Below are 230686 nucleotides of genomic sequence, written 5' to 3'. Positions count from 1 at the left end.
GTACATCTCAACCGACTTCGATTGCCAGCACCGATTTTGGGCAAACTCCAGCCTCTGAGTTACCTAAATATTATGCCTCTATTGATACCGGTGTTCGCTTCTTTGATGACCAGTCATTAGAACTAGGTACTGTGATCCAAATCACAGGAAAATCACGTAAATCTTCACCTGAAGGTGTTGATTTTGATACGGGCAAAGTCCCTATGGTGCAACAAGATAATATTCCAACGGTTATTGATCTTTATAGTAATTACAAAATTAATAAGAATATTTCTTTGAAATTTGCAGTGCATAACTTAATGAATAAAAACTATTCTAATGCGCTTGATAGAAGTAATTCAGCGCCAATGATGCAAGAGCCTGGAAGTAATACTCAAACTGCTCGAGGACGAAGCTACCTTTTTGCAGGAGAAGTGCGTTTTTAATATAACGTAATGATTATCTTAATATATAGATAATAAAAAACGGCACCAATATTATTTTGATGCCGTTTTTCTTTTATATTTATATAAAGCTTAAATTACTTGGTTTAACTTAATCGTTATTTTTAGCAGTTATTTTACGTTTTGCTCTAATTTTTTGTGTTTTCACTACTTCACTGGTGATCCAACCATCTTCAACACGCGTTTTTAATGGGTCGCCCACTTTCACTTGTTTGGTGTTTTTCAGCACTTCTCCAGATTCTGTTTCACTAATACTGTAACCGCGAGAAAGTGTTGCGAGAGGACTCACACTTTCTAAGCGAGAACAACTAATAGCGAACTGTTCACGTTGACGGGATAGTTGCTGTGCAATACTTTCTCGCATACGGTAAATCAACAGTTGTTGTTGACGAAGTAATGCTTGAATTTGGGAACTAGGCTCTTGGTAATTAAGGCGTTTTTGTAGTTGTATTTGTTGATGTTGTTTGGCTTGTAATAGTCGCTGAAAACTAGAAACTAAACGCTGTTGTGTTGAAGACAATACATTTTGCTGACGGGCAAGACGTAAATGAGGATGCTGTTGCTGTAAGCGATGATGAAGTTGTGTTATTGCGCGTAATTTTTTCGCTAAGTAATAATCCATTGCCATTTCAAGGCGTTGTTGTTGTGATTGCAATTGGCGCAATAGCTCAAGCTTGTTACGGCTGATGAGTTCTGCTGCTGCAGAAGGTGTTGGCGCCCTAAGGTCAGCAATAAAATCAGCGATAGTCACATCAGTTTCATGACCAACAGCACTTACAATAGGAATTTTACTGGCAAAAATAGCGCGAGCGACGCGTTCATCATTAAATGCCCAGAGATCTTCTAATGAACCACCGCCACGGCCAACAATTAAGACGTCGCACTCTTTACGACGGTTAGCAAGTTCAATAGCACGAACAATTTGCATAGGTGCTTCAGCACCTTGGACTGCCGTTGGATAGATAAGCACAGGTAAAGATGGATCACGACGGCGAAGAATATTTAAAATGTCGTGTAGTGCAGCGCCTGTTGATGAAGTGATAACACCAATTTGTTTTGCAGGTGATGGTAGGGGGTTTTTATGGATAGCATCAAATAAACCTTCTGCACTGAGTTTTTGTTTTAATAGCTCAAACTGCTGTTGTAAAAGCCCGTCACCAGCAGGTTGCATACTCTCAACAATCAGTTGGTAATCACCACGAGGTTCATACAATGTGATTGTTGCTCGCACTAAGACTTGCTGACCATGTTGAGGTCGGAAAGTGACTTTGCTATTTTGACCACGAAACATCGCAGCTCTAATTTGGGCGTTAGTATCTTTTAGCGTAAAATACCAGTGACCAGAAGAGGGTTGAGTAAAATTAGAAATTTCAGCGCTGATCCAAATGCGACCCATTTCCATTTCTAATAATTGGCGAACGGTCTTATTTAGACGGCTAACAGTAAAAATATTATTGTTTATTGATAGTGTCATGTGAGCCAGATCAAATTTTAAAACAAAGACTTAATTTATTGATACTACCTAAGTTCGCGGCAGGATCAATAAAAATTTTGAAAAAAAGCTAGAAGCAACCGATTACGGTGTGTATAATTCCGCGGCAATATTTTCTATTTCCTAAAAGCCGCCTTGGTGAGATATTGCTATGTTACGAATTAAAAAAGAAGCACTTACATTTGATGATGTTTTGTTAGTTCCTGCACACTCCACTGTTCTTCCTAATACTGCCGACTTGTCTACTCAACTGACTGAAACAATCCGCCTAAATGTTCCTATGCTTTCTGCTGCAATGGATACTGTGACTGAAGCGCCTTTAGCTATCGCATTAGCTCAAGAAGGTGGAATTGGTTTTATCCACAAAAATATGTCTATTGAACGCCAAGCTGAAGAAGTGCGTCGCGTGAAAAAACATGAAAGTGGTGTTGTCACTGATCCTATCACCGTAACACCAGAAACTTCTCTGCGTGAAGTTCAAGCAATGACAGAACGCAATGGCTTTGCGGGTTATCCTGTTGTGACTAATGATAACGAATTAGTTGGTATTATTACTGGCCGTGATGTTCGTTTTGTAACTGATTTAGACCAACCTGTTACTGCGGTAATGACGCCAAAAGAACGCTTAGTGACAGTACAAGAAGGTGAAGCACGCGATATCGTTATGCAAAAAATGCATGAGAAACGTGTAGAAAAAGCGTTAGTGGTTGATAGCCACTTCCACCTGAAAGGTATGATCACTGTAAAAGATTTCAAAAAAGCAGAACGTAAACCTAATGCTTGTAAAGACGAGCATGGCCGTTTACGTGTTGGTGCAGCTGTTGGTGCGGGTGCCGGTAATGAAGAGCGCGTGGCTGCATTAGTTGCTGCTGGCGTTGATGTTTTACTTATTGACTCTTCTCACGGTCATTCTGAAGGTGTACTACAACGTATTCGCGATACTCGTGCTTTATATCCTAACTTACCTATTATTGGTGGCAATGTTGCAACTGCAGAAGGTGCTTTAGCATTAGCGGATGCTGGTGTAAGTGCGGTTAAAGTTGGTATCGGCCCAGGCTCAATTTGTACAACACGTATCGTAACAGGCGTTGGTGTACCGCAAATTACTGCTATTGCAGATGCGGTAGAAGCACTAAAAGATCGCAACATTCCTGTTATTGCTGATGGTGGCATTCGTTTCTCTGGTGATATCGCGAAAGCATTAGCTGCGGGCGCGGCTTGCGTTATGGTTGGTTCAATGTTTGCAGGTACTGAAGAATCTCCAGGTGAAATTGAACTGTTCCAAGGACGATCTTATAAATCATACCGTGGTATGGGTTCATTAGGTGCAATGTCTAAAGGTTCATCAGACCGTTACTTCCAAACTGATAATGCCGCAGACAAATTAGTACCAGAAGGTATTGAAGGCCGTGTTGCTTATAAAGGCTTATTGAAAACTATCGTTCATCAGCAAATGGGTGGCTTACGTTCATGCATGGGCTTAACAGGTTGCGCAACCATTAAAGAATTAAATACTAAAGCTGAATTCGTTCGCATCAGTGGTGCGGGTATTCAGGAAAGCCATGTTCATGATGTTACTATCACAAAAGAATCACCTAATTATCGCTTAGGTATGTAATTTATTCCGAGAAAGGCTTGTTGTAATAATACTGAGCAAGCCTTTCAACTTTATGACTTTATCTGTTTTGGAATTCACCACAAATGACAGCAAATATCCATAATCATCGCATTCTTATCCTTGATTTCGGTTCACAGTATACGCAGCTTATTGCTCGTCGTATTCGTGAAATCGGTGTTTATTGTGAACTCTGGGCATGGGATGTAACCGAAGAGCAAATTCGTGAATTTAATCCTAATGGTATTATTTTGTCTGGTGGTCCTGAAAGTACGACAGAAGATAACAGCCCTCGTGCACCAGAATACGTATTTAATGCCGGTGTTCCTGTATTAGGTATTTGTTATGGTATGCAAACGATGTCGATGCAATTAGGTGGCGATGTCGAAGTTTCTGGTGAGCGTGAATTTGGTTATTCACAAGTTGAAATTCGTGAGACTTGCGCGTTATTCCGCGATATTCAAGATTCAGTAAGTGAAGATGGCAAACCATTATTAGATGTATGGATGAGTCACGGCGACAAAGTCACTGCTATTCCTTCAGATTTTATCACAATAGCAAGCACTGAAACCTGCCCGTTTGCTATTATGGCCAATGAAGAAAAACGCTTTTATGGTGTTCAATTCCACCCAGAAGTGACCCATACACACCAAGGTTTAGCGATTTTAAAACGTTTTGTGCTAGATATCTGTGGCTGTGATGCTTTGTGGACTTCGGCTGCAATTATTGAAGACACCGTTGCTCGTTTAAAAGAGCAAATTGGTGATGATCACGTTATTTTAGCGTTATCAGGTGGTGTTGATTCCTCTGTTACCGCATTACTATTAAATCGTGCAATTGGTAAACGTTTAACCTGCGTATTTGTTGATAATGGGTTACTGCGTCTGAATGAAGCAGAACAAGTGATGGAAATGTTTAAAGGCAAATTTGACCTTAATATTATCCATGTTGAAGCAGAAGATCGCTTCTTGACTGCATTGAAAGGCGAAAGTGATCCAGAGAAAAAACGTAAAATCATTGGCCATTCTTTTATTGAGATTTTCGATGAAGAGGCACTCAAACAGCCACAAGTTAAATGGTTAGCACAAGGTACTATTTACCCAGATGTTATTGAATCAGCAGCATCAGCAACAGGTAAAGCCCATGTGATTAAATCACACCATAATGTGGGTGGTTTACCGGATGACATGAAACTGGGTTTAGTTGAACCATTAAAAGAGCTGTTTAAAGATGAAGTGCGTAAAATTGGCCTAGAGTTAGGTTTACCTTACGATATGCTTTATCGTCATCCATTCCCAGGTCCGGGTTTAGGGGTTCGTGTTTTAGGTGAGATCAAAAAAGAGTACTGTGATTTATTGCGTCGTGCTGATGCTATCTTTATTGAAGAACTACATAAAGCTGACTTATATAACAAAGTAAGCCAAGCATTTACCGTTTTCTTACCTGTGCGTTCAGTTGGTGTAATGGGTGATGGTCGTAAATATGACTGGGTTGTTTCATTACGTGCAGTTGAAACCGTGGACTTTATGACTGCGCATTGGGCACATTTGCCGTATGACTTCCTAGGTCGTGTATCTAATCGCATTATCAATGAAGTGGGTGGAATTTCCCGTGTTGTCTATGATATCAGTGGTAAGCCACCAGCAACGATTGAGTGGGAATAAAATAACGTTTATCAGCAATAGTTGATAAAGGTTAAAAAACCAAGAGCCATCAGTATGTTACTGGTGGCTTTTTTGTTTATCAAATAGTATCAAAATCGATATCAGTTATTTTTGTTGCATAATGGGCATCGTAGTACCTTGCATTTTTCTATAACCTAACACTAATCCTAGTGATAATAATGAAACTAATAAGGATGCGATGGGCAATAATGGTAATGCTTCTTGTGGGAAAACATAAGCTAATAGCGGGAATGCATAGACAGCCGGAATTCTCATATTAAAAAGACGAAGTAATAACCACATTAAAGGCATAGTAAGCAAAATAACGGCAATCCAATTGACGACATAGAAATATAGAAGTACTCCAATTGTTGCTGATAGTGTCAATACTATTGTTTGTTTTAGTAATATACGTAAAGAATACATTTTCATATATAGCGATTCATATATAACAACAGCAATGGGCGGTAAAACGGCTAAATGTGCATAATTAAATATAGATGCTACTCCAATACTAATTAATACAATAACTGCATATATTCCCATTAATTTAGGTTGAAGAGTGACATTGCGATCAGGTGTTATTTTAAATTTAGCAAATATAACAAGAAACATTAAAATAAATGTTGTGACTAATATAGAGATAATAAAAGATATTTCGGTAGCGTTAGTTACAATAGGTAAAAACCCGTGGCTAATGCAGGTGCTAGACTATAACGAAATAATAAGAAAAAAAGTAACATACTTGCAAGGATGAGAATTAATTTTGTCGTAAAAGGGGTTGATAGTAAGTTAATACCAAAACCTAATAAAGCCGTAATTGTTTGCCAAATAAAGATTTTTTCAGGATGACGCATCCAGTTTTGTTCACGATACACCCATAAAGCAACGGCCATTGCTACAATCTCGGGTAAAATAATTTCACGATCGTCAAAAAATGACGCTATTGCAATCATTGCTATTATAAATATAAATGCAAGTGTATAAGATAATACAGATTGACGTTGAGTCAATGTGACGTGTTGCATAGTAAATCCCTTAAAATTTGACGTATTACACTTTTGCTTTATTAAACGAAAAACAAAATAATAATATGTATTGTCAGGCTTAACCTTAGGGTAATGTCAAACAATAAATGATTATAATATTGACAATAACCATAACAATGTATGATGTTTTTTATTTGAGTTGTTATGCTTTATTTTATTATTAATAAGTATGGAGAAGTGATATGTTTTTTAGCTAAAAGTATATTTATAAAAAAATTATTTGAATTTTAAATCTTGTAATAATATATTTTTCAGTAAAAGTGTTAATTTTAATGACAGTTTTAATCTATTAATAAAAAAATCATAAAGATAAGCTTAATATCTTTGAACCGAAAAGAACATCAAAAGTAATAAAGCCATCATCCACGTTATCGTAAGGCAAATCACAATAATCAGGTGATGAGATCCTATAACCATTATAAGTTGTTAAAAATAATTTATAATCATGAGGGAGTGATATTGAATAATTTGATTCTAATATGGAAATTTCTAGATTACTTAATCCTGATGAATAAAGAATAGGCATAATATATTACTTAATGGTAAAAGTTTAGTCGTATTGTTTTTACATATGTTATGAAAATTAAGCAAGTATTTATTCGTATATCATGCTAAATACATAATTAAATTTCATACAGATTGTCTAATCTAACATAAGTATGTTAATAATAGAATTCAAATAAAAATACAAATAGGAGATAAGGACATCATGCATAATGAGATTTTAAAAAAACTTCCACAGATAGAGCAAGAGTATCAGGTAAAACTACTCTATGTTGCTGAAAGTGGTAGTCGAGCTTGGGGATTTGCCTCAACAGATAGTGATTATGATGTGAGAGGTATTTTTATACAGCCTCGCAATGCTTATCTTTCTATTGATAAACCTAAAGAAACCTTCGAATGGATAGAAAATAGCTGGTTTGATGTAGGCGCTTGGGATATTACCAAAGCTCTACATTTATTACGTAAATCGAATTGTATATTATTAGAGTGGCTCCAATCGCCAATAATTTATCAACAATATCCTAATGTTCAAAAAGAGTTATTTGAGTTTGCAAAACTCTATTATCAACCAAAAGTGATTGTTCATCATTACAGAGGAATTGCTAAAGTTGTGAGTGGATATTCTCCTGAAAATAACGCTAAAAATGAGATTAGTGCAAAACCAATAAAATTAAAAAAATGGTTCTATATGCTACGCTCTCTTTTATCCGCTTATTGGACAGTGAAAACGAGCAACATTCCGCCTATGGAATTGGATAAGCTGATAAAAATTTTAACTATCGAAGAACAAAAAGCTATCAAAGAATTAGTGGAGTTTAAATCAGACAAAGATGAGTATTTTACTTGGATACCAACGGAAACGATGCAACATCTAATCCTTTTTTTATGGCAAGAAACAGATGTGCAATTAGCAAAGCGAGAAATACCAGACAATGATGTTTTAAATAATTGGTTTAGGAAAAAATTAGATGAAACTGACAATTGAAGACATAAAGCCTTACCTTTTATTTGAAAGCATTGCAGGAAGCCGTTCGCATAATCTTGCGACAGAAACATCGGATACAGATATTAAAGGCGTGTTTTACCTCCCTAAAGATCTTTTCTATGGATTGGAGTACACACCACAAGTTAGCAATAAAACCAATGATATAGTCTATTATGAACTTGGTCGATTTATTGAATTGTTATGTGCTTCTAATCCAAATATTTTAGAACTATTGAATTCACCAGAACAAGTCGTTATTTATCGACACCCATTAATGTCATTAATAAAGCCAGAGTGGTTTTTATCTAAAACCTGCATTCAAACATTTGTTCATTACGCTGAAGGACAAATTAAGAAATCTCAAGGATTAAATAAAAAGATCGTCAATCCAGTCGAAAAGCAATTAAAGACTATTCTAGATTTTTGTTATGTAATTGAAGGTGGAAAAACAATACAAGTTAATTCTTGGTTAGATCGCCGTCACTGGAAACAAGAGCAACTGGGGTTAGCTAAATTAGCTCATGCTCAAGATTTATATGCAATGTATTATGATAATACTTCTCTTTTTCAGGGGATCATTAAAAAAGAGAATAGCAATGATGTATTGTTAAGCAGTATTCCAAAAGAAGCTAAAGTACAGGGTTATCTGAGTTTTAATAAGGAAGGGTATAGCGCATATCGTAAGCAATACCACGATTACTGGCAGTGGGTTGAGCAACGTAATGATGCACGTTACCAGCAAAATATTGATCACGGGCGAAGTTACGATAGTAAAAATATGATGCATACATTTAGATTGTTGTATGTTGCATTAGGTATTGCACAAGAAAATAAAGTAAAAGTTTGGTGTGATAATAGAGATGAATTATTAGCAATTAAATCCGGTCAATTTAGTTATGATGAATTATTACGGCGTAGCGAAATTCTGATAAGAGATATTCAAAATGCATTTAAATTAAGTTGTTTACCTGAAGAAATTAATTATCAATCAGCAAAATCAGCACTGGTAAATATCAGAAAAGAACTTTATAAACTATAGATGAATAAATTAATCAAGAGCTTAATATCCCTTACATAATGTAAGGGATATGCTATTTATTAATAATTTAGTTATAAATTAGTCTAATAACTATTTATAAAATAGCGTTAACGTATAAAAATTTAATTAGTCGCAAGATACTCTGGGTAAGCATCTGTCAGCTTCATATATATACGTTTATTCTCTGCTTTTTTTCTAAAATCTTGCTTTAAACAGACTAGAGCCATATTTTTTAGCTCAGTAGGTAAGTTCTCCGCATCAGTAGAGGCAATAATGGAAAAACGCACTTTCTTTTTAGACCGACTTAAATTATAAGGTAAACCTAAAATACGTCTTGCGACTCTGTTTGTTTTCACAACTCACTCCTTTTCATGTGTAATTTAGAGAAAGCGTATTGAGTATAGCAGATAACAACGAGAATAAGATGTTGGTAAATTCATTAAATTAGAATTTAAGACTGTTTATCTCCTGTTTTTAAAAAATAGAGAATGAAAATATAAAATAATTATTTTTCATGATTTTTTATAAACAAGATAATATTCAAGATTGTTTCTATAAAAGATTGAATGCATATAATTACTTATATATAAATATTTAAAGATGCTCATTGATAATAAGAAAATATATTTAATATTAACGTAACTACACTTGTCTAAGAATTGAGATGCTAATGTGTTTTTATTTACAAATTATTATCACCCCCGTAAAAATAATTTAAAAAATCGCTATGAAAGCTAATCTTATTTTAATTCAACGATTGGTATATCCAATTAAGATAACCTTTAAAACCATTTTCAATCGGTATTATAATAACCTCAGGAGTGTCATAAGGATGTATTTCGGCAAGCGCATCAATTAAAACCTGTTGTTTGCTTTTTTCGGATTTAATCATCATGAGCACTTCACTATCTTCAATAACTTCGTTATTCCAACGATAAATCGATTTTACATGGGGTATCAGATTTACACAGGCAGCCAGTTTTGCATTGATGAGATAGTGAGCGATTTCATTAGCAATCATTTCATTTGGTGCGGTTGAGTATGCGATTATCATTACTTTTCCTTTTGATATTAATCTATTTATTAACATTGATGATAAGGTTTGGGTGATTTTTATTTTACCAAAATAAAACTTTTTAAAACTTAAAGCTAATATTTTTATTTTTCTCGAAATAAAACGGTATTTTCAAAAAAAACTTTCTCGTTATGAACCGTTTACGGCATTATTAAGGGCTTTTTACGTATTATGAGGTTCTTGTAGTAAAGAAAAATATCAGGGTGCCGATATTATTAGTAGATTAATAGAATGTATCTATTTGTGTTATAAGGCTTAATTTAAGCAAAGATATTTTTATCTTCAATAATATCTCTAATATAAAATAAATTAATTAGTCAAAAGATTTATAAAAATTTGTGGGGTTTAAAATGGATAATAATTCGCTAAAGAACGCGAGTTTATTTGATAATGATCCCGTTCTCTATGCTGCGTGGCTTTACTATCAGGACGGACTCAGTCAAAGTGAAGTTGCAAATATTATGGGTGTTTCCCGAGTCACAGTCGTGAAATATTTGCATTTAGCTAGAGAAAAAGGATTCGTAAATATTAGCTTAGATTCATCAGTATTTTCTACGATTGATTATGCAATTAGAATAAAAGCAAAATTCGATCTGAATAATGTGCTTATTTTACCTGATGAAGAAAAAAATAAATCGCAACATACATTAAATATGAACAGAGAAAGACTAGCGAAAGCAGGGGCGATGTATCTTTCTCAAATAATGGGTGATGATGATATTTTAGGTGTCGCTTGGGGACGAACAATTTATAAGTTAGGTAATTATCTTCCACCCAAATCACTAAAGAATGTCACCGTACTACAAATGATAGGGGCTGTCGCGCCACAACCTGATTTTAAAACGGCAGAAGCGGCTGCGTTAATTGCAAATAAATTATCAGGATGCAGTATTAATTTACATGTACCTGCTGTCGTTTCGAGTGCTCGTTTAGCAATGGAGCTTCAAGCGGAGCCTATTATTAGACGTAATTTTTCAGCGCTAAATCAATGTAATAAGGCACTTTTTGTTGTGGGTAATACATTGGATGATAATCCTCTTGTGACAACTGGTGTGTTAACCAGTGGTGAAATGGCGCAATACCGTGATTTGGGTGCTGTAGGGGTAATTTGCGGGCGCTTTTATGATGCGCAAGGCAATCCTTTGGTTTCTGATATTGACCTTAGGATAATGGGAATAAGCTTAGCTCAGTTAAGACAAATACCGCAGCGACTCTTTATCGCCGGAGGTGTGGAAAATATTCAAGCAACAATAGGGGTGATAAAAGGAGGTTACGCTACTGATATTGTCATTGATGAAGTGACCGCCTTGGCACTATTAGAGTTGGAAAGCTAATAATTAAATCCTCGTGAAGACGGGGATTTGTTGGCGAGTTACTATTTTATAATCTACTTATTTCTGATAAAAATGAATATATTAAAGTGTTTATTTTGATCAGCTTCTTTTGTAAAACTCACAGATAAATAAAAGGGTAAAAATGATAAGTTGTTAACATTTTTCTCTTTTTTTATATGAGCCTCTTGCCTTAAACTCTTATATCATTCATTATATAAAAAATTATATAACGATGGTTAGGGTTACCTCTTTTATGAAACGCCAATTACTCGCTAGTTTAGGGCTAGCACTAGGATTAATTTGTCATAATACACTGGCAGCTGAACTTCATCTTTATGCTGGTGCTGGTTTAAAACAACCAGTAGAACAAGTTGTTACTGTATTTGAAAAAGAAACTGGAAATAAAGTCACTATTGAATATGGCGGTTCAGGTCAAATATTAACACGTTTTAATTTAACTAAGCAGGGAGATTTGTTTTTTCCTGGCTCACAAGATTACGTGGAAAAGTTAGATAAAGAAGGGCAGGTTGTTAACCAATATTCTATTGTTCGTCATATTCCCGTAATTGCTGTACGCAAAGATAAAGTGGGCGATATTAAAACGCTAGAAGATCTTGCGAATAGTTCATTAAAGCTAGGTATGGGTGATGCTAAAGCTATAGCATTAGGAAAAAGTGGTGAACAACTTATTGATGCATCAGGTCAAGGTGATAAATTACGCGACAAAGTAATTGTACGCACAGCAACGATTAAACAATTATTAATGTATTTACTTAATGGCGAAGTGGATGCCGCCATTATTGGATACGCAGATGCAATGAAAAACCAAGATAAATTGGTTTTACTTCCAGTGCCTGAAGGTAACCCTGAAGAAGTAGCAACTTTGGCGGTTTTAAAAACATCAGCAAATCCCAAAGAAGCTCAATTACTTGCTGATTATTTTACACGCGCAGAGGGAATAAAAGCTTTTACTGATTATGGTTTTCTTCCTGTAATTTCGAAACCATAGATTTTTTCTCACATAAATTGTGTTTTTTCGCCACCAACTCACTGGTGGCTTTTTTCATTATTACAGCAAAATAAGTTTTATTTTTAAAAAAGGAAATAACGTGTTTCGTTGGGCATTAATTCCACTTTTTTTATTGTTATTTCTGATCTTAGGATCACTAATCGCATTAATATGCCAACTTTCATATGTTGAATTTAGACAAGTCATTACTGATCCTGAATTTCATTTTGCTATTGGTATGTCACTTAGTACGGCATTAACATCTTTATGTTTAGCAATTATCTTAGGTGTACCTGCTGCATGGGCAATGGCAAGAATTCCTTTTAAAGGACATCGTTTTATTGATGCGTTATTAGATTTGCCTTTGGTTACTCCTCCATTAGTTATCGGTATCGGATTATTATTATTGTTAGGAAATCAGGGGCCTTTAACGGGGGTTTTTCCTGAATTATCTCGTTCTCTTTTTTCACCTTTAGGTATTATTATTGCTCAAACTTATGTCGCTAGTGCGATTATTATGAGAAATAGCCTTTCTGCCTTTAAGTCTGTTGATCCCGCTTATATTCAAACGGCGCAAAATTTAGGATTAACGCCAACAAAAACATTTTTCTTGATTGAAATACCATTATGTTGGCCAGCTTTAATGAGTGGAAGCATCATTGCATTTTCTAGAGCCTTAGGTGAATTTGGCGCTACATTAATGTTAGCTGGCGCAACAAGATTAAAAACAGAGACGTTACCCATGGCTATTTATCTAAATATCGCCAGTGGAGACTTCACTTTGGCAATAGGTTGTGCACTCGTTCTTATCGCTATCGCGATTACGTTATTATTTGCGTTGCACCGTTTACAGCGAGAAAGGAAGACATCATGTTAGAAATTCGTTCATTAACATCGGGTATATTAAAAGACGTCTCGTTAAAGGTAGAGAAAGGAACTTGCTTAGGAATAAGTGGTACATCTGGAAGTGGTAAAACAACACTTTTAAATGCAATAGCGGGATACACTTCGTACTCTGGAGATATCTATCTTGCAAATAAAAATATTAATACACAGCCAGTGTGGTTGCGTTCTTGTCGATATTTAAATCAACGGCTTTATTTATTTCCATTTATGACTGTAACCCAAAATTTATGGCTAGCACAATATGGTGCAAAACAGAAGCGAAGCAAGGAGAGAGAAAGGTCGATATTAGAGCAGATGGGAATTGAACGTCTTGCTACACGTTATCCTCATCAAATTTCAGGAGGGGAACAACAACGCGTGGCATTGGCAAGAGCTCTTATTAGCCAACCCAAACTTTTACTACTGGATGAACCTTTTTCGAGTTTGGATTGGGAAACGCGTTATCAGCTTTGGGATTTAATTGATTCCTTAAAATCTAAGGAAATAACGATGATCATGGTTACTCATGAACCTCGTGAAATCAGAGCGCTAGCAGATAAAACGGTTTTATTGTCTAAAGGACAAGTTATTACTGAAAATTCAATACGTTGAAATGATTGCCTTGATTCTTGATTACCAAGCCATTACTGACCAATGGATAATACGGCCCATAATTTTTACAGAATCAGTTTCTGCTGATTCGTCAGGGAATTCGTCTTTATTATAGCTACGTATGATTAATTTGCCGCCTGGTTGACGATAAAGCAGTTTTATTCTGAATAAGGCATCTTGTTCGATAGCATAAATACCACCATCAACAATGCGTGTGTTGCCTGTATCAACAGTGACCGTTGATCCATTTGGGATAACGGGTGACATGCTATCCCCATAAACAGAAAAACAAATGACATTTTGAGAGGAAGCGCCATAACGGCGTAATGTACTTTTTGAAAATCTCAATTTATATCCGTTATGATCTTCGTTAGTACAACAACCATCACCAGCTGCAAGTTCAATACTTTTAAAGTAGGGGATTTCTACTTCATCAGCATCTAAAGGGGTATTGCTATCCCATTCACTAACAGGTTGCCATTCATTTTCAGGTGGAATTTCAGAAGTAATATCAGGTTGCTCTTCACCTTCTAATAGCCAAGCTAAATCACAATTTAATGCTTTTGCTAATTCAGGTAAAAAACGAGGGCGTTTAGTTTTACCACTTTCTAGTTGTTCGATAGATTGTTGTGTTGTATTTGCTAAAGTAGCAAGTTCTGATTGTGTTAAACCTAACGCAATGCGCTTGTCTTTGGTACGTTTCGCAATAGACATTAGTGACTCCTAATACGTGTCCTTACATATTCAAGTACAAAGAGTATATCGTAAAAAGAAAACAAATTAAATTGTATTTTATCTTGATAATAAAATTAAGAGTAGGTTAACTACTTAATTTGGAAAACATCATCTGCACTGTTTGGTGGTGTGAGATAAGGATTTTCATCAGTAACATCAGGATCTCTTAAGACTTCTCCACAGAAAATAATAAGGTCAGGTCTTTTTTGTTTTAAGTAGTTAAGCCGAGTGGTGCATTCATCTTTAGTATAAATAGTTTCTGTAACAGGAACGGCATCGCAAGAATCATTTCCACAAGGGCTTACCAATAACACGTAACCGACCAGCATGAGCTGTGAAGTAAACATAAAATATCCTTTTAACTATTCATGTTTGGTCATCAAAATCAGACAGCTAGATTACCTATTTGTTGATAAAAAAGCAGTTTCTATTTGTCTTAAATAGGATTAATGATGCAAAAAGGTGTAATTGATCACAATTTTTCTAGTGTTTGTTTGTATTTATGAGTGATGTGTTATAGGCAATTAGCCCAAACAATAGGGACTAATACGAGGAAATATAGAGTGAAAACAAATAGAATTGTTTTTTAACATAACCTAATGTTGTAATATTGTTATTATTGCATTGATTGATGCACTTCATAAAATATTAATATAAATGATGCTGGTTAAGTGGATAAATTAGGGAGAATTACATTTAGTTCTAATTAAAGTAATTACCATAGTAAATAGAGAATAATTTTCTTTTTAAGAACTCTCCAAAATAATGATGCTTAGTATTCTAATCTCTATTCTTAATAGTGTCATTAAAAAGAAAATAAAATTAGATAGGTGGATAGAATGATGTCAATTCAATTTATTGATTTATAATAAAGATAAGTTGTTTTATGCTATAACTAGCCAGTTATTTGTGAGTATTTAAAATACTCTTTTTATGAATAGTCAAAAAGGTATTTTAAATTACCTTTTTTAAATAAATAATGACATAAAAATATGCCGAAATTTATTTTTATCACGTATAATTTAGCAGAGAAAAAGTGAAAATATTGTTCATTATTGAGTTAATTATTAAGTAATATATTAACTATCTTATATCTTAATATTAGATATATTTTGTATAAGTTTCATTGGTTGAAAAATGGCATGCTAAGGTAAGGATAAATTATGTTAAAAAAAGTCATGGGATCCCTATTTTTAATATTTGTAATAATAACACTATCAGCGTGTAGTGATAAAACAGATGATCCGGGGCAGGCGGCCGTTGCATTCGTTGAAGCGGTTGCTGCAGGGAATGGTGATAAAGTTATTTCATTAATTCACTTAAGCGAAATGCAAGGAGATCCAAGAGCTGAACAATTTAATAATAAATTTAAAATGATTGTAGAGGAAACCGGTAAGCAAGTTAAAAAGCAAGGTGGCCTGAGCAAAGTTGAAATTATCAGCGTTGAATATAGTGAAGATAAAAATAGTGCAATTGTGACATTAAAAACTACATTAAAAGATGGTGTGGAAAAAACTCAAGCACAAGAGATGATTAATGTTGATGGTAAATGGAAAGTTAATTTCAAGTGATGATCCGTGCCTTTACTATTTTAGCTTTATTTTTAGCGAGTTCATTTTATGCGCTCGCTTTGCCTCTTGATTTAAAAAATGGTGATTTAGTTTTTCGAGAAGGTGATGAAGCGATTAGTGAAATAATTAAGCAAGTCGATAGAAGTGGATTTAGTCACGTAGGAATGGTATGGATTTCGGATAATGGTATTAAAGTGATCCATTCAACACCAAGTGAGAATATGGATATAAAAGATGGAGTTACCATTGATAATATAGACTTCTTTATTAGTCGAGCAAAAGCCAACACTGTGCAATTTTATCAAGTAAAAGGAAGCGAAGAAGCTAGAAGCAATGCCGTAAAGATTGCATTAAATCGCGTGGGGGAGAACTTTAGTATTTATCCTAAGCAAGGCGTTTATTGTACAGAATTAGTTGCTGATGCATGGCTAAAGGCGGGGGTATCTATTTCAACTGGAACTCAAATATTAAATATGCCGTTTATTTCAGATATTCCACTTATTTTTCCTGAAAATTTAATTAATTCTGAAAATGTAATTCTTTATCCTCAATAAACGTTATGATTAGCCTCTTTTCAAGTCTTTACTAATACAGAAAGACAAATAAATTTGAAGATTAAATATCTAGCTCTTTTTTAAACTTACAGGTAATATCCCTCTAGATTTATTTCCTCTCACTTTTGATTATTTAGGTTGTAGTTATGTAATACACATTAAGGCACTGAAGTCATGGTGCAGAAACAGAAAATTCACTTACCGAATAACTATTTAAATTTGGTAGAACCTCTGTTACTTAATGAGTACAAAATAATGAATAATCAATCACAAAAATATGATAGAACCTATCACTATCCTTTTTCACCAGGCACAACAAACGACGATCGTATAAATGCGCAATGGTGGCAGGATATTTGCCAAATAAAACATCTTATCCATACAGAAAAGTTGGATGGAGAAAATAATTGCCTAAATAAAATGGGGGTTTTTGCGCGGTCTCATGCCACACCAACGCAATCGGCATGGACATCTCAATTGCGTCAACGTTGGCAAATGATGAAAAACGATTTAGGTGAGTTAGATATTTTTGGCGAAAATCTATATGCCATTCATTCTATTGAATATGCACACTTAGAAGAATATTTCTATGTGTTTGCAGTTCGTTATAAAGATAAATGGCTAAGTTGGGAAGAAGTGCAGTTTTATGCTTCTTTATTTGATCTTCCTACTGTGCCAGAGATTAAACTGCCTGAATGTCAGGATAAAACAGAGTTTGAAAATATGATTGTTTCACAAGCCAAACAGGCAAGTTTTTTTCAATCTCAAGATGTTTTAACGCAAAAACCAAGCCCAATGGAAGGCATTGTGACTCGAGATATACAGTCATTTTCTTTAAATGATTTCTCTCATCGTGTTTTTAAATATGTCAGAAAAGATCATGTAAAAACGGATGTTCATTGGAAAAAAAATTGGCGACGTGCTCCGTTAATCTGGGAAAAAACACAGGGATTTCAATGATGCTTCATAAGAAATTACACACTGAGATGTCATGGGAGCACCTTTGTGAATTGTATGATGAAATTAGTGATATGGCGGGTGTTATGCAGGACCCCATTCATCATGCAGAAGGTGATGTGGCGATACATACACAAAGAGTAATCAATTCAGTTAAATCATTACCTGAATATGAAACTCTGACAGAAAGAGATCAACAAATTTTATGGATCTCGGCACTTCTTCATGATGTAGAAAAACGCTCTACAACACGAGAAGAAGAAGGGCGTATTATTTCTCCAGGTCATGCGCGTAAAGGTGAATTAACGACTCGTCGTTTTCTTTTTGAGAAAGTGCCATTAAGTTTTGCTGATAGAGAGCAAATTGCAGCTTTAGTTCGTTTTCATGGATTACCTTTGTGGGTAATGGATAAGCCCGATCCTAAAAAAGCATTACTTGCGGCATCGTTAAGAGTGGATTGTTATTTGCTAGCCTTACTGGCTAAGGCGGATGTTTTAGGACGAGATTGTGATGATAAAGAAGGGCTTTTTGACAAAATTACGTTATTTACACTTTATTGTGAAGAGTTAAATTGTTGGCGCAAACCTGCTCCGTTCTCTTCAAATAAAGCCTGTTTTCATTATTTTCATACAGAGAATAGTGCTGATTGTAATTATGAGCCTTATCCTGAAAAAGGAAGTGACGTCACTGTACTTTGTGGTTTACCCGGGATGGGAAAAGATACCTACATTCGACAATATTGTGCAGATATTCCTATCGTAAGTTTAGATGAGCTACGTCGCCAACATAATATTAAACCCGATAATCGAGATGCTAATGGGTGGATAGCACAACAAGCAAAAGAGCAAGCTCGAGTTTATTTACGAGAGCATAAAACTTTTGTTTGGAATGCTACTAATATTACAAGAAAAATGCGGGATCAGCTGATCTCTTTGTTTTATCGTTATAATGCAAAAATAACGCTGGTTTACATTGAAGTGCCTTATACTCAATGGCAAAAGCAAAATAATGCAAGGAATGAAGTTGTACCTATTAAAGTAATGGATCGTATGTTAAGTAAATTGGAAGTTCCAACACCAGAAGAAGCACATAAAGTAATTTATTGGGTCGAAGGGAAATCACAAACATTGCTTTAATTTAATTGGTTAATTTTGGCGTTTAGCATTATTCAAATAGTTACCTGAGATGTAAGTTATAACCATAAAGTAAGGGCTACTTTGTTTCTACAAAATAGCCCTTTTTCTTGTTTATGAGGGATTTATTGGCAGGCAAAACAACGTATTAAATTTATTTTTTAATATGATGTACAATATCGAAATAGGTGTTGCGATCTTCTGCATTTGGATAAATACGATAAGTATATTCATCATTTTTAATCGTGATATTTTCTACATCACGGGTAAATAACGTCTTACCTTCAGTGTCTTTAGCAACTAAGGTACGTATCTTGCCATCATCTGACATAGACCAATCGCCTTGCATTTTCTGTTTACCTTCCGGTGTAAACATAATAAATGTACCATTAGGATAATATTCAGCAAGGCCAAAATAATTACTCACTTGGGCATTACCTGCGTCTGTTTTATTGCCTTTTTCATCAATTGCATCAGTCGTTACCCAGACTTTTTCTATCATGAGTTTCTCATAGTTATTCAGTTCTTTTTGAGCTTGAATAACACCTTGAGCTTGCATATTTGTGGATGATGTTGAATTCTCAGCGGCAAAAAGAGAAAAGCTAGCGCTTAATAATGAGATTGCGATAAGTGATTTTATTTTCATTTATATATCCTTATTTTACGTTGTACTTTTTGTCAGGAGTTTATGTTGTGTCTGACTGTATGTATAAATTTAGGCATAAAATAGATGAAGTGCGAGGAAAGAAGTATGACAAAATGTTTCTGATAAAAAGATTAACTGACAAAAATAATTAGCAATAAATATCGTGATTATTTGTTTTTTTAATCTTATTCTCTGCTTTTATTCTTATTCTAGTGATAATTACTTCAAACTGAGTGTGTAAAAAACAAATAGTCTTCATTGATAGCTAATGAAAAAAATAAAATTTCTTTTTTGATTTACAAAACAAAATTAAAGTTTGACTAAATGATGTATTAAATAGACAAAGCATAATGGATTTTTTTGATAAAAATTGCTAGAAAAAAGATAAATTCAAAAAATGAGTTTTATTTCCCCTAAAAAAGAACTTCGTTATCTGACTTAATGTTATCAAGATCACAAAAATGAAAGATGAATATTGAGCGTGTTTTGGGCATTGCTTTTGTATTTCTTAACTAAATGACGCTAATTTATAGAGAGAGTTCGGTTTTTCAGCCTATGTAATGATTAAGTTTTCTTTATTATAAGAACGTCGTGAAAATAATGATGATAAAAATAATTAATGCATTGCTCGATTCAATTAAATTGTATTTAATTTAAGCATTATTACTGTTTTTTTGTATAAAGATAAAATTAATTTTTCGTAACTACCTATCTTAAAAAGTAATTTTTATTTTTCTATTTTAATTTATATTACTATCCATAGCCAATAAGAAAAATATAGTATTAAATTTACTTATGATAAATAAATTAAAAATGAATTATTTTTCGCATTTGTTTTTTATTAAAAAGAAACAAGGTGTTAATTTATTTATTAAATAATCTTACGTTTATCGTTATTTATTTCTGTTTCTTTTTGCTTTTTATTTTTGTATTTCTGCTTTTTTTTGCTTTTAATAAATAACATATGATTGTAATCACAATCCCATAACAACTAATAAACTAAAGTTGTTGCCATAGAGGTAACATTAAATGAAAGCAGAGCGTCATAAAAAAATAATTAATCTGATAAAAGGTAATGGTGCAGTAAAAGTTTCTGTTTTGGCTAAAGAACTTGATGTTACCAAAGAAACAATACGATCAGATTTAAATACGTTAGCTGAAAAAGGAATTATAAAAAGATGCCATGGTGGCGCTTTTATAGAATTTGAGACATTAGATAAAGTCGCTAAGAAAGAAATTATACAATTTCTAGAATGTAATGATCAAATTGACAAAAACGATTTAGCAAATAAAACAGCAATAAATAAGGTGTGCGTACTGGGTTCGTTTAATGTTGATATGATTAGCTATTTGCCTAGATTGCCAGAAGCCGGGGAATCCTTATTATCAAATAAATTTATCTTCTCACCAGGAGGTAAAGGCTGTAACCAAGCATTGGCAGCGAGTTATGCCGATGCACAAGTACATTTTATTACGAAGATTGGTACTGATCAATTTAGTGATTATGCAGTTAATTTTATATCGTCATCAAGAATAAAAACATCAACGATATATCAAACTGAAAATTACCAAACAGGAACAGCGTCTATTTTTGTTTCGGAAGAGAGTGGAGAGAATATTATTTCTATTTATTCTGGTGCTAACATGGATATCTCTGCAGATGAAGTAAAAATACAGAAAGATAAAATTATTGATGCAGATATTATTTTATTACAGTTAGAAACAAACATTGAAGCATTAAAAGAAATTATTGCTATTGGAAATGAAAATAATATTCCTATTATTCTTAATCCAGCGCCTTATAACAAAATAGTTAATGAATTACTTCCTATGATAGATGTATTAACACCTAATGAAACGGAAGCAAGTTTATTATCTGGAATAGAAGTTCTTGACTTAGGAACTGCAAAAAATGCGGCAGTTTCTATTTATCAACAAGGCGTAAATAAGGTGGTTATTACGCTAGGTAGTAAAGGTTCGTTAGCTTATGACGGATATAAGTATATTTACTCTCCGGCATATCCGGCAGTGGTAAAGAATACCGCAGGGGCAGGTGACGCTTTTAATGGCGCGCTCGCGGCCTCATTGGCAAAAGGAAAGCAGTTTTCTTATGCGTTACGCTATGCATCAGCTTTTTCATCATTAGCTGTTGAGACGAGTAATGCTTCAGAAATGCCTGAAGATATTAATGTCATGCATCGCATCAATCAAACAACATATTCACAGATTGTCACCCAATCCCCTGAATAAATAATCTTTTTTGAAAGAGGAATAAAAATGAAAATCTTATTTATTGGTGAGTCATGGCACATTCATATGATCCACTCTAAAGGCTACGACAGCTTTACTTCCAGCAAATATGAAGAAGGCTCTACGTTCTTATTAAGTTGCTTAAGAGAGAAAGGTGTTGAAGTCGATTATATGCCTGCTCACACCGTTCAGGTTGCTTTTCCACAAACAGCAGAAGCATTGGCTAAATACGATGTCATCGTCATAAGTGATATTGGTGCAAATACGTTCCTTCTGCAAAACGATACTTTCTACAATATGAAAGTTATTCCTAATGCATTGGGATTAATTAAAGAGTTTGTAGCGAATGGCGGTGGCTTATTAATGATTGGTGGTTACCTGTCATTTATGGGTATTGAAGCTAAAGCAAACTACAAAAATACATTACTTGCAGAAGTTCTGCCTGTTGAAATGCTAGATGGTGACGATCGTGTTGAAGCACCTGAAGGCGTATTTGCAAATGCAGTAAATGCAGCACATGCATCAGTAAAAGGCTTTGGTGAATGGCCGATGTTCCTTGGCTATAACAAAGTATCAGCTAAAGAAAATACAGAAACCGTATTAAATATTGGTGAAGATCCATTGCTGGTATTTGGTCAATTCGAAAAAGGAAAAACAGGTTGCTTTATGAGTGACTGTTCTCCTCACTGGGGAAGTAAAGAGTTTTTAGCATGGCCTCATTATGCGGATATGTGGGTCAATATTCTTAAGCAAATTGCACGTTAATTTGAATTCAGAATAACTGTCATAAAAAGTAAAAAAGCGCAGGGTTGCGGCTCTGTGCTAATAAAAAAACCGATTACTTGAAAAATAAAAAAAGAAATCACTCATAGCCAATAATCCAAAAGGAACATCTTATGAGTACAAAAAATTTATCAACACCCTTGCTGATGTTAGCAACCGTGTTAGCAGGTATGCTATCACCAATGCAATCTGCGGTGAATGGGCAGCTAGGACACGTTTTAAAAGATGGTAACGCCAGTGCGGTTATCTCTTTTGCTAGTGGTTTAGTGGTAATGTTTTTTATCATAATGTCGAAAAAATAGTACCATCAGCAATTCGCATCAATTCCAAGTTTAATTAAAACACGCAAAATCCCATTATGGAACTGGTTTGCGGGTCTTTGTGGGGCGATGGTTGTTTTCTCTGAAGGCGCTTCTGCAAGTGCATTGGGGATTGCTACTTTCCAAACAGCATTAATTTCAGCACTGTTATTATCTGGCTTGTTATGTGACCGTTTTGGTGTGGGTGTGGATGAGAAAAAATATTTCACGCCATATCGTGTATTAGGTGCAGTGTTAGCCGTTGTTGCAACTTTATTTGTTGTTTCTCCGCAATGGCATTCAACTTCATTCATTTATTTAGCAATCTTACCTTTCCTTGCAGGTCTATTAGCCGGTTGGCAGCCAGCAGGTAACTCTAAAGTCGCAGAAGCAACAGGTTCTATGATGGTGTCTATCACTTGGAACTTTATTGTTGGCTTTACTGTTTTAACGATTGCTTTAATTGTTCGTATGGCATTAGGTCATATCACACTTGAATTACCAGGAACATGGTGGATGTATTTAGGCGGTCCTTTAGGACTGATGTCTATCGCGTTAATGGCTATTTTAGTTCGCGGTTTAGGCTTGTTGATGTTAGGTGTCGCATCTACAGCGGGTCAGTTATTAGGTTCTGTCTTAATTGATCTGTTATTACCATCATTAGGTAATACCGTTTATTTAGTGACAATCATCGGTACATTATTTGCGTTAGTGGGCGCGATTGTAACCACAATCCCAGAATTCAGAGCCGCTAAGCCAGCGAAAGCATAGGAGTAACATGATGAAAGGTTATATTCAAACTGTAACAGGCCCAGTTAAAAAAGAAGATATGGGACTGACATTACCTCATGAACACCTGTTTAATGATCTCTCTGGTGTTGTTGATGAACCTTTTTATGAATTCTCACATGTATTAGTTGATAAAAAAGTCAGTGCCGATATTCAATGGGGGCTTAAATACGATCCTTATTGTTGTTGCGATAATATGGATAAAAAACCAATTGATGATGTTATTTTTGAATTAAATAACTTTAAAGAATTAGGTGGCAGAACGATCGTTGATGCAACGGGATCTTCATCTATTGGGCGTGATATTAGAAAGCTAAGACAAGTTGCAGAAATAACAGGGATCAATGTTGTTGCTTCTTCAGGGCTTTATATTGAAAAGTTTGAAGGTCAACGTCTTGCTGATGATATCGAGGCAATGGCAAAGATTATTGATGACGAGTTAAATGTAGGCATTGATGGTACAGATATTCGAGCAGGAATGATTGGTGAGATTGGGGTTTCTCCTTTCTTTACTGACGGTGAGAAAAATAGCTTACGTGCAGCGGCAATTGCTCAAAATAATAATCCTTATGCTTCTATGAATATTCATATGCCAGGCTGGCAACGTCGTGGTGATGAAGTTTTAGATATTCTGTTATCTGAAATGGGCTGTAACCCTGCAAAAATTTCATTAGCACATTCTGATCCATCGGGTAAAGATATTGATTATCAATGCAAAATGCTTGATCGCGGTGTTTGGCTTGAGTTTGATATGATTGGCCTTGATATCTCTTTCCCTAAAGAAGGGGCTGCGCCAAGTGTTATGGATACTGTTGAAGCTGTCGCAACCTTAATTGAAAGAGGTTATGGTAGCCAAATTGTATTAAGCCATGATGTGTTTTTAAAACAGATGTGGGCAAAAAATGGGGGGAATGGCTGGGGATTTGTTCCGAATGTCTTCCTTTCATTATTAGCTCAACGTGGCATTGATAACTCTATTATCAAAAAGTTATGTGTTGATAATCCAGCAAATTTATTGGCTTAAATCTGAGTTCGAATAAATAACAATAAACATACCCCTTGAAGTATTTAGCGGCACCTTAATCGAGTGCCGCATTTTTATGTCTCAAGGAGCAGGAGATAAACTGAAAAATTAACGTAAATGGTAATTTTCAATATAACGTAGTGAATGTGTTGAACCATTAATCACTAAAGAATGTGTTTGTAGATATTGGGATTGTTGGTTAACACCAGATAAAAGATCACCTGCCGTAATGGCGGTTGCTGCAAACATCACATCTTGATTACGAACTAATGTATCTAGTGATAATTTGATATTTACATCGGTTCCCATTTTATGACAGCGAGCAATTTCACTGACAGCAAACTCTCTATTTTCTGCAGTATTTCCTTTTGCGATGTCACGCGTAATCAGACGAGCTTGCATATCACCACCAAGTGCTTTAGCTATCGCAGCACTAATAACACCTTCAGGAGCTCCGCCAATACCGTACATAACATCAATACTATTATTTGGCATTGTGGCGTATAAAGAAGCAAGAACATCACCATCAGGTAGTGTAATCACATTGATCCCTTTGGAACGAAGGTCGTTAATAATATCGTGGTGGCGAGGTTTGTCTAAAATAGCTAACGTAAGTTGCTCAAGTGATTTATTTAATGTTTGTGCAATAGCATCAAGGTTATATTCTAGGCAGTGGTTCAGATCAATGACGCCAGCAGCTTGTTTACCGACAATTAATTTTTCCATATACATATCGGGAGCTTGTAGAAAACTGCCTTCAAAACCTGCAGCTAAAATAGCTAGAGAATTGTTTTCACCCGTTGCTACCATGCGAGTGCCATCAATAGGGTCAACAGCAATTTCTATTTTTTCACCTTTTCCATTACCGACTTGCTCACCGATATAAAGCATCGGTGCTTCATCTATTTCGCCTTCACCAATAACGATTTCACCATTGATATTTAAGCTATTTAAACGTGCTCTCATGGCACTTACGGCGGCATCATCTGCTGCGTTTTTATTTTGTTTTCCGATCCAAGGCATGGCTGCAATGGCCGCTGCTTCTGTTACAGAAGCAATTGCGTTAGTTAATTCGTCATTTAATTTCATATTATGAGTGTGTTTTTTAGTACAAATGGAAGATTAAGGGAGTTGATAGATCATACCTTTTTTTTGAAATTGTGTGCTAGGTTTAAATCAAGAGTTCTTGAATTTGATTATTTAGGAATAAACTAAGATAAATCTGTGAAAATTAAAGTATAACTAAGGTTAAGAGACTAAATTACATGGTGTATTATGCAAAAGGATTAGGTTGATGGATGATTTTCTGACGCTCATTGTTACGATATTTGTCGTGGTATCTTTGTATTGGCAATATCATACCTATACAAACACTCATTCATTGTTGTATCGAATTAAGCAACTTGAAGAAAAGCTTACCGAACAACAAGCTAAATTACTTAAGTTTTTAAATAAAAATAGCTCTGCAAATGAGAGTGCAGAGCTTGATGATAATAAAAATGAAATAGGCGATTTATCGTGTGAAATAAAAAGGGAGCCAAAATCAACTTCATCAAGTTATCAGCCTAAAACAAGTACATTCATTAACAAAACAGAAGAAATACAAAATGAGGTTGAAAATAAAGAGCCAGCTGTTTATCAACAAGCACAAGTATCAAGAGAAACGACATTTGATAAAGTTTCTCCTAAAGAACAACCTCCGATCGCAGATGCTTCTATTAGCAAAGCACTTAATGTGGAAGATCCACACACCAATAAGTCAACCTGCTCTAAGCCGGAACCAAAACCTTACCAACCTAAAATTTCAACGAGTCGTTTTGCCCATCGTTATCAAAACGAGCCAAAAAACACACCAAATGAAATTTCGCCCACCCCACTACCAGAGAATAGTGTGAATGTAGCGAGAGCTAATCAATCTGGAGCTCAAACTGATAATTTAGGTACAACAATAGCTCAAGCCAGACCCGCATCACAATATAGACCCGCTTTAAATCCTCACCCAAAACGTCAACAAAAATCGATTTTGGGACTTATTTGGAATTGGGTAGTAACAGGAAATCCGTTAGCTAAAATAGGGATGTTATTACTCTTTTTTGGTCTATCTTATTTACTTAAATACAGTATTGAAAATGAGCTTGTCTCAGCATCAACACGTTTAATGATAGCTGGAACAGGATGCTTGGTCTTATTAGGTCTCGGCTGGTGGCTTAGAAAGAAAAATCTGATGTATGCACTGATTTTGCAAGGAGGCGGAATTGGTGGGCTGTATATCACAATTTTTGCAGCGACCAAAATTTATGATTTTATTCCTATTGGCATCGCGTTAGCGATTATGGTGTTTATTTGTATAGTCAGTGTTATTTTAGCTGTTCTTCATCGAGCAATTAGTTTAGCGGTATTAGCTTCATTAGGTGGTTATTTAGCACCTGTTTTATTGTCTACAGGTAGTGGTAATTATATTGCATTGTTTAGCTATTATCTTATTCTTTCCATTGGCATTCTTATTATTAGCCATTGGCAAGTTTGGCGTTTATTAAATCTTATTGGTTTTGTTTTTACTTTTGGTATCGGTTTTATATGGGCAATACCGAATTACGCTCATGCCGATTATTTACCTTGTCAGATATTTTTAATTGCAAATTGGTTGATTTTTGGTGTTGCAACGGAACTTTCAACATTAAAAAATAAGCTGAGACTCAATATTTCTTTTGATGCCACATTATTATTCGGTACACCATTGATTGGTTTTATCTTCCAACACCGATTAGCATCAGAATGGGAATACGGTGTTGCTATTGCTTCATCTCTTTATGGATTAGCCTATTTTGCGTTAAGTTGGTTTGTCCTTAAACGCTATCGCGAAGAGGGTAAATTACTGGCTATTGCTTTCTTTATGCTATCAGCCACATTTGCTACTTTAGCCGTACCATTTGCTTTCTCTGCTGAATGGACATCTATGGCATGGGCAATTGAAGGCGTTATGATCCTTGCGTTTTCTGTTTTACAGCAACAAAAGAAACCAGCTATTGCCGGGACTATTTTAGTTGCTATTTCCTTTGTTCTACTATTTAACATGCGTGTTATTTCGTTAAGTGATTGGCTAATGTTTATAACACAAATGATTGTTGTATTTGCAGTGGCGATACTGTGGTATCGAGCTAAATTTATTAATATCGATAACCGTACTATTGGATATGTAACTCTATTTATTGCTGCGGTGAGTTGGGGATATTGCGTATTTACTTTACAAGAGTATGGCGAATATTGGTTTTCTCCGAGTGTGAAAGCTATTACTTTTGCTTTTATTCTTATTAGTTGCTGGGGAATGTATTTTGTAGGTAAAAAAACACAATTCTCTGAATTAGCGAGTTGCTCTGTTTTATTGTGGCCAATGTCAGCACTGATTATGTTAGTGTACATTTTCCAAGCTGGATCATTAATTGACAATTGGTTAAGTACCATTGTATGGATAGCAATATTTGCGAGTGGCTTCTATTTACTTAAGGTTAATACATTATTGCCTACACAAAGGTTAAATAAAGCATTAATTCATGTTATGCATCTTGTTTTTATTGGTTTGTTCTTATTCACTGAAATAATTTGGCTAATTGATACTACTTATCTTTATGTAAGCCTGCATTTTGCCAGTGTTATTTTTTCCATAAGCTTATATATAGCAATAAGTACTATACTTGTTATGAAAGTTAATTGGATTAAAGCGTATCTAAATACTTATTTAGTAATAACAGTACCTGTTTTAGCTTTACTAGCTCTTTCTTTAATTTTTGCCAATATGAATAATGGTACTGAAAGTGGTGTTAAATTTATACCACTCTTTAATTTGATGGATCTCATGGGAATTGTGGGGATATGGGTTGGCTATAAATTTATTTCAGTAATGAAACAGTCTCCTAAATATCAACAGTTATTACAAAATAATTTCCCATTATACAATTATATTATTCCCGCGGTGATTTTCTGGTGGGCTAATGGAATTTTATTAAGAGGATTAGCCTTTACTACTGATATTGACTGGTCAATGTATGAGATCATTAACTCTAAAGTGATCCAAACAGTATTAGCTATTATCTGGGCAATTACTGCAGTAGTGACGATGATGATGGCAACACGCAAAAAATCACGTTCAAGTTGGTTTATTGGTGGTGGGTTATTAGCAGTTGTCATCGCTAAACTCTTCTTCATTGATACATCGTTAAGTAGTGGATTACTTAGAGCATTGGCCTTCATTGGTGTTGCTATACTGATTTTGTTTATCGGTTATTTCTCACCATTACCGCCTAAAAAGCAAAATCAGAAGACAAAAGCGTAGGAATATTTGCGTTTAAAAATACTTATTTTGGGAACTAAATCATGCATATAATCTTAAAAAATTTATGCATGATTTAAAAAGAAGAGGAAAGTATCAATGCATCAAGGCCTATGTCTGTGTGGTGGTGTTAAATTGTCAACCACACGAAATATCTCTGAGCTCAGTGTTTGCCATTGCAGTATGTGTTTACGTTTGAATGGTGGCCCAGGATTTTCTATTGATTGTCAGTCAGATTTGAATATCGAAGGTGAAGAAAATATCATACGTTATGATTCATCATTATGGGGTGAGAGGGCATTTTGCAAGCACTGCGGTTCTCATCTTTTTATCATCTGAAAGAAGCCAAAATTTATTATGTATCAGCAGGATTGTTTTCTGAAACAAAAGAAAGCAAGCTTACTCTACAAATTTATATAGATAATAAACCTCACTATTATAATTTTATAGAAAAAATGTCGATGCTTACAGAAAAAGATATTATGGATATGCTTAATAAATAATTTTGGTGCTATTTATTGATTTTTTGTATTTAAATTTTTGATTGTAATAAAGGCTCGTTTATACGGATCTTTATTTATATCTGAACAGTTAATGATATTAATTTAATGAAAATAAGATAAGGTTTGTAAAAAACTAGAATGTTAATGAGCAATGCAATATGATAATTGGGTTTTAAATAAATACAGATTTTTTAATACCTTAACTAAAAAGGAAAAATTATTGATAAACACAATAATAATAAGTCAGGCTGAGTTATTTAGCTTGGGGATAAAAACACTTCTTAGTCAAATCAAAAAAATCAATATTAGAAAAATCATGACTGATGAGACAGAAGCATTCCGCTATTGCCGTCAGTTTTCTGTTAATCTTATTATTATCTATTCATCTCCTTCAGTTTCATTAATTAATTCAATAAAAAGGATTAAACGTTCATTCTTATCAATTAAAATTATTGTTATTTCACCTAGTACTGATTCCATTTTATCTATACCACTTCTTCAATTAGGAATTGAAGGCTTTGTGGTCATAAATGCCTCGAGTGAAAATATTCTTCAAGCCATTCGACAAGTATGCATTGGGCAGCGTTATTTAAGCCAAGAGTTTGCTATGGATATTGCACTGGCTAAATTACAAAAAAATTTGAATCCATTACATCATTTATCTGAAAGAGAGCTACAAGTCATGTCTATGATAATTAGAGGAAAAAAAATCACACAAATTGCAGATGAGTTAAATCTCAATACAAAAACAGTAAATAGTTACCGTTATCGAATGTTTAGTAAACTTAAAATCTCAGGTGATGTAGAATTAACTCATATAGCAATACGTTATGGGTTAATTGAGATAGAGAGTCATTTACAAAGTGGAAGACAAATTTGACGCCAAAGCATTCTTAAGTCGAGTCACTGATAAACCAGGTGTTTATCGAATGTATGATGCAACAGATACTGTAATTTATGTCGGTAAAGCCAAAGATCTGAAAAAGAGGCTTTCGAGTTATTTTCGTGCGCAAGTAAATAGCCGTAAAACCGAGGCATTGGTTAAGTGTATTGCAAATATTGATGTGACTATTACACATACAGAAACAGAAGCATTATTGTTAGAGCATAGTTACATTCAGCGCTATCAACCTCGTTATAATGTGTTATTACGAGATGATAAATCTTACCCTTATATTTATTTAAGTGGGGATAAACACCCAAGACTAGCTAGCTACCGTGGTGCAAAGCATGCAAAAGGGGAATATTTTGGGCCTTTTCCTAACTCTTTTGCAGTAAGAGAAACCTTAGCATTGATGCAAAAACTATTTCCTATTCGTCAATGTGAAGACAGTGTGTATCGCAATCGTTCAAGGCCTTGTTTACAGTATCAAATTGGCCGCTGTCTTGCACCTTGTGTGAAGGGTTATGTTTCAGACGAAGAATATGCTCAACAAGTTAATTATGTACGGCTTTTCCTTTCTGGTGATGATACACAAGTGATTGAAGGCCTTGTGACTCGTATGGAAGAAGCAAGCCAAGATTTACGCTTTGAAGAAGCTGCACGTATTCGTGATCAAATTCAAGCCGTAAGACAAGTAACGGAAAAACAATTTGTTGCCAATATAGGTGATGATCTTGATGTGATTAGTGTTGCTTTTAATGGCGCAATTGCTTGTGTGTATGTTCTCTTTTTCCGACAAGGTAAAGTATTGGGAAGCCGAAGTTATTTTCCTAAAATTCCAGCAAATACTTCACTTGATGAGGTAGTTCAAACTTTTATTGGTCAATTTTATTTGCAAGGAAGTGCTATTAGAACCTTGCCGACTGAAATTCTGCTCGATTTTAATTTGGAAGATAAAGCGATCCTTTCTGAATCTATCTCATCTATTGCAGGGCGAAAAATTCAAATTCAAACGAAACCTCGTGGTGATAGAGCGCGTTATTTGAAATTAGCTAGAACGAATGCAGCAACAGCATTAGCTTCAAAACAAGTCGAACAATCGACAATTTCACAACGCTATGCCTCATTGATGTCTCTTCTTGATATGAAAGAGATAAAACGAATGGAATGTTTTGATATTAGTCACACTATGGGAGAACAAACTGTGGCTTCATGTGTAGTATTTGACATGAATGGCCCATTAAAATCGGAATATAGGCGTTATAATATTAATGGTATTACTCCTGGTGATGATTATGCGGCGATGAATCAAGTACTCACTCGACGTTATGGTAAATCATTAGAAGAAAATAAAGTTCCTGATATTATTTTTATTGATGGTGGTAAAGGGCAATTAGCACAAGCAATAGAGGTATTTGATTCTCTGGATGTTGATTGGGATAAGTCACACCCTAAATTAATTGGTGTTGCAAAAGGGAGTGATCGTAAAGCAGGGCTTGAAACCTTGTTTTTTGTCCCTGAAGGTGAAGGTATGGCATTACCTTCTGATTCACCCGCGTTGCATTTGATCCAACATATACGTGATGAATCGCATCGTCATGCAATAACTGGGCATCGTCAACGTAGAGCGAAAGTGAAAAATACTAGCTCATTAGAGTCTATTGAAGGTGTAGGGCCTAAACGTCGTCAAATGCTATTGAAATATATGGGAGGGCTACAAGCTTTACGAGATGCAAGTGTAGAAGAAATTGCGAAAGTCCCCACAATTTCGACAGCATTAGCAGAAAAAATATTTAATGCGTTGAAACACTAAGTGTATTGATGCACCATATTAATAACTCTCACTTTTCTAGGTCGTGTAGAACGCTATGCAACTAAATATCCCAACTTGGCTAACTCTATTTCGTGTCGCTTTAATCCCATTCTTTGTTTTGGTGTTCTATTTACCATTCAAAGATGCGCCATTAGTATGTGCTATTATTTTTATGGTAGCCGCTGCAACTGATTGGTTTGATGGGTTTTTAGCACGTAGATTGAAACAAACTACTCGCTTTGGGGCTTTTCTTGACCCAGTAGCAGATAAAGTAATGGTTGCAACTGCACTTGTTTTAATTACAGAGTATTATCATGAATGGTGGATAACTTTACCAGCAGCAACCATGATCGCTCGTGAGATAATTATCTCTTCATTAAGAGAGTGGATGGCAGAATTAGGGAAACGCAACAGTGTTGCTGTTTCTTGGATTGGAAAAGTGAAGACAACCGCACAAATGGGATCATTAGTTGTGCTATTATGGCGCCCTACGGTTGAAGCAGAATGGTTTGGATTTGCATTATTGTATGTCGCAACCGTGTTGACTTTCTGGTCAATGTTTCAATATTTGAGCGCTGCATGGTCAGATTTGCGTGAAGCTTGATCGAAATGACTGAAAATTCACCGAACAGTCAAAAAGATGCAAATATAGTGTTGACTAGATTCAGGAAATCAGTAGAATGCAACGCATCGAAAGGCACAACGGTTTACAGAAATAAATAAGTAAATCAGCAAGTTCGGTAAAGCGGGAATAGCTCAGTTGGTAGAGCACAACCTTGCCAAGGTTGGGGTCGCGAGTTCGAGTCTCGTTTCCCGCTCCAATCTCTCATGAGATTGAGCAGTTGAGGCGCGTTGGCAGAGTGGTCATGCAGCGGATTGCAAATCCGTGTACCTCGGTTCGATTCCGGGACGCGCCTCCATTAATGCCCAGGTGGTGAAATCGGTAGACACAAGGGATTTAAAATCCCTCGGCTGTAAGGCTGTGCGGGTTCAAGTCCCGCCCTGGGCACCATCTCTTTTAGATAAAGAGTTTGGTGCAAAAGAAAAGTCCATTAATGAATGGCATTGTGTAGTAGTTAAGTCGTCCATACCAGTATTTATCTTAGTAATAAGAATTTACGGGCGCACCACAGAATTTAGCCCAGGTGGTGAAATCGGTAGACACAAGGGATTTAAAATCCCTCGGCTGTAAGGCTGTGCGGGTTCAAGTCCCGCCCTGGGCACCATATAAAATGCGGACCTTAATTTAGGTCCGTTTTTTCTTCCACTGCACATTTAGTGAAAGAAAACATATTAAGTTAGTTGTTTTAGATGTAAATGTTTTAAATTTATTTGTTACCTTGTTTTATTAGCAATATTATTCGTAACGAGTAAATACAATTTAGCCCAGGTGGTGAAATCGGTAGACACAAGGGATTTAAAATCCCTCGGCTGTAAGGCTGTGCGGGTTCAAGTCCCGCCCTGGGCACCATATAAAAAACGGACCTCGATGAGGTCCGTTTTTTGCTTATTTAAATCGTATTAAAAACAGTTTTCTAAGATAGTAAGTACATCTTTAGTTGTTAACTTTTTATAACCTTTGCCAATAATTGTTGTGGATTGAGCAATTATAGGTAGCATCTCTTTTGTTGCACCTAGTGCTTCTAATGAAGTTACAATACCGCACTCTTTTGTGAAGCGTTCAAGTGCATCAATACCTTCAAGTGCAATTTGATCTTGAGTTTTACCTTCAGCAGAAATCCCCCACACTTGGGTGGCAAAGCGTACAAATTTTTCAATGCCGAATTTATAGATAAAACGATAATAAGGTAGAGAAATTGCAGCAAGCCCCATTCCATGGGCGCAATCGGTATAAGCCCCCAATTGATGTTCAATCATATGAACTTGCCAATCTTGTGTTTTTGAAAGCCCTGTCAAAGTGTTTAATGCCAGAGTTGCATTCCACATTAGGTTACTTCTTGCTTCATAATCAGTTGGATTTTTAAGTGCGATACGCAAATTATCAATAGAAGATTTTAATAAACCTTCAATTAAATAATCGGTTGTATTTGCGCCTTGATCTGAAAAATATTGTTCCATCAGATGGGACATCGTGTCGTATACACCACTCACCATTTGGTATTGAGAAACCGTAAAGGTATATTCTGGATCTAAAATTGAAAACTTAGGAAATACATTGGCAGGAAAAACACGGCCAATTTTATATTTTGTTTCTTCATGCGTAATGACTGAACCGCCATTCATTTCAGAGCCTGTTCCTACCATAGTAAGAATTGATGCAACAGGAACAGTTTTATTTTCAATTTCTTGATATTCAACCCAATACTTTTGGAAAGGATCTTCATTTTCACAATAGGCAGAAACAGAGATACCTTTAGCACAATCAATAACGGAACCTCCACCCACAGCTAAAATTAAGCTGACATTATGTTCACGTACTAATTGAGCACCTTCCATCATTTTCGCATAGGTTGGATTGGGCATAACACCAGATAACTCAACTACTTTTTTTCCTGCATGTTTAAGTATTGCCATGACTTCGTCATAAAGGCCATTAGATTTGATAGCATTACGGCCATACATCAGCATGATGGTTTCGCCATAATGTGATAACTCATCATTTAATTTAGCAAGAGAGTTCTTACCAAAATGAATGGTTGTCGGATTGTAGTAAGTGAAATCGAGTTGCATTTTGATATCCTATTGCAATATTAAGTTGATAGCTATCCCATTGAAGTATAGTCTTTTTTTAACTTCAAGAGATATAGTCTCTTTTCTGTTGATATAAATGCTATCGTTTTCGCATTTAGATATGAATGTCCGATCTTCTTAGTCTCTTGCCTAATTTTCCAAAAAACTAAAAAAGTGATAATAAATAATATAAATAGGCAATAAAGATAAAACGATTGAGCTTATGAAAAGTGATTATATTCAAACATTATTAGATTCTTTGAGCATTTTAATATCAGTTGCAGGTGGAGCTCCAAATAATCGACTATATTCACGACTGAATTGAGACGGGCTTTCATAGCCGACACGAAATGTTGTTGTTATTGCACCTAAGTTTTCAGTTAACATTAATCGTCGAGCTTCGTTGAGGCGAAGTTTTTTTTGAAATTGAAGTGGTGTCATTGATGTCATTGTCCGAAAATGAGTATAAAAAGCAGATTTACTCATTCCTGTGTATGACGCTAATTCATTAATATTTAGTGGTTTTATAAAGTTATTTTTTAACCAATCAACGGCTTTTGATATTTGATGGCTATGACTACCTGCTGTAACGATTTGATTTAATCGCTCACCTTGCTCTGTGATCAGTAAACGATAAAAAATCTCACGTTTTATACCTGGAGCAAGAATTTTAATACTATCAGGGGTATTCAGAAGATCGAGCAAGCGAATAAATGCATTTAATAGAGGTTCTGATAATTCACCAATCGCAATTCCTTTTTGAGCGCTTGAATTTAAATTAAATATTAATTCACTATCAACAATCAGTTGAGATATTTCCTGTAGATCTAACTCCATTACAAGCCCTAAAAAAGGTTTATCCTCACTGGCTTTCATAATATTTGCCATTACAGGAAGCTCGATGGAAGAAATTAAAAAATGGTTGGCATCATAAATAAAACTTTCTTCCCCTAAAATCACTCTTTTTTCACCTTGAGCAATTAAGCATATACCTGATTTATGTGTATGACTGGTAATAGAGGTAGGGGAAGTCCAGTGCGTTAATGCTAATCCTGGAATTTGGGTATCAAAATAATGCGTATTGTGAGTCCACTTTGCAATTTGCATGGCAAGTTTTTGGGTTAATAACGCCATGTTTTCTCTGTTATTCATGTAGACTCCATACAGGGTAAAGCCAAGAATATTACTCTAATAATAAAATTATAATGTATGAGATGAATATTAGACAATTATTTGATTTAGCTTGAATAGGAAATTTGGCAGGAAATGTTAAAAATAAAATGGACTATGACCCGAAAGATCATAGCCCATATAAATCTATTATTTATTAGTTTTATTTTTTTCTAACCATTTTTGCATTTGTTCAATTTCAGGGCCTTGAGCATCAATAATGGCTTGAGCTAGCTTGCGCATCTCAGGATCTGTACCATATTTTAATTCAATTTTAGCCATATCAATGGCACCTAAATGGTGTGCAATCATGCCATCAGCAAAAGCAACGTCTGCATTATCAGTGTTCATTCCTTTTGCCATATCAGCATGCATTTTATTCATAGATTCATTGAGCTCTTTTTGCATTGGAGAGCTATTATGCGATGCATCCATATTCATATGTGTATTGTTTGCCATTGCACCAAAAGAAATAGCACTCATTAAAATAATAGTGGCAGGTAAAATCTTTTTCATAACAGTTTCCTTTACTTTATCGTGAAATTGTTATCACTTTAAAGATTCCCCTTAGGGGAAGGTCAATGTTGTTATCCAAAGTTTAATATTCTTTACTTTTAATGACGCAATTACAGAGTAATTTGTTTAACTCTTTCTATTTCAATAAATTTCATCTTACAGTTAAAAATTTATTTATTGTGTCCTTTAAGATTTTCTTTATAAAAAAAAGATAAAAGTAATGATAACTATTCCCATCAAATGTTTTTTATTATAAAGTTGCATTATTAATGCAACTTTATGGGTGGCAATATGGAAACTCAAACAACAACACAATCTATATCTCAAGAGCAGCCAAAAGCAGGTCATACTTTTTTAGCTAGTTTAGGAAAAACACGCTTAAGACCGGGGGGCGTAGAGGCTTCTGATTGGTTAATTAATAACGGGCATTTTACATCCTCAAGCTATGTTTTAGAAATTGCATGTAATATGGCGACAACGTCAATTGAAATAGCGCAAAAATATGGTTGTCATATTATTGCTATAGACATGGATGAAAAAGCATTAGCTAATGCACAACGTAATGTTGAAAATGCGAAGTTATCACATCTGATTCAGCTAACGAAAGCCAATGCCTTATCTCTGCCTTTTCCCGACAATAGCTTTGATGTTGTTTTAAATGAAGCGATGTTGACAATGTATGCGGATAAAGCTAAAGCTAAATTAGTAAAAGAATATTATCGTGTTTTAAAACCCGGTGGTTTGTTATTAACACATGATATTATGAAAAAAAATAATGACGTAGATAAAGATAATTTAATTGGGGTAGTGAAATCGAACGTGGCTCCTATGTTTAAACAAGAGTGGCATGACTTGTTTATTAATATTGGGTTTTCAGAAGTAAAAATAAAATCAGGTAATATGAGTTTAATGTCACCTACAGGTTTGATCCGTGATGAAGGTTTACTTAGAACAGCAAAAATAATTAAAAATGGATTAAAAAACAAACAGAATAGAGAAAGGTTTTTATCCATGTTTCGTTTTTTTAGAGAAAATCGGCATCATTTAAATTATATTGCGTGTTGTTCTAAAAAATGATTTTTATCAAGATAAATTTATATATTGATTATAAGCACCTACAATTAGGTGCTTATTTTTTATAAAAATAAGAGTAATTAGAACTGTATATCTCGGTAATAAAATGTAAAAAATAAAAAGAATCGTAATCCAGATTGAACCTGATTTATTTAAACTATATATATTAAAAACAGAGATAACTAATATGTGGAGTTAAAGATGAAACAGATACTTATTATTGCAGGAGGACTTTTATCACTGACAATCATGTTGGCTATTTTTATTGCTATTTTAATGGTGTCTGTATTTAAAGAAACAACGGCTGAAATTTGGAATGAAGGTCGTGAAGTCATTGAAAATTCATCATCAAAAATGAGCGAAACTATTTCTACTGTAGAAGCAAAACGCGATACGCTTATGGCTGTCTATAAATCAAAAGAGAATAATGGTAGTTGTCAGCAATTAGCTCAAAAGTTAAATGAGGTTGATAGCGCGCTTTCTAATGGGCGTTTAATTTTGCCTCGAACGGCTGTTGAACAAATTGCTACTATTAAAAATGCTTTTGATGAATCAACTTCACCCACAAGAAATATAGCTTGCGAGCAAGCAATTCAAGTTATTGATAATTTAAGCCAGTAATTGATATATCCTTCCTGTTTTTATTCGTTTTTTATCTCAATATAAGAATATTTTGAATAAATAAATTAATATTTCTTATCATAATTCAATGAATAGCCTGCTTATTTTTACTCGAATTTGTTTATTTTTATTATTTTAATCAGATTGCGAATGAGATATTTATATCTACAATTTTACATCCTGAGAATATGTTAACGTTAAAAAGAAGTTGTACTAGGGATTTAAAGTCATAAGATGAATATGCTAAAATTGATAGCTGATTCGCTTTAGCTATCAAATTTAGTTATAACTTGGTTTGTTTTTTGTTTTTAAAAAACGCATTTTTTGTATTTATGCCATTTTTTATTACCAATAAATTTAAGCTCTTTAGAGTAAGTGGGCAAAGCGAGTTATATGAAGGCTTATATTATAAAGCAATAATATATACATCAATATTATTTAAGAAAGCATCGATTAATTATGAATATCGCAACACCAAACATAAATGAAGTAAGCCGCCAAACAGCCTGGATCAGGGTAATAATATTGTCGTTTGCAGCTTTTGTTTTTAATACAACAGAATTTGTTCCGGTTGCTCTGTTAAGTGATATTTCTGAAAGCTTTGGAATGATCCCAGCTCAAACAGGTTTAATGATCACCATATATGCTTGGGTGGTTGCTTTAATGTCATTACCATTAATGATAATGACAAGTAAAGTTGAACGCCGTAAGTTACTTATTATCTTATTCATTCTTTTTATTTTAAGTCATATTTTGTCTGGTATTGCATGGGATTTTAAATCGTTGATTGCAGGGCGTATAGGCGTTGCTTTTTCTCATGCAGTTTTTTGGTCTATTACTGCCTCATTGGCAATTAGAGTAGCGCCCCCTGGTAAACGAGCACAAGCATTAGGTTTATTAGCAACAGGAACAGCATTAGCTACGGTTCTTGGTTTACCTATTGGGCGTGTTGTTGGACAATGGTTAGGATGGCGTGCAACATTTATGGGAATTGGTGTTTTAGCTTTAATTACCATGTTTGCGTTAATGCGTTATTTGCCTTTATTACCCAGTGAACATTCAGGATCATTAAAAAGTGTACCTGTATTATTAAAACGTGGGCCATTAATGGGGATTTTCTTGTTAACAGTTATTGCTGTTACCGCACATTTTACGGCTTATAGTTATATCGAGCCTTTTGTTATTGATATTGCAAAATTAGATCAAAACTTTGCTACGTTAGTTTTACTTATTTTTGGTGGTGCTGGCATTATTGGTAGTGTGCTATTTAGTCGTTACAGCGCCAAAATGCCAACATCTTTTTTATTCTTTGCACTCATTTTACTTACTGCTTGCCTGAGCTTATTAATGATAAGCAGCCAAAATTTAACGACATTTATTGTGTTGATTATATTTTGGGGGATTGGCTTTATGTGTATCGGCCTAGGTATGCAAGTTAAAGTGATTGATTTAGCTCCAGATGCAACAGATATTGCGATGTCTATTTACTCCGGTATTTTTAATATTGGCATTGGTGCTGGGGCTTTGATTGGTAATCAAGTTATCTTACATGCGGGTATGCCAAACATGGGGTATGCAGGCATGATATTGAGCATTATTGCTGTTATTTTGTGTGGCTTTATTTTTAGCCGTTATCGCGTTTCTATGGGGGGGAAACCTCGTAAAAAGAATCAGCTTCACAAACACTAAATAAGTATTTTTATTTTAAAAGGCGTCTATTCAATATGAAAGATGCCTTTTTTATTTGTTGTAGATGAATATCCTCAATATGGCTTGTGATAGAATTCACAAAATTGACTTTGTATAAGATTAAGGCGAAAAAATGAATGGATTAACTTACCTAATGTTGGCGATTATATCGGAAGTAATTGCGACAACAATGTTAAAAGCTTCTGAAGGCTTTAGTCGATTATATCCATCAATTGTTGTTGTCATTGGCTATTGTTTTTCTTTTTGGGCACTTTCTCAAGTGGTAAGGGTTATGCCATTGGGTATTGCTTATGCAATATGGAGTGGTTTAGGGATAGTGTTAGTTTCTGTTGCGGCAGTTTTTATTTATCAACAAAAACTTGATTTACCAGCCATTATTGGTATGGGATTGATTATTGCTGGTGTTTTAGTCATAAACTTACTTTCAAAAAGTGCTTCACACTAATAGTGAATAACAGCAGACATTAGGGTGTCTTTGATGCAAAAAAAATTTAAAACAACATGTTATCTGTTTATGTTAGCTGGCTTGGGTTTTATTACAGGATGCAGTAGTTCAACTCAGACACAATATTCATCAACACAAGCAGTGAATAAAAGCAGAACGATACCGGCAACAAGTCTTAGTGTTCCTTTAGATGAATCGGCTAAGGCAACATGTGTTTTTTCAGGAGGGATACCTTCTTTAAACTATGAATTACATGGTGGGCAGACACCAGTGTGTCAATTTGCTAATGGTAAACGCTGTAGTGAACAGGCATTGATTGAAGGTGCGTGTATTCCAGGTTAAAACTGAATTAAAGCATATTATTTAGTTAATGTTTAAGCCTTATTTTACGAAGATAAATAGCCCTTAGCGACACACTAAGGGCTGTTTTTTTATTCTTTTGATTTAAAAGAATTGGTGATTTGGCTCATTAAGACCAATAGACCCACAACAAAGTAAGCAGAGAAAATAATTAGCATCCACTGTGGCATTTCTAATGTTAAGAATTGCCATTGGCTGACAGAGCAGTCACCCGTTGCTTGGAATACAGCAGGGAACCAATTTTGTAATGCAAACCAAGAAGGTAATGTGACAAAGAAATCACATGTTGCAAAAGGTGATGGATTAAGAATAAGTTGCGTATGCTCCCAAGCCAGCTCAATGCCTCGATAAGCTGAATAAAGCCATAAAAAACTACCTGCCATACGCATGAGTGCCATTTTGGGTGCGCTTGCACCAATGAATGCGGCAACTAATATTCCTAATACTGCGATGCGTTGATAAACGCACATCACACAAGGCATTAATTCCATTCCGTACTGAAAATACAATGCAGCACCTTCAAGACCTATTGCCGTTAATGCAAGCAATAGCCATGAAAAACGGCGTTGTGACCAGTGACGAAGAGCAGTCAGCATAATAATGTCCATTTAAATATTAAAATAAGTGTCTATTTTGCCCAAAATTCAAGCGCAAAAAAAGTTAAAACTTGTTATTTCACAAATATTTACATTCAACCTTATTTTAATGAAAAAAATAGGACTTTTATCAAGTAAAAGTCCTATTTATGTGGTGTAACTGTAGAACTATTGTTATGGAATAGCAACTAAGCCTATTTCATAAAACCAATGTGTTGTAGGAACTAGCCAGAATTCAACTGCCAGTAAACCAAATAATGTCATTACAATAGTATATGGCAGAGCCATTATTACCATTCGTCCATACGATAAACGAATAAGCGGAGATAACGCAGAGGTTAATAAAAATAGGAATGCTGCTTGGCCATTAGGTGTGGCAACAGAAGGTAAGTTTGTACCTGTATTAATAGCAACACCAATGTGTTCATATTGTGATTGACTAATTAATCCATCTTGTAACGCTGTTAAGGCTTCGCTGATATATACAGTACCCACAAAAACGTTATCTGAAATAGCAGACAATAGACCATTAAACAGATAGAAGAGAGAGAGCTGTGAGGACTCTGAAGCTTGGAGTACAAACTGAATAATTGGACCGAATAATTGTTGGTCAATAATAACAGCAACAATAGAGAAGAAAACGGTCAATAGCGCAGTGAAAGGTAAGGCTTCTTCAAATGCTTTACCGAGCGCATGCTCTTCTGTAATACCACAAAATGCAGTTGCAAGAATGATAACAGATAAACCAATAATACCGACTTCTGCTAAATGAAGAGCTAAAGCAACAATTAACCAGATCCCAATTAATGCTTGAACCATCAATTGTGCTTTTTCTTGAGAAGTGCGTTTTTCACTGTTTTTCTTATCGTACTCAGTTAAAACTTTACGAACTAAATCAGGTAATTCAGCGCCATAACCAAAAATTTTAAAGCGCTCTACCAAATAGCACACAGCAAGGCCTGCAAAGAAAACAGGGATTGTTACAGGTGACATTCGAATAAAGAAGGTCACAAAATCCCATTCTAAATGTTTTGCAATGATCAGGTTTTGCGGTTCACCTACCATGGTCATTACGCCACCTAATGCAGTACCTACACCAGCATGCATCATTAAGCTACGTAAGAAAGCACGGAATTGTTCTAATGTTTGTTTTTTCTCTGCGGTATCAATAAATCCATCATTATTTAGCTCTGTTCCTGCTTGGTTAGAGGCGAAATTATGATAAATAGAGTAGAAACCGAGAGAAACACTGATCACAACAGCGATAACGGTTAAAGCATCTAAAAAGGCAGATAAAAAGGCACTTGCAAAGCAAAAAGCGATAGATAACATTCGTTTAGAACGAATGGATAAAAGCAATTTGGTAAAAGCAAAAAGCAGTAATTGCTTCATAAAATAGATACCCGCAACCATGAAGACTAAAAGTAAAATAACTTCAAGGTTGTTGGCAATTTCATGACCAATCTGTTTTGGGCTAGTCATTCCAATAATGACAGCCTCAATGGCAAGTAGTCCTCCGGGTTGTAATGGGTAACACTTTAACGCCATAGCCAGTGTAAAAATAAATTCTACAACTAATAGCCAACCGGCGACAAAAGGGTCAACAAAGAAAAAAATCAGTGGGTTGATAATTAAAAAAGTAAGAATAGCAAGCTTATACCAATCGGGAGAATTCCCCATAAAGTTCTTCAGTAGTGCTTGTCTTATACTCATATCCATTAGGTTTCTCATCCTCCAAACAGAGATTTTAAGCGCAATCACGCGCGATCTAACCATAGTACGCGTTAATTGCTGTGAAATTAAGCGCGTTAGTAATAATAAATTGATAAAACTACATCAGGTTTTATGATGCCACTCACTATTTAATGATGGTTGAGCTATATCAAAATTACGCATTCTGATATTATCTTTTTCATTATTAGCAGAAAAATCGCTTCGGAAGAAATAAAAATATGGTTATTAAGGCTCAAAGCCCCGCAGGTTTCGCGGAAGAGTATATTGTTGAAAGTATCTGGAATAATCGATTTCCCCCTGGATCTATCCTACCAGCGGAACGTGAACTGTCTGAATTAATTGGTGTAACAAGAACCACATTAAGAGAAGTATTACAGCGCCTTGCTCGTGATGGATGGTTAACGATCCAACATGGAAAGCCAACAAAGGTAAACAATTTCTGGGAAACATCTGGCCTTAATATTCTTGAAACTGTAGCTCGTCTTGATCATGATCGCGTACCGCAATTAATTGATAATTTATTGGCGGTAAGAACCAATATTTCAGCTATTTTTATCCGCACTGCATTTAGAAGCAATCCTGAAAAATGTATTGAGGTTTTAAATCATCAGTTAACGACAGAAAATAGTGCTGATGAATTCAGTGAATTAGATTACAACATTTTTCGTGGCTTAGCTTTCGCATCAGGTAATCCAATTTATGGTCTTATCCTCAATGGTTTGAAAGGTCTATATACGCGTGTTGGTCGTTACTATTTTTCAAACATTCAAGCCAAAGAACTTGCTTTAGCATTCTATAAAAAATTAGCTGCATTGTGTGAACAGAAAGATGTTGAGCATGTAATGGAATGCGTTCGTCAATATGGTAAAGACAGTGGAATTATCTGGCAAAGCTTACAATCACCACTTCCTAGTGATTTGGAAGAAGTTAAACGCTAATTTTTTGTGATTTTTGTCATAATAGAAAAGGCCAGTATCCTCATTGATTTGTGATGCTGGTTTTTTTATGTTTTAAAAAAATAAAGTGTCATATTTTAGGCAATGCTTTAAATAGGCTAATTTTAGTAAAAAGAGTTACTAAAGTTAGTTAATTAAAAAATTATAATCTAATATTTTGTATATATTTAGTTTTTAATAAAATCTGCATTCGGGTTTTCTACGGATAAAATTCTCTTTTAAATAAATTAATTTATTAATAAATATTCTTATAATTTATTGATAAACGCATATCTTGTTGATTTTAATTGTTAATTAAGCGATTTCTCGTTGAAAAAACTTATTCAACAATAGCCAAGTGTGACTTAACTCTAAAATTTGCTTTTTTATTCGCCTAGATGATTATTCTATATTGGCTTTTTGTGTATGGAATATTATTCTTATGTTATATCAATGTAAATTATTGGAGTCTTGCCATGAAAGTGATCATCTTAGGTGGCGGCGTTATTGGTGTAACGAGTGCGTGGTATCTTGTGCAGCAAGGGCATGAAGTCATTGTTGTTGACAGACAAAGTAGTGCAGCAGAAGAAACCAGTGCGGGCAATGCTGGTCAGATATCGCCAGGATATGCAACCCCTTGGGGTGCCCCGGGCATTCCATTAAAAGCAGTAAAATGGATGTTCCAGAAACATGCACCCTTAGCCATTAAACCGGACGGTTCACTTTTCCAATTACGCTGGATGTGGCAAATGTTACGTAATTGTGACGCGTCACATTACACTATGAATAAAAGTCGCATGGTGCGCATTGCTGAATATAGTCGTGATTGTATCCGTCAATTGCGTCAAGATACAGGAATTGAATATGAAGGGCGCCAAGGGGGAACTCTTCAACTTTTTCGTGATCAAAAACAATTTGATAATGCAGCCAATGATATTGCTATCTTAAAGCAAGAGGGTGTTGCTTATGAATTATTGACGGCAGAGCAACTTAAATTCGCAGAGCCTGCATTAGAGCATGTTAGTCATAAACTCACCGGTGGTTTGCGTTTACCAAATGATGAAACAGGTGACTGCCAAATTTTTACGAAAAAGCTCGCTAAAATGGCAGAAGACGCTGGTGTTACATTCTTATTTAATAAAGAAATCAAACATTTATTGTTTGATGGTGATAAAGTAGCGGGCGTTCAATGCCATGATGGATTACTTACCGCGGATCATTACGTTGTTGCTATGGGTTCTTATTCGACGGAATTTTTGAAAAATAAAGTCGCCATTCCTGTTTATCCGCTTAAAGGTTATTCACTCACGATGCCGATTATTGATGCTTCAAGAGCACCTACATCAACTATTCTCGATGAAACCTATAAAATTGCGGTAACACGTTTTGATGAGCGAATTCGTGTTGGTGGAATGGCAGAGGTCGTTGGTTTTAATTTGGATGTTTTAAAATCACGCTGTGAAACATTAAAAATGGTTGTACAAGATCTCTATCAAGGTGGCGGTGATATAGAAAAAGCCACATTCTGGACAGGACTAAGACCCATGACACCAGATGGTACGCCTATTGTCGGGCCAACGGCTTATCGTAATTTATCTTTAAATACGGGGCATGGCACATTAGGTTGGACGATGGCATGTGGCTCAGGGCAATTATTGGCTGATTTAATTTCAGGGAATAAACCTGCGATTGCTGCTGATGATTTATCTGTGTTTCGTTATATCGATGGCTTTAATACTAAATTGCTCTTACCAGGGCAAAAACTTGATGCTGCTTATTAATTGAGGAAAAAACATGTCCAGACCCACAAAAGTAACCATTAACCTCGATGCTTTAAGCCATAATTTGTCTGTTATCAAAGAGAGAGTGAAGGGCAGCAAAGTGTGGTCTGTTGTGAAAGCAGATGCTTATGGGCATGGATTATCCTGTGTTTGGCCAGCATTGAGTCATACAGATGGCTTTGCATTAATTGAATTAGACAAAGCCATTATGCTAAGAGAGCAAGGATGGGTTGGACCCATTCTTTTACTTGAAGGTTTTTTTAAACCTGAAGATGTCTATTTATTAGAACGTTATTCTCTGACAACAACAGTGCATTCCGATTGGCAATTTGATGCCATAGAAAAAGCACAATTAGATCGCCCCATTAATATCTATCTTAAACTTAATAGTGGAATGAATAGATTAGGTTATCGTTCTGATGTTTATCAACAAGCTATCGCCCGGGCTAAAAGTATCAATAACATCGGTTCTATTATTCAAATGTCGCATTTTGCTAATGCAGATACAGGGCTGAATATGGATGCGCAAAAAGCGGTAATTAATCAAGCAATGGTCAAAGAATTACCTCGATGTTTAGCAAATTCGGCAGCAACATTGTTTTACCCTGAAACATATCAAGATTGGGTGCGACCAGGCATTATTTTATATGGTGTTTCGCCTTCGGGGATTTGGCAAGATATTGCTGATTTCGATTTACAACCCGTAATGACATTTAATAGTGAGATATTAGCCATTCAACAAGTGAAAAAAGGTGAGCAGATAGGTTATGGCAGTCGATATATTGCTGAGCGTGATATGCGAATAGGGGTTGTTGCTTGTGGTTATGCAGATGGTTACCCAAGACATGCACCAGATGGTACACCAGTTGTTGTTAATGGGCATAAAACACAATTGGTAGGGCGTATTTCGATGGATATGTTAACCGTTGATGTTACGGATTTCCCTGATGTCACTTATGGTAACCCCGTTGAATTATGGGGTGAGCAGCTCCCAGTTGACGATGTTGCAACAGCCTGTGGCACTATTGGTTATGAATTACTGTGTGCAATAGCTCCTAGAGTTACAGTTGAAGTGATGATAAATCTACCTAATTCCACTTTTTCTGATCTAAATGAAAGTTGTTGATAATCACTAAACTAGAATAAGCTTAAATTTATTTTGATTTGGTGATCCTATGAGTAACGGCATTGCATTGCGTGTGAAAGGTAAGGTTCAAGGCGTTGGTTTTCGTCCATTTGTTTGGCAATTAGCCCATCGTTTTGGTTTATTAGGGCAAGTGAGTAACGACAGCTTAGGTGTATTAGTGTACTTAACACCCTCACCTAAAAATACATTGTTTATCGAAGCATTAAAAGCCGAATGCCCCCCATTAGCGCGCATTGAACGTATAGAAGAATCACCCTATCAATGGGAACAGTTACCGACCGACTTTATTATTGTAAAAAGTGGTGGTGGCGAAATGGATACACAAGTGGTACCTGATGCCACGACTTGCCAAGCATGTATTAATGAACTGTTTGATCCCCAAAACCGTCGTTTTCATTACCCTTTTATTAACTGCACACACTGTGGACCTCGTTTTACTATCATAAAAAAAATGCCTTATGATAGGCCATTTACCTCGATGTCTGAATTTCCATTCTGTCCTGAATGTAAACATGAATATGAAGATCCTGCAGACAGACGATTCCATGCTCAGCCTAATGCATGCCCTGTGTGTGGGCCTTATATTTGGCTTGCAGATAAGCAGGGTGAAGAGTTAGCAATTAAAGAGTTTGCATTAACTCAAGCCTGTGAAGCGTTACATGCTGGAAAAATTGTTGCTGTTAAAGGTGTTGGTGGTTTTCATTTAGTATGTGATGCACGTAATAATGAGAGCGTTGCATTATTACGAAAACGCAAATACCGACCTGCGAAGCCATTAGCTGTGATGATCACTGGAATTGATCAAATTAAAGAAGATAAGCAAGATCCTGATTTTCTTCCAACGGCTATCCAAACTTTGCAAAGCACTGCGGCTCCAATTGTATTAGTCCCTAAAACTGCTGTGTCTAAACTTTCGGAGCTTATTGCACCGGGATTAACTGAAATTGGTGTTATGTTGCCAGCCAATCCATTGCAACATTTATTAGCGCGTGGCACGAATATTCCACTGGTTATGACATCAGGAAATGCATCTGGTCACACTCCTGCGTTAAGTAACGAAGATGCTTTAATGCAACTGCGTGATATTGCTGATCTATTCTTGATGCATAATAGAGAGATTATACAGCGAGCTGACGATTCATTAGTACGTATTGAAGATAAGCAGAGTGTTATGATCCGCCGTTCTCGTGGCTATGTTCCTGATGCTATTTCATTACCTGACGATTTTGAGCCACAACCCTCAGTGCTTGCAATGGGGGGCGATCTCAAAAATGTATTTTGTTTATTACGTCAACATCAAGCCATTATGGGGCCTCATTTAGGGGATCTTGATGATTTAAGTGTGCGTCAACAACTGATGAAATCATTAGATCTTTTTCAGCAAATTTATCGCTTTACGCCTAAAGCAATTGCGATCGATGCACACCCGAATTACATTAGCCATCAACTGGGTAAACAATTCGCCCAAGCGCAAAATATCCCTGTCATTGAAGTTTTTCACCATCATGCACATATTGTTTCTTGCCTTGCCGAACATGGTCATACCCATCAGCAAGGTGCTGTAGTAGGTATTGCACTTGATGGTTTAGGCTTTGGGCAAGATGGCTCTTTATGGGGTGGAGAATGTCTACGGGTGGATTATCAAAAATCTGAACGAATAGGTGGGCTTCCTGCAGTTGCCATGCCTGGGGGAAATCTGGCATCTATTCAACCCTGGCGAAACTGGTTCGCACATTTAGCTACTTTTTCTAAGAATTGGCAAGGTAGTGTTATCACCCAATTGATACCTAGTAATGATTTGAAAATATTAAGTAAGGCAGTAGAACGTGGTTTCAATTCACCTAAAGCCTCTTCTTGTGGGCGCTTATTTGATGCGGTTTCAGCATCATTAGGATTAGCCCCTAAAGAAATAAGTTGGGAAGGTGAAGCTGCATGTTACTTACAAACAGCAGCATTAGCGTGTCAAAAAGAAAAACAAACGGAAATTATTAAGCAATATGGGCATTTAATGCCTATAAAAAATAATTTGCTTGATCTATCTGTTTTTTGGTCGCAATGGGAAGGTGTAAAGCTTAATGCCAGTGAAAAGGCGTGGCTATTTCATTATTTATTAGCTGAAAGTTTAGGCAATATTGCATTGCAATATGCTGATGAACATCAGATTGATACCGTTGTACTTACGGGCGGTGTGTTAAATAACACATTACTCAAACATCTGTTTCAGAAAAAATTAAACAATAAAAAAGTACTAACCCCTATGATATTGCCCGTTGGAGACGGTGGTATTGCATTAGGGCAAGCACTGATTGCTACACATTTAATGCAAAACAAAAATAATTATAGGTAAAATAATATCAGTTTTAGTTAATTGTGACTGAAATTGGTTTTTGGTTGCTACTTTATTAATGACAATATGGAAAATCATCGTGAGTAATAAGAAGATTATCATTTCTTTAGCCGTTATTGCAGGACTTAGCACACCAGCAGCATTTGCTGGAGAATGGTCAATTGGTGGCTCGGTCTTAGCACAAGTCACTCCCTATAAAGGGGCTAAATCAAAAGATTATTTATTACCAGTGCCACAAGTTAACTACCAATCAGAAAATTTCTATTTTGCGACATTAGCCGCAGGGTATTACTTGTGGAACACCCCTAAAGATCAACTTTCTGTTGATTTACACTATTATCCTCAAGCTTATAAGCCAAGTGATAGTGATGATGAGCAAATGAAAAAATTGAATCGTCGTCGTGATACTATGATGGGGGGTTTTACTTATAAACACCATGAATCATGGGGTAGCTTAAGAGCGATTGTTTCTGGTGATATGCTGGGTAAAAGTAACGGTATTATCGCTGATGCCGCCTATTTATACCCTTTCGAGTTAGGTAATTGGTCTTTCCAACCGGGTGCGGGTGTTGTTTGGGAAAACAAAAAGCAAAATCGTTATGCGTATGGTATTACTCATGCAGAATCACAGCGTAGTGGTTTAGCTGAATACACGCCAAATGATAGCTGGAGACCTTATTTCGAGATTTCAGCTAACTACAAATTTGCTGAAAAATGGAACTTCTTTGCTATGGGGCGTGTTGACCATTTACCAAGCGAAGTCAAAGACAGCCCAATGGTGAATAAGTCTGTAACTGCGATTGTGTGGACTGGTGTGACTTATACATTCTAATTAATGACTGTATAACGCTATAGATATTTAAATAGGTCATTTATGACAAAAAAGCTTCGATTTAAACCTCGAAGCTTTTTTATTTGTGTAATACGTGAGTAATATTTATTTTTCAGCAATATTTTTACGAACACGCACTACTAGAGATAAACGACCAGGATGCACATTATCTGGTTTTAACGGTTGATGGATACGTGCAGTTTCTACACAAGCCATTTTACGATAGCCACCTGCACTCATATCTTTCATTGAACTTGCAAGCTCTGCGCCGGGGTTCCAACATACCACATCACTATGGTGATAATGATGAACTTCAATTGTGCGATCCCAACCATCATCATGAATAAGATTAAAATCGTCAGGCTCTGTATAAAGCCTGTCAGTGCGTCCATTAAAACGTAATGCGGTTTCATCAGTATAGACTTCTTTGTCTGCCACAGTGTCAATGTAGTGGCTTCCTAAGCCGGTGACAGAGACATTATCAATATCACTCACATTAAAATAAGAGTGAAGGGCGGCTGTCGCGTCATAATCACCATAAGATTCTAATTCTACTTCACAAGTTGTCCCTAACTTAAAACGGGCAATTAGAGTAAACGGATGAGGCCAATATTTTTGTGTTTGTTGGTTCTCTTTTAGTGTCATTGTAATAAGCACGCCGTCATCTTGTTCTGTGTGGGCGCTAAATTCCCAAGGTAGAATACGTGCAAATCCGTGACTTGGTGTACCTGCTGAAGCGAACCAAGGCCAGCAAATAGGGATGCCACCACGAATGGCAACACCGGGAGTGAAGAGTGATGCCTCACTGAGCCAAAAGACAGGGTGTTCTTGTGCGGGTTGCCAAGCAATTAAATGTGCACCTTGAAGGCTAATAGCTGCTCGAACTTTAGGATGTGAAATAACAAGGATAGGAAGTTCACCTAATTGCCGACGACTTAAATAAGGTGATATTTGTTCAATAATCGGCAATGAAAAAATTTTCTCGTTCATTATCTTTGGGCCTTCTGTCACTGACTATTTCAATACAATAAACTGACTGGCTGGAAAATAAAAGAGCCACCTAAAAGGTGGCTCTAAGCAAAATCTTGATTTTATAAGCTCTAATTATTTAGAGATATGAGAAATCAGATCCAGAACTTTGTTTGAATAACCAACTTCGTTATCGTACCAAGCAACTAATTTAACAAAGTTGTCGTTCAGAGCGATACCTGCTTTAGCATCAAATACTGAAGTCAGAACTTCGCCATTGAAGTCAGTTGAAACAACTGCATCTTCAGTGTAACCCAGAACGCCTTTCAGTTCGCCTTCAGCTGCTGCTTTGATAGCATCACAGATTTGCGCGTAAGAAGCTGGTTTTTCCAGACGTGCAGTCAGGTCAACAACAGAAACGTTAGGAGTAGGAACACGGAAAGACATACCAGTCAGTTTGCCGTTCAGTTCAGGAATAACTTTACCTACAGCTTTAGCAGCACCAGTTGATGATGGGATGATGTTTTGAGAAGCACCACGACCACCACGCCAGTCTTTTGCAGAAGGACCATCAACAGTACGTTGAGTTGCAGTTGTTGCGTGAACAGTAGTCATCAGACCTTCAACGATACCGAAGTTATCGTTGATAACTTTAGCTAAAGGCGCTAAACAGTTAGTAGTACAAGATGCATTAGAAACGATATCTTGGCCTGCGTATGATTTATGGTTTACGCCCATTACGAACATAGGAGTGTTGTCTTTTGAAGGACCAGTCAGAACAACTTTTTTCGCGCCAGCTTGAATATGTTTACGAGCAGTTTCGTCAGTTAAGAACAGGCCAGTTGCTTCTGCAACAACGTCAGCACCGACTTCGTTCCATTTCAGATTTGCTGGATCTCTTTCTGAAGTTACGCGGATGGTTTTACCATTAACAACGAGGTGGCCATCTTTTACTTCAACAGTACCGTTGAAACGGCCATGAGTTGAATCGTATTTCAGCATGTATGCCATGTAGTCTGCGTCTAACAGATCGTTAATACCTACGATTTCGATATCTGAACGTTCTTGAGCAGCACGGAAAACGATGCGGCCGATACGACCAAAACCATTAATACCTACTTTGATAGTCATATGTATTCCACCAGCTTTAATTTAGTGAATTAAAAAGTTGCTTCTAAAGTTACCAAAACCGCGCCAATCGTCAAGCGGAATCGTGTCAATAATTGCAAAAAATCAATTAAAAAAACACTTTTCGCTTAAAGATTGGTCGTTTTAGCTAAATGTTACGCTGTGTATTATCGGGATCAACGCCGATAAATGAAGTTACCTTTGCTCCGTTATGTGAAATTCATCACATTTCAAAAACTAAAGATTACTCTTGATGATTTTAGACTATATTTTCCAGATTTGTTGTTAAATCTTTGTTATTATTCACTGTTGTTTTAAAAAGCATTTTTCTGAGCACGAGGTCGATATGGCAGATAATGAAAAGAAAGTGAATATTTCAAGTAATAACAATCACCTTGATTTATCAACACTCAATGAAATGCAACGTTATGTGACGCAACAACACGGCACAGAACCTCCGTTTAGTGGTAAGTTATTACATAATCGTCAAACTGGGATTTATCACTGTTTATGTTGTTCTGCTCCCTTATTTTATTCAGATACAAAATTTGATGCAGGATGTGGCTGGCCTAGTTTTTACCAACCTGTTAATAGTGATGCGATCCGCTATATTGATGATTTTTCTCATAATATGAAAAGAACGGAAATACGTTGCCAGCAGTGTGATGCACATTTAGGTCATGTTTTTAATGATGGTCCAGCCCCTACAGGGGAGCGTTATTGTGTTAATTCAGCTTCACTGTCATTTACAAACAATGAGACAGGCGAAGAGCAGAAAGGTTGATAGCTATTAAATTAACAAAATAATAACAAGTGAAAAAACGATTCAGCCATTTTGAGTGATTATTTAACTTATGGAGCAATCAATGGAAGTTAATGAACTTATTTCGATGGTAACCCCTGAAATTTATCAGCGTATTTCAACCGCAGTTGAATTAGGCAAATGGCCTGACGGCGTTGCATTGACTGATGAACAAAAAGAACATTGCATGCAGATTGTTTTATTATGGCAAGCAAAAAATAACCACACACCTGAGCATATGACAGTAGGCACTAATGGGCAAATTACCATGAAGAGCAAACAAGAATTAAAAGCTCAGTTTCAATCTGAACGTTTGGCAACACTAACACCAATGGATGATAACTAAAACTCGTGTTAAATGGATAGAATAGAGATAAAAAAGGGCTTATTTATTAACCAAATCGGTTAAAAATAGCCCTTTTTTCATTTTATGAAGATGAAGAAAATAACGAACCTATTGATTGTTACGATTAAGCCAATGTGCTGAATCAATTAATACCGCACCTTGTGCCTGCATCTCTTCTAGTGCTTTTTCGCTATCATCATCTTGAATATTTACACCGCGACAACCGTCTGTAATAACCGATACTTGATAACCTAGCTGTAAAGCATCCAGTACTGTAAATTTAACGCAGTAATCAGTAGCAATACCAAGAATATAAAGATGTTTTATATTAAGCGTTTGCAAAAGGGTATGTAAGCCTGTTTGATATTCATGGTCGTTATCAAAAAAGGCACTATAGCTGTCAATAAGGCGGTTTTGGCCTTTGTAAATAATATGGTTAATCAATGTGTGATTGAGTTCTGGGTGGAATGCCGCGCCGTGAGAGTTTTGCACGCAATGAACTGGCCACCAAACTTGCGGTAACCCGTTTAGTTTACCAATTTCACCCACAACGGTACCTGAGTTTTCAGCAAAGCTAAGATGATCGGCTGGATGCCAATCTAAACTTGCAATAATTGGGCTTTTAGTTTGTTTGAAACCATTAATGAGCTGATTAGCTGTTTGAATAACTATCTCACTTTCGTTAACAGCTAAAGCGCCCCCTGTACAAAAATCGTTTTGTATATCAACCAGTAATAGCGCAGAGTTTTTCACTAAATTTGCCCTTTTATTAAGCTTAGTCGTTATCGTTTAATGTCATTTCACCGCGAAGGTTTTGTTGCATTAAGCGACAAATTTCAGTGTAATCATATTGTTGGCTAAGGAGATAATGCAGTTTAGTTAATGTCGCCTCAAATGTCATATCGTAACCACTAATAACGCCGACTTCAGCTAAGGCTTGGCCTGTTGCATAACCTTCCATATTCACTCGACCAGAAATACATTGTGTAAGATTAATAACGACAATGCCACGCTCTGTTGCTTCGCGTAGTGTAGAAAGTAAAGCTGGGTGTGATGGTGCATTACCCACGCCATAAGAACGTAATATTAATGCTTTCACTGGTTGCATCAGAATATTTTTAACGATCTCATCTGAAAGGCCAGGGTAAATTGTGACAACCCCGATGGGTTGAGGTGTAATATTATGTGCAATAAATTCCCCTTTTCCTTTTGGAAATGAATTAATTTTAAATTGCTTAATATTAATCCCTGCTTCTAAAAGAGGGGCGCTATTCGGCGATGCAAACGCATTAAAACCATCTGCATGTGCTTTTACTGTACGGTTACCGCGATACAGTGTGTTATTAAAGAAAAGCGCGACTTCATTAATTGGGTGATGTGCAGCTAAATAGAGCGCATTTAATAGATTCGTTTGTCCGTCAGAGCGCAACGCTTCTAAAGGAATTTGAGAGCCAGTGACGATAATGGGTTTACTGAGGTTCTCAAACATAAAAGAGAGTGCTGAGGCCGTAAATGCCATGGTATCAGTACCATGAAGAATAACGAATCCGTCATAATTATGATAATTTTCGTTAATATCGTCAGCGATAGATTGCCAGTCTTCAGGTGTGATATTTGAAGAATCAATTAAAGGAAGATGCTCTTTGATTGTAAAATCAGGCATCTCTTCACGATGGAATTCTGGCATTTTAGCTAATTGGCGTTGTAAATGTCCTGATACAGGAATATAGCCATGTTCAGAATGTTGCATACCAATAGTACCGCCAGTATAAACAACGTAGATTGATTTCTTTTGCATCAGACAAGCACTCTTATTAAGCTGTGAGAAATACCTGATTATAGGGAGTTTGTAGAATAAAAAAAGGAAAGGGTGCTAAAAAAAAGAAAATAGAGGTTATCTAATATCTGCTTTAAATCATTGTGTTAAAAATAGCTTGAATACAAACGAACAAAAAGTATTCATCAGAATATCATTCTATCAAAAGTCGGAAAAAATAGAAGAATACACCTACTCTAACTGAGCAGGTGTATAGATTGAAAAGATTATTGAATATCACCACATGATAAACAATACGCATAGCGATTTAGCGGATCGTTCATATTGCGATAAAACTCTGTTTGTGTTTTAACTTCTTTTAAAACAGGTGCCGGCAAATAAGCTTGTAATGGATCAGGAATAAGCGCTTTTGTATTAGAGGATAAACTCATTATGATCTGTTCTGACAGACTTAATTCTGGTTTCATCCAATCAATAACCGGTTGGTCGATTTTTGCCATTTTAGCAACTGTATCAATAGCATCATCAAAATCACCAAATTCATCGACTAAACCGACATTTTTTGCATCTATTCCTACCCATACCCGACCTTGAGCAATCCGATCAATTTGAGCCGGTGTCTTCTTGCGTGATTCAGCCACTAAATTAAGAAATGTTTTATAACCACTTTCAATATTTAGCTGTAAAAGCTCTGCAAACTCTTCCGGTAGTTTATTAGTGACAGATAATCCGGCTAAGGATGAAGTTGTTACACCGTCGGTATAAACACCAATAGACTCTAAGCTATTTTCAAACGTATTAATAACGCCAAAAATACCAATAGAACCTGTTAATGTTGAAGGGCTGGCAATAATCTTATTTGCAGGGGTTGAGATCCAATATCCACCTGATGCCGCCATGCCACCCATTGATACAACCACATGTTTTTTCTGTTGTTTAAAAGCAGCTACTTCACTGCGTATTTGCTCTGAAGCTGAAACACTACCACCAGGGCTATTTACGCGTAATACAAGCGCTTTAATGTTTGGATCTAAACGAGCTTGGCGAATTTGATTTGCAATAGTTGCCCCCCCCGCAGAGCCGGGGATACTTTCACCATCAATAATGGCACCTTGAACAACCACTACGGCAATATTTCCTTCATCACTTGCAGGCAATGATGAGGTTAGCGTATCAGCATAATCATAAATGCTGATATTGTTAAATTGCTTGTTCTCTTTATCCCACTGGAAGGTTTCTGTCATATCTGCTTCAAATTGGGCATATGAGCTGACAGAATCTACCAATTTACGATTTAGTGCATAAGTGGCGTTATCACCATCTGCATTACGTAGCTGTGCAATCATCTCTTTTGCACCTGGGAAAACATCGTCTTTGGTAATGCTACGGTTTTCTGCAACTTGGGTTAAATAAGTAGACCACAGTGCGTGAACTAAACGTAATGAAGCTTCACGAGACTCTGCTGACATATCATTGCGCATTAATGGCTCAACCGCAGATTTATAGGTGCCTACGCGGAAAATATGGGTACTGACTTTTAAGTTTTCTAGCAGCGTTTTGTAATAGAGGTTTTGAAAACCAAAACCATAAACACCCACGGCACCTTGAGGCGTGAGATATACTTTATCGGCATAAGAGGCGAGGTAATATTGAGGCTGGCTGTAATAACCACTTACTGCAAAAATAGGTTTACCCGTCTTTTTAAACTCATTAAGTGCTTTACCAATATAATTTAGTGATGGTTGATCAGCACCTGCAAATTCATCAAGTTTTAATACCATTCCTTTAATTTTCGGATCTTGAGAAGCTAGGCGTAACGTATCAACAACTTCAAATAAGGAATTTTCTTGAAGTTGACTACTTGATACACCTAAAAGCTCACGTCCAACTTCACCTAAAGGATTTTGTGTTGCGGTTTGGTCAACAATCACACCTTTAAGATCAACAAGAAGGGCGCCTTCATAATCAACCGGCTTTTGTGCCTCTTTGGTGATTAAGAAAATACCAAAGACCATAAAAAGAAGGAAAAAGAAAATAACGTTTAAGATTAATTTCCTGATAAAGTTAATGGCTTGCCAACTAAACTTTAATATTGCGCCGATTAACTCCATAATTTTATTCATATTATCTCCACATCATGTAAAGCTAAATTTTAATCCTAAACAGTCATGCTAGAATTATTGGTAAGCAGGCTACATCCACATAATCTCATACTATTAAAACAAAATATGTTGTTAGCAATAGAGGGAATAGCAATAACAATGAAGGAATATTCTAATATAGCTCTTATTGAATGTCTGTCATTGATTTTTAGGAAACGATTAATGATAACCTTTTGGTTAAGGTGTTATTAAGTAAACATTTATCTTACGTGAAAATAACTAAAAAAGGTCACATAAAAAGGTATCAATGTAATATAGGAAATAGTCGAATTAAAAAGAAAAGTAGGATCAAAATAAGCTTAAATTAACGTAGGTAAGTTAAGATTAATCATTTTATGAACAATAAATTACGATTAAATAACCACACAATTGATTTTTGGAAAAATTCCCGCCTAAATCTGTGGATGGTGGTAATATAACAGTTTGTTATACTGCGAATTGATAAGAACTGTCCATCCCCATAAGAATGGGATCTTGCTAAAATAAAATGCTGACAGGAGAATAAAAATGGATGCATTAACGCTGCTTTTGAACCGCCGTTCAGCTTCTCGACTGACTACTCCAGCCCCCGATAGTGAAGCCCTCAATACTATTTTACAAGCGGGCATGCGCGCGCCTGATCACGGCGCACTTAAGCCTTGGCACTTTATTGTGATGCAAAACGAAGGTATTGAGCGTTTTAGCCAATTGCTACATAAAGCGGCTGTTGTGAGTAATTTAGGGCCAGAAGTTGAAGAAAAAGCAAAAAATGCACCTTTTCGTGCCCCTTTGATCATCACAGTTATTGCAAAAGTGAAAGATCATCCGAAAGTGCCTGAATGGGAACAAGTGGTTGCTGCTGGTTGTAGTGTACAAGCAATGCAAATGGCCGCTGTTGCACAAGGATTTGGGGGAATTTGGCGTTCAGGCTCTTGGACTCATGATGCAGTCGTAAGAGAAGGACTTGGCTGTGGTGAACATGAGCAAATTATTGGCTTTCTGTATTTAGGTACACCAGCCTTAAAAGCGCCAAATACGGTTTCTCCTGCTGACTTAACTGATTTTGTGACTTATTTTTAAAAAGGATGGCATGTTATGTCTGAAGCAATTCGTTTAACACAATACAGTCATGGTGCAGGCTGTGGTTGTAAAATCTCGCCAAAAGTTTTAGAAACTATTTTGCACAGTGAGCAAGCTAAATTTCATGATCCTCATTTACTCGTGGGTAATGAAACCAAAGATGATGCCGCTGTTTATGATTTAGGGAATGGTACAGGTATTATTAGCACCACTGATTTCTTTATGCCTATTGTTGATAACCCTTATGATTTCGGGCGCATTGCTGCAACGAATGCTATCAGTGATATTTTTGCTATGGGCGGAAAACCTATCATGGCAATTGCTATTTTAGGTTGGCCAATTGATAAATTAGCACCTGAAATTGCACGTGAAGTGATTGAAGGTGGGCGAGCCGCTTGTCAAGAGGCTGGAATTTCACTGGCTGGTGGACATTCTATTGATGCACCAGAGCCTATTTTCGGGCTTGCTGTAACGGGTGTCGTACCTGTGAGCAAAGTAAAGAAAAACAGTGAAGCAAAAGCAGGATCTCAGTTATTTTTAACCAAACCTTTAGGTATTGGTGTGTTAACAACGGCTGAGAAAAAAGGTTTGTTAAAACCAGAACACCAAGGTTTAGCAACAGAAATTATGTGTCGTATGAACAAAGCCGGTGCTGATTTTTCTAATATCGAAGGTGTTACTGCAATGACCGATGTTACAGGATTCGGTTTATTAGGTCATTTGAGTGAGATTTGTGATGGCTCTGGTGTGCAAGCTACCATTCATTTTTCACAAGTGCCAAGATTGCCAGAAGTTGAATCATATATTGAAAAAGGTTGTGTACCAGGCGGTACAGGGCGTAATTTCGAAAGTTATGGCCACTTGATTGGTGAAGTTACTGAAATGCAACGCAAATTACTTTGCGATCCACAAACCTCAGGTGGGTTATTATTAGCTGTATTACCTGAAGCTGTAGAACAAGTTAAAGACGTCGCTGCTCGTTTTGATATAGAACTAACCTCTATCGGCGAGTTAACTGAGCCAGTGGCAGGAAAAGCGTTGATTGAAGTGATTAACTAACGTAATGAGATTATTTATTGCAGAAAAACCCAGCCTTGCTCGCGCTATCGCTGATGTATTGCCAAAACCTCATAAACGGGGTGATGGCTTTATTCTTTGTGGTGATAACCAGTATGTGACATGGTGTGTTGGTCACTTGCTTGAGCAAGCTGAGCCGGATGCATACGACCCGCGGTACGCCCGCTGGTCGTTAGATGATTTGCCTATTATTCCAGAAAAATGGCAACTCAAGCCCCGAGCTGATGTAAAAAAGCAGTTAGAAACAATCAAGACACTACTTAAGCAGGCAAAAGAAGTGATCCACGCGGGTGACCCCGATCGTGAAGGTCAGTTATTAGTTGATGAAGTGCTTAACTATTTAAATATCAGCGAAGACCAAAGAAAACAGGCGCGTCGTTGCTTAATTAATGATTTAAACCCCGCAGCAGTGACGCGCGCTATTGATAAGCTACGTTATAACCATGAATTTATTCCATTGTGTGTATCCGCTTTAGCAAGGGCAAGAGCTGACTGGCTTTATGGAATAAATATGACTCGAGCATATACGCTCTTAGGTCAGCGCAATGGTTATCAAGGTGTATTATCTGTAGGGCGAGTACAGACCCCTGTGCTTGGTTTAGTGGTTCGCCGTGATGAAGAAATTGAAAATTTTGTTCCTAAAGATTTCTTTGAAGTAAGAGCGCATGTTGTGACTCCCGCGGATGAACGCTTTACTGCAATTTGGCAGCCTAGTGAGCATTGTGAACCTTGGCAAGATGAAGAGGGGCGATTATTAAACCGGAAACTGGCAGAGCATGTTGTTGATAGAATTAAAGACAAGCCAGCCAATGTTACGGATTATCAAGATAAACAAGAATCTGAAATCGCACCGTTACCGTTCTCGCTCTCAGCATTACAAATTGAAGCCGCAAAACGATTTGGTTTAAGCGCACAACAAGTCTTAGATACCTGTCAGCGATTATATGAAACACATAAATTAATCACATATCCCCGTTCTGACAGTCGTTATCTCCCAGATGAACATTTTGCAGGCCGTCATGCGGTGATTAATGCCATTAGTGTGCATGATGGAAGTTTATTACCGCAAGAAACCTTAGATATTGATAAAAAGAATCGTTGTTGGGATGACAAGAAAGTGGATGCGCACCATGCTATTATTCCAACTGCAAAAACGGGTAATATTTCATTAAATGAAAACGAAAAAAATATTTATTATCTTGTTGCTCGCCAATATTTAATGCAATTTATGCCTGATGCGGTTTATCGCAAATGCGTGATTGAACTTGATATTGAAAACGGTAAATTTATTGCTAAAGCTCGATTTTTAGCTCAAGCAGGTTGGCGTGTGTTATTAGGTGCCAAAGAGCAAGATTCAGAAAATGATGGTTCTGCATTACCTATAGTAAAAAAAGGTGATGAACTGTTGTGTGAAAAAGGTGAGATTGTTGAAAAACAAACGCAACCTCCAAGGCCTTTTACAGATGCAACATTACTTTCAGCCATGACAGGTATTGCGCGCTTTGTTCAAGATAAAGAACTTAAGAAAATCCTAAGAGCGACGGATGGATTAGGTACTGAAGCGACAAGAGCGGGTATCATTGAATTACTGTTTAAACGTGGTTTTTTGCAAAAAAAAGGACGAGCCATTAATTCAACGCCAGCGGGTAGAGCATTAATTCATGTATTGCCAGATATGGCAACCTTACCGGATATGACTGCACATTGGGAATCGATACTCACACAAATTAGTGAGAAGCAGTTTAAATATCAAGATTTCATGATGCCATTAAATAATACATTGGTAGAGCTAATTACTCAGGCAAAACGTCGCCCTAATATTCAAGCTTTCAGAAATCTTCCTACGCCAGTGCATAATAAAAAGCGTAAGACAGCAACTAAAGGAAGTAACAAAGCAAGCAGCACAAAAAATAAAGCGCAGAGTAAAGCAGCAACGACTGATAATTAAGCCATAAATAAAAAACACTTCCTTAAATAATAAGGAAGTGTTTTTTTGAATAATGATTAAAGACGATTAGATTTTAAATTCAGCCCATACAGGGGCATGATCGGATGGTTTTTCCATTCCTCGAATATCGTAATCAATTCCTGTTGAAATACAATTATCCGCTAAACAACGACTAGCTAAGAGTAAATCGATACGTAGTCCACGGTTGTCATCAAATCCTTTAGAACGATAATCAAACCATGAAAATTTATCATCTATTTGAGGATGTTGTTGGCGGAAAGTATCTGTTAACCCCCAGCTCATCAATGTTGCCAGCCATTCACGTTCTTCAGGTAGGAAAGAGCATTTTCCTGTTTTTAACCAGCGTTTCATATTATTTTCGCCAATACCAATATCTTTATCTGTTGGGCTAATATTTAAATCACCCATAATAAGGACGGGAGAGGTTGGTTTTAAACTGGTTGCTAAGTAGTTTTGTAAATCAGCATAGAATTTTTCTTTTGCTGGGAATTTTGTTTCATGATCACGGCTTTCACCTTGAGGAAAGTATCCATTCATTACAGTGAGTAATCCTGCTGGTGTTTCAATATCAGCCATGATCATCCGGCGTTGAGCATCATCATCATCACCTGGAAAGCCTTTACGTACTGCAACAGGTTTTGCTTTTGTTAATAAGGCAACGCCATAATGTCCTTTTTGGCCATGATAAAAGACATGGTAGCCCAAAGATCCCACACTTTCTAATGGGAACATATCATCATGAACTTTCGTTTCTTGAAGTCCGATAACATCAGGTTGGTGTTTTTCTATGATGGCTTCAAGTTGGTGAGGGCGAGCACGTAAACCATTAATATTGAAAGAGACAAATTTCATGTGACTGTAACCATTTATATATTGAATAATAGGATGCCTTATACTATCAGGATCATAAAATGAATGTAAGTAAATCACTTAAATCATGGCACGGCTTATCAATAGAAAAATAAAACTAGATAAAATAAAGAGGGAACAAAGAAAATAAGATAAATTAATAAAAATAGTTAATTGCATAATAAAAATTATTAATTAAACAAAGTGGAAACATAAACTAATCTTTGATAGAAGAATATAACTATTATTATTCTTTATATGTGAAGAATAATGACATAATAAAAATAGCATTGCAGTTATAAATTGTATTCATTAAAAGGAGGTAAAGAGATATTTATATAAAACTATATTTATATAAAATTAATTTTTAAATTAATTAATCTATATTCTATTTACATTAAATGAATTAATGAAATTATTTGTTCAACACAGCAAAGGAATGGTGAATTATGTTTTTTTCTCGTAAATTAGAAGCCTTTATGGCCGTAGTTGAAAATGGTTCATTAAGTAAAGCTGCTCGTGTTATGAATCGAACGACACCTCCAGTCGCTAAGTCTATAAAGGACTTTGAGGCAGTATTGGGAAAGCGTCTATTTAAGCGAGAGAAGTTCGGTATGAGCTTAACGCAAGAAGGGCTTGAGCTTTATAATGATTTAAAATCACTTTATCTTCAGGAAAAAGAGATAACAAAAAAACATACCTCAGGTATTATTAATAATAGTATTCATGTTTATTATGATTGGGGGAAAAGCCAGTATTTAACACAACTTTATCAGGCAGCTAATAAAAATTATTCTCATATAAATATAATGCGATTCTCAAAAGAAAACTTTGATGAAATACCTGACTATGATGGAAATACATTAATATTAAGTTCAGAAAAAATTATTAGTGAAAAATTTAGTCTTATTCATAAAATAGACAATAAGTATTTGGGGATTTGTTGTCAGCGAGAGATTGCTAATAGCGTTAATAAAAATATTGATAAACTCTTAAGTGAAAATATTTGGTTATGTGATCCTGCATTATATAAAACAGCTAAAATAAAAAAATTAGAGAGTGAAATAAGAGATGGGGGGAAACCTGTTTGCGTTAGAATGATGGACGATCTTAATTGTTGTTTACGTTTTATTCAAACGCACTATTCTCTGTTATTTACAGATGAAAACCCATTGAAAGATGAGTATGACGGAGAGCTCTGTTTTATCCCTTTAACTCAGCCTACACTGCTGTACAACTGTTATATTTATAAATCTAAGTATCACTCAAGTGTGTTGAATCGTTTTATTGATTTGATTGGAAAAATGGAATAAAAAGTCTATTAGGATGAAGCTAAGAAGAGATGGTGGTGGGAGAAGGATTCGAACCTTCGAAGTCTGTGACGGCAGATTTACAGTCTGCTCCCTTTGGCCGCTTGGGTATCCCACCAACATTAAATTGTTTTGCTGTCCGTGACAGCGGGCGCAATAATACCAAATACCGAAGATCTGTAAAGCGCTATTTTACTAAAAGTAGATCGTTTGCTGTAAAAATGCTCATTTCGTTCAGCTTTTATGCTCTATCGTATTGATTTTAAGTAAAAACGTGAAAGTTAATAGAAGATAAAATAAACCGCGATATGTTTTGTATCGCGGTTTATTTTTAGATAATCATAATGTATTCAATATTAATGGTTTGAGAACTTATAAAATAATCGTTCTGTTACCATAAACGAAGACACGTTGTGAAAGTACCCAATATAAAGCATGGCTAAGTACATTTTTTTCAACATCACGACCAGCTCTCATCATATCTTCTGCAGAAAATGTGTGGTCAACGTTAATTACGTTCTGTGTGATGATTGGGCCTTCATCTAAATTATCATTTACGTAGTGAGCAGTAGCACCAATGATCTTGACTCCGCGTTCGTAAGCCTGATGGTAAGGGCGAGCACCAATAAAGGCAGGCAAGAAGGAGTGGTGAATATTGATAATTTGATTTGGGAAGTTTTGTACAAATGCAGGTGTTAATACACGCATGTATTTTGCGAGTACAACGTAATCAGGTTTGTATTGATTAATTTGTGCAATTAGCTTTTCATCATGTTGATCACGAGTTAATCCTTCATGACTAACAAGATGGAAAGGAATACCAAATTGTTCTACTAAATGTTTTAACGTGTCATGATTACCAATAACAGCGGCAATTTCTACATCTAGATCACCGAATGCGCTCTTCATTAACAAATCGCCAAGGCAATGTGCTTCTTTTGTCACCATAACTACAATGCGACGGCGACCTGCGGTATTCAATTCACGTTGAGAACCTTGCGGTAATGCATCATCTAAATCAGCAAGAAAAGTTTCATCATTAAAGATGCCTTCAAGCTCAGTGCGCATAAAAAAGCGACCAGTACGATGATCAACAAATTCACTATTTTGAACAATATTTAATTGATGTTTGTAGCAAATATTGGTGATTTTTGCGATTAGGCCTTTTGCATCAGGGCAAATAGTACGGAGTATTTTTTTTTGAGTATTTTGGTGTTGCATGTATGGATAAATCCTTTCTTTTACTTCTGTGTTTGCAATTATTTGATGTTATTTTCACAACATTTTTTGTATTTACGCCCTGAACCGCAAGGGCAGGGATCGTTTCGTCCTACTTTTGGTTTCACACCGTCAATATAAAACCAACAGTTATCTATTTTTAGAAAACGGGATCGTTCATGTAAGTACTGTTTATCATCGGCATTTCTTTCAATAAAGCAAGCCGAGAATTCAACGTATGCCTCATTTTTATTTGTGCTTGCTTGCGATGAGATAATATTAAGTCCAAGCCATTGTGTATTTGGAAAGCCTGAAGTTAATTCATCATGCAAGGATGCAATACGGCAAGAGGGGTGCCACGTTTTTATTAAGTAATTAGCATTATGTTTAACGAACGCGCTATAACGCGACCGCATTAATGCTTCTGCTGTTGGGGCATTTTTCTGCTCCAAATGGTAAGGCTCACAGCAATCAGAGTAGAATAATTGGCTATTACAGGGGCATAGATTCGACAAAATAATGTCCTAACTCACGTTATTAGTATGACGATTTCCCATAGATTGAAAAAAGTAATGATTGAGAATAATTAACGTCAATGTTGAACTAAACTAGTAATGTATCGCTAATTAATCGGCATGTGAAACGATAGTTACTGGAGTAACCAATGAATAAAGCCTTAGTGGGTAAAAAAATCTTGATAATTGATGATGAGGTTGTTTTTCGCACTATGCTGACGGAATATTTCTCACATGAAAAAGCGTGTGTCTATACAACAGATAATGGTAGCCAAGCGTTATCTTTATTAGATAAGGGATTATTACCCGACCTTATTTTATGTGACATTCGTATGCCGGTTATGAATGGCCCTACGTTTTTATGTCACCTTGAACAACGTAAACTTGCTATTCCTGTTATTGCTATTTCATGTACAGATAATATGTCTGAAGTAGATGATATGTTGCGTTTAGGGGCACAAGAAATTTTTCTTAAGCCAATAACACATCTCGATAAATTAAAACAAAAAGTTATTGAAGTATTATGCCCAGGTTTTTTTGAATCAGTATTAATAGAAGGTATACATTTAGAACCTCTTTGGAATAGCTTGCGAAAAGATACACATTATATTCAGTCGTTCATAAAACAGATGCAACCTCAGGTTAAACAAGTTGTAGCGGGATATTGTGTTAATTATCGTCAGCTAAATGATATTGCTAAAATGGGATTGTTATTTGACATTGCCGCTTTATCAGAAGATCAAATTATTTTTTATTGTGTTGATATATCACGGGACGACGAAAATGGGCTTTTGGTCGCTTTACTCTTACGAGTTGTATTTAATGATGTATTAAAATCATCAGAAAAAAATCGTTCGCTTCCAAGCATGTATAACATGTTGAATAAACTTAATAAGATGCTGAATGAAATAGGTGTAAAAGGGCAGTTTCCTATCACTTTAGGGTATTATCATACACAGAAAAAAAATATATTATTGGCATCAGCAGGATTACGAGCTGAAATAAAAACAGAGAGTAAAAAATTCGAATTGAATAGCGGTGTTCCCTTAGGTACTTTGCAACTTTTATATATTAACCAAATAAAATGTGAAGGAACAAATTGGCAATGTAAGATTTGGGATAATACAAATCAGATTAAATTAATGTTTTCCCCTATCTATAAAAGTTAAATTTAGATTAAATAAATACAGAATATCGTGCATATATTAAACATAAATGAAGAACTATCTCAATTAAGCGGTAGGGCTCTGTTTATCCTTAGATATTAGCTGGTATACTCTGGCGATTATTTTTTAATGTACCCATTCATATTTGAAAATAGAACGGTACGAATTGCAGGAGAAATATAATGTCATCAGCAGTGCGTAAAGTTAGAAAAGCGGTGATCCCTGTTGCTGGATTAGGAACAAGAATGTTACCTGCAACTAAGGCAATTCCGAAAGAAATGTTGCCTGTGGTTGATAAACCACTTATTCAATATGTGGTTAATGAATGTATTGCAGCGGGTATTAATGAAATTGTCCTTGTCACACATTCTTCTAAAAACTCCATTGAAAACCACTTTGATACCAGTTTTGAATTAGAAGCTATTTTAGAAAAACGAGTTAAACGCCAGTTACTAGAAGAAGTACAAGGTATTTGCCCAAGTCATGTCACTATCATGCAAACTCGTCAAGGGATCGCAAAAGGATTAGGCCATGCTATTTTATGTGCAAAACCTTTAATCGGTGATGAGCCTTTTGCGGTTATTCTGCCCGATGTCATTTTAGATAGATATAGTGCAGATTTAACTAAAGTTAACCTGAAAGAGATGCTTTCCCATTTTGAGCGCTCTGGCGCAAGCCAAATTTTAGTTGAACCTGTACCCGAAGATGAAGTTTCTAACTATGGTATTGTTGATTGCATGGGAGAACATTTATGCCCAGGTGATAGCAAACCAATTACTCGTGTTGTTGAAAAACCGAAAAAAGAAGAAGCACCTTCGAATTTATCTATCGTGGGTCGTTATGTCTTATCTGAAAGTATTTGGCCATTATTGGCAAAAACAGCACCAGGTGCGGGTGATGAAATTCAGTTAACAGATGCGATTGCGATGCTGATTGAAAAAGAAGCCGTTGAGGCTTATCACCTACAAGGGAAAAGCCACGATTGTGGTAATAAATTAGGGTATATGAAAGCATTCGTAGAATACGGTATACAGCACGAAGAGTTTGGTGAAGATTTCGCACAATGGATAAAATCATTGAAAGTAGAGTGAAATGGCACTGAGTAATAATCATTTTGTATAGCGGTTTTTATTGTATGGTTCTTGCGAATACATTGTGTTATAGACAAATGATTTTGTGAGAAATGCTAGATAAAGTGATCACAAGAGATTAAGGTATGGCTCAATGCAACCATGTATTGAGCCATACTGATTTTTGTAAAGTATGATGATGTTAAGCGTTATGATGTTTAATCAAGGTGATATTAAGCATGATAACGTTTACGTGAATAATAATTAATTGGGTTTATTTGAGTGATAATATGAAAATATTAGTAACAGGTGCTGCGGGGTTTATTGGCTCTCATTTAAGTCAGCGTTTAATTGAAATGGGTTACCATGTTGTTGGAATAGATAATCTCAATGATTATTATGATGTACGCTTAAAAGAAGCTCGATTAGCTAAATTACAACAGTTAGAAAAGTTTCAATTTGAGAAAATTGATATTGTTGATTCAACAAAAGTGGCTCAATTATTTGTAACTCATCAGTTTGATCGTGTTATTCATCTAGCGGCTCAGCCGGGAGTCCGCTATTCAATTGAAAATCCAATGGCCTATATTGATGCAAATATTGTCGGTCACATTAATATATTAGAAGGATGCCGTCATAATAAAGTAGGACATCTTATCTATTCTTCTTCAAGCTCTGTATATGGCTTAAATCAAAAGCAACCGTTCTCAACGGAAGATAGTGTTGATCATCCTGTTTCATTATATGCAGCAACTAAAAAAGCTAATGAGCTAATGTCTCATAGTTACTCGCATTTATATCAATTACCTACAACTGGATTACGATTCTTTACTGTATATGGTCCTTGGGGCCGTCCAGATATGGCATTATTTAAATTCACAAAAGCAATGCTTGCTGGTGAGCCTATTGATGTTTATAACGGCGGAAATATGACACGCGATTTCACTTATGTGGCTGATATCGTAGAGTCAGTTGTTCGTTTAATTGATATTGTTCCCAAAGCGGATGAAAGCTGGACGGTAGAAAAGGGCGAGACATCATCCAGTTCTGCACCTTATAAAATCTATAATGTAGGTAATGGGCAACCAACAAAACTGATGGATTTTATTAAGGCAATTGAAAAATCATTAAATATTAAAGCAAAACTAAATTTAATGCCGATGCAAGATGGTGATGTCCTTTCTACCTGTGCCGATTGCCAAGATTTATCTCAGGCCACCGGTTTCTCACCAAATACAAATGTAGAATACGGTGTAAAACAGTTTGTTGATTGGTATTTAAGTTATTATAGAAACTAAAACTGTTGGCTTAATTGAAGCGAATAAAAAAGGAGCTATAAAAGCTCCTTTTTCATTATAAATAAAAGTCAATGGTGTGATTTTCACACTCTTTATTTCTGTCTCCCAACCTTATATACAAACAACATCAGCACATATTAAAATTAAACGCTTGTTTAATATAAGGGATAAACAAGAAAATACCCTTTTAAATAATTAAAAGGGTATTTCAAATAGAATATTGACTTAAATTAGATAAGGAAATCTTCTAATGATTTGCCTTCTTCGTCAATTGCACGTTTGATTACAGCTGGTGTACGACCTTGGCCTGTCCAAGTTTTAGTTTCACCATTTTCATCAACGTAAGAATATTTAGCTGGGCGAGCTGCACGTTTAGCACGGCCAGTTTTATTAACAGCACTTGCTTCAAGTAAGTCTGTTGGGTCAATACCGGCTTCTTCTAACATTTCACGGTATTTTTGTAATTTCTGAACACGCTCTTCTTCAGCTGCTTTTTCTAATGAGAATTCTTCACGACGCTCATTAACAACAACTTCGAGCTTTTCCAGCATTTCTTCTAAAGTTTCTAAAGAAGTTTCTCTTGCTTGTGCGCGGAGAGTACGGATGTTATTTAATATTTTTAAAGATTCGCTCATTTTCCTGGTCTCAAATAAATGTTGTTGGCTGATGTAATACTAATAATAGATTGCTATTTAAATTTCTGCAATACCTAAATACAAACCTTACGTAAAATTTCTTTTTTTTAAACTATTATCTCAACGAAAAAAATAATAAATGTTGAGGTATCTTTAGTCAATAAAGGAAATATGAGTAAGGAAATGCATCTTTTAACTGATGATAGCGCTAATGTAAAAGAATAGAAAGCTTTGTTCATTTTTTTATAATAACGGACTTTTTTCAAAAAATGAGTTGGGGTTAACTTTCATACTTTAATAAACGTATATCAAGGCGTGTTTTAATATGTTAAGTACTTATTAAAGCTATTTATTTTTTAAGCAAAAATTAGCATTAACAATGACTCTCATCTTTGAATGGTATATCTAGAATAGAAATAAAGGTAATAAATACTCGTTATTGATAACTTGCAGACTGTTTATGTTAGACTGTCGCCCGTGAAAATAAACACTATTTAAGGAGAGAGCTGATGGCTCAGCTTTACTTTTATTATTCAGCTATGAATGCTGGAAAATCAACATCGTTATTGCAATCCTCTTATAACTATAATGAGCGAGGAATGCGTACATTGATTTTCACAGCGGCTATTGATACACGCTTTGCAAAGGGAAAAATTAGTTCAAGAATCGGTTTAAGTGCCGACGCATTGCTCTTTAGTGATGATATGAATATTCGCGATGTTATTGTTGCTGAGCATAACAAACAACCTATTCATTGCGTATTAATTGATGAATGCCAATTTTTAAGTAAGGCTCATGTAGAACAACTTTGTGAAATAACGGATACCTATGATATTCCGGTTCTTACTTATGGTTTAAGAACAGACTTTAGAGGTGAGTTATTTACAGGTAGTGCGTATTTATTAGCATGGGCAGATAAATTAGTAGAGCTTAAAACGGTGTGTTACTGCGGTAGAAAAGCAAATAAAGTATTACGCTTAGATGATAAAGGAAATGTGCTGAGCGATGGTGCTCAAGTTGAAATTGGCGGAAATGAAAAATATGTTTCAGTTTGCCGTAAGCATTATACTCAGGCAACGCTAAAAGGGAGTATCGAGCAAGAGTAATCTTTTCATTTTCTTCCCTCTTTTGCGTATTTATAATGATGAAAGAGGGATTAAAATAAGTGTCCAAATAAAAGCTTATATTACTTAATACTAAAAAATGTTTATCTGTTTTTAAATTTAACAAAATTATTGTTTTTTTTTATATCAAAAGTTGGTCATTATGATGTCCTTATGTAAAGAAATATTCTTTTTTTAAGAGAAAATTTATTCATTTCATAGATTTCATTATCATTAATCAAAAAAACATAATCAAATATACGTAGAGTGTCTAATTTGTGATGGTGATGTTGTTTTTTACAAATGATAAGACGTAAAAACATTTGATACATTAATATTATTCATAGTTTAATAAAATTGAATAAAAATAGTCATAATGGGCTATAAATCTATTTATTTTATCTATGCTTAACATAATGAAACATTTATATCGAGTCTTATTGATGATGCTTATTGGTTTGCCTGAATCATTATCTAATAAATAGCATGTCTCACTCTATGGATTTTAATACAAGAAAAAGACTGCACTTTTTATACTCCTAAAGGAGTAAATTTAACCGTCAAATGGACAAGTAGCGACCTTTCTTAAGCTATTACTTTATCAATATGCATACAGTATTTTGATAATATTTTATTGAAATTATGTGCTTTATAAAGTGAATGTTATTAATAACGTTGATGTGGAAATATTTCATATCAATATATTTTGCTCATTATTTAAAAGCTAAATAGATCGAAATGTTCATTTTTCTTCTTTTCTAATGAGAATAAAACTCATTGTTAACGAATAAATGGTGATCTTGGTTTTAAAAATACCTTTTTAGATCTATTCGATAAAGATAATTGGTTCAAAATAAAATAATTATGCTAACTAATGAAGAAGGTAGTGAGTTAGACAAGCGCTGTAATTTACACAGACAACTTTTTTTAGGGTGGTTAATGCAACAGGGTAGCTGAAAAAGAAAATGGCTTAGCGCCTCATTTAAAGCTATATAGGCTTAAATATTCTAAATCCCATTCTTAATAAAAAAATAATTGATGTTGATTAAGGGTAACTACTTATATTTTTTGGTTAAAAAATCGCTGAGCCATGATTTAGTGGTAAAACAAAATGAAAAGGCCTGACTCCGGTTAAATATCGAAATCAGGCCTTACATATCGCTTTACTAAAAGTGCCCAAATTTATAGGGCACTTCATTAGCAAATTTTTATTAATAATAAATAATCGATTATTTGAGGATCAGACTAACACAGTGTGTCTCGATTATTTTTTACTGCTTTTTTTAGCTGGTTTTGATTCTTCTTTTACTTCCACAACAGGATGTTCATTAAATTCACGACCGTAGTAAGAATCTAATAATAGTTGTTTCAGTTCAGAGATCAGTGGGTAACGTGGGTTAGCACCAGTACACTGATCATCAAACGCATCTTCAGATAACTTATCAATTCTTGCTAAGAAATCACTTTCTTGGACGCCGGCTTCACGAATAGAAGATGGAATACCTAATGAAGATTTCATTTCTTCTAACCATGCTAATAATTTTTCAATCTTAGCAGCAGTACGATCACCCGGTGCTGAAAGTTCTAAGTGGTCAGCAATTTCTGCATAGCGACGGCGAGCTTGAGGGCGGTCGTATTGGCTAAATGCAGTCTGTTTTGTTGGGTTATCATTTGCGTTATAACGAATAACGTTTGAAATTAATAACGCATTAGCTAAACCATGAGGAATATGGAACTCAGAGCCTAATTTATGCGCCATTGAGTGACAAACACCCAAGAATGCGTTAGCAAAAGCAATACCAGCAATAGTTGCCGCATTATGAACACGTTCACGAGCAACTGGGTTTTTAGCCCCCTCATGATAACTTGCTGGCAGATATTCTTTCAGTAATTTCAATGCTTGTAGTGCTTGTCCGTCAGAATATTCGTTAGCTAATACAGAAACATAAGCTTCTAATGCGTGAGTCACTGCGTCTAAACCACCAAATGCACACAGTGATTTAGGCATATTCATAACAAGGTTTGCATCAACAATAGCCATATCAGGTGTTAATGCATAGTCTGCTAATGGGTATTTCTGACCTGTTTCGTCATCAGTAACTACCGCAAAAGGTGTTACTTCAGAGCCAGTACCTGATGTTGTAGTGATAGCAACCATTTGTGCTTTCACACCCATTTTCGGGAATTTGTAAATACGTTTACGGATATCCATAAAGCGTAGTGCTAATTCTTCGAAGTGAGTTTCTGGGTGCTCATACATAACCCACATAATTTTTGCAGCATCCATTGGTGAACCACCACCTAATGCGATGATCACGTCAGGTTTAAAGCTGTTCATCTGTTCTGCGCCTTTGCGCACAACACTCAATGTTGGATCGGCTTCAACTTCAAAGAAGACTTCTGTTTCAACACCAAATTTTTTCAGTACACGAGTAACTTCATCGACATAACCGTTATTGAATAAGAAACCGTCGGTTACGATAAAGGCACGTTTTTTACCATCAGTCGCAATTTCTTCCAGTGCGATAGGCAAACAACCACGGCGGAAGTAAATAGATTTAGGAAGCTTATGCCACAACATATTTTCTGCTCTTTTCGCCACGGTTTTAGTGTTGATAAGGTGTTTTGGCCCTACGTTTTCTGAAATGGAGTTACCACCCCATGAACCACAACCTAAGGTTAGAGAAGGAGCAAGCTTAAAGTTGTATAAGTCACCAATACCACCTTGAGATGCTGGAGTATTGATTAAGATACGAGATGTTTTCATTTTATCGCCGAAATAGGCAACATGTTCAGGACAATTATCTTGGTCTGTATATAAGCAAGATGTATGACCGATACCGCCCATTTCAACTAATTTTTCTGCTTTATGTACCGCATCTTCAAAAGTTTGAGCGTGGTACATTGCTAATAATGGAGATAATTTCTCGTGAGCAAATGGTTCTGCTTCGGTTGTTTCTTTTACTTCACCAATTAAAATTTTGGTGTTTACAGGTACTTCAATGCCGGCCATTTCAGCGATTTTTGTTGCTGGTTGACCTACGATAGCCGCATTTAAGTTACCGTCTTTTAAGATGATATCTTGAACAGCTTTTAATTCTTTACCTGTTAGCATATAACCGCCGTGAGTTGAGAAACGCTCACGAACTTGTTTATAGATGCTATCAACAACGATTACAGATTGTTCTGACGCACAAATTACGCCGTTATCGAAGGTTTTAGACATTAAGATTGATGCCACAGCACGTTTGATATCTGCTGAATCATCAATAACAACCGGAGTATTACCCGCACCAACACCGATAGCAGGTTTACCTGAACTATATGCTGCTTTAACCATGCCTGGACCACCTGTTGCTAAGATCAGGTTGATATCTTCATGGTGCATTAATGCGTTAGAGAGGGCGACTGATGGCTCATCAATCCAACCAATTATGTCTTTTGGCGCACCTGCGGCGATAGCTGCATTTAAAACGATTTCTGCGGCGCGATTTGTTGCTTCTTTAGCGCGTGGGTGTGGCGAGAAAATAATACCGTTACGTGTTTTTAAGCTAATTAATGCTTTAAAAATCGCAGTAGATGTTGGGTTAGTGGTCGGTACGATACCGCAAATGATACCAATAGGTTCAGCGATAGTCATTGTGCCGTAAGTCAGATCTTCAGATAAGATCCCGCAGGTTTTTTCATCTTTATATGCATTGTAGATATATTCGGAAGCAAAGTGGTTTTTAATCACTTTATCTTCAACGATACCCATGCCAGATTCTTTCACAGCCAATTTTGCCAGAGGAATACGGGCGTCAGCGGCAGCTAATGCAGCAGCACGGAAAATTGCATCAACTTGTTCTTGAGAGAAGTTAGCAAATTCGCGTTGAGCTTTTTTTACACGAGCAACCAAATCATTGAGTTCAGTAACGTTAGTTACAGACATAAAGAGACTCCTGATAAAATGTTAAATTTTTTAAGCAAATTAGCCGTTTTGATCATCATTAATAAGAATAGTCTAGATAGATGACATCGTACTTATTTCAGTAATAATAATTAGAAGCCCTAATTTGCTTAAAAAACTTAAAAAAAACAACAATAAACATAAATATATTTTTTAAATTACCCTCTTTTTCCGAATGATAAGAGCTTACCATCTTTCTAATTAATTAACGTGATATATATCACAAAATTGACAAGCTGACACCTTTCAGCATGGCTGTTAATGAGAATGATAATCATATATAAAAAATCATCAACGATTTTTTTGTCGTATCTCATATTTCGATATAAAATTAAACCACTAGGTTTTTATCGGTTTACAAGAGAATATTTTAGGTAAAAACTTGTTAACTAATAGAATTAACTGGTTTATTGATTTAAAGTAACGCGGATTTTTTAGAGTTACTCTATCTTTTATAGAATAATTCGCATGTTTATTAGCCAAGAAGGGGCTTTTCATGGGGGCACTGCTGGATTTATCCGGTTATATTAAATTTTTTGTGGGTCTTTTTGCGATTGTAAACCCAATTGGTATTTTGCCTGTTTTTATTAGTATGACGAGTTATCAAACGGATGCAGGGCGAAACAAAACAAATTTAATTGCAAATGGCTCCGTTGCAATTATTTTGGTTTCATCTCTGTTAATCGGCGATTCTATACTGAATATTTTCGGTATTTCTATCGACTCGTTTCGTATAGCGGGAGGGATGCTGATTGTTACAATTGCCATGACCATGATAAATGGGCGTTTAGGGGAAGATAAACAAAACAATCAAGAACGAAATGAATCTGCCGTACGTAATAGTGTTGCAGTTGTACCTTTAGCGTTACCATTAATGGCTGGGCCTGGGGCAATTAGTTCTTGTATTGTATGGAGTTCTCGCTGGGAAGGTTTTACTAACTTTTTGGGATTAGCCGCAACCAGTATCTTTTTTGCATTCTGCTGTTGGTTGCTTTTTCGTAGTGCAACACTATTAGTGAAATACTTAGGGCAAACGGGAATTAACGTGGTAACCCGTATAATGGGCTTATTATTAATGTCTTTAGGTATTGAGTTTATTGTGACCGGTTTGCGTTCTATTTTTCCGGGCTTATTAGTTTAAATATCGTTGACACAGTAGCATTTTTAAAAATCGCAGTGTTTTTTAATACTGCGATTTTTTATTTATTACATCACTTCTTCCATGTTAATCAAGACGATGTATTCCTTTTGATAACGCATCTCTATCATAGTGTTGAGTCAATTCGCCATTTTCCATTAATGCGGCTCTATCAGACATATGAGCAATCACATCGGCATCATGACTCACTAATAAATAAGTCATATTATGCTGTTTTTTTAGGGTGTTAAGCAGATTTAAGATCTCGGCTTGCACTGACATATCCAATGCTGAAGTTGGCTCATCTAATAATAACAATTGAGGCTGTAGCAAAAGGGCTCTTGCAATAGCAACTCGTTGGCGTTGTCCACCAGAAAGTTGGTGAGGATAACGGCTTGCTACGTCCGCAGATAAGCCGACTTGAGCTAATGCCTGTTCAATTGTGCTGTTATCAAAAGGAATTTGATGAATTTTCAAAGGTTCAGAAAAAGCACGCTCAATACGGTGTTGGGGATGTAAAGAGGCATAGGGATCTTGAAATACCATCTGTATATTACGGCGCAATGCGCCTTGAAAACGTTGCTGTGGTTTAATGGTTTGCCCTAAAAGTGACATGCTACCTTGCCAATGAGGCAATAATCCAGCAATGACACGTAAAACGGTTGATTTTCCACAACCAGAACGACCTATTAAGCTGAAGGTTTCACCTTGTTGGACATGTAAGTTGATCCCTTTTACAACATGCTTTGCTTGTTTGCCTTGCTCAAATTGAACGTGTAAATCATGAATATCAATTAGCATGATGTTGCTCCTTGAAATTAAGCGTCCTATCTAATACTGGCAATTGTGTGCCATAAGTGCTTGCATTAGGTCTACATGTCCAAAGTGTACGCGTATAAGGATGTGTGGCTGTCGGTAATGCTTTCGCATTGAGTTCATCTACTTGTTCGCCTTGGTACATCACCATTACACGCTCGCAGTATTCAGCAACCAGAGGTAAATCATGACTAATGAGTAGTAAACCCATCTTGCGCTGCTCACATTGGGTGGTAATCAGTTCAAGAATTTGATGGCGTAATTGGGCATCAAGCGCTGATGTTGGTTCATCAGCAATTAGAATTGTTGGGTTATTAATTAGCGCAATAGCAATCATTGCCCGTTGTCCCATTCCTCCTGATAATTCACCGGGATAGCGGTAAATACTCTGCTCAGGAAAGCCAACAGATAACAGCATTTCGATAATCAATTGTCGCCTATCTTGGCGTGAAAGTGTTTGATGGCGTTTTACCGACTCTTCCACTTGTTGATAAATGGTTTTTACCGGATTTAATGCATAACGGGGATCTTGCAATACCATCGAAATAGTATTACCTCGAGTGTTATTCCATTGGCGCGATGAAAAATTCAATAGATTATTTCCCATCAAATTGAGCTGCTCTGCGCTAACTTTTCCTGGTTGACGCACGAGTCCCATTAATGCGCGAGCTGTCATTGATTTACCCGAACCTGATTCACCCACCACGGCTAAACGCTCTTGGCCTAAAGTAAAAGAGACGTTATTAACCACTCTTGCCGTTGGATAATCAATACAGAGTTTTTTCACTTCAATTAAAGGTGTTTTACTCATGGGTATCTCCCAATATATCCCGAAGCCCATCACCTAATAAATTAAAGGCGAGACTACTGATCAAAATTGCTGTACCCGGAATAGCGGCAACCCACCATTGGTCAAAAATAACGGGCATACCTTCTGCTATCATTGCTCCCCATTCCGCCATAGGAGGGCGAGCACCTAATCCAAGAAAGCCCAAACCTGCGGCAGCAAGAATAATCACCGCTAAATTAAGCGCTAAACGCACAATGGCTGACGGTAAACATAGCGGTAAAATATGCCCCCATAAAAGACGAACACCTTTTATTCCCATCATTTCAGCCGCAGCAAGGTAATCACTATTGCGCAAATGTTGAATTTCACTGCGAGATTGACGTGCATAAGCAGGCCATGCTGTTAAAGCCAGTGCTAATGCTCCATTAAGAAGACCGGGGCCTAACATTGCTACAAAGGCAAAAGCTAGGATCAATGAAGGCATTGACATCACAACGTCAGTGAATCGCATTAAAATACGTTCAGTCCATCCACCGTAATAACCCGATAAAATCCCGACCAACAATCCTAATGGTAAGGTGATAATAGCCACCAAACCCACCAAACCAAGCATTGGGCGTGTGCCATAAATAATACGTGAAAGGATATCTCGCCCATAATTATCGGTGCCTAACCAGTGTTCAGCGTTGGGTGCTAATAAGCGTTGAGCTGCATGTTGCCAATTGGGATCGTAAGGGGCTAACCAAGGTGCAAAAATAGCAATAATTAACAGTAAAATAAGCAACGATAAACCGATAAATGCGGAAGGCGAACGCGCTATTTTTCTTAAAAATGAAGGTGACATTAGCGGAGCCTCGGATCAGTCAAACGAATAACGATATCGGTCATATTATTAATAAAGACAAAGCATAAACCGATAATTAAAGTACCGCCCATAATGGCTGTGGTATCACCTGCAAAAAGTGCGGTTGTAAGATATCGACCAATTCCCGGCCAAGAAAAGACCGTTTCTGTTAATACCGCACCTTCTAACATACCGGTATAAGACAAGGCGATAATGGTCATTAATACACCACGAATATTGGGTAATACGTGATAAAAGAGAATACGTAACTCACCAATACCTTTTGCTCTTGCTAAGGTGACATACTCTTTATTCATTTCGTTTAAACAGGCCGAACGTGTTAAGCGAGTAATAGAGGCAAGGGCAAAATAAGCTAACAGAGAAACGGGCAGAATAAGGTGTGATAACGCGTTAAAAAAGGCATCTTTATCACCGGCTAATAAGGTATCGATTAACGCAAAGCCTGTTACAGGTTCAATCGTAAATTGATATATATCGTCTAATCGTCCGGGGCCTGCGGTCCATTGCAGTGTGGCATAGAAAATTAATAACAAAATTAAGCCTAACCAGAAAATAGGAACAGAGCTACCTAATAGCGTCAAAATGCGTAAAACAAAATCGAGAGGTGTACCGACAAAACGAGCACATAATACGCCAAATAAAATGCCCAAACTGGCACCAATAACCAATGCGACTGTTGCTAACTCTAAAGTGGCTGGGAAAGTCAATAATAAATCATCAAGAACGGGTTGACCCGTTGATGTCGCTGTACCCAAATGTCCTTCTAATAATGCTTCTACATAGTGAAAAAACTGCATATAGAGAGGTAAATCCAGCCCCAATTCATGTTTGACTTGGTTATATGTTTCGAGGCTTGCATGATCACCGACAATTTGCAGAACAGGATCAACAGGGGAAAGTGCAGAAAGTGTGAAAGTAATTACAAGAAGCCCAAAAAGCGTAAGTACTAATGTCAATATTCCTTGAGCAAAAGTAATTAACTGGCTTTTTAGACGAATAGGTAACGTCATAGCAGTGTTCATACAGCAATAGCCTAGTGAAATGGCAAAAAATAGACCATCCACAATAACATGACTGTGGATGGTTTTAGGAAAAAATATTACTTAGTTACTTTGTCATAATAAACCATATCTGCATTTAGACCTTGGGCATAACCTTTAACATTATCGCGCATGACAATTTGGTTTTTACCTTGATCGATAAAGACATAAGGTGAACTACGTTGTAACTCTTTTTGCATTTCAGTATAGAGTGATTGACGCTTTGTCTTGTCTGCCTCATTCAGCGCCACTAATGTTTTTTGGCTTAGTTCAGGGATTTTCCAACCATTTAACCAAGCAACAGTATTGGATTGTCCGTCGTTATAAGCAAAGGCACTCGCATTTGAATGTGCATCAAAATAGTCTGGGATCCAAAAACGAATCGCGGCTTGGTGTTGTTTCGCGCGCACACGGCTATACACTTGGCTACCAGCCGCTGGTAATAAGTCTACTTGTACACCTGCTTGAGCAAAGCTTGCCTGAATGGATTGTGCCACCGTAATGTAAGGGACTTTATTCTCAACATCTAATGTAAAGCGAGCATTGGTAATGCCTGCTTTGGCTAAAATTGCCTTCGCTTTTTCGGGATCAAAGGTGAATGGATTATCTTTTAATGCACCCGGTAAACCCACAGGCAAAAAGCTTTGGTGAATAAAATACTGCCCACGCATTAAATCTTCAGTAATACCTTTGTAGTCAACTAAATAACGAGAGGCCTCCCAAAATGCGGGGTTACTAAGCGCAGGGTTTCCACTTGCGGTATTAAAAGCTAAATAAACTTGCTCAGCGGAAGGAATATTTAAAATTTGAATACCAGCTTTGCCAGACAGTGCTGCTGTTTGGTCTGTACCTAGCCCTCGAGCAATATCGGCATCACCTTTTTCAATCAACAAACGACGCGATGCTGGATCAGGTACGTTTTTAATAATGATATTCTCTATTTTAGGTGCACCAGTTGGTGAGAGAGGGTTAGCTTCTAACACAATCGCTTGGCGAGGTTGATAAGCACGCATTTTGTATGCGCCACTTCCTGCTGAATTCATTTTCAGCCAGCTATTCCCAAAGTCATTATTTTTAACGTGAGCAGAAACCAGCTTTTCATCAATAATAGAAGCAATTGGTGTTGAGAGGATATTTAGCACAACATCAGGGCTGACATCGGCTATCCAACGTACTTCTAATTCATTATCACTGACTTTTTTCAATAATGAATTAATGTTATCTGCTTTCCAACCTAAGACATTTAGAATAAAGGCAGGTGATTTATTCATGGTGATCGCACGCTGATAAGAGAAGATAATATCTTCAGGGCGAACAGTGTTACCTGATGCAAATTTTGCATCAGGTTTAATTTTAAATACGATAGATTTTTGTTCAGGATTGGCTTGCCAACTTTCAACTAAAATCGGTTCATTAATTTCAGGGTTATCGCGATTAGGTTGAACAATACGCTGATACAAACTAGGCACAGTCTGAATACTAGACAGTTCATTACTTTCAGCGGGATCAAGACTGACAATATCATCAAGCCCTTGAACCACAATTAATGTATTAGCAGGTGTTGCTGCAAATGCCGGGACGGAAAGGGCACCCACAACGAATAATGATAATAATTTTGCTTTCATGAGACGCTCCCTGAAACGGTGTCGCTAAAATCGTTATGTTAATAACTTATTAGTTATTACTTTGTGAAATTAACTTAGGCAAAACGTGACCGATGCGCAAAGTTTTAATTACGCTTACATATAACGCTTGGTTATAAGCAATTAAGATTAATTATGGTAGAAGAATAATTAACCGCAAGATGAGAAGAACCAGATACTCCTTTAGTAGTAATTGATTGACTATTAAGTTGTAGTAGCTGAATTGATTAAGCTGTATTTGATATCCATCAATATTCCTTATGAGTAGTTTCGTATTTTAGCCTTAGAAATCTTTAAATCTGAGGCAAAAATGAGCAAGAAAACACTCGCAATCATCGGTAACGGTATGGTGGGGCACCGTTATATCGAAGAATTGATTGATAAAGGTGGCAATGAAGAATTTAATATTGTCGTCTTTTGTGAAGAACCTCGCGTTGCATATGATAGAGTCCATCTCTCCTCTTATTTCTCCCATCACACCGCTGAAGAGCTCTCTTTAGTTAAGCAAGGATATTATGAGAAACACCAAATAGAAGTATTAATTGGTGAACGAGTGATAACCATCAATCGTGAAGAAAAAGTGGTACACACCAATACAGGGCGTTGTGTCAGTTACGATAAGTTAGTGATGGCAACAGGCTCTTATCCATGGGTTCCCCCTATTAAGGGAAATAACTCACCAGATTGCTTTGTTTATCGTACTATTGAAGATTTAAATGCCATCGAATCTTGCGCACGTATTAGCCGTAAAGGCGCGGTAATTGGCGGTGGACTTTTAGGATTAGAAGCCGCAGGTGCGTTAAAAAGTTTAGGTATTGAAACTCACGTTATCGAATTTGCCCCAACCTTAATGGCAGAACAACTTGATACATTAGGTGGTGAGCAACTTAAGCGAAAAATAGAACGTATGGGTGTGAAAGTGCATACCTCTAAAAACACACAAGAAATATTATCGACAGGTGAAAATGCACGTAAAACACTGCAATTTGCAGATGGTAGTTTTCTTGAAGTTGACTTTATTGTGTTCTCCACTGGTATTCGCCCAAAAGATAAACTGGCTCGTCAATGTAATTTAGATATTGCTCCAAGAGGCGGCATTGTTATTAATGATTATTGCCAAACAACAGATCCTGATATTTATGCTATTGGTGAATGTGCATCTTGGCAAAATAAAACTTTCGGGTTAGTGGCTCCGGGCTACAAAATGGCACAAGTTGCCGTCGATAATTTATTAGGCCATCACTCTGTCTTTCAAGGGGCTGATTTAAGTGCAAAATTAAAGCTTCTCGGTGTCGATGTCGGTGGTATTGGTGATGCTCATGGACATCAAGTAGGGTGCCGTAGCTATATTTATCTGGACGAAGGCAAAGAAATTTATAAACGTCTGATAGTTAGTGAAGATAATAAATACTTATTAGGGGCTGTATTAGTGGGAGATACCGAAGATTATGGCAATCTTCTACAGTTATCACTCAATACTATTGAATTACCAGAGCACCCAGATTCCTTAATTTTACCGGCACATGCAGGAAGTAAGCCTGCAATCGGAGTTGATTCCTTACCTGAAACAGCACAAATCTGCTCTTGTTTTGATGTGACAAAAGGCGACATTATTCAAGCAATTGAACGAGGTCGTCATACAGTTGCTGCCATTAAAGCTGAAACTAAAGCCGGTACAGGGTGTGGTGGTTGTATTCCTCTTGTGACTCAAGTCTTAAATGCAGAATTAACCAAACAAGGTATTGAAGTTAATCACCATCTTTGTGAGCATTTTCACTATTCACGCCAAGAACTTTATCATCTTATTCGTGTAGAAGGTCTGAAAAGTTTTGATGAACTGCTGGCAAAACATGGTCAAGGTTATGGCTGTGAAGTGTGTAAACCTACAGTGGGGTCATTGCTTGCCTCATGTTGGAATGAGTACATCTTGAGTGATGATTTAGTTTCTCTACAAGATACTAATGATAACTTTCTCGCAAATATGCAAAAAGATGGGACTTATTCCATTATTCCTCGCTCTCCCGGTGGTGAAATTACGCCCGCTGGTATTATAGCTATTGGGCAAATCGCTCAAAAATATAATTTGTATACCAAAATTACTGGCTCGCAACGAATGGCAATGTTCGGTGCTCATAAACAGGATCTGCCTGCTATTTGGGAAAAATTAATTGCAGCAGGTTTTGAAACAGGCCATGCCTACGCGAAAGCATTGCGTATGGTAAAAACGTGTGTAGGTAGCAGTTGGTGCCGTTTTGGTGTTGGTGATAGTGTTGGTTTGGGGGTTGCGCTAGAGCATCGTTATAAAGGTATTAGAACGCCTCATAAGATGAAATTTGGTGTATCAGGTTGCACCCGAGAATGTTCTGAAGCACAAGGAAAAGACGTCGGTATTATTGCCACCGACAAAGGCTGGAACCTCTATTTTGGCGGAAATGGTGGTATGAAGCCACGCCATGGGGATCTCTTTGCTTCGGATCTTGATGAAGAAACCTTAGTGCATTATATCGACCGCTTTATGATGTTTTATATCCGTACCGCAGATAAGCTACAACGAACCTCAGTATGGTTAGATAATTTAGAAGGGGGAATTGAATATTTACGTGATGTTATTATTCATGACAAGCTAGGCTTAAATACGCAGTTAGAAAAAGAACTGAAAGCCTTACAAGAACGAGTCGCTTGTGAATGGAAAGAAACGGTTGATTCTCCAAAAGCATTAAAACGTTTTGCCCACTTTATTAATAATCCAATGCCCGATCCGACAGTGCAAACGGTAAAAGAACGATTCCAACACCGTCCCGCACGTTTACATGAACGTATTGATATCAAATTGGTCACTGAGGAGGCGCAATCATGAGTCAATGGATAGCGGTTTGCCAATTAGATGATATTACACCAGGAACGGGTGTTTGTGCGCTGGTGGAGCAAGATCATGTTGCCATTTTTCGCCCTTATTCTGATACACGTTTATATGCATTAAGCAATATCGATCCCTTTGCACATTCCAGTGTTCTATCACGAGGATTAATTGCTGAACATGAAAATGAGTTGTATATCGTTAGCCCGCTAAAAAAACAGCATTTTCGTTTAACGGATGGTTTTTGCCTTGAAGATGAGCGTTTTTCGATCACACATTTTGATGTCAAGGTTGAAGGTAATACTGTTAGCGTACGCAGCCGTAATAAATCATCTCAATAAATAGGGGAATGAATATGGATTACTTTCCAATATTCTGTCAGCTCAAAGATAAACCTTGTTTATTAGTGGGAGGCGGTGAGATTGCTGAACGTAAAGCCAGATTGCTTATGGAGGCAGGGGCTATTATTTCTGTCATTGCCCCTTCATTTACAAGGCAGTTTATGCAATGGCATACCGAGCAAAAACTAAACTGTATTACAGGAATATTTAATGAGGTTCATTTATCTGGTAAATGGCTTGTTATTGCTGCAACAGATAGCGAGCAAGTGAATCAACAGGTTTTTCAATCAGCAACAGAGAATCAGATATTTTGTAATGTGGTGGATTCACCAGAGCAAGCTAGCTTTATTATGCCGTCTGTCATAGATCGTTCCCCCATTGTGGTGGCGATTTCATCGGGCGGAAAAGCACCTGTATTAGCCCGCATTTTGCGAGAAAAAATTGAACAACTCCTCCCTAATTATCTTGGTGAGCTAGCACAACTTGCCGGAAAATTACGAAATAAAATAAAACAGCGTTTTTCATCGATGAGTGCAAGACGTTATTTTTGGGAGCAATTTTTTGCGGATAAATCATTACAAGCTGAAATAGAAGCGCAAAGAGACGATGGTATTGAGCGACGCATTAGCGCACTGTTATCTGAAAATCAGCAACCTCAAGGCAGTGTTGTTTTAGTTGGCGCAGGGCCGGGTGATGCTGGGTTAATGACCATTAAAGGTTTACAGCAGTGTCAGCAAGCAGATGTAGTGGTTTACGATAGACTCGTGTCTGATGAGGTTATGGCTCTTGTTCGTAGAGATGCGCAGCGCATTTATGTTGGTAAGCAAGCGGGTTTTCACTGTGTTCCTCAAGACGAAATTAATCAAATTTTAATCAAAGAAGCCACTGCGGGAAAACGAGTGGTGAGATTAAAAGGAGGCGATCCTTTTATTTTTGGTCGAGGCAGTGAAGAGTTAGAAGCTTTGATTGAACATCGTATTCCATTTTCAGTGATCCCTGGTATTACGGCAGCATCAGGCTGTACAACTTACGCGGGTATTCCTTTAACGCATCGAGATTATGCGCAAAGCGTTCGTTTTATTACAGGACATGGAAAAGGGTTAAATGAAGCCCAGTGGCAATGTATTGCGCAAGAGAATCAAACATTGGTTTTTTATATGGGATTGACTAAAGCCCATTACATTCAGCAAATGTTACTCAGTCAAAACATGTGTGCGACGATGCCTGTTGCTATTATCGAAAAAGGAACATTAACAGCACAAAAAGTGATTACTGGGCAATTACATCAACTAGCACAGATGGCAGAAACAATGGAAAGTCCAGCGCTGATTATTGTGGGAGAAGTTGTCAAGTTGAATGATAAGCTACAATGGTTTCAATCAAAATCGGCTAAATAGCTGAAAAAAATTGAAGTTGACGTTATAAAATAAAAAAACCTCTTTAATATTCAATATGTATATTAAAGAGGTTTTTTATCTAATGCATAGAAATATATATGAAAATATTTTTTCATTTCATTTCAATTAAACAATTAGATTAAAAATTAAAAATAAATAATAAAAGTGAATGTTTAATAATCTACGGTAATTTTTAGGTTGGAATTATTATTCAATCTAAAGCTCAATTTATTGCTATTTTTAATTAATTTCAAACAGAAACTCTTTACTTATAACGCATCATAAAGTTCTGTAAGTTGGATAAAAACCTTCCTGATTATATTAATTCTGTGAGCTACGTAGGTTTTCTATCTATAAAACTTGCGTGATGTTAATTAAATGTTTATTTGTTGTTTTACCTCTTGTGATATTTGTTTTTTATTTTTCTAAGATAGAACCTTTGAGGGCTAAATAAAGTTAAGTGATAAGAATATCGCATTAATTGACAAAATTTACGATAAGTGTAAAAAAGAAGCGTGTTGTTATCACTTTCTATCTTGTCTAGATCTTAAAATGTTTAAGAATAGTCATTATTACAATCAAAATTTAACAGCGATGCAAATCGTTAATTGAGCGACCCCGCTATAAATTACTGTTTATTAGGAGAGGTACCCATGAAAAATAAAGCTGTGTTAACGATGATGTTTCCAGTCGGTATTATTTCACTTGCCTTAACCTCCTTTTTTTCTCATGCTGTGACTCCCCCTGAAGGCACTATTCTGGCAAAACAACAACATATTGTTATTAATAATGGCACTGAGGTTTCGTCACTTGATCCCCATAAAGTAGAAGGCGCGCCTGAAGGTAATATTATTTTGAATTTATTAGAAGGTCTGACTTATGTGGGGCCTAATGGCGATAGCATGCCAGGCGTTGCGTTGCGCTGGGAAACTGATGATAACAAGGTGTGGACATTCTATTTGAGAGAAGATGCCAAATGGAGTGATGGGACGCCAGTAACAGCCGAAGATTTTGTTTATAGTTGGCGTCGATTGGTAGATCCTAAAACTGGTTCACCTTATGCCAGTTATCTCGAATATGCTTATGTTGAAAATGTTGCAGATATTCTTAGTGGTAAAAAATCCCCCGAAACATTGGGTGTGAAAGCGATAGATCCCTACACTTTGCAAGTCAATTTAACCAAACCAATTCCTTATTTGGTTGATATGGTCAGTCATACATCATTAAAGCCTGTTAAAAAAGAGATTGTTGAAAAATACGGTGTTAATTGGACTCGCCCAGAAAACTTTGTCGGTAATGGGGCTTATATCATTGACAATTGGATTGTGAATGAAAAGGTAACTTTAACGCGAAACCCACTTTATTGGGATAATAAAAATACCATTATTGAGCAAGCCACGTTTTTACCAATTAGTTCAGAAACCAGTGATATTAACCGTTATCGTAGTGGTGAAATTGATATTACCAACAGCGCTATTCCTCCAGTTCTTTATAAAAAAATGAAGCAAGAACAGCCTGATAATTTACACGTTACACCTTATCTATGTACCTTTTATTATGAACTCAATAATAAAAAAGCGCCTTTTGATGACGCCCGAGTTCGGGAAGCTGTGAAATTGACACTTGATAGGCAAGTGATTGCTGAAAAAATAATGGGACAAGGCCAAATCCCTGCTTACTCTTTTACACCATCTTTTATTGGTAATGGTAATTTTAAGCCGCCTAAATGGGCATATTGGACACAACAACAACGTAATGAAAGGGCGCGTGAGTTATTAAAAGAGGCTGGATTTGACAGTAAAAATCCGCTGACTTTCACATTGCTTTACAACACTTCAGATCAAAATAAACAACAAGCTATTGCAGCTGCATCAATGTGGAAAAAAAGTATTGGCGCCAATGTCACGTTACAAAATCAAGAATGGAAAACAGCGCTAGAAAATCGTAATCAGGGCAATTACCAAGTTGCTAGAGCAACATGGTGTGCAGATTACAATGAACCGACTTCATTTTTAAACTCATTTCTTTCTAAAAGTAGCCTAAATACGATCTTTTATGAAAATAAAGCCTATGACGACACATTAAATAATGCACTACTTGCACTCGATAATGGTGCACGTCATCAACTCTATCAACGCGCTGAAGCCTTGCTAGATAAGGATTCTGCGATAGTACCTGTTTATTATCGTGTCAGTGTTAGATTAGTGAGTCCAAAAGTAGGTGGATTTACTGGTAAAGACCCCTTTGATTATACGGACTTAAAGCGCTATTTTATAAAGGTAGATAACTAAAACTGGTAAATTATCGGTATTCTATAGTTATGTACGATTTAAATGGTTAAAAGTGACTTTAACCGTAGTAAAAAATAAAAAAGCTACACAAAAAAGATAACGGCATAAAAAAATTATAATGTTATCAGGCAATTAAGCACTGATGGCAATTAAGTAAGTTTGATTTATTTTTTGTAAAAACAATAAGTTGTGTAAACCGTTCTAAAACACAACTGAACATCACAGAATGGTTGTCTAACAACCAACTCACTAACTGGGAGTATTTTATAAGATGAGTAATTTAACTAAAAAGAGTGCGTTGGCGATTGCAATAAGCGCAATCTTTGGATTGTCAGCACTAACAGCTAACGCTGCGGTTGTTCCAGACGGGGTAAAATTAGCTGAAAAACAAGTGCTTGTTCGTAATAATGGCTCTGAGCCACAATCACTTGATCCTCATAAAATCGAAGGTGTGCCTGAATCTGCATTAGCACGTGATCTCTTCGAAGGCGTTACTATTGTTGGCCCAGATGGTGAAATTCTACCCGGCTCAGCAACTAGCTGGGAAAATAAAGACTTCACCGTTTGGACATTCAAAATTCGTGAAGGCGCTAAATGGTCAAATGGCGAACCTGTTACAGCACAGGATTTTGTTTATAGCTGGCAACGTTTAGCAGATCCTAATACGGCATCTCCTTATGAAAGTTATCTACAATATGCGCATATCGTCAATATCGACGATATTATCGCAGGTAAGAAAAAAGCCACTGAATTAGGAGTTAAGGCATTAGATAACAACACATTAGAAGTGACATTATCAGAAGCAGTGCCTTATTTACCAAAATTATTAGCTCACTCCTCCATGTCGCCAGTTAATCAAAAAGTGATAGAAAAATTTGGCGAAAAATGGACTCAACCTGCTAATTTCGTCGGTAACGGCGCTTATAATTTAAAAGACTGGACAGTCAACGAGCGCATTGTTTTAGAGCGTAGCCCAACCTATTGGGATAATAAAAATACCGTTATTGATAAAGTCACATTCTTACCTATCTCATCAGAAGTCACCGACGTAAACCGCTATCGTGCGGGCGAAATCGACATGACATATAGCAATTTACCCATCGAACTTTTCCAAAAACTGAAAAAAGAGATCCCGGATGAATTGCGTATAAGCCCATATTTATGTACTTATTATTATGAAATTAATAATGAGAAAGCTCCGTTTAACGATCCTCGTGTCCGTGAAGCACTGAAACTGTCAATGGATAGAGATATCATCACTTATAAAGTGAAAAACCAAGGCGATATCCCAGCTTATGGCTTTACCCCTCCATTTACTGATGGCATTAAAGAGAACAAACCAGAATGGTTTGCGACTTGGACACAAGAACAACGCAATGAAAAAGCACGCCAATTATTAGAAGAGGCTGGCTATAACAAAGCAAATCCACTGAAATTTAAGCTTCTGTACAATACATCCGACTTACATAAAAAAGTTGCGATCGCCGCTTCTTCAATTTGGAAGAAAAACTTAGGTGCCGATGTTTCTCTTGAAAACCAAGAGTGGAAAACTTTCTTAGATACTCGTCACCAAGGAACTTATGATGTTGCTCGTGCCGGTTGGTGTGCAGATTATAATGAACCTTCTTCATTCCTGAACATGATGCTGTCTTACAGCAGTAATAACACTGTTCACTATAAAAACACAGAATTTGACGCATTGATCAAAGAGTCTTTACGTGTGAAATCTGATGATGAACGTGCCGCTATTTATCAAAAAGCTGAAGGTGTATTAGATAAAGATTCGGCTATTGTTCCACTTTACTACTATGTAAACACCCGTTTAGTGAAACCTTATGTCGGGGGTTATTCAGGTAAAGATCCATTAGATAATTTACATACTAAAGACTTGTACATTATTGCTAAGTAATCGGGCGAGACCTTGCTTTTTAAGGCAAGGTCTTTTTATCGTCACGCCTGAATAGGTTTGTGTTATAGGAACGGGCAATGCTCAAATTTATTTTTCGTCGCTTTTTGGAAGCGATACCGACTCTATTTATTCTAATAACGATTTCGTTTTTTATGATGCGCTTAGCGCCGGGTAGTCCTTTTACGGGTGAAAGAAAACTCCCGCCTGAGGTAATGGCAAATATTGAAGCGAAATACCATTTAAATGATCCCATTTATAAGCAATATTTCGATTATTTAATTCAGCTATCGAAAGGGGATTTAGGGCCTTCTTTTAAATATAAAGACTACAGTGTAAACACCTTAGTCGGTAAAGCATTCCCTGTTTCAGCTAAATTAGGGCTGTCGGCATTTATTTTTGCCGTAATTTTAGGTGTGGGGGCAGGCGTGATCGCGGCACTGAATCAGAACAGCAAATGGGATTATACCGTCATGACTTTTGCCATGACGGGGGTTGTAATACCGAGTTTTGTTGTCGCACCACTCCTAGTGCTTATTTTTGCTATTACCTTAAGGTGGTTACCAGCAGGAGGTTGGAATGGTGGCGCAGTGCAATATATGTTGTTACCAATGATTGCATTATCGCTTTCTTATATTGCTAGCATCTCGCGTATTACCCGTAGTTCAATGATCGAAGTATTACACTCAAACTTTATCAGAACGGCCAAAGCGAAAGGCTTGCCGATGAAAAGAATTGTACTGCGTCATGCTTTAAAACCCGCGTTGCTACCTGTTATTTCTTATATGGGGCCTGCATTTGTCGGTATTATTACGGGCTCAATGGTTATTGAAACTATCTTTGGATTGCCGGGTATCGGACAACTTTTCGTTAATGGTGCTTTAAACCGAGATTACTCATTGGTATTAAGTTTAACCATTATCGTCGGTGCATTAACGATTTTCTTTAATGCCATTGTCGATATTTTATATGCCGTTATTGATCCGAAAATTCGTTATTAATAGATACTGGAGCGCGTTATGTTATCACTGAAGGAAAACAGCGAAGCTCTGGGGAATTTCTCGGAGCAGCTAGATATTGAAGGTCGTAGTTTATGGCAAGATGCTCGTCGTCGTTTTATGCACAATAAAGCTGCGATCACGAGCCTTGTATTGCTTTTCTTTATTATATTATTTGTTATTTTTGCCCCCATGTTATCACCATTTCTTTATGATGATACTGATTGGGAAATGATGTCAATGGCACCTGACTTTGCCTCTTCTCACTATTTTGGTACTGACTCATCAGGCCGTGACTTATTAGTACGGGTTGCGATTGGTGGTCGTATCTCATTAATGGTAGGTATTGCGGCAGCCTTTGTTGCGGTCATTGTTGGCACACTTTATGGCGCAATGGCGGGTTATATTGGTGGGCGTGTTGACTCAATAATGATGCGCTTACTCGAAATATTAAACTCATTCCCATTTATGTTCTTTGTTATCTTATTGGTGACATTTTTTGGTCAAAATATCCTACTGATTTTTGTTGCTATCGGCATGGTGTCTTGGCTTGATATGGCACGTATCGTAAGGGGACAAACTTTAAGTCTAAAACGTAAAGAATTTATTGAAGCTGCGCTGGTATGTGGTGTTTCATCACGCAATATCGTGCTAAGACATATTGTTCCTAACGTATTAGGTGTAGTGGTTGTTTACGCCTCGTTATTAGTGCCTAGCATGATTTTATTCGAATCCTTTTTAAGTTTCTTAGGTTTAGGAACACAAGAGCCATTAAGCAGTTGGGGTGCACTATTAAGTGATGGTGCAAACTCAATGGAAGTTTCTCCTTGGTTGATTCTTTTCCCGGCTTCGTTCTTAGTTGTCACACTGTTTTGCTTTAACTTTATCGGTGATGGCTTACGTGACGCATTAGATCCGAAAGATCGTTAAGGAGAACAAAATGACAAATACAACAAATAAGTCGTTATTAAGTGTTAAAGATCTCAGTGTCACTTTTGGTACCGCAGATGGTGACGTTACGGCAGTGAATAAGCTGAATTTTGAATTATCAGCAGGTGAAACCTTAGGCATTGTTGGTGAATCGGGTTCTGGTAAATCGCAAACAGCTTTTGCTTTGATGGGATTATTAGCGAAAAATGGTCGTACAGCGGGTAGTGCCAATTTTAATGGCCGTGAGATCTTAAATCTTCGTCAAAGCGAATTAAATAAAATGCGCGCTGAAGAAATATCCATGATATTCCAAGATCCAATGACTTCATTAAATCCTTATATGAAAGTCGGCGCACAGCTTATTGAAGTCTTGATGCTGCATAAAGGCATGAGTAAAAATGATGCTTATGCGGAATCAGTTCGTATGTTAGATGCCGTAAAAATGCCTGAAGCACATAAACGAATGAGTATGTACCCTCATGAATTTTCAGGCGGGATGCGTCAACGTGTCATGATTGCAATGGCATTACTGTGTAAGCCTAAACTGTTAATTGCTGATGAGCCGACAACGGCACTTGATGTGACGGTTCAAGCACAAATCATGACACTGCTAAATGAGCTTAAAAATGATTTAAACACCGCAATTATTATGATCACCCATGACTTAGGGGTTGTTGCGGGGATTTGCGATAAAGTATTGGTAATGTATGCAGGGCGCACTATGGAATATGGGAATGCGCGTGATATTTTTTATCAACCCTCACACCCTTATTCTATCGGGTTGCTACAAGCCGTTCCGCGTTTAGACGGTGAAGATGAGCGACTAGCGACTATTCCGGGTAATCCTCCTAACTTATTGCGTTTACCAAAAGGTTGTCCATTCCAACCACGCTGTCAGTATGCAACAGAGCAATGTTTGTCGCATGAGCCTGAATTAGCGCAATTTGCACAAGGGCGATTACGAGCCTGTTTTAAAGCGGTGGAGGAATTGGTATGACGCAGGCCACATTACAAGATAGAAAAGTTATTCTAGAAGTGAATGACTTAAAAGTTTATTTCGATGTTCAAGATAATAAACAGTGGTTTTGGAAAGCGAAAAAAAGCCTCAAAGCCGTTGATGGTGTCACATTGCGTTTATATGAAGGTGAAACATTAGGGGTTGTTGGTGAATCTGGTTGTGGTAAATCGACATTTGCGCGTGCCATTATTGGGTTAGTCAAAGCCTCTGGGGGTACAGTCACTTGGTTAGGCAATGATTTATTGGGAATGGGTAATAAACAATGGCGCGATATTCGCCAAGATATTCAAATGATTTTCCAAGATCCACTGGCTTCCTTAAACCCAAGAATGACGATTGGCGACATTATTGCTGAACCCTTAAAAACCTATCACCCTAAAATGAAACAGGCGCAAGTGGTTGAAAAAGTGAAAGCAATGATGATGCGAGTCGGATTATTGCCAAACTTAATTAACCGTTATCCTCACGAATTTTCAGGAGGACAGTGTCAACGTATCGGTATTGCTCGCGCATTAATTCTAGAGCCTAAATTGGTGATTTGTGATGAGCCCGTTTCTGCACTTGATGTATCAATTCAGGCTCAAGTAGTTAACTTGCTGAAAGATATTCAAAAAGAGATGGGGTTATCGTTGATCTTTATTGCCCACGATCTGGCTGTGGTAAAACATATTTCTGATCGTGTCTTGGTGATGTATTTAGGGCATGCGGTAGAATTAGGCACCTATGATGAAGTTTATCATCACCCATTACACCCTTATACCAAAGCGTTGATGTCAGCAGTGCCTATTCCTGATCCCGATAAAGAGCGTAATAAGCACATTGATTTATTGGAAGGCGAGTTACCTTCACCGATTAATCCACCATCAGGTTGTATATTCCGTACACGTTGCCCAATGGCGGATGAAGAATGTGCCAAAACACGCCCTTTATTAGAGGGAAGTTTCCGCCATGCCGTCTCTTGCTTAAAAGTAGATCCGCTTTAATGTAACTAAATAGTGTTGATAAGAGAAGAAGCCTGCTTGAATAAATTCAAGCGGGCTTCTTATTTTTAACATGCAGAATATTGGACATTTATTATTATTTTCTCTTTAACGGATCTTCGATAATATCGGGCATCTTTGGTAAATCTAATTCGCCTTTTTCCATATAGATATCTAAGCCACTTAGCCAATCCGCATATTTTCTTAACTCATCCATTCTTTCTGGGTTTCTACCTATTTCACAATAACCAATAGGTAAATCATAAGTGACTACACGACGAAGAAACAGTGAATTTCTTGGTAATGTACCATGGTCAGTAGGGCGTTGATTATATTCGCGAATACGTGTTCTCATCTCTTCTAAGGTTTCATATTTTGAGGTTGTATTTTTATCTTGAGGATCTAACAGTGGGTTATTCTGGAGTATTTTTCGCTCTTCTGGGGTGAGTTCAACCCAAATACGATGTTGATAAGAATAGAGATCTTTATAGAAATAGTATTCGGCATCTTTTGGAGTGTAGATATCTAATTCATCATCATAAAGAATTTGCCCATAACCTTGACCTAAAGGTATCTCTTTTTTCTGATTATTAGCATTGATATTAATTTCAGGGGCTGGTTTCTCCGCTTTTTTTTCTATTACGGCAAAATCTTCATCAAATGTTGCTAATTCGGCTGGTGTAATAGGGTGAGGCACTTCTGGGGCATTAATATTTAATGACATATTAGCGGAAGGAGCTGGCCATGCGAAGCCTTCTAATGTTTTGGTATTACTGTCCCAGAAAATATTACCGTCACTAAATCGTCCATTTGCATCGGTAAATACTGTGTTTGGGTTGGGTTTTTCACCACAAGGCGTATTACGTGCTAACATTCTGATATAGGGCGGATGTTTAAGGCTAAATAGTGGATGGTGAGAAGTTTGCCCCTTTTGAGTAATATTAGGAAGTGGACACCAACCAATACTTTGTAAAGGCGATGAGCCCATTACGCGATCGTGTGGATTACAATAAATATAAAATCGCCCATGATTATCTCTTTCCTTAATCATTTCACCTTTAGCTAATTTTTCCTTATTTTTTTCAATATTTCTTTTCTTGCTAATATCAAGTTTTTCTCCCTTATATATGACGACATCAGGAGTCCAACTTTTCTTATCTTCACTCTGCCCAACAATTAGACCTGAATATCCACAAGGGGCATCTTTCAATCGATTTTTATTTTTTGCAATTTTATCAATAATTTCTTTAAGTGTGGCTTCTCTATGTGCTTGATTAATATTTTCATTGTAAACATACGAGTAACTATTTAAGAAATTATCTTCTGTGGCATAAGGAGAATTTAAAACAAACAAACTATCAGGGGGTTCAATTGCTGCTGCGGCTAACGCTATCATGGTACCTTGGCTGTGTGAAATGACGGTAACGGTATCATAAGGATAATCTTTACGTATTTTCCCGACTAAATTGGCTAACCGTTTTACAGCATGAGCATAATAATGACGAGGAGGTGACTTTGTTAATAACCGATCTGTTTCAGGGTTAAAGGCTTGTACATTAAAAGGGATTGGCGTTGGGATCACGGTCCATAACATCGCGAGATTGCTAAAGCCACTCTTACTCCATAAACTGACTAAATTATTGCATCCATTTTGAAATGGCCCACCGCCCCAGAAAAAAGGACCTTTATGTTTAATTTTTTCATTAATAAAGAGGCGTTTTTTACGGTAAGGCAAGGAATGGTATTCTTGTACAGTATTGTATTTTTTTATATCTTCAAGGGTCCAATATCTTTCATCTTTATGACTGTATTCGGGCTCTAATATCTCACTGACTAAGCGATGATAGCTTTCTCCGGCTCTATTTTTTAATGGAATACAATATTGGCCTAAATCGTCATCAGTTGCACGATATCCCCAATAAAAACGGATCACGGGGGAATTACCCAACTCGGTTAAGGTTCGAATAGGCTCTTCATAAATATAGTGGCTATTATCATAATTTTTTTCATCTAAAATAAACTTAGATTGGTAATATTTATTCCTTTCCAACTCATAAGCTGTACCAGTAAGATTCAGTCTTTCATTAAGTCCTTTGCACAGTTCTCGTTCAGCATCGTCATACCACTCTCCTTCTGAATTCACTCCATGAACAAAAATAATAATACCGGGTAAATGAGGTTTAGCATGGATTTCTGCCCCAATATTGGCAGCGTGGGTGATAGAACGCCATTCTTGACTGCCATCAAGGCATTCTTTAGGTTTTAGCCAACGGGTTGGTTTGCTGTTACTCATCATTTTTCTGCCTGTGAAATAGGGTAAATAGAAGGGGCGCTACAATCAAAACGGGTTTGCCCTGAGGGGGTTTTTAGTGTTGGAGAGGGAGATTCTTTATCCCCGACACTACTATGAACATAATTTGAATCGGTGGGATCAAAATAAAATTTTCGCCACCAAGGTTTAGCTAATTCATCATTAGCTTCTCGACGACTGACAGCGGTTTCTCCTAAATAAAATCCCTCATCAGTGACGATGATATCGAAAAAAGAAGAGTAGTAACCAGGGTGGTCAGTGTGAATACCAAACCCCCCATTTGTGGGCCTAAAGTTTTTTCCACCATCAAGGGTGACAAGAATAACGTTAACACAACCTGTTTTTGTTCCTGCGCAACGACTGGTTACACGACTCAATACTCCCGGAAAAGCAAAAGCATCATCACGCTCGGTTGCCCAGATTAAACGCCCTTGATAACGGCAAGCTGAAGACCGGATAATCTCTTGGTGGATACCTTTTTGAGTATTGTTGTAATACGTCGAGCCACTGCGCCTTTCATTATATTTCTCCAAGGTAAAAAAGCGGTGGTCATCAATACGATAAATGACGGTGGGAGGGCCATAACTTTTAATTTCTTCGGCTATTAAACGTTGTTGCTCGGCGCTATCTTGTTCCGCTTTGATAGCGGCTTTTTCTTTTAATGATAAGCAACCGGTTAATAGCGTGGCACTCAAAATAAACAGTAAGGGAAGTTTCAGTTGATGTAATAACATGGGGTGTCCTTTTCGTGATGCTGATTTGTTTATATGTGCATCTGCCGATGTTTTATGACTGTAAAATTAATCACGGTATCTATAAAAAATTGTGATTTATAACATCATGCTAATTCAATAATATTGCTGTCCTTGGCGGTTATAACCATGTTTTATAAATGATAAAAAATATAATTTATTAATTATTAAAGTAATAAAGCTAATTTATTATTTTTTGAAGTGGAAGTTATATTTTTATTCGATAATTTTAGTTATAGCAAGCAAGATGCTAATTATCAATGTGTTGACTTTATTATTAAGACGGAATTCGCAAAAACAAATTCTTACTTTAGTAGTCATACGTAATTAAATTGATCTTATTAACATTTAATAGGTTTAATTAAAATAATAAAAATAGCGAATGCACAGGTGTTTTTATTTTAAATTATATTAACTATTGATAACGTAATGGAATATTAGTTGAAAACTAAAAATAAATAAAACTTATACTATTTCATAGTCTTATTATCAGACTAAATCCAGCTTTTAGCTCTAAAGGCTTTTGATTTAGTTACATTGGTCGATTTTTTGCATCTCGAAATAACTTTGTGGTTTGTATCACTGTGTCATATTTTCAATGTGATAGTTTATTATTGAACATCCATTGGCATTCTGTTTATTTTTCGGGGAAATGATGAAAAGTGTAATATCTATTTTAGTCAGCACAGGTGTATTACTGTCATCAATGGCAGTGGCAAATACCACAGGCTCAGAAATCCTTGCTGTACAATCAGGGGGAACACCCAATAAGGTGTATCAAAATAATAAACCAACACTGAAAGTTGCTACCTATAATATCGGCAAAAATGAAGTTTCAGCAGATGTCACCAATTTTGACAAGCTTAACCAAGCAATCAAAAATATCGATGCTGATGTCATAGTAGTGACGGAAGTTGATAATAAAACGGCACGTAGTAAAAATATTAACCAGCTTGAAGAGTTAGCAAAAGCTAATAATCTACAGTTTGCTTTTGGCAAAGCACTTGATTTTGATGGTGGACAATATGGTGTCGGTATTCTATCTAAATATAAAATTGATAAATCACAAGTCGTTAATCTGCCTTCCGGTGATGCAGAACAACGCATTGTTTTATTATCACAAATTACGAAACCAGGGTTTGATTCACCGATTATTATTATGGGAACACACCTTGATTGGCAAAAAGATCCCACGATTCGTATCGGTCAAGTAAGACATATTTTAGATGCTGCAATTGGTGATACTGAGACAGGCTTTGATAATATTTCAACATCAATAAAAATATTAGCGGGTGATTTTAACTCTACCGCTAATGAACAACCCATCCAAGAAATTAACTATTTTTGGAACCCTGTTGAAAAGCCAAATAGTGATAAACGTACATGGCCTGCAATTAATCCAGCTATAGATATTGACCATATATTTACGTTTAAAGGTCAAGTGTGGGATATCAAAAATATGGACATTCCACAAGATTCAGCAACATTTAAATGGTCAGACGCAAGTGATCATCTTCCTGTTATTGCAGAACTAGAGTTACAAGAACAGTAATAAATAAAAATGCCCTTGATAGTATTTTCAAGGGCATTATTTTCATCAACGGCTAATTAAGCGTTAAATCAGGCTAAATCCAACCTTTAGCTCTAAAGGCTTTTAATGTAGTGACGAAATAGCTCATCTCTTCGGGTGTGCCTAATGTTAAACGGCTCCAACCAAAAGCAGGCGGAAATTCACGACCGACCATAATGTTCGCGTCTTTCATTCTATTTTGATAGGTTTTTACATCACCTTTAACTTTATGGAATATAAAGTTTGCATGAGAAGGCGCGTATTCAATATCCAGCTCTTTTAATGCATCTACTACCATCTGACGAGAAACATCAATCGACTTACGGCTATATTCCACATAGGCTTTATCTTTTAATGATGCGAGCGCCGCCACCGCACCTGCTGTATTGGTATTATCAATGGAAACAAACACATTAACTTCTGAAATAACGTCAGGTACGGCAACACCATAACCGACACGAAGTCCAGCTAAGGCATAAATTTTTGAGAAAGTACGCGCAACAATCAGGTTTTTATAGCCTTCAGCTACTAGCGCAATAGCACTGGTAAATTCAGGTGTTGAAACAAATTCTGCATAAGCTTCATCAATAATAAAAAAGACATTTTCTTTAGCTGATTTTATCCAATGGGTTAACGCTGCCGTTGGTGTCAACATTGCCGTTGGATTGTTTGGGTTACACAAATACACCATGCTAATACCATCAAACTCTTGCGCTTTTTTTTGCATGGTAGCTAAATCAAAAGCCAGAGTGCTATCAACAGGAACTTTAACGATTTTTACCCCTAAAGGTTCTGCATAAAGCTCGGCATAGTTAAATGTTGGATCAGGAACAATAAGTTGAACTGCTTTACCCTCTTTTTGAGCTTTGTTGGCCACAAATTGAACGGCTGCTTGAATTGTCTCAGATGAACCATTACCCAAAGTGATATGTTTATCTGAAAGTTTAAATTCTTTCCCTAATTCGCTAATTAATGCGCTACGTGCGTCATCGGGATATCTAAATGCATTAGGTAAAGCATCAATAATGGCAAGCTTTGCTTTTTGTGACATGCCTAATGAGTTTTCATTAAAGTTAAGTAATAGCGGATTTTCTGCGTTAAAAACCAATTTATTTTTTAGCGTTTCATTGGCATAAGCAGAGCTAACAAAGGAACTTAATGAAAGCCCCCCAATCACTAAACTTGATGATGTTAAGAATGAACGACGATTCATGTGATGTTTCCCAAGTAAATTATTCTATGTTTTATTAGTTCACATAGATTACTAAAAAACAGACCAAAGTAAATATGTATGCGTAAAAAATAGTTATTTATTCAATCTTTTTTTAAAGGGATAAATCAGAAATACGGTTTTATTTTTGCGAAAACAACATTATAACGATTGTTCATCAACCTTTTTTGAACTCTTTTCAGCTTCAGCAATTATCCAGTTTTTAAACTTTCCCTGTTTAGAATCAGGGGTAATTTCTATTGGTGAAAGTAGATAATAACTTGAGTTATCTTTCACAAATCCATTTATGGCAACTAATTGCTGATTATGTAATTCATCTTGTACCATGAGAAAAGAGGCAATTGTTGCTCCCAACCCTGCTAATGTTGCTTGAATAGCCAGATAAAAATGCTCATATTCACTGGTTTTTGTATAGTTTGATACAACTCCTGAGTATTGAAACCAATCTTGCCAAGCTTGAGGCCGTGACAATGTTATTAACTGTTTATTTGAGTGATGAAGATTATTCGGTTTTATGACAGCACCTATTTTTTCATCACAAATTTTGGTTGCATAAATATTCTTGCTCCAAAAAAAATCATCTCGTCGAAATGCTAAATCAACACCTTCTTTATTAAAATCAATCGCACCACCCGCGGCAACTAAGTGCAACGTGATTTCAGGATGTAATGCATAAAAATGAGAAAGTCGCGGGATTAGCCATTTCATGGCAATAGTAGGTTCGCATGAAACAACTAACACGGGGTTATTTAAGGGAGTGCGCAGATGGGTGACGGTTTCTTCAAGTTGTTCAAATATCGCTGACGTGGTTTTATATAAATACTGACCTGCTTCATTTAAATAAACTGCACGATTACGACGTTCAAATAAAGCAATGCCTAATTCATCTTCTAATAAGCGTATTTGTCGGCTTACTGCACTGTGTGTAACATGAAGTTGCTCCGCAGCACTGACAAAGCTGCCTGTTTGTGCCGCACTATTAAAAAAACGTAAGGATGTTAAAGAAGGCATTTTCATAAAAGTAAGCCATAAAGTGAGTAATAAAATAGACGATGAAAAATTACAGATATACTGCAAGATAAATCGCTTTTTATTTTTAGTCAAATTAGCAAAATAAAGTGGTTACGGTGGATTAAATAGGTTTTTTATTCAAATAAAAGCTTATTTTATGTCACTTTTTATTACTTATAATTAACTCAAATGTGAGAGTAAGGAAAGAAATGAGTGAGCTAATTGCTGTTGCAATGATCACGGTATTGGCTGTGATTAGTCCTGGCCCTGATTTTGCTATGGTGACAAAAAATAGTTATTCCTATGGTGTGAGAGTTGGGCTGATTACAGCAATTGGCATTGCCATTGGTGTTCAGGTTCATGTCTTTTATACTGTATTTGGTGTTTCTTTTATTATTACAGAGTCTCCAACACTTTTTTTTATAATGAAGTTATTAGGAGTGGGGTATTTAATTTATTTAGGCTTTAAGTCATTAACGAATAAAACACAATTGACGATTGAAAATGCGGTAAATTCGGCTCCTAATGTGTTTCAGGCATTACGTGTTGGTTTTTTAACGAATGCATTAAATCCTAAAACAATGTTATTTGTTATTGCGTTGTATACACAAGTGGCTAACTTGAGTAATCCACTCTGGGTAAATCTTTCTTATGGTATGTTTATCTCTGTTGCTCATTGGATTTGGTTTAGTTGTGTTGCATTATTTTTCTCCACACCTTTATTACGCACAAAAATACTTTCGCATCAAAAAATGGCAGATAAAATTATTGGCATTTTATTAATTCTTTTAGGTATTGGGTTGCTGTTTATTTCAGTGAAGTAGAAAATTAATCAAATAAAAAGGAGATCAGATAACGATCTCCTTTTCTTTATTTTTTAATCACTATTTAGTTTGACTCAGGAAAAGTTAATGTCGATCCTGGAGCTTCACGACTAAGATGAATAAAATTCAAGTGTTTTTCATATTGATCTAAAATATCAGTAATTACTTGCTCTTTGGTGTAATCCATTAAGTCATTTCCTTGGGTTCCTTCCCATAAATAGGTCTCTAAGCGGTAATAATCTGATTTACCTCGACGAGCACGATAAGTGAATGCAGGTACTGAATATTTTTGTGGCCAAATTTGATAAATAAAATTCTGTTCTTGGTCAAGATCAACCACAAGCTCTAAATGATGTAAACGTTCATTATCTTCAATTGGATAATAATTGAATTCGACTTTCGCTCCACGTAATAAAAGCTCTTTAGCCACATCTTGCATCGCTGGCATACAGGTTAAATCTAACATGCGCTGTGTATAGGTCGTTCCAGGGAAATTCATCACCCGCCCTAAACGCTGTTTCCAATTCATCGTAGCATTACCATAAAGTGGTGCTGGTGCATTGGTATTTAGTGAACTAACTCGTCTAAAATCTTCGACTTTTAATGATTTATAAAGTCCGGCCATAATAAAGAAAATAACAAAGCTAAAGGGTAATCCCATTATTATGGTCGTGTTTTGTAAGGCAGAAATACCATCTGCCATTAACATACCTAACGTTAATAAACCAATAGCAATAGACCAGAAAATGCGAAGCCAATTAGGTGCGTCGTTATTAACATGGCTTAATTGAGAGGTAAAATTGCCTAATACTAATGAACCAGAGTCGGCAGAAGTAACATAAAATAATAATCCAGTAATTGTGGCGACCGAAGCCGTTAAACCAAAACCAGGATAAAGTTCTAATAATGAATAAAATCCTTTTTCGGGAGCTTCTAATACTGTTTGTGCGAGTGCTTTATTACCATGGATCACTTCATATAAAGCGCTATTACCAAAAATGGATAACCATAGCAGTGTAAAAACAAAGGGAATAATTAAAGTGCCTATGACGAATTGTCGAATTGTTCGTCCCCTTGAAATACGTGCTAAAAAGAGCCCAACAAAAGGTGACCATGCAACCCACCAAGCCCAGAAAAACAGTGTCCAGCTATTCATCCAATCTGTTGGTCTATCAAATGCAAAGCTATTTAACGTCATGCCTAAAAAACGATTAGTATAATCACCGACATTTAATACCAGTGCATTTAATAAAAACTCAGTATCACCCGCAAATAAGATAAATAAAATAAGCCCCAATGCGAGTAATACATTCAGTTCAGATAAAATCCTGATCCCTTTGTTAACGCCCGATGTTGCAGAAATAACGGCCATAATAACAGATAATAGAATTAATCCGCCTTGAACGCCCAATCCTTGGGGCAAATCAAAAAGAACTTTTAGCCCATAATTAAGTTGTACAACGCCAATACCTAATGTTGTTGCAATACCAAAAATGGTGCCTAATACCGCGGCAATATCAACTGTATGACCAATTGGGCCATAAATACGATTTCCAAAGATAGGATAAAGTGCAGAGCGTATGGTTAATGGCAAATTGTAACGATAGCTAAAATAGCCCAAAGCGATACCAATAAGTGCATACATAGACCAGCCCGTCAGGCCATAGTGGAATAAAGTCCACACCATCGACTGACGGGCTGCTTCTATTGTTTCACCTTCGCCGGTTGGCGGTAACATATATTGTGTAATGGGCTCTGCTACAGAGAAAAACATCAAATCAATCCCAATACCTGCTGCAAATAACATCGCAGACCAACTTAAAACACTAAATTCAGGTTTCGATTGCTCAGGCCCTAATTTGATATTTCCAAAACGAGATGTGGCAACAAAAATAACAAAAACAATGTATAACGTTGCCGCCAATAGATAGTACCAACCAAAGGTTTTTGATACCCATCCCAGTGTTGCCACAATCCATGTATTTGCTGTTTCTGTCATCAAAATAGTGAAAAAAGAAAACGCTAAAATCAGCGTTGCTGAAGCGAAAAAAACGACAGAATTTAGCTTGTCTTTCTGTGGTTTTTTTGTGCTGTTAAGAGTTGTCATCAGAAATTCCAAAAATTTATTTATCTAAAGTTAAAAGTTGCATTCTTTGTTAACTAATTGAATTAGTTGCAAAGATTCAAATTTTCACGATATCCTCTCATATTGAAATGTAAATTAATTGTGATAAACAATAGTTAATATTGATTGAATGTTCAATTAAAAAAACGTTTAATGAATGTGTTCAATGTATTTTTTAGGTCTTTAAAACATGCCGAAGATAGGAATGCAGTCGATACGTAAACAGCAATTAATCCAAGCGACGTTAGCAGTTATTAATGAGGTTGGAATGCAAGAGGCGAGCATCGCATTGATAGCTCGAAAAGCCGGTGTTTCTAACGGCATTATTAGTCACTACTTTCGTGATAAAAATGGATTGTTGGAAGCTGCCATGCGCCATATCCAGTATCAATTGGGTTTTGCGGTGGCGATACGTTTAAGAATGTTAAGCGATGCAACACCTAAGCTACGAATTCAAGCCATTGTTGAAGGTAACTTTGATACCACTCAAACCAGTGAAGCAGCAATGAAAACATGGTTAGCATTTTGGGCAAGTAGTATGCATCAGCCTAATTTGAATCGTCTACAAAAGGTCAATGATAGAAGGCTTTATTCCAATTTAAGTTACGAGTTTGGGCGCGTTCTTACTAAAGATCAAGCACGTTTAGCTGCAAAAGGTTTAGCTGCATTAATAGATGGTTTATGGCTAAGAAGCGCATTAAGTAACGCACCATTTTCTCTTGAAGAGGCCAAAATCATTACTAATGAATATATCGATATGCAACTTACAAATCGGAGTCAAATAAAGACTTAACAAACTAATAATAAAGGAGAAAATATGCCAAACCCGCCGTTACATAAGCTCTATATTCATGGTGGATATGTTGATTGTGCACAACCGGAGTGTGAACAATTTGAAGCGATTAATCCAGCTAATGGCGAAGTGATTGCACATTTACAATCAGCAAGTGAAGAAGATATCAATTGGGCCGTCGAGAGTGCGAAACAAGGGCAAAAAATTTGGTGTGCTATGACCGCAATGGAACGTTCTCGAATTTTACGACGCGCTGTTGATATTTTACGTGAACGTAATGATGAATTGGCTCATTTAGAAACCCTAGATACAGGCAAACCGCTATCTGAAACACGTTATGTCGATATTGTGACAGGCGCTGATGTTTTAGAGTATTACGCCGGTCTTATTCCTGCACTTGAAGGAGAGCAAATTCCGCTTAGGGAGACCGCTTTTGCTTATACTCGCCGTGAACCATTGGGAATTGTTGCCGGTATCGGTGCTTGGAATTACCCCATCCAAATAGCGTTATGGAAATCTGCGCCTGCACTTGCTGCAGGTAATGCCATGATCTTTAAACCAAGTGAAATGACTTCATTAACAGCATTAAAACTTGCTGAAATATACACACAGGCAGGATTGCCAAAGGGTGTTTTTAACGTTGTTACAGGAAAAGCTAATGTGGGGCAATGGTTAACACAGCATCCTGATATTGCGAAAGTTTCTTTTACTGGTGGAATTGAAACGGGTAAAAAGGTGATGGCAAATGCTTCTGCTTCAAGTTTAAAAGAAGTAACCATGGAGCTTGGTGGAAAATCGCCTTTAATTATTTTTGATGATGCAGATTTAGATACTGCCGCTGATATTGCGATGATGGCGAATTTTTATAGTTCAGGGCAGGTGTGCACCAATGGTACTCGAGTTTTTGTTCCCGAAAGATTAAAACCTGCATTTGAAGCGAAAATTATAGAGCGCGTATCACGTATTAGGATCGGCTCTCCTCTTGAAATGGACACCAATTTTGGTCCACTGGTCAGTTTTCCTCATCTTGAAAAAGTCTTGAATTATATTGAGTTAGGCAAAACCCAAGGAGCCAGATTACTTTATGGTGGCCATCGTTTATTAGAAGGTAATTTTGCTCAAGGTGCTTATGTTGCACCTACGGTTTTCACGGATTGCAACGATGATATGAATATCACACAAGATGAAATCTTCGGCCCTGTGATGAGTATTCTTAGTTATCAAACTGAAGATGAAGTGATTTTACGTGCAAATAATAGTGTTTATGGTTTGGCAGCAGGTCTTGTTACCAAAAATCTCACAACAGCTCACCGTGTTATTCACCAATTAGAAGCAGGAATTTGTTGGATTAATACATGGGGTGAATCTCCAGCTGAAATGCCCGTTGGTGGCTATAAACATTCTGGGGTGGGGCGTGAAAATGGGCTTGTTACACTACAGAATTATACTCAAATAAAATCTATTCAAGTTGAACTTGGGGAGTTTTCATCCGTTTTTTAATCCATTCTTTTTTTAATGACTGAAACAGAGGAGATAACAATGGTCTATGACTACATTATTATCGGTGCTGGTTCAGCCGGTAACGTTCTTGCTACCCGCTTGACAGAAGATCCTGAAGTTACTGTGCTGCTCCTTGAAGCTGGAGGTCCGGACTACAGGTTCGATTTTCGTACACAAATGCCAGCGGCATTAGCTTATCCGTTACAAGGTAGGCGATATAATTGGGCTTATGAAACAGAGCCTGAACCACATATGAATAACCGACGCATGGAATGTGGTCGTGGGAAAGGGCTTGGTGGATCATCATTAATTAATGGTATGTGCTATATCCGTGGTAATGCGATGGACTTTGATGGTTGGGCTAAATTACCCGGTCTTGAAGAGTGGGATTACTTAAGCTGTTTACCTTATTTTCGTAAGGCAGAAAATCGTGATATTGGCGCCAATGATTATCATGGTGATAAAGGCCCTGTAAGTGTGACTACGCCGAAAAAAGGCAATAACATTTTATTTCAAGCAATGATTGAGGCGGGTATACAAGCAGGATACCCAAGAACGATTGATCTTAACGGCTACCAACAAGAGGGCTTTGGTCCGATGGATAGAACCGTCACACCTAAAGGTCGTCGAGCAAGTACAGCAAGAGGCTATCTTGATCAAGCAAAAGTGCGTAAAAACTTGACGATTGAGACACATGCAACGACCGATATTATTGAGTTTGAAGGTAAAAAAGCCGTGGGTGTCCGTTATTTCTCAGGAGAAAATACCACGCCTCATCGTGTCAAAGCCAATCGAGAAGTATTACTTTGCGCAGGCGCAATTGCTTCGCCCCAAATTTTGCAGCGTTCTGGTATTGGGCCTGAAAAAGTATTAAATGAATTCAATATTCAACCAGTACATGTACTACCCGGTGTTGGGGAAAATCTGCAAGATCACTTAGAAATGTATTTGCAATATGAATGTAAAAAGCCCGTTTCACTTTATCCTGCTTTAAAATGGTATAACCAGCCTAAGATTGGCGCACAATGGCTATTTCAAGGAACAGGGATCGGTGCAAGCAATCAATTTGAAGCAGGGGGATTTATTCGCTCTAGCGAAAAGTTTGCGTGGCCTAATATTCAATTTCACTTTTTGCCCGTTGCTATTAATTATAATGGAACCAATGCGGTAGAAGTGCATGGTTTCCAAGCACATGTAGGCTCTATGCGTTCACCAAGTCGAGGACGAGTAAAACTAGCATCTACAGATCCTCATCAACATCCCAATATTTTATTTAATTACATGTCCACTGAACAAGATTGGGAAGAGTTTCGCTCAGCTATCCGTATTACGCGAGAAATAATGGCACAACCGGCATTAGATGCTTATCGTGGTGAAGAAATTAGCCCAGGTAAACATATTCAAAGTGATGAAGAGCTTGATGCTTTTGTCAGAGAACGTGCTGAAACAGCATTTCATCCTTGTGGAACATGTAAAATGGGAACGGATGAAATGGCGGTTGTTGATGGAGAAGGTCGAGTACATGGCATAGAAAACTTAAGAGTTATTGATGCATCCATCATGCCCCTAATAATCACTGGAAATTTGAATGCGACTACGATTATGATTGCTGAAAAGTTAGCTGATAAGGTGAGAGGAATTAAACCTTTATCTAAAAGTCAGGCTAAATATTATGTTGCAGGTGATCAGCCTGTAAGAAAAATAAATCTAAGCTTATAAATCAGGGTAGACAAAAGAGGAGTGTAAATTCCTTTTTTGTCTTTTCATCATTATTTCCTCTTTATTAATATTGAAGTTACATAAAAATAATTTATATAAAATCTAAATGTTCAGGAAAAAATATGATTAATTTTTATCATAAGTATTTCTAAATAAAATCACTTTATAAAAAAAATTAAAAATAACGAGATAAATTCAAGTAAAACAACGATTTTTTCACCGTTTTTGTGACGGATATCAACTCTCCTTAAATGAAGCATTCCATTAATTATAATAAACAGATGACGAAAACGTTTGCATAATATTTTTATGTAGATAGAATTCGTCAGATTTTTTTGGCCTGGTGAAATTAATAGGGGGTTAAAGTGTCTCAGGACAACAATTATAGTCAGGGCCCAGTGCCCATATCCGCAAGAAAGGGTGGATTGGCGTTAACCTTTGTGATGTTGGGATTAACGTTTTTTTCAGCCAGTATGTGGACTGGCGGCGCTCTTGGTACTGGTCTTTCCTTTAATGATTTCTTCCTCGCAGTTCTAATTGGTAATCTTCTTCTTGGTATCTACACCGCATTTCTTGGTTTTATTGGTTCAAAAACAGGTCTTACTACTCATCTCCTCGCGCGTTACTCTTTTGGCATTAAAGGTTCTTGGCTTCCCTCATTTTTACTCGGTGGTACTCAGGTTGGTTGGTTTGGTGTGGGTGTGGCAATGTTTGCCATTCCAGTAGGAAAAGCCACTGGTATTGATATCAATCTTCTTATCGCCATTTCCGGCATTTTAATGACCATCACAGTATTCTTCGGTATTTCTGCTCTCACCGTTCTCTCTATCATCGCTGTTCCTGCTATCGCTATTCTCGGAAGTTACTCTGTTTATCTTGCTGTGCATGATATGGGTGGGCTTTCGGCACTAATGGCGGTAAAACCGGCTCAGCCATTAGATTTTAATTTAGCGTTAGCAATGGTTGTTGGATCGTTTATTAGTGCGGGTACACTGACAGCTGATTTTGTTCGCTTTGGACGAAACCCTAAAGTTGCTGTAGTTGTTGCAATTATCGCCTTCTTCTTAGGAAATACCTTGATGTTTGTCTTTGGTGCGGCTGGTGCCGCTTCACTGGGAATGGCAGATATTTCTGATGTGATGATTGCGCAAGGATTATTACTTCCGGCTATCGTAGTGCTAGGTTTAAATATCTGGACAACGAATGACAACGCGTTATATGCATCAGGATTAGGTTTTGCCAATATTACTGGTTTATCAAGTAAAAAACTTTCAGTAATAAACGGTATCATTGGTACGTTATGTGCATTATGGCTTTATAATAACTTTGTCGGTTGGCTTACCTTTTTATCTGCGGCAATTCCACCAGTAGGAGGTGTTATTATTGCAGATTATCTGATGAATAAAGCACGCTATAACACCTTTAATGTTGCTACAATGCAATCGGTTAACTGGGTAGCGCTACTCGCTGTTGCAATTGGCATTATGGCAGGGCATTGGTTACCGGGTATCGTGCCTGTTAATGCCGTGTTGGGGGGAGCAATAAGCTACGCTGTGTTAAATCCAATATTAAATCGTCGTACAGCTCGACAAGCGGAGATAAGTCATGCTGGGTAAAAATATCGAACAAATTAACCATGCTCGCCTAGTTGGAAAAGATGGTTTATGGCGCATTACGCTAAAAAATAACAAAATAGAAGCTATTGAACTGCAACCTGAACATGATTTTCACCCTGATGCCTTAGATGCACAAGGTGGATTGGTTCATGCGCCTTTTGTTGAACCTCATATTCATTTAGATACGACACAAACCGCAGGGCAACCGAACTGGAATCAATCAGGTACGTTATTTGAAGGTATCGAGCGCTGGGCAGAGCGAAAAGCTCTGTTAACACATGATGATGTTAAACAACGTGCATGGCAAACACTGCAATGGCAAATTGCTAATGGTATTCAGCATGTAAGAACACATGTGGATGTTTCGGATGCTTCACTTACAGCATTAAAAGCAATGTTGGAAGTAAAAGAAGAAATTAAACCTTGGGTTGATTTACAAATAGTCGCTTTTCCTCAAGAAGGTATTTTATCTTATCCTAATGGTGAAGCTTTATTAGAAGAAGCATTAAAATTAGGCGCAGATGTTGTTGGTGCAATCCCTCATTTTGAATTTACGCGTGAATATGGTGTTGAATCACTGCATAAAACCTTTGCTTTAGCGCAAAAGTATGATCGTTTAATTGATGTTCATTGTGATGAAATTGATGATGAACAATCGCGCTTTGTTGAAACTGTTGCAGCTTTAGCCCACAAAGAAAATATGGGATCAAGAGTGACTGCAAGTCATACAACCGCAATGCATTCTTATAATGGGGCTTATACTTCACGTTTATTCCGATTATTAAGAATGTCTGGTATTAACTTTGTGGCTAATCCTCTGGTTAATATTCATTTGCAAGGGCGCTTTGATACTTATCCAAAACGTCGTGGTATTACTCGCGTAAAAGAGATGTTAGAAAGTAATATTAATGTCTGCTTTGGTCATGATGATGTTTTTGATCCGTGGTATCCATTAGGTACAGCAAATATGCTTCAAGTTTTACATATGGGGTTACATGTTTGCCAATTAATGGGTTACAGTCAAATTGATAACGGATTACAGTTAATTAGCCATAACAGTGCAAAAACACTCGCTTTAACGGATTATGGTGTTGAAGTAGGAAATAGTGCAAACTTTATTATTTTACCAGCAGATAATGGCTTTGATGCTCTACGCCGCCAAGTCCCTGTACGTTATTCCATTCGTCAAGGTAAAGTGATTGCTCAAACAGAGCCAGCCAAAACAGAAATTATGTTAGATAAGCCGACAGCGATTAATTATAAATAATTACGTTCTGTTTTGGTGTAATAACAGAAATAAACTAAGGGTGATCTTTAAGAGTCATCCTTTTTTATTCTGTTTTATTAAGTTAAATTTCTAAAAATAAATAATAAAGATACCTTTTATTTGATTAGTTGAAAATACGTAATTCTATCAATAAAATTAAATACAAGTTGCTTAAAACAATCATCTTATTTTTCCTATTTTAAAATTACTTTTTTATCTATATACGATATATTATAGGGTATTATTCGTTAGATATTTTAAGTAACAAAATACATTGCCACTAGACAAAATCATGGCGGTAGCATTATCAATATCCTTAACAAAAAAATAACATTGGTGCATTTATTCGACTAAATGACTTGAGAAACTATAGGTAATAAAATGAAGCTTGATCCGTCTTTATTAAAAGAGTTAAGAAAAACACTGTACTTCACTTTATCAATCTACATTGAAAATAAAGCGTCCAAAGATGATGTTAAGCATCTTGTTAATATTATTAGAAAAATAGAACTCACTATTTTATTACAGGAAAAAGATATTTATGCGATTGGTGGAACACAAGGTGCGGGTAAAACAACTCTAGTTAAAGAAATGTTAAATATAACAGAAGATTGGTTAGAGGGTAATCCTGGGCGAGGTGAACAAGTTCCTCTATTTATTGAGCAATCTGAAGATGAATCACTTGTAGAGCCTAAAGCTGTTTTTGTCTGTTTAGAAAAAGAAACAAGAAATATTATAGAAAAAGACAATATAACCAAAGAAGAATTAAAACAGGTTTTGCAAGGCTGGGATCAACTCAATACTGAATTTAGCAATGAAAATTTAAGTATACTTTATCCAAAGCTATATATACCTAGCAAAAAATCTTTTTTTAAGAAAAATTTAAATTGGGTATTACTACCCGGTTATGAAAAAATAAATTATAAGAACAATGCTTGGCAAAATCTGATGAAGCATATTTTTGTAAATGCTAACGGAATTATTATTGTAACAGATGGTGTTTTACTTGCTAATAATAATCAAAATGATATTACTCAAGACCTTAGCAATTTTCTTGTTGACAGAAATCCTGTTATAGCTGTCACAAAAACTGAAAATATGTCGCAAGAGGATAAAACGCAGTTAGCAAATACTGCATCGAGTATTTTTAATAAAAAATATAATGATAGATATAATGAAATTAAAACAGATAATATTGTTTTAACTGGGTATGGTAATAATAATGAATGGTCAGATAAATTAAAGGAGACAATTAATAATTGTTCTTACTCCTCATCAAAAATACAAACTTACTTACTAGAGTCCTTCCAAGATTTATTAGAAAATGATATTGAAAAAATAGTATTTATTTTAGACACCTTAAAAAGTAATTGCACCGAAAGTCATGATGAAAAATTAGAAATTATCAATGATGTTTTAAGTATATTTGATAAATCTGCGGGCGATTATAATAAGAAGTTACGTAAAAATCTAAGAGATGGAATACGTACTCATACTTTATCAGCAATAAATTTATGTGAAACAAAATATAAAGATGAAGAAGAAGGCTTTATCAATAACATTAAAATTTTTGGTAGAAAATTACTTCTCCAAGGTCAAGAAATTCAAAGAGAAAGACTAGGGAGAATTGAGAGTGCTTGGAATAATAAATATAATGAAAAAAATATTTATGTTATTACTGGTAATGTAATAACAAATTTAAATGGAAAAGAATTCCAGAAAAATGGTTTTTTTATCAATAAATTTGATGAGCTTCTCATTGAAAATAAATCTACATCTGTAACTCAACTTTTGAATTATAGTAATGGAGCTATTGAAGATTTACCACAAAAAGAGATGCCATTAAAAGCTTTACAAGGTTATTTGTATGGTAAAAACCAAGAATTAGATAATATAAATTTATCTGATAAAGAACAAGCATTAAAATTAATACCTGTTCTTGCCATGGAGTTTGCCCGAGGATGTTTAATTCTTTCAGAGAAAAATACAGAAATGTCTCGTCCTGGTGAAATAACACCACAAATGTTCCTTGAAAAATTATTTGATGGTACAGAAAAGATCACACCAATAAGAAATTCAATGATGGCATTACTAGGATTAGATATGTCTGATGGTAAGCTTGACGGGAAATATGAACCTAACCCTGATGCCAAATTTTCCCCTATTGCAGTATTGGGTAAAGCTGCATTGGCAATGACTGCGGCTTATACGTTATATCAAATTACATCGGTAATCAGAGAATCTGACCAAGTTCAAATTACATTTATCAAAAACACAATGATGAATTTTGAAACAAGTTATATACAAAGTGTGGTTGATATCTATGAAAATGCAATAAATGACATTAGAGAAATTATCGAAAATAATATTAAAAATATTTATGATATTCCTGACAGCTTGTCTTTAAAAAGCGATATTACACTAGCTAAATCACGTTTAGAACGAATTCAAAAAGTATTTAAAGGATATTTAATTGATGCACAAAACATCTTGGCATGATATTTATTCTGAACGCTTATTATGGGCTGAAAATGCTTATCAGAGTTTTATTGAAAAATTTGATTCTGATAGGCTAATAAAATTAAATGAAAATAATAAGAAACAGGTATCAATAATTGTTTATGGCTCTACTCAAGTTGGGAAAACAACATTTATATTGACATTATTAGGAATTAATGAAGATAAAATTTCTCAAGTTGATAAAGTATTGCGTGCTGAGCAAACATTAGGTAATTCTGCGACTTCGCGATCATCACGTTATCGTTGTTCTGAAGATCAATATTGGCATTTTAGTCATAGAGAAAAGGGAAAAGAACAGTTTGATGATGAGGAAGCTCTAGCAATATTAAAAGAATTACGAACGAATGTCGAAAAAGGAAAAATAACAGATATATCAACAATTGATATTTTTATTCCAAACATCTATTTTATGTCCGACGCTAATGACAAGATAGATTTGCTTATTCATGACTTACCAGGTATTAACGCAAGAAACGAAAATGAAAATAGCTATGTAAAAGAGCTTGTTGGGAATTATATCAGTGCTGCTGATATGATATTTCTGGTAGGAAAAATTGATGGTTTGGGTTTTTTAAAAGAAAATGAGCTAGATAATAAACTACTATCTAACTGGTATCTTAATTCAACAGTTTATAAGATTATACTTACACATAGCTTTTCGAATGCAACAATAAAAAAGAAAATCAGCAATGATGAAATCAATTCGTTAGATTCTTTTAATCAGTATTTATTTGAACAAATAAATACAATGGAATTAAAATTACCTTTATCTATTAAGGAACAAATTTATCCCATAGAATGTGGGCGAAGTTGGAACGCTATTATAAAAGAGGATGACCAATTTAAGCAGAAAAGTCTCCACCTTAGAAATATTATTTTTGATAAATTATATCAAGATATCGAATTTTCAATGAATCCTTTATCTCGTTTAAAAACAGGATATATGTTGCCTGAATATTTAAAACAACAAAAAAATAAGGAGGTTGAAGATTATCTATTTTATATAAAAAATTTAGAATCTGAAATGAAACAGATTAATAATTTAATTGATAAAGTAGAGAAGAAAATTCAAATAAACAATAAAAAATTAAATCGATTAACTAAAGAAATAAAAGAGATTAGTAACTTAATAGATACAAATAAAAAAGAAAAAGTAAGTTGTTTAAGTAATAATGAAGAACTTAAACCTATTTATTTTAAAAACATAAAAAGCATTAATAATGCTAGTAAATCGGTTGAGAGCTTACAATCAATCCTTGCGTGTGAAAAAGAAAGAATTATCGACGCTTATAATGATTGGATAGCGATTAATAATAATTTACTCACTGATAGAGATAATTCCAATGATTATTTATCTGAGCTATTAGATTTTTTTTATGATATATCATCAAAGTTGGAAAAATATACTCTAGACAGTTATTTTTTTGATAGTAGTTATAATAGTGATGTTTCTGATATTGTATCATCAATTAATGATGCACAGGATTATTTATTCAATAAAACAAAGAACTATATTGATAAATACTTAAATGAAAAAAAGAATAAAAATAAAAAACTATCTAATATGATAAGTCTTAAAATAAGAAATAATAATACTATTCTTAATAAGAATAGGGTATTTCATTCAAGAAAGCTAGAAGAGATTATAAAATTAAAAGAAAAATTAAACGAGAGGATTTTGAAATTTGATGATAGTATCAATAGCAGTAATTCGTTTAGTCAGCACATTTATGAATCATATGAAAAAAGAATGCATGAGTTAAATATGCTTTTTAAACATAGTGTTAATAGTAAAGACAAAAAACTTGCTTACCTTTTCTTGATTCATCTTTTAAGAAAAGATTTTCTGTATATAAAAAACTTAGAACCATTAATGTAATGAGATCATTTGTTATGAAAAATAAAATGAAAGATACTAAAAAAGATCCATCAGAAAAAATGTTAGATGAGCTAGTTCAAGATATTTTTATTAGTTCTATTGACGGAAAGTTTAAAAATAGCTCAGATACCATAATGGAAAAACTTAATGAATTTATTTTTACGTGTGGTAATGAGATAAAAAGTGTTGATCAAAAAATTAATGCACATAAAAATAGTTTCTTTGAGTTTACTGAAGAATTAAATTTTACGACAGATGACATTAAATCATCATTAACGTCACTCTCTCTTGAAGAGAAAACAAGACATCAATTAACGCAAGAGAATATAAATAACCAATTTGTTGAAAACAAAAAAAAGATAGATAAACTACAAGAAAATATTTTAGCTGAAAATAATAAAATTTTTGATAAAATCAACGAGAATGATTTTATACTGATTGAAAATCAAAAAGCAGTTTTAGAGAAAATTGACTTTTTAAAAGATCACCTTGATGCCTGTTTCAATAAGACGCGCAAAGATCTTATTAATAAAGCCGATGGGGTATCATCGGAACATAATGCCTTCTTTAGTAAAGAATTAACACATCTTGTTGAAATTCTCAAGAATAGATCAGAAGAAGATAAACACGCATTGGAATGTCATATTAATGATGGTGTTTATTTGCTTGAAGACAATTTACTTCACCACCTAAAAGAACGTGATAAAAAAATAGATGAAATAGGTGATCAGCTTAACAAAAAAATAGAAGAGAAGCTGCTCATTAATACTGATGACTTTTTAAACTTTGTTGAGGAAAGTAAGCGAGAAAGAGTAAATATTCTTGCTAAGATAGCTTATAATGATAAAAATAGTAAAAATAGATTTTTATTTTTAAATGTGTTTTTAGTTATTCAAACAGCGCTAATTATTTTTCTTATTCTAAAGCAATATGGATTACTTAATTAAAAAGCAAGCCTAATTACCTATAGAGATAAAAAGTTCTACTGCGTACTGTATTATTGGGTATCGAATTTAATTTCTATCATGTATTATACTTGCTGTTAGACCCTCTCCGTATTACTGCGGCTGCTATCCCTTTAATCTGAGAGGTTTTTATGTCTACACAAAGAGATCGTGGTTGGCGCCAATGTGTTAACCGCAAAAATAAACATCAAGAAATGGGTTGTTCACGAGTGATGTTTAAACCAGAAAAAAAATGGTCTAATTTATATACTCGATCACTCAAAATGACCAGAGCTGCACAACTAGGAATCGAATACCCAAGAATTTCTCGTAGTCAGCGTCGATTAAATGCGTTATCTGATAGTGAATAATAATGAATATCTTATTTATTTGCAGTAAAAACCAATGGCGAAGTCCGACCGCTGAACTATTGTTTGCAGATAGAGAAGGGATTAATACACTTTCAGCTGGTACGCGCAAAGATGCGCAATGTGTTGTTGATAATGAATTACTGAAATGGGCTGATTTAGTGCTTGTCATGGAATCTAAACATTTAAATAGATTATCTGCACATTTTCCGGCAATCATGCGCTATAAAAAAGCACATGTATTGGGAATACCTGATAATTATCGCTTTAATGATCTGGCATTAATTGAACTCCTTGAACAGAAAGTTCAGCCTTATTTACCGATGGAAGCAAAGCTTTCAACTAAATAATTCATTTGTCTTGATAAAAAACGCTCAGCTTAAAGTATAAGACTGAGCGTTTTTTTATATTTGAGAGCCTTGAGTATAAAAAGAATAAGTTAGATTTTTATTTGTTGTATTTATTGATTGTTTTTTCTGATCAAGGATGCTAATTGTGCAAGCTCTTCATCACTCGCGCGTTCAAAATCGTGAGATGAAAGATAACCAGGATATTTATCAAAGAAAATCTTCTGCTTATTTTCAATGGGCGCCCATTTTGTCATATCACCAGTACCATGCATTGGACTAAGTTTACTGTGAACATGATCAACACCAAATCCTTCAAAAAACATGCCTGAGCGAGAAACATCAGGAAATGTTTTATCCAAGATCTTAGCGACTTTTTTGGTTGCAATAACGAGCAAGGCTAAGGCTTCATCGCTTAAATCAAACGCATAACTTGGATAGTGCTTTTTAGGGATAACAACAGTAAAGCCTTTGGTATTAGGGAATATAGAGAGAAAAGCGAGGTGGTGATCATCTTCCCAAATTTTATGGCAAGGTGCTTTTCCCGCAACGATTTGACAGAAAATACAGTTATCCATAGTAATTGCCCCATAATAAAATTACTCGTCATATTTCAAGGTGTAGCGTTGTTGCCGCTACACCTTGAATTATTTGGAGCATCTTCAATAAGTTGTTTACTGTATGTACTCAAATGAAACATTGTGCATAGCTGTATCTTAGTACACCTTAGATCATTTCGAGCATAAGATGATTAAAGTAGGTTTCTTTCAGCTAAATCAAGTGCAAAGTAAGATAGAATTAAATCTGCTCCTGCGCGTTTAATTGAGCCTAAAGTTTCCATGACCACACGATCTTCATCGATTGCACCAGCTAATGCCGCAAATTTAATTTGGGCATATTCACCACTGATCTGATAAGCTGCTAAAGGCAATAACGTACGTTCACGCACATCGCGAATAATATCTAAATAAGCGCCTGCGGGTTTTACCATCAGCATATCAGCGCCTTCTTGCTCATCAATTAATGATTCACGGATCGCTTCACGGCGGTTCATTGGATTCATTTGATAAGTTTTGCGATCACCAATTAAGCGAGAGCCTGCAGCATCACGGAACGGGCCATATAAGGCTGAAGCGAATTTAGTTGAATAAGAGACAATGCCTGTATCACTAAATCCTGCTTTATCAAGAGCTGCGCGAATGGCTGCGACTTGACCATCCATTGCTGCGGATGGCGCGATAAAATCTGCACCAGCTTGTGCCGCAGCAACAGCTTGAAGACCTAAATTATAGATAGTTTCATCATTATCAACATGTTCACCATGTAAAACGCCACAGTGACCATGTGAAGTGTATTCACAAAAACAAGTATCAGACATCACAATCATTTCTGGTACTGCATCTTTACAAATACGAGACATGCGAGAAACTAAGCCATCACTTTTCCAAGCATCACTTCCAGTTTCATCAAGATGATGGGATACCCCAAAAGTCATAACAGTTTTAATGCCAGCTTTGGCAATACGTTCAATTTCATAAGCAAGACGCTTTTCAGGAATACGAACCACACCCGGCATACTTTTAATAGGCTGATAATCATCAAGTCCTTCTTCAACAAAAATAGGCAGAGCGAGATCATTTTTAGTTAAGGTTGTTTCTTGAAAGAGCGCGCGCAGGTTTTCTGACTGGCGTAGTCTTCTTAAACGTTGGATGGATTGTTCGTTGCTCACAATATCTCCTTTTTATGGCCAGTACTAACAAGTATTTACTGTGGTATTATAAACCTTAATATTGATAGATAGATACTCTATAATTGATACTCGTCATACTTCAAGCTGTAGCGTTGTTGACTTCTTTCATTCGCACTAGTCACATACTATTGTATGCTCCTAGCGACTCATTCACTTGTCGCCTAGCTACACCTCGAATTATTTAGAGTATTTACTCGTCATACTTCAAGCTGTAGCGTTGTTGACTTCTTTCATTCGCACTAGTCATATGTAGCAACACCTTGAATTATTTGAAATATTTACTCGTTATATTTCAAGTTGTAGTGTTATTGACCACACCTCGAATTATTTAGAGTGTAGAGAGTTAGTTATAGAGAAAGAGAAAAAAGAGCAGGATAATTTCTACTCTTTAAATTGATGACTACTCATTTCTTAATGAGAGGATTATTTTTTTTGCTCTTCTAATGCAGAGATCATTTGAATTTTACAAGCTGCAACAATTTGAGTTAGGCCTTCTTGGAATTCTGCACGAGAACCAATTTCAGCTTTTGCGTCACGTAAAGAGTTAACAACTTCGATAGTGCCTTCAGTAAATTGTGCTTCAGTTGCTTCTAATTTTGCAAAATCAAATTTCTTTGCATTTAAAGAGGCTACTGCATCTTTGGCGATTTTCTCTGCTGGTTCTTTTGTATCATAAGCTTTAATTGAGATATCTTTAAAGGTATCACAGTAATCATCAGCCATTTTAGTTGGGTTTGCGAAAGCAACTGCGGGCAATAATAGCAGAGATAAGAGAAATGGTTTCATTTTAGCCTCATGTTTATTTTTTGGTACGTACTTATCGAGTGTAACATATAAACAAGGGTGACGATAAATCAGAATAAGTGTAAAAATATAAAACGTTAATTTTTTTAATCCGATTGAATCTAGTTTTATAGCTATAATTGTGTTTAAGGACAATAAACTAGGTTCTTATTTTCAAAGGAAAGTTATAATTAACAATAAATAAAATAACATGGTTTTAATGATATTAGGATTTATCTTTATTTACATTTTATGATATTGGTTTTTATTTATGTTAATAATAAAAAATAGAGAGTTAAATATAAAAATAAGGATAAAATGATAAGCTGTTAATACTGAAGTAAACTTAATTTATTGTATTCTATAGATTAATTTATAAACAACACACTAAAAGTATAAGGTTTTTATCTTACTCCCTAATTCAAATAATATTAAAAATGCTTAACAAAAAATATTTATTATTCAGATTATTAGCTAAAGATAATGAATAAACAAGATAATTATCATTTATAAAATATGAAAAAACTTTTAATGGGAGAGTTAAGAAATGGGAGTAAAAGAGAAAAAAATCCCCTCTATAAAGATAGAGGGGTAGCTAAATGAATAAAGAATGGTTTATTTCGAGATTGAGTATATAGGAATTTAAAACTAATTTTTGTTTATTTGTGCAGCACAAAAAGTTCATAAAATAGAATAAAAACATGTACCAAACCCAATCCAAAATAAATCAATTACTGGCGATAAACAGTTTTAATTTGGCTAATAGTATTACGGAATGTCTCTGCTTGTTTTTCGTCATCAACTTCTGCAATCGCGCGTTCAATATTTAAAATAATACGACCTGCATCTGCTTGGCCTAATGCTTTTAACATATAAGTGACTAGGGTTTTTAAACAAGCCACTTCTTCTGCCAATGTTTCAACATCTGCTTGTGTTTTAAATTTTTCGTTCATTATCTACTTCCTTTGTGTTTAATTGGCCAATGATATCAAATTAGGCCGATAGAATAGCAAAGTCTTGATGAGGGATGAATAGTGTAGCCTCAAGCATTTTATAAGATTGGTATCGTTAGAGTGACAATCAGGCAAAATAGTACGCTCTTACATTTACTCACTAAAATCACGCTATACTTTGAATATCAGTCGTTAAAGAGAGCTTGTATATCTATTGCGATTAATAATAAGAAAAAATGCAGGAAATGGTGGAGAAGAATAAGATGAAAAAAGAGCAGTTATTATATGCAATAACACATTATCCTGCACTTTATCAGCGTAAAACAGGAAATACACATAAAGGTACATTTGGAACAATTGGTATTATTGGTAGTGCTGAAGGAATGAGTGGTGCCATTGTGTTGGCTGGTAAAAGTGCATTAAAAGCGGGCTGTGGAAAAGTTTTTCTTGGTTTCGCACAATTACAACTTCCTCTTCCTTTTATTGATAGCGCACCAGAGCTCATGCTAAAAACAGCGTCTGAGTTAGTCGATAGGCAAGATATTTCTGCTTGGGCTATTGGTTGCGGGTTGGGAGTGTCGGCAAATTCTGAAAATATTTTATTAAATGTATTAGCTCAACGTGATGAAAACCAACCTTATGTTTTTGATGCAGATGCGCTAGTGTTGATGGCAAAATTAAAATCAAAAATCTCACTTAATCAACATTGCGTATTAACGCCGCACCCCAAAGAAGCCTCTATTTTACTTAATTGTACATTGAGTGATGTTCAAAATAACCGAGAACAAGCAGCTAAAGAAATGGCAAAACTTTACCACTGTTGGGCAATACTCAAAGGGGAAAATACAGTTATTACTTCTCCTACAGGTGAGATCCTAATTAACAGAACAGGTAACAGTGGATTATCAACAGCAGGAAGTGGGGATGTCTTAACCGGTATCATGGGAAGTTTTTTAGCGCAAGGAATGGTAATGTCTGAAGCGGTTAAAAGCGCGGTTTGGATACATGGTATTGCTGCTGATATTTTAGTTGAAAAAGGTATTGGACCAATAGGATTAACCGCTTCAGAATTGATTGATACTGTTCGCGATGTTCGTAATCAAATATGGGCGCAAACACAACAACATAATGCCGATTATTTTGAATAAGATCTTTTGTTTTATCGTATAACGTATTAATAATTAAAGTAGGTTTATATTAAGATTAGATTGTTTTTAGTTAATTCACTCACAGTAATCTTTGGGTTATTGCGGTAGGATTAAGGCAAATGGAGAGTTGAGAGGAGTTATTATGTATAAAACGATTTTAGTACCTATTGATATTGTAGAAGAAGAGTTAACCAGTAAAGCAGTACGACATGCTGTGTATTTAGCAAAAGAAACGGGAGCTAACTTACATTTAATTCATGTTCTTCCTATCTCTTCGGCAATCATTAATGCTTATTCACTGGGTTATCCAGAAATTAAAGATAAAGCGACAGTGAAAGCAGAAAATGATATGCAAATGTTGGTAGATTCGGTAGATTTACCAGCTGAAAAGGTCGCTTATACGGTTACTTTTGGCTCACCTCGTGATGAAATTTTAGTTACAGCAAAAGATATTCAAGCCGACTTAATTGTCATAGGCTCACGCAGGCCTAATATTAGCACTCATTTATTAGGTTCTACCGCAGCGGGCGTAGTTCGCTACGCGGAAATTTCAGTGTTAGTTGTTCGTTAATATATTCATTAATATGCTATGAGTATTCCTCGTAGCATATTTTATTTTTGCGTAGTTTATCTTATTTATTTAGTAAGCCATTTATTGAGTAAACACTCTATAGAGTGAATAAGAATGGAAAAATTCACCCAAGAACTTTTAAGGCTCGATCGTTTTATTCTACGCATCTTACGCTATTATGTAATAGGCTCTATTTTCTTTTTTTTAGGGTTATTACCCGGCGTATTAGGATTCTATTTAATTGAAGGGCATAGCTTTATGGAGTCCTCATTAAATGCAATTTCTATGTTGAGTGGACAACCAGTAGAGCCTGCACCTGCAACCCCAACAGGGCGCTTTTTTATTGCAATATATGGTTTGTTTCTTCAGTGTGTTTTTATTTTATCAATTGGGCTGGTTGTCACACCGTTTATTCATCGACAATTGCATAAATGGCATCTTGAGGAAGATTAAATAAGCAAGCTGTGGGTTTAACGCTACAATAAAAACAGACAGTAATCTGATAATGAGGAGTTGCTATGTACAAAACAATTCTAGTACCTGTTGATATTTCAGAAGATGAGTTAACGAAAAAAGCCTTACAACACGCTGTTTATATTGCCAAACTAGAAGGTGCGAAACTGCATCTTTTCCATGCTATTCCTGATATTTCACGTTTTTCTATTAGCTATAGCTATCACTATGACATGTTAAGTTCTTTTGCCAACAAAGCGCTTGAACGTGTACAAGAACAACTGCAAGAATTAGCTAATAGTATCGATTTGCCTAATGAACGAGTTGAATATTCAGCCGTATTTGGTTCTGCAAGAGATAAAGTTTTAGAGCTAGCTGAAAAAATTAATGCTGATTTGATTGTGATTGGTTCACGTCGTCCAAGTATTTCAACACACTTATTAGGTTCAAATGCGTCAGGTATCGTTGCTTATGCGAAGCAATCTGTTTTAGTTGTCCGCTAAAAATTTTCATAAAAGTAAAAAAACAGCAAAAGCCCCTAAATTATTTATTTGGGGGCTTTTTTACTTTGGTTTATAAAAAATCACTTATCATTTCGGATATGCATTGTCATTTCAATGCTAGGTAAAAAAATATAGATAGGTGTAATTGTTTATTAAGTGGTTTTTATGCAAACATAAGGGATTTCATTGATTGAGAATGATAGGCATTCTAAAGTGGGTTCTATTATTTTTTAATGAGAGATGAGTATTATGTTGAATACCAAATTTGGCACCTTTGTTATTTTATATACTCGTCATACTTCAAATTACAGCGTTATAGGCGACGTCTATTTGCACAAGTTATATACTATTGCACGTATCCTAAAAGCTCTGCTTGTTGGTTAGCCGTATCCTGAATGATTTAGAATACATATTATTTAACGAGTTTTCTAAAGCAGAGATCCTACGAATAAAAGCGAGTGAGTAAATAAAGATTGATCTACCTACTGCCTTAAATATTTTATTTCTTCATAATAATATTGAAAGATAATAGGGCGAGGAATGAGCTATGCTGATAAACTTTATATTAGCAGTAGCTCGTTTTTGATTAAAACTAAGGCATGGTATGGATAATGAGATAATGGCGGACTGCACTGCCATTTCACAAGATAAACAGCGTGAAATTACCAAGTTATGTATTCAAACTGCGTTATTGCTATTGCAGCATGGCGCAGAAAGCATGCTGGTTGAACAGCTTTCAACCCGTTTAGGTTTAGCTTTAGGTGTACATCAAGTCGAAAGTGCAATTTCTGCTAATGCAGTTGTATTAACGACGATAGTCAATGGACATTGTCAGACATCAACACGAAAGATAGTTGATCGTGGCATTAATATGCATGTAGTGACAGAGGTTCAGCATATTGTTATTTTGGTTGAACATCATCTTGCAGATATTCATGAAGCAAGAAAACGCTTTGAGCATATAAAGCCATTACGCTATCCACGTTGGGTGATTATTTTTATGATTGCCTTATCTTGTGGTTGTTTTTCTAAATTAAATGGTGGCAACTGGGATGGTTTTTTAGTTTCGGCTATTGGTGGTGGCCTTGGTATGTTTGTACGCCAAGTATTAACGCATCGTCAAATGAATCCACTAATTAATTTTTGTATTACTGCTTTTGTTGCCACATCTGTTTCAGGTTTATTATTAAAGCTCTCTTATTTTCAAACAACTGCAACTATTTCAATGGCTGCCAGTGTTTTATTACTGGTTCCCGGATTTCCTTTAATTAATGCTGTTGCTGATATGTTTAAAGGCCATGTTAATACGGGGTTAGCGCGTTGGGCAATGGCAACAATGTTAACATTGGCAACCTGTTTAGGGGTTATTTTAGCCATGGCAGTATGGGAGTTAAGAGATTGGGCATAATAACGATTATTCTTACCCTTATTGAAGATATGATTTTAGCCGCCATTCCTGCAGTGGGTTTCGCAATGGTATTTAATGTGCCTTTACGTGCTTTAAAATATTGTGCGTTATTAGGGGCAATAGGGCATGGCTCACGTACTGTGCTGATTATGAGTGGAATGAATATTGAATGGGCAAGTTTCTGTGCCGCAATTTTAGTCGGTTGCATTGGTATTCAATGGTCACGCTGGTGGCTTGCTCATCCTAAAGTTTTCACTGTCGCGGCTGTTATTCCAATGTTCCCTGGAATTAATGCCTATATCGCGATGATCTCTGTGGTGAAATTAACACAAATCGGTTATAGCGAGGAGATTTTTGAAGCTTTAGTTACTAATTTCCTTAAAGCTTCATTTATTGTCGGTGCGCTTTCTATCGGGCTATCCTTGCCGGGATTATGGTTATATCGCAAGCGTCCGAGTGTATAATTTCTTACATCGCGTGTTGTAGTGAATTTAATGTAATATCCAGTTCATTTTTGTCAGAAATAATAATTTGAATTCGTAATTTGTTTTCAGACTCCAAACTTGCATGCGCTTTAACATCTTCGTTATTCGCATGCTTTTTTGTGATCTCTACTAATTCATCCATTAAATTCAGCATATTCTCATTCATTTTTAAATTTCTCCAAATCATTGATGGACTAAACCATAGCAAATCCCTTTTGCGTTAATGTCGAGAATAACGGCTTTTTCTATTACTATTCACACTTATTGTTTTATTTTTCACATAAAAAATAGCAAGAAAGATTGCCCAAAATAAATTTAAAAAAGGTAATATAAAGAAAAATAAAAATAAGATTATCAGTTGGTTATTAAAGATAATTCTTATTGGGTTTAATAAAATAAAGCGTAAGGCAGATATCACTTTGAGAAAAATATTACACTATACCGCGATTGTATTGGGTTTATTTATTTTTACATTAAATGTTCAAGCACAAGTCCCAGAAAATTTTACAAAAGCAAAAGAGATAGCAAAAGAACGTATCTATTATGATCAAAATCAAAAATCACAAGGAACGATTTATTGTGGCTGCGATTGGGAATGGGTAGGGAAATCTGGTGGTCGTGTCGATTTAGCCAGTTGTGGCTATCAAGTAAGAACACAACAAACAAGAGCTGCACGTATTGAGTGGGAACATATTGTTCCTGCATGGGTGTTTGGGCATCAGCGTCAATGTTGGCAAAATGGTGGTCGAGCTAATTGTGTGAAAAACGATCCTGTGTTTGGCAAGATCGAAGCCGATTTACACAATTTAGCACCGTCTATTGGTGAAGTTAATGGTGATCGTAGTAATTTCAGCTTTGGGCAATTACCTACTCAAGCACCTTACCAATATGGTCAATGCCGTAGCCGTGTTGATTTTGCCTCACGTACTTTTGAGCCTCGTAATGAAGTAAAAGGTCAAGTAGCAAGGGTCTATTTCTATTTACATGATCGCTATAATCTCTCAATGTCACGTCAGCAACAACAATTATTAATGGCTTGGGATAAGTCTTATCCGCCAACGACATGGGAAAAAGAGCGTGATAATCGTATTGCTCGTGTCGTTGGATATCATAATCCTTTTGTGACGGGAGAAGTGAAATGGCAATTAGGGCATAAAAATAGTGGTGTCGGATTATCTGCAACAAATAATGCACCTGTCACTAAAGCTAAAACTGAAACTCCTAAACAAGTAAGTACATCACAGTCTGAAAGTATTAAGGGTAATACAAATAGTAAAATTTATCATTTTGCCCATTGCTCTGGTTATAAAACCATGTCAGATAAAAATGCTGTCTTCTTTAAAACAGAAAATGAGGCTATTAAGGCAGGTTATCGTTTAGCAAATAACTGCAAACAGCCTTAAGGGTGATTATTTAGATTACATCCAACGACGAACGTGGCGGCAATATTGTTGCCACGCTTGTGGAAATAACTCATTTAAGATCTTCTCTTCACGTACTATCGTATAGCGATCAGTAATAAAGTAGAACGCAATCGCTGCACCTAAAAATCCCCAATTACCAAAAATAAAAAATAGTCCAATACTGATGTCCAAAAAACCGAGATACATAGGATTACGGCTAATTTTATAAGGGCCACTTGTCACTAATTGTCGAGGTGTGTGATTGGGATTAGGAGATGTTTTTTGTTTAATAAAAAATGAGAGGCAATAAAAAAGCCAGATCCCAGAAGTCGTAATAGTCAGTAAACCTAAATAAAAAAAGAAACCCATTTTTAGAGAGCCTGAGTGAAGTTCAAAACTAATAAATGGAATTAGGTTAAGTAGTAACCAATAAATAAAAGGTAATCGCAAGAAATTCATTTATTCCCCCTAAAATAACACTTATTGTTATTTTTATGTTAAGTTCATCTCGTTATAGATAAGCTCAGTATTGAAAATATTTTTCTTTTGTCATTATACTGTCACAAAGCTTCGTTAATTTTCACTCTAACTCCATGATGGGGAATATGAATGATAGAAGCAATGGAAATATCTCATTACTCACAGAAAACCGGCAACAACCGTTCATTGATGTTTAATGTTCAGGATTGTGACCGGTTTTTTTGTTTTCTGTGACTAAACAGAGTCTAAAGGGGACTCATCGGTAAGCGAATGGAAGACAAATAGAGATGTCGATGACTTTTTGAAGACTAACAAGGGTAAATACCACTATGAGTAGACAAAAAGCAGCAACACGATCACGCCGAGAAAATAAGCGTACTTCACGTAAAGAACAACGTAGTGGAGTACATAGAGATAATGTGATGATTTTACCGGGGTTTGGGGATATTGATACTATTGGTATGGCGAGAGAGAAGCGTGATGAACGTGTACTTTCTCCGCGTAATGAAATACAGCGCCAATATATGAATGCCATTAAACATCAAAGTCTTATTTTTGCTACAGGAGAAGCGGGGTGTGGTAAAACGTTTCTTAGTACCGCAATGGCAGCCGACGCACTAATTAACAAAGATATAGAGCGTATTATTGTGACACGCCCAGTTTTACAAGCTGATGAAGATTTAGGTTTTTTACCGGGTGATATTGCTGAGAAGTTCGCACCTTATTTTCGTCCTGTTTATGATGTATTAGTGAAACGCTTAGGTGCTTCGTTTTTACAATATTGTCTACGACCCGAAATTGGTAAAGTTGAAATTGCCCCTTTTGCTTATATGCGTGGTCGTACATTTGAAAATGCCTTTGTTATTTTAGATGAAGCACAAAATGTTACCGTGAATCAAATGAAGTTATTTCTAACACGTATGGGCGAGAATGTTACCGTGGTTGTTAATGGTGATATAACCCAATGTGATTTACCTTCACATATAAATTCAGGATTAGCGGATGCCCTTATTCGATTTGAGGAAAATAAGCAAATTGGCGTGATTAAATTCACACAAGAAGACTGTGTGCGTTCAACTTTATGTCAACATGTATTAGCAGCATATACTAATTGAATAAAGTTCAGAGTTTCTGCATAAAATAATCAAAGGCTACATATTATTGAGATAGTTAATATGTAGCCTATCAAAAATTAAATATGTTAAATGGTATGGTGTTGATATTTTATCAATTTTCTAAAGCACTCTTTTATTGACGATTATTTCCACTATAAAATTTATACACTCTCTCATTCTGAATGAAAAGGTATTTTTTATATCTTAATAAGGAATAGTTTATTAAAATAAATTATTCCTTATTTTTTCGTTTTTAAAAAAACTATTCTTTATTAGAGTGCTTATTAATACATTAATTGTTATTGTTTTTTAGTTAATTGTATTTAAATTAAATAATAAATTTAAATATCAATACATTTATATATTAACTATGGTATATGGTTAATTAAATTTGACTTAAGTCACGAATTTTAAAAAATGTTTATTTTTATTTGTTGAGGTTTTTAAATGTAGCTAATATCAAAAATGACTAGGGTTTTTTATTCATCCTTTAGTTAATGATGGCAATAATAGAAGCTTATTTTTGCTAATTAAATATTTGTCTATTCTTGGGGTTATATATGCTTAAACATAAACTCCCACTGTCATTATTATCAGTGGCTATATTGTCGACGTCAGCATTTGCCGCAACTAACAGCGCCGGTGGAATTATTTCTTTCTCTGGTGCTATTAGTGATACCACTTGTACCATTAATGGGGGAAATAGTGCCGATTTCTCTATTTTATTAGATCCTATTACTGTATCTGATGCAGGAACAACAGCTAATACTGTGATCACCAAAAATCAAAAAGAGTTTGCTTTAACATTCTCTGATTGTGCACCGGCATCAACACCCAGTGGCAGTAATTTAAAAATACATTTTTCATCTGCAAATAGTATTTCAACAAGTGGGTTATATTTAGTGAATGATACCGCTAATGAAAATGATCCAACAGTTGCAAAAAATGTCGGCTTTAGCTTATCGACAACGGCTGCACCAACGGTTGCTATACCGTTAAATGTAACATTTGATACGGGCATTAAAGGTGATAAAACAGCGCCTGATTCAGATACACTACGTTTAATTGCGAGTTATTATAAAACCAATGCAACAGCGGCTAAAACAGGGCCTGTACACTCTAACGTTATTTATACTGTCTCTTATTTATAATCTAAAGGAACCAGACTCAATTTGAGTCTGGTTTTTTAGGGTGTTTATAATGAAAAAATTAATTATCTTTTTTATTGCTTTGATATTACCAATGAGCGTATTTGCTAATGTTATTATTAACGGTACACGCGTTATTTATTATGAAGGTGTAGATAGTGTTAATCTTCAATTAACAAATAATGGTGATTTAGCTTCACTTATACAAAGTTGGATAGATGACGGTGATGTCGATTCAACGCCGGAAGATGCTAATTCTCCTTTTTATTTATACCCACCCATTGTAAAAATAGCGGGTAGGCAGGGACAAACATTAAGAATAAAGAATTCCAATGAAGGATTAAAAGATAATGTTGAACAAGTTTATTTTTTAAATATTCTTGATATCCCTGAAAATGCGGAAGCCTTAAAAGGAAAAAGTTATTTACAATTAGCGATGAAAACAAGAATTAAAGTTTTTTATCGACCGAAAGGGTTAATGGATGATCCAGCACGTATTAATGAAAAAATAACGTATCAATTGAATGGCAATAAAGTCATTGTTAAAAATAACTCACAGTATCATTTCACTATAGCCTCTATTTCTACACAAGAAACTCCTCGTATTACGCTTGTTGATTCTGAAATGATCTCGCCTTTATCTTCTCGTGAGTTACCACTAATTAATAAATTAATCAGTCATTCGGTCGTTGTTATTTATGTTGATGATTTTGGTGTTTATAAATCACAGAATATTAAACTCTAACTGAGACAGCATCGTGAATAATCCAAAATACCTCTCAATCCTTATTTTTTTAGGAATGCAACATTATGCTCAAGATCTGTATGCAGAGGGATTTGATACATCTTTATTAGTAGGAAAATCAAAAAACGGGGATATTTCACGATTTTATATAGATGATAAAGTGCCTGAAGGGAAACAACTTGTTGATGTCTATGTTAATCAAGCATGGAAAGGGCAATTTGAAATAAATGTTCTTGGTGCTAAGACAGGGATGAGCATTGAAACAGAAAATGTAAATAAGCTCGGTTTAAATTTATCTTTATCAGCCAAACAAAAAATAACAGAACAAAAAACAATTTTAATTAACGAGCTTGCAAAAAATGTTACTACAACATTAGATATTAATCGGTTAAGGCTTGATATCAGTGCACCTCAGATTTCTATTAAACAATCTGAAATGGGATATGTTGATCCCAGTTATTGGGAGCGAGGTATCTCGGCGCTGATCTTATCCTATAATTTAAATTACTATAACTACAAAGAGAAAAAAGGAAATAAAAGTAATAACGAAAATTTCTTTGCCAATCTTAACTCAGGTATTAACTTAGGAGCATGGCAATTTAGAGATGAATCTAACTATTCCTACTATTCTCACGGGAAAAGCCAGTGGAAGAATAATACCCGCTATGTGTATAAGGCGCTAAGTCAGATAACTGCGGGATTAACGATTGGTGATTTTTATACACCTGCGGCACTCTTTACCAGTATTTCATTTAGAGGCGCATCATTAGCGACAGAAATGGGAATGCTACCCAATTCAAGCCAAGGATTTGCTCCTATTATTCGGGGTGTTGCTCAAACCAACGCATTAGTCAGTGTTTATCAAAATGAAAATTTAGTTTTTCAAGAAAATGTGCCTCCTGGCGAGTTTTCTTTTCGAGATATTCAACCCACAGCAGGTGGCGGTGATCTGTTAGTGGTTGTTCAAGAAGCTGATGGAAGAAGAGAGTCTTTCACGGTGCCATTTTCAGCCGTTCCCGATATGCTAAAAGAAGGAGTATATCGCTATAATGTGATGCTAGGCGAATCACGCATTAACAATACGGATTATCGAGCTAAATTTGCACAAGGTGAATTTCATTATGGATTAAATAATTTAGTAACTGTATATGCAGGAGGAATTGTCAGCGAAGATTATTATTCAGCATTAATAGGGAGTGGTTGGAATTTTAAATTTGGCGCAATCTCTGCGGATATAACTCATGCAAGCGCAGATCTACAAATCGGTAAGAAGACAGGACAAAGCTTTCGTCTGGCATATAGCAAATATATGGATGCCACATTAACAAATTTAACACTGGCGGCTTATCGTTATTCAACTCGTGATTATTATAGTTTTGTTGATTCTATTTACTCGCATGACAATTACCAAGCTTGGAAAGATTATCAAAATGATCTCGCTAAACAGCAGGGAAATAATAATACTATTTCTGATTTAGATTTAACAACCTTTGACGCATTAAGAGGATCACGAGCAAAAAATACGTTTACCATTAATCTTAACCAATATCTAGGTGGTCAAAGAGGCGTTATTTTTCTTTCAGGCACGCATCGAAATTATTGGAATACAACTAACAGTAATCGAGAGTATCAATTAGGATATTCAAATAACTATAACGATATTGCTTATAATCTTTCTGTATCCAAATTAAGAAATTACGATAATAAAGAAGAAACACGTTATTACTTAAATGTCAGTATCCCTGTTTCGTTTTTCGATAAAAGAACAAACCTAAATACCTCTATTTACGCGGCAGACTCACGCTATCAGCAATCTACATTAAGTTTAAGTGGAACGGCAGGTAAAGATGATTTAGTCAATTATACTTTAACAGGTTCAAATCAAACGGGTGGGAATAATTTAGTCGGTGCAAATGTGAGTTATCGCCACCCTTATAGCACACTTTCCGCTTCTTATACTGAGGCAAATGATTATCGTCAAGGTGGATTAGGGACAAGAGGAACCGTTGTTGCTATTCCTAATCATATTGCATTTTCAGGAGATACTGGAAAAACCTATACCATTATTGAAGCACCAATGGCAAATAATATGATGGTGAATGGACATAAAGCAACCTTAACTAATCATCAAGGTGTTGTATTGGTGGCAAATAGCATTCCTTATCGTACAAATATTTATACATTAACCAATACTGAACTTCCATCAAATGCTGAAGTTGTTGGAAATATCACGCATGTCACTCCTTATTTAGGTGCAGTTAATTATCTTTCATTAGAAACGGATCAACGCCAAACTTTTATTATTAGAGCTTCTTTAGATAATGGTGAAAGTTTACCTTTTGGAACAGAAGTTTTTAATAATAAGAAACAAGCAATAGGATATGTAGGACAATCCGGTGTACTTTATTTAAAAAGTGATACGTTACCGTCTTCTGTCTCTATAAAAATAAATGAAACCGGCAAAATAGAATGTGTAATTAGCCATTTAATTAATACGATGGATAAAAATCGTAATATCTGTCGATAAAGGAAAGTTCTATGAAATTATCAACCTTTATATTTTTATTATTAATAGGAATATTAAGCCAAAAGGCGATTGCTAATTGTAAGCCAGATAGTACGATCACAGCACCAGATATTAATTTCGACATATCTGGAGATTTAAATAGCGCTTCAACAACGGTTACGAAGGCGAGTAGAACAACATTTCCAGGTACATTTAAATGTACAGCAAGAGGGCTATTTCCTAATTCAGTGGGTATAGCTTCACCCTTTGCTGATAATCGAACAGGAACAATTGGTTTTAATGGTGGAAAACAGTTTGTTTCTATCACTTTAACGTCATTAGAAAAAAAGAGTGTGGAAAATATTGCTGCGGGAACGCATCCTGCATCTGATTTAGATACTAATTTTACCCTTAAATTTACGTTACTCACCTCTAAGCCATCGAGTAATTACACTGAAGTAAGTGGAAATACGGCCCTTGTAACCCCGGTTATTTTAGCCTCTGATGCATCAAGTGTAGGGATTATTCAATGGTTGCTGAATATTGTGATTAAATTAGTGCAGTTTTTATTAACGTGGGTATGGCCTGTCGATCAAAATGATATTTTTTTACAACCAATGAAAATTACCTATAACCCAGTAATGACAACATGTGATTTTTCTAATGCAGGACTTGTTGTCTCATTACCTTTAATTAGTGTAAAAGAGGTAAAAACAGTTGATAAAGCCGGTTATACTCCTTTTACATTAAACTTTACCTGCCAAAATTTATTAGGTGATTCGAAAACATCTCGTAATATTAATATGTTTTTATCAAGCCAAAACTTATTAGCGGCGGATAAAACCATATTAACGAATACTACCGCACAGGGGGCAGGAGGGGTTGGATTTCGTGTCGTAAAAGCAGATAACACAAATAGCCCGCTTGTTTTATCTGATTCCATAAATACACAAGGGAGTGCGACGAGTATTTTTAGTGTGACTAAAGGGAGTACATTATCTCCTGTATTTTCTATTAATATGGGCGCTTACTACTCCCCTTATAATGCGAATACGGTGACTCAAGGTAAAATAACAAGTTCGGCAACACTGGTAATGTCTTACGATTAAAAGGTGTCAAGATGAAAAAAATTTTTATTCTGTTATTTATATTGATAACGCCTTTTACAAATGCCAGCGTAGTGTTAGAACGAACGCGTTTAGTTTTCCCTGCTGACCAATCAACGATATTATTACAGATAGTTAATCAAAGTGAGCAATCAACATTAATTCAGAGTTGGACAGATGAGGGAAATATTGCATCGACGCCAGAAACCACAACTGCACCTTTTCTTGTTATTCCTCCTATGGCGAAAATATCTGCAAATGGGGGGCTGCAATTAAAATTACAGCAACTTGATAATTCTTTACCACAAGATAGAGAATCTATTTTTTATTTAAATGTATTAGATATTCCGCCAAAGCCAGACAAGAAAGAAAATGTAAATACACTCCAATTAGCTTTACAGACACGAATAAAAATTTTCTACCGACCTAATCAACTTACATTAACGACCCGCGATATTTTTAAACAGATTGAAATTACACAGAGCGCGCAATATTTAGAGATAAATAATCCTAGTGCTTATTTTTTTACTATTTCAAAGATCTATATTGATGATAAAGAAGCTCAACCTCTCATTAATGCTATTATGGTTGCGCCATTTTCAAAACAAAAAGTTCAATATCAAGGACAGGTAGATCCTCATCAAATTATGACTCTTGTTTATATTGATGATGATGGAAATTATCAGCAAGATGAGAAAAGGATGAAGAAATAGCGTTTTCATATCACGATTAAATAAAAAGGCTGCATATTAATGAGGGGCTAATATGCAGCCTGTACAGCCAACGTTTAATCTTTAATTTATTACTTAGCTTACATCTTCATTATCCATAACATGGTGACGTTCAGCGTGATAGCCTTCTTCGTCATAGCCAAAACGCCAATAAGGAATAGCATAAATTAAGCTACGATCGTAACCGTTATCACGACGAATATGACGTCTTAATGCACGAATAATTTTGTCTTCACCTGCAATCCAAAATGCCACATCTTCAGCAGGTAATTTCCAAGACATAAATTCATTAATTAAGTTTTCAGTTTGCTCTTCAACTGAGCCAATTAACCAGATTATTTCTAATCCATTAGGATGTTTAATTTCTTGGCGATGTGTTTCGTTTTCTACTCGTATAACGACTTTTCCTTGAACATTAGGTTGCATTGTTTCAATTAAAGCCATTAAAGCAGGTAATGAACTTGGATCGGCTGCCATAAAGTAATGTGATGCAGGAGCTAATAAGGGATCTGGGCCACCTGGATTAGTGATCCCAATATAGTCGCCTTGCTTTGCATTTAGCGCAAAATGAATAGCTGGACCAGCATCGTTATGAACGGCAAATTCAATGTCTAACTCTTTTTGCTCTGGGCGAATAGCACGGACACTATAAGTACGTACAATCGATCTTGGTTCGCCTTCAGGCCATTTGGGACCTTTTTCAGAAAAACCCGGTACTGTTGGCTTAACTTGGCCTTCTAGTGGCAAAAATATTTTTAGATGTGCGCCCGCAGTATCAGCAGGATAGTTATCTAAATCATCACTAGTAAAGGTAATGCAGCGCATTCCTGGTGTGACATCAGTAATACGTTTTACTTGAACTAGGCGAGGAGGAGCTGGTTTATAAATATTTTTTTCTTGAGGTGTTTTTGGGTTACTCACGTTTTTTTACCTGACTCATTTAATTGTTTTTTCGATGTAGATATTATCATTTTCAATTAATAATGATAGTCATTATCAACATTAACTTTAATTTAGTAAAGTGAGGTGTATGTTTTACTTATCATTGTGTGATTAGGCTCAAATTACAATCAAGAAAAAAACTTAAAAATCAATGTAATAAGCTTGATATAATAATCAATAAGTATTAATTAGAAAAAATGAGAAGAAAACAAAAACACTAAAATGTAATGTGGTAGGAGAGGATTGGTGTTATTTTTTTGAAAAAAGGAATGGTTTTAGAGAGTTGAAATAAATGCGGAAAAATCAATAAATACAGTGAGTAAACTTTAAAATATTATACTCACTGTATTTTTATATGATGTCAGCAATAGATTAAGCTTTAGGATCTGGGCCAAATCTATTGTCGCCTTTAGTTCCTTCTAGGCACATAAAGACAAAAACAATTAATCCACCAACAGCAGGAATAAATGCAAGTAAGAACATCCAACCTGATTTATCTTGGTCGTGAAAACGACGAATAGTGACGGCAAGGCTAGGTACAATAATAGCTAAAGAATAAATACCGATAATAATACCTACAATTGAACCTAATGAACTCATTTCACCAGTGTTCATATCTATTGATGACATTAAAATAGCGTATAGAACAGTAATGATAATGGTATTTACCAGAGTAAACATCCAATATTCTTTTCTGCGAGCACGGCCTGAAAAGTTAGCGTAATTATTTTTAATGACTTCCAAATACCAATTCATGACTTCATCCTTAATTTAGTAGCAACAATACGTAAGCCTAGTTTAGGTGATCTTTCTTAGCAATTAAGATAATTCTAAATTATCAAAATACATTTTTAAAAAGACATTATGACCATTCCCTCTATTTTATAGGGATATGAGCTTAATTTTTAAGTTAATCAAATAGGTAATATCTAAATGATATACAATATGCGTCTTTATAAACTAATACTGATGTGGAGTGCTAAGTGGCGGGTATCATAATTACTTTAGAAATTGAATTCAACAAGTACTCTATTTTATTTCTAGTGAAGATAGCTTTTTATAGGATTGTTTATATCTTTATTTATCGTCATAACATAATAAAAAAGAGTTTATCCCTTACTACTGATCAAAAATGATGTATTTATAGTTATTTTATCAATGTGTTTGATTTAATTTTAGTTAATTATGGAAAATAAAAAGGGCTAAAACAATATCAGCCCTTTGTGTTTATTTTTACCGTCGTGCGGTACTGTTTTTATATTGCTGTGTGTGTTTTGCCTTTACTTCACTTTCATTCCCGCAAGCGTCATTAAGAATCGAAAAAGAGAAGAAACCGCAAATAAGGCTAAAACACTACAAAACCAAATTGTAATTAGCCAGCCCCATTTTTTTAATAATGAGGGTTTGCTTTGTATTTGTGGATCAGTGATAGCCTTCTTCATAATTGGTTTTTCCTCTGAAAACGTAATAACTCCAGAATGTATAAACGAGAATAATTGGAATAATAAAGAGCGCGCCAACTAACATAAATCCTTGGCTTTCTGGTGGTGCCGAAGCAGCTACAAAACTAACGGCAGGCGGAATAATGTTAGGCCAAATACTGATGCCTAATCCGGCAAAACCTAAGAAAATTAAAGCCAATGCCCCAAAGAAAGGAAGATAATGTCCTTGTTTTTTTATCGAGCGCAAAATCAGCCATGAGCTGTATAACACTAAAAGTGGAACGGGTAAAAAGAAGAATAAATTAGGTAACGTGAACCAGCGTTCAGCAATGGCTGGTTGTGCTATCGGTGTCCATGCACTAACAACAGCGATCACAGCAAGCATTACCAGTGTCAGTGGTTTAGCAATTTTGTATAAATTTTGCTGTAAGTGGCCTTCAGTTTTCATGATTAGCCAACCACATCCTAATAAGGAGTAGGCAATAACTAAGCCAAAACCACAAAAGAGTGCAAAAGGCGACAACCAATCAAAATAGCTACCTGCAAATGTGCGATTAACAACAGGTAGGCCTTGAACAACGCTACCAACGACAACTCCTTGCATAAAGGTTGCTAGCATTGATCCCAAAATAAAGGATTTATCCCAAAAACCTTTGTGATTGTTATCTGCTTTAAAACGAAATTCAAAGGCAACACCACGGAAAATCAGGGCAACAAGCATTAAAGTTAAAGGCATTGCTAATGCATCAAGAATAACAGCATAAGCAAGTGGAAATGCACCAAATAATGCAGCTCCCCCCAAGACTAGCCATGTTTCGTTACCATCCCACACAGGGGCTACGGTATTCATCATTAAGTCACGATCTTGGTCGCTTTTAATAAATGGATAGAGCATACCGATACCGAGATCGAAGCCGTCCATGACAATATACATTAATGTACTAAATACGATGATGATGAACCAAATAACGGGTAAATCAATTCCCATGATGAACCTCCGAAGTACCTTTACGGATCAGTCTTAACATATAGGCATATCCAACACCGAACACAGAGCCATAAACAACAAAGAAGATCAGCAGGCTTATACTCATATGCATTTCACCATGAGCGGAGACAGCATCTCGTGTTCGCTGTATGCCATAAACAACCCAAGGCTGGCGACCGACTTCTGTTGTAAACCAACCTGCAAGGATCGCGATAAGACCTGACGGTGCCATTAAAAACGTTAAACGTAAGAAGGTTTTAGATTCATAAAGTTTATTTTTATATCGTAGCCAAGTTCCCCAAACACCCACTAGGATCATTAACATCCCGAGGCCAACCATAATGCGGAAAGACCAGAAAACGATAAGTGAATTAGGCCTATCTTCTTTCGGAAACTCTTTTAATGCCGGAACCTGTTTTTCTAAGCTGTGAGTTAAGATCATGCTGCCAAGATAAGGGATTTCTATCTTATATTTGGTTTCTTCAGCATCCATATCAGGCATACCAAAGAGAATTAACGGTGTTGCTTCACCCGGTTTATTTTCCCAATGACCTTCAATGGCAGCAATTTTTGCTGGCTGATGTTTTAAGGTATTTAAACCATGGACATCACCAATGAGAGCTTGAATTGGTGCTAAAATTAAAATCATCCACAAAGACATTGAAAGCATCTTTTTCATTGCTGATGTTTTATTGCCTTTAAGGAGATGCCACGCCGCGGAAGCAGCAATAAAGAAAGCAGAAGCAAGGAATGCGGCAACGCCCATATGAGCGAGACGATAAGGGAAAGAGGGGTTAAAAATAACCGCAATCCAATCTACGGGGACAACTTGGTTATTAATGATTTCGAAACCTTGTGGTGTTTGCATCCAGCTATTTGATGCCAAGATCCAAAACGTTGACATCAGCGTGCCTAATGCGACCATACAGGTTGCGAAAAAGTGAAGTTTTTCACCCACTTTATTCCAACCAAATAGCATTACGCCCAAAAATCCCGCTTCTAGGAAGAAAGCGGTAAGCACTTCATAAGTCAGTAAAGGGCCTGTAATTGAGCCGGCAAAGTCAGAAAAAAAGCTCCAGTTGGTTCCAAATTGATAGGCCATAACCAAACCAGAGACAACACCCATAGCAAAGTTAACAGCGAATATTTTTGACCAGAAATGAAATAACGCTAAATAATCCTTATTGCGGGTTTTTAACCATAAACCTTCCAATACGGCTAAAAAACTAGCCAATCCGATAGTAATAGCGGGGAAGATAATATGAAAAGAAACTGTGAACGCAAATTGGATACGCGCCAGATCGAAGGCACTTAACCCAAGCATAAAAACCTCGTTTTATTGATATGTAAATGTAAATTGCAGGTAAATCGTGTGGATTAGTAGACCATATGACAGTAAGCTATAATAGTGACAATAAGTTTAAAAATGACTATAACAGTTTTTGAGGTGAACAGTTTTATATGACTCGATATGAACAGCTTGCAGCGCAAATACGCCAACAGATTGAAGATAATATCTGGCAATCTGGCGACCGTTTACCTTCATTGCGGGATACGGTAAAACAATCAGGTTTAAGTTTAATGACTGTTTTACAATCGTATCAATTATTAGAAAGCCAAGGATGGATAACCGCGCGACCACAATCAGGCTATTACGTTGCACATCGTAATACACGCTTTGGCCAAGTAACAGCCAGTAAAGGGTTACACATGAGTGAAAATGTTGAGATTAGCACCTCCATTTTTAATGTGCTCCAAGCATGTAAAGATCCTGAGATTATTCCTTTTGGTTCAGCATTTCCCGATCCTAGTTTATTTATCCAACCTAAACTCAGTAGTGCATTAGCATCAGCAGCAAGACATTTAGCACCTCAAAGTTCAGTAATTAATTTACCACCAGGAAATGAAAAGTTACGCCGTAACATTGCGCAACGCTATGCATTGCAAGGTATTCATGTCTCTCCAGATGAAATAGTGATCACTGCGGGTGCAATGGAATCATTGAGCTTTAGTTTACAGGCAGTAACCGAACCAGGTGATTGGGTGGTGATTGAATCACCTGCATTTTATGGTGCATTACAAGCTATTGAACGTTTACGTTTAAAAGCCATTGCGATTAGAACAGATCCTATAACAGGAATTTGTTTAGAAGAACTCGAAAAAGTAGTGGATCAATACGATATAAAAGCGTGTTGGTTGATGAGTCATTGTCAAAATCCATTAGGTGGAACAATGCCTGATGAAAACAAAATAAGGTTGGTGGAAATATTAGCGAAAAAACAGATAACGTTAATTGAAGATGATGTCTATGGAGAACTCTATAACAGCCAAAAGGCGCCAATGCCAGTAAAAGGCTTTGATAAAACGAATAGCGTATTACATTGCGCTTCTTTTTCTAAATGTTTAGCGCCGGGCTTTCGCGTAGGCTGGGTTGCCGCAGGAAAACACGCAACAAAAATACAACAGTTACAAATGATGAGTACAGTTTCTGCGAGTATGCCGACACAGCAAGCTATTGCGGATTACCTATCACAAGGAGGCTATGATACGCATCTTCGTCGATTAAGATTATTATTAGAACAAAGGCGTTATCGCATGTTGCAAGCCATACAGGCACATTTACCTGAAGATGTAAAAGTGAATATTCCAACAGGAGGATATTTTCTCTGGCTAGAATTTGAATCATCATTTGATGCAAATAAACTTTATCACTTTGCATTGGAAAGAGGGGTCAGTATTGCACCTGGCTCCATGTTTTCCACCAGTTCTCAATTTAACCATGCCTTTCGTTTAAATTCTTCTTTTCAATGGAATAGCAGGACAGAGAAAGGAATGGAAATTATCGGTGAAGGATGTAGAAAATTACGACGTAAATAGCAGACGTTAGCGCACATTTTTTAAAGTTAGATATTGATTTATGAACGGTAATCTCCAATGATTAATTCTTAACCTCATTATCAGACTGACTAGCCAGATATTGCAGGAGGACACAATGAAGCTACGTTGTTTTGATCAACAAGAGTTACCGTTTATTCCATGGCGTAATCAAAAAGGCACAACCCAAGAAATTGTGTGTTGGCCAGTGAATAATGATTTTTCATGGCGAGCGTGTTTAACATCTATCGAAGATAATGGCTCATTAGGACAGTTTCCTGATATTGAACGGCAAATGGTGCTATTAGAAGGTAATGGACTTAATTTAAATAGCTCTGGATTTCTGAGTCACTCTGTCACTGATCCTTATCAGCCTTTTGATTTTTCAGGTGATATTCATGTTAAGTCAGAGCTGATTAAAGGGGGCGTAAAATGTTTAAATATTATGGTACGCAGGACATGCTGGAAAGCAGAAACCACATTAGTAACACAACCCCTTATATTACCAAGCTCTCACGCGGGACTTATTTATATAACGCAAGGTGAATGGACTTTAACTGGCGCTACTTGTCAGCGTTTATCAAAAGGGCAAGGTGCATGGTGGTTGCCCGATATTCGAGAAGGTGAAATAAGACCGTTAACCGCAAATTGCCAATTATTATGGGCAGATATTCGACCACTAAAATAAAGGTATTTTTGTGGTCAAATATTGATTGAAATAATAAATGATGCTTAGGATTATGGCTAATTTAAAGCCAGATTAACGGCGGCAAGAGTGAGTAATCCACCAGCAATACCATCGTTATAACGACGACGTTTATCACTTAAACCGCCTTTTAAGCCGACATAAGCAAAGAAGCTACCAATAAGGCCATAAATAATTAAGCAAGTCGTGATAAATATCCCAGATAACAGTAATGATTGTGTTGCGACATCATTATGATTATCAATAAAGTTTGGTAAAATAGCGAGATAAACTAATAAACCTTTAGGATTAAGGAAACTGGTTAAAAAACCTTTACGAAATAGAGATGAAGTTTTAGTGGCATTAAGGACTAACTTTCCTTTTTTGCAAGCTGATATCAACATTTTAAGGGCAAGATAACTGATATAGACAACACCGACCCATTTGAGTAAGTGAAATAAAGTGGGAGATGTAGATACTAAGGCTGCAAGCCCTAAAGCACTCAGTAACGCATGGGTTAAATAACCGGATATCACGCCTGAATTTGCAATCCATGCTGATTTCATTCCTCCTGATAACCCTTGGGATGAGATAAAAAGAATATCAGGCCCAGGTGTACAGATAAGCGGTAGAACCGTCAATGCGAATAATAATAAAGTGTTAAATTCCATCTTTTCACCTGATAGAGATAGATTAAGAGAAACATCGTTTTTGCTGTGAAATTTAGCGGAAAGATTATATGATGTTTTCGAAAAAATCGGGTTGCTTTGTTGCTAACAAAAAGAATTAATTGGCAATAAAATTCCACAAATAGAATTAAGGTTAATCTTTGATGTCAATAAAATTAGATAAGATAGACAAACATATTTTGCAGGTGCTTCAACGTGATGGCAAAATCCAAAATATTGAGCTAGCAAAAGAAGTTGGACTTTCACCGTCACCTTGTCTTCGCCGAGTGCGTTTACTTGAAGAGTCGGGAGTGATCACGCGCTACGTTGCTGTATTAGATGGTAGTATGGTCGATGCAGGTTTATCTTTATTCGCAAGGATCTGGTTTAGAGCACAGGATGCAGAAACGATAGAAGAATTTGTAAAGGCCATTAAGGTGTTACCTGAAGTGGTAGAATGCCATTTAATGGCCGGCGAGTGTGATGCGTTAATTCGGATAGTGACTAAAGATTTAGCAACATATCGCCGTTTTCATGCCGATTATTTAACACAAATTCCAAGCATCCAAAGTATAAAAACAGAAGTACCAATGGAAACGGTAAAAGTGAGTTTTGCTTTACCACTTTAATTTTTTAAATATTTAGAGTTATTTGATTTTTAATTATCACAGATATATTTAATAGAGAAAGCCTCAAGTTAAATCTTAACAGAGGCTTTTTATTTGCATAAGTTAAACTATCCAGCTTTTAATAAACTGATATATCTCTGGTGTATAAAGTAGCATACAGAAAAATAATGAAGCACCAATAAAATAGAGATAAATCGACCAAGTACATAAAGAGACAATAATTAGCATTAATATGATAAGAATAACGATACAAAGTCTGATCTGGGTGAGAGTGATTTGACCCGCGCACGATAATAATTCACTAATTAATTCAAAAAGTTCTGATATCTTTTTCCTCAACATAAATCCATTTAATCAAAGTCAATATATTATTCTTGTTTATTACAATCTAATTGTTTATTTTTGAGTTATTTGTATTATTTTTTGTATACTTTTAGTAATAGAGTCAATAAATAACTCTATTACTACATTTGATCTATTATTTATATTATCAATAAAGAAATTTATTTTGTTTGAGATAAATTGGAAAATTCTTTTGTTACAATTTCAGCTGCTTTAGCAATAATATCTTTACGGTATTTCGCATTCTGTTCTTGTTGTGTGAAATAGACGACTAAAATTAATGGTGCATGGTTTTCAGGCCAAATAACGGCTATATCATTAGTTGTGCCATAATCACCACTACCGGTTTTATCTCCAACAATCCAATGTTTTGGTAAACCTGCTTTAATACTGTGATCGCCTGTTGTATTACCTTTTAACCAAGTAACAAGTTGTTGGCGTTGAGATTGGCCTAATGCGTCACCTAGTGTTAATGCTTGAAGGCTTTTGGCCATAGCAATTGGAGAGGTGGTATCACGAGGATCACCATGTATAGCTGTATTTAATTCAGGCTCTTTGCGATCTAGTCGATAAGTTACATCATTAATTGAACGTGCAAATTGAGTAACGCTGGAAGGTCCACCTAAATAATCTAGGATTTTATTCATTGCTGTATTATCGCTATATTGCAAGGTAGCCGCACTTAATTGAGCCAGTGTCATTCCTGTTGCTAAATGTTTTTCTGTAATCGGGCTATAAGGGACCAAATCAGTTTTTTTGATGGTTATAGGGTTATCAAGCAATCCTGATTGTTTTTCACTTTCTTTTAAAACGGCGGCTACAGCCATAACTTTGCTGGTACTTGCCATTGCAAAGCGCTCATCACCACGATAAGTTACTTGTGAGTTATCTTTAGTATTAATTAACGCAACGCCTAAACGGCCTTGGCTATTTTTTTCAAGTGTCGTTAATTGTTCTTCAATAGTGCTATTTGTTTTAGCCCATAGCATTGGTGAAGCAAGTAGAGATATTAATGAAACTGCGATCACTGCGGTTTGACGGCATGTTGTTTTAAACATAGAAATGGATGCTCATATTAATTTAATAAAAAAAGTTAAATATAAATAGACGGTTATCGACAGTATGTGACGCTGTTTATTTATCAGGTGCAATATCCTATTTAATTGATTTATTGACAATCGATAATAAATCACCTTAGCCTATAGAAAATCTAATGGCTAAGAATATTATGCGAACACATCTTCCCCTCAACGCACTACGCGCTTTTGAAGCATCCGCAAGACACCTTAATTTTACCAAAGCTGCATTAGAACTCTATGTCACCCAAGGCGCAGTGAGTCAACAGGTGAGAATGCTAGAAGAACGTTTGGGCGTGATGCTTTTTAAGCGTTTACCCCGTGGTTTGGAGATGACAGATGATGCACAGATCTTATTTTCGGTATTAACAACCGCATTTAGTGATATCGAACGGGTGTTTAAACAGTTCGAACGAGGTGAATATCGTGATGTTGTTTCGATTGCCACTGTGGGAACATTTGCTATTGGCTGGTTATTACCTCGATTGGCTGAATTTAAGCAACAATATCCAAGAATAGAAGTGAATTTAAGAACAAATAACAATGTGGTTAATTTGGCAACCGAAGGACTTGATTTTGCTATTCGATTTGGTGAAGGACTATGGCCTCTAACCCATAATAAAGCCTTATTTTCTGCACCATTAACGGTTTTGTGCTCACCAAAAACAGCAGAACGGTTACATTATCCAACTGACTTAATAAATGAAAACTTATATCGTTCTTATCGAGAAGATGAATGGTCACAATGGTTTGAAAAAGCAGATATATCGCCGATAAAAATAACAGGTTCTATTTTTGATTCTTCACGTTTAATGGTAGAAAGCGCGATTTATGAAGGTGGAGTTGCATTAGCACCCGCAAATATGTTTTCAAGAGAAATAGAAAGCGGTCAGCTAATACAACCTTTTAAAATAGAAGTTGAAATGGGGCAGTATTGGTTAACGTATTTAAAATCAAAACCAATGACCGCATCAATGGAAATATTTCAGCAGTGGTTAATGAATGAAGCATTAAAAGAAAACAATAAAATATCTTAATTATCGTCAATATCAGATAAGGCTGTTGGATCAAAAAGGATCCGATGTTGTGATGGGTTTCGTTGACATAATAATTGGTGTCTTTTATTTTCTTTAGGGCCTATCATTCTTAATTTCATTTTGGAATTACACCATGGGCAATCACAAGTTATTCTTGTTAGATATATATCATCTCTCTCGTTAGTTTCTAAGTTAACTAAACCAATAAGATGCTGAAATCTTGAACGTTTAATATATAATCCAATAGAAAGCATCATTATAAAAAAAACAGTAAAAATTGTTGTGGTAATTTGTGTTATAGCGTTGTTTGAAGGAAATGATAAATAAAGACTAAGTATACTAGCAATGCTACCTATCGATCCTAGGCTAACAAAAGTAGTTCGTTTGGCTAAAATCTTATTTTTTGACCAGAATGGCTTAATGAAAGAACGTGTTAAATTAAGGGTTGAGGGATCAACTTTATCAGAATACGTATACGTGTCACCAATATGAATATTATTATTTTTTATTTCAGAGTTAATAGCATTAATGTTGTTATCTCTAGAGGTGATGGAGTTAACATCTTTAGCATAACCACAGGAAGAGCAAAACTTATCAAGTTCTGATGTTTTATTTCCGCAATTTTTGCAAAATGACAATTAAACCTCCTAATATAAAATATTATCTATTATTTAATCGTTAAATAAATTTAAGTATTTATACAATATATGAGTGCTTGATAAAATGATCAAGCGCTCATAATGATAATTATATAAATGATTTTGAATAGTGTTGTAATTTTGTTTTACAAAGAAAAATGTTCTCTAACAATTTCTCTACCTATTTCAATAGATGCAGTTGCAGCAGGTGATGGGGCATTACACACATGCAATGAACGTTTACCTTTCACAAAATGGAAATCATCTACTAATTTTCCTTCACGAGTTAATGCTTGAGCACGAACTCCCGCAGGACCAGGATGAATATCTGCTTCATGTAAATCAGGAATTAATTTTTGCGCATTCGCAGTAAATAATTTGCGAGAATATGAACGACGAAGTTCGGCCATTCCTTCACCTAAATAATTACCTGCAATTTTCCAAAAGCCCTTATAAGTGAGCACTTCGGCGAGATCTTTTAAATTAATATCGCTTTTTTTATAGCCTTCGCGCTTAAATGCTAATACCGCATTAGGCCCAACATCACGATGTCCGTTATACATGCGTGTGAAGTGTACGCCTAAGAATGGAAAATCAGGGTTAGGAACGGGATAAATTAGATGGTTGACTAAGTAGTTTTTATTGGCATTAAGCATAAAGTATTCACCACGAAATGGGACTATCTTCATACCTGTGTCATAACCTGCCATTTTAGCAATCCGATCACTAAATAATCCTGCACAATTAATTAACCATTTGCCTGTAAATTGCTCATTGGATGTCGTTACTATGACATTATCATCCGTTTCATTGATCGAGGTTACAGCTTGGCCAAACGTAAATTTACCACCACGAGATTTAATAATTTCAACATGTTTTGCTGCTATTTCAGGATAATTAACGATCCCTGCATCAGGAACTAATAATGCAGCAATACCATTAACATAAGGCTCTCTAGCTTTCAGTTCACTTTCAGTCATTTTGATAACTTCAAGCCCATTATCAATGCCACGTTGATAAATGTTTTCTAACGCATTTAGCTCTTTTTCATTGGTAGCGACAATCACTTTGCCACAACGATCGTAATAAAGATTATGTTGTTGGCAAAACGCATAAGTGGTGATATTGCCTTGTTTAGCCAGCCTTGCTTTAAGGCTCCCTGGTGTATAATAAATACCAGAATGAACAACATTACTGTTATGTCCACTTTGATGAGCGGCAGGGCCGGATTCTTTATCAATCACCAGTAGTTTTAGTTCAGGTTGACTTTCTTGTAGCGCACTTGCAACCCCTAATCCGACTAATCCCGCACCAATAATAATCACGTCATACGTCATAATCTTATCCATTTTATAAATTTTAAATTAACAGGGTTCTTGTTGTAAGCGCTTTAATTTGCCACGTACATTCGTTAAATGAAGGCGCATCTTATAGCTTGTTTCATCGTGATCTTGTTGGCGTATTGCTTCAACAATCGCTTCATGCTCTGCAATAACACGCTCTGTTTCTGTCTCTCGCCCTTTATTTTGGCTTAATGAATACATTAAGACACCAAGATAAAGCTCATGCATATTATCTAAGATCCTGACAAAAAAAGGATTGTGTGCGGCAACCATAATAGAACGATGAAATTGATAGTCTTCTTCATGGCCAATACTTTTGTTTTGTCTTGTTGCTAAAACAAAGGCATCGTGAGCATTTTCGATAGCGCGTAATTCTTCTGGTGTTCGACGTAAAGCGGCAATAGCTGCCGCTTCATGTTCAATGACCTCACGCATCTCAAGTAGTGAATCTATCTCTTCAGGGCAAGCAATTTCCATGACTAATGGCTCATATTTACTGAGTATAGAATGGTCAATTACACGGCGACCACCTCCTTGGCGTGAAGTCACAATGCCACTGGCTTCTAAGACACCTAATGCTTCTCTGATCGGGACTCGACTGACGCCAAAGGCATCAGCGAGTACATTTTCAGAAGGTAACTTTTCACCAATAGGGTATGTCCCGTTACTAATATTTTGCTTTATTTGCTCAAGAATTTGATGCGACGCTTTTTGGCGTGAGATCTTTTGTATCATCTAGTTTTCTCCAGATGCATGCCCCATATTAGCTAACTGTTTTTTAGACCGTAATAGATGGAATGCACCAGTTAATAGGATCAAGGCAACACCTAAAAGGTCGGTATATAAGCCCGGTTTAATCATTAAAATTGCCGCAGCTGCAAATGCAATACGCTCAAACCACGTTGTTTTAATCATCCAGAAGTTTGCTGTTGCGATACTTAGTGCATAAATTCCGACTAATGCAGTAATAATCATTAATCCAATAGAAAGTACACCTAAATTATCACCTTGCATCAATAAAGCAGGGTTATAGACTAAAATAAACGGAATAATAAAACCGGGAAGTGCTAAACGAACCGCATCCCATGATGTTTGCATAGGGTCTGCTCTTGCAATACTTGCAGCAGTATAACTGGCTAAGGCAACAGGAGGCGTAATATTGGATAGTGCACCAAACCAGAATACAAAGAAATGAGCAGCTAAAGGCATAACGCCAGCTTTAATTAATATAGGTGACACTGTAACGGCGACAACGATATATAAAGCGGTTGAAGGTAACCCCATACTTAATACAATACACACCAGCATGACAACTAATAATATCATCCATAGTGTATTATCCGTCATTGAGACGATATTAAAGGCCAATGTTGCTCCGATACCCGTCATTGTAACTACACAGATAATCACGCCAATAGCTGCGCAAGCGACCGTTACTTGAACCGACCCACGAGCCGCTTCGGCTAAGGCGTCAGCCACTTTAGTTAAAGTCATACGAACAGTTTTGTCGGGCGTTATCCAACTTGCAACAATAATGGTTAGAATACCTAAGAAGCCAGCATAAATAGGTGTTTTACCTACTAATAAGGTTCCAATGACAATAATCAATGGTAATAACAGTAAGCCTCGAGCTTTTAATACGGCTTTAACTTGTGGAATATTTTCTTTGCTTAACCCCTTTAACCCTTGTTTCTTGGCTTCGATGTCAATGGCCATAATTAATGCGGCGTAATACAACAGTGCTGGAATAATGGCGGCAATGACAATGGTGGTATATGAAATTCCTAAAAAGCCAGCCATAATAAATGCAGCTGCACCCATAATCGGAGGCATGATCATGCCACCCGTTGATGCAGTTGCTTCTACAGCTCCAGCAAAACGCGGTGTTAATCCAATACTTTTCATTAAAGGAATGGTGAAAGTCCCCGTTGTTGCTACGTTAGCAACAGCACTTCCGCTTAAAGAGCCTGTTAATGCAGATGAAATAACCGCAACTTGGGCTGGCCCACCACGACGACGACCTGCGATAGCCAGCGCTAAATCATTAAATAAAGCAGTAGCACCACTGACACTTAAGAATGAACCAAAGAGAATAAAGACCACAATCGCGGTGGAGGCTGTTGAAAGGGTAATACCAAAAATCCCTTCACTGGTCATAAATAAACGGTATAACAATCTTTCTACAGAAAATCCGGCATGACCGAAAATACCCATAAAATACTGGCCAAATAAAGCATAGATAATGGCAAAAGTTGCAAGTCCTGGAATGAAATAACCAGTAGTTCTTCTTGCAGCTTCAAACAGTACGATAATACCTAATATAGCCATGGCATAATCAGTAGTATTTGGAATACTTTTTCTTACTACATGAAGATCAACGTAATTAAAGAAAAAATAGCCATAACTGATTAATGTTAAAGCAATAAAAAGATAATCCCATCCATTAAATTTAGGTGTGGAAAAACGCTTAGAGAATGGAAATAAAATAAAGCCTAAAATTAAAATACCACTAAGAAAAATAGTATTACGGTAAAACTCTTGAGTATTTGATAATGCGTTGGAATAAATCGCATAAAGTGAAATTAATATTGCAAGAGTCGTGGTGATTTTCAGGTAAATGCCTGCAAGCTGGCGATTGCCAGAGCTTGCTTCTTTATCTAATGCAGGTGGCTCTACCGGAGTTAGGTGGTCATTATTAGTCATAACTCACTCCTGTTATTTATTATTAGTCTGCGTTTGAGCTTCTGGTGGAATAAGATAATCAGGGATCTCTAAACCGATTTCTTTGTAATAGCGGTAAGCCCCTAAATGTAATGGCACAGAAACACCTTTTAATGCATTTTCTGTGGTGATGTACTTAGCTGCGCTATGAACTTGATGAACTTCAGGAAGGTTCTCAAACATAGTTTTTGTTAGCTCATAAACTAAGTCATTATCAATGCTGGTTGTGGCCATTAAGATATTAGGTTGGGCTATCGTATTGACCATTTCAGTTTGGCGAGGGTAGGTATCCGCGGGTATTTCAAAACGAAACCATGAATTTGCCACATGATTGATATCATCAAGTTGTTTATCTGTGACTTCGAGTAGTTTTGCGCTGACACCACTGGCATACATATCGGTGACGGCTGAAGCTGGGACACCAGCAGGTAATGCACCACCGTCAAGACGGCCATCTCGCATGGCAGAAACAGTGTCTCCATACCCAAGATATTCAGGGGTAATATCTTTCTTGGTTAAATTAACACCTTTAAGAATGATAATCGTTGATTGCTCTGTCCCACTCGCTTGAGGGCCAACAGAAAAACTTGTTGCACGAATATCATCTAATGTGCCAGTTTTTACTTTGTCATTCATTAAAACAAAGTGTTCGACATTAGGCCACAACATAGAAATTGAGCGCAAATTTCTTTCTGGTTTACCTTCAAAATTACGCACACCTTCATAAGCTTCCACAGCTAAAAGACTTTGTAAAATAGAAAGCTGAGCTTCATTTTTTTGCATTAAATAGATGTTTTCTATCGATCCTGCCGAAGATTGCCCTGTTACTTGAACGCCTCTATCCTTAAGGTGTGTGCTCCATACGTTTGCTAATCCCACTCCCATCGGATAATACGTTCCTCCTGTTGAAGCGGTTGCTACAGAGAGAAATTGTTTATTCGCATTTTCTTTTTTGCCAGCTATTGCTAATGAGACAACCGCAATAACAGCAACAATACCGATGGCAAGCTTTGTTTTTCTTATTCTCATGATGTTGTTCCTGTACATAAAAACGCAGGTGAATGTTTCACACCAACTTGTATACAACATGACAACTTTTATAGAAATAAGGAGTGTTAAGAAATTGTGACGTGACGTAATGAAATTAAAACAAGAAGGTAACAAATTGTGATCACCATAGTAATTATGCAAATTTTAATCATAATTATGGTGATAGGCACAAAATGCGAAAGAAAATATCAATAAAGCATGGAAGAAAAGATAAAAGAAGCTAAAAAATAGCCTATTTATCGATAATTAAAAATAAAATGAAAAAAAGAGAGGTCAGAAGATATTTAAACAATAGGATTATGTAAAAAGAAAATAGACCACTTTTAGTATTAATAGAAAGATTAAAATTAAGTGCTAATTTGCCACTTATAAAGCAAAAGTAAGTACACCTGTTGCGATTAAAACAAACATTGCAGACCAGACCAAGGCAGAAATGGTGCTGGTGATATAAATACCATATGCAGATAATTTTAATAAGCCAGCACTAAAGGGGGTTAAATAGCGAAAAACAGCTAAGAATCGAGAGATAAACAAAATATAGTGAGTTTTATTTTTTAATAATTGTTGAATGCGATTAATTTTTGACTGATAACGATTAACCCATATTTTAAGGCGAGGAAAACGATAGATAGAACGCCCCAACTCATAGCTTAAAATTGAACCTAATAGAGCACCACAACTGGTGGCTAACCAAAGAAATATAGGAGAATAAAGCGGTAAACAAGCACCAAAAATAAAGAGCAACATTAAAGATGCGGGGGGCAAAAATGAAGAAATACCGATGGTCGATTTTCCAGCTGTGATTAAAATAATAGATAAGAATAGAGTAATAGGAGACAAGTGACTTAAGGTGTCAAGTAAAGTGTGAATAATTTCCATTTAATTATCTCCAACTACTTACAAATAAATACAATAATAGTAATAAATATTAAGATTATTATGAGCTTATTTTAGAATTCTTATTCATTTCAGTTAACATTATCGCCCATTCAATAGGCGTATTTTTAATTGGTAATTTCAGTTTTTGACTTAATGAGTATAGCGTAGGCGCAGGAATATCAGTAAGGGATTGCAGTGTTGAATTCATTAGCACTTTATCAGGGGAGCCATCGGCAATTAATTTACCTGAAGATAAATGGATAACTCTCTGAAAATGGCGAGCAGTAAAATCAAGATCATGACTAATAGCCAATACCGTTGTACCTAATGTTTTTTGTATCTGAAGCCAATTTTCAAAACAGCTTAACCAATGTGCATCAAAATCACGAGTGGGTTCATCAAGTAATAATATTTTAGGTGATAAAATACTTAAACTTGCAACAGCAACCATTCTGCGCTGGCCTGCATGTAAATCTAAAGGATGAACATCTGCAACATCACTTAAACCACAAAGCGACAGTGTTTCATCTAAACATTTTTTAATTTCTTTTTTCGGAAATTTACGTAGTTTTAAACCAAAAGTGATCTCTTTCTCAACCGTATTATGAAAAATTTGTCGTTCAGGCTCTTGAAATAACACTCCAATATAATGAGCGCGCTGTTGTGCTTTTAGTTGAAATAGTGACTGATTATTGAGTGTTATATCACCTTCGTTGGGCGTTAATAGTCCTGCAATTAATCGTAATAAGGTAGATTTACCCGCTCCATTATCACCGACTAAGGTTATCCATTCGCCTTGATTTAAGGTTAAGGATAATTGAGAGATACAAGGCGGAACATCATCGCTCCAGCGATAAGTTACATTATTGAGCTGTAACATAAAATTCCTTAAAAGCATTAAGCAAGGCTTTGTCATTATTTACAATATTCTTATTCCAATGATGGTTTTCAATTAACCAATGTAAAGCTTGCCATGCGTCTGGAGCATTAATCGTTGAAAACAAGAATGGAAAAATAGAGTCTAAAGTACCTTTTGCCTTCACTTTTCCCGCCTCCAATAATAAAAATTGTTCACTCAGACTTATTGCAGGTAATAAATTGCGTTCAAAAATAACGACACTGCATTTATGCTCTTTTGCATAGTGTTTTATGCGTTGCTGTAATTGTTGGGTTGCATTGGGTGTTAAGCGACTAAAAGCTTCATCAAGTAATAATAATTTTGGGTGCATAGCAAGCGCACTTGCTATGACAACACGTTGAGCTTCACCGCCAGAAAGGGTTGAAGGGTGGCGAAAACGCAAGCATTCACATTGTGTTAATGCCATAGCTTCTTTTACTCGAAATCGAATTTCATTATCGCTCAATCCCAAATTTTCAGGGCCAAAGGCAATTTCTTGCTCTACAGTGAATGCACATCCTGAAAGCTGTAATTGTGGTGATTGTTGAACGAGCTGTCGTCCGGGCGCTAGCGACACTAATCGGCTTTTATCGAGAGCAATGTTTTGTACAATTCCCATGCCTTGTACTGAACCTGTTAATAAATCGGGATACCAACCTGCTAGTAATTGTGCAAGAAGGCTTTTTCCGCTGCCATTACCCCCTAAAATCACAAGCCATTCCCCTTGTTTTAACTGCAAATCGATAGGGCCAAGAATAGGCTGTTCGTCGCCAGTGGGGATAAAACTCAATTGCTGAAGATTTAGTACCATAGCCAAATACCTCCTTCAAACAAAATAAGCAATAAAATCAAGTAGCGAAGCATCATTTGAAGTGGCGTATCTGCTGGAGGATATAAAGTTGTCCGTTTTTTAATAATACGAAATCCTCGCATATCTAATGCTGCACTTCTAATCGTTAAATCACTTAATACATGACTAATAAGAGGCAGAATAATAGCGGGTAATGTGATGAGACGTTGCCAAAATGTTCCATCAAGAGGAACACCTCGCGCTAATTGCGCCTCTCTTATATTGTGTAATTGTTGGCGTAATTGCTCTACAAGCAACAAAGGTCCTGCTAATAAATAGGAAAGGCTCATAGGTAAACGGCTAGCAAATAACGCTCTAATAAATTGTTCTGTTGATGTGTATTGTAACCACAGTTGAGCGCCACTTATTATTGCTAATAATCTTAACCATAACGTTATTGCCATAGTTTGTTTACTGGTATCTAAAGATCCTCCTGTTAACCAATAAGCTAGCCAGCCACTATGGACTAACCATAATCCGATTGCCATAGGGATCATTAACCAAGCAATAAAACGCCAACGCCAGCGAGATGCTTTCCAAATTAATAAGCTAATAAAAATACCACTGCTGATTATCAGCAGTGGTAAGCCTAATGATAAAAAAAGCACACTAGCACTTAGCCAAAGCCATAATGCCAATGAGGTAAATGGATGCATTATTAGCGAACCTTGGCAATCGCAGGGAAATTACGTTGTGTTCGTTGTGGTAATTGACGCACTAATAACCAAGCGATAATTGCAGATAAGATTTTATCTGCAAGATTTGCACCTAATACAGTAATGGCAACAGACTCAATAAGCCCTTCACCTACGGCATGAAAATAAGCAACAAAGAAATCAGCACCGCTACCAGTTGCGCCACCAAATAGATAAGTACGAATTGGAACGGCGACAATCATTAACGCTAAAGTAATGACAATACCTGAACCAATAACGCGAATTAAAGAACGAAAACCACCAGCACGAGCCAATAAACCCGCACTTAATCCTATCATCATGGCAACCGGAGCAAATGCGGCCGCCATTGGACCACTGATTAATCCCCATAATAGATTGGTTAATAATCCAGTGAATAATGCGACCCATGGGCCACCTAATAAGGCACAAATTAGTGTACCGATAGAATCTAAAAAGATAGGGAGTTTTACCATTGAGGTAATTTGGCCGCCGATCATATTTATTGCAATAGATACAACAATGAGCACGAGTGTACGACTCGAAATTTGAGGAGTTGTAGACATAGTTTAAAAACCTTTACAAAGGATAGTGACTATTGGTTTTATTGTTTTGCATATATAGCGATTTTTTATAAAAAAGCTATTTACGCGGTGTGATGACCAACTCCTCATAACCAGAGTGTTCACAAGGCTGACGGCTAAAAGTCACTTGCTCTAACTCACCAATAACGAGCTCTAGCGTCGTGCGCACTGTACAACCTGGCATCATATGTCCACCACACATTAATCCATTTTCATCTGAGATTGCTAAATGCAAATGTTCACCTTGGTCATCTAATGTTCCAATTAGTGAAATAATCTCAAATTTACCTGTAAGATAGCGATTTTCTTCGCGTCCTGCAAAGCGTAATACCACATCGGTTAAACTTCCCACACAACCTGCAATAAATGCTGATTTTAGGTTTTGTTCCTTCATCATCTGTCGTAATACCATAATCACATCTTCATTAGGAAGAAGGCGAAGTGGAATAAATCGAGCATGAGAAGAAAGTAATGAGGTGTGAGACATCGTGATTATCCTAATAACTGAAAGTCTATATTTAATTTATATGGTTATTGTAAGCACTAAAATGACTGTGTCAGATAAGACCTAGCTTACTTTATATTATCTATTTTCATTTTTATGCACAAAAATCGCATAACGTATTATTAATAAAAAAAACGAAAGAAGAAATAGATAATAACCTTTTATTAACAATGAAGTTGTTTTGTATCAAAAGAATAAGATAGGAAGAAAAACAAAGAGAGGAATAAGGGTGAGTGGAAAATGCTCACCCCTATTTTTAATAACACGACATTTAAGTAAAATAACTAAATAATCAAATTATAATCAATATGTTCCATCAATTTAGCATTATCACGATAATCGACAGGAATAGCGAGAACAGCGGGGCCATCAACAGCCATCGCTTCATGTAAGACGGTACGTAATTGAGAAGCACATTCAACAGAGAACCCTTTAGCACCGAAGGATCTAGCGTAATGTTTAAAATCAATTGCTCCAAATTTTACACCAGAATAACGGCCATATTTTTTCTGCTCTTGCATTTCTACCATATTATAAGCGTTATCCACCCAGATAATATGCAAGATATTAGTATTTAAACGAACCGCAGTTTCTAGCTCCATGGAAGATTGCATAAAGCCACCATCACCAGAAACAGAAATAATTTTATCAGAAGGCCGGACAAAAGAAGCACCAATTCCCCAAGGTAGTGCAACACCCATGGTTTGTTGTCCATTAGAAATCAACATTTGTCTTGCTCTAAAACTATAAAGATAACGTGCAAGCCATATATGAAAACTCCCCATATCAATACAGAGTGTTACATTGTTATCAATAATGTTTTGCATTTCATGGATGATGGTTAAAGGGTGAATAGGAGAACCATGCCGAAAATAACTATTTTGTTGCAGAATTTCTCTTTGGTGACGAATTTTCTCAAGGATGTGATGAGTATTATTTGAGAGTGTAATTTGGGATGTAGATTGTTTAGCAAAATACTGAGTTAAATTATCAATTGTTAATTTGATATTACCGATTAATTCTAAGTCAGGGCAGTAAGCTAAATCAATTTCAGCAGGGATCTCATCTATATGAATAATATTGGCATTATTGTAATTCCATAATGATGGTTCATATTCTATAGGGCTATAACCTAAAGTAATCACTAAATCGGCATGAGATAATAACTCATCCCCCGGTTGATTATTAAATAAGCCAATACGACCAGCAAATAAAGGAAAATGGCGTTGAGCAATCGCACCTGCTGATTGATAAGTACCTACAATTGGGAGAGGACAAATATCAAGTAGATTTTGTAATGCTGATGCATTTTCAGGATAACTAGCTTGCAACCCTAATAAAATAACTGGACTTTTAGCACGCTGCAATAATTTAACGGCTTCTTGAATGGCATCATTATTTGCACTCCCAATATTGGATTTTGATTTAGGTACTAATATTGGACTATTAACTTCATTATTTAAAATATCCATTGGAAAAGTTAAAAAAGCCGAACCAGGTCTTCCTGATTCCGCATGGCGAAAAGCATTAGCCATGGTTTCAGAAATTGATTTTGATGAATCAATTTCTGCGCAAAATTTAGTAATAGGATTAAACATGGTAACGGTATCCATGCTTTGATGAACCAATTTTAATCTATCTGCGGATTTTACTGATCCTCCCAATGCAACTAACGGATCGCCTTCAGATGTTGCTGTTGCAATACCTGTTGCAAGATTAGAGCAACCTGGCCCCGATGTTGCGATAGCCACACCCGCTTTACCCGTTAAACGACCAACCGCTGCGGCCATAAAGGCGGCGTTAGCTTCATGACGAACCACCACGGTTTCAATAGTTGAATCGATAAGAGAATCAAATACACGATCTATTTTTGCGCCCGGAATACCAAACACTTGTTTAATGCCATGTTGTTCTAATTGTTTGACAACTAAATCTGCACCACATTTCCAATGAGGAGTGTTCATATAACCTTCTTTAATTTTGCAAGTGAATAAAAATAAGATTAAGAATAAAGTTAAGCGCTATTTAAATTAATTTTCGGCTTGTTCTATTGCTTGATGAAGATTGTCCGGCATTAAATTTGCTTGTAGAAAGGTGGAATGGCTGGGTAAATCAATGGTAAGACGGGAAATAACACCGATCTGTAAGGTGCCTTGTTTTAAATAATAATCAAGGACATGACCACCGCCTTGGCGTTGTTGATTAATGTAATGTTCATGAAACCCCGCAACATTTATTCCTTGCGTAAATTGTGGGGAGCGAAAACCCGCAATAGTTCCTGTTTCATTATGAAATGTGAAAATAGGCTGATCCTCGATAGCCTCTAACATTGGAAGGTAGGGAGGAGTTTGGCGAGGAACTGTGCGTGTTTTAACTAATTCAAATTTGCCTTCAATTCTGATTGCACAAAATAGATTGTCGGAAGGAACATACTGATTAATTACATTGTGTATTTCTTTTTGCGATGCACCATAAGAAAAGTGATGTTCAATATCACAATTAAAAAATGTCATTACAGCAAAAGGGGATTTTTGAGAGTTTAATGCCTGACGTGCGCTACCATCAGAGCGTAATTGAAAAACATTATTGTCGAATGCAACTAGCTCGCCATCAAGTTGTTCAAAAGTTCCTAAACCAAAATCACCATGCTTTAATAAATCAGCAATAGTGATATCGCTGTCATATACACCTGCAATTAAACTGCTCATTAATGAATTTTGATAAATAGTACATTCGGGGTGTTTACTAATATAATTATTTAAGTTGGTTATTATTTCTTGTCCACATTGGCAATGATGATTTTTATTGTGTGTTATATCGCTATTATCTCGCACATTAGATTGAAAATTATTATTCATGGTAAAGCTATTCCTTTATTTAATAAGTAACAATCATTAATCGATTGTCAAATTAAGTATTGTCCTAATTCATAAGTATTTCAAATGTTTTTGTTGTAATTAAATAGAGGGTGATGGTTTTATATTTATAAATTAACTAGATGTTATCTTTTATGATTAGAATTAATTAACTTGACTATGTTTATTATATGGATGTGTTTTTTATTTTGTAATTAAGTCTATATCCATTTCTTCAATATTATTAAAGGTGATTTTTATACACTCATAATCGTTTTTATTGATATAAGATATATTTGGGGATGGATTACCACATTCTGATTGTGAGAAAGAGTCTAAATATAAAAAATATTTGTTTATCTTATTTGTCTATTATAGAATCGACTAACTATACTTTTTATTTTTAAATCTTTTAGTTTTTTTATAATATGAGTTTTCATAAATGCATATAGAATAATTTTAAGTTAATTAGGAAAAAAAGCCTTATGAAAACATAAGGCTTTTAGAGAACGGTTAATATTTTTATTTAATTAAACATTAAATCGTAATATTTTATTTATCTATATGAATTATAATGGTTTTATTTTCTATTTTCTATTTTCTATTTTCTATTTTCTATTTTCTATTTTCTATTTTCTATTTTCTATTTTCTATTGCGAATCCCTCCGCCTATTTAACGGGAAATATCCTGATGGCATCGAGAAAGCTATCCGACAAGCAAATAGAAAAAAGTACTCAACTTGGCAATATGTTTACGCTCGATCTTCCCTTGTTTAATGGACTTGATATGGCACAAACACATGAACTGTTTGGGGCATTTTATACTGTGATGGCGAATGCGGTTATTGATATGGCTGCTCGTTATCCTCATTTGACTGATAAATATAAACAAACTGGTTATCATGCAATGTTGAGGGTAATGGAGCAATCATGAGATTAAAAAATATTTAGCATGACATTTTTTAATTATATAATGAGTGAGCACTCATTCATTATATGGCGGTATTTTTCATAAAAATAACAGAACGCGAATATGACACAATCAACATTAAACAATGGCATTTATTACAGAATGAATTTAAAACCACTCTATACTCTCGCGTCTGCGATGATGATGATTTCATCTTTGTCTGCATGTGATGAACAAACACTGGAACTTCCTTCTGAGACAAATAAACCCGCGCTGACGGTAGAGGTTACTTCACCCACGACACAATTAATCTCTGGTACTGTGACAGCAAATGGGAACGTTGGTGCATGGCAAGAAGCAATTATAGGCCCAGAAATTAATGGATTACGAGTGGAAGAACGCTTAGTACAAGAGGGCGATTGGGTACAAAAAGGGCAACCCTTACTGTGATTATTTGTTAAACTCATTGTGGTATTTTTTTATTTCTGTTATGGTTGTAAAACGAGTTATGAATTGGTTCAATGCGAAAGTATTCAGTAATCTGTGTAGCCATATAAAACAACGATGATAAAATGTACTATTGCTTATTTGAAATGAGACTACTATGAAAAAGAATGAATTAATTCAAGCAACAAAACCAACTCGTACTCAACTTATTCGTTCGGTCGCAACCTCTACGGCGATTGAAACAGGGCAGGAGTCCCGTCGCCTTGAAGAAGAAATGAAAGCAAAGCGTGAGAAGTTTGGGCATTTGAAACTTGCGATTTAGTTCGCTTTCAAGGCTTCGTTAACCCAATATTTCATGGGTTCATAGTTAAGGTTTAACCCTGCGTGGATTGCTGCGATGTACTGCTCAGGGTGCTGAGTCCAACTTTCATAGTCTAGTGGCTGGAAACCAGCTTGTACTGCCATCACATCTGCGAGTAAACGCGATAAGCGCCCATTTCCTTCCCTAAATGGATGTATCAGAATTAATTCCACATGTACTGTTGCTATAGCTTCTATGACTTGTTCTCGGCTCATATTGGTGCAGGGTGTGTACTTCGCTAGAAACTCTTTTTCAAATTGAGCAAGTAACTTTGCAACTCGATCCGTAGGGGCAAACATAAAGCCACCCTTGCTAATATTCACCGTACGTAACTGACCAGCCCACTCGTAAACATTCCCTAACCATTGGCGGTGCCAACGCTGAATAAGTGATACGGTAATTTGCTCAGTGGAAAATTGTTCTTCAAAAATGACTTGATACAGTTTTTCTAACAGGACAAGCTCAGCATCATTGATATCATCAACGTTTGAAAGCCCTAGCTTATTAGCTAGCACTTCTTCATCAGAACCATCAGCAAATTTTCCTTCGCTATTAGATACATCATATCTATTCATTTTATACTCGTCATACTTCAAGTTGCAGCGTTGTTGACTACGTTCATTCGCACTAGTCACATACTTATTTATGCTCCTAGAGACTCATTTACTTGTCGCCTAGCTGCATCTCGAATTATTTAGAGTATAAGCGGTAGCTAGGCTCAATAAAATAATAACCACTTATAAATCAACGGATTAATTAAATGTAGGTTAAATTATAGGTTTTGCTGAAAAATCAATAAATATCGTTATATATCAATGCTAACACACTCATGCATCATGAATTTGATTCTAGGTTGGCCTGTTTTACCCAAATATCAAGTTTATCAGCCCAATCTTGCATCATGATTTTGCGCTCTTCAAGATAAGTTGCATGATTATATGAACGTCTAACGCTATTTGAGTCCATATGGGCTAGTTGTGCTTCGATAGCATCAGGTCGATATCCTAACTCATTTAATCGTGAGCTGCCTGTTGTACGTGTCGCATGAGGGCTATATATACCACTTCAACCTCTCGTTTTAAGAAATTGCCTTAGTGAGTTAGTAGACATTGGTTTATGGCAAGAATCACGACCGGGAAATAAATGTTTGCGGTTACCAGTAAAACCATAAAGAGATTTTAGAATCGTAATAGCTTGTGTAGGCAGAGGAACAATATGTTCTCTTCGTGCTTTCATACGCTCAGCTGGGATAGCCCAAAGTGCATTATCAAGATCGAATTCAGACCATTCAGCCTCAGCGACTTCAGATGGACGAGAAAGCGTCCACCACATTAACCACATACAATAGTTCAGTTGAAAGGTGTCACGGCTATTATCAAAGTTATTGAGTAGTTGACCTATTTGATCCGTAGTGAGGGCTTTTTATGTTGTGTTTTGTTTGCTGGGAGAGCTTTTCTTATTGCCCATACTGGATCACTATCAGCTCTTAATGTGGCAACAGCAAATTCAAAAATCGAGGATATAGTCCGTTTAGCTTCAGCAGCAACTGTTGGAGCACCTCTTTGAACCTCACGTTGCAATATTTTGAGAATATGGTGAGATGTAATTTCTCTTATTGGTAATGTGCCGATAGAAGGAAATACAATGCGCTCCAACATATCAAGGCGACGGTATTTGGTCACATCAGCCCAATCTTTCATTTGCAACCATTCTTTTGCGATGATTTGAAATGTATTTGCAGATTCGTTCGCTTTTCTAATCTTGTCTAGTTGCTTAGCTTGTGTTGGATTAATTCCTTCTGATACGAGTTTTCTGGCATCATCACATTTAGATCTGGCTTCAGCTAGTGTTACCAATGGGTAGTTGCCCAATGCAAGCATGCTTGATTTTCCATTTATTTGAAAACGGAATCGCCATGTTTTTTTACCATTAGGTTTCACTTCAAGGTACAAACTGTTGAAGTCATTGATACGATAAAGTTTTTCTTTAGGTTTTGCAGTTCGGCATTTTGTATCAGTAAGCATAATAAGTTCAACGAGTTATGTAAGTTGATATTATTACACTCACTTAAAAAGGGAATATAAATAAATTGTACTCAGTTACGTACTCATTTAATCGCGAATTTTTATGAAACTTAATGAGACATAAAAAAGCATAAAACCCAGTTAATATCATGAATTTTATGCTGTTTTATTATGAAATGATACTTTATGAAACAGTATGAGACTAGAGTGTAGTCTTACACATTAAACAAGAAGTTCATTACATCGCCATCTTGAACGATATATTCTTTACCTTCTGCACGCATTTTACCGGCTTCTTTCGCACCTTGTTCACCACCGTAAGTGATAAAGTCGTTATAAGCGATAGTTTGAGCACGGATAAAACCTTTCTCAAAGTCAGTATGGATTTTACCTGCAGCTTGTGGTGCTGTTGCTCCTACAGGGATTGTCCATGCACGTACTTCTTTAACGCCAGCTGTGAAGTAAGTTTGTAAGTTCAGTAATGAGTAACCCGCACGAATAACACGGTTTAAGCCAGGCTCTTCAATACCTAAATCTTGCATAAATTCTTCGCGTTCTGCATCTTCTAACTCAGCAATGTCTGCTTCGATAGCAGCACAAACAGGAACAACCACAGAACCTTCGGCTTCTGCGATTTTGCGAACAGTTTCAAGATATGGGTTATTTTCAAAACCATCTTCATTAACGTTTGCAATATACATTGTTGGTTTTAACGTTAAGAAGCTTAAATAACGAATCGTTGCTTTTTCTTCTTCCGTTAAATCTAAAGCACGTAACATGCCAGCGTTTTCTAAATGCGGTAAGCATTTTTCTAACACTTCCATTTCTGCTTTAGCAATTTTATCGCCACCTTTTGCTTTTTTCTGATTACGGTGCATTGCACGTTCACAGGTATCTAAGTCAGAAAGTGCTAATTCAGTGTTGATAGTTTCGATATCTTCAGCAGGATCAACTTTACCCGCAACGTGAATGATATTGTCATTTTCAAAGCAACGAACCACATGACCAATCGCTTCAGTTTCACGGATATTCGTTAGGAATTGGTTACCTAAACCTTCACCTTTAGATGCGCCTTTTACTAAGCCTGCAATATCAACAAATTCCATTGTTGTGGGTAAAATACGCTGTGGCTTAACAATTTCAGCCAGTTTATCTAAGCGAGGATCAGGCATTGGAACAACACCTGTGTTTGGTTCGATAGTACAGAATGGGAAGTTGGCTGCCTCAATACCTGCCTTAGTTAAGGCATTAAACAGTGTAGATTTCCCTACGTTAGGCAGACCGACGATACCACATTTAAATCCCATAAACGTTCACCTTGTCACATAAAAACAACAGGAGGGAGTATTCCTGTTGTGTGCTGTTAAAAAAAATTTGGCGCTATTATAGAGCAAATCCCTGTTTGATTAAATCATCAGGGATTAATCGCACAAAAGAAGAGGGTATTTTACCCTCTGAATATTGAAATCGCTTAATTTATCAATGTAATGATTATGCTTTAAAGCTATGTAAGCGGTTTATTGCTTTTTCATAACCATCACGCATTAAAATATCTGTGCATGAAAGGGCTTCATCGATAGCGTCATCAATTAATTTTTGTTCACTCATTGGTGGTTTGCCTAATACAAAGCCAACAACTTTATTTTTATCACCAGGGTGGCCAATACCAATGCGTAAACGATAGAAATTTGGATTATTGCTAAACTTACTTTGAATGTCTTTTAATCCGTTATGGCCACCATTACCACCACCTAATTTCATTTTGACAATACCGGGCGGTAAATCGAGTTCATCATGTGCAACTAAAATTTCATCAAGTTCAATACGATAAAAGTTCGCCATTGCTTGTACCGCTTTACCACTCAAATTCATAAAAGTGGTCGGAACTAATAAACGAACGTCATTACCATTTAAATTAATGCGTGCGGTGTAACCAAAGAATTTGCTCTCTTCTTTTAGAGATTGCTGATGACGTTGAGCCAATAAATCTACATACCAAGCACCCGCATTATGGCGAGTCTGGGCATAATCTGCACCGGGGTTTGCTAACCCGACGATAAGTTTAATTTTACTCACAATAGCCTTTCACTGTTATCGTCTTAAAAGAAAGCCCATAGTTTACCTGTCTAAGCACAGAAGCACAAAATAGATTGCATAGAATGTTTTTTAGAAATGGAGGGGCGAGGAAATATCCTCATTTTAATTTAACAAAAAGAGCGAAAGCGATAAAAACAGCGTTATTTACTACTTTGAAAATAAAAAAACACATTTTTTGTGAAGATTTATCAATAAATCTCAGAGCGATGTGATCGCTTCGACAATACCTTCTGAGTATTTATGGCTATAATAACTGCAATGAATAAAAGGTTATTCGATGTATTTTGGTGTTGAATCGTCTGACGACGCGCTTGGAGGTGCAACATGAAATATAAACATGCATTTGCAGTTGGTAATTTATGTATGGCTACGGGGATGGTTGTGATGCTCGGTAGTCTTGGTTATACCCTTCTTAGTCATATCTTCCCTTTGGGATTACCTGAGTTTTTAGCAGATATCTCTTTAATGGGGATCTTTATCGGTGCTCTGGTTTGGCTAGCAGGTGCCCGTATCGGTGGTAGAGAAACAATAGCAGAAAGGTATTGGTGGTTACGTAATCATGATGAACGTTATCGTCGCCATGATAATCACCGTTATCCATAATATTGTTAATACAATTAATATCAGAATAGATAAAAAATAATAACTAAATTTAAGATGAACTGGTGTTAAGTGAATAACTGCCATCATTATGAGAGTAATACACATCAATAGACCCGTTGATATTTTGGCGGGTTTTTTATTGTCTAAACTACCTTGTTTTTGGAGAACGATAACAAAAAACCCGCTATAACAAACGTTATAGCGGGTTTAGTTATCTCAAATTGCAATGAATGTTATAACAAATTAATGTTCAAACATCGCAGAGATTGACTCTTCATTGCTAATACGGCGAATTGCTTCAGCCAGCATGCCAGAAAGAGTCAATGAACGGACTTTATTTAATGCTTTGATTTCTGCTGACAATGGAATTGTATCGCAGACAACCACTTCATCAATAACAGAGCTTTTGATGTTCTCAACAGCATTACCAGAGAAGATTGGGTGAGTTGCGTAAGCAAATACGCGTTTAGCACCACGTTCTTTCAGCGCTTCAGCTGCTTTACACAATGTACCGCCTGTGTCGATCATATCGTCAACAAGGATACAGTCGCGGTTAGCAACATCACCGATAATATGCATAACTTGAGAAACGTTAGCGCGAGGGCGACGTTTATCAATGATAGCCATATCAGTATCGTTTAGCAGTTTAGCGATAGCACGAGCGCGAACAACACCGCCAATATCTGGAGAAACAACAATAGGGTTGTCCAAATCTTTTTGAAGCATATCTTCTAAAAGAATTGGGCTGCCGAAGACATTGTCAACCGGTACATCAAAGAACCCTTGGATTTGTTCTGCGTGTAAGTCACAGGTTAAAACACGGTCTACGCCTACACTAGATAAGAAATCCGCAACAACTTTTGCCGTAATAGGAACACGGGCTGAACGAACACGGCGATCCTGACGGGCATAACCGAAGTAAGGAATAACAGCAGTGATACGACCAGCGGAAGCTCGACGTAATGCGTCAACCATGACCACTAATTCCATTAAATTATCATTAGTAGGTGCACAGGTTGATTGAATGATAAATACATCACCACCACGTACGTTTTCGTTGATTTGCACACTGACTTCACCGTCGCTAAAACGACCTACAGCCGCGTCTCCTAGGCTAGTGTAGAGTCGGTTGGCAACACGTTGAGCCAGTTCCGGGGTTGCGTTACCAGCAAAAAGCTTCATATCGGGCACGAGAAAAACCTCAGGCTTGCGTCCAGAGAGAGATATTGTTGACCTGTAAAGAACGTGTTTATGAACATAGGGTTTGTAAACATCATCTTACGGGTGCAATAACACAGGTATCCTTGAGCGGAATAAATGCAGAGGAGAAATGTTGACGCCTTGCGCTACAAACCCATGCACCCACTCAGGGGCGTTAATTAACACTTCACTAGCGGCAACTTGTGATTCGAACTCACCGAACACACAGGCACCTGTCCCAGTTAAGCGTGACGGTGCATATTCTAACAGCCACGAAAGCAGATATTCAACCTCACGAAAACGTTTTCTTGCGATCATTTCACAGTCATTCTCGAACGGAGCCTTTAATAATGCGCCAAGAGAGCGAATAGGAGAATTACGTTTTAATTCTGGATCTGTGAAGATTGTCGGGGTTGGAATGGAAATTCCGGGGTGTGCGACTAAATACCATTGCTCTTTTGGCTCTGCAGGGGTCAAAATTTCACCAACGCCTTCGGCGAACGCAGCATGACCTTTTACAAAAACAGGGACATCAGCCCCTAAACTTACTCCTAATTTGGCTAAGGTTTCATCACTTAAACCCGCTTGCCAGTGGTAATTAAGTGCAATTAATGTGGTCGCTGCGTTAGAAGAGCCTCCACCTAAGCCACCACCCATTGGCAACTTTTTATCAACACTGATATCTGCGCCTTGATACTGCAAAGGAATATTATGTTGTTGACAATAATCACGCAGTAATTTAGCCGCTTTAATAATTAAATTATCTTTATCTTCTACACCCTCAATCGGCGTTAAGATAGTTAACTGGGTATCATCACGAGGAGTAATCGTTAATGTATCGCCATAATCTAAAAATTGGAATAACGTTTGTAGATTATGATAACCATCCGAGCGTCTCCCTGTGATATAGAGAAAAAGGTTTAATTTGGCAGGAGAAGGCCAACTTAGAGTCATTGCTGTATATCCCAGTTATCCATTTTTAATTTGATAATGCGTTCGCCTTGTTTTAACTCAAGACGTTGTGGCAGGTTAGGGGTAGTGCTTGAATCATAAGCTTGGTAAGTCACAAGCCAATCACCTTCGGGAGCGGGTAATGTGACCGATTTTAATAAGTGATTTGCATCTAACTCAAAATTAGTTGCATCACCTGGTAAACCAACAAGCCAAGCACGTAGATTTTTCAGTGGAATAACCATGCCAGTAAGTTGATAAATCATCTCTGCTGGATTATCACTATAATACTTTTTACCTTTATTATCGGTGACTTCAATGACACCTGGCATAACATTTAAATCAAGCTCGGTGGTACCTAGCGGATTAGTCAATAATAAACGATAACGCTCATCTGCTTTGTCTTGCCAATAGAATCGGGCATAGGTTTTGTTTGTATCTTCGATATAAGCAAAAGCACCTCGAGTTTCATATTGTGAAATTTTCTTTAATGCTTGTTGGCGAGCTTGCCATTGCACATCGTTATCAGACGCAGAGCCTTGTGTCTTTATCTGATTTAGATTACAGGCACTCAGCAACAACGCCGTAAGCGGGATGATACGCAGGAGTTGTTTGGTTGAAAAAAAGCGTGAACGCATAGCTGAGACATTCCTTTAATTCGTTATTAGTTAAAAAAAAGAGTATCATAAACCTTATGATATAACGATATTTCGTTAAATTGTGTATAGAAATCTCCTATCACTCAAGTAAGCTCTTTTATTGAATCTGTTCATCAAGTAGAATGGCGGAAATGAAGAGTCCATACTAAATGCGCTGTTTTAGGTTTACACTAAGTCAAGTCGCGAGGCGGTATTTATTCATAACTCGATATAGTTGATATGACGTTATTAGCATTAGGTATTAATCATAAAACAGCCCCCGTTGCTTTACGTGAGAAAGTTTCTTTTTCTCCCGATACCATGGGTGATGCCTTAAATAACCTCTTACAGCAACCCGCTGTCAGAGGCGGTGTTGTGCTGTCCACTTGTAACCGTACTGAGCTTTATCTCAGTATGGAAGACAAAGAAAATAGCCATGAACAGCTTATTCGTTGGTTATGTCAATATCACCAAATAGAGCCAAGTGAGCTAAAAAGTAGTGTTTATTGGCATCAAGATAATCAAGCTGTTAGCCACTTAATGCGAGTGGCAAGCGGTTTAGATTCTCTCGTATTAGGTGAACCTCAAATTTTAGGGCAAGTTAAAAAAGCCTTTGCCGATTCCCAAAATTATGACTCGCTCTCTTCAGAGCTGGAACGTTTGTTTCAGAAATCTTTTTCAGTTGCGAAAAGAGTGAGAACAGAGACACAAATCGGTGCCAATGCAGTTTCTGTTGCTTTTGCCGCTTGTACTTTAGCGCGTCAAATCTTCGAATCGTTATCCTCTTTGACTATTTTATTGGTCGGTGCCGGTGAAACGATAGAATTAGTCGCTCGTCATCTTCGTGAGCATCAAGTTAAAAAAATCATTATTGCTAACCGAACTAAAGAGCGTGCTCAGCGTTTAGCCAATGAAGTCGATGCAGATGTTATTACATTATCAGAGATTGATGAATGTCTATCGCAAGCTGATATTGTTATTAGTTCTACCGCAAGTCCTTTGCCTATTATTGGTAAAGGAATGGTTGAAAGGGCGCTTAAAAAGCGTCGCAATCAACCTATGTTGCTGGTGGATATTGCGGTTCCGCGAGATATTGAACAAGATGTTGAAAAACTCAATAACGTCTACCTTTATAGTGTCGATGATTTAGAAGCGATTATTCAACATAACCGCGAACAACGCCAAGCGGCCGCTATTCAAGCCGAACATATTGTTCAACAAGAAAGTGGACAATTTATGGATTGGCTACGAGCGCAAGGTGCTGTGGGTGCGATTCGAGAATATCGAGACAGTGCTGAAATGTTACGTGCAGAAATGACAGAAAAAGCCATCACATTGATACAAAATGGAGCAGATGCAGAAAAAGTTATTCAGCAACTCTCACATCAATTGATGAATCGTCTAATTCACACACCAACGAAATCTCTTCAACAGGCTGCCAGTGATGGTGATATTGAACGCCTGAATCTATTACGTGAAAGTTTGGGTATTACCCATAATTAACTTTGTCTAACAGGATCTTAATCTACGAATGAAGCCTTCTATTGTCGCTAAGTTGGAAGCTCTACAAGAGCGTTATGAAGAAATTCAGGCACTTCTGTCAGAAGCCGATGTGATTGCCTCTCAGGAGCGTTTTCGTGCGCTTTCAAAAGAATACTCTCAATTAACCGACGTCACGGCTTGTTTTAGTCAATGGCGGAAAGTGCAAGACGATATCGAAGCAGCAGAAATGATGCTTGATGATCCTGAAATGAAAGAGATGGCGCAAGAAGAGCTGAAAGAAGCGCAAGCACTAAACGATGATTTAGAGCAACAGTTACAAGTGCTGTTATTGCCTAAAGATCCTGATGATGAATTTAACTGTTTCCTTGAAATTCGAGCAGGAACCGGTGGGGATGAAGCCGCATTATTTGCCGGTGATTTATTCCGTATGTATAGCCGTTATGCAGAATCACGTCGCTGGCGTATTGAAGTCATGAATGCTAACGAAGGTGAGCATGGTGGCTATAAAGAAGTCATTGCAAAAGTAGTGGGTGATGGTGCTTATGGGGTATTGAAATTTGAATCAGGTGGCCACCGTGTTCAACGTGTACCAGAAACAGAATCTCAAGGCCGTATTCATACCTCGGCTTGTACAGTTGCCGTATTAGCTGAAGTGCCAGAAGCTGAGTTACCTGATATTAGTCCAAGCGATTTACGTATTGATACATTCCGTTCGTCAGGTGCGGGTGGTCAGCACGTTAACACCACCGATTCTGCAATTCGTATCACGCATATTCCAACGGGTATTGTGGTGGAATGTCAGGATGAGCGTTCACAGCACAAAAATAAAGCCAAAGCGATGTCTGTATTAGGTGCACGTATTCGTGCAGCTGAAATGCAAAAACGCCAAGAAGCTGAAGCTTCTGAACGTCGTAATTTATTAGGTTCTGGTGACCGTTCTGACCGAATTAGAACGTACAACTTCCCGCAAGGTCGTGTAACAGATCACCGCATCAACCTCACGTTTTATCGCTTAGATGAAGTGATGGAAGGAAAATTAGATCCATTAATTCAGCCTATCGTAACTGAATATCAAGCGGATCAGCTTTCTGCACTTTCTGAGTTGAATTAATGAATTATGAACAATGGCTGCGTCAAGCAGCCTTGCAATTAATTGAAAGTGACAGCCCTAAACGTGATGCTGAAATTCTGCTTGGGCACGTAACACAGCGTGCTCGAACGTACTTAATGGCTTTTAATGAAACGTTGCTTTCACAAGATGAATTAACACAATTATCTCAACTACTTACTCGACGTATTAAAGGTGAACCCATCGCTTATTTAGTGGGCGAAAGAGAATTTTGGTCACTGCCTTTAAAAGTCTCACCTGCAACATTAATTCCTCGACCTGATACTGAGTGCCTTGTTGAACAAGCGTTAGAAAAACTGCCAACAGAACCAACAACTATTCTTGATTTAGGAACAGGGACGGGGGCTATTGCGCTTGCTATGGCATCAGAGCGCCCTGATTGCCATATTATTGGCGTGGACTTTCAAGCCGAAGCAGTGGCATTAGCGCAAGAGAATGCGACCAACTTAGCATTAAACAACACAGAATTTATGGAAAGTTGCTGGTTTAGTTCACTCTCTGGGTATCAATTTGGTATGATAATTAGTAATCCTCCTTATATAGATGAAAATGATGAGCATATTCATCAGGGGGATGTTCGTTTTGAACCTTTAACCGCGTTAGTTGCTGGTAATAATGGTTTTGCTGATATCGAGATTATCATTGAAACTGCCCGTCAGTTTTTAACTGATAAAGGCTGGGTATTACTGGAACACGGTTGGCAGCAAGGTGAAGGTGTTCGCAAAATTTTTACTGATAAGGGTTACTGCTGTGTGGAAACTTTCCGTGATTATGGCGGTAATGAGCGAGTGACAGTAGGTCGTTGGAATTATGATAGAAACCATAGCTGATTACGAATTTAATAAAGCCCCTTTAGTTAAGGGCATGATCCTTATCTCTCAGGCTATTCGACCTGATTTTCCGACCGCTTCTGTTGGTTATCAACTAGCGCAACTTGTTGAGCAAGCAGAAGCTGAAATTCCTAAGCAAGGAAACGTCAAAGAACAAATAGAAGCATTACTAAAACTGTTTTATAAGCAGTGGCACTTTAGTGGTGCAAGTGGTAAATATTGTCTTTCCGATACTTTATGGTTAGATAAAGTATTAGCGACACATGTGGGTTCTCCTGTTTCACTAGGTTCGATTCTTATTTATATCGCACAAGCGTTAAACCTGCCGTTAGCTCCCGTTATTTTTCCTACGCAACTTATCATCAGAATAGATGTTCCCAATGAAAAAACGTTATTTTTAAACCCAATAAATGGCGAATATCTATCACAACATACCCTAGAAGTTTGGTTAAAAGGGAATGTAGGAAATAATTCGGTGTTATTAGAGGCCGATTTAGAAGAATCAGAATACAGCTCTATTATTCGCAAGCTTTTAGATACCCTGAAAGTGTCCTTAATGGAAGAAAAGAATATGGAACAAGCGTTAAAAGCCAGTGAAACGGTATTGATGTTTGATCCTGAAGATCCCTATGAGATACGTGATCGTGGACTGATTTTTGCTCAGTTAGAGTGTCATCATGTGGCAATTTCCGACTTAAACTATTTTGTTGAGCAATGTCCCGAAGATCCAATTTCAGAAATGATCAAAATTCAAATTCATTCGATAGAGCAAAATCCAGTTGTTCTACATTAAAAGTTTACGCAACGTACTTGATTAACACAGTACATTACAAACAGTATAGGGATAAATATGCAACATAAAGTGGTGAATATTGGTGATATCAAGGTAGCAAACGACCTACCATTTGTGCTTTTTGGTGGCATGAATGTATTAGAATCGCGCGATTTAGCCATGCGTATTTGTGAGCACTACGTCACTGTGACTCAAAAACTGAATATTCCTTATGTATTCAAAGCTTCTTTTGACAAAGCAAACCGTTCTTCTATTCATTCTTATCGTGGTCCAGGTTTAGAAGAAGGAATGAAGATTTTCCAAGAGTTAAAAGAGACTTTTGGCGTTAAAATTATTACGGATGTTCATGAATCAGCGCAAGCTCAGCCTGTATCCGAAGTCGTTGACGTTATCCAATTACCTGCATTCTTAGCACGTCAAACCGATCTTGTTGAAGCAATGGCAAAAACAGGTGCAGTGATTAACGTAAAAAAACCTCAGTTTGTTAGCCCAGGTCAAATGGGAAATATCGTCGATAAGTTTAAAGAAGGCGGTAACGACCAAGTTATTTTATGTGATCGTGGTAGTAACTTTGGCTATGATAACTTGGTTGTGGATATGTTAGGCTTTCATGTCATGATGCAAGCATCTCAGGGTGCTCCCGTTATTTTTGACGTAACGCATTCATTACAATGTCGTGACCCATTTGGTGCTGCATCAGGCGGACGTCGTGCGCAAGTTGCTGAATTAGCACGTGCAGGTATGGCGGTAGGTCTTGCAGGATTATTTCTTGAAGCTCACCCAGATCCAGATAATGCACGTTGCGATGGCCCATCAGCTTTACCATTAGCAAAATTAGAGCCATTCTTAGCACAAATTAAAGCCATTGATGACTTAGTTAAAAGTTTCCCTGAGTTAGATACCAGCAAATAAAATTGTTATGCAACTGCATACAGTAGTGAATATGTTCGGCGCTGATCTTCAGCGCCGTTATCACGAAAAGATCCATAAAATCACCCTTCATGGCGGTTTCAACTGTCCTAATCGAGATGGTACATTAGGGCGAGGTGGTTGTACTTTCTGTAATGTCTCTTCTTTTGCTGATGAACAAACGCAATATCATTCCATTGAAGAGCAAATTGCGCTACAAGCCAAAAATATCAACCGAGCACGTCGTTATCTTGCCTATTTTCAAGCTTATACTAGCACTTATGCAGAAGTAGAATATTTACGTACTTTATATGAAACCGCGCTATTACAAGCCGATATGGTAGGGTTATGTGTAGGAACTCGGCCAGATTGTGTACCGATTAGTGTGTTAGATTTATTGCAAGGTTATCGTGATCAAGGCTATGAAGTATGGTTAGAGCTTGGTTTACAAACCGCTCATGATAAAACATTGAAACAGATTAACCGAGGGCATGATTTTAAGTGTTATCAAGCGACAACGCGAGAAGCTCGACGCCGTGGTTTAAAAGTGTGTACACATCTTATTGTCGGGTTACCACGAGAAGATCATCAGCTTAATATGCAGACGTTAGAACGAGTGGTTGAAACAGGTACTGACGGGCTTAAATTACATCCTTTGCACATTGTTGAAGGTAGCACGATAGCTAAGGCATGGAAAGCAGGGCGTATTAATGCATTGACGCAAGAACAATATGTTTATACGGCGGGTGAAATGATCCGCTATACTCCCCCTGAAATTATCTATCACCGCGTTTGTGCCAGCGCGAGAAAACCGACCTTACTTGCTCCAGAATGGTGTGAAAATCACTGGTTGGGCATGAATGCACTTTATCAAGATTTATTAAAAAAAGGCGCGCAAGGAAGTGGGATTGGTAAAGTATTTATTCCAAACGCTAAAACTTGTAGAAAACAGTGAGAGAGTATCAATTCGTATTACTACAGAAGATAAATCACAGCTTGTTCTTGTAGCTAGTTTGGAAAATATAAACCTAACAGAGTTTATCCTTCGTAATGTCGTACCTATCGCTCGGCAAGTTATTGAAAATAATTAGCTATGGAGCCGTGCCATTATTAGGCTCACCTCACTCTTTATTAATTTCCTTCAAGACAATTTATACTGCACTGACAATGGCAAATAAAATATGAATGATTAATATAGCCCTTAATTAAATAATTTAAATTAAGGGCTATATAGTTTTATATTATTTTAGATTGAATAACTACTGAATTAATTCCAAATCATCCAGTGCTTTTTGTAATGAAGGATAAAAATTAAGTTCTCCTTCAATAGGTGTGACTCTTGCTCTTGCCAACGTTTTTAAAGGTTGGAAGGGAATATCACACACAATCACATGCGTGTCATGTTTGACATCAGTGACGAAATGTTGGAAGGCATGTAAGCCCCCGGCATCTAAGACTGGCACAGCATCCCATTGCATAATAACGGTTTTATAACCTTTGCTACGCTCACGCAATTCATTAAAAATACGCTCAGCAGCTGCAAAGAATAACGGGCCATTAACACGCACAACTAATAACTGTTTATCATCATCGGTATAAGGGGATTCAGTTATTTTGGTCATATTGGCAATACGACGCATAAATAACAGTGAAGCCAATACGATACCGATAGTAATGGCAATGACCATATCAAAGAGAACGGTGAGAGATAAGCATAATACTAAGACAATAATATCGTCTTTAGGCGCATGACGAATAAGATCAATCACTTTACGCGCTTCACTCATATTCCATGCCACAATTAACAGTAGTGCTGACATTGCAGCTAAAGGTAAATATGAAAGAAATGGGGCTAATACCAGTAAAGTGAGTAACACCAACAATGAGTGAACAATAGCTGAAACTGGCGATGTTGCACCTGCGCGGACGTTAGCAGCTGAACGTGCAATCGCCGCAGTCGCAGTTATACCACCAAAGAAAGGCGCGACAATATTACCGACACCTTGTCCTAGTAATTCACCATTAGAGTGGTGCTTTTTACCTGTCATGCCATCAAGCACAACGGCACACAGTAAGGATTCGATTGCACCTAACATTGCCATTGAAAAAGCTGCCGGTAACAAAGCAGACACTGTACTCCAATTTAATTCAAGAGATGCTCCAGTGCTTGGTAAATTCCAAGGTAAAACAAACTGAGGTAGTATCGGTGGAATACCTTGCCCAGTCGAACCATCCGGAAGTAGATAGCTAAACTGTGAGCCAATCGTTGCAACTTCATGGCCAAACATATTCACAACACCCATTACTGCAGTACCTGCGATTAGAGCAGGTAAGTGCCCGGGTAAACGTAAATTTAATTTGGGCCAGTAGATTAAAACAAACAATGTTGTTAAGCCGATAAGCGTATCGCCAAGGTGAATGGTAGGTAATGCAGAACCTAAGGCAATAATTTTATCGATATAAGTTTCTGGTACATGCGCCATTTCAAGACCAAAAAAGTCTTTTATTTGCATGGTCGCGATGGTGATAGCAATCCCTGAGGTAAATCCAAGTGTTACAGAAACAGGAATATACTCGATGAGTTTACCAAAGCGAGCTAATCCCATAACAACTAAAATAACGCCAGACATTAATGTGGCAATCAATAAACCACTTAAACCGAATTGCTGAGATACAGGATAAAGTATCACAACGAAAGCGGCTGTAGGACCTGAAACACTGTAGCGAGAGCCACCAGAAACAGCAATGACTATACCGGCAATAGCTGCGGTATAAAGACCGTATTGCGGAGGAACACCGCTACCAATTGCCAGTGCCATGGCTAATGGTATCGCGATAATTCCGACGGTGATCCCTGCAATAATATCTTTTAATAAACGAGCAAAAGAGTAAGGCTCTTTTACACATGCATCAATAAATGCACTAAAGGGGCGAACCCGGTTAACTTTATGAGTTTTCATTTAGGCTTAAACCAAAATAAGAAGTCAGATGCCGAATAACGGCGATAAGGAAAAGAGAGGATATCGCTTTTATTCGCTGATAATAATGTGATACATCAAATTATTAATGTATATCTTAAAGCTTAGTGAAAATTAAATCAATTAAACTAATAAGTTAACGTAAAGAGATAATACAATGTATCTTATTGTATTTATTCTGTTGCTTGCTTGAAAATAAAGTTTAAATTTATTTTAAAATTATAAAAAGCGTTTTATTTTAGAATAAATGTCATTTATAGAGAGATAATAAAAGTTGTTTTCTGTCATAAAAATACGATTAGGGTTAAATAATAACTAGATAAGCTATTTTTGATCATTAAAAATTAATTATTAGAGATTGTTAACTGATAAAAAAATATTAAATAAAACGATTAAGCCAAAATAAAATAAGTGGCGTGCTGTATACTAAAGAAATAGCATCAAAAAATGAGTTTAAATGAGCTATAGATGGAAGCGAGAAAAATAACCAGATTGAAGATTTGATATTTTTCCACAAAAAAATAGAGCCTAATTAAAAATTAGGCTCTATTTTAGAATATGGCGGTGAGAGAGGGATTCGAACCCTCGATACGTTGCCGTATACACACTTTCCAGGCGTGCTCCTTCAGCCTCTCGGACATCTCACCGTATTGTTGGATATGTACTTAACATCTCTCAACGGGGCGCTACTATAGGGAAAAGGAGCATAAGCGTCAACAGCTAAATGCATTTTTCTTTTAACTTTTGTATCAAGCAGTCAAATAAAAAACAATATGCACAAATGCTAGACAAATTATGCAGTAAACCAATTCACGCAAGAGGTTAGCGTATTGAAAAAAGAATTGAGATTTTCGTTAACTGGTTAACATTCTCAACATTTTTATTAACAACTTATTCAAAGAGACTTGAAATCAGAACGTAACCCTCGCACCCTATGATAAAAATGCTGGAGGAAGGCACAATGAATATTATTTATTATCATCCTTTTTTTGACGCAGAGACATGGATTAACGGTATGAAGGCGCGTTTGCCAAATGCCAATATACGCATTTGGGAACCAGGCGATAATCAACCGGCTGATTATGCTATGGTTTGGCTTCCTCCTTATGAAATGCTGGCAAGTCGCAATCACCTTAAAGGTATTTTTGCATTAGGGGCAGGTGTTGATGCTATTTTAAAACAAGAACAACAAAAGCCTGGCACATTACCAACGGGCGTTCCTGTTATGCGTTTGGAAGACACCGGAATGGGGCTTCAAATGCAAGAATATGCAATTGCGAAAGTGATGTATTATTTTCGTCGTATGGATGATTATAAACGTCAACAATCACAACGTTTATGGAAACAGCTTCCTTCTCACTCTTATGATGATTTTGTGATTGGTGTTTTAGGTGCAGGTGCTTTAGGCGGGAGTGTCGCGACTAAACTCGCTGAACTAGGCTTTAAAGTGCGTTGCTGGAGCCGTAGTGAAAAGCAAATTAAGCATGTTGAAAGCTTTTATGGTAAAGAACAACTCAATGGCTTCCTTAAAGAGTGTAATTTACTGATTAACTTGTTGCCTTACACACCAGAAACTCATGGCATTTTGAATTTTTCTCTTTTTGAACAACTTAAACCTTCTTCTTATTTAATTAATCTTGCTCGTGGTGCACATTTAGTTGATCAAGATTTATTAGAAGCAATAGACCAAGGATACATTGCTGATGCAACTCTTGATGTTTTTGCTCAAGAGCCTTTAGCGGGAATGCACCCATTTTGGACGCACCCTCGTGTTTCTATTACGCCACATATTGCTGCTTTTACCATTCCGAATATTGCCATGGATACGATTGTTGAAAATATTCAGCGAATTGAAAAAGGAGAGGTACCTTTGGGTGTGGTTGATATGAAGAGTGGTTACTAAGTCTATTTTATTTATATTTTAATTTTAGATAATAGGCGGCAAACTTTAGTTTTGCTGCCTATTTTTTATCTGGGCTTTCAAAAAAGGTACTTTTTTTTAATTTTTATATATTGTCATAAAAACCTGGTTGTAAAAAGATATCGTTTGCAGATTATCTTATTGAATATTGCTTCATGATTTGAAAAAAATGAGGCATATATGAAAAATAAAGTATGGGTTATTCCTAGTAAACTTATACCTATAGGTGATTTTGATGGAAAAAAAGAAAAATATCCAGTAGAAGGATTGGCTAATAGTAATAATATTTATCATAAAAATAATAATAAACAGAAAGAAGAAAAAGATCTCATCCTAAATAATGCAAATAACTATGTATACTTAGGATCAACAAATACATCTTTACTTAATAATATGGGGATCACACTTTCAAATGATGGCTCCTTGACCTTAATTAAAGGTAAAACATATGACTTATTTGCGGGGTTATATCAAAAACACTTTAAAGGAGGATTTAAATATAATCTTTTTAATATAGAATCTCAAGATGGTGACAATATAAAGTTTAAAGAACTCTATGTTGATCATAATGGTTTTTTGATTGGAAATAAATGTAACAATATAGATAATAGCAGTGATCTCTACAAAATTAAATTTAACAAAGTAGAAGAAGAATATAGTTTAAATGATACCTCATCAAATGCTATTAGTAGTAACTTTGTTGTTGAATATGAAAAATATATAGCTGATGATAATCTAAAGCAAGATTTATCAAACATTAATAATGTTGTGGAGTTAAAAGAAAATAATATAATTAAAATTAATCGTGAAGGATTAGATTTAATCATTAAGCTTAAAGATAATGCGCTTTATGCTAAAGGACTACCTAATAAAATTTCTTCTGGAGATCAAGTTGATGGAGCTTCCATAGAAATGGAAGAGTATAAAATAAAAATCCCATTAAAAAATACAGATAAAATATTAGCAATCAAACCAATATTAAATAAAGTACAACTCGTTGTAGATAAAGGAAATAAAATAAAAATATATTATCTTGACCCTTTGAATATTTTTGCGATTAATGATTATCAATATGAAGTTACTCGTTTAAAGCAAGAACCTCCTTTATCTTTTTACTCAATGGTAGGTGAGAATAATTATAAAAATTATCATTCAGGACAACCATTTTCTACTCAAACAGTTGGCAATTTTAGTAGCCGAAATATCCCTTTTTTCTCTTCTTTTATTGATAATGCTCGGTTAAATATTAATAAAGCAAAAGAGCAATATGCATTAAAAGAATATAAGACAATGATGGAAAATATTGCAAAAGCTGTTGATCCTGGATTTAGAGGATTATTTTGTAATATAAAGCAGCTTATTAACTCTTCGACTTCTGCATATAACAGTAAGCCGATGGCATTATATGGTATTAAAGAAAACATAGGGAAAAGCTATGATGTGTTAAATCGTGCTGTTAAAGGTGTAAAAAATGGTATAACACAAGGTGAGGTGATTCATTCATTAATTAAATCGCTAAAAGATAAAGAAAATATTACCATTAATCACCATAATGATGTTCGAGCCTTCTTTGGTATTAATGCTTTTCAACTGCCAAATCATATAGGGATTAACGCCTTTCTATTAGCTTCTTATGTAAAATCGCACTCTATCACATTATCAAAAAGTGAAGATAAAAAGATTAATTTCTCTTTTATTAATAATAATCAGAATCTTTTTGTTGCGGGTTTATCAGCGGGGATTGGTGGATATGAAAAAAGATGGGATTTAGGAAATGTTGACTATGGTTTTGTTACTCCTGTCATGGCAAGTGCTTTATTAGGGGCCACTTACGCTAAAAAATCTAATTTCTCATTTAGCCTTGATATTAATGAGATCCCAAATTTTATTAATCAAGGATTAAATCTAAGTGAAAATGAATTAATCAATAATTCTACCCTTGAAATTGATCAAGATATAAGTCTTTCGTTAGGAACTGAGATAAGAAGTGAAGCCAGTTTTGATATTGATGTAATGATTAATCCTAATATGGAACTCACCGTACCCAGAAATGCTATTGGTATAAACTTTATTTTCAATTTATTAAAATTAAATTTAAATATTAATAAATTTATCGATTATGGTAAAACCGATGTGACAAAAAAAACAAAAAGGCTTGATCTCGATTTATTAGAACTTGGTGTTGATATTTATCGTGATTTAAAATTCACTCCTTCTACGAGCAATTCTGATAATGTTATTCAGTGGTATCCATTAACATCTGTAAAAGATTTCGAATTAATGGTAAAAAAAAGAATAAATAGCTTGTTAAGTTTTACACTTTTTAAAAATGAGAAATTAATAAGCGCAGAAAAATTGGATCAAGATAAAAAAAATATAAAAGGAATTTATAAAAGAGTATTAAAAATAAATAGATTATTAGAAAAATATCCAGAGAAATATCATCTGTCTAATAGTATCTCTAAATTAGATAGTATCTATTTAAATTTATCATCAGATAAAAAGGCAATAAATAAATTAAACAATAGTATTAATAAAAATTTAATGACTGCTCCATTCCAAAGTAAAGAAGATATTTTTCAGGCTCAAATAACAAAAGAAAATAGACAATATAACATTGATCGTTTTTTATCCTCATTAAAGGAAAGAAAAGAGACATTGTCTTCTCAAACAAAAGATAATATGAATGAAAAATTCAAGCCTTATTTTACAGCAAATTATCAGTTAAATAGACTGGGGCGTTCACTGCGTTCTAATTTAGAAACTGAAGTAAATAATTTGGTGGAAGAGAGTAGAAATTCTGAACAGATTGATTTAAATAAAGTCAAAAAAAATCTGGATGATTTATATACTAAATATAAACAGCAGTTTACCCATGTTGAATATCAAATTGCTTCTACAGATCTTATGTCTGTTAGTGAACTTTCGTACAAAAAGAAGACATTACCGACAGGATTTGTGCGATTAGGAAATAAAAAAGCGATTATACATACTCAAGTTAAAGGGAACATTAATTATATTTATAATGAAGGTGAAGAGAGTATGGATAAAATATCGACAAATTATTATTGCTAAATAAATCATTCATTTTGCTTATTGTTAGTGTGATGCAACTTATAAAATGACCCTTGTAAAAATGAGTCTTTTAAAAGCATCAGTAGTGTTAAATCTTGTTCGATCTTTTATTTTTAATCTTTATAATATTTATATCTGATTAATTGATGTTATCGAAAAGATAAGTTTATTAAGTTGTCATTTTAGCTAGCTTGGTGATATAAAGTAGTTTCCCATGTTTATCAGACAATATACCTAATGAATATAACAGAGCTTCTTGAGCAAATAGCAGAGAAAGGATGGTGTGTATGGGATGATTTCCTCACACCAGAAGCTGTTCAACAACTACGCACTTGTTTTGGTGATAATGCACAACAAGCTCGTATTGGTCGTCATGAAAATCGTCAAGCAGAAACAACAATACGTAGTGATAAAATAAGTTGGCTAGAGCCAGAAATGGGTGAACCAGTACAACATTATTTAATGCAAATGGAGTCTATTCAACGAGCTGTTAATCGAGAATTTTATTTAGGGCTTTTTGAATACGAAGCACATTTTGCGTGTTATGAAAAAGGAGCATTTTATAAAAAACATCTTGATGCTTTTAAAGAAAATGTGACTCGACGTTTAACCACTGTGTTATATCTTAATGAGGATTGGACAACCGAAGATGGTGGCGAGTTAGTTATTTATGATTTAAAGGATAACGAACTTGCGACAATTGCACCCAAAGGAGGGCGTTTAGTTGTTTTCCTTTCAGAACAATTCCCTCATGAAGTGCTCCCTACTAATAAAGAGCGTGTGAGTATTGCCGGGTGGTTTCGTGTGAATGGTGTAAGAGATAATTTTCTTGATATTGCAAGTTAATTAATGCAACAAAAACGCTGTTGTCATAAAAGAGTTTTAAAGTCGTTATAATAAAACTGTTTTAAAAGATAAGTAGCATGGGATTAGGCGCGTTTCTTATATTAAGCAAAAGCTTAATTATTAAGAGCGCGCTTTTTCTGTTTTAAAAGCTCCCTTTGGTTAAATTAATACTTATAATCATAAAAAAGAAAAAAGTTGATTTTCTTGTTGTTAAACGCACAATAACACGAAACTTTTTAGGATAAAAAATACAATGAATGAATTCTCAATAGTTTGCCGACTTTTAGGCACATTATTTCAACGTGCCCCAAATGATCCTATTTTAGCGCCAATTATTAAAATGATTGATGAAGGAACGTTGAGCCAGTTATGGCCATTGGAGCAAGATGAATTATTTAACACATTAAAAAATAGTGTCAAAGATTTGGCTATTGTTGAAGCGGATCACCAATCTCTTTTTGGTGGAGAGGCTCCTGCTGTATCTATTTATGCTCATGATTATGAAAAAATTAAAGAAGACGATGTTCGTCAATTCTTAGTTGCAAGAGGTATGCCTGTTACTGATAATGCAACAGACAGTTTTGGTGCTTTATTACTTGCTGCGTCATGGCTGGAAGATAATTCAGCAGAAGATGAAGTATTAGCCCAAATACAACTATTTGATGAATATTTATTACCTTGGGCTGGGGCATTTCTTGGTAAAGTAGAAGCTCACGCAACAAGTGGTTTTTATCGTACATTAGCCGCAATTGCGCGTGGTGCGTTATCGGCATTACGTGAAGAGCTTTCTGATGATGAAGAGGGTGAAGGTACCGAAGCAGAGTAATATCTTATTTTCTTTGCAAAGGTATTTTACTATTCATAAAAAAGGCAAACCATTAGGTTTGCCTTTCTCATTAATGACGATAAATATTTTTAATCAACTCACGTAACTATTAGAGTTGGATCACGAATTTACCCGGTTTAACTTCAATGCCTTTTGCCAGTTTAAATGCCGCAGCTTCAGCGCTATTTTTCTCAGGATCAAGGACATAAACAGGGTGATTATCAAAATATGTTGCAATGGTGGTATCTAAATAAGGTTTTAATGCTACAACGACAGCATCCATTTTTTCTGGTGATACTTTATAGCTATCAATAGTCATGTCCTTTATATATATCGCACCTTGATCGGCTTGATAAGAAGGTTGACCTGATAATGTAAGATCAACTTTGGCACTTGTTTTACCAAAAAATGAATTGATTTTTAGATCGGCAGTACCTGAAAGGTTAATTTTACCCGGCTCTGTACGACCAATTTGGATTGAAAGATTACTTAACTTAATATCAGCGGAGACAACCTCATCTTCACCAATGTGTTTTTGAAGATTTGTTTTTTGGCTAATATAGTCATTAATCAAATTTTCACTTACATCAAATTGCTTTAGCTGATCACAACCCACGATAAAGCTTGTTAGTAATAATATGGTTGTTAGAAAAATAGCTTTCATAAACACTCCTTGATCATTGATAACTAAAAGTTTACCTGATATCTAAGGAGTAAGCATGGCTGTTTCTATTTTTTTACGATTAAATTGGCGGTGTAGTGCGTAAAGTGTTATTAATCCTACTGTACCTAATAAGAACCAAGGTAATTCAGGCATATCAAATTGGTTACCTAAATCGTACATCCATCCACCACCGGTATATCCGATTGCGCCACCAAAGGCCAAACCTAAGCGACTAAATCCCATATAACTACCACGAGCGCGAGGATCAGCCAGTGAGGCACTTAATGTTTCACGCGCAGGCTCTGCGGTGATCGTGCCGAGATAAAATAAACCAATAATTAAGAAAATGCCTTGTAATGAATGGATCATTCCAACAGGAAACATACTGACGCTCATTAAGAATAATCCGGCCATTAAACGTTGCTCCAATTTGAAACGTTTTTCACTCCAACGCGCAATAGGATAGAGCAAGGTTAAGGAGAGTAATGCTTCAATGGCATACATCCATTTTACTGCGGTCGGAGTACCTGCAATATCGTTAACGATAATAGGGAACATCAACATGACTTGAACAGACAATATAAAATAGCCTGTTAACGTTAAGACATAACTGACAAAGCGTTTATCCAATAATACGCGATTTAATCCTTCTTTAATCGGTGTTCTGGTTGTAGATATACGGTAAGCAGGTAGTAACCAAGCATTAAATAAAGCAGCAATAACAAAAACACCTGCGCCAACCCAGCACACTAAATGAAAATCATATAATAATAACCAACTACCAATCAGCGCCCCAATAACGGCTCCTGCACTATCTTGCATTAATAATAAAGAATAAAAACGGCCACGTTCATAAGGTCTGGTTAATTTAATAACTAGTGCTGTACGAGGTGGATCAAATAACGTTCCCCCTAATGCAGATAAAATGCAAGATAACCAAAGTATCCACGGTTGATCTGCCATTGCCATTAAAGCAAAACCTAAAGCACGTAATAACATTCCAGTTATTATCATTGGTTTTGCACCAAAGCGGTCTGCGATGGCGCCACCAAAAATACCTAGGCCTTGCTGGACTAATTGTCTAAGCCCTAATGCAAAACCGACAATAACACCAGCCCAACCCAATTGTTCGACGAAACGGATGGAAATCAGAGGAAAAACGACGAAAAAGCCCAAGACAACTAACATATTGTCAATTAGGAGGAAATATTTACCCAAGGTACGGGCTTGTGTTACCAGTGCCATTACTCACCATCAATAAGCAAATAATTTAAATAAAATAAGAGGGGAACGAAATAATTTATTTCTTCGACTATTCTGTCTCTAAATGTGCATAATTCATAGTAAATTAAAGATGATATTTTTTTATTAAGGTTAGTGGCAGAATAAGAAGAGTTACTTCAGAATTAGACTTATTTATATCAAAGGATAATGGGATCGCAATGTTTGGTTATCGTGGTGGAGTTCCTAAAATTCGTTTCGAAACGACAAGAATGATAATTCGTTTAGCTTATGAACGAGATGCGGAAAGGTTGGCTGATTATTACACATTAAATCGTCGTTTTTTAATTCCATGGGAACCATTAAGAGATAAAACACACTATTTGCCTTCCGGTTGGGAACATCGTTTGCAATATATGAACGAATTACATCGACAAGAAAGTGCCTTTCATTTTTTGTTGTTAACACCAATGGAAGATGAAATTATTGGTGTGGCTAATTACAGTAATGTTATGCGCGGTGCCTTTAATGCCTGTTTTTTAGGTTATTCTGTAGGTGAAAAATGGCAAGGTAAAGGTTATATGTCTGAGGCATTAACTGAAACGTTACGTTATATGCAACGCCAACAAGGTATGCATCGTATTATGGCGAATTATATGCCTCATAATTTACGCAGTGGTAATTTATTGGCGAAACATGGTTTTGAACGTGAGGGGTATGCAAAAAATTATCTGCAAATAAACCAAGAATGGCGTGATCATGTATTAACCGCATTAACAACACGAACTTACTTCAAACGATAAATAGCCCTTGTTGTTAAGGATAAAGCACTGTTTATAATTATAGCGATACCTTGTTTTTCAGTGCTTTTAACCAATATATTGATCTAATAGTGATATTGAATTTGCCTTTAGTTGATTTTTTTCAACATATAATACCAGTGTTGAATATGAAAAATAGATTGTGTCAGGCGCGATGATTCTTTTCTCTCAATATAAAACCCATCTTTTTGGTATAAATAAAGAGCGCCTTTATGATGAATATCCACATAAAGTGATAAATATATTTTTTTCAGAATCTTTTTACTGTATTGCGCTATCCATTGAAGTATTGCATAAGCGATACCATGGCCTTGATAAGAGGATAAAACAGCAATATGAGCTAAATAAACTTCATTTTCTTTTGGCGTATAATCAAATAATGAAAAGAAAATTTTTTGCTTAATATAATGGGTAATGCCATAGCGCCAATAATTAGAGAAGGGTGTTTTAGCAAAAGAATTTGACATAAATTGAGTTTCTTTTATGACTAAACAAAATGTTGCAATTATTTTTTCATTCTCGGTGACAACAAATTGTTGGCTATTCTTTTTACGCGCTAGCGTATTCCAAATGGCTTCTAATTGCTGACGTTGGTTAGGATTAGTGCTATCAATATTAAAAGCATTCAATTTAAAATGAAAGGCTTGTGCAAATAATTGAATAACTTCAGGAATATCTGAAGGCTCTGCAACACGAAGCTGATAGTGTTCATTAAGTAATTGCATGATATCGTTACTCTGCAATAATAGGGTTAATTTTTAGACTGTTTGGTCTATTTTATTCTAGACTAATCAGTCTAATTTATTTGTCCAGAGATTTTTAGGTTATGAACAAGACAGCGACTGAAAAACAAAAAGCAAAAATGAAGCACATAATTGATGCTGCAATGCGTTGCTTTGCCGTAAAAGGTTTTCATTCCACATCAACAGCAGAAATTTGTCATGAAGCAGGGATGAGCCCCGGAAATGTATTTCATTATTTTCCCAATAAAAATGCGATTATTGAAGCTATTGCGTTAGATGATGCACAGCTTTTTGATGAGATTTTTTGTCGTTATGAAGCGCAAGAAGAGAGCATTCAAGCAGTTATTGGTTTAATGATAGAGATTATAGCGCTTTATAATCATCCAGAGTACGCACGCATTAGTATTGAGATTTTTGCTGAAGCTTCACGCAATGCGAGTATTCACGAAATTTTCATTGAAAATGAAAGAAACAATAAACAACGTTTGATTGCCATGTTAGAAAACGGTATTAAAAAAGGGCAAATTGATCCGCGATTAGAGCCAGAAAAAATCGCCACATGGTTATTTGTGATTGCAGATGGTTCTATGGGGAGAAATATTATCGATCCTGAGTTTAATGAAAGTGATAATCAAACTATGTTAAAAATGATGTTGAGAAAAATATTAGCTAGGTCATAAACCATAGGTGTTTTTCTCTTATTGGAATTAGCTAAAAGTAAGTTGAAACTGTTTATTTTTAGCCAATTGATGATTGATTTTTCGATGTTAGAGACGGAGTATAGTCCCTTTCTTTTTATTCCATTCAACAAAAATTAGAATAACTTTATGAATTTACTTAAATCACTGGCCGCAGTGAGTTCCATGACTATGTTTTCACGGGTCTTAGGATTCATTCGTGATGCAATAATTGCGCGTATTTTTGGCGCAGGTATGGCAACTGATGCTTTTTTTGTTGCGTTTAAATTACCGAATTTACTTCGTCGTATTTTTGCAGAAGGGGCATTTTCTCAAGCCTTTGTGCCAATATTAGCTGAATATAAAAGTCAGCAAGGTGATGAAGCAACACGTACTTTTATTGCTTATGTTTCAGGTATGCTAACACTGATCCTTGCTGTCGTTACGGTGATTGGTATTATTGCTGCACCATGGGTCATTTATGTCACTGCGCCAGGTTTTAGTAGCTCACCAGATAAATTTCAACTTACGACTGATTTATTACGAATAACCTTTCCTTATATTTTTCTTATTTCTTTGGCTTCATTAACGGGCTCTATTTTAAATACATGGAATCGTTTTTCAGTACCTGCTTTTGCACCAACATTACTTAATGTCAGTATGATATTTTTTGCTTTGGTTGTTGCGCCTTATTGTAATCCACCAATTATGGCATTGGCATGGGCGGTTGTTGCTGGAGGAATATTACAACTTGGTTATCAATTACCGCATTTGAAAAAAATAGGTATGCTTGTACTACCTAGAGTCTCATTTAAAAACAGTGGTGTTTGGCGTGTTTTAAAATTAATGGGGCCTGCTATTTTAGGTGTTTCAGTTAGCCAAATATCTTTAATTATCAATACAATTTTTGCTTCTTTCTTAGTGTCAGGGTCGGTTTCTTGGATGTATTATGCTGATCGTCTAATGGAGCTACCGACAGGTGTGTTAGGGGTTGCATTAGGCACTATTTTATTACCTTCATTATCGAAGAGTTTTGCTAGTGGTAATACTGAAGAATATAGAAAATTGATGGATTGGGGATTAAGACTGTGCTTTTTATTAGCACTACCTTGTACGATTGGTTTAGCTGTATTATCAGGGCCGTTAACGGCATCTTTATTCCAGTACGGTAATTTTAATGCTCATGATGCGTTAATGACACAACAAGCGTTAATTGCTTATTGTGTTGGGTTGATGGGCCTTATTATCATAAAAATCTTAGCGCCTGGTTTCTATTCTCGACAGGATATTAAAACGCCTGTAAAAATTGCTATCGCAACACTAATACTGACACAATTAATGAATCTCGCATTTGTTGGTAGCTTAAAACACGTTGGTCTTGCACTTTCGATTGGTATTGCAGCTTGTTTTAATGCCTCAATGCTATTTTGGCAAATACGTAAAAAAGATATTTATCAACCTTTGGCGGGGTGGCCAGTCTTTTTATTAAAACTAACAATTGCGTTGGTGGTCATGGGGGCTGTGTTAGTTGGAATGTTATGGATCATGCCAAGCTGGGATATCGGAAGTATGCTTATGCGTATTTTACGTCTATTACTCGTCGTTGTGGTTGGGGCTGGCAGTTATTTTGTGGCCTTGTATGTATTAGGTTTTAGACCTCGTCATTTTTCATTACGTGCTTTATAGTTCATAAAATACGCTCCCTGCTTTTTGTATAAAAGCAGGGAGGTTAAAATTAACAATATTTTTATCAGTGCCAATCCTCTCATTTAGAACCTTTCTCTATTTCTAGACTATTTATAATGCAATATTGATCACATTTTTGGTATTTAGTTAGATTATCTCTATGTCATCCAAAAAGAAAAATAGAATAAAAAAAACGCAGAAATTTTTTTTCTTCATTATTTTTTTATTAAATTTTTTTTTCAATTTCTGAATGATTTATACAGTTTTTCGGCATTGGAAAGCGTTTTTCAAGCTAGATACATAAAATAATCTAATCATTATTCATACCGAATATCTTTAGATAATTTGTTTACCTATACTGTTATTCTACATAAAGTAAAAAAATAGACGCTATATTCTAAGCACTTACGGTTTGACGAATTATCTTTTTTTAGATAAACTCTCTGGTGTTGTTTAGGTTTAAAAAATGACACATCTGTTAAATATTTCTTACTTAATGATGAGATATTACAAATATTTCAAAATATTGCAGTATATTTTAAAATATTTGATTTTTTTGATTTAAGACATATTATTATTTCTTTATTCAGGTAGATTAACCGTGACTGTAAAGTTATTTGCTTGTTATCGTTCAGTACTACTGAAAGTGATCATATCTATTTTGTCTGCGCTTCAAATAGGTAATACGATTGCTGGGGATAAGCAGTAAACAATAAGTCGCGTGAATAATGAAATTAATATTAAATCTATTATTATTAGATAATTAGATTACTGGTAATTCGGTATGGTACACTAATTATTGTTTTCATTTATCCGCCATTGTTTTCTGTTTTTCCCTCTCTTTTCAAATCCTTCGCAATAGTTCTTATTTTTTTCATTAATAGCTCAATAACTCAAATATTTCTCTATATGTTCGCTATACTCAAGGCAGTTATAAACTATTAGATATTTCTAGTTTAAAGACTACTAAATAATCAATTAGATGGTTTTTAGTAAAAATAAAAATAAAAGAGTGTCAAGGAGCTACTATGAAAAAAGCAATTATCATTTCTGTATCATTAGCTACGTTATTTCTTGCTGGTTGTACTGCTGATGGAAAAATTAACACTTCAAAATTAACGCCAGTTAACTGTGTGGGTGTCTTTGATAAAACGAATGAGCAACTGTCATTTACAGCTAAAGACGTTAACGACCGCTTTTATAGCCCAAGCAAGCCAATAGATAGTGTTGATGGTTGGATTGAAGCAAAAGATATCAGAGGACTATTGTGTCAGGATGTTATAACGGCTAATGAAGATTAATGACTAAGTAGCATTGGAAGTTAGATTGAGTGATTGTTTGAAGTGTTTTTTTAGCTATATCGAATAAATAATGAATGTACAAAAAAACCGATGGTCAAATGCCATCGGTTTTTTGTTTCTGTAATTTGCGAGCTTAAGCTAATTACATTCTATCGACCGTTTCAATCCCTAAAGTATCTAAACCTTGTTTTAAGGTTCTCGCGGTCAAACGCGCCAGTTTTAGACGGCTTTGGCGAGTGTTTTCATCTTCAGCAGATAAGATAGGGCAGTTTTCATAAAAACCAGAGAAGGTTTGTGCCAGATCGTAGAGATAAGCACACATCACATGAGGAGTTCCTTCACGAGCAACTTGCATGATGGTCTCATCAAATTGCACTAAACGTAATGCAAGTTGTTTTTCATGAGATTGTACTAATGTGATCGGCTGAGTTAATGTGTTTTCATCAATTTCAGCACGTTTAAAGATTGAAGCAACGCGAGTATAAGCATATTGCATATAAGGTGCGGTATTACCTTCAAAACTTAACATCAGATCCCAATCGAAGATGTAATCTGTTGTGCGGTTTTTAGATAAGTCAGCGTATTTCACAGCACCAATACCGACAACGCGAGCAACATTATTTAATTCGTCTTTATCCATATCTGGATTTTTTTCAGCAATTAATGTACGGGCTCTTTCTTGCGCTTCATCGAGTAAATCCGTTAAACGGATAGTACCGCCAGAACGTGTTTTAAATGGACGACCGTCTTTACCTAACATCATGCCGAACATATGGTGTTCAAGTGACATTGAATCAGGGATATAACCTGCTTTACGGACAATTGTCCATGCTTGCATTAAATGCTGATGTTGGCGAGAGTCGATATAATAGAGAACACGATCAGCATGTAGATTTTCGTGACGATATTTAGCACAAGCAATATCGGTTGTTGTATAAAGGTAGCCACCGTCTTTTTTCTGAACGATAACACCCATAGGTTCGCCTTCCTTGTTTTTATATTCATCAAGGAAAACAACCGTTGCACCTTCACTTTCTACAGCAAGGCCTTTTGCTTTTAGGTCAGCAACAATACCAGGTAACATTGGGTTATAAAGGCTTTCACCCATAATGTCATCTTCGGTTAATGTGACGTTAAGACGCTGATAAGTCACTTGGTTTTGTTGCATTGTGATATCAACAAGTTTGCGCCACATTGTACGGCAATACTCATCACCGCCTTGTAATTTCACAACATAATTACGCGCGCGCTCTGCAAAGACTTCATCTTCGTCATAGCATTTTTTTGCTTCACGATAGAACTCTTCGAGATCAGATAACGCCATATCTGCGGCATTTTCGTTTTGTTTTTTCTCTAAATACGCAATTAACATACCAAATTGCGTACCCCAATCACCGAGGTGATTAGCACGAATAACGTTATGACCTAAGAAAGATAATGTACGCGCACTTGCATCACCAATAATCGTAGAGCGTAAGTGGCCGACATGCATTTGTTTTGCAACGTTTGGAGAAGAATAATCAATAACAATAGTTTGAGGTGTAACAGATGTTACATTCAGATGTTCATCAACTAATGCGTCTTCTGCTTGCTTTGCAACCCATAGTGGCGATAAGAAGATATTGATAAAACCAGGGCCCGCGATTTCAACTTTATCTGCAATACCTGTAATATCAAGCTGTTCCAGAATTTTCTCTGCGAGTTGTCGGGGTGGGATCCCCATTTTTTTTGCTGCTCCCATGACACCATTTGCCTGATAGTCACCAAATTGCACTTTGGCTGACTGGCGGACAAGTGGTTCGCTATCAGCGGGTGCGCCAGCAGCACACATTGCCACACTGATTTTTTCTGAAAGAAAAGCCTGAATATTCACCGGGTTACCTTAAATTATTGAGAAAATAAAACCTGACGACAAAAGCCTGACAGGTTTATTATAAAGAATTAGGATTAACCTTGAATTTATAACATATTCCGGCTAGAACATGCTACCATCTGCACCTTATCTTTAAGGTTTTTTCTCTGTTTTTTCATTAAGGTTACTCAAAATGGCGTTATTTTCTTCAATCCCTCAATTAAATGATTTAACTCACGAGCTTCCACAGTTTGAAGAAAAAATGACACAGCTTGCCAATCAGTTAGGTTTAAATTTCACACTTTATCTTATTGACCATATTTCGTTACGTTGTCACGATTTAACATTGGCTGAACAATGGCGAAAAGGGCTTAGTCAATGTGGAAAGTGTATTTCTGATAATATTATTAACGGACGTCCAATTTATCTTTTTCAATTAGACACGCCATTAACGGTTTTAAATCAAGCTGTTTCCATTGTTGAATTACCATTCCCTACCCATAAAATATATAAGTACCAAGGTTGGGAGCATATTGAGCAAGTGATCCCTGTTGAGCCTTCTGATTTAGTTAATAACGTTATGTCATTTTTACCATCTCCTTTGCCGGAGGGTATTAGCTTGAAAATCAGTGAACCTAAAGGTGAAAAAGAACGCTTGCCCAATCCCACGGTGGCTATTTCTAATAGTAAAGTGACAGTGAAATATCATCCTTATTCGTTACTTGAAATTGTACAAAGTGAGTGTTGAACGACACTTTCAGAAAATAGTTTGCTTGTGTCAGCACAAAACTCTGATAGTGGAATTGAATGAATAGAGATATTCGACAACTATTGTTAGTAATCGCTGAGAAATGATATTTATTTTCTGATTACTTTCTGTATTAAGGATAAAGAGGGATGATATGGCTACGTTGGAGATTTGTTGTTTTGGCGCAGAGTGTGCGCTGGTGGCAGAACGAGCAGGTGCGGATAGAATTGAGCTATGCACTAGTCCATCAGAAGGCGGCATTACGCCAAGCTTTGGAATGCTAAGACAAGTCAGAGATCTGGTTCGTATTCCCGTTCATCCTATTATTCGCCCTCGAGGGGGGGACTTTTGTTACACACAAGCTGATTTCTCGGCAATGAAAAATGATATTAGCCTAATTCGTGATATGGGGTTTCCAGGCGCCGTTGTTGGCTTATTGAATGAAGAAGGACATATTGATTTGCCTAAAATGGAAATTCTAATGGAGCTTGCTGGCCCTTTAGCTATTACTTTCCATCGTGCTTTTGATATGTGTATTAATCCATTATTAGGGTTAGAACAACTGACACAGTTAGGTATTTCTCGTATTTTAACATCAGGCCAGCAGGCGAATGCGGAATTAGGTTTACCTTTATTACGAACATTAAATGAAAAAACACAAGGTCCGGTCATTATGGCAGGAGCTGGCGTAAGATTAAGTAATATCCAAAAATTCTTGGATGCAGGTTTAAAAGAAATACATAGTTCTGCGGGTAAGGTCGCGCCCTCAACCATGATTTATCGTAAAGCAGGTGTCACAATGAGCTCAGACAGTGAAGTTGATGAGTTTACCCATTATTGTGTGGATGAAGATACCGTTGAAGCAATGAAAGATATTATGAGTATTTATACGCCATTAGCTTCTTAGTTTTAATTAGCTTTAGTGACAGATTTTAAAACTGCGCCTTTTATAGCGCAGTTTTTTTATGCAATCTCATCTAATACTAAGGTATGTGTTATACCGCAACGTTCAACAAAGGCTTCATCATGGGAAACCAGTAATAATGTACCTTGATATTCAACGAGTAAATTTTCCAATAATTGTTTGGAGCCAATATCAAGGTGGTTATCTGGTTCATCAAGCAATAATACCGCAGGAGGAATAGGGCTGTGTGTTAAAGCTAATAACGTTGCTTTTAATTGTTCGCCACCACTTAGTTTTTCTAGAGGGAGTAATGACTTATCACCTCTGATCCTTAACATACCCAGTCGTGTTCGCCATTGCTCGATAGAAATAGCGGGTTGATATTGGTGCAGCGCCTGTGCAACAGGCAATGTTTTATCAAGCAAAGCAAGATGCTGATCAAGATAACAAAAGTCTTTATTAAGACGAAACTCACCAGAGAGTGGGCTAAATTGTTGGATCAGACATTTTAATAATGTCGATTTTCCACATCCATTTTTACCTTTAATATGCCAATGCTCATTACTGTAAGCTGAAAATGAAATAGGGCGCTGATAACCATACGGAAGCTGAAGATTATCCACAAATACATTTAAACGATACCCATTACTTTGGTAATTCAATACTATTTTTTGCTGATGAACATGCACTTTTTCTTCATCAACACCTTATTTTTTAGATTGCATATCTTCTATTACACGCTGATGCCGTTTTGCCACTGCCGATTGGCGTTGCTCTGCTCTATTTTTTTGCATATCTAGCAGAAGTAGGCACTGAGAGCCACTTTGTCTGATTGATTCACCTTGGCGTTTACGTTGCGTTGCTTTTTGCAAGGTAGCTTGTTGTTGGCGTTTTTCATTTTTAATTTGGCTGTTTAGTCGATCACTTACGGCTTCCAACGATGCTATTTCTGCGCTTTTTTGTGTTTCATATAAAGCATAATTTCCACCATATTCAGATAAACCTTTTTCACTTAACTCTAAAGTAGTGTCGGCATAAGTGAGTAAGTTTCGATTATGACTAACAATAAGAGAGCCTGCTTTGTGCTGAGCCAACTGTTTTATTAGCCACTGTTGTCCTTGATAATCAAGATGATTATCTGGCTCATCTAAGAGTAGAAAACTCTCCTCGCATAAAAAAGCGCGACAAAGTGCTAAACGAGTTTGTTCTCCGCCACTTAAATTCGCAATAGGGGTATCTAATACGACAGGGAGTTGTGCTGAATCTAATAAATTCTGCCACGTAACAGGAAGCTGCCATTTGCCATCAAGTAACTCAATATCTTCTAATGTCGCAATACCTGCATCAACGCGTTGGAATGCATGATAAATTTCATGAATATCTAACGCTTGAGCAAGAGTATCGCCTTGTAACCGGGTTAATTGATCAACGTGAACAAAAGGCATATTCCAATCAACTTGCCCAGATGAAGGCGTTATTTTTTGTGCCAATAATCTTAGTAGTATGGATTTTCCTTTACCATTATGACCGATTAATGCATTTTGCTGACAAGTCAACGAACGAGTTAATGGTGGAAAAAGGCGCTCTTGATTAAATTCGATAGTAAGTTGTGAGAAGTGACAGGCTATTGTCATAGTAATACCTCCTAAGCGAAATAGGTGGCAGACAGCCGAGATCTTTTTCTAGATGCGACGAAATAAATTATTGTCTGCCAGTAACAGAAAATGAATACCAAAAAGGTATTTGAGAAATTTTCTGGCAGAATTTAGTTCATCGTAGGGAAGTGCCTTTTTAAAAAGAGAAGTAATTGAATAGATAACGCGCGTATTTAAGCATGAATAAAGATGAACAACAAGCGCCGAATAAGATTATCTGCGTGTGGTTCTTATTTTACGAGCTTTTATTTTGAACATTATACGTTTATAAATTGATAATATATTAATGTAGGTAATGCAAGCTAAAGGTATACCATAAAATAGAGCGCCGTAAGCCATGCCAATATGTGGAACATTAAAATAATCGCTATGTTGAGGAATTAAATAAAGATAGTCAATTTTATTTAAATATTGGGGCGTTAATCCACCATAAGGGACTAAAAACTTAAAAATCATGACAGAAAAAAGGCATAGCATAAAATTTAAAACTAATAGTGCAGAATAGAATAAATTCTTCCCCATTTCTTCTTTAGTTTTTACTTGGTAACCATTGATAATTCGATTGGCAACAATCACAGCATAGAGCCAAATAATCAGGTTTTCATCACCCATAATCATACTATTGATAATAAGTGCAAATATTCCATAAAAGGGAATAAGGGCAAAAATAAGCTTAGTACGAGCAAATGCAGCCATAAAAACACCTGAGTGCACGAGAATAAACTCAAATAAAAATAAAACGGTTAGATTATAAATTGTTTGAACTGAGAAATGTTCAGGAAACCACCAAACGGTAATAATAAAAGCGATATATAAAAGTTGTGTGGCGTAGTCAAATAATGAAAAAAAGAATTGTACCCCACGTTGTAATGGTGTTAATGGGAGACATTTTGCTGATGTGGTTTCTACAAAGGACGAAAAAATAGGATCATCATATTGCTGACGCTTATTTTTTTGTAAAAGAGCGTGTTGTTTTTTTTGTGTTATTTCCTTTTGGGTTGCAACTTTGCTTTTTGGTGTCTTTGCCATAATTTTCTTTAATCGTTCATCTGCAAATAAGAGGACGTATAAGATGTCTTTAATAAAAAAACAAGATGAATATTATGAAAGAAAGGGATATTTAATAACTTGATATCCCTTTAGATCACAATAAAAAATTAAGGCTTGGTGGCAATTAATATCGCACGCTTAGGTGCTGGATAACCTTCAACCGTTTTTGTTTTATCATCAGCATCTAAGAACGCATCTAATGAATCTGTTATCATCCAATCTGTTTTACGCTGTTCATCCAGAGAGGTTGTGTTTTCATCGACAATACGTACATCTTTAAAACCACATTTTTCTAGCCAAACCTTTAGCATTTTTGCTGATGGAATAAAGTATACGTTACGCATTTGTGCATAACGTTCACCTGGGATCAGACATTGAAATTCATCACCATCAACAACGAGGCTTTCTAATACTAATTCACCGCCCGAAACCAATTGATTTTTTAATTGCCATAAATGATCAAGCGGTGAACGACGATGATAAAGTACGCCCATTGAGAATACGGTATCAAAGGCTTTTAATTCTGGTATTTGTTCAATACCAACAGGAATTAAATGTGCACGTTGATCATTTCCTAATAATTTTCTGACAGCTTCAAATTGGCATAAGAAAAGTTGAGTAGGGTCGATCCCCACAACAAACTCAGCCCCTTCACCTAGCATTCGCCACATGTGATAACCACTACCACAACCTACATCCAACACTAAACGGCCTTCAAGAGGGGAAAGGTGAGGTAAAACACGCTCCCATTTCCAATCTGAACGCCACTCTGTATCAATATCGACCCCATAAAGAGAGAAAGGGCCTTTTCGCCATGGCATTAAGGATTTCAGAATATTATTTAAACCCAGTTGTTCGCCTGCACTTAATGTAGGTGTTTTATTGGCAATTACTCCATTTTTTAAATCAAGTTCTGTAGGGATTATTTCTGGCAAACCATCGAGCATTCTTTCCCATGAAGAAAAGTGACCGTGTAACGCGTTTGAGCGCCATTCTGATAATTGAGCCGGTAATGTATCTAACCAATGAAATAAGCGCTCATCTTGCGCAATAAGTTGATAGAACGAGCCAAAATTAATCATTAGTTATTGCCTTTAATCGCTAAAAGAGAGCCGAAATTAAAACATTGGAACCAAACTTCTGCATGAGGGAAACCCGCATTATGTAAGCGAGTTTTATGGGTTTCGACCGAGTCTGTCAGCATAACATTTTCTAACATGCTACGTTTTTGGCTAATTTCTAATTCGCTGTAACCGTTAGCGCGTTTGAAATCATGGTGCATATTAAACAACAATTCACCAATTTCGTTATCTTCAAAACTGAATTTTTCAGAAAGCACTAACACACCACCAGGATTAAGGCCTTGGTAAATGCGGTTTAATAATATTTGTCGATCACTCGGTGCTAAGAATTGTAAGGTGAAGTTAAGCACTACCATTGAGGCATTATTGATCTCAATATCAAGAATATCACCTTCGATAATATCGACGGGGGTATCTGCTTTATAGGCATCAATATGGCGTTGACAACGCTCTACCATAGCTGGTGAATTATCAACACCAATAATTTTGCAGCCTGTCACACTAATATTGCGGCGCATAGAAAGGGTTGCTGCACCTAAAGAACAGCCTAAATCATAGACTTGGCTATTGGGTGTAACAAAGCGACCTGCAAGCATACCAATCATAGAGATGATATTTGAATAACCAGGCACTGAGCGTTTTATCATATCAGGAAATACTTCAGCGACTTTTTCATCAAAGCGCCAGTCACCAAGGTTTGCAATAGGTGTCGCAAATAAGCTGTCTTGTTGTGATGATTTTGAATTCGACATAACTAAAATAGGTTTAAGGAATAAAAGAAGCAAGCATTCTACCAGAAGCGACGGTGCTCACAAAGTTGCATTATTTAGAAAGAAATTGGAAAAAATAAATAAACCTTTTTGATACCTTGCCGTTATTAGACACAACAGCAAGGATGTCGGTTTTGATCATGGATGATCATGTTATTCCCGCGAGGACTTAGTAATAAAAGGAAAAGATTTGTATCCAAGGAAGGAAATAAATATTAGCAATGATCATCAATACCATTGATAAATAAGTGGCAGCCATGCCTGAACGACGCCAACGAAGTTCACGGTGTTTTAATCCATAAGAGTGTAAAAAGCGACCTGCGATTAAAATTGAGCCACAGATGTGTACCATCCAAACAAAAGCACCATTCATTTCCATGACCAGTAATAAGATCATAGAAATAGGAATATATTCTACCGCATTGCCGTGAACACGGATGGCTGTTTGTAATTCATAAAAGCCACCATCACCATAAGCAACCCGATATTGTGTTCTGAGTTTTACAACATTGAGGGACAATTTAATCAATAATAGTGCGCCCAGTACGATATAAAGCGAGCTAACCATCTTTTCTCCATTGCCAAAGCCAAAAAACGGCGAATTTAATGATAAACCTCAAAGCGACTTCTGTCGCTATAAATAATTATTATTAATTAATTGTTTGGGGATTAGCAAATCCTTGAAAAGATGTATCATATAAACTAGGTCTATACTCTTATCTCTAGGAAGAATTTTCGTTATAATGTCTGCCTTTTTTTTGACACTACTCGAAAAAGACTATTGCCAAAATTTCCGCAGCAGAAAGCACAACAAGCTGAGTAAAAGGATATTGTATGCGTACTAATTATTGTGGGCAGTTGAATAGTGCCCATGTGGGCCAAAAAGTGACTCTTTGTGGTTGGGTTAACCGTCGCCGTGACTTAGGTGGGCTTATCTTTATTGATATGCGAGATCGCGAAGGTATTGTTCAAGTCTTCTTTGACCCAGAGCAGAAAGAGGCATTTTCTCAGGCATCAGAACTGCGTAATGAATTTTGTATTCAAGTCACAGGAACAGTACGCGCTCGCCCTGATAGCCAAGTTAACAAAAATATGGCAACAGGTGAAATTGAGTTAGCGGCAGAATCTCTGTCTATTTTTAACCGTTCAGAGCCATTACCGTTAGATAGCAATCAAACAAATACTGAAGAGCGTCGTTTAACTTATCGTTATTTAGACCTGCGTCGCCCTGAAATGTCTGATCGTTTAAAAACCCGTGCTAAAATCACAAGCTTCGTTCGCCGTTTTATGGATGGTGAAGGTTTCCTTGATGTTGAAACCCCGATGCTGACAAAAGCAACACCAGAAGGTGCGCGTGACTATTTAGTGCCAAGTCGTGTACATAAAGGTAAATTTTACGCATTACCACAATCACCACAGCTTTTTAAACAGCTGTTAATGATGTCTGGCTTTGATCGTTACTATCAAATCGTAAAATGTTTCCGTGATGAAGACTTGCGTGCTGACCGTCAGCCTGAATTTACACAAATAGATGTTGAAACCTCTTTCATGAGTGCAGATCAAGTGCGCGAAGTGATGGAGCGCATGATCCACGCATTATGGTTGGATATTCTTAATGTTGATTTAGGTGTATTCCCTGTTATGACCTTTGCTGAAGCAATGCGTCGTTATGGTTCAGACAAACCTGATTTACGTAACCCAATGGAACTCAAAGACATTGCTGATTTAGTCAAAGATGTTGAGTTCAGTGTATTTGCACAAGCCGCCAATGATGAAAAATGCCGTGTTATCGCATTGCGTGTGCCAGGTGGCGCATCATTAACTCGTAAAAATATCGATGAGTATACACAATTTGTTGGTATTTACGGCGCTAAAGGCCTTGCGTGGATGAAAGTCAACGAAAGTGCTAAAGGCATTGAAGGTGTACAAAGCCCAATTGCTAAATTCCTAACTAATGATGTTGTTAACGCTATTTTAAAAACAACGGGTGCAACTGACGGCGATTTAATCTTCTTTGGTGCAGGCCGTAAAGGCACTATGAGTGATGCAATGGGTGCTCTGCGTTTGAAAGTGGGTCGTGATCTTGAACTGACAGACTTAAATGCATGGAAACCATTATGGGTTATCGACTTCCCAATGTTTGAAGAAGATGAAGAAACGGGTAGTTTAAGTGCAATGCACCATCCATTTACTTCGCCGAAAGATCTCTCTCCAGCAGAATTAACAGCGCACCCAGTGGGTGCGGTGGCAAATGCTTACGATATGGTTATCAACGGTTATGAAGTTGGTGGTGGCTCTGTGCGTATTCACCGTAATGAAATGCAACAAGCGGTATTTAGTATTTTAGGTATTTCGCCAGATGAGCAACAAGAGAAATTCGGTTTCTTATTAGATGCACTTAAATTTGGTACACCGCCACATGCAGGTTTAGCCTTTGGTTTAGACCGTTTAGTGATGCTGCTAACTGGAACTGATAATATCCGTGATGTTATTGCATTCCCTAAAACAACAGCAGCAGCGTGCTTAATGACTAACGCACCAAGTTTTGCTAATGCTGATTCTTTAAAAGAGCTAGCAATTGCGGTAACTCAAAAAGAAGTTAGCGAAGATAAAGAGTAAATAATGAAATATAAGCGCCCGATATCCGTTTTAGTTGTTATTTATGCAAAAGAGACCAAACGGGTGCTTATGCTTAAGCGTCGAGATGATCCGGATTTTTGGCAATCGGTGACAGGCAGTTTAGAAGAGAACGAAGCGCCTTTTCAAACTGCGTTACGTGAAGTGCAAGAAGAAGTTGGAATTGATATCATAAAAGAAAATCTTGAGCTGGTGGATTGTCATCGCTCAGTCCTTTTTGAAATTTTTGCACATTTTCGGCATCGTTATGCACCCGATGTGACACATTGTCAGGAACATTGGTTTACGTTAGCACTGCCCGCAGAGCGAGAACTTGTGTTAACTGAGCATTCTCAATATCAATGGCTCGACGCACCACTGGCGGCAAAATTAACAAAATCCACCAGTAATCAGCAAGCGATTGAAGAATTTGTTATTTAATGATTAGACCACGTTTGGAGATATTTTCATGGCAGGTCATAGTAAATGGGCCAATACAAAACACCGTAAAGCAGCGCAAGATGCAAAACGCGGTAAAATTTTCACTAAAATCATCCGTGAATTAGTTACAGCAGCACGTTTAGGTGGTGGTGATCCTGCAACTAACCCACGTTTACGTGCGGCAGTTGATAAAGCATTATCAAACAACATGACTCGTGACACCTTAAACCGTGCGATTGCACGCGGTGTGGGTAATGATGAAAATGATAATATGGAAACTATCATCTATGAAGGCTATGGCCCTGCGGGTACTGCTGTGATGGTTGAATGCTTAAGTGATAATCGTAACCGTACTGTTTCCGATGTTCGCCATGCATTTACCAAAACAGGGGGTAACTTAGGAACGGACGGTTCAGTTTCTTATCTTTTCACCAAAAAAGGTGTAATTTCTTACGCACCGGGTGTTGATGAAGATGCTGTGATGGAAGCTGCATTAGAAGCAGGTGCGGATGACGTTGAAACTTATGATGATGGCGCTATAGATGTTTACACTACACCAGAATCATTTGGTGAAGTGAAAGATGCAATGGATGCGGCTGGTTTTGTCGCTGAAGCTGCAGAAGTTTCCATGATCCCATCAACAAAAGCAGAATTGGATATTGAAACAGCACCAAAACTAATGCGTCTTATTGATATGTTAGAAGATAGTGATGACGTGCAGGAAGTGTATCACAACGGTGATATCTCTGATGAAGTTGCAAAACAACTGGAAGATATCCTGTAATCGTTATAACGATTATCGAAAATAACAGTTTTGATTGCTGTTATTAAAAAGTGCGAAGAGAAGAGCAGAGCAGATTTTCTTGCTCTTTTCTCTCGCCATCGACCATATCGGCAACAGGAATTGATATGGCTATCATTCTAGGTATAGACCCCGGTTCGCGTGTTACAGGCTACGGTGTAATTCGACAACAAGGGCGACAACTTATCTATTTGGGAAGTGGTTGTATTCGTACACAAGTTCCCGACCTTCCTAATCGACTTAAACGTATTTATGCAGGTGTTAGCGAAATAATTACGCAATTTTCGCCTGATGTATTTGCGGTTGAACAAGTGTTTATGGCTAAAAATGCGGATTCTGCATTAAAACTAGGGCAAGCACGAGGTGTGGCGATACTGGCTGCAGTAAATAACGATTTACCTGTTTTTGAATATGCAGCTCGCCAAGTTAAACAAACGGTTGTGGGGACAGGCGCTGCCGAAAAAAGCCAAGTGCAACATATGGTGCGTTCAATATTAAAGTTATCTGCTGCACCACAATCAGATGCCGCTGATGCCTTGGCAATTGCTATTACACATTGCCACTTTAACCAAAATTTATTACGTGTGGGTGATCCTCGATTGGTTTTAACGCGAGGTCGATTAAGATAAGTTGTTATCTTGGTAAATGTCTTTGGTTTTTCACAGGCTGGATATACGTTCAGCTTTTTTTATGTTATAAACTTGGCGTAAATATATTTGCGGAGGCGTTAGGGTGATAGGTCGTATCAGAGGAATTATTCTTGAAAAACAGCCACCAGTGGTGCTGATCGAGGCAGGTAATGGTGTAGGTTATGAAATTAATATGCCAATGACCTGTTTTTATGAACTGCCTGATATTGGCCAAGAAGCCATTATCTATACGCAATTTATCGTGCGTGAAGATGCTCAATTACTCTATGGTTTTAACCAAAAACAAGAGCGCGCACTCTTTCGTGAATTAATTAAAGTCAATGGTGTGGGACCTAAACTCGCTTTAGCCATTTTATCTGGTATGTCTGCTCGCCAATTTGTGACCGCCATTGAAAATGAATCTATCACTTCATTAGTAAAATTACCGGGCGTAGGTAAGAAAACAGCAGAACGTTTAGTGGTTGAAATGAAAGACCGCTTTAAGGGTCTTAATGGTGATTTATTCGAAAATAGCGATATTGAATTACCAGAAAGTGCTTCGCCTAAAGCACCAAAAGTGGCTGATATTGAAGCTGAAGCTTCTGCTGCATTAATCGCATTGGGTTATAAACCACAAGAAGCAGCAAAAATGATCAGTAAAGTAGCAAAACTGGGTTCAGATAGTGAAACGCTTATCAAAGAAGCATTGCGCGCGGCTATTTAGGAGTAACACATTGTGATTGAAGCAGATCGCCTGATTTCAGCAGAAATTCAACAACCTGAAGAAGAAATAATAGATAGGGCTATTCGCCCTAAATCTCTTGCCGAATATGTTGGGCAACCACAAGTTCGTGAACAGATGGAGATTTTTATTCAGGCGGCTAAATTACGTCATGATGCACTCGACCATTTGCTTATTTTTGGCCCTCCCGGATTAGGTAAAACGACATTGGCAAATATCATTGCCAATGAAATGGGGGTTAATTTGCGTACAACATCAGGGCCTGTGCTTGAAAAAGCAGGAGATTTAGCCGCAATGCTAACTAACCTTGAGCCTCATGACGTACTGTTTATTGATGAAATTCATCGACTTTCTCCCGTGGTTGAGGAAATCCTTTATCCTGCAATGGAAGATTACCAACTCGATATTATGATTGGTGAAGGGCCTGCCGCACGTTCGATTAAAATTGATCTACCGCCATTTACTTTAGTGGGAGCAACCACAAGAGCTGGCTCTTTAACGTCACCTTTGCGTGATCGTTTTGGTATTGTGCAACGTCTTGAATTTTATAATGTTGACGATCTCCAACACATTGTCTCTCGTAGCGCTAACTTTATGGGACTAGAGATGACAGATGAAGGAGCCCGTCAAATTGCAATGCGTTCACGCGGTACACCACGTATTACTAATCGATTGTTACGCCGAGTACGAGACTTTGCACAGGTCAAAGGTAATGGAGCCATCGATGAGGATACCGCCTCTAAAGCACTTGATATGTTAAATGTAGATGCTGCGGGTTTTGACTATTTAGATCGTAAATTACTTTTTGCCATCATTGATAAATTTATGGGTGGTCCGGTGGGATTAGATAACCTTGCGGCCGCTATTGGTGAAGAGCGAGAAACCATTGAAGATGTGTTAGAGCCTTATTTAATACAGCAAGGGTTTATTCAGCGTACACCAAGAGGCCGTGTTGCCACTAATCATGCCTATCGTCATTTTAATCGAATTATGGAAGACTAATTTATTCATAATCAATCATTAAAAAATACCCCTCACTAAAAATTAATAGTGAGGGTTATTTTTTGCATAAAATCTTATTTTATATTTCAATTACTGTTTTGAAGGGACAAATAGACTCAAGATAAATAGACAACTCGCAGCTAAAACCACAGAAGGGCCAGCGGGAGTATCATATAAAGCAGAGAAGGTTAAACCGCCAGTAATTGCTAGCATACCAACAGCGATTGCAATCAGAGCCATTTGTTCTGGTGAACGAGCAAAACGACGGGCTGTTGCCGCAGGGATGATGAGTAAAGAGGTAATGATCAGCGCCCCTACAAATTTCATGGCTAAACCAATGGTTAGTGCGGTGATCATCATTAGCTTTAAACGTTCTTTCTGAATATTTACACCATCAACAAAAGCCATATCTTGATTAATGGTCATAGAAAGTAGTGGACGCCATGAACGGATAATCACAAATAAAACAATCACAACGCCAATAAAAATACTAATAACATCTTGATAGTTAACCGAGAGTAAATCACCAAATAGGTATGCCATTAAATCAACACGTACATTGGACATTAAACTAACAACCACAAGCCCTAAAGAAAGCGCACTGTGTGCCATGATCCCTAAAAGAGTATCAACAGAAAGTTGTGGTTTTAATTCTAACCACACTAACAAAACAGCTAAAAGAAGAGTGACTACAATAACGGCATAAAAAGGCTCGATATTAAATAGCAAACCAAAAGCAACACCAAGTAGTGAGGCATGAGCTAAGGTATCGCCAAAATAAGACATACGACGCCAAACGACAAAAGAGCCCAAAGGGCCCGCCGCCATTGCTAAGAGCATACCGGCAATCCAGCCCGGTAACAGCAACTCAATCATGACGACACTCCTTACTATGCTGGTGATGATGACGATAAATACCGAGTTGTTCAGCACCACGGCTTCCAAACATGGCAATAAATTCAGGATGAGAAGAAACCACGTCAGGTGTACCAGAACAGCAAATATGACCATTTAAACAGAGCACTTCGTCTGTTTTTGCCATCACAAGATGAAGATCATGAGAAACCATCAAAATAGCACAACCTAATTCATTACGAAGTTGATTAATCAAATCATAAAGTGCTAATTGGCCATTAACATCAACACCTTGAGTCGGCTCATCCAAGACTAAAAGTTGAGGTTGATTAAGCAAGGCTCTTGCTAACAACACGCGCTGAGATTCACCACCAGACAGTTTTTGCATTGGCTGATTGAGTAATTTAGCTGCATTAACACGCTCAAGGGCAGGGAGAATATCTTTATCTTGCACACCTGGTTTTAGCGTCATAAAGCGCTTAACTGTTAATGGCATTGTGGGATCAAGATAAAGTTTTTGAGGAACATAGCCAATACGTAACGTATTATGGCGTTCTACTTTTCCTGATGTTGGATTTAATAACCCAAGAACTAAACGGATAACCGTGGATTTACCTGCACCATTAGGGCCAAGTAAAGTAAGAATACGGCCTGCTTTTAAATCAAAAGAGATATCTTTTAAAATTTCTCTTTCACCAAAAGAAACAGAAACCGATTTTAAACAAATCAAGTCAGACATAAAATTAGCACTTGCAGAATCATTGAAACGTTATAATATAACATTTCCAATGACGATTCACGAGAATTCTTCCTATGTTACATAAAAACAACAAATTTGCGCATCGTTTTTTATTGAAATCATTTTTAGCGACTGTAATGATAAGTTCATTCAGCGCTTCTGTTCAGGCTGATGTGGTGGCTTCTATTCGACCTATCGGGTTTATTGCTGCAGCTATCGCTGACGGGGTGACCCCAACGGAAGTTTTATTACCGGATGGTGCATCTCCACATGATTACGCGTTAAAACCTTCTGATTTAAAAAAAATTACTTCCGCAGACCTAATGGTATGGATTGGGCCTGATATGGAAGTGTTTTTAGATAGGCCATTAAACAGACTTACAGACAATCATAAGTTGGCCTTAGCAGAAACTAACGAAATAAAGTCGCTTTTATTGAAAGATGATGATGACAATGTGCATAAACATGAGGAAAATCACGAACATCATTCTCACGGTGATTATAATATGCACATCTGGTTATCACCAGAGATTGCGTTGTCGTCTGCAAAACAGATCCATGAAAGGTTAATTGCACTTTATCCAGATAAAAAAGAACTTCTGGACGTAAACCTAGGTAAATTCAGCGAACAACTCAAGCAAACTGATAAAAATCTTGTTAATATTCTGTCGCCTGTTAGAAATAAGGGTTATTTTGTCTTTCATGATGCTTATGGCTACTTCGAAAAACATTATAATTTAAAGCCATTAGGTCATTTTACTATCAACCCTGAAATACAGCCAGGTGCACAGAAATTACATCAAATACGAACACAGTTGGTTGAGCAAAAAGCAACCTGCATTTTTGCTGAGCCACAATTTAGGCCGACAGTAATAGAAACAGTGGCGAAAGGCACTGGGGTTAAAATGGGTGTATTAGACCCCCTAGGAAGTGGGATTGCTCTAACTCAAGAGAGCTATGTAAAATTCCTTACCCAACTAGCTAACCAATATGCGAGCTGCCTGAATGAAACACAATAAGGAATTAAGAGCGTGCAGCAGAAGAAATCCATTGCACAGGTATATTTAAGTTTACCACTCCCACATAAAATCATGCTTGGTTCGTTAACTGCAGCAACATTGGCCGTCGCGATTTGGCGGCCAGTGGTTCTTCAAAATGAACAAAGTCGAGAAGTTCCTGTCAGTATTCAAATGCCTCTTGCTAATCAAGGCGAAAATACCGATGACATCATCACAGATAGTAGCGATCAGCTTACAGACGAAGGCTTGGTTGGTGCAGATGATGGTATTGATGCAAGTACAACAGTCGCACAAGTTCCTCATACTTATATTGTGTCTAGTGGCGATTCGTTAAGCTCAATACTGACTCAGTTTGGTATTGATTCTGCTGATATTGCGACTATCTCTAATCAAAATAAAGATCTCAGAAATCTCAAAATTGGGCAACCAATTAGCTGGGAACTTGATGATAGTGGGTTACTTCAAGAATTAAGCTGGGGTGTTTCTCGTCGCGAAACTCGCGTTTATACTCGTACAGAAGCGGGTTTTAAAGAAACAAAAGAATTCCAGAAAGGGGAATGGAAAAATAGCGTAACGACTGGTGTTATTCGAGGCAGTTTTTCTGTTAGTGCAACAAACGCAGGTTTAACTAACGCTGAAGCACGCGCTGTTACTAAAGCATTACAATGGCAAGTAGACTTTAAAAAATTACAAAGTGGTGACCAATTTGCGGCACTGTTTTCTCGTGAAGTGCTTGATGGGCGCACTGAGCAAAGTGAGCTAATTGGTGTCCGTTTACGTAGTGCCGGTAAAGATTATTATGCGTTCCTTGCTGAAGATGGCCGTTTTTACGATAGCCAAGCAGGTGGATTAGAACGCGGGTTTATGCGTTTCCCAACGGTCAAACAGTTTAGAGTGTCTTCTCAATTTAATCCTCGTCGTATTAACCCAGTTACAGGACGTTTAGCGGCTCATAAAGGTGTCGATTTTGCTATGCCAGTGGGTACACCAGTATTAGCAACAGGGGATGGTGAAGTGATTGTGGCAAAATATAGTGGTGCCGCAGGTAACTTTATCGCTATTCGCCATGGTAGCCAATACACCACGCGTTATATGCATTTGCGTCAATTATTAGTAAAACCAGGGCAACGTGTTAAACGTGGCGATAGAATTGCGTTATCAGGTAATACAGGGCGTTCTACAGGACCTCATTTACACTATGAACTGTGGATCAACCAACAAGCAGTTAATCCATTAACGGCAACATTACCTCGAGCTGATGGTTTAACAGGCAAAGATAAGCAAGAATACCTAGCTAAAGTCAAAGAGATTAAGCCTCAATTAGTGCTAGCCGATTGACAATAAACACGATTTTAAAGACATAAAAGCGGATGATTGATATCATCCGTTTTTGTTTTAACGTTTTTTACGCCTATTAGGGGTGTCAGTTCAGAGAGTTATCTGATGAATAAAGAAAAAGATACAGATAGCAAAGCGGGTTATGTGCCTACTTTTCACCGTGCATATTTACATCCTCGTCACTGGGGAACTTGGATAGGTGCTGGTGTTTTAAGTGCATTGGCTTATATGCCAGTTAAATGGCGTGATCCATTTCTTGCTTCTATTGGTCGTTTTGTTGGGCGTAAAGCGAAAAGCGCAAGACGTCGTGCAGATATCAATTTGAGATACTGTTTTCCAAAATGGGATAAAACACAACGTGAAACAGTTCTTGATAGTATGTTTGAAACGGCTCCTCAATCCTTTGTAATGTTAGCAGAGCTTTGTTTAAGAGGGCCTGAGCACATATTAAAACGAACAAGCTGGCAAGGCTTGGAGATCATCGAACGTTTTAAAGAGCAAGGCCGTAATGTCATTTTTATGGTGCCACATGGTTGGGCAGTTGATATCCCTGCAATGTTATTAGCAGCCAAAGGCCAGCAAATGGCGGCTATGTTCCACCACCAAAAAGATCCCGTGGCTGATTATTTATGGAATAAAGCACGCCACCATTTTGATGGACGATTACATTCGCGCGAAGCTGGCATTAAGCCATTTATTTCTTCTGTTCGACAAGGCTTTTGGGGATATTATTTGCCTGATCAAGATCATGGCGCAGAGCATAGCCAATTTGTGGATTTTTTTGGTACATATAAAGCAACATTACCTGCGATTGGGCGTTTAATGAAAGTATGCCGAGCCGCTATTGTGCCTTTGTTCCCAGTCTATTGTCATAAAACACATCAACTTCACATTATTATTCGTGAGCCGATGGATGATATTGAAGATAAAGATGATGCGTACATTGCACGTAGAATGAATGAAGAGTTAGAAGCACTAGTGGCACCAACCCCTGAACAATATACTTGGATCTTAAAATTACTGAAGACACGTAAAGAGGGCGAAATAGAGCCTTACTCGCGTGAAAATATATTGGATTAGTCAGTTAATAAGTAAATATAAAAAACGGGCACTTAATTAAGTGCCCGTTTTGTTATTAAGATTTACAACTGGGTATTATTCAACCGTCAAAATACGGCATGTATTAGTGCTACCGATTGTACCCATAAGGTCACCTTGAGTGACTAGCACTAAATCGCCAGAAACTAAGAAACCTTTATCACGCAAACGAGAAATTGCTTCGTTAGCGGCAGCAATACCATCAGTGTGAGTACTACAGTAAACAGGCGTAACACCACGATAAAGTGCTGTTTGATTTAGTGTTTTCTCATGGCGAGACATTGAGAAAATAGGTAAACCGGTGCTAATACGAGACATCATGCGTGCAGTACGGCCTGATTCTGTCATCGCAATAATCGCATTAACGCCTTTCATGTGGTTAGCGGCATACATAGTGGACATCGCAATTGCTTCTTCCACGGTATCAAACACCATATCTAAGCGATGCTTAGAAACATTAGCCGCAGGCATTTTTTCAGCCCCTAAACAGACTTGTGCCATTGAAGCGACTGTTTCTGCTGGATATTGTCCTGCTGCAGTTTCTGCCGAAAGCATAACGGCATCAGTGCCATCTAACACCGCATTAGCAACGTCCATAACTTCTGCCCGAGTTGGCATTGGGTTTGTTATCATTGACTCCATCATTTGAGTAGCTGTGATAACAACACGATTAAGCTGACGAGCACGGCGAATTAATTTTTTCTGCACACCAACAAGTTCAGGATCGCCAATTTCAACGCCTAAATCACCACGAGCTACCATCACAACATCGGATGCCATAATGATTTCATCGATAATTTCATCATTAGCTACCGCTTCAGCTCGCTCTACTTTAGATACGATTTGACATTCACAACCTGCATCACGGGCTAAACGCCGAGCGAGGTTAAGATCTTCACCTGTTCTTGGAAATGAAACAGCAAGATAATCGACACCAATTTTAGCTGCCGTAATAATATCTTGTTTATCTTTTTCTGTTAATGCATCTGCAGAAAGACCGCCACCGAGCTTGTTAATTCCTTTATTATTAGATAAAGGGCCACCCACAGTGACTTCAGTAAAGACTTTTAGTCCATCAACTTTGAGAACTTTTAACTGAACGCGACCATCATCGAGTAGCAAAATATCACCAGGAACCACATCGGCAGGTAGGCCTTTATAGTCAATGCCGACTTGATTTTGATTGCCTTCACCTTTTTCAAGGGCGGCATCAAGCAAGAATTTATCACCGACATTCAGGAAAACTTTTCCGTCTTTAAATGTAGAAACACGGATTTTAGGGCCTTGTAAATCTCCAAGAATAGCAACATGGCGACCCAATCTTGCTGCAATTTCACGCGTACGATTAGCGCGAGCAAGATGATCTTCCGCAGAACCATGAGAGAAATTTAATCGAACAACATTTGCACCAGCAATAATAATTTTTTCTAAGTTATTATCACGATCTGTTGCTGGGCCTAAGGTGGTAACAATTTTTGTTCTTCTGAGCCGTCTGGACATGTATTACTCCGTTGACCTTGAACGAAAAGGTGTTGGCTATTGGATAAAACAGAAATTAGACAATATTTTATCCAATATGTTAAGTGAAACGCATCAAGCTAATTGCAACATACACTACTGTTTTCATCATATGCGAGAGTTAGCTCGCAGATATGCTACCAGTTTTCAAAAAGTTATCTAGTCAGGGGCACAATAGGAAGTGTGACAATACTAACAGAATAATTAAAAACGGTTACTTATCAAACCGTGAATCACGTAAAGCTTCTTTGACGCGCTTCAAGTTATCTCTGAATTTTGGTCCTCGACGTAAAATAAATCCTGTCGCGAGAACATCAATAATAGTGAGTTGTGCAAGGCGGGAGATCATTGGCATGTAGATATCAGTATCTTCAGGCACATCAAGTAAAATAGGAAGGGTGGCTTCAGAGGCTAAAAGTGAGCCGGGTGTCGTAATAGCAATCACTGCAGCATCGTTTTCACGTGCAATTTTAGCTATTTCAACGAGATTTTTAGTCCGCCCCGTATGGGAGATAACCACGACAACATCACCATCAGCGCTATTGATACAACTCATACGCTGCATAACAACGTCATCAAAGTAAGTAACAGGAATATTAAAACGAGAAAACTTGTTCATGGCATCATGAGCCACGGCCGCTGATGCGCCTAAGCCAAAAAAAGAGATTTTTTTAGCTTGTGTCAAAATATCAACTGCACGATTGATTGCGGCGATATCAATATTATTTTTAACGTTCTCAAGTCCCGCCATGGCGGATTCAAAAATTTTATTGGTATAAGAAGAGACTGTATCAGAATCATCAATATTACGATTTACATAAGGCGTGCCGTTAGCAATGCTCTGTGCTAATTGTAATTTAAAATCAGGAAATCCCTTGGTTGCCATGCGACGGCAAAAGCGATTAACCGTGGGTTCGCTGACATCAGCGGTTTTAGCCATTAAGGCAATACTAGAATGAATAACAGTTTGTGGTGCAGTTAAAACAGCTTCTGCAACTTTTTTTTCTGATTTACTCAAGATGTCCAGATTAGACTGAACCCTTTCCAATATATTCATTAAATATACAGATCCTTGGCTTTGCCAATTTCAATAAAAGGAGAAATCTATAACGGTTTTATGAAAATATACTACGCAAAGAACAAGGCTTGCAGTGCAAACCATCGGTAAACAGGGCTTTTTTCGTTAAAGTATGACGTGTGTCTAACTTTCAAAGCTGAAAATCAGAAACAAAACTGTTGTAAAGTTACAAGAAAGGATAAAACACTAGACATAAAATGAAGCGTTACAATATGTGTGGTAAGTTAGAGACTAAATGTGCGAGCGTATTTACTGAATACACCCAAAAGAGTACATTAATACAAAATTCTGTAACAAAATTACAAAATCTCATCATGAGGAGACGTACTATGGCAGCGATATCGACTGCTCAGGCCTGTGATCTGGTTATCTTCGGTACGAAAGGGGATCTAGCACGCCGCAAGCTTATTCCATCATTATATCAATTGGAAAAAGCAGGATATATTCACCCTGACTCTCGCATTATTGGTGTAGGTCGTGCTGATTGGGATGCCGAGGCATATAAAAATGTTGCCCACGAAGCATTAAAAACTTTTTTAAAAGAAGAAATTAATCCTGAAATTTGGCAGCGTTTAAGTGATCGCTTAGATTTTTGTAATCTTGATGTCAATGAAACAGACCATTTCATTGAGCTATCAAAGCACCTCAAACAAGACAAATTACCCGCTATTTACTACTTTGCAATGCCACCAAGTACCTTTAGTGCAATGTGTAAAGGTTTAGGCCATGCAAAACTTAATAAAGAGCCAAACCGTGTTGTGATGGAAAAACCATTGGGCACAGACTTAGCGTCTTCTGTTTCTATCAATGATAGTGTGGCGAAATACTTTAAAGAGAGCCAAATTTATCGTATCGACCACTATTTAGGTAAAGAAACAGTTTTAAATCTATTAGCACTGCGCTTTGCAAACTCACTGTTTGTTAACAATTGGGACAATAAAACGATTGATCATGTCCAAATAACTGTTGCAGAAGAAGTGGGTATTGAAGGGCGTTGGGGATATTTCGATCAAGCGGGTCAAATGCGTGACATGGTACAAAATCACCTGTTGCAGATCTTAACGATGATAGCAATGTCACCACCAGCTGATTTAACCGCTGATAGTATTCGTCAAGAAAAAGTGAAAGTCTTACGTTCATTGCGTCGTATTGATAACACTAATATTCGCGAAAAAACGGTTCGTGGGCAATATACGGGTGGTTTTGTACAAGGTAAGAAAGTGCCAGGCTATCTTGATGAAGAAGGTGCAAATAAAACCAGTCATACAGAAACTTTTGTCGCTATCCGTGCTGATATTGATAACTGGCGCTGGGCAGGGGTTCCGTTTTATCTAAGAACAGGTAAACGCCTACCAAGTAAATGTTCAGAAGTTGTGGTTTATTTTAAAAAACCGGCACTCAATATTTTTAGTGAAACTTATCAAGAGTTACCACAAAATAAACTGACTATTCGTTTACAACCAGATGAAGGTATTGATATTGAGGTGCTGAATAAGGCACCTGGTCTTGATCATAAACATCGCTTACAAACTACGAAACTGGACTTGAGTTTCTCTGAAACATTCAATCAAACACATTTAGCAGATGCTTACGAACGTTTATTGTTAGAAGCAATGCGTGGTATTCAAGCATTGTTCGTACGCCGAGATGAAGTAGAAGAAGCGTGGAAATGGGTTGATTCAATTATTAATGCATGGGAATGCGACAATGAACTGCCTAAGCCTTACCAAGCGGGTACATGGGGACCTGTTGCATCTGTTGCAATGATCACTCGTGATGGTCGTTCATGGAATGAAATTGAATGATTGATTTTGATTTTCCATTCTAACGAAAAATACCCAGCTATGCTGGGTGTTTTTTATCAGCTAAATACCTTTAAGCATAATTACAGCAATTTAGATGAATAAAACTACTGAAGGATCGTAAAATCACTGATTAACTATGCAATTTGATTTTGGTCAGAAACTAAAACTTAAATAAAACCAATCAATTAACAAAAATATTTTGCGAAAAGGCATTGCTTTAAATAATTCGGCGTGATAGAAATATCATGTAACATTTAACCATCTTATATGAGGGTTCGGAGTATATCGTGCGGATGGTCTGTGCGATGAAAGAATAAATAATCATGACTAGCGCCAAAAGCGTCAAAGTTAAACGTTCTACCTATAAGTTATTCCTTTCTGCTATTTTATCCAGCGAACACTACTGGTGTGGCGCATTATAGAAATCTCTCATCTTAATTCCTGACGCAATCAGGAAATGACGTTGCCTTAACGTTCGGCTTTTATTGCCGCCAGAAAGACTATCTACATATTCTTTATCTTCCTGCGCAAGAAACGTTTCGGCGTATTTCAAATGTGTATGAGAGATGAAAAAATGATTTATTGGATATTTTTAGCATTAGCTATCGTTTGTGAAGTTATCGGTACTTTATCAATGAAGTACGCCAGTGTAAGCGGTGGCTACACCGGTATGATAGTGATGTGGTTAATGATTGCCACTTCCTATATCTTTTTAGCCATAGCCGTTAAGAAAGTGGCATTAGGTGTAGCATATGCACTATGGGAAGGTATTGGAATTGTCATTATTACGACATTCAGCGTTCTGTGGTTTGGTGAATCGCTGTCACCATTAAAGTTAGGTGGTCTAGCGATGTTAATTGCAGGGATCACGCTTATCAAATCCGGTACTAAAAAATCGGCTGTTGCTAAGAAAACAACCGATTCGGTAAAAAGTATCGCGGGTAAAGCCAAGCACGTTGCGAGTGCCGTAAAAGGAGCGAATAAGCCAATTCCTGCCAATATCAAGGAGGCTTAATTATGCTAGCTCAATTTGAATGGTGGCATGGTGCGTTCCTAATACTTGCCGTAGTGCTTGAGATTATTGCCAATATATTTTTAAAAATGTCTAACGGCTTTAGCCGAATGGGATTAGGAATCTTATCACTGTTTTGTGTGTTAGGTGCGTTTAGTGCACTAGCAATGGCAGTCAAAGGGATAGAGCTTTCAGTTGCTTATGCACTTTGGGGAGCATTCGGTATTATTGCAACTATCGCTGCCGGTTGGATCTTATTTAATCAGAGGCTCAATTATAAAGGATGGGGTGGAATTATATTATTACTGGTTGGTATGGTAATGATTAAATTTGCTTAAATCTACTTAACATAATAAGTGAGATTTTGATAAAGATAGTAATCTGATTATCACAGCACAAAGTAAGTTATATAAAAAAGCTGAGTTCTTTCTGAATTCAGCTTTTTTTATGCTCAAGAAAAGGTTGATCTATTGGGTGTAGTTAATATTGATGTTTTAGAGAGTCGTTAAATAAAGTGAAATTAAAAATATTTAATATAAAATAAACTTAACTATTTTACACTTACAATTTAGCTATTTAAGATTATCGGAATATGACCATGAAACTAAAATATATTGCTTTATGCTTTCCTCTCTTGTTAACGGCGTGTGGAGAAAAAACAGAGCCTATTGGTTGCTCTTCAGAATTAACACAAGTTTCTCTTATTGAAGCATTGAAAAAAACAGCACTAGAAGAAGTTTCTCATCAAACGAGCCGTTATTCTGATGTAACTAATCAATTAAAACGAACAACATTAGAAGAAATGAGTTTTAACGTGTCTGAAATAATGACTAAATCTAATGATCCAAACAGTACGATGAAATCTTGTTCAGCAATGGTTTCAATGACATTACCAGCAAATAATTATGAAACATTGCACGACTATTATCGGATGGAATTTAATCGTAATCTTGATAAGACACTTGAAGACTTTTCATTAGAACAAAATGCTAATACTTTCTCAGCAAGGATTGATTATACCACTCAACCAACGGATGATAATAAAACGGTTTTTGTGAATATTTCAGCTAAAAACAGTATTTCAAATGGTGCCGCTTTTGTTTCTGCTCTTTCTATAATAAAACCAATTAGAGAACAACAAAGAATATTGCAACAACAGCAAGAGCAAGAATTACAAAAGAGACAAGAAGAACTTCGCCAATAGCAAGAATTGACGCGTCAACAACAACTATTAGACCAACAAGCAGAGCAAGGATCACTACGTCAACAGGCGTTAGAGCAACAAGAAGTTCGTCGTCAAAGACAGGCTTTGCAAGAAACACCAGTACTTTCACTTTCTCAAGCAAAACAAGATTTTCTTACAGCAGATGCTGAATTAAATAATAGATGGCAAAGTTTAAGTAGTGAACAAAGAAAAGCTTTATTGTTAGGCCAACGTCAGTGGATAAAAAATAAAGATCTTATTTGTGGGAAAGTAACATCTGAAGGCAGTGATGAAAAATTAGCAAAAATATACAGTTGTCATGCAGAGACAATAAAAAATAGGATACCTGAGTTAAAATAACATTATAAAAATACGTTAAATCAAAGAAAATAAGCACCTATAAAAGTAGGTGCTTAATAAATGTATTTACATTGCTGCAATAATTTTAATTTCGACTTTATATTCAGGGTGCATTAATTGTGCTTGCACAGTACAGCGTACAGGCGCGCTACCTTTAGCAACCCAAGCATCCCATGCTTTATTCATTCCTTCAAAATCGGCTTTATCAGCTAAAAATATTGTCGCATCAAGAATTTTAGTTTTATCAGAACCTACGCGTTGTAATAAAACATCGATTGCCGCTAATGTATCTGCTGTCTGTTCAATAATATCGCCCGATAGATTCTCTGGTACAGCGGTGTAATAAATAGTGTCATTATGAATAACCGCTTCAGACCAGCGATCTTCGGGATCGATACGTTTAATTGTCATTGAGTTCTCCTTTGTATTAACGGCATAGGTGGTACTTTTGATTATCCACTGGCATAATTTACGTCTTATTTTATAAAAAGAGTATGCCTGTGTCAGACGATTTTGCAGAAAACGGGATTTTAACCCGAACTATTCCTGGATTTCATCCCCGTGAAGCTCAACGACAAATGGCGAAATCAATAACAGATATTATTGATAAGCAGGGTGTACTTATTGCGGAGGCTGGTACGGGAACGGGGAAAACCTATGCTTACCTCGTACCTGCTTTGCGTTCAGGTAAAAAAACCATTATTTCAACAGGCTCTAAAGCCTTACAAGATCAACTCTATAGCCGGGATTTACCGACAATCATTGAAGCAATTAATTATGATGGCAACACGGCCTTATTAAAAGGGCGTTCAAATTATTTGTGTTTAGAGCGGCTCGATCAACAAATGCTCAGTGGTGGTGATCTAGAAGCCGAAGTATTATCTGACGTGATGTATGTGCGCCAATGGTCAACACAGACAGAAGATGGTGATGTTAGCCGTTGTCATAGTGTTGCAGAAGATAGTCGAGTTTGGCCTCTAGTCACGAGCACTAACGATAACTGTTTAGGAAGTGATTGTCCTCGCTATAAAGAGTGCTATGTTCTAAGCGCACGTAAAAAAGCAATGGATGCAGATATTGTCGTCGTTAATCACCATTTATTTATGGCGGATACTGTCGTTAAAGATACTGGTTTTGGTGAATTAATTCCGGAAGCTGAAATTATGATCTTTGATGAGGCTCATCAAATTCCGGATATTGCCAGCCACTATTTTGGTCAACAACTTACTAGTAGGCAGCTTTTTGATCTCGCTAGAGATATGACCGTTGCTTATCGCACTGAAGTGCGTGATCAAGTTCAATTGCAAAAAAGCGCCGATCGATTAACTCAAATGGTAATGGATTTTCGCTTAGTATTAGGTGAAACAGGCTATCGAGGTAATTTACGAGAACTGCTACAGGGTGGTGAAACAAAACGTTTTCTTACGTTACTGGATGATGCGCTAGAACTAAGTTATGACGTTATGAAGCTATCGTTAGGGCGAAGTCAATTACTTGATAGTGCTTTTGAACGAGCCACTGTTTATCGCAATCGCTTAAAACGTCTGATTGATACCACAATTCCGGGCTATAGTTACTGGTTTGAAAGTTATGGGCGTCATTTCTTACTGGCTATTACGCCACTTTCTGTTGCAGATAAATTTCGTGAATTAATTAAATCACATAAAAGCAGTTGGGTATTTACCTCGGCAACACTCTCTGTAAATGAACAAATGTCTTATTATACAGATAGGCTAGGTTTAGAAAATGCAACAACATTGATTTTAAATAGCCCCTTTGATTATCAACATCAAACATTATTGTGTGTACCGCGTTATTTGCCACCCTTAAATCAGCCTTATACGGCGAAACGTTTAGCCGCCATGCTAACGCCAGTTATTTTAAAGAATCAAGGACGCTGTTTTTTCCTTTGTACTTCACATGCCATGATGCGTGGACTTGCCGAAGAGTTTAAAGCCAGTTTGCCATTACCTGTATTGATGCAAGGGGAAATGAGTAAAACACAATTACTGCAAAAATTTGTCTCATCAGGAAATGCACTTTTGGTTGCAACTCAAAGCTTTTGGGAAGGGGTTGATGTGCGCGGTGATACATTGTCTTGTGTGATTATTGATAAATTACCTTTTACGGCACCAGATGATCCTCTATTAAGAGCACGTATTGAAGATTGTGAATTACGGGGTGGTGATGCATTCAGGGATGTGCAAATTCCGGATGCTGTAATTAGTTTAAAACAAGGTGTTGGACGATTAATTCGTGATGTACACGATTATGGCGCAATTATAGTGTGTGATGATAGATTGGTTTCTCGTGCATACGGAGAGGTTTTTTTAAGCAGTTTACCCCCTTCACCACGAACACGTTCTCTTGAAAAAACCATGAGTTTTTTGAGCCAACGCGCACAGCAGAATGAAAAACAAGAAATATTGGGTTCATAATAGCGACCGCACAGAATGTGTGTTTATTCTGTCGAACACTATTATGATATTATTCTTTCTCTTTTAATTATCGAATTTGCCGGAGTTATGGCGTGTCACTGCGAATTTTAGCAATAGATACTGCAACAGAATCTTGTTCAGTTGCAGTTTGGAATGAAGGCGTTGTTGCTTCACGTTTTGAGATCTCACCTCGTGAACATACACAAAAGATTTTACCTATGGTCAAAAGCGCCTTAGAAGAAGCGAACTTAACATTGCAATCATTAGATGCCCTTGCTTTTGGGCGTGGTCCAGGCAGTTTTACTGGGGTTCGTATTGGTGTTGGTGTTGCACAAGGTATCGCGTTGGGTGCTGAATTACCCATGATTGGTATATCATCACTTGCCACCATGGCAGAAGGTGTATTTAGAACAACAGGGATCAAGCAGGTTTTAGTCGCAATAGATGCACGTATGGGTGAAATTTATTGTGCTCAATATCAACGTAACGACGAAGGGATTTGGTTAGGTGAAGAAACAGAAGCTGTGATGAAACCTGAACACTTTGTTGAAGCCTTACAATCAACCACGGGTACTTGGGCAATGGCGGGTACGGGTTGGCAAGCCTATACTGAATTAAAAGAGACATTGCCTTTTACCGTTGTTGAAACTGATATTACATTGCCGGCGGCACAAGATATGCTACCGCTTGCAGTTACTGCTTGGCATGAAGGAAAAGCCACAAGAGTAGAAGAGGCTGAACCTGTTTATTTGCGTAACGAAGTTACGTGGAAAAAACTACCTGGTCGTGAATAGATTATGAATATCTATTAGAAATTACAGAGTAAAGCTATAATAATATTATAGAGTAACGTCAATAATGACTTGCAATGAGGTGGTTTATGAAAAGACAATTAAACTACCGTTTGGTAAGCAAAACACTATTTTTGTCTGGTGCTTTGTTTCTAACGGGATGTGTCTCAATACCTGAATCAATAAAAGGAACATCAGCAACGCCTGTCACTGATTTAAATGGTATTTTTGTAGCACCTGAACTTTATGTAGGTCAAGAAGGTCGTTTTGGCGGACGTGTGATTGATGTTAAAAATCTTCAATCATCCACACAGCTAGAAATTGCCGTTATGCCACTTTCTCAATATGATGCAGCACCTGAATTACAACAGCCGTCTATTGGGCGTCTCTATGCAAATGTCATGCATTTCTTAGATCCTACAGATTATAAAAACCAGTATGTAACGGTAGTTGGAACGATTAAAGGCGTTGAAACAGGAAAAGTTGGGGAAGCGAGCTATCCATTTTTACGTATGGATGTAACAGGAATGAAACGTTGGACACTGACACAGCAAGTGATTATGCCAGCACCTGTTATGACATGGGGATATTATGGTGATGGCCCATATTGGGGTTATCATCATGGATATGGTGGTTATGGTGGATATCCATATGGAACTGGTCAGGTTGTGCCCGTTTTAGAATAAAAAATGGGTTTGTAATCGCATGACAATATAATATTTCATCTCCAATTGGGTGAAACGGTGTATAATTGATATCTATAATATATTAGGTAACTATCTAATAGCGTTATTAAAGTTGAATAAAAATAAAAGAGAGGGCGGTTTTGACCGCCTTCTTTTTTGTTAATCTAAAAATAAAATATTTAGTGACACACTTCTCATCTTCACAACAGAAAATTGTTTGTGCTGGTAGGATGAGTTAATACTTTGTTAAAAATGAAACATAATATTAACCCAAGAAGTGCGATTAATCAGGAGTACTACTTTGGAAAAAGTCTGGCTTAAACGTTATCCGGCAGATGTTCCGGCTGAAATTGACCCGGACCGTTTCGCATCCCTTGCTGAGATGCTTGAAAACGCTGTCGCAAATTACGCAGATCAACCCGCCTTTATCAATATGGGCGAGGTCATGACTTATCGCAAACTTGAAGAGCGTAGCCGTGCTTTTGCAGCATACCTGCAAAATGGCTTAGGATTGAAAAAAGGTGATCGTGTTGCCTTAATGATGCCTAATTTATTGCAATATCCTATCGCACTTTTCGGTATTCTTCGTGCAGGCATGGTTGTCGTAAACGTAAACCCACTTTACACACCAAGAGAACTTGAACATCAGTTAAATGACAGTGGTGCAAGCGCCATTGTTATTGTCTCCAATTTTGCGCATACACTCGAAAAAATTGTGTTTAATACCAGCATTAAGCACGTTATTTTAACCCGAATGGGTGATCAATTATCTCGCCCTAAAGCAACACTCGTTGATTTTGTTGTTAAGTACATCAAACGATTAGTACCTAAATATAATTTGCCTGATGCCATTTCATTTCGAAGAGCAATGCATTTCGGTTATCGAATGCAATATATCAAACCTGAAATTACCGGTAACGATTTAGCATTCTTACAATATACAGGTGGAACAACGGGTATTGCTAAAGGCGCCATGCTAACGCATCGCAATATGTTGGCAAATCTTGAACAAGCCAAAGCGGCTTATGTTCCTGCTCTAAATGTGGGTAAAGAACTAGTGGTCACCGCATTACCGCTGTATCACGTCTTTGCTTTAACCGTTAATTGCCTGCTGTTTATTGAAGTTGGGGGTAAAAACTTACTTATCACTAACCCTCGTGATGTGAAAGGGACAATTAAAGAGTTATCACGTTACCCTGTCACGGCTATTACAGGTGTAAACACGTTATTTAACGCTTGGTTGCAAAATCCTGAATTTCGTCAACTTGATTTTTCCAAACTAAATCTTTCTGTTGGTGGTGGTATGCCTGTACAAAGCAGTGTCGCCAAAGAGTGGGAAGAGTTAACAGGCAAACATTTATTAGAAGGTTATGGCCTGACAGAATGTTCTCCTCTGGTCACTGGTAATCCTTATAATCTGAAAAAATACAGTGGTAGTATTGGATTACCTGTACCCTCAACTGACGTTAAGTTTATGGATGATGAAGGTAACGAAGTTGACCGAACTGTAGGCGGTGAAATGTGGGTTCGTGGACCTCAGGTCATGAAAGGATATTGGAACCGCCCTGATGCCACTGACGAGGTTTTACACGATGGTTGGGTTGCAACGGGTGATATTGCGACAATGGATGACGAAGGCTTTATTCGTATTATTGACCGTAAAAAAGATATGATCTTAGTCTCAGGATTTAACGTTTATCCTAATGAAGTTGAAGAAGTGGTTACGGGCCATCCTAAAGTATTAGAATCAGCGGCAATTGGTGTACCGAGTAAAAATTCAGGTGAGACAGTTAAGATTTTTATAGTGAAAAAAGACCCTACATTGACGGAAGATGAGATAAAAACACACTGTCGTCGCTACTTAACTGGGTATAAAGTACCTAAAATTATTGAGTTTCGTGATGAATTACCAAAATCCAATGTCGGTAAAATTTTACGCAGAGAGTTAAGAAATGAAGAAAAACAGTTGAAAACCTCAACTGAATCTTGATACAACACTCAATAACCTTTTTCAATTTCGCCGGTTTATACCGGCGTTTTTGTCATTACATAAAAAGTCATTAGACATAAAAACAAGAGAAACCTGTTTTGAATTATCAATTGATTACGACAGACACTGCATTAGAAACCGCTTGTAAAGCCGCATCACAAGCTTCACAAATCGCATTAGATACAGAGTTTGTCCGCATACGTACCTATTACCCGCATCTTGGTTTGATTCAGATGTATGATGGTAAACAGATCTCTCTTATTGATCCCCTAGCAATAACAAATTGGACTCCTTTCGTTGAATTATTAACTGCTCCAAACATCATGAAATATCTCCATGCGGGGAGTGAAGATCTCGAAGTATTTTCTCACCAGTTTGGTTGTGTTCCCAAACCAATGATTGATACTCAAGTGGTTGCTGCATTTTTGGGCTATCCGATTTCTTGTGGCTTTGCAACGTTAGTCGAGAAATATGAAGATATCGCATTAGATAAAAGCGAATCTCGCACTGATTGGTTGGCTCGTCCCTTAACGGAAAAGCAATGTCAATATGCCAGTGGTGATGTTTTCTATTTATTACCATTAGCCAAAAAACTTATTGCAGAAGCTGAAGAAGCCGGATACATGGAGGCGATTGTAGATGAATGTGAAATGATAGCTCAACGTCGACAAGAAACGGTTTCTCCTGAGTTCGCTTATCGTGATATTGGCAATGCATGGCAATTAAAAGGCCAGCAATTAGCCTGTTTAAAAATGTTAGCCGAGTGGCGTTTAAACCAAGCTAAAGCGCGTGATATGGCACTCAATTTTGTGGTAAGAGAAGAACACTTATGGGCTGTTGCTCGCTATCTTCCTACATCACTCGCTGAATTAGATGCATTATCGCTTTCAGGTCAGGAAATTCGTTGTCATGGACGCCGCTTATTAGATTTTGTTGCTAAGGCTAAAGAGATCAAAGATGAAGATTGTCCTGAGCCTATTGGCAATATCATTGAACAACCAAATTATAAAAAAGCTTTTAAAGCGATAAAATCCGTTATTCAAGAAATGAGTGAAAGTAAGCGCTATAACCCAGAATTATTGGCTTCAAGAAGACAAATTAATCAGTTATTAAGTATTCATTGGAAAATAAAAGAAGGGCAGCCTGAGCTTATTTCGCGCTGGCGTAAAGATTTATTAGAAGAAAAAATAACGGAAATTCTGGCGCAATACCCTTAATTTTGTTGATAGACGATTTTCTAACTGCTGAAGATAAAATTGCTGATAAATCGCATCAATAATCTCTGTGAAAGAAAAATCAATAGGAGTCTCTTAAGAGGCTCTTATTTTTTTCATGCAAAAAATATCGCCTATAAGAATAGGTGATAGTAATAAATGCATTAAATATAGAAACAGTAAAAGTAAATGTTATTGCGAAATAAAATGGCTCCTGTGACTTATCACCAATGATTAAAATAGCAACGAGATATAGCGCTATTTGCGCATTCAGGTGAATTCAAATTGTATATAATTAAACACAGAGCCAATCAAATTAATTATAGTTCATGGTTGGCTCTGTGAATAATGACTTATAAAAAGCGTAAAATATGATTTACTTTGTTGGTTCTTCGCTTTCAGGTAAGGTCACATTTAGCTCTAATACAGAGATATCATCACCTTTTTGTTCAAATTGAACAGAAAGCATCTCTGGATCTATCTGCACATATTTACAGATAACACCTAATAAATCTCTTTTCATATCAGGTAAATAAGCTGGCTCGCTATCACCACGGCGACGTTCAGCGACGATAATTTGCAAACGCTCCTTGGCAATATTAGCTGTCGGCTTTTTACGCGACAGGAAAAAATCTAGTAAAGCCATCTTTTACCCCCCAAAAAGGCGTTTCAGAAAGCCTTTTTTCTCTTCTTCAATAAAACGGAATGGATGTTCTTCACCTAACAAACGATTTACTGTATCCGAATAGGCTTTACCCGCATCAGACTCGCTATCTAAAATAACTGGTTCACCTTGGTTAGATGAACGTAAAACAGATTGATCTTCGGGAATAACACCCAAAAGTGGAATGCATAGAATTTCAAGAACATCTTCCATGCTTAACATATCGCCACGGCTCACTCGGCCTGGATTATAACGTGTTAATAACAGATGTTCTTTAATTGGATCTTCACCGCGCTCAGCACGACGTGATTTAGAGGCGAGAATGCCTAAAATACGGTCGGAGTCACGCACAGATGAAACTTCTGGGTTTGTTGTGATGATTGCTTCATCTGCAAAATAAAGGGCCATTAATGCGCCACTTTCAATACCAGCAGGAGAGTCACAAATAATAAAATCAAACCCCATTTCATCGAGTTCATCTAATACTTGTTCTACACCATCACGAGTGAGCGCGTCTTTATCTCTTGTTTGTGAAGCAGGGAGTATAAATAGGTTCTCTGTACGCTTATCTTTAATCAATGCTTGATTTAAAGAAGCATCACCCTGAATAACATTAACAAAATCATAAACAACTCTACGTTCACAACCCATAATAAGGTCTAAATTACGTAACCCAATATCAAAGTCGATAACAACCGTCTTATGACCTTTTTGAGCGAGGCCGGTAGAAATGGCCGCGCTGGAAGTTGTTTTACCAACCCCACCTTTACCTGACGTAACAACAATAATGCGTGCCATGGAGTGATTCCTTGTCGATGCTCTAAATTAAGTTCTCGATTGTTAATTCATTCTCTTGCAAACTCAGTTGTACTGATTTACCAACAAAGTCTGTAGGAATTTGATCGCTTAGCCAATATTGACCAGCAATGGAAACAAGTTCAGCAGACAGATGCGTACAAAAAATATGACTCTCTTGATCACCCGATGCGCCAGCCAGTACACGTCCACGCAATATACCGTAAACATGCACATTCCCATCAGCAATTAATTCAGCGCCTGCACTTACATTACTAATAACCACTAAATCGCTATTTTGAGCATAAATGCGCTGCCCTGAACGTACAGGGGTATGGATGATTTTTGTTTTTTGACGCACAACTGACTGTGCTTCATTCGTTTTATCGTTATTTGCCTGAGTTGTTGGCTTAGCTATTTTACCTTCATTTAAGATAGGTAACTGTGCGGCAATTATCGCTTCTTTCTGTTGAGCGTTTGAACTACCACTAATTCCCACGACACGTAAGCCAGCATCTTCTACAATTCGCCTCAGTTTTTTAAAATCAATATTATCATCTACTAATGCAGAGACATTGATAACCACAGGCGCGTTTTTCAGAAATTGAGGCGCTTGTGCAATTTTTTCTGAAATTGCCTGACGAATAACTTTCGGTGTTCCATCATTTAAATGAAGTACCGAAAGGGTAAAATTACTGCCTTTTAACTCAATGGGCGTGTTTGACATCTATCTGACTCAGTAAATTTTTTATAATCTGGCACAAAAAACCAGAGACGATATTACGAAAGTATATAAGCATGTTATATTTACTAAAATATTCAGGCAAGTCGCTTATTTTAATAATTAGAGTTTAATGAAAATGATTTGTGCAATTTACCGTAGTACCAAGCGTGATCAAACTTATTTATACATCGAAAAAAAGGATGATTTTTCTCGAATCCCGGACGAATTATTACAAAGTTTTGGCGAACCTCAGTTTGCAATGTTGCTTAATCTCGCGGATAGACAGCGTTTAGCGCATGCTGACATTGAAAAAGTCAAAAAAGCATTAGTTGAGCAGGGTTTTTACTTACAAGTTCCACCACCTGTCGAAAGTATGTTAAATACTTATTTAGATGAATTAAAAAAATCAGAAAAAACTGAATAAATCATCGAGATAAAAGGAGCATAAATGTTCAAATATTCGTTCATCGCTGTGATTGTTTCTGGTTTAATGCTGTCAGCCTGTACTAATAGCCAACAAAAATTGGCGGAAAGACAAATTATCGCACCAGAGGCAACGGCAGTTGAAACACAAAAAACACCTCGATGGAAACAAGTGAATATTGCATCATTAGAACAGGCCTTTCCTAAAGATGCTCGCACAGCTGCACAATTTCCTGCTTATGTTGAAGCACTGAAATTGAAAGCGGCTCAATTAGGATATAAACAAGAAACAATAGATTTTGCTTTTTCAGAGGCACATTTTATTGAACGAGTGATTAAATCTGATCGAAATCAACCAGAAAAGAAAATTACACTCGATGTTTATCTACCGCGCATTGTCACCAATGGTCGTCTAAATCAAGGCGCTAATCTTTATCAAGAAAATCAATCAACCTTAGAGTTAATTAGCAAAAAATATGGAGTGCCTGCAAACTATATTGTTGCGTTATGGGGGCTTGAAAGTGGCTTTGGTAAAGTGCAAGGCAAAGAAGATGTCGTTTCTGCGCTAGCTACATTAGCGTTTGAAGGTCGTCGAGAAGAGCTATTTACACGCCAACTTATGGCAGCACTTGAAATTATCGAGGAAGGACACTTACCGCAAGGACAGCGCTTGAAAGGCTCTTGGGCGGGAGCAATGGGACAAACTCAGTTTATGCCATCTTCTTTCCTTACTTATGCTGCAGATGGCAATGGTGACGGAAAAATAGATATCTGGAATACGCGTGAAGATGCATTTGCTTCGGCTGCTAATTATTTAGCGACTGAAGGCTGGAAAAGTGGACTTCCTTGGGGGGAACAGGTTACTTTATCAGTAGATTTTAACCAGCAACTTGAAGGTATTAAGGCCGAGCAACAAAAAACGGTTGCTCAATGGAAAGCATTAGGCGTTCAATTACCTGCTAATAGCCAATTAAGTGACGATATGCAGGTATGGTTAATAATTCCAGATGATGATTTACACAGAAGTTATTTAGTGACACAAAACTTCCGCACAATTATGCATTGGAATAGTTCTTACTTCTTTGCCCTTAGCATTGTCACAATGGCTGATGGCGTTGCTAATAAAATAAACTCACTGCCTAACGCGAGTTAGCCCTATTTGCAGTGAAATAAAACACAGCAATTTACCTAAAAGGAACACATTATGTATCAACATCGGGATTGGGAAGGTGCGTTACTTGATTTCCCTGTCAATAAAGTAATTTGCGTGGGTAGTAACTATGCAAATCACATTAAAGAGATGGGTTCAATTCGTTCAGAAGAACCAGTGATCTTTATCAAGCCAGAAACCGCTATGTGCGATCTTCGTCAACCTATTGCAATTCCTAAGGATATGGGTGCTGTTCATCACGAAATCGAATTAGCTGTACTTATCGGTCAGCCACTCAAACAAGCCAATGAAGATCGAGTTGATCGCGCAATTGCGGGTTTCGGTATTGGTCTTGATCTCACGTTACGTGATTTACAAGGTAAATTGAAAAAAGCAGGACAACCATGGGAAAAAAGTAAAGCGTTTGACGGCTCTGCACCACTGTCAGGTTTTATTCCCGTTAATTCTTTTGGTGATCCACAAAATGTCGATTTAATGTTACGTGTTAATGATGAGATTCGTCAGCAGGGTAACAGTCGTGATATGCTTACCCCTGTTTTACCCCTTATCAGCTATATGTCTCGCTTTTTTACCCTACGTCCTGGTGATGTGATTTTAACGGGAACACCTGAAGGTGTCGGCCCTCTAGAATCGGGTGATATGTTGGTATTAAGTGTTAACGAGCATCAGCTGACAACGCGGGTTATTTAATTCGTATCAGATGAGCAATAAGGTAATAACGTAGAGATGACAAAGGCTTTTTGGCAGACTAAAACATTAGATGAAATGAGTGATGATGAGTGGGAATCACTTTGTGACGGGTGTGGGCAATGTTGTTTACACAAGTTAATGGATGATGATACCGACGAAATATATTTTACCAATGTCGCTTGTAATCAACTTAATATTAAGACCTGCCAATGCAGTAATTACGAAGATCGTTTCCGTTATGAGCCAGATTGTATCAAGCTTACTCGGTATAATTTACCAACATTTGAGTGGTTACCACTGACATGTGCGTATCGTCTTCTTGCTGAAGGCAAAACATTACAAAGTTGGCACCCACTTATTGCAGGAAATAAAGCAAAAATGCACCAAGGTAATATATCTGTAAGGTATATTGCAGTGCCAGAAACGGAAGTTGAAGATTGGGAAGATCATATTCTTAATCGTCCGAAAGGGCGTGGTTAATTAAAAACTAACAACGTTGCGGAATTCAATTATTAAAAGCCCTTTTCGGGGCTTTTTTCCATTTAAAGACGGATTATTTTTTCTCCGAATATAGCAGCTTGCCCGCCAACGCTAACACTAAGAATTTCTTGAGCGTGTGAATTAATCGTCACTTCAAGCAACGATGAGCATCCCATCGCACGGCCTTGTTCTAAAAGAAAATGAGTTTCATTAGGAAAAACGTAATTGACCAAATAGCAGCCTAATGCTCCACTAGAACTGCCTGTTGCAGATTCTTCATTGATACCATACAAAGGTGCAAAATTTCGGCAATGAGCTGTAATGGCGATGTCTTGACTTAATTCAAATACGTGAAAACCGATGGTATCAAATTCACGACTTAGATCCGCAATCACATCAAAATTGGGTTGTAAAGTATCTAGTGAGCCTGGTTGCACAGGCACAATGATATCGTGTAAACCTGTTGAAATGATCGTAATGGGTAAGCCAGTTTTTTCAATAACATCACGGTGTATACCCAATGCTGTTGCGACAACATCAATATTAGGGCCTTGACGCATAACAGGACGTGTTTGCTCCATAACAATACTTTGTGAGCTTACTGCGACACTTAGAATACCTGCTTTTGTTTTTTGCGTGTAATTACCCGACTCAATGAAATTAAGCGAAGCTAGAGTAAAGAAAACGGCTAATGTCGCATGCCCACAAAAATCAACTTCTCCTTCTGGAGTAAAAAAATCAACCTTAAAGTCGGTCTCTTTGCCTGTATAGACAAATGCGGTTTCAGAAAAGCCGACTAGGCGGGCAATTTCTATTTTTTGTTTATCACTTAGATTAGGGGGGTTAAGTACGACACCTGCGGGATTACCTCCAGAATTATTGCGGGTAAATGCGTTTACAAGATATACCTTTATTTTGTGCTCGGTAGTGAGGATAGCGCTGTTTTTCATCTGGATTTTCTCGTGTTATAACTCAATTCAATTTAAATTTTTATATAAAGTCTAATATGGATAATTGTTGGTAAGCTTTAGATTTATATAGTAAAAAATGATGATAGTTCCTTTTTATTAGATGTGAATAATAGTACATATGAAAAAATAAATCGCTAGGAGCTTCCCACGGATTAGAAGTATCAATAATTCAAGAACAACAAGCAAACTGTGATATAAATAATTTCCTCTTTATTGATGATAATAAAGAGAAAATTATTCCATATAAAAATATATTTAGAAAACTTGTTGACTAAATAAGAATTATATCCCATGATTATTCTCATGGTGGAAATTTAGTCTTCACCAAACCTAATAAGTTTTAAACCTCGCTTAATGCGGGGTTTTTTGCTTTTTGGGACAGTGAAAATAAATATTCATCATAAACGGTGTTTGGGATATTTGATCTTTAGAATTCTTACGCGCCGTTTTTTTATTTCTTAGCAAAATTCTGGGCTGTAAATTGTGATTAAAAATAACCTCATTAATACGATGGGGTTTTTGTATTGCAGTTTATAGTTGGAATACATCATCGAGAGAAAATAGGATTTTTCTCTTTTAACAAAAAGCTCGCTTCGGCGAGTTTTTTTGTTTCTTTATTTAAAAAGGAATTTTATATGAAACGTATTACACCTATTATTTTATCATTTTTTATGATCTCCACCAGTTATGCAAATACCGATATAACTGTTGAACCTAATACTAATATTGGATCTTCATTGTTAACTTCGGCGCGTGATATTTCCATGCGTTCAATGAATGATGAAAATTGTGGTATTGGTTGTCCATTAGGCGGAAGCGAAACCACTATTCAGCGAGATGTTTATACACTAAATAATAATAGCGAAACCAAGTTTGCGGATTGGGTTGCTTATTTAGTAACTAAAGACAGCATAGGTAGTGGTAAAGCACGTAATTGGAAAAAAGATCCGGCTTTAGGCAATGATGAGACCTTATCGCCAGCGGATTACAAAAATGCCAATGCCACATTAAAAGTTGACCGTGGTCATCAGGCGCCTTTAGCTTCATTGGCTGCGTTACCTGGTTGGAATGCACTTAATTATCTTTCTAATATCACACCACAAAAAGCAGATTTAAACCAAGGTGCGTGGGTACGATTAGAAGATCAAGAGCGTAATTTGGCCAAAGCAGGCCACAAAGTCTTTACAGTGACAGGCCCTATCTATGAAAGAGATATGGGTAAATTGCCAAGTACAGATAAAGATCACACAATTCCAAGTGCTTATTTTAAAGTGGTTTTTCTAAATGATTCTCCAGAAAATTCCTCTTATGCGGCGTTTATTATGGATCAACAAACACCGAAAAAAGCAGATTTTTGTGAATTCCAAGTAACAGCGGCAGAAGTGGAAGCACGTACAGGTTTAACACTTTGGAGTGAGTTACCTGAAAACGCTCAAGATGTGAAAACTCAAGCAGGTGAGTTAGTTAAAAAAATGGGGTGTACGGTATTAAAGTAATTATTTAAACCTGCATACTAGTAATAAAAGGTCACTTTATTTAGTGACCTTTTTCAATATAAATTAACTATTTTCTAAATTAATTAGCTGATGACGTTGATTAAAGAATTTTTTATAGGTTAAGTAACATGCAATTATGGTCGAAATGCTGGCTGTTGCCATCAACATAAACGTCACCATAATTTGATATTTCACGGCTTGTAATGGATCAACCCCTGCAAAAATAAGGCCTGACATCATACCTGGTAAGCTTACAATACCAACTGTTTTTGCTGCATCAACCGTTGGGATTAATGAAGATTTAATACTGTCTCTGATAATACTCATTGAGGCTAATTTAGGGGTAGCTCCAAGGCTTAACATCTCTTGTAATTGCTGTTGCTGATTTTGAAAACGTTGCCCTAAATTATTATAACAAAGACCAGTTGCTATCATTGCGTTACCTGCAATCATTCCGGTAATAGGAATGATTTGAATAGGAGTAAAAGCAATCGAACTGGTGAGTAATAAAATAGTTAGGGTTAATAATGCCCCTGTGGTAATAGCAGCAAAAGAGATAAGAAAAATATCTTTAACATATTTACTGCGTTTTTGGGCGTTATGTGCCGCGTTATAACAGATAAATAGCACCATTAAAAAGGTGAGAATAAAATGGTCTACATGGAATATATAGGTCAATACATAGCCAACAATTAAGAGTTGGACAATGGCCCTTGCGGTACTCCAAATAATATCCTTTTCTAATGATAATTTTTCTTTGTGGCTAATAAAGATTGCCACAAGTACTAATAACAGCGAGAAAATAAGTGACTCATTACTTATCGTATGTTCGTTCATAATAGTATGTTCGCTCATCGCTAAAGGGTAACTGATAAAAAAATAAACAAATTAATCATTATTATGAGAAGATAATAAGATCACATCATCGGCATGTTTTATTTCATTTTGATCGTGAGTGACCCATAAAACAGCGAGTTTTTGATCTTTAACATAATGATGAATAACCTCATTCACTTTTGTTTTGTTATCTTCATCTAATGCACTGGTTATCTCATCAAGTAATAAGATTTTTGGCATAAATTGTAAGTTTCTTATCAGCGAAATACGTTGCCTTTCTCCACCTGACAGCTCGTTTATTCCTTTTTCCTTAATAGAAATAGGCAAACAAAAATAATCTAAATCGTGTGCAATTTTCTTATCATCAACGGAGACTTTTCGTAAAAAATAAGGAAATTTAAGATTATCGTAAACCGTTTCACCAAATAACATGGGTGTTTGTGTACAGTAAGATACTTGTTGACGATATTCTTCAGGAGAGAGGGTTAAATAATCTTTCTGCTCAAAGAAAATAGAACCGCTGGTGGGAGAGAGCAGAGAAGCGATAATCTTAAGCAAGGTGCTTTTACCACAACCAGAAGGACCGGTGATAAGTTTAAATTCGCTAGGGTGAAGTTCAAAATTGATATTATCAAGAATTTTTTTGTTATTGACTTGATAACCTATTTTATCAAGTCGTAAAAGTGTGCTTTCCATTCTTATTCCAAACTTAGAAGAGAGAATAATTATCATTATACAGAATTAACGATAAAAA

211 protein-coding genes, 7 tRNA genes and 3 pseudogenes (1 of these 221 running past the window's edge) are annotated in these 230686 nt (G+C 36.6%); 131 read left to right on the top strand and 90 right to left on the bottom strand.

Annotated elements, in window-relative coordinates; translation table 11 throughout:
* Window positions 1-425, top strand: partial view of a TonB-dependent receptor gene (locus ABN256_RS03160; RefSeq protein WP_197269079.1) — the 3' end only. The gene continues 1819 nt to the left of window position 1, outside the view; only the last 425 of its 2244 coding nucleotides appear in the window; its start codon lies off the left edge, out of view; it ends in the stop codon at window positions 423-425.
* 109 nt (window positions 426-534) lie between these two features.
* Here the strand turns inward: ABN256_RS03160 and xseA are convergent, their stop codons facing one another.
* On the bottom strand, window positions 535-1917 hold the full coding sequence (xseA, locus tag ABN256_RS03155; RefSeq protein ID WP_196554074.1) for an exodeoxyribonuclease VII large subunit: 1383 nt from the start codon (window positions 1915-1917) through the stop codon (window positions 535-537).
* A 169-nt stretch (window positions 1918-2086) separates the two neighbouring features.
* Here xseA and guaB point away from each other — a divergent pair, with 169 nt between their 5' ends.
* Window positions 2087-3553: an IMP dehydrogenase gene (guaB, locus tag ABN256_RS03150; RefSeq protein ID WP_072068398.1), complete on the top strand. Its 1467-nt coding sequence runs from the start codon at window positions 2087-2089 to the stop codon at window positions 3551-3553.
* Between the two features lie 83 nt (window positions 3554-3636).
* Complete coding sequence (gene guaA, locus ABN256_RS03145) at window positions 3637-5214, top strand: glutamine-hydrolyzing GMP synthase (protein ID WP_196554075.1); 1578 nt, start codon at window positions 3637-3639, stop codon at window positions 5212-5214.
* Between the two features lie 105 nt (window positions 5215-5319).
* On the opposite strand, the gene ABN256_RS03140 is transcribed toward guaA, so the two are convergent.
* Entirely contained in the window at window positions 5320-5646 is a 327-nt protein-coding gene (locus ABN256_RS03140; protein WP_349439103.1) for a hypothetical protein, read from the bottom strand.
* 239 nt (window positions 5647-5885) lie between these two features.
* Window positions 5886-6242, bottom strand: coding sequence for a hypothetical protein (locus ABN256_RS03135; RefSeq protein WP_349439102.1), 357 nt, complete (start codon window positions 6240-6242; stop codon window positions 5886-5888).
* A gap of 730 nt (window positions 6243-6972) precedes the next feature.
* Here ABN256_RS03135 and ABN256_RS03130 point away from each other — a divergent pair.
* On the top strand, window positions 6973-7752 hold the full coding sequence (locus ABN256_RS03130; protein ID WP_349439100.1) for a nucleotidyltransferase domain-containing protein: 780 nt from the start codon (window positions 6973-6975) through the stop codon (window positions 7750-7752).
* Window positions 7736-8791: a DNA polymerase beta superfamily protein gene (locus ABN256_RS03125; RefSeq protein WP_349439099.1), complete on the top strand. Its 1056-nt coding sequence runs from the start codon at window positions 7736-7738 to the stop codon at window positions 8789-8791. Before ABN256_RS03130 ends, ABN256_RS03125 begins: the two co-directional genes overlap by 17 nt.
* 122 nt (window positions 8792-8913) lie before the next feature.
* Here the strand turns inward: ABN256_RS03125 and sra are convergent, their stop codons facing one another.
* Together sra and cutA are read right to left on the bottom strand one after the other, a co-directional pair.
* Entirely contained in the window at window positions 8914-9147 is a 234-nt protein-coding gene (gene sra / locus ABN256_RS03120) for a stationary-phase-induced ribosome-associated protein (protein WP_196554080.1), read from the bottom strand.
* A gap of 389 nt (window positions 9148-9536) precedes the next feature.
* Entirely contained in the window at window positions 9537-9845 is a 309-nt protein-coding gene (gene cutA / locus ABN256_RS03115; RefSeq protein WP_196554081.1) for a divalent-cation tolerance protein CutA, read from the bottom strand.
* 371 nt (window positions 9846-10216) lie between these two features.
* On the opposite strand from cutA, the gene ABN256_RS03110 reads away from it, so the two are divergent.
* From ABN256_RS03110 to ABN256_RS03095, 4 genes are all read left to right on the top strand, one after another.
* Window positions 10217-11200: a sugar-binding transcriptional regulator gene (locus tag ABN256_RS03110; protein ID WP_115349905.1), complete on the top strand. Its 984-nt coding sequence runs from the start codon at window positions 10217-10219 to the stop codon at window positions 11198-11200.
* A gap of 253 nt (window positions 11201-11453) precedes the next feature.
* Window positions 11454-12209: a molybdate ABC transporter substrate-binding protein gene (gene modA, locus ABN256_RS03105; protein WP_196554082.1), complete on the top strand. Its 756-nt coding sequence runs from the start codon at window positions 11454-11456 to the stop codon at window positions 12207-12209.
* A 100-nt stretch (window positions 12210-12309) separates the two neighbouring features.
* The gene (locus ABN256_RS03100; protein WP_196554083.1) at window positions 12310-13086 is read left to right on the top strand and encodes an ABC transporter permease; all 777 of its coding nucleotides are present in this window, start codon (window positions 12310-12312) and stop codon (window positions 13084-13086) included.
* Window positions 13080-13706 (top strand): ABC transporter ATP-binding protein, encoded by a 627-nt coding sequence (locus ABN256_RS03095; protein ID WP_196554084.1) that lies wholly within the window; start codon window positions 13080-13082, stop codon window positions 13704-13706. Before ABN256_RS03100 ends, ABN256_RS03095 begins: the two co-directional genes overlap by 7 nt.
* 21 nt (window positions 13707-13727) lie before the next feature.
* On the opposite strand, the gene ABN256_RS03090 is transcribed toward ABN256_RS03095, so the two are convergent.
* Window positions 13728-14420: an XRE family transcriptional regulator gene (locus tag ABN256_RS03090; RefSeq protein WP_196554085.1), complete on the bottom strand. Its 693-nt coding sequence runs from the start codon at window positions 14418-14420 to the stop codon at window positions 13728-13730.
* 110 nt (window positions 14421-14530) lie between these two features.
* A complete protein-coding gene (locus tag ABN256_RS03085; protein WP_109407689.1) occupies window positions 14531-14788 on the bottom strand; it encodes a hypothetical protein in 258 nt (85 codons plus the stop codon).
* An 816-nt stretch (window positions 14789-15604) separates the two neighbouring features.
* Between ABN256_RS03085 and ABN256_RS03080 the strand changes: the two genes are divergently transcribed.
* The 4 genes from ABN256_RS03080 (at window position 15605) to ABN256_RS03065 (ending at window position 18659) form a co-directional block, all read left to right on the top strand.
* Window positions 15605-16012 carry a DUF4878 domain-containing protein gene (locus ABN256_RS03080; RefSeq protein ID WP_196554087.1) on the top strand — a complete coding sequence of 136 codons (408 nt, stop codon included), beginning with the start codon at window positions 15605-15607 and terminating at the stop codon, window positions 16010-16012.
* Window positions 16012-16566, top strand: a complete 555-nt coding sequence (locus ABN256_RS03075) for a YiiX/YebB-like N1pC/P60 family cysteine hydrolase (RefSeq protein ID WP_196554206.1) — start codon at window positions 16012-16014, stop codon at window positions 16564-16566. The genes ABN256_RS03080 and ABN256_RS03075 overlap by 1 nt, the downstream gene beginning before the upstream one ends.
* A 255-nt stretch (window positions 16567-16821) precedes the next feature.
* Complete coding sequence (locus ABN256_RS03070; protein WP_196554088.1) at window positions 16822-17526, top strand: RNA ligase family protein; 705 nt, start codon at window positions 16822-16824, stop codon at window positions 17524-17526.
* Window positions 17523-18659: an AAA family ATPase gene (locus ABN256_RS03065; protein ID WP_196554089.1), complete on the top strand. Its 1137-nt coding sequence runs from the start codon at window positions 17523-17525 to the stop codon at window positions 18657-18659. The genes ABN256_RS03070 and ABN256_RS03065 overlap by 4 nt, the downstream gene beginning before the upstream one ends.
* A 151-nt stretch (window positions 18660-18810) precedes the next feature.
* Here the strand turns inward: ABN256_RS03065 and ABN256_RS03060 are convergent, their stop codons facing one another.
* Entirely contained in the window at window positions 18811-19302 is a 492-nt protein-coding gene (locus tag ABN256_RS03060) for a DUF4822 domain-containing protein (RefSeq protein ID WP_115349900.1), read from the bottom strand.
* A gap of 1029 nt (window positions 19303-20331) precedes the next feature.
* On the opposite strand from ABN256_RS03060, the gene ABN256_RS03055 reads away from it, so the two are divergent.
* The 4 genes and pseudogenes from ABN256_RS03055 (at window position 20332) to ABN256_RS03040 (ending at window position 24447) form a co-directional block, all read left to right on the top strand.
* Window positions 20332-21552, top strand: coding sequence for a PfkB family carbohydrate kinase (locus tag ABN256_RS03055; protein WP_196554090.1), 1221 nt, complete (start codon window positions 20332-20334; stop codon window positions 21550-21552).
* A 27-nt stretch (window positions 21553-21579) separates the two neighbouring features.
* Window positions 21580-22317, top strand: coding sequence for a glutamine amidotransferase (locus ABN256_RS03050; RefSeq protein WP_196554091.1), 738 nt, complete (start codon window positions 21580-21582; stop codon window positions 22315-22317).
* 131 nt (window positions 22318-22448) lie between these two features.
* A pseudogene (locus tag ABN256_RS03045) lies at window positions 22449-23405 on the top strand (DMT family transporter).
* A 10-nt stretch (window positions 23406-23415) separates the two neighbouring features.
* Window positions 23416-24447, top strand: a complete 1032-nt coding sequence (locus ABN256_RS03040) for a phosphotriesterase family protein (protein ID WP_196554092.1) — start codon at window positions 23416-23418, stop codon at window positions 24445-24447.
* A gap of 108 nt (window positions 24448-24555) precedes the next feature.
* On the opposite strand, the gene glpX is transcribed toward ABN256_RS03040, so the two are convergent.
* Window positions 24556-25536 carry a class II fructose-bisphosphatase gene (gene glpX / locus ABN256_RS03035; RefSeq protein ID WP_072068336.1) on the bottom strand — a complete coding sequence of 327 codons (981 nt, stop codon included), beginning with the start codon at window positions 25534-25536 and terminating at the stop codon, window positions 24556-24558.
* A gap of 205 nt (window positions 25537-25741) precedes the next feature.
* On the opposite strand from glpX, the gene ABN256_RS03030 reads away from it, so the two are divergent.
* The 10 genes from ABN256_RS03030 (at window position 25742) to ABN256_RS02985 (ending at window position 33444) form a co-directional block, all read left to right on the top strand.
* The gene (locus ABN256_RS03030; RefSeq protein ID WP_349439096.1) at window positions 25742-28777 is read left to right on the top strand and encodes a DUF2339 domain-containing protein; all 3036 of its coding nucleotides are present in this window, start codon (window positions 25742-25744) and stop codon (window positions 28775-28777) included.
* A 96-nt stretch (window positions 28778-28873) separates the two neighbouring features.
* The gene (locus ABN256_RS03025) at window positions 28874-29113 is read left to right on the top strand and encodes a GFA family protein (RefSeq protein ID WP_331459170.1); all 240 of its coding nucleotides are present in this window, start codon (window positions 28874-28876) and stop codon (window positions 29111-29113) included.
* A gap of 315 nt (window positions 29114-29428) precedes the next feature.
* Window positions 29429-30157, top strand: a complete 729-nt coding sequence (locus ABN256_RS03020; RefSeq protein ID WP_231619287.1) for a LuxR C-terminal-related transcriptional regulator — start codon at window positions 29429-29431, stop codon at window positions 30155-30157.
* A complete protein-coding gene (gene uvrC / locus ABN256_RS03015) occupies window positions 30141-31973 on the top strand; it encodes an excinuclease ABC subunit UvrC (protein ID WP_196554094.1) in 1833 nt (610 codons plus the stop codon). Before ABN256_RS03020 ends, uvrC begins: the two co-directional genes overlap by 17 nt.
* 55 nt (window positions 31974-32028) lie before the next feature.
* Window positions 32029-32577 carry a CDP-diacylglycerol--glycerol-3-phosphate 3-phosphatidyltransferase gene (gene pgsA, locus ABN256_RS03010; protein WP_072068332.1) on the top strand — a complete coding sequence of 183 codons (549 nt, stop codon included), beginning with the start codon at window positions 32029-32031 and terminating at the stop codon, window positions 32575-32577.
* Window positions 32578-32718: 141 nt separating this feature from the next.
* A tRNA-Gly gene (locus ABN256_RS03005) sits at window positions 32719-32794 on the top strand.
* 25 nt (window positions 32795-32819) lie between these two features.
* Window positions 32820-32893: transfer RNA gene (locus tag ABN256_RS03000), tRNA-Cys, on the top strand.
* Between the two features lie 5 nt (window positions 32894-32898).
* Window positions 32899-32985: transfer RNA gene (locus ABN256_RS02995), tRNA-Leu, on the top strand.
* 127 nt (window positions 32986-33112) lie between these two features.
* Window positions 33113-33199: transfer RNA gene (locus tag ABN256_RS02990), tRNA-Leu, on the top strand.
* A 158-nt stretch (window positions 33200-33357) separates the two neighbouring features.
* A tRNA-Leu gene (locus tag ABN256_RS02985) sits at window positions 33358-33444 on the top strand.
* Window positions 33445-33494: 50 nt separating this feature from the next.
* On the opposite strand, the gene ABN256_RS02980 is transcribed toward ABN256_RS02985, so the two are convergent.
* The 3 genes from ABN256_RS02980 to copM form a co-directional block, all read right to left on the bottom strand.
* On the bottom strand, window positions 33495-34664 hold the full coding sequence (locus ABN256_RS02980; protein ID WP_115349894.1) for an iron-containing alcohol dehydrogenase: 1170 nt from the start codon (window positions 34662-34664) through the stop codon (window positions 33495-33497).
* A 240-nt stretch (window positions 34665-34904) separates the two neighbouring features.
* Window positions 34905-35816 (bottom strand): AraC family transcriptional regulator, encoded by a 912-nt coding sequence (locus ABN256_RS02975; RefSeq protein WP_072068330.1) that lies wholly within the window; start codon window positions 35814-35816, stop codon window positions 34905-34907.
* 168 nt (window positions 35817-35984) lie between these two features.
* Window positions 35985-36350 carry a CopM family metallochaperone gene (gene copM, locus ABN256_RS02970; protein WP_196554095.1) on the bottom strand — a complete coding sequence of 122 codons (366 nt, stop codon included), beginning with the start codon at window positions 36348-36350 and terminating at the stop codon, window positions 35985-35987.
* A gap of 291 nt (window positions 36351-36641) precedes the next feature.
* Between copM and ABN256_RS02965 the strand changes: the two genes are divergently transcribed.
* From ABN256_RS02965 to ABN256_RS02945, 5 genes are all read left to right on the top strand, one after another.
* Window positions 36642-37427, top strand: a complete 786-nt coding sequence (locus tag ABN256_RS02965) for a class I SAM-dependent methyltransferase (protein ID WP_196554096.1) — start codon at window positions 36642-36644, stop codon at window positions 37425-37427.
* Between the two features lie 198 nt (window positions 37428-37625).
* On the top strand, window positions 37626-38045 hold the full coding sequence (locus ABN256_RS02960) for a hypothetical protein (RefSeq protein WP_196554097.1): 420 nt from the start codon (window positions 37626-37628) through the stop codon (window positions 38043-38045).
* A gap of 459 nt (window positions 38046-38504) precedes the next feature.
* Window positions 38505-39734: a sugar transporter gene (locus tag ABN256_RS02955; RefSeq protein WP_072068326.1), complete on the top strand. Its 1230-nt coding sequence runs from the start codon at window positions 38505-38507 to the stop codon at window positions 39732-39734.
* Window positions 39735-39867: 133 nt separating this feature from the next.
* Entirely contained in the window at window positions 39868-40200 is a 333-nt protein-coding gene (locus ABN256_RS02950) for an SMR family transporter (protein WP_072068325.1), read from the top strand.
* 33 nt (window positions 40201-40233) lie between these two features.
* Complete coding sequence (locus ABN256_RS02945) at window positions 40234-40542, top strand: putative hemolysin (protein WP_196554098.1); 309 nt, start codon at window positions 40234-40236, stop codon at window positions 40540-40542.
* A gap of 89 nt (window positions 40543-40631) precedes the next feature.
* Here the strand turns inward: ABN256_RS02945 and dsbB are convergent, their stop codons facing one another.
* Entirely contained in the window at window positions 40632-41156 is a 525-nt protein-coding gene (gene dsbB, locus ABN256_RS02940; protein ID WP_196554099.1) for a disulfide bond formation protein DsbB, read from the bottom strand.
* A gap of 174 nt (window positions 41157-41330) precedes the next feature.
* Entirely contained in the window at window positions 41331-42875 is a 1545-nt protein-coding gene (nhaB, locus tag ABN256_RS02935; RefSeq protein ID WP_072068322.1) for a sodium/proton antiporter NhaB, read from the bottom strand.
* A 233-nt stretch (window positions 42876-43108) separates the two neighbouring features.
* Here nhaB and fadR point away from each other — a divergent pair, with 233 nt between their 5' ends.
* From fadR to ABN256_RS02910, 5 genes are all read left to right on the top strand, one after another.
* Window positions 43109-43828, top strand: a complete 720-nt coding sequence (gene fadR, locus ABN256_RS02930) for a fatty acid metabolism transcriptional regulator FadR (protein ID WP_072068321.1) — start codon at window positions 43109-43111, stop codon at window positions 43826-43828.
* A gap of 473 nt (window positions 43829-44301) precedes the next feature.
* Window positions 44302-45606, top strand: a complete 1305-nt coding sequence (locus tag ABN256_RS02925) for a D-amino acid dehydrogenase (RefSeq protein ID WP_349439094.1) — start codon at window positions 44302-44304, stop codon at window positions 45604-45606.
* Between the two features lie 13 nt (window positions 45607-45619).
* Complete coding sequence (gene alr, locus ABN256_RS02920; RefSeq protein ID WP_196554100.1) at window positions 45620-46732, top strand: alanine racemase; 1113 nt, start codon at window positions 45620-45622, stop codon at window positions 46730-46732.
* A gap of 49 nt (window positions 46733-46781) precedes the next feature.
* Window positions 46782-49100 (top strand): carbamoyltransferase HypF, encoded by a 2319-nt coding sequence (gene hypF / locus ABN256_RS02915; protein WP_349439093.1) that lies wholly within the window; start codon window positions 46782-46784, stop codon window positions 49098-49100.
* Window positions 49101-49179: 79 nt separating this feature from the next.
* Complete coding sequence (locus ABN256_RS02910; RefSeq protein ID WP_115349887.1) at window positions 49180-49932, top strand: MipA/OmpV family protein; 753 nt, start codon at window positions 49180-49182, stop codon at window positions 49930-49932.
* Between the two features lie 105 nt (window positions 49933-50037).
* Here ABN256_RS02910 and ABN256_RS02905 read toward each other — a convergent pair whose 3' ends face one another.
* Together ABN256_RS02905 and gapA are read right to left on the bottom strand one after the other, a co-directional pair.
* A complete protein-coding gene (locus tag ABN256_RS02905) occupies window positions 50038-50922 on the bottom strand; it encodes a D-hexose-6-phosphate mutarotase (RefSeq protein ID WP_197269098.1) in 885 nt (294 codons plus the stop codon).
* Between the two features lie 114 nt (window positions 50923-51036).
* Entirely contained in the window at window positions 51037-52032 is a 996-nt protein-coding gene (gapA, locus tag ABN256_RS02900; protein ID WP_072068317.1) for a glyceraldehyde-3-phosphate dehydrogenase, read from the bottom strand.
* A 343-nt stretch (window positions 52033-52375) separates the two neighbouring features.
* Here gapA and msrB point away from each other — a divergent pair, with 343 nt between their 5' ends.
* Both msrB and ABN256_RS02890 read left to right on the top strand, forming a co-directional pair.
* Entirely contained in the window at window positions 52376-52813 is a 438-nt protein-coding gene (gene msrB, locus ABN256_RS02895; protein ID WP_196554103.1) for a peptide-methionine (R)-S-oxide reductase MsrB, read from the top strand.
* A gap of 82 nt (window positions 52814-52895) precedes the next feature.
* On the top strand, window positions 52896-53177 hold the full coding sequence (locus ABN256_RS02890) for a YeaC family protein (RefSeq protein ID WP_197269100.1): 282 nt from the start codon (window positions 52896-52898) through the stop codon (window positions 53175-53177).
* A 108-nt stretch (window positions 53178-53285) separates the two neighbouring features.
* Here ABN256_RS02890 and pncA read toward each other — a convergent pair whose 3' ends face one another.
* The 3 genes from pncA to sppA all read right to left on the bottom strand — a co-directional run bounded on the left by pncA (window position 53286) and on the right by sppA (window position 57077).
* On the bottom strand, window positions 53286-53930 hold the full coding sequence (gene pncA / locus ABN256_RS02885) for a bifunctional nicotinamidase/pyrazinamidase (protein ID WP_197269101.1): 645 nt from the start codon (window positions 53928-53930) through the stop codon (window positions 53286-53288).
* Window positions 53931-53952: 22 nt separating this feature from the next.
* Entirely contained in the window at window positions 53953-54975 is a 1023-nt protein-coding gene (gene ansA / locus ABN256_RS02880) for an asparaginase (RefSeq protein ID WP_196554107.1), read from the bottom strand.
* A 245-nt stretch (window positions 54976-55220) separates the two neighbouring features.
* Complete coding sequence (gene sppA / locus ABN256_RS02875) at window positions 55221-57077, bottom strand: signal peptide peptidase SppA (RefSeq protein WP_349439092.1); 1857 nt, start codon at window positions 57075-57077, stop codon at window positions 55221-55223.
* A 546-nt stretch (window positions 57078-57623) separates the two neighbouring features.
* Between sppA and ABN256_RS02870 the strand changes: the two genes are divergently transcribed.
* Genes ABN256_RS02870 through ABN256_RS02860 form a run of 3 tightly spaced genes read left to right on the top strand, consistent with a single transcriptional unit; the run spans window position 57624 to window position 61200 of the window.
* The gene (locus ABN256_RS02870; RefSeq protein WP_197269102.1) at window positions 57624-58175 is read left to right on the top strand and encodes an NAD(P)H nitroreductase; all 552 of its coding nucleotides are present in this window, start codon (window positions 57624-57626) and stop codon (window positions 58173-58175) included.
* A gap of 15 nt (window positions 58176-58190) precedes the next feature.
* Window positions 58191-59234: a selenide, water dikinase SelD gene (gene selD, locus ABN256_RS02865; RefSeq protein WP_197269103.1), complete on the top strand. Its 1044-nt coding sequence runs from the start codon at window positions 58191-58193 to the stop codon at window positions 59232-59234.
* A 4-nt stretch (window positions 59235-59238) separates the two neighbouring features.
* Window positions 59239-61200, top strand: coding sequence for a DNA topoisomerase III (locus ABN256_RS02860; RefSeq protein WP_197269104.1), 1962 nt, complete (start codon window positions 59239-59241; stop codon window positions 61198-61200).
* A gap of 66 nt (window positions 61201-61266) precedes the next feature.
* Here the strand turns inward: ABN256_RS02860 and xthA are convergent, their stop codons facing one another.
* Window positions 61267-62073: an exodeoxyribonuclease III gene (gene xthA / locus ABN256_RS02855; RefSeq protein ID WP_196554111.1), complete on the bottom strand. Its 807-nt coding sequence runs from the start codon at window positions 62071-62073 to the stop codon at window positions 61267-61269.
* Window positions 62074-62519: 446 nt separating this feature from the next.
* Between xthA and ABN256_RS02850 the strand changes: the two genes are divergently transcribed.
* Window positions 62520-63383 carry a LysR family transcriptional regulator gene (locus ABN256_RS02850; protein ID WP_349439091.1) on the top strand — a complete coding sequence of 288 codons (864 nt, stop codon included), beginning with the start codon at window positions 62520-62522 and terminating at the stop codon, window positions 63381-63383.
* Window positions 63384-63413: 30 nt separating this feature from the next.
* Here ABN256_RS02850 and ABN256_RS02845 read toward each other — a convergent pair.
* The 3 genes from ABN256_RS02845 to ABN256_RS02835 form a co-directional block, all read right to left on the bottom strand.
* Window positions 63414-63498, bottom strand: a tRNA-Tyr gene (locus ABN256_RS02845).
* Window positions 63499-63752: 254 nt separating this feature from the next.
* On the bottom strand, window positions 63753-64601 hold the full coding sequence (gene purU, locus ABN256_RS02840; protein WP_198624260.1) for a formyltetrahydrofolate deformylase: 849 nt from the start codon (window positions 64599-64601) through the stop codon (window positions 63753-63755).
* A 38-nt stretch (window positions 64602-64639) separates the two neighbouring features.
* A complete protein-coding gene (locus tag ABN256_RS02835) occupies window positions 64640-65113 on the bottom strand; it encodes a YchJ family protein (RefSeq protein WP_340893176.1) in 474 nt (157 codons plus the stop codon).
* A 149-nt stretch (window positions 65114-65262) separates the two neighbouring features.
* Between ABN256_RS02835 and rssB the strand changes: the two genes are divergently transcribed.
* The 3 genes from rssB to ABN256_RS02820 all read left to right on the top strand — a co-directional run bounded on the left by rssB (window position 65263) and on the right by ABN256_RS02820 (window position 68647).
* The gene (gene rssB / locus ABN256_RS02830; protein WP_109407653.1) at window positions 65263-66282 is read left to right on the top strand and encodes a two-component system response regulator RssB; all 1020 of its coding nucleotides are present in this window, start codon (window positions 65263-65265) and stop codon (window positions 66280-66282) included.
* 179 nt (window positions 66283-66461) lie between these two features.
* Window positions 66462-67370, top strand: coding sequence for a UTP--glucose-1-phosphate uridylyltransferase GalU (gene galU, locus ABN256_RS02825; RefSeq protein WP_072068304.1), 909 nt, complete (start codon window positions 66462-66464; stop codon window positions 67368-67370).
* Window positions 67371-67639: 269 nt separating this feature from the next.
* A complete protein-coding gene (locus ABN256_RS02820) occupies window positions 67640-68647 on the top strand; it encodes an NAD-dependent epimerase (protein WP_196554114.1) in 1008 nt (335 codons plus the stop codon).
* Between the two features lie 230 nt (window positions 68648-68877).
* On the opposite strand, the gene hns is transcribed toward ABN256_RS02820, so the two are convergent.
* A complete protein-coding gene (hns, locus tag ABN256_RS02815; RefSeq protein ID WP_072068302.1) occupies window positions 68878-69282 on the bottom strand; it encodes a histone-like nucleoid-structuring protein H-NS in 405 nt (134 codons plus the stop codon).
* Between the two features lie 509 nt (window positions 69283-69791).
* On the opposite strand from hns, the gene ABN256_RS02810 reads away from it, so the two are divergent.
* Window positions 69792-70388, top strand: a complete 597-nt coding sequence (locus ABN256_RS02810) for a thymidine kinase (RefSeq protein ID WP_072068301.1) — start codon at window positions 69792-69794, stop codon at window positions 70386-70388.
* 1261 nt (window positions 70389-71649) lie between these two features.
* Here the strand turns inward: ABN256_RS02810 and adhE are convergent.
* Window positions 71650-74316, bottom strand: a complete 2667-nt coding sequence (adhE, locus tag ABN256_RS02805; RefSeq protein WP_115349878.1) for a bifunctional acetaldehyde-CoA/alcohol dehydrogenase — start codon at window positions 74314-74316, stop codon at window positions 71650-71652.
* Window positions 74317-74830: 514 nt separating this feature from the next.
* On the opposite strand from adhE, the gene ABN256_RS02800 reads away from it, so the two are divergent.
* Window positions 74831-75475, top strand: a complete 645-nt coding sequence (locus ABN256_RS02800) for a YchE family NAAT transporter (RefSeq protein WP_072068299.1) — start codon at window positions 74831-74833, stop codon at window positions 75473-75475.
* A gap of 84 nt (window positions 75476-75559) precedes the next feature.
* Here ABN256_RS02800 and ABN256_RS02795 read toward each other — a convergent pair whose 3' ends face one another.
* From ABN256_RS02795 to ABN256_RS02775, 5 genes are all read right to left on the bottom strand, one after another.
* Window positions 75560-76273 carry an ABC transporter ATP-binding protein gene (locus tag ABN256_RS02795; protein ID WP_197269106.1) on the bottom strand — a complete coding sequence of 238 codons (714 nt, stop codon included), beginning with the start codon at window positions 76271-76273 and terminating at the stop codon, window positions 75560-75562.
* Window positions 76263-77099, bottom strand: coding sequence for an ABC transporter ATP-binding protein (locus tag ABN256_RS02790; RefSeq protein ID WP_072068297.1), 837 nt, complete (start codon window positions 77097-77099; stop codon window positions 76263-76265). The genes ABN256_RS02795 and ABN256_RS02790 overlap by 11 nt, the downstream gene beginning before the upstream one ends.
* Window positions 77092-77922 (bottom strand): ABC transporter permease, encoded by an 831-nt coding sequence (locus ABN256_RS02785; RefSeq protein WP_072068296.1) that lies wholly within the window; start codon window positions 77920-77922, stop codon window positions 77092-77094. The genes ABN256_RS02790 and ABN256_RS02785 overlap by 8 nt, the downstream gene beginning before the upstream one ends.
* The gene (locus ABN256_RS02780; RefSeq protein ID WP_349439088.1) at window positions 77922-78965 is read right to left on the bottom strand and encodes an ABC transporter permease; all 1044 of its coding nucleotides are present in this window, start codon (window positions 78963-78965) and stop codon (window positions 77922-77924) included. The genes ABN256_RS02785 and ABN256_RS02780 overlap by 1 nt, the downstream gene beginning before the upstream one ends.
* Before the next feature lie 77 nt (window positions 78966-79042).
* On the bottom strand, window positions 79043-80608 hold the full coding sequence (locus ABN256_RS02775; protein ID WP_349439086.1) for an ABC transporter substrate-binding protein: 1566 nt from the start codon (window positions 80606-80608) through the stop codon (window positions 79043-79045).
* A gap of 328 nt (window positions 80609-80936) precedes the next feature.
* Here ABN256_RS02775 and nirB point away from each other — a divergent pair, with 328 nt between their 5' ends.
* From nirB to oppF, 9 genes are all read left to right on the top strand, one after another.
* Window positions 80937-83483 (top strand): nitrite reductase large subunit NirB, encoded by a 2547-nt coding sequence (nirB, locus tag ABN256_RS02770; protein ID WP_349439085.1) that lies wholly within the window; start codon window positions 80937-80939, stop codon window positions 83481-83483.
* Window positions 83480-83824 carry a nitrite reductase small subunit NirD gene (gene nirD, locus ABN256_RS02765; RefSeq protein WP_349439083.1) on the top strand — a complete coding sequence of 115 codons (345 nt, stop codon included), beginning with the start codon at window positions 83480-83482 and terminating at the stop codon, window positions 83822-83824. The genes nirB and nirD overlap by 4 nt, the downstream gene beginning before the upstream one ends.
* 14 nt (window positions 83825-83838) lie before the next feature.
* Window positions 83839-85221, top strand: a complete 1383-nt coding sequence (gene cysG / locus ABN256_RS02760; RefSeq protein WP_349439082.1) for a siroheme synthase CysG — start codon at window positions 83839-83841, stop codon at window positions 85219-85221.
* A 653-nt stretch (window positions 85222-85874) separates the two neighbouring features.
* A complete protein-coding gene (locus tag ABN256_RS02755) occupies window positions 85875-87512 on the top strand; it encodes an ABC transporter substrate-binding protein (protein ID WP_197269110.1) in 1638 nt (545 codons plus the stop codon).
* A gap of 271 nt (window positions 87513-87783) precedes the next feature.
* Window positions 87784-89421: an oligopeptide ABC transporter substrate-binding protein OppA gene (gene oppA / locus ABN256_RS02750; protein ID WP_115349871.1), complete on the top strand. Its 1638-nt coding sequence runs from the start codon at window positions 87784-87786 to the stop codon at window positions 89419-89421.
* 77 nt (window positions 89422-89498) lie between these two features.
* On the top strand, window positions 89499-90419 hold the full coding sequence (gene oppB, locus ABN256_RS02745) for an oligopeptide ABC transporter permease OppB (protein WP_197269111.1): 921 nt from the start codon (window positions 89499-89501) through the stop codon (window positions 90417-90419).
* 18 nt (window positions 90420-90437) lie between these two features.
* A complete protein-coding gene (oppC, locus tag ABN256_RS02740) occupies window positions 90438-91346 on the top strand; it encodes an oligopeptide ABC transporter permease OppC (RefSeq protein WP_072068288.1) in 909 nt (302 codons plus the stop codon).
* A 10-nt stretch (window positions 91347-91356) separates the two neighbouring features.
* Window positions 91357-92343, top strand: a complete 987-nt coding sequence (locus tag ABN256_RS02735) for an ABC transporter ATP-binding protein (protein WP_072068287.1) — start codon at window positions 91357-91359, stop codon at window positions 92341-92343.
* A complete protein-coding gene (oppF, locus tag ABN256_RS02730) occupies window positions 92340-93347 on the top strand; it encodes a murein tripeptide/oligopeptide ABC transporter ATP binding protein OppF (protein ID WP_072068286.1) in 1008 nt (335 codons plus the stop codon). Before ABN256_RS02735 ends, oppF begins: the two co-directional genes overlap by 4 nt.
* 94 nt (window positions 93348-93441) lie before the next feature.
* Here oppF and ABN256_RS02725 read toward each other — a convergent pair whose 3' ends face one another.
* Together ABN256_RS02725 and ABN256_RS02720 are read right to left on the bottom strand one after the other, a co-directional pair.
* A complete protein-coding gene (locus ABN256_RS02725; protein WP_340893167.1) occupies window positions 93442-95637 on the bottom strand; it encodes a T6SS effector phospholipase Tle3 domain-containing protein in 2196 nt (731 codons plus the stop codon).
* On the bottom strand, window positions 95637-96389 hold the full coding sequence (locus tag ABN256_RS02720) for a T6SS immunity protein Tli3 family protein (protein WP_340893166.1): 753 nt from the start codon (window positions 96387-96389) through the stop codon (window positions 95637-95639). Before ABN256_RS02720 ends, ABN256_RS02725 begins: the two co-directional genes overlap by 1 nt.
* A gap of 673 nt (window positions 96390-97062) precedes the next feature.
* Here ABN256_RS02720 and ABN256_RS02715 point away from each other — a divergent pair.
* Window positions 97063-97959: an endonuclease/exonuclease/phosphatase family protein gene (locus ABN256_RS02715; RefSeq protein WP_349439078.1), complete on the top strand. Its 897-nt coding sequence runs from the start codon at window positions 97063-97065 to the stop codon at window positions 97957-97959.
* 73 nt (window positions 97960-98032) lie between these two features.
* On the opposite strand, the gene ABN256_RS02710 is transcribed toward ABN256_RS02715, so the two are convergent.
* Together ABN256_RS02710 and ABN256_RS02705 are read right to left on the bottom strand one after the other, a co-directional pair.
* Window positions 98033-99190, bottom strand: a complete 1158-nt coding sequence (locus ABN256_RS02710) for a pyridoxal phosphate-dependent aminotransferase (RefSeq protein ID WP_197269116.1) — start codon at window positions 99188-99190, stop codon at window positions 98033-98035.
* A gap of 159 nt (window positions 99191-99349) precedes the next feature.
* A complete protein-coding gene (locus ABN256_RS02705; RefSeq protein WP_197269117.1) occupies window positions 99350-100225 on the bottom strand; it encodes a LysR family transcriptional regulator in 876 nt (291 codons plus the stop codon).
* Between the two features lie 203 nt (window positions 100226-100428).
* On the opposite strand from ABN256_RS02705, the gene ABN256_RS02700 reads away from it, so the two are divergent.
* Window positions 100429-101043 (top strand): LysE family translocator, encoded by a 615-nt coding sequence (locus ABN256_RS02700; RefSeq protein WP_197269118.1) that lies wholly within the window; start codon window positions 100429-100431, stop codon window positions 101041-101043.
* A gap of 64 nt (window positions 101044-101107) precedes the next feature.
* On the opposite strand, the gene ABN256_RS02695 is transcribed toward ABN256_RS02700, so the two are convergent.
* Window positions 101108-103150: a choline transporter gene (locus ABN256_RS02695; RefSeq protein WP_197269119.1), complete on the bottom strand. Its 2043-nt coding sequence runs from the start codon at window positions 103148-103150 to the stop codon at window positions 101108-101110.
* A 208-nt stretch (window positions 103151-103358) separates the two neighbouring features.
* Here ABN256_RS02695 and betI point away from each other — a divergent pair, with 208 nt between their 5' ends.
* From betI to ABN256_RS02645, 10 genes are all read left to right on the top strand, one after another.
* Window positions 103359-103961 carry a transcriptional regulator BetI gene (betI, locus tag ABN256_RS02690; RefSeq protein ID WP_072068279.1) on the top strand — a complete coding sequence of 201 codons (603 nt, stop codon included), beginning with the start codon at window positions 103359-103361 and terminating at the stop codon, window positions 103959-103961.
* Between the two features lie 24 nt (window positions 103962-103985).
* Window positions 103986-105461 carry a betaine-aldehyde dehydrogenase gene (betB, locus tag ABN256_RS02685; protein ID WP_197269120.1) on the top strand — a complete coding sequence of 492 codons (1476 nt, stop codon included), beginning with the start codon at window positions 103986-103988 and terminating at the stop codon, window positions 105459-105461.
* 39 nt (window positions 105462-105500) lie between these two features.
* Window positions 105501-107180, top strand: coding sequence for a choline dehydrogenase (betA, locus tag ABN256_RS02680; protein WP_197269121.1), 1680 nt, complete (start codon window positions 105501-105503; stop codon window positions 107178-107180).
* A 365-nt stretch (window positions 107181-107545) separates the two neighbouring features.
* A complete protein-coding gene (gene codB / locus ABN256_RS02675) occupies window positions 107546-108796 on the top strand; it encodes a cytosine permease (RefSeq protein WP_115349861.1) in 1251 nt (416 codons plus the stop codon).
* Window positions 108786-110063, top strand: a complete 1278-nt coding sequence (locus tag ABN256_RS02670; RefSeq protein ID WP_197269122.1) for a cytosine deaminase — start codon at window positions 108786-108788, stop codon at window positions 110061-110063. The genes codB and ABN256_RS02670 overlap by 11 nt, the downstream gene beginning before the upstream one ends.
* A gap of 381 nt (window positions 110064-110444) precedes the next feature.
* Window positions 110445-112562, top strand: coding sequence for a hypothetical protein (locus ABN256_RS02665; protein ID WP_196554131.1), 2118 nt, complete (start codon window positions 110445-110447; stop codon window positions 112560-112562).
* Complete coding sequence (locus ABN256_RS02660) at window positions 112540-114462, top strand: coiled-coil domain-containing protein (protein WP_349439076.1); 1923 nt, start codon at window positions 112540-112542, stop codon at window positions 114460-114462. The genes ABN256_RS02665 and ABN256_RS02660 overlap by 23 nt, the downstream gene beginning before the upstream one ends.
* Window positions 114463-114476: 14 nt before the next feature.
* Entirely contained in the window at window positions 114477-115409 is a 933-nt protein-coding gene (locus ABN256_RS02655; protein ID WP_196554133.1) for a hypothetical protein, read from the top strand.
* 149 nt (window positions 115410-115558) lie between these two features.
* Window positions 115559-115777, top strand: coding sequence for a hypothetical protein (locus tag ABN256_RS02650; RefSeq protein ID WP_036912865.1), 219 nt, complete (start codon window positions 115559-115561; stop codon window positions 115775-115777).
* Between the two features lie 2 nt (window positions 115778-115779).
* The gene (locus tag ABN256_RS02645; RefSeq protein ID WP_197269123.1) at window positions 115780-116124 is read left to right on the top strand and encodes a low molecular weight protein tyrosine phosphatase family protein; all 345 of its coding nucleotides are present in this window, start codon (window positions 115780-115782) and stop codon (window positions 116122-116124) included.
* 110 nt (window positions 116125-116234) lie between these two features.
* Here the strand turns inward: ABN256_RS02645 and ABN256_RS02640 are convergent, their stop codons facing one another.
* From ABN256_RS02640 to ABN256_RS02625, 4 genes are all read right to left on the bottom strand, one after another.
* Window positions 116235-116699, bottom strand: coding sequence for an HIT family protein (locus ABN256_RS02640; protein WP_072068274.1), 465 nt, complete (start codon window positions 116697-116699; stop codon window positions 116235-116237).
* A 173-nt stretch (window positions 116700-116872) separates the two neighbouring features.
* Window positions 116873-117850: a porphobilinogen synthase gene (gene hemB / locus ABN256_RS02635; RefSeq protein ID WP_072064069.1), complete on the bottom strand. Its 978-nt coding sequence runs from the start codon at window positions 117848-117850 to the stop codon at window positions 116873-116875.
* 444 nt (window positions 117851-118294) lie between these two features.
* Entirely contained in the window at window positions 118295-118657 is a 363-nt protein-coding gene (locus ABN256_RS02630) for a hypothetical protein (protein ID WP_349439074.1), read from the bottom strand.
* Window positions 118658-119385: 728 nt separating this feature from the next.
* Window positions 119386-119607 carry a DUF2594 family protein gene (locus tag ABN256_RS02625; protein WP_036936466.1) on the bottom strand — a complete coding sequence of 74 codons (222 nt, stop codon included), beginning with the start codon at window positions 119605-119607 and terminating at the stop codon, window positions 119386-119388.
* Between the two features lie 263 nt (window positions 119608-119870).
* Between ABN256_RS02625 and ABN256_RS02620 the strand changes: the two genes are divergently transcribed.
* The 6 genes from ABN256_RS02620 to ABN256_RS02595 all read left to right on the top strand — a co-directional run bounded on the left by ABN256_RS02620 (window position 119871) and on the right by ABN256_RS02595 (window position 124154).
* Window positions 119871-120755: an NAD(P)H-hydrate dehydratase gene (locus ABN256_RS02620; protein WP_196554136.1), complete on the top strand. Its 885-nt coding sequence runs from the start codon at window positions 119871-119873 to the stop codon at window positions 120753-120755.
* Between the two features lie 142 nt (window positions 120756-120897).
* Window positions 120898-121326 (top strand): universal stress protein, encoded by a 429-nt coding sequence (locus ABN256_RS02615; protein WP_036912874.1) that lies wholly within the window; start codon window positions 120898-120900, stop codon window positions 121324-121326.
* A 114-nt stretch (window positions 121327-121440) separates the two neighbouring features.
* The gene (locus ABN256_RS02610; RefSeq protein ID WP_115349858.1) at window positions 121441-121779 is read left to right on the top strand and encodes a hypothetical protein; all 339 of its coding nucleotides are present in this window, start codon (window positions 121441-121443) and stop codon (window positions 121777-121779) included.
* Window positions 121780-121844: 65 nt separating this feature from the next.
* Complete coding sequence (locus tag ABN256_RS02605) at window positions 121845-122282, top strand: universal stress protein (protein WP_072068270.1); 438 nt, start codon at window positions 121845-121847, stop codon at window positions 122280-122282.
* A gap of 604 nt (window positions 122283-122886) precedes the next feature.
* A complete protein-coding gene (locus tag ABN256_RS02600) occupies window positions 122887-123690 on the top strand; it encodes a threonine/serine exporter family protein (RefSeq protein WP_115349856.1) in 804 nt (267 codons plus the stop codon).
* Window positions 123681-124154, top strand: coding sequence for a threonine/serine exporter (locus ABN256_RS02595; protein WP_176694679.1), 474 nt, complete (start codon window positions 123681-123683; stop codon window positions 124152-124154). Before ABN256_RS02600 ends, ABN256_RS02595 begins: the two co-directional genes overlap by 10 nt.
* Before the next feature lie 4 nt (window positions 124155-124158).
* Here the strand turns inward: ABN256_RS02595 and ABN256_RS02590 are convergent, their stop codons facing one another.
* On the bottom strand, window positions 124159-124341 hold the full coding sequence (locus tag ABN256_RS02590) for a hypothetical protein (RefSeq protein ID WP_036912881.1): 183 nt from the start codon (window positions 124339-124341) through the stop codon (window positions 124159-124161).
* A gap of 253 nt (window positions 124342-124594) precedes the next feature.
* On the opposite strand from ABN256_RS02590, the gene ABN256_RS02585 reads away from it, so the two are divergent.
* Window positions 124595-125578 (top strand): endonuclease, encoded by a 984-nt coding sequence (locus ABN256_RS02585; protein WP_349439071.1) that lies wholly within the window; start codon window positions 124595-124597, stop codon window positions 125576-125578.
* Window positions 125579-125593: 15 nt separating this feature from the next.
* Here the strand turns inward: ABN256_RS02585 and ABN256_RS02580 are convergent, their stop codons facing one another.
* Window positions 125594-126037, bottom strand: a complete 444-nt coding sequence (locus ABN256_RS02580; RefSeq protein ID WP_115349854.1) for a methyltransferase family protein — start codon at window positions 126035-126037, stop codon at window positions 125594-125596.
* Window positions 126038-126387: 350 nt separating this feature from the next.
* Here ABN256_RS02580 and phoH point away from each other — a divergent pair, with 350 nt between their 5' ends.
* The 6 genes from phoH to ABN256_RS02550 all read left to right on the top strand — a co-directional run bounded on the left by phoH (window position 126388) and on the right by ABN256_RS02550 (window position 133391).
* Window positions 126388-127173, top strand: coding sequence for a phosphate starvation-inducible protein PhoH (gene phoH / locus ABN256_RS02575; RefSeq protein WP_196554138.1), 786 nt, complete (start codon window positions 126388-126390; stop codon window positions 127171-127173).
* Window positions 127174-127733: 560 nt separating this feature from the next.
* Window positions 127734-128324 carry a fimbrial protein gene (locus tag ABN256_RS02570; RefSeq protein WP_349439069.1) on the top strand — a complete coding sequence of 197 codons (591 nt, stop codon included), beginning with the start codon at window positions 127734-127736 and terminating at the stop codon, window positions 128322-128324.
* Window positions 128325-128373: 49 nt separating this feature from the next.
* Complete coding sequence (locus tag ABN256_RS02565; RefSeq protein WP_196554140.1) at window positions 128374-129066, top strand: fimbrial biogenesis chaperone; 693 nt, start codon at window positions 128374-128376, stop codon at window positions 129064-129066.
* A 13-nt stretch (window positions 129067-129079) separates the two neighbouring features.
* The gene (locus ABN256_RS02560; protein WP_349439068.1) at window positions 129080-131593 is read left to right on the top strand and encodes a fimbria/pilus outer membrane usher protein; all 2514 of its coding nucleotides are present in this window, start codon (window positions 129080-129082) and stop codon (window positions 131591-131593) included.
* Window positions 131594-131604: 11 nt separating this feature from the next.
* Window positions 131605-132681, top strand: coding sequence for a fimbrial protein (locus tag ABN256_RS02555; RefSeq protein WP_349439066.1), 1077 nt, complete (start codon window positions 131605-131607; stop codon window positions 132679-132681).
* A gap of 11 nt (window positions 132682-132692) precedes the next feature.
* Window positions 132693-133391, top strand: a complete 699-nt coding sequence (locus tag ABN256_RS02550) for a fimbrial biogenesis chaperone (RefSeq protein WP_340893140.1) — start codon at window positions 132693-132695, stop codon at window positions 133389-133391.
* A 93-nt stretch (window positions 133392-133484) separates the two neighbouring features.
* Here ABN256_RS02550 and ABN256_RS02545 read toward each other — a convergent pair whose 3' ends face one another.
* The 5 genes from ABN256_RS02545 to ABN256_RS02525 form a co-directional block, all read right to left on the bottom strand.
* On the bottom strand, window positions 133485-134330 hold the full coding sequence (locus ABN256_RS02545; RefSeq protein WP_196554143.1) for a siderophore-interacting protein: 846 nt from the start codon (window positions 134328-134330) through the stop codon (window positions 133485-133487).
* A 393-nt stretch (window positions 134331-134723) separates the two neighbouring features.
* Window positions 134724-135107: a DUF805 domain-containing protein gene (locus ABN256_RS02540; RefSeq protein ID WP_072068260.1), complete on the bottom strand. Its 384-nt coding sequence runs from the start codon at window positions 135105-135107 to the stop codon at window positions 134724-134726.
* Between the two features lie 524 nt (window positions 135108-135631).
* Window positions 135632-135793: a DUF2474 domain-containing protein gene (locus ABN256_RS02535; protein WP_072068259.1), complete on the bottom strand. Its 162-nt coding sequence runs from the start codon at window positions 135791-135793 to the stop codon at window positions 135632-135634.
* A complete protein-coding gene (gene cydB, locus ABN256_RS02530; RefSeq protein ID WP_197269126.1) occupies window positions 135774-136781 on the bottom strand; it encodes a cytochrome d ubiquinol oxidase subunit II in 1008 nt (335 codons plus the stop codon). Before cydB ends, ABN256_RS02535 begins: the two co-directional genes overlap by 20 nt.
* Window positions 136771-138105, bottom strand: coding sequence for a cytochrome ubiquinol oxidase subunit I (locus ABN256_RS02525; protein ID WP_115349849.1), 1335 nt, complete (start codon window positions 138103-138105; stop codon window positions 136771-136773). The genes cydB and ABN256_RS02525 overlap by 11 nt, the downstream gene beginning before the upstream one ends.
* 137 nt (window positions 138106-138242) lie before the next feature.
* Here ABN256_RS02525 and ABN256_RS02520 point away from each other — a divergent pair, with 137 nt between their 5' ends.
* Together ABN256_RS02520 and ABN256_RS02515 are read left to right on the top strand one after the other, a co-directional pair.
* The gene (locus ABN256_RS02520) at window positions 138243-139658 is read left to right on the top strand and encodes an aminotransferase-like domain-containing protein (protein ID WP_349439064.1); all 1416 of its coding nucleotides are present in this window, start codon (window positions 138243-138245) and stop codon (window positions 139656-139658) included.
* Window positions 139659-139773: 115 nt separating this feature from the next.
* Entirely contained in the window at window positions 139774-140343 is a 570-nt protein-coding gene (locus ABN256_RS02515) for a HutD/Ves family protein (protein WP_349439062.1), read from the top strand.
* A 56-nt stretch (window positions 140344-140399) separates the two neighbouring features.
* On the opposite strand, the gene ABN256_RS02510 is transcribed toward ABN256_RS02515, so the two are convergent.
* Window positions 140400-141011, bottom strand: a complete 612-nt coding sequence (locus ABN256_RS02510) for a LysE family translocator (protein ID WP_197269127.1) — start codon at window positions 141009-141011, stop codon at window positions 140400-140402.
* Window positions 141012-141172: 161 nt separating this feature from the next.
* Here ABN256_RS02510 and ABN256_RS02505 point away from each other — a divergent pair, with 161 nt between their 5' ends.
* Window positions 141173-141637 (top strand): Lrp/AsnC family transcriptional regulator, encoded by a 465-nt coding sequence (locus tag ABN256_RS02505; RefSeq protein ID WP_036936508.1) that lies wholly within the window; start codon window positions 141173-141175, stop codon window positions 141635-141637.
* A gap of 503 nt (window positions 141638-142140) precedes the next feature.
* Here ABN256_RS02505 and bla read toward each other — a convergent pair.
* Window positions 142141-143037 carry a class A beta-lactamase gene (bla, locus tag ABN256_RS02500; RefSeq protein ID WP_340893129.1) on the bottom strand — a complete coding sequence of 299 codons (897 nt, stop codon included), beginning with the start codon at window positions 143035-143037 and terminating at the stop codon, window positions 142141-142143.
* Between the two features lie 170 nt (window positions 143038-143207).
* Between bla and ABN256_RS02495 the strand changes: the two genes are divergently transcribed.
* Complete coding sequence (locus tag ABN256_RS02495) at window positions 143208-144092, top strand: LysR family transcriptional regulator (RefSeq protein WP_349439203.1); 885 nt, start codon at window positions 143208-143210, stop codon at window positions 144090-144092.
* On the opposite strand, the gene ABN256_RS02490 is transcribed toward ABN256_RS02495, so the two are convergent.
* From ABN256_RS02490 to budA, 13 genes are all read right to left on the bottom strand, one after another.
* A complete protein-coding gene (locus ABN256_RS02490; RefSeq protein WP_196554148.1) occupies window positions 144089-144730 on the bottom strand; it encodes a hypothetical protein in 642 nt (213 codons plus the stop codon). The two genes, ABN256_RS02495 and ABN256_RS02490, sit on opposite strands and share 4 nt — an antisense overlap.
* A gap of 146 nt (window positions 144731-144876) precedes the next feature.
* Window positions 144877-146079, bottom strand: coding sequence for an L-2-hydroxyglutarate dehydrogenase (lhgD, locus tag ABN256_RS02485; protein ID WP_196554149.1), 1203 nt, complete (start codon window positions 146077-146079; stop codon window positions 144877-144879).
* A 15-nt stretch (window positions 146080-146094) separates the two neighbouring features.
* Window positions 146095-146808, bottom strand: coding sequence for a FadR/GntR family transcriptional regulator (locus tag ABN256_RS02480; protein ID WP_072068251.1), 714 nt, complete (start codon window positions 146806-146808; stop codon window positions 146095-146097).
* The gene (locus ABN256_RS02475) at window positions 146809-148776 is read right to left on the bottom strand and encodes a TRAP transporter permease (protein ID WP_349439061.1); all 1968 of its coding nucleotides are present in this window, start codon (window positions 148774-148776) and stop codon (window positions 146809-146811) included.
* Window positions 148777-148788: 12 nt separating this feature from the next.
* A complete protein-coding gene (locus ABN256_RS02470) occupies window positions 148789-149823 on the bottom strand; it encodes a TAXI family TRAP transporter solute-binding subunit (RefSeq protein WP_072068249.1) in 1035 nt (344 codons plus the stop codon).
* Between the two features lie 387 nt (window positions 149824-150210).
* The gene (locus ABN256_RS02465; protein ID WP_340893127.1) at window positions 150211-150723 is read right to left on the bottom strand and encodes a DedA family protein; all 513 of its coding nucleotides are present in this window, start codon (window positions 150721-150723) and stop codon (window positions 150211-150213) included.
* A 58-nt stretch (window positions 150724-150781) separates the two neighbouring features.
* On the bottom strand, window positions 150782-151603 hold the full coding sequence (locus ABN256_RS02460; protein WP_196554151.1) for an energy-coupling factor ABC transporter ATP-binding protein: 822 nt from the start codon (window positions 151601-151603) through the stop codon (window positions 150782-150784).
* Complete coding sequence (locus tag ABN256_RS02455) at window positions 151587-152432, bottom strand: energy-coupling factor ABC transporter ATP-binding protein (RefSeq protein ID WP_164526370.1); 846 nt, start codon at window positions 152430-152432, stop codon at window positions 151587-151589. Before ABN256_RS02455 ends, ABN256_RS02460 begins: the two co-directional genes overlap by 17 nt.
* Window positions 152423-153127 (bottom strand): energy-coupling factor transporter transmembrane component T, encoded by a 705-nt coding sequence (locus ABN256_RS02450; protein WP_072068245.1) that lies wholly within the window; start codon window positions 153125-153127, stop codon window positions 152423-152425. The genes ABN256_RS02455 and ABN256_RS02450 overlap by 10 nt, the downstream gene beginning before the upstream one ends.
* A gap of 2 nt (window positions 153128-153129) precedes the next feature.
* Entirely contained in the window at window positions 153130-153711 is a 582-nt protein-coding gene (locus ABN256_RS02445; protein WP_072068244.1) for an ECF transporter S component, read from the bottom strand.
* Window positions 153712-153787: 76 nt separating this feature from the next.
* Window positions 153788-154225 (bottom strand): PPC domain-containing DNA-binding protein, encoded by a 438-nt coding sequence (locus ABN256_RS02440; protein ID WP_197270012.1) that lies wholly within the window; start codon window positions 154223-154225, stop codon window positions 153788-153790.
* Window positions 154226-154518: 293 nt separating this feature from the next.
* The gene (alsS, locus tag ABN256_RS02435; RefSeq protein WP_340893122.1) at window positions 154519-156198 is read right to left on the bottom strand and encodes an acetolactate synthase AlsS; all 1680 of its coding nucleotides are present in this window, start codon (window positions 156196-156198) and stop codon (window positions 154519-154521) included.
* A gap of 66 nt (window positions 156199-156264) precedes the next feature.
* Window positions 156265-157092 (bottom strand): acetolactate decarboxylase, encoded by an 828-nt coding sequence (gene budA, locus ABN256_RS02430; RefSeq protein WP_349439057.1) that lies wholly within the window; start codon window positions 157090-157092, stop codon window positions 156265-156267.
* Between the two features lie 571 nt (window positions 157093-157663).
* On the opposite strand from budA, the gene ABN256_RS02425 reads away from it, so the two are divergent.
* The 3 genes from ABN256_RS02425 (at window position 157664) to ABN256_RS02415 (ending at window position 158768) form a co-directional block, all read left to right on the top strand.
* Window positions 157664-158023, top strand: a complete 360-nt coding sequence (locus tag ABN256_RS02425; RefSeq protein ID WP_349439056.1) for a hypothetical protein — start codon at window positions 157664-157666, stop codon at window positions 158021-158023.
* 99 nt (window positions 158024-158122) lie between these two features.
* Window positions 158123-158449 carry an efflux RND transporter periplasmic adaptor subunit gene (locus ABN256_RS02420; protein ID WP_349439055.1) on the top strand — a complete coding sequence of 109 codons (327 nt, stop codon included), beginning with the start codon at window positions 158123-158125 and terminating at the stop codon, window positions 158447-158449.
* Window positions 158450-158603: 154 nt separating this feature from the next.
* The gene (locus ABN256_RS02415) at window positions 158604-158768 is read left to right on the top strand and encodes a hypothetical protein (RefSeq protein WP_166185107.1); all 165 of its coding nucleotides are present in this window, start codon (window positions 158604-158606) and stop codon (window positions 158766-158768) included.
* Here the strand turns inward: ABN256_RS02415 and ABN256_RS02410 are convergent.
* The 4 genes and pseudogenes from ABN256_RS02410 to pth form a co-directional block, all read right to left on the bottom strand.
* Window positions 158765-159382, bottom strand: a complete 618-nt coding sequence (locus tag ABN256_RS02410) for a Fic/DOC family protein (RefSeq protein ID WP_197269134.1) — start codon at window positions 159380-159382, stop codon at window positions 158765-158767. The genes ABN256_RS02415 and ABN256_RS02410 overlap by 4 nt on opposite strands.
* A 259-nt stretch (window positions 159383-159641) precedes the next feature.
* Window positions 159642-160831, bottom strand: a pseudogene (locus ABN256_RS02405) (tyrosine-type recombinase/integrase).
* A gap of 215 nt (window positions 160832-161046) precedes the next feature.
* Window positions 161047-162138 (bottom strand): redox-regulated ATPase YchF, encoded by a 1092-nt coding sequence (ychF, locus tag ABN256_RS02400; RefSeq protein WP_072064039.1) that lies wholly within the window; start codon window positions 162136-162138, stop codon window positions 161047-161049.
* Between the two features lie 184 nt (window positions 162139-162322).
* Complete coding sequence (pth, locus tag ABN256_RS02395; RefSeq protein ID WP_099075502.1) at window positions 162323-162907, bottom strand: aminoacyl-tRNA hydrolase; 585 nt, start codon at window positions 162905-162907, stop codon at window positions 162323-162325.
* Between the two features lie 345 nt (window positions 162908-163252).
* Between pth and ychH the strand changes: the two genes are divergently transcribed.
* Window positions 163253-163531, top strand: a complete 279-nt coding sequence (gene ychH / locus ABN256_RS02390) for a stress-induced protein YchH (RefSeq protein ID WP_072068239.1) — start codon at window positions 163253-163255, stop codon at window positions 163529-163531.
* Window positions 163532-163774: 243 nt separating this feature from the next.
* On the opposite strand, the gene prs is transcribed toward ychH, so the two are convergent.
* The 3 genes from prs to lolB form a co-directional block, all read right to left on the bottom strand.
* A complete protein-coding gene (gene prs, locus ABN256_RS02385) occupies window positions 163775-164722 on the bottom strand; it encodes a ribose-phosphate diphosphokinase (protein WP_036912921.1) in 948 nt (315 codons plus the stop codon).
* 87 nt (window positions 164723-164809) lie between these two features.
* Entirely contained in the window at window positions 164810-165685 is an 876-nt protein-coding gene (ispE, locus tag ABN256_RS02380; RefSeq protein WP_196554159.1) for a 4-(cytidine 5'-diphospho)-2-C-methyl-D-erythritol kinase, read from the bottom strand.
* Window positions 165682-166320, bottom strand: coding sequence for a lipoprotein insertase outer membrane protein LolB (lolB, locus tag ABN256_RS02375; RefSeq protein ID WP_072068237.1), 639 nt, complete (start codon window positions 166318-166320; stop codon window positions 165682-165684). Before lolB ends, ispE begins: the two co-directional genes overlap by 4 nt.
* A gap of 240 nt (window positions 166321-166560) precedes the next feature.
* Between lolB and hemA the strand changes: the two genes are divergently transcribed.
* From hemA to ABN256_RS02340, 7 genes are read left to right on the top strand one after another with little or no spacing between them, the layout of a single operon-like run.
* Entirely contained in the window at window positions 166561-167823 is a 1263-nt protein-coding gene (gene hemA, locus ABN256_RS02370) for a glutamyl-tRNA reductase (RefSeq protein WP_072068236.1), read from the top strand.
* A 28-nt stretch (window positions 167824-167851) separates the two neighbouring features.
* Window positions 167852-168934 (top strand): peptide chain release factor 1, encoded by a 1083-nt coding sequence (gene prfA, locus ABN256_RS02365; RefSeq protein WP_072064034.1) that lies wholly within the window; start codon window positions 167852-167854, stop codon window positions 168932-168934.
* The gene (gene prmC, locus ABN256_RS02360; RefSeq protein ID WP_349439054.1) at window positions 168934-169782 is read left to right on the top strand and encodes a peptide chain release factor N(5)-glutamine methyltransferase; all 849 of its coding nucleotides are present in this window, start codon (window positions 168934-168936) and stop codon (window positions 169780-169782) included. The genes prfA and prmC overlap by 1 nt, the downstream gene beginning before the upstream one ends.
* Window positions 169766-170575, top strand: a complete 810-nt coding sequence (sirB1, locus tag ABN256_RS02355; RefSeq protein ID WP_340896674.1) for an invasion regulator SirB1 — start codon at window positions 169766-169768, stop codon at window positions 170573-170575. Before prmC ends, sirB1 begins: the two co-directional genes overlap by 17 nt.
* Before the next feature lie 57 nt (window positions 170576-170632).
* Window positions 170633-171487, top strand: coding sequence for a 3-deoxy-8-phosphooctulonate synthase (gene kdsA / locus ABN256_RS02350; protein ID WP_109407578.1), 855 nt, complete (start codon window positions 170633-170635; stop codon window positions 171485-171487).
* A 7-nt stretch (window positions 171488-171494) separates the two neighbouring features.
* Complete coding sequence (gene mnmL, locus ABN256_RS02345; RefSeq protein ID WP_197269136.1) at window positions 171495-172439, top strand: tRNA modification radical SAM protein MnmL/YtqA; 945 nt, start codon at window positions 171495-171497, stop codon at window positions 172437-172439.
* A complete protein-coding gene (locus ABN256_RS02340; RefSeq protein ID WP_231619290.1) occupies window positions 172387-172575 on the top strand; it encodes a type II toxin-antitoxin system TacA family antitoxin in 189 nt (62 codons plus the stop codon). Before mnmL ends, ABN256_RS02340 begins: the two co-directional genes overlap by 53 nt.
* Before the next feature lie 168 nt (window positions 172576-172743).
* Here ABN256_RS02340 and dauA read toward each other — a convergent pair whose 3' ends face one another.
* On the bottom strand, window positions 172744-174444 hold the full coding sequence (gene dauA / locus ABN256_RS02335) for a C4-dicarboxylic acid transporter DauA (protein ID WP_197269138.1): 1701 nt from the start codon (window positions 174442-174444) through the stop codon (window positions 172744-172746).
* Between the two features lie 577 nt (window positions 174445-175021).
* Window positions 175022-175109: transfer RNA gene (locus ABN256_RS02330), tRNA-Ser, on the bottom strand.
* A 314-nt stretch (window positions 175110-175423) separates the two neighbouring features.
* Between ABN256_RS02330 and ghrA the strand changes: the two genes are divergently transcribed.
* From ghrA to ABN256_RS02310, 4 genes are all read left to right on the top strand, one after another.
* Window positions 175424-176365 (top strand): glyoxylate/hydroxypyruvate reductase GhrA, encoded by a 942-nt coding sequence (gene ghrA, locus ABN256_RS02325; RefSeq protein ID WP_196554164.1) that lies wholly within the window; start codon window positions 175424-175426, stop codon window positions 176363-176365.
* A gap of 198 nt (window positions 176366-176563) precedes the next feature.
* Window positions 176564-179458 (top strand): hypothetical protein, encoded by a 2895-nt coding sequence (locus ABN256_RS02320; protein ID WP_349439053.1) that lies wholly within the window; start codon window positions 176564-176566, stop codon window positions 179456-179458.
* 237 nt (window positions 179459-179695) lie between these two features.
* Window positions 179696-180304, top strand: coding sequence for a 2OG-Fe(II) oxygenase (locus ABN256_RS02315; RefSeq protein ID WP_196554166.1), 609 nt, complete (start codon window positions 179696-179698; stop codon window positions 180302-180304).
* Window positions 180305-180557: 253 nt separating this feature from the next.
* Complete coding sequence (locus ABN256_RS02310; RefSeq protein ID WP_349439052.1) at window positions 180558-181130, top strand: TorD/DmsD family molecular chaperone; 573 nt, start codon at window positions 180558-180560, stop codon at window positions 181128-181130.
* A 109-nt stretch (window positions 181131-181239) separates the two neighbouring features.
* Here ABN256_RS02310 and ABN256_RS02305 read toward each other — a convergent pair whose 3' ends face one another.
* Together ABN256_RS02305 and mdtH are read right to left on the bottom strand one after the other, a co-directional pair.
* Entirely contained in the window at window positions 181240-181794 is a 555-nt protein-coding gene (locus tag ABN256_RS02305; RefSeq protein ID WP_196554168.1) for a lipoprotein, read from the bottom strand.
* 42 nt (window positions 181795-181836) lie between these two features.
* Complete coding sequence (gene mdtH, locus ABN256_RS02300; protein ID WP_115349839.1) at window positions 181837-183039, bottom strand: multidrug efflux MFS transporter MdtH; 1203 nt, start codon at window positions 183037-183039, stop codon at window positions 181837-181839.
* Window positions 183040-183236: 197 nt separating this feature from the next.
* Here mdtH and rimJ point away from each other — a divergent pair, with 197 nt between their 5' ends.
* On the top strand, window positions 183237-183818 hold the full coding sequence (gene rimJ / locus ABN256_RS02295) for a ribosomal protein S5-alanine N-acetyltransferase (RefSeq protein ID WP_196554169.1): 582 nt from the start codon (window positions 183237-183239) through the stop codon (window positions 183816-183818).
* A gap of 107 nt (window positions 183819-183925) precedes the next feature.
* Here the strand turns inward: rimJ and ABN256_RS02290 are convergent, their stop codons facing one another.
* Window positions 183926-184561, bottom strand: coding sequence for a GNAT family N-acetyltransferase (locus tag ABN256_RS02290; protein ID WP_196554170.1), 636 nt, complete (start codon window positions 184559-184561; stop codon window positions 183926-183928).
* Window positions 184562-184662: 101 nt separating this feature from the next.
* On the opposite strand from ABN256_RS02290, the gene ABN256_RS02285 reads away from it, so the two are divergent.
* From ABN256_RS02285 to ABN256_RS02275, 3 genes are all read left to right on the top strand, one after another.
* Window positions 184663-185259, top strand: coding sequence for a TetR family transcriptional regulator (locus ABN256_RS02285; RefSeq protein ID WP_196554171.1), 597 nt, complete (start codon window positions 184663-184665; stop codon window positions 185257-185259).
* Window positions 185260-185406: 147 nt separating this feature from the next.
* Window positions 185407-186942 carry a murein biosynthesis integral membrane protein MurJ gene (gene murJ, locus ABN256_RS02280; protein WP_196554172.1) on the top strand — a complete coding sequence of 512 codons (1536 nt, stop codon included), beginning with the start codon at window positions 185407-185409 and terminating at the stop codon, window positions 186940-186942.
* A 1028-nt stretch (window positions 186943-187970) separates the two neighbouring features.
* On the top strand, window positions 187971-188243 hold the full coding sequence (locus tag ABN256_RS02275; protein ID WP_072068221.1) for a hypothetical protein: 273 nt from the start codon (window positions 187971-187973) through the stop codon (window positions 188241-188243).
* A gap of 142 nt (window positions 188244-188385) precedes the next feature.
* Here ABN256_RS02275 and argS read toward each other — a convergent pair whose 3' ends face one another.
* On the bottom strand, window positions 188386-190116 hold the full coding sequence (argS, locus tag ABN256_RS02270; protein ID WP_196554173.1) for an arginine--tRNA ligase: 1731 nt from the start codon (window positions 190114-190116) through the stop codon (window positions 188386-188388).
* A gap of 172 nt (window positions 190117-190288) precedes the next feature.
* On the opposite strand from argS, the gene ABN256_RS02265 reads away from it, so the two are divergent.
* Window positions 190289-190843 carry a VOC family protein gene (locus tag ABN256_RS02265; RefSeq protein WP_196554174.1) on the top strand — a complete coding sequence of 185 codons (555 nt, stop codon included), beginning with the start codon at window positions 190289-190291 and terminating at the stop codon, window positions 190841-190843.
* A 154-nt stretch (window positions 190844-190997) separates the two neighbouring features.
* On the top strand, window positions 190998-191750 hold the full coding sequence (cutC, locus tag ABN256_RS02260) for a copper homeostasis protein CutC (protein WP_196554175.1): 753 nt from the start codon (window positions 190998-191000) through the stop codon (window positions 191748-191750).
* 56 nt (window positions 191751-191806) lie between these two features.
* On the opposite strand, the pseudogene ABN256_RS02255 reads toward cutC, so the two are convergent.
* From ABN256_RS02255 to ABN256_RS02235, 5 genes and pseudogenes are all read right to left on the bottom strand, one after another.
* A pseudogene (locus tag ABN256_RS02255) lies at window positions 191807-193381 on the bottom strand (ATP-binding cassette domain-containing protein).
* 234 nt (window positions 193382-193615) lie between these two features.
* A complete protein-coding gene (locus ABN256_RS02250; protein ID WP_196554177.1) occupies window positions 193616-194431 on the bottom strand; it encodes a hypothetical protein in 816 nt (271 codons plus the stop codon).
* A 128-nt stretch (window positions 194432-194559) separates the two neighbouring features.
* Window positions 194560-195534, bottom strand: a complete 975-nt coding sequence (gene cmoB, locus ABN256_RS02245) for a tRNA 5-methoxyuridine(34)/uridine 5-oxyacetic acid(34) synthase CmoB (RefSeq protein ID WP_196554178.1) — start codon at window positions 195532-195534, stop codon at window positions 194560-194562.
* On the bottom strand, window positions 195534-196286 hold the full coding sequence (cmoA, locus tag ABN256_RS02240; RefSeq protein WP_196554179.1) for a carboxy-S-adenosyl-L-methionine synthase CmoA: 753 nt from the start codon (window positions 196284-196286) through the stop codon (window positions 195534-195536). Before cmoA ends, cmoB begins: the two co-directional genes overlap by 1 nt.
* A 187-nt stretch (window positions 196287-196473) precedes the next feature.
* On the bottom strand, window positions 196474-196872 hold the full coding sequence (locus tag ABN256_RS02235) for an MAPEG family protein (RefSeq protein ID WP_023582071.1): 399 nt from the start codon (window positions 196870-196872) through the stop codon (window positions 196474-196476).
* Window positions 196873-197138: 266 nt separating this feature from the next.
* On the opposite strand from ABN256_RS02235, the gene aspS reads away from it, so the two are divergent.
* From aspS to ruvB, 6 genes are all read left to right on the top strand, one after another.
* Window positions 197139-198923 (top strand): aspartate--tRNA ligase, encoded by a 1785-nt coding sequence (aspS, locus tag ABN256_RS02230; protein ID WP_196554180.1) that lies wholly within the window; start codon window positions 197139-197141, stop codon window positions 198921-198923.
* A 3-nt stretch (window positions 198924-198926) separates the two neighbouring features.
* Window positions 198927-199361 (top strand): dihydroneopterin triphosphate diphosphatase, encoded by a 435-nt coding sequence (nudB, locus tag ABN256_RS02225; protein ID WP_072068213.1) that lies wholly within the window; start codon window positions 198927-198929, stop codon window positions 199359-199361.
* A 28-nt stretch (window positions 199362-199389) separates the two neighbouring features.
* The gene (locus ABN256_RS02220) at window positions 199390-200145 is read left to right on the top strand and encodes a YebC/PmpR family DNA-binding transcriptional regulator (protein WP_072068212.1); all 756 of its coding nucleotides are present in this window, start codon (window positions 199390-199392) and stop codon (window positions 200143-200145) included.
* A gap of 125 nt (window positions 200146-200270) precedes the next feature.
* The gene (ruvC, locus tag ABN256_RS02215) at window positions 200271-200792 is read left to right on the top strand and encodes a crossover junction endodeoxyribonuclease RuvC (RefSeq protein ID WP_006536599.1); all 522 of its coding nucleotides are present in this window, start codon (window positions 200271-200273) and stop codon (window positions 200790-200792) included.
* Between the two features lie 103 nt (window positions 200793-200895).
* Window positions 200896-201516 (top strand): Holliday junction branch migration protein RuvA, encoded by a 621-nt coding sequence (gene ruvA, locus ABN256_RS02210; protein WP_115349830.1) that lies wholly within the window; start codon window positions 200896-200898, stop codon window positions 201514-201516.
* A gap of 12 nt (window positions 201517-201528) precedes the next feature.
* Window positions 201529-202536, top strand: a complete 1008-nt coding sequence (ruvB, locus tag ABN256_RS02205) for a Holliday junction branch migration DNA helicase RuvB (RefSeq protein WP_340893085.1) — start codon at window positions 201529-201531, stop codon at window positions 202534-202536.
* A gap of 90 nt (window positions 202537-202626) precedes the next feature.
* Here the strand turns inward: ruvB and znuB are convergent, their stop codons facing one another.
* Both znuB and znuC read right to left on the bottom strand, forming a co-directional pair.
* Window positions 202627-203412: a zinc ABC transporter permease subunit ZnuB gene (gene znuB / locus ABN256_RS02200; RefSeq protein ID WP_196554182.1), complete on the bottom strand. Its 786-nt coding sequence runs from the start codon at window positions 203410-203412 to the stop codon at window positions 202627-202629.
* Complete coding sequence (znuC, locus tag ABN256_RS02195) at window positions 203405-204130, bottom strand: zinc ABC transporter ATP-binding protein ZnuC (protein ID WP_115349826.1); 726 nt, start codon at window positions 204128-204130, stop codon at window positions 203405-203407. Before znuC ends, znuB begins: the two co-directional genes overlap by 8 nt.
* A 74-nt stretch (window positions 204131-204204) precedes the next feature.
* Here znuC and znuA point away from each other — a divergent pair, with 74 nt between their 5' ends.
* The 3 genes from znuA to lpxM all read left to right on the top strand — a co-directional run bounded on the left by znuA (window position 204205) and on the right by lpxM (window position 207567).
* On the top strand, window positions 204205-205149 hold the full coding sequence (gene znuA, locus ABN256_RS02190) for a zinc ABC transporter substrate-binding protein ZnuA (RefSeq protein WP_072068207.1): 945 nt from the start codon (window positions 204205-204207) through the stop codon (window positions 205147-205149).
* Between the two features lie 12 nt (window positions 205150-205161).
* The gene (gene mepM, locus ABN256_RS02185) at window positions 205162-206487 is read left to right on the top strand and encodes a murein DD-endopeptidase MepM (protein WP_349439051.1); all 1326 of its coding nucleotides are present in this window, start codon (window positions 205162-205164) and stop codon (window positions 206485-206487) included.
* A gap of 105 nt (window positions 206488-206592) precedes the next feature.
* Window positions 206593-207567, top strand: coding sequence for a lauroyl-Kdo(2)-lipid IV(A) myristoyltransferase (gene lpxM, locus ABN256_RS02180; RefSeq protein ID WP_196554183.1), 975 nt, complete (start codon window positions 206593-206595; stop codon window positions 207565-207567).
* A 75-nt stretch (window positions 207568-207642) separates the two neighbouring features.
* Here lpxM and pyk read toward each other — a convergent pair whose 3' ends face one another.
* Together pyk and ABN256_RS02170 are read right to left on the bottom strand one after the other, a co-directional pair.
* Complete coding sequence (gene pyk, locus ABN256_RS02175) at window positions 207643-209085, bottom strand: pyruvate kinase (protein ID WP_072068204.1); 1443 nt, start codon at window positions 209083-209085, stop codon at window positions 207643-207645.
* A 232-nt stretch (window positions 209086-209317) separates the two neighbouring features.
* On the bottom strand, window positions 209318-210160 hold the full coding sequence (locus ABN256_RS02170) for a MurR/RpiR family transcriptional regulator (RefSeq protein ID WP_196554184.1): 843 nt from the start codon (window positions 210158-210160) through the stop codon (window positions 209318-209320).
* Window positions 210161-210510: 350 nt separating this feature from the next.
* Between ABN256_RS02170 and zwf the strand changes: the two genes are divergently transcribed.
* From zwf to ABN256_RS02145, 5 genes are all read left to right on the top strand, one after another.
* Complete coding sequence (zwf, locus tag ABN256_RS02165; RefSeq protein WP_072068202.1) at window positions 210511-211986, top strand: glucose-6-phosphate dehydrogenase; 1476 nt, start codon at window positions 210511-210513, stop codon at window positions 211984-211986.
* 574 nt (window positions 211987-212560) lie between these two features.
* Window positions 212561-213001, top strand: a complete 441-nt coding sequence (gene mdtJ, locus ABN256_RS02160) for a multidrug/spermidine efflux SMR transporter subunit MdtJ (protein WP_072068468.1) — start codon at window positions 212561-212563, stop codon at window positions 212999-213001.
* Window positions 213002-213003: 2 nt separating this feature from the next.
* Window positions 213004-213336, top strand: coding sequence for a multidrug/spermidine efflux SMR transporter subunit MdtI (mdtI, locus tag ABN256_RS02155; RefSeq protein WP_196554185.1), 333 nt, complete (start codon window positions 213004-213006; stop codon window positions 213334-213336).
* 260 nt (window positions 213337-213596) lie between these two features.
* Window positions 213597-214202, top strand: coding sequence for a hypothetical protein (locus tag ABN256_RS02150; protein WP_349439049.1), 606 nt, complete (start codon window positions 213597-213599; stop codon window positions 214200-214202).
* Between the two features lie 6 nt (window positions 214203-214208).
* Entirely contained in the window at window positions 214209-214562 is a 354-nt protein-coding gene (locus ABN256_RS02145; RefSeq protein WP_349439048.1) for a lysozyme inhibitor LprI family protein, read from the top strand.
* A 66-nt stretch (window positions 214563-214628) separates the two neighbouring features.
* Here the strand turns inward: ABN256_RS02145 and ABN256_RS02140 are convergent, their stop codons facing one another.
* Entirely contained in the window at window positions 214629-214973 is a 345-nt protein-coding gene (locus tag ABN256_RS02140; RefSeq protein WP_098942664.1) for a RidA family protein, read from the bottom strand.
* Window positions 214974-215056: 83 nt separating this feature from the next.
* Between ABN256_RS02140 and yoaA the strand changes: the two genes are divergently transcribed.
* The 5 genes from yoaA to rnd all read left to right on the top strand — a co-directional run bounded on the left by yoaA (window position 215057) and on the right by rnd (window position 221684).
* Window positions 215057-217000 carry a DNA repair helicase YoaA gene (gene yoaA, locus ABN256_RS02135; RefSeq protein WP_082151759.1) on the top strand — a complete coding sequence of 648 codons (1944 nt, stop codon included), beginning with the start codon at window positions 215057-215059 and terminating at the stop codon, window positions 216998-217000.
* A gap of 92 nt (window positions 217001-217092) precedes the next feature.
* Window positions 217093-217794: a tRNA (adenosine(37)-N6)-threonylcarbamoyltransferase complex dimerization subunit type 1 TsaB gene (gene tsaB, locus ABN256_RS02130; RefSeq protein ID WP_349439046.1), complete on the top strand. Its 702-nt coding sequence runs from the start codon at window positions 217093-217095 to the stop codon at window positions 217792-217794.
* 86 nt (window positions 217795-217880) lie between these two features.
* Window positions 217881-218477, top strand: coding sequence for a Slp family lipoprotein (locus ABN256_RS02125; protein WP_072068197.1), 597 nt, complete (start codon window positions 217881-217883; stop codon window positions 218475-218477).
* Window positions 218478-218778: 301 nt separating this feature from the next.
* Window positions 218779-220467 (top strand): long-chain-fatty-acid--CoA ligase FadD, encoded by a 1689-nt coding sequence (gene fadD, locus ABN256_RS02120; RefSeq protein ID WP_115349821.1) that lies wholly within the window; start codon window positions 218779-218781, stop codon window positions 220465-220467.
* 98 nt (window positions 220468-220565) lie between these two features.
* A complete protein-coding gene (rnd, locus tag ABN256_RS02115) occupies window positions 220566-221684 on the top strand; it encodes a ribonuclease D (RefSeq protein WP_340893074.1) in 1119 nt (372 codons plus the stop codon).
* Window positions 221685-222057: 373 nt separating this feature from the next.
* Here rnd and minE read toward each other — a convergent pair whose 3' ends face one another.
* The 3 genes from minE to minC are packed head-to-tail and all read right to left on the bottom strand — an operon-like array spanning window position 222058 to window position 223867.
* Window positions 222058-222327, bottom strand: coding sequence for a cell division topological specificity factor MinE (gene minE, locus ABN256_RS02110; RefSeq protein WP_072068194.1), 270 nt, complete (start codon window positions 222325-222327; stop codon window positions 222058-222060).
* A gap of 3 nt (window positions 222328-222330) precedes the next feature.
* Window positions 222331-223143 carry a septum site-determining protein MinD gene (gene minD, locus ABN256_RS02105; RefSeq protein ID WP_099075461.1) on the bottom strand — a complete coding sequence of 271 codons (813 nt, stop codon included), beginning with the start codon at window positions 223141-223143 and terminating at the stop codon, window positions 222331-222333.
* Window positions 223144-223165: 22 nt separating this feature from the next.
* On the bottom strand, window positions 223166-223867 hold the full coding sequence (gene minC, locus ABN256_RS02100) for a septum site-determining protein MinC (protein ID WP_196554189.1): 702 nt from the start codon (window positions 223865-223867) through the stop codon (window positions 223166-223168).
* Window positions 223868-224000: 133 nt separating this feature from the next.
* Here minC and ABN256_RS02095 point away from each other — a divergent pair, with 133 nt between their 5' ends.
* Genes ABN256_RS02095 through ycgN form a run of 4 tightly spaced genes read left to right on the top strand, consistent with a single transcriptional unit; the run spans window position 224001 to window position 226628 of the window.
* The gene (locus ABN256_RS02095; protein ID WP_072068467.1) at window positions 224001-224288 is read left to right on the top strand and encodes a YcgL domain-containing protein; all 288 of its coding nucleotides are present in this window, start codon (window positions 224001-224003) and stop codon (window positions 224286-224288) included.
* Window positions 224289-224312: 24 nt separating this feature from the next.
* Entirely contained in the window at window positions 224313-225440 is a 1128-nt protein-coding gene (locus tag ABN256_RS02090; protein WP_196554190.1) for a lytic murein transglycosylase, read from the top strand.
* A gap of 51 nt (window positions 225441-225491) precedes the next feature.
* Window positions 225492-226148 (top strand): fumarylacetoacetate hydrolase family protein, encoded by a 657-nt coding sequence (locus tag ABN256_RS02085; RefSeq protein ID WP_196554191.1) that lies wholly within the window; start codon window positions 225492-225494, stop codon window positions 226146-226148.
* A gap of 36 nt (window positions 226149-226184) precedes the next feature.
* Complete coding sequence (gene ycgN / locus ABN256_RS02080) at window positions 226185-226628, top strand: cysteine cluster protein YcgN (RefSeq protein WP_109408109.1); 444 nt, start codon at window positions 226185-226187, stop codon at window positions 226626-226628.
* 62 nt (window positions 226629-226690) lie between these two features.
* Here the strand turns inward: ycgN and ABN256_RS02075 are convergent, their stop codons facing one another.
* Window positions 226691-227578 (bottom strand): PhzF family phenazine biosynthesis protein, encoded by an 888-nt coding sequence (locus ABN256_RS02075; RefSeq protein ID WP_197269145.1) that lies wholly within the window; start codon window positions 227576-227578, stop codon window positions 226691-226693.
* A gap of 692 nt (window positions 227579-228270) precedes the next feature.
* On the opposite strand from ABN256_RS02075, the gene ABN256_RS02070 reads away from it, so the two are divergent.
* Window positions 228271-229095 carry a DNA/RNA non-specific endonuclease gene (locus tag ABN256_RS02070; RefSeq protein ID WP_371032478.1) on the top strand — a complete coding sequence of 275 codons (825 nt, stop codon included), beginning with the start codon at window positions 228271-228273 and terminating at the stop codon, window positions 229093-229095.
* Between the two features lie 63 nt (window positions 229096-229158).
* Here ABN256_RS02070 and fetB read toward each other — a convergent pair whose 3' ends face one another.
* Both fetB and fetA read right to left on the bottom strand, forming a co-directional pair.
* A complete protein-coding gene (fetB, locus tag ABN256_RS02065; protein ID WP_197269146.1) occupies window positions 229159-229932 on the bottom strand; it encodes an iron efflux ABC transporter permease subunit FetB in 774 nt (257 codons plus the stop codon).
* Window positions 229933-229983: 51 nt separating this feature from the next.
* Window positions 229984-230628, bottom strand: coding sequence for an iron efflux ABC transporter ATP-binding subunit FetA (fetA, locus tag ABN256_RS02060; protein ID WP_072068187.1), 645 nt, complete (start codon window positions 230626-230628; stop codon window positions 229984-229986).
* Window positions 230629-230686 lie beyond the last annotated feature (58 nt).

The sequence above is a fragment of the Proteus sp. fly-1008 genome (assembly GCF_040140305.1).
In the GTDB taxonomy this organism is placed as follows: Bacteria; Pseudomonadota; Gammaproteobacteria; order Enterobacterales; family Enterobacteriaceae; genus Proteus; species Proteus vulgaris_B.
The sequence above is the reverse complement of the archived record's forward strand: the minus strand, read 5'-3'. Positions and strand labels throughout refer to the sequence as shown.

Excerpts from the sequence above, each read along its gene's own strand:
- xseA (WP_196554074.1), bottom strand. The coding sequence starts at position 1,917 with ATGACACTATCAATAAACAATAATATTTTTACTGTTAGCCGTCTAAAT.
- guaB (WP_072068398.1), top strand. The coding sequence starts at position 2,087 with ATGTTACGAATTAAAAAAGAAGCACTTACATTTGATGATGTTTTGTTA.
- guaA (WP_196554075.1), top strand. The coding sequence starts at position 3,637 with ATGACAGCAAATATCCATAATCATCGCATTCTTATCCTTGATTTCGGT.
- ABN256_RS03140 (WP_349439103.1), bottom strand. The coding sequence starts at position 5,646 with ATGAAAATGTATTCTTTACGTATATTACTAAAACAAACAATAGTATTG.
- ABN256_RS03135 (WP_349439102.1), bottom strand. The coding sequence starts at position 6,242 with ATGCAACACGTCACATTGACTCAACGTCAATCTGTATTATCTTATACA.
- ABN256_RS03130 (WP_349439100.1), top strand. The coding sequence starts at position 6,973 with ATGCATAATGAGATTTTAAAAAAACTTCCACAGATAGAGCAAGAGTAT.
- ABN256_RS03125 (WP_349439099.1), top strand. The coding sequence starts at position 7,736 with ATGAAACTGACAATTGAAGACATAAAGCCTTACCTTTTATTTGAAAGC.
- cutA (WP_196554081.1), bottom strand. The coding sequence starts at position 9,845 with ATGATAATCGCATACTCAACCGCACCAAATGAAATGATTGCTAATGAA.
- ABN256_RS03110 (WP_115349905.1), top strand. The coding sequence starts at position 10,217 with ATGGATAATAATTCGCTAAAGAACGCGAGTTTATTTGATAATGATCCC.
- modA (WP_196554082.1), top strand. The coding sequence starts at position 11,454 with ATGAAACGCCAATTACTCGCTAGTTTAGGGCTAGCACTAGGATTAATT.
- ABN256_RS03095 (WP_196554084.1), top strand. The coding sequence starts at position 13,080 with ATGTTAGAAATTCGTTCATTAACATCGGGTATATTAAAAGACGTCTCG.
- ABN256_RS03090 (WP_196554085.1), bottom strand. The coding sequence starts at position 14,420 with ATGTCTATTGCGAAACGTACCAAAGACAAGCGCATTGCGTTAGGTTTA.
- ABN256_RS03085 (WP_109407689.1), bottom strand. The coding sequence starts at position 14,788 with ATGTTTACTTCACAGCTCATGCTGGTCGGTTACGTGTTATTGGTAAGC.
- ABN256_RS03080 (WP_196554087.1), top strand. The coding sequence starts at position 15,605 with ATGTTAAAAAAAGTCATGGGATCCCTATTTTTAATATTTGTAATAATA.
- ABN256_RS03075 (WP_196554206.1), top strand. The coding sequence starts at position 16,012 with ATGATCCGTGCCTTTACTATTTTAGCTTTATTTTTAGCGAGTTCATTT.
- ABN256_RS03070 (WP_196554088.1), top strand. The coding sequence starts at position 16,822 with ATGAATAATCAATCACAAAAATATGATAGAACCTATCACTATCCTTTT.
- ABN256_RS03065 (WP_196554089.1), top strand. The coding sequence starts at position 17,523 with ATGATGCTTCATAAGAAATTACACACTGAGATGTCATGGGAGCACCTT.
- ABN256_RS03060 (WP_115349900.1), bottom strand. The coding sequence starts at position 19,302 with ATGAAAATAAAATCACTTATCGCAATCTCATTATTAAGCGCTAGCTTT.
- ABN256_RS03055 (WP_196554090.1), top strand. The coding sequence starts at position 20,332 with ATGAAAGCAGAGCGTCATAAAAAAATAATTAATCTGATAAAAGGTAAT.
- ABN256_RS03050 (WP_196554091.1), top strand. The coding sequence starts at position 21,580 with ATGAAAATCTTATTTATTGGTGAGTCATGGCACATTCATATGATCCAC.
- ABN256_RS03040 (WP_196554092.1), top strand. The coding sequence starts at position 23,416 with ATGAAAGGTTATATTCAAACTGTAACAGGCCCAGTTAAAAAAGAAGAT.
- glpX (WP_072068336.1), bottom strand. The coding sequence starts at position 25,536 with ATGAAATTAAATGACGAATTAACTAACGCAATTGCTTCTGTAACAGAA.
- ABN256_RS03030 (WP_349439096.1), top strand. The coding sequence starts at position 25,742 with ATGGATGATTTTCTGACGCTCATTGTTACGATATTTGTCGTGGTATCT.
- ABN256_RS03025 (WP_331459170.1), top strand. The coding sequence starts at position 28,874 with ATGCATCAAGGCCTATGTCTGTGTGGTGGTGTTAAATTGTCAACCACA.
- ABN256_RS03020 (WP_231619287.1), top strand. The coding sequence starts at position 29,429 with ATGCAATATGATAATTGGGTTTTAAATAAATACAGATTTTTTAATACC.
- pgsA (WP_072068332.1), top strand. The coding sequence starts at position 32,029 with ATGCAACTAAATATCCCAACTTGGCTAACTCTATTTCGTGTCGCTTTA.
- ABN256_RS02980 (WP_115349894.1), bottom strand. The coding sequence starts at position 34,664 with ATGCAACTCGATTTCACTTACTACAATCCGACAACCATTCATTTTGGT.
- ABN256_RS02975 (WP_072068330.1), bottom strand. The coding sequence starts at position 35,816 with ATGAATAACAGAGAAAACATGGCGTTATTAACCCAAAAACTTGCCATG.
- copM (WP_196554095.1), bottom strand. The coding sequence starts at position 36,350 with ATGAAAAAGATTTTACCTGCCACTATTATTTTAATGAGTGCTATTTCT.
- ABN256_RS02965 (WP_196554096.1), top strand. The coding sequence starts at position 36,642 with ATGGAAACTCAAACAACAACACAATCTATATCTCAAGAGCAGCCAAAA.
- ABN256_RS02960 (WP_196554097.1), top strand. The coding sequence starts at position 37,626 with ATGAAACAGATACTTATTATTGCAGGAGGACTTTTATCACTGACAATC.
- ABN256_RS02955 (WP_072068326.1), top strand. The coding sequence starts at position 38,505 with ATGAATATCGCAACACCAAACATAAATGAAGTAAGCCGCCAAACAGCC.
- ABN256_RS02950 (WP_072068325.1), top strand. The coding sequence starts at position 39,868 with ATGAATGGATTAACTTACCTAATGTTGGCGATTATATCGGAAGTAATT.
- ABN256_RS02945 (WP_196554098.1), top strand. The coding sequence starts at position 40,234 with ATGCAAAAAAAATTTAAAACAACATGTTATCTGTTTATGTTAGCTGGC.
- dsbB (WP_196554099.1), bottom strand. The coding sequence starts at position 41,156 with ATGCTGACTGCTCTTCGTCACTGGTCACAACGCCGTTTTTCATGGCTA.
- nhaB (WP_072068322.1), bottom strand. The coding sequence starts at position 42,875 with ATGGATATGAGTATAAGACAAGCACTACTGAAGAACTTTATGGGGAAT.
- fadR (WP_072068321.1), top strand. The coding sequence starts at position 43,109 with ATGGTTATTAAGGCTCAAAGCCCCGCAGGTTTCGCGGAAGAGTATATT.
- ABN256_RS02925 (WP_349439094.1), top strand. The coding sequence starts at position 44,302 with ATGAAAGTGATCATCTTAGGTGGCGGCGTTATTGGTGTAACGAGTGCG.
- alr (WP_196554100.1), top strand. The coding sequence starts at position 45,620 with ATGTCCAGACCCACAAAAGTAACCATTAACCTCGATGCTTTAAGCCAT.
- hypF (WP_349439093.1), top strand. The coding sequence starts at position 46,782 with ATGAGTAACGGCATTGCATTGCGTGTGAAAGGTAAGGTTCAAGGCGTT.
- ABN256_RS02905 (WP_197269098.1), bottom strand. The coding sequence starts at position 50,922 with ATGAACGAGAAAATTTTTTCATTGCCGATTATTGAACAAATATCACCT.
- gapA (WP_072068317.1), bottom strand. The coding sequence starts at position 52,032 with ATGACTATCAAAGTAGGTATTAATGGTTTTGGTCGTATCGGCCGCATC.
- msrB (WP_196554103.1), top strand. The coding sequence starts at position 52,376 with ATGGCAGATAATGAAAAGAAAGTGAATATTTCAAGTAATAACAATCAC.
- ABN256_RS02890 (WP_197269100.1), top strand. The coding sequence starts at position 52,896 with ATGGAAGTTAATGAACTTATTTCGATGGTAACCCCTGAAATTTATCAG.
- ansA (WP_196554107.1), bottom strand. The coding sequence starts at position 54,975 with ATGCAAAAGAAATCAATCTACGTTGTTTATACTGGCGGTACTATTGGT.
- sppA (WP_349439092.1), bottom strand. The coding sequence starts at position 57,077 with ATGAATAAAATTATGGAGTTAATCGGCGCAATATTAAAGTTTAGTTGG.
- ABN256_RS02870 (WP_197269102.1), top strand. The coding sequence starts at position 57,624 with ATGGATGCATTAACGCTGCTTTTGAACCGCCGTTCAGCTTCTCGACTG.
- selD (WP_197269103.1), top strand. The coding sequence starts at position 58,191 with ATGTCTGAAGCAATTCGTTTAACACAATACAGTCATGGTGCAGGCTGT.
- ABN256_RS02860 (WP_197269104.1), top strand. The coding sequence starts at position 59,239 with ATGAGATTATTTATTGCAGAAAAACCCAGCCTTGCTCGCGCTATCGCT.
- xthA (WP_196554111.1), bottom strand. The coding sequence starts at position 62,073 with ATGAAATTTGTCTCTTTCAATATTAATGGTTTACGTGCTCGCCCTCAC.
- ABN256_RS02850 (WP_349439091.1), top strand. The coding sequence starts at position 62,520 with ATGTTTTTTTCTCGTAAATTAGAAGCCTTTATGGCCGTAGTTGAAAAT.
- purU (WP_198624260.1), bottom strand. The coding sequence starts at position 64,601 with ATGCAACACCAAAATACTCAAAAAAAAATACTCCGTACTATTTGCCCT.
- rssB (WP_109407653.1), top strand. The coding sequence starts at position 65,263 with ATGAATAAAGCCTTAGTGGGTAAAAAAATCTTGATAATTGATGATGAG.
- galU (WP_072068304.1), top strand. The coding sequence starts at position 66,462 with ATGTCATCAGCAGTGCGTAAAGTTAGAAAAGCGGTGATCCCTGTTGCT.
- ABN256_RS02820 (WP_196554114.1), top strand. The coding sequence starts at position 67,640 with ATGAAAATATTAGTAACAGGTGCTGCGGGGTTTATTGGCTCTCATTTA.
- hns (WP_072068302.1), bottom strand. The coding sequence starts at position 69,282 with ATGAGCGAATCTTTAAAAATATTAAATAACATCCGTACTCTCCGCGCA.
- ABN256_RS02810 (WP_072068301.1), top strand. The coding sequence starts at position 69,792 with ATGGCTCAGCTTTACTTTTATTATTCAGCTATGAATGCTGGAAAATCA.
- adhE (WP_115349878.1), bottom strand. The coding sequence starts at position 74,316 with ATGTCTGTAACTAACGTTACTGAACTCAATGATTTGGTTGCTCGTGTA.
- ABN256_RS02800 (WP_072068299.1), top strand. The coding sequence starts at position 74,831 with ATGGGGGCACTGCTGGATTTATCCGGTTATATTAAATTTTTTGTGGGT.
- ABN256_RS02795 (WP_197269106.1), bottom strand. The coding sequence starts at position 76,273 with ATGCTAATTGATATTCATGATTTACACGTTCAATTTGAGCAAGGCAAA.
- ABN256_RS02790 (WP_072068297.1), bottom strand. The coding sequence starts at position 77,099 with ATGAGTAAAACACCTTTAATTGAAGTGAAAAAACTCTGTATTGATTAT.
- ABN256_RS02785 (WP_072068296.1), bottom strand. The coding sequence starts at position 77,922 with ATGTCACCTTCATTTTTAAGAAAAATAGCGCGTTCGCCTTCCGCATTT.
- ABN256_RS02780 (WP_349439088.1), bottom strand. The coding sequence starts at position 78,965 with ATGAACACTGCTATGACGTTACCTATTCGTCTAAAAAGCCAGTTAATT.
- ABN256_RS02775 (WP_349439086.1), bottom strand. The coding sequence starts at position 80,608 with ATGAAAGCAAAATTATTATCATTATTCGTTGTGGGTGCCCTTTCCGTC.
- nirB (WP_349439085.1), top strand. The coding sequence starts at position 80,937 with ATGAGCAAGAAAACACTCGCAATCATCGGTAACGGTATGGTGGGGCAC.
- nirD (WP_349439083.1), top strand. The coding sequence starts at position 83,480 with ATGAGTCAATGGATAGCGGTTTGCCAATTAGATGATATTACACCAGGA.
- cysG (WP_349439082.1), top strand. The coding sequence starts at position 83,839 with ATGGATTACTTTCCAATATTCTGTCAGCTCAAAGATAAACCTTGTTTA.
- ABN256_RS02755 (WP_197269110.1), top strand. The coding sequence starts at position 85,875 with ATGAAAAATAAAGCTGTGTTAACGATGATGTTTCCAGTCGGTATTATT.
- oppA (WP_115349871.1), top strand. The coding sequence starts at position 87,784 with ATGAGTAATTTAACTAAAAAGAGTGCGTTGGCGATTGCAATAAGCGCA.
- oppB (WP_197269111.1), top strand. The coding sequence starts at position 89,499 with ATGCTCAAATTTATTTTTCGTCGCTTTTTGGAAGCGATACCGACTCTA.
- oppC (WP_072068288.1), top strand. The coding sequence starts at position 90,438 with ATGTTATCACTGAAGGAAAACAGCGAAGCTCTGGGGAATTTCTCGGAG.
- ABN256_RS02735 (WP_072068287.1), top strand. The coding sequence starts at position 91,357 with ATGACAAATACAACAAATAAGTCGTTATTAAGTGTTAAAGATCTCAGT.
- oppF (WP_072068286.1), top strand. The coding sequence starts at position 92,340 with ATGACGCAGGCCACATTACAAGATAGAAAAGTTATTCTAGAAGTGAAT.
- ABN256_RS02725 (WP_340893167.1), bottom strand. The coding sequence starts at position 95,637 with ATGAGTAACAGCAAACCAACCCGTTGGCTAAAACCTAAAGAATGCCTT.
- ABN256_RS02720 (WP_340893166.1), bottom strand. The coding sequence starts at position 96,389 with ATGTTATTACATCAACTGAAACTTCCCTTACTGTTTATTTTGAGTGCC.
- ABN256_RS02715 (WP_349439078.1), top strand. The coding sequence starts at position 97,063 with ATGAAAAGTGTAATATCTATTTTAGTCAGCACAGGTGTATTACTGTCA.
- ABN256_RS02710 (WP_197269116.1), bottom strand. The coding sequence starts at position 99,190 with ATGAATCGTCGTTCATTCTTAACATCATCAAGTTTAGTGATTGGGGGG.
- ABN256_RS02705 (WP_197269117.1), bottom strand. The coding sequence starts at position 100,225 with ATGAAAATGCCTTCTTTAACATCCTTACGTTTTTTTAATAGTGCGGCA.
- ABN256_RS02700 (WP_197269118.1), top strand. The coding sequence starts at position 100,429 with ATGAGTGAGCTAATTGCTGTTGCAATGATCACGGTATTGGCTGTGATT.
- ABN256_RS02695 (WP_197269119.1), bottom strand. The coding sequence starts at position 103,150 with ATGACAACTCTTAACAGCACAAAAAAACCACAGAAAGACAAGCTAAAT.
- betI (WP_072068279.1), top strand. The coding sequence starts at position 103,359 with ATGCCGAAGATAGGAATGCAGTCGATACGTAAACAGCAATTAATCCAA.
- betB (WP_197269120.1), top strand. The coding sequence starts at position 103,986 with ATGCCAAACCCGCCGTTACATAAGCTCTATATTCATGGTGGATATGTT.
- betA (WP_197269121.1), top strand. The coding sequence starts at position 105,501 with ATGGTCTATGACTACATTATTATCGGTGCTGGTTCAGCCGGTAACGTT.
- ABN256_RS02670 (WP_197269122.1), top strand. The coding sequence starts at position 108,786 with ATGCTGGGTAAAAATATCGAACAAATTAACCATGCTCGCCTAGTTGGA.
- ABN256_RS02665 (WP_196554131.1), top strand. The coding sequence starts at position 110,445 with ATGAAGCTTGATCCGTCTTTATTAAAAGAGTTAAGAAAAACACTGTAC.
- ABN256_RS02660 (WP_349439076.1), top strand. The coding sequence starts at position 112,540 with ATGCACAAAACATCTTGGCATGATATTTATTCTGAACGCTTATTATGG.
- ABN256_RS02655 (WP_196554133.1), top strand. The coding sequence starts at position 114,477 with ATGAAAAATAAAATGAAAGATACTAAAAAAGATCCATCAGAAAAAATG.
- ABN256_RS02650 (WP_036912865.1), top strand. The coding sequence starts at position 115,559 with ATGTCTACACAAAGAGATCGTGGTTGGCGCCAATGTGTTAACCGCAAA.
- ABN256_RS02645 (WP_197269123.1), top strand. The coding sequence starts at position 115,780 with ATGAATATCTTATTTATTTGCAGTAAAAACCAATGGCGAAGTCCGACC.
- ABN256_RS02640 (WP_072068274.1), bottom strand. The coding sequence starts at position 116,699 with ATGGATAACTGTATTTTCTGTCAAATCGTTGCGGGAAAAGCACCTTGC.
- ABN256_RS02630 (WP_349439074.1), bottom strand. The coding sequence starts at position 118,657 with ATGAAACCATTTCTCTTATCTCTGCTATTATTGCCCGCAGTTGCTTTC.
- ABN256_RS02625 (WP_036936466.1), bottom strand. The coding sequence starts at position 119,607 with ATGAACGAAAAATTTAAAACACAAGCAGATGTTGAAACATTGGCAGAA.
- ABN256_RS02620 (WP_196554136.1), top strand. The coding sequence starts at position 119,871 with ATGAAAAAAGAGCAGTTATTATATGCAATAACACATTATCCTGCACTT.
- ABN256_RS02615 (WP_036912874.1), top strand. The coding sequence starts at position 120,898 with ATGTATAAAACGATTTTAGTACCTATTGATATTGTAGAAGAAGAGTTA.
- ABN256_RS02610 (WP_115349858.1), top strand. The coding sequence starts at position 121,441 with ATGGAAAAATTCACCCAAGAACTTTTAAGGCTCGATCGTTTTATTCTA.
- ABN256_RS02605 (WP_072068270.1), top strand. The coding sequence starts at position 121,845 with ATGTACAAAACAATTCTAGTACCTGTTGATATTTCAGAAGATGAGTTA.
- ABN256_RS02600 (WP_115349856.1), top strand. The coding sequence starts at position 122,887 with ATGGATAATGAGATAATGGCGGACTGCACTGCCATTTCACAAGATAAA.
- ABN256_RS02590 (WP_036912881.1), bottom strand. The coding sequence starts at position 124,341 with ATGAATGAGAATATGCTGAATTTAATGGATGAATTAGTAGAGATCACA.
- ABN256_RS02580 (WP_115349854.1), bottom strand. The coding sequence starts at position 126,037 with ATGAATTTCTTGCGATTACCTTTTATTTATTGGTTACTACTTAACCTA.
- phoH (WP_196554138.1), top strand. The coding sequence starts at position 126,388 with ATGAGTAGACAAAAAGCAGCAACACGATCACGCCGAGAAAATAAGCGT.
- ABN256_RS02570 (WP_349439069.1), top strand. The coding sequence starts at position 127,734 with ATGCTTAAACATAAACTCCCACTGTCATTATTATCAGTGGCTATATTG.
- ABN256_RS02565 (WP_196554140.1), top strand. The coding sequence starts at position 128,374 with ATGAAAAAATTAATTATCTTTTTTATTGCTTTGATATTACCAATGAGC.
- ABN256_RS02555 (WP_349439066.1), top strand. The coding sequence starts at position 131,605 with ATGAAATTATCAACCTTTATATTTTTATTATTAATAGGAATATTAAGC.
- ABN256_RS02550 (WP_340893140.1), top strand. The coding sequence starts at position 132,693 with ATGAAAAAAATTTTTATTCTGTTATTTATATTGATAACGCCTTTTACA.
- ABN256_RS02540 (WP_072068260.1), bottom strand. The coding sequence starts at position 135,107 with ATGAATTGGTATTTGGAAGTCATTAAAAATAATTACGCTAACTTTTCA.
- ABN256_RS02535 (WP_072068259.1), bottom strand. The coding sequence starts at position 135,793 with ATGAAGAAGGCTATCACTGATCCACAAATACAAAGCAAACCCTCATTA.
- cydB (WP_197269126.1), bottom strand. The coding sequence starts at position 136,781 with ATGGGAATTGATTTACCCGTTATTTGGTTCATCATCATCGTATTTAGT.
- ABN256_RS02525 (WP_115349849.1), bottom strand. The coding sequence starts at position 138,105 with ATGCTTGGGTTAAGTGCCTTCGATCTGGCGCGTATCCAATTTGCGTTC.
- ABN256_RS02520 (WP_349439064.1), top strand. The coding sequence starts at position 138,243 with ATGACTCGATATGAACAGCTTGCAGCGCAAATACGCCAACAGATTGAA.
- ABN256_RS02515 (WP_349439062.1), top strand. The coding sequence starts at position 139,774 with ATGAAGCTACGTTGTTTTGATCAACAAGAGTTACCGTTTATTCCATGG.
- ABN256_RS02510 (WP_197269127.1), bottom strand. The coding sequence starts at position 141,011 with ATGGAATTTAACACTTTATTATTATTCGCATTGACGGTTCTACCGCTT.
- ABN256_RS02505 (WP_036936508.1), top strand. The coding sequence starts at position 141,173 with ATGTCAATAAAATTAGATAAGATAGACAAACATATTTTGCAGGTGCTT.
- bla (WP_340893129.1), bottom strand. The coding sequence starts at position 143,037 with ATGTTTAAAACAACATGCCGTCAAACCGCAGTGATCGCAGTTTCATTA.
- ABN256_RS02495 (WP_349439203.1), top strand. The coding sequence starts at position 143,208 with ATGCGAACACATCTTCCCCTCAACGCACTACGCGCTTTTGAAGCATCC.
- lhgD (WP_196554149.1), bottom strand. The coding sequence starts at position 146,079 with ATGGATAAGATTATGACGTATGACGTGATTATTATTGGTGCGGGATTA.
- ABN256_RS02480 (WP_072068251.1), bottom strand. The coding sequence starts at position 146,808 with ATGATACAAAAGATCTCACGCCAAAAAGCGTCGCATCAAATTCTTGAG.
- ABN256_RS02475 (WP_349439061.1), bottom strand. The coding sequence starts at position 148,776 with ATGACTAATAATGACCACCTAACTCCGGTAGAGCCACCTGCATTAGAT.
- ABN256_RS02470 (WP_072068249.1), bottom strand. The coding sequence starts at position 149,823 with ATGAGAATAAGAAAAACAAAGCTTGCCATCGGTATTGTTGCTGTTATT.
- ABN256_RS02465 (WP_340893127.1), bottom strand. The coding sequence starts at position 150,723 with ATGGAAATTATTCACACTTTACTTGACACCTTAAGTCACTTGTCTCCT.
- ABN256_RS02460 (WP_196554151.1), bottom strand. The coding sequence starts at position 151,603 with ATGTTACAGCTCAATAATGTAACTTATCGCTGGAGCGATGATGTTCCG.
- ABN256_RS02455 (WP_164526370.1), bottom strand. The coding sequence starts at position 152,432 with ATGGTACTAAATCTTCAGCAATTGAGTTTTATCCCCACTGGCGACGAA.
- ABN256_RS02450 (WP_072068245.1), bottom strand. The coding sequence starts at position 153,127 with ATGCATCCATTTACCTCATTGGCATTATGGCTTTGGCTAAGTGCTAGT.
- ABN256_RS02445 (WP_072068244.1), bottom strand. The coding sequence starts at position 153,711 with ATGTCTACAACTCCTCAAATTTCGAGTCGTACACTCGTGCTCATTGTT.
- alsS (WP_340893122.1), bottom strand. The coding sequence starts at position 156,198 with ATGAACACTCCTCATTGGAAATGTGGTGCAGATTTAGTTGTCAAACAA.
- budA (WP_349439057.1), bottom strand. The coding sequence starts at position 157,092 with ATGAATAATAATTTTCAATCTAATGTGCGAGATAATAGCGATATAACA.
- ABN256_RS02425 (WP_349439056.1), top strand. The coding sequence starts at position 157,664 with ATGGTTTTATTTTCTATTTTCTATTTTCTATTTTCTATTTTCTATTTT.
- ABN256_RS02420 (WP_349439055.1), top strand. The coding sequence starts at position 158,123 with ATGACACAATCAACATTAAACAATGGCATTTATTACAGAATGAATTTA.
- ABN256_RS02415 (WP_166185107.1), top strand. The coding sequence starts at position 158,604 with ATGAAAAAGAATGAATTAATTCAAGCAACAAAACCAACTCGTACTCAA.
- ABN256_RS02410 (WP_197269134.1), bottom strand. The coding sequence starts at position 159,382 with ATGAATAGATATGATGTATCTAATAGCGAAGGAAAATTTGCTGATGGT.
- ychF (WP_072064039.1), bottom strand. The coding sequence starts at position 162,138 with ATGGGATTTAAATGTGGTATCGTCGGTCTGCCTAACGTAGGGAAATCT.
- ychH (WP_072068239.1), top strand. The coding sequence starts at position 163,253 with ATGAAATATAAACATGCATTTGCAGTTGGTAATTTATGTATGGCTACG.
- ispE (WP_196554159.1), bottom strand. The coding sequence starts at position 165,685 with ATGACTCTAAGTTGGCCTTCTCCTGCCAAATTAAACCTTTTTCTCTAT.
- lolB (WP_072068237.1), bottom strand. The coding sequence starts at position 166,320 with ATGCGTTCACGCTTTTTTTCAACCAAACAACTCCTGCGTATCATCCCG.
- hemA (WP_072068236.1), top strand. The coding sequence starts at position 166,561 with ATGACGTTATTAGCATTAGGTATTAATCATAAAACAGCCCCCGTTGCT.
- prfA (WP_072064034.1), top strand. The coding sequence starts at position 167,852 with ATGAAGCCTTCTATTGTCGCTAAGTTGGAAGCTCTACAAGAGCGTTAT.
- prmC (WP_349439054.1), top strand. The coding sequence starts at position 168,934 with ATGAATTATGAACAATGGCTGCGTCAAGCAGCCTTGCAATTAATTGAA.
- kdsA (WP_109407578.1), top strand. The coding sequence starts at position 170,633 with ATGCAACATAAAGTGGTGAATATTGGTGATATCAAGGTAGCAAACGAC.
- mnmL (WP_197269136.1), top strand. The coding sequence starts at position 171,495 with ATGCAACTGCATACAGTAGTGAATATGTTCGGCGCTGATCTTCAGCGC.
- dauA (WP_197269138.1), bottom strand. The coding sequence starts at position 174,444 with ATGAAAACTCATAAAGTTAACCGGGTTCGCCCCTTTAGTGCATTTATT.
- ghrA (WP_196554164.1), top strand. The coding sequence starts at position 175,424 with ATGAATATTATTTATTATCATCCTTTTTTTGACGCAGAGACATGGATT.
- ABN256_RS02320 (WP_349439053.1), top strand. The coding sequence starts at position 176,564 with ATGAAAAATAAAGTATGGGTTATTCCTAGTAAACTTATACCTATAGGT.
- ABN256_RS02315 (WP_196554166.1), top strand. The coding sequence starts at position 179,696 with ATGAATATAACAGAGCTTCTTGAGCAAATAGCAGAGAAAGGATGGTGT.
- ABN256_RS02310 (WP_349439052.1), top strand. The coding sequence starts at position 180,558 with ATGAATGAATTCTCAATAGTTTGCCGACTTTTAGGCACATTATTTCAA.
- ABN256_RS02305 (WP_196554168.1), bottom strand. The coding sequence starts at position 181,794 with ATGAAAGCTATTTTTCTAACAACCATATTATTACTAACAAGCTTTATC.
- mdtH (WP_115349839.1), bottom strand. The coding sequence starts at position 183,039 with ATGGCACTGGTAACACAAGCCCGTACCTTGGGTAAATATTTCCTCCTA.
- rimJ (WP_196554169.1), top strand. The coding sequence starts at position 183,237 with ATGTTTGGTTATCGTGGTGGAGTTCCTAAAATTCGTTTCGAAACGACA.
- ABN256_RS02290 (WP_196554170.1), bottom strand. The coding sequence starts at position 184,561 with ATGCAATTACTTAATGAACACTATCAGCTTCGTGTTGCAGAGCCTTCA.
- ABN256_RS02285 (WP_196554171.1), top strand. The coding sequence starts at position 184,663 with ATGAACAAGACAGCGACTGAAAAACAAAAAGCAAAAATGAAGCACATA.
- murJ (WP_196554172.1), top strand. The coding sequence starts at position 185,407 with ATGAATTTACTTAAATCACTGGCCGCAGTGAGTTCCATGACTATGTTT.
- ABN256_RS02275 (WP_072068221.1), top strand. The coding sequence starts at position 187,971 with ATGAAAAAAGCAATTATCATTTCTGTATCATTAGCTACGTTATTTCTT.
- ABN256_RS02265 (WP_196554174.1), top strand. The coding sequence starts at position 190,289 with ATGGCGTTATTTTCTTCAATCCCTCAATTAAATGATTTAACTCACGAG.
- cutC (WP_196554175.1), top strand. The coding sequence starts at position 190,998 with ATGGCTACGTTGGAGATTTGTTGTTTTGGCGCAGAGTGTGCGCTGGTG.
- ABN256_RS02250 (WP_196554177.1), bottom strand. The coding sequence starts at position 194,431 with ATGGCAAAGACACCAAAAAGCAAAGTTGCAACCCAAAAGGAAATAACA.
- cmoB (WP_196554178.1), bottom strand. The coding sequence starts at position 195,534 with ATGATTAATTTTGGCTCGTTCTATCAACTTATTGCGCAAGATGAGCGC.
- cmoA (WP_196554179.1), bottom strand. The coding sequence starts at position 196,286 with ATGTCGAATTCAAAATCATCACAACAAGACAGCTTATTTGCGACACCT.
- ABN256_RS02235 (WP_023582071.1), bottom strand. The coding sequence starts at position 196,872 with ATGGTTAGCTCGCTTTATATCGTACTGGGCGCACTATTATTGATTAAA.
- aspS (WP_196554180.1), top strand. The coding sequence starts at position 197,139 with ATGCGTACTAATTATTGTGGGCAGTTGAATAGTGCCCATGTGGGCCAA.
- nudB (WP_072068213.1), top strand. The coding sequence starts at position 198,927 with ATGAAATATAAGCGCCCGATATCCGTTTTAGTTGTTATTTATGCAAAA.
- ABN256_RS02220 (WP_072068212.1), top strand. The coding sequence starts at position 199,390 with ATGGCAGGTCATAGTAAATGGGCCAATACAAAACACCGTAAAGCAGCG.
- ruvC (WP_006536599.1), top strand. The coding sequence starts at position 200,271 with ATGGCTATCATTCTAGGTATAGACCCCGGTTCGCGTGTTACAGGCTAC.
- znuB (WP_196554182.1), bottom strand. The coding sequence starts at position 203,412 with ATGATTGAGTTGCTGTTACCGGGCTGGATTGCCGGTATGCTCTTAGCA.
- znuC (WP_115349826.1), bottom strand. The coding sequence starts at position 204,130 with ATGTCTGACTTGATTTGTTTAAAATCGGTTTCTGTTTCTTTTGGTGAA.
- znuA (WP_072068207.1), top strand. The coding sequence starts at position 204,205 with ATGTTACATAAAAACAACAAATTTGCGCATCGTTTTTTATTGAAATCA.
- lpxM (WP_196554183.1), top strand. The coding sequence starts at position 206,593 with ATGAATAAAGAAAAAGATACAGATAGCAAAGCGGGTTATGTGCCTACT.
- pyk (WP_072068204.1), bottom strand. The coding sequence starts at position 209,085 with ATGTCCAGACGGCTCAGAAGAACAAAAATTGTTACCACCTTAGGCCCA.
- ABN256_RS02170 (WP_196554184.1), bottom strand. The coding sequence starts at position 210,160 with ATGAATATATTGGAAAGGGTTCAGTCTAATCTGGACATCTTGAGTAAA.
- zwf (WP_072068202.1), top strand. The coding sequence starts at position 210,511 with ATGGCAGCGATATCGACTGCTCAGGCCTGTGATCTGGTTATCTTCGGT.
- mdtJ (WP_072068468.1), top strand. The coding sequence starts at position 212,561 with ATGATTTATTGGATATTTTTAGCATTAGCTATCGTTTGTGAAGTTATC.
- mdtI (WP_196554185.1), top strand. The coding sequence starts at position 213,004 with ATGCTAGCTCAATTTGAATGGTGGCATGGTGCGTTCCTAATACTTGCC.
- ABN256_RS02150 (WP_349439049.1), top strand. The coding sequence starts at position 213,597 with ATGAAACTAAAATATATTGCTTTATGCTTTCCTCTCTTGTTAACGGCG.
- ABN256_RS02140 (WP_098942664.1), bottom strand. The coding sequence starts at position 214,973 with ATGACAATTAAACGTATCGATCCCGAAGATCGCTGGTCTGAAGCGGTT.
- yoaA (WP_082151759.1), top strand. The coding sequence starts at position 215,057 with ATGCCTGTGTCAGACGATTTTGCAGAAAACGGGATTTTAACCCGAACT.
- ABN256_RS02125 (WP_072068197.1), top strand. The coding sequence starts at position 217,881 with ATGAAAAGACAATTAAACTACCGTTTGGTAAGCAAAACACTATTTTTG.
- minE (WP_072068194.1), bottom strand. The coding sequence starts at position 222,327 with ATGGCTTTACTAGATTTTTTCCTGTCGCGTAAAAAGCCGACAGCTAAT.
- minD (WP_099075461.1), bottom strand. The coding sequence starts at position 223,143 with ATGGCACGCATTATTGTTGTTACGTCAGGTAAAGGTGGGGTTGGTAAA.
- minC (WP_196554189.1), bottom strand. The coding sequence starts at position 223,867 with ATGTCAAACACGCCCATTGAGTTAAAAGGCAGTAATTTTACCCTTTCG.
- ABN256_RS02095 (WP_072068467.1), top strand. The coding sequence starts at position 224,001 with ATGATTTGTGCAATTTACCGTAGTACCAAGCGTGATCAAACTTATTTA.
- ABN256_RS02090 (WP_196554190.1), top strand. The coding sequence starts at position 224,313 with ATGTTCAAATATTCGTTCATCGCTGTGATTGTTTCTGGTTTAATGCTG.
- ABN256_RS02085 (WP_196554191.1), top strand. The coding sequence starts at position 225,492 with ATGTATCAACATCGGGATTGGGAAGGTGCGTTACTTGATTTCCCTGTC.
- ycgN (WP_109408109.1), top strand. The coding sequence starts at position 226,185 with ATGACAAAGGCTTTTTGGCAGACTAAAACATTAGATGAAATGAGTGAT.
- ABN256_RS02075 (WP_197269145.1), bottom strand. The coding sequence starts at position 227,578 with ATGAAAAACAGCGCTATCCTCACTACCGAGCACAAAATAAAGGTATAT.
- ABN256_RS02070 (WP_371032478.1), top strand. The coding sequence starts at position 228,271 with ATGATCTCCACCAGTTATGCAAATACCGATATAACTGTTGAACCTAAT.
- fetB (WP_197269146.1), bottom strand. The coding sequence starts at position 229,932 with ATGAACGAACATACGATAAGTAATGAGTCACTTATTTTCTCGCTGTTA.
- fetA (WP_072068187.1), bottom strand. The coding sequence starts at position 230,628 with ATGGAAAGCACACTTTTACGACTTGATAAAATAGGTTATCAAGTCAAT.